Consider the following 229,321-nt stretch of genomic DNA (forward strand, 5'->3'; position numbering starts at 1 on the left):
CTGCATGTAGACCACCTGGCCGATGTACATGGTGGAGTTGCCGATGATGCCGGGGATGATGTAGTCCCCGAGCGTCAGGGAGAAGGTGAAGATGGAGCCCGCCACCACGCCGGGCAAGGCCAGCGGCAGGATCAGGGTGCGGAAGGTCTGGGCAGGCGTCGCCCCGAGATCGCTGCTCGCCTCAAGCAGGGAGCGCGGGATCCGCTCCACCGCCGCCTGGATGGGCAGGATCATGAAAGGCAGCCAGACGTAGACGAACACGATGAAGGTACCGATGCGCGAGAAGGAGAGCGACGGCCCGCCGATCACCGGCAGCGAGAGAATGGCGTCGAGCAGCCAGTCCAGCCCCAGGGTGTCTGCCAGCCAGCTGACGACCCCCTCCTTGGCCAGGATCAGCTTCCAGGCGTAGACCCGCACCAGATAGCTGGACCAGAGCGGTAACATGATGCCGACGTAGAACAGGGCCCGGGTCTTGCCGCTGGTGTAGCGCGCCATGTAGTAGGCGACGGGGAAACCGAGCAGGGCGCAGGCCAGGGTCACCAGCAGCGACATGCCGACGGTGCGCAGGATCACGTCCAGGTTCTCCGCCCGCAGCAGGGCGACGAAGTTCTGCAGCCCCAGCTCGTGGCGGATCTGGCCGCTGAACTCGTCCAGCCCGAAGAAGGCGTTGGAGAGCAGCATCAGCAGGGAGCCCACATAGATGATGCCGAGCCAGAGCAGGGGCGGCCCCAGCAGGATGGCCAGCAGAAGGCCGGAGCGGCCATAGAGCAGGGTGGAGAGGCGCCGCAGCGGCCTGACGCGAACGGAGTCGGTAGCGTGGCTCATGGCAAGGCTCGCACTGTGGGGGGCGCTCATGGTTGAGCTCCCTGGTGGGCGGTGTGCAGACGATGGATCGCCTGTTCCGGCCAGCTGAGGCTGACCCGGGTGCCACGGGGCAGGCGGGCCTGGCCCTCGTTGGGATGGTTGACGATAAGCTCGAGCTGCTCGCCGAGATCGACCCGGTAGCGCACGAAGGGGCCGAGGTACTCCACCTCGCGCACCTCCCCGGACCAGCCGGGGCTGCCGGCCTCGGCGAGGCGGATCCGCTCCGGGCGCACCATCATCTGGCGAGCATCGCCACACAGGCGGCGGGCCTGCTCTCCCTCGAACAGGTTGACGGTGCCGACGAAGCGGGCGACGAAGGGGGTGGCGGGGGCATCGTAGATGGTATCCGGCGCGGCTATCTGCTCGATCTTGCCCTGATTGAAGATGCAGATGCGGTCGCTCATGGAGAGCGCCTCCTGCTGGTCGTGGGTGACGAAGATAAAGGTGATGCCGAGCTGGCGCTGCAAGGCTTTGAGCTCAAGCTGCATCTGCTCGCGCAGCTTGAGGTCGAGCGCACCCAGCGGCTCGTCCAGCAAGAGGATGCGCGGCTGGTTGATCAGTGCCCGGGCGATGGCGATGCGCTGGCGCTGGCCGCCGGAGAGCTGGCCGGGCTTGCGGTTGCCGACGCCGGGCAGGCGCACCAGCTCCAGCATCTCGTCCACCTTGCGGTAGCGCTCCGCCTTGGCGACCCCCTTGAGCATCAGGCCGTAGCCTATGTTGTCGCGCACATCCATGTTGGGAAACAGGGCGTAATCCTGGAACACGGTATTGAGGTTGCGATCATAGGGGGGCACGGTGGAGCAAGGCTCGCCGAACAGCCGGATCTCCCCCTCGCTCGGGTATTCGAAGCCCGCGATCATCCGCAGGCAGGTGGTCTTGCCGGAACCGCTCGGCCCCAGCAGGGTGAAAAACTCGCCGGCGGGGATCTGGAAGGAGATGTCGTCGACCGCCGTCACTTCGCCATAGTGGCGGCTGACCCGGTCAAATTGTACGGCTGTCATGGTACGTCCTTGTCTATGGGAAGCGGGCCGGACTCCTGTCCGGCCCGTGTCGGCGTTGACTCAAGCAGCCTTAGCGGCCACCCAGGATGGCGATATAGTCCGAGACCCAGCGGTAGTAAGGAACGCAGGTTCCCTGGCTCTTGCACTGGGAGACGGGGGTACGCCAGAAGTGCACCCGATCGAAGTTATCGATGCCGTTGGTCTTGCACCCCTCCTTCCCCAGCAGGGCGTTGCCCTCGCAGGCGGCCGGCACCACGGGCACGGAACCGAACCAGGAGGCGAGATCCCCCTGCAACTTGTTGTTGAGGGAGTGCTCCAGCCACTTGTAGGCACAGGTGAGGTTTTTGGCGCCACTGTGCACCATGCTGGTATCGGCCCAACCGGTGACCCCTTCCTTGGGGACTGTGGTGGCGACGGGCTGCTTGTCGGCGATCAGGGTATTGGCCTGGAACGGCCAGGAGTCGGAGGCCACCACCCCCTCGTTCTTGAAGTCATCGATCTGGACGAAGGCGTCGTGCCAGTAGCGTCCCACTAATTGGCGTTGCTGGCGCAGCAGGTCGAGGGAGGCCTTGTACTGATCCTCGTTCAGTTCATACGGATCCTTGATACCGAGGGCCGGCTGATGGGTCATCAGATAGAGGGCCGCATCGGCGATGTGGATGGGGCCGTCGAACGCCTGCACCCTCCCCTTGTTGGACTTGCCGTCCGGCAGGGTCTGCTCCTCGAACACCACGCTCCAGGAGTCCGGCGCCTTGGAGAACACCTTGGTGTTGTACATCAGGATATTGCCGCCCCACTGGTAGGGCACGCCGTAGTGCTTGCCATCCACCGTGTGCCAGGGGGCATTCTGCAGGCGGGGATCTATCTTGTTGTAGCTCGGAATGAGCGCCAGATTGAGCGCCTGTACCTTGCCACCGGCGATGAGGCGCAGGCTGGCGTCACCGGAGGCGGTCACCAGATCGAAGCCCCCCTCGTTCATCAGCGCCACCATCTCGTCCGAGGTGGCGGCCGTCTTGACGTTGACCTTGCAGCCGGTCTCTTTTTCAAATCCAGTGACCCAGTCGTAATTCTTGTCAGTTTCACCGCGCTCGATATAACCGGCCCAGGCCACAATGTTGAGCTGGCCTTCCCCCTTGCCGAGTGAGGTGGGGGCAGCCTGAGTCTGGCCAGCCAGCAGCGCGGGGATCAGGGCCAGGGTCAGAGGGGTCAATTTCATCTTGCTCTCCTTGCATGATTGGCAACCGTGGCGGCGCCACAGTAGGCATTAACATCCTGTTAACCAGTCATGAGCGTAGGAGAAGCCGGGAGCAATGAGAATTTCAATTTTTAACGGCTTTGGTATCTGTAAAATCGATATCGAGTGCAGATGAATCTGATTTTTAGCGACAACCCCGCCTGATGGTTGACACCATCCATTCGGTTAGCGGGAAGCCTGCTGGCGAGCCCGCAGCCGGCTCTGATCCCGCGCAATGTCGATAAACTCGCGGGCGGTCCACTCCAGCCGGGAGCCGCGTCGCCACACCAGGCCGATGTCGATGGCGGGGATCGGTTCCTTGATGGCACGAGCCTCGACCCGCTCCTGCTCCAGCGACCAGGGGCGATAGGCAAAATCCGGCAGCAGGGCGACGCCGAGCTGGCTCGCCACCAGGCTGCGCACCGCTTCCACCGAGGCTGTGCGCAATACGGTGCGCGGCGCAACGCCGTAGCGACGCAGCCCGCCGCCGATGATCTGATCCAGCTGATCGGCGGTCAGGGAGATCATGGGCTCCTCCCCCAGCGCCTTGAGAGAAAGGGTCGACTCGGCGCAGAACGGGTGGTTGGCGGCAAGCCAGAGCCGCAGCGGCGAGCGAGTCAGCAGTTCGGTATCGAACGCCTCCTGGCGAATAGTGCGGTTGGTCATCAGGATCCCCACATCAACCTCGCCGTTGACGATCTGGTGCTCAAGATAGGGCTGCTCATCCTCCTTCACCTCGATCTGCACCGCCGGAAAGGCGCGGCGAAAACGGCCGAGCGCCTCCGACAGGTAGTAACCGGCCACCAAAGTCGTCACACCGATAGTGAGCCGCCCCTGATCCTGCTGGGCCACCGCCTTGAGGGAGTGGCTGGCTTCGGTCATGGCGCCGAGGATGCGGCGAGCGTGCAGTAAAAACTGGTGGCCCTGGGTGGTGAGGCTGACCCCGCGCGGGTTGCGATCGAACAGGGGGGCACCGAGCTCGGTCTCCAGCTCGCGGATGGCGCTGGTGACCGCCGACTGGGAAATATGCAACTCGGCGGCGGCGCGGCTCACCGAGAAGCTGTCGGCCACCGCCACGAAATAGCGGATCTGGCGAAAGGTAAAGTTCATCTGGCATCCTTGCCGTAGAGCATCGGTCGAATGGCCAGCTTACCCGCAATGCTCGCCGGACAACAATGCACACAGGGATCACAGTTGCCGAACCGGAGGGGCAACACGACGCATCCCCGACAACCTTAAACAGGATCGGCGGGGATGCGATGCTCCTCATGTCATCGAAAGGCAGGATCAGCCTTTGTTGAGATAGCCCGCCAGCTGGCCGATCAGCCGCTTGCGCAGCTCACCGAGTTTGGGTTTCTCATCCGCGCACCAGGGCAGCGGGCGGCACGCCTCTATGGTGCGCAGACCAAGGCGAGCAGTGAGCAACCCAGCCCCCACCCCTTGCGCGGCGCGGGCCGAAAGCTTGGCGGTGAGCTCGGCCCCCAGCAAGTCCATCCCCACCTCGGTCACCAGTTCGGTGGCACCGGCGTAGAGCATGTTGCGAAACACCTGACGAATGAGACGGATGCGGCTCCAGTAACCGAGCTCGATGGCGTAGACATCGGCGATGTCCTCGATCATCCGCAGGTTGCGCCACAGCATCAGCATCATGTCGACGGTGGCAAGCGGGCTCAGGGCCACCAGCACGGCGGCCTCCCCCGACCACTTGGCCACCCGCGCCTGGGCCAGCTTGTCGCGCTCGCCGAGCACCAGCTGGCTGTAGAGGGTCAGCACCTCCCGATCGCTGTGGCTCTCGTCGAGCTGGCCAAGCCAGCTCTGGTATCCTTCGCGCCCCTTGTCACCGCTGCGCTCGGCCAGCTGTTCGCAAAACGCCAGCCCCTGCCCGACCCCCTGATGGGCCAGCAAGTCTTCGGCCCGCGAGCGCACATCCTGGCGCTTTTTGAGGGTGCGCAGCCGCAGCCACTCGCGCCCCACCACCCCGGCGGTGCCCACCGCCACCAGGCCGGAGGCCAGCAGCCAGGCGCTGCCCCAGAGCGGGGTGGTGATAAATTGCTCGTAGAGAAAGGCGCCATACTGCCCCAGGGAGAGCAGGCCAACCGCCCCCAGCCCCCAGGCGAGCAACCGATGACGCCGGCGCGGCCGCAGGGTCAGGGCCGGTTCCACCTCGGTGAGGGCATCGAGATCGTCGAGGCGTTCGAAGCTGGTCTCATCAAGACGCTGGGCGGGGGCAGGCGGTCGCTCCTCGCTCGCCACTTTGAGGGCTGGCTCCAGGATCACCTTGCCCTGCAGCGATGCCTTGGCATCCCCGTGCTGTTTTCTCTGATCGTTCATCACTTTTTCTCCTGTACGCGGCGTGTCGGTACGGCACGACACCACGCACGACTCATTCGAGATGATCCCCGAGCAAAAACTCCAGCGCCGCATCGAGCCGGATATGGGGCAGCGCCTGATGGGCACTCATGGGCATGGGGCGAAACGCCTGAAAATCAAAGCCCTGGGTGTTCCACCATTGCGCGGGCGGAATATGGGAGGGCACCTCGCCCGGGAACAGCAAGAGCGGCTCACCCGAGAGGCTGGTGCCACGGATGGCGGGAAACTCGCGGCCATTGGCCACCCCCTTGCCCACTTCGGTCGCCTTGATGGCGGCCAGCGCCAGGCACTCTGTGGCGATACCCTCAAAGCGGGCCTGGCCGCGACCACTACGCACCAGATGCTGGAGCAGGGAGACCAGGGGACCGTGCTGCTCCGGCGTCACGTGATCCGCCTTGCTCGCCACAAACAACAGCTTGTCGATACGCGGCGAGAAGAGCCGGCGCCACCAGTTGCTCTTGCCGTAGGCAAAGCTCTCCATGATGCGAGCAATGGCCTGCTGCATGTCGCCAAAGCTGGCCGCCCCGGCGTTGAGGGGCTGCAAACAGTCCACCAGCACGATCTGGCGATCAAAGCCCGCGAAGTGCTGCTCATAAAAACCCTGCACCAGGTGCTGCTTGTACTGCTCAAAACGCTGCTTGAGGGTGGCGTAGAGGGTGCCATCAACGGGCTCACCGGCAGGCTTGTCCCACACCCAGGGCACAAATTGCAGCATGGGGGCGCCGGCATACTCCCCCGGCAGCACGAAGCGACCGGGCTGGATAAGGTGCAGTCCCAGCTCCCGCTTGCAGGCGTGCAGATAGTCGGTATAGCGCTCGGCAAGCTGGGCGACCGGCCGCTCCTCGAAGGGTTGATCCGCTTGCCAGGCGGGCGTCAGCCAGCCGGCGGCAAGGGTTTGCAGCTCGGGGCGGCGCAGCTGATCACGCACTTGCTCGCTCCACTGCTCATAACTCATCTCGAGTAACGGCAGATCGAGCAACCATTCACCCGGATAGTCCACCAGATCCACGTAGAGGGTGGAGATCTCTCCCAGGTGCTTGCGCAGGGGGTGACGGGTGCGATAACGGATTTCGAGGCGCACCTCGGCTACCCCGCGAGTGGGCTCGGGCCAGGCCGGCGGATCGCCAAACAGGGAGTCGAGGCCGCGCTCGTAGGCAAAGGTGGGAATGTGGGGATTTTGCTGCGGCACCCGGCGGGCACCGAGAATGCGCCCCTGGCGCAGGGCATCCCACAGAGGCAGACGGCCGTCAATAGCTGCATGTTCCAGCTGGTTGACCAGGGCGGTAATGAAGGCGGTCTTGCCGCTGCGAGAGAGGCCGGTCACCGCCAGCCGGATGTGGCGATCCCGAACCCGGTTCACCACGTCGTTCGCCTTGTGTTGCAGGCGATTCAACTTCTGTTCCAGTTTATTGAGTATCAAGGCTGATCCCGTTCTCCCTAGATTGGTGATTGGGTTGGTGATGGTGTTGCTGATTGGCTTGGGTAGTCTCCCCATCCAAACACTCGCCCCTGCCGATGGGCACCAGCCACCACCGGGGTGGCGGCAGGTACCTGTCTGCGGGGTGAGAGGTTCGCACAGGGCCGGTGGCTGGCTTACAGCTTGCGAAACTCCCGCTGCAGGGTGAACTCCTTGGAGGTCACCAGCTTCTCGATCTGCTGCAATCTGGGCTCCAGCGCATCGAGCTCGCGATTGATCCGCCCCAGAGCCTGATGGGGGGTGATCCCCGCCTGCCAGCTGCGCGCCTTCATTCGTACCTCGGCAAAGGCCTCTTCCTCCTGCTCATAGAGGGTGACCGGCTTCTTGTCTAGCAGAAACCAGGCCGCCATATAGGCGGTGAAGGTGATGAAGCCGGCGAAGATAAGGCCACTGATGGCCAGCAGGCGCACGATCCAGGTCTCCACCCCGAAATAGTCGGCAAGACCAGCGCAGACCCCCGCTATCTTGCCCTGGCGGGGATCGCGATAGAGATTGCGCCCCTCACGATACGCGCTGTTCATACCTTGTTCCTCCAGCCCGGGACTTCAGCGTCCAGAATCGACTCGAGTGCCCCGACCCGCTCCTGCATCTTCTCGGCGCGAGCCAGCAGCCCTTGCAGTTGCTCCCGCTCGCTATCGGCCAACCCGGCGCCGATCCGCCCCTTGGCCCGGTAGTGCAGCACCAGCCAGATGGGAGCCACCACCACCATGAAGACCACCATGGGAACCATCAATACACCCAGCAGATCTTCCATCTGTTACTCCCCCTGTTTCGGCACACTGTCGCCCTGGCCCAGCTTCTGACGCATGGCCTCAAGTTCGCGGCTTATCTGATCGTCCACCTCCAGCTCGGCAAACTGTTGATCCAGCGCCTTGTCGGACTGTCCCAGATCGGCGCGGGCCTCCATCTCGTCGATGCGACGCTCCATGCGCTCGAACTTGCTGACCACCGCCTGGCTGTCACCACGGGCCACCTGGCTCTGCACGTTGAGACGGCTGCTGGCCGCTTCGCTGCGAATGGCCATCGCTTTTTGGCGGGCGCGGGCATCTTCGAGCTTGGCTTCCAGCTGACGGATCTCCTCCCCCAGCTTCTCGATGCCGCTGTCCACCGCCTGCTGCTCGCGCAGGAGCGCATCGGCCAGCTCGGTCTGCTTTTTCTTCTCGATGAGGGCGGCGCGGGCCAGATCCTCACGTCCCTTGGTCAGGGCCAGTTCGGCCTTGGCCTGCCACTCGTCCACCCGCTCCTGATGACGGGCAACCTGACGGCCGATCTCTTTCTGGCTGGCGAGGAAGCGGGCCAGGTTGGAGCGCTCCTTCACCAGCTCGTCTTCCATCTCCTGGATGATCAGGCGCACCATCTTCTGGGGATCTTCTGCCTTGTCGAGCAGGGCCGTCAGGTTGGAATTGATGATGTCGGCCAGACGGGAAAAAATACTCATGATTGCACTCCTGTTATTGGCATGGCGTTGTTTCTCCATTGACAATGGCAACTTGTGTGCCAATCTGGAACGAAATTTAACTCTTTGATTTATATGGGTGCAGAATGATCGCGTTTCAAGGTGCCCGGTACAAGTGGTGATAAAAATCACCAACTTTTGGTAAGATTGACCAGCTTTTATAACCGACAGGGATCACTATGACCACGGCCACGGAAAGCCTGCTGGGAGAATCCAACGCGTTTCTCGAGATCATTGAGCAGGCCTCACGCCTCGCCCCGCTGCGCAAACCCGTGCTGATCATCGGTGAGCGGGGTACGGGCAAGGAACTCATCGCCCACCGCCTACATTATCTCTCGACGCGCTGGGATCAAAGCTTTGTCACCGTCAACTGTGCCACCTTGAGCGAGAGTCTGCTGGAAACCGAGCTGTTCGGTCACGAGGCGGGCTCCTTCACCGGGGCGGCCAAACGCCACCAGGGGCGCTTCGAGCGGGCCGACGGCGGCACCCTGTTTCTCGACGAGCTGGCCACCACCAGCGCCCGGGTGCAGGAGAAACTGCTGCGGGTCATCGAATATGGCGAGTTCGAGCGGGTCGGTGGTGCCAAGCCCCTCAAGGTGGATGTGCGGCTGGTGTGCGCCACCAACGAGGATCTGCCGGCCCTCGCCGACAAGGGGCAATTTCGCCACGATCTGCTCGACCGCCTCGCCTTTGACGTCATCACCCTCCCCCCGCTGCGCGAGCGACGCGACGATATTCTGATGCTGGCGGAGCATTTTGCCCACGGCATGACCCGGGAGCTGGGCTATCCGCTGTTCGCCGGGTTCTCGCGAAAAGCGACCCAGCTGCTGCTGGACTACCCCTGGCCCGGCAATGTGCGGGAGCTGAAAAACGTGGTGGAGCGCAGCATCTACCGTCAGGGCAATCCCCAGTTGCCGCTGTCGGATCTGGTGATCAATCCCTTCGACTCCCCCTGGCGGCCGCGCCAGACGGCGGTCGCGGCAGATCCGCTCATCCCGGAAATCCCCTCTTCCCTAACGGATGGGGTGAAGGCCCCCCTGGCCCTGCCGCTCGATCTGAAGCAGGCGGTGGCGGAGTACGAGATTAATTTACTCAAGCAAGCGATGCAGCAATCCCAGTATAATCAGCGCAAAGCCGCCCAACTGCTGGCCTTAAGCTATCACCAGTTCCGTGGCATGCTACGCAAGTATCAGCTGCAAGATGGTGACAATGATGCAGAACAGGACCAGACGGAGATCGGTTGAGACCGGCTCCCGCGACACGCCAGCCACGACGCTGGCACCTTCGTATAAAAACATGGTTAGACAATGAGAATGCTCAAACCCTTGCTGCTCGGCCTGCTGGTGCTGGTCACCGGCTGCCAGAAGCAGTCCGAGGCCTCGAAAACCGGGCTCATTTACTGCGCCGAGGGCTCTCCCCTCTCCTTCAACCCCCATGTCTCCAATTCGGGGGTGACGCTGGACGCCAGTGCCCGTCCGCTCTATGACCGCCTGCTGGAGGTCAACCCCAATACCCTGACGCTGGAGCCGGCCCTGGCGAGCAAGTGGCAGATAAGCGAGGATGGCCTCACCTATACCCTGACCCTGCGCCAGGGCGTCACATTTCACCAGACCCCCTGGTTTACGCCGACCCGCACCCTCAACGCCGAAGATGTGGTCTTCACCTACGCGCGCCAGCTCGATCTCCTTCATCCCTATCACCAGGTTTCCGGCGGCGACTATCCCTACTTCTACAGCCTGGGGCAGGATCAGCTGATCAAGCGGGTCTACGCGAAAGATCCGCAGACAGTGGTGTTCGAGCTCAACCAGCCCAATGCCTCCTTCCTCGCCACCCTGGCCAGCGACTATGCGGTGATCCTCTCCGCCGAATATGCCGATCAGATGCTCAAAGCCGGTACCCCGGCGCTGCTCGACAGCCGCCCCATCGGCACCGGCCCCTTCCGCTTCAAGGAGTACCGCCACAACGAGTTCATCCGCTACCTGCGCCACCCTGGCTACTGGGGCGGCGAGGCCAGGATTGAACAGCTGGTCTACGACATCACACCCAGATCCTCCAAGCGACTGGCCAAACTGCTGACCGGCGAGTGCGACGTGATGAGCACCCCGGTTGCCAGCCAGCTGTCAGTGATCAAGCAGCACCCGGATCTCAACCTGTCGGTCCAGTCCGGGATGAACGTCGCCTTCCTGGCCCTCAATACCCGCAAGCCGCCATTCAACGACATCAAGGTGCGCCAGGCCATCGCCAGCGCCATCAATATCGACAATCTGCTACAGGCGGTCTACTTCGATACCGGCTTGCCCGCAAACAGTCTGCTGCCGCCCCTCTCCTGGGGTTACAACCCGAGCCTGCCCCAGCGCAAGCAGGACCTGAAACGGGCCCGCCTACTGCTCAAACAGGCGGGTCTGGAGCAGGGTTTCGAGATGCAGGTGCTGGTGCAGCCGGACGCCCGCCCCTACAACCCGGATGCCATCAAGACCGCCCAACTGATGCGCAATGATCTCGCCAGGGTGGGGATCAGGCTCAAGATAGTGCAGCAGGCCTGGCCCGTTATCGAGCGCCGCCTCATGAAGGGGCAGTATGACAGCCTGCTGTCAGGCTGGATTGCCGACAACGCCGACCCGGACAACTTCTTTCGCCAGCTGCTGAGCTGCTCGGCGGTGGAGCGGGGCAATAACTACAGCCGCTGGTGCAACCCGGCCTTCGATCAGTTGCTTGACGATGCGGTCACCACACCCCAGTTGGCGTTTCGGCTGCGCAACTACTATTACGCCCAGACCCTGCTCAACGAGCAGTTGCCGCTCATTCCGCTGGCCCATGCCCTGCGCACCCAGATCAGCCGCAGCGATATCGAAGGGCTGCAGCTGATGCCCTTTGGTGGCACCGTCTTCAATCAGGCCTACAGGGAGTAAGCATGTTTCTCTACACCTTGCGTCGCATCAACCTGCTGCTCATCACCCTGCTGGCGCTGACCCTGGTCGCCTATCTGCTGGAGTATCGCCTCATCGGCCACGAGCTCAGTTTCTGGCGCGGCTATCCCGACTTCCTGCGCCGCATCCTGGCCGGCGATCTGGGGCTCTCCAGCGTCTCCGGGCTGCCGGTGCTGGACGAGATCCGCCACTACTTCCCCGCCACCCTGATCCTCTGCTTCGCGGCCTTTGCCATCTCGCTGCTGGTAGGGATTCCCCTTGGTACCCTGGCCGCCCTCTATCAGGGACGGGGGCTCGATCTCTCCATCATGACGGCGGGACTGATCGGCTATGCCGTCCCCGTGTTCTGGCTGGCGCTGCTGGTGGTGATGCTCTTCTCGCTGGATCTCGGCTGGTTGCCTGCCTCCGGCCAGATCAGCCTGCTTTATGACGTGCCCACCATCACCGGCATCGCCCTGATCGATGTGCTGCTGAGCCACGAACCCTGGCGGGAGGCGGCGCTGCACGATGCCCTGCGCCACCTCATCCTCCCCTCCCTGGTGCTGGCGGTAGTGCCCACCACCGAGGTGATCCGCCACGTGCGCAGCTCCCTCATCGACGTGATGAAGCAGAACTACATCAAGGCGGCGGCAAGCCGCGGCCTCTCCCGGGCCCAGATCGTCTGGCGCCATGGTCTGAAAAATGCCCTGCCCCCGGTGCTGCCCCTGCTCGGCCTGCAGCTTGGCAGCGTGCTCACCTCCGCCATGATCACCGAGGTGGTGTTCGAGTGGCACGGCATTGGCCGCTGGCTCATCAGCAGCATCGCCCTGCAGGACTACGCCGCCATTCGCGGCGCAACCCTGGTGGTAGCCAGTTTCGTGATTTTCATCAGCGTCAGCACCGAGTTGCTGACCACCCTTATCTATCCGGCAAGGCGCAAAGAGTTATATGCCAGACAAGATTGAACGCGCTCATGGCGTAACCCGGAGCCAGGTATCCTATGCAAGATAAATCGAACATCTATCCCGAGCTCAAGATCCTCTCCCCCATGGAGCAGACCTGGGCTGCCTATCGCCGCAATCCCCTGGCGATGGCGGGGCTCTGGTGCTTCCTGCTGCTGATCGCCATCACCCTGTTCGGGCCGCTGCTGGTACCCTACGGCATTGACGAGCAGCACCCCACCCACCTGTTGCTGGCCCCCTCCTGGTCCAACAAGGGCAACATCGACTACTTCCTCGGCACCGACGATCTGGGCCGTGACATGCTCTCCCGCCTGGTGGTGGGGGCACGGCTCACCTTCGGTTATGCGCTGGTGGTGGTGGTCATCGCCCTGGTGGTGGGCTCGGCCATCGGCATCCTGGGGGGCATGAGCAAGGGGCTCAAATCGAGCGTGCTGCACCACCTGCTCGATACCTTGCTCTCCATCCCCTCCCTGCTGCTGGCGATCCTGGTGGTCGCCATCCTGGGGCCGGGCCTGTTCAACACCCTGATCGCCATCACGCTGGCGCTGATCCCCCCTTTCATCCGCGCCACCTACAACGCGGTGCACGCCGAGATGCAAAAGGAGTACATCACCGCAAGCCGCCTCGATGGTTCGCCCCCTTTCCGGATCATGCGTCTCGCCATCCTGCCCAATATCGTCGAAACCCTGGTGACCCAGACCACCCGTACCCTGTCGGCCGCCATCCTCGACATCTCGGCGGTGGGCTTTCTCGGCCTCGGCGCCCAGTCGCCACAACCCGAGTGGGGGGCCATGCTCGGCGATTCGGGGGATCTCATCTACCTCGCCCCCTGGACCGTGACCCTGCCCGGCATGGCCATCCTGTTCAGCGTGCTGGTGACCAACCTGGTGGGAGAAGGCATTCGTGAAGCACTCAAGGAGGGGAATGACTGATGCAGCCCCTGTTCGATAACGCCCATGTCAGCACCGGCGCCGTGGCGCGCCCAGTGCCACATCGTCATGAGGAAGGTCACTGATGCCCCTGCTCGATATTCGCAATCTCACCATCGAAATTGACACCCCGCAGGGCAAGGTCAAGGCGGTGGACAAGGTGAGTCTGACCCTGGCCGAGGGAGAGATCCGCGGCCTGGTGGGAGAATCCGGCTCCGGCAAGAGTCTGGTGGCCAAGGTGATCGTCGGTATCCAGAAGGACAACTGGACGGTGCGCGCCGACCGGATGCGCTTCAACGACATGGACTTGCTGACCATGGCCCCACGGGAACGGCGCCGCATCATGGGCCGTGAAATAGCCATGATCTTCCAGGACCCCATCAGTTGTCTCGATCCTTCCGAAGAGATAGGCACCCAGCTTGAGGAGGCGATCCCGACCGACTCGTTCGAGGGGCAGTTCTGGCAGCGCTTCCAGTGGCGCAAGAAGAAGGCCATCGCCTTGCTCCACCGGGTCGGCGTCAAGGATCACCGTAAGGTGATGCGCGCCTACCCCCACGAATTGTCGGATGGCATGTGCCAGAAGGTGATGATCGCCATGGCGATTGCCAACCAGCCGCGCCTGCTGGTGGCCGACGAGCCCACCAGCGCCATGGAGTCCACCACCCACTCCCAGATCCTGCGGCTGCTGGACAAGATGAACAAGCTGGGCAACACCACCATCCTTATCATCAGCAACGACATCGCCGCCATCGCCAACCTGACCGACACCATCAACGTGATGTACTGCGGCCAGATGGTGGAGGTGGGCACCCGGGAGCAGATCCTGGAGACCCCCCACCACCCCTATACCGACGCCCTGCTCAAATCCATCCCGGACTTTGACAAGCTGGTGCGCCACAAGTCGCGACTCGAAACCCTGCCAGGGGTCATTCCGCCGCTGCAACACCTGCCCATCGGCTGTCGCCTCGGCCCCCGCTGTCCCCACGCCCAGAAGCAGTGCGTGCAGACCCCGCTGATGAGCAAGATCAAGGGCCATCAGTTCAGTTGCCACTTCCCGCTGAATATGGAAGAACCCAAGAAATGAGCCTGACCGTCAACCTTCCCCCGCAAGCGGCCCAACAGGAACTCGAACCCGCCCTGTTGCAGGTCAGGGGCCTGTGCAAGACCTATCAGAACCGCACCGGCCTGTTCCGGCGCCAGGCGGTGGAAGCCATCAAGCCCCTCTCGTTTGACCTTGAAGTGGGCCAGACCCTGGCCATCGTCGGCGAGGCAGGCTCCGGCAAGAGCACCCTGGCGCGCATTCTGGCGGGCATGATCGAACCCAGCGGCGGCGAGATTGCCATCAATGGCCAGCGGATGGTGCACGGCGATTACCAGACCCGCTGCAAGCTGCTGCGGATGATCTTCCAGGACCCCAACTCCTCCCTCAACCGCAAGATCCGGGTCGGCCAGATCCTGGAGACCCCGCTGCGTCTCAACACCGAGATGACCGAGGAGGAGCGGCAGGACAAGGTGATCCAGACCCTGCGCATGGTGGGCATGCTGCCGGACCACGCCCTCTTCTACCCCCAGATGCTCTCCGCCGGTCAGCAGCAGCGGGTGGCGCTGGCGCGGGCGCTCATCCTCAACCCCAAAATCGTGGTGGCGGACGAGGCACTCTCCACCCTGGATATCTCGGTGCGCTCCCAGATCATCAACCTGCTGCTGGAGATGCAGGAGACCATGGGGCTCAGCTATGTGCTGGTGGCCAACGACCTGGGGGTGGTGAGCCACATCAGTGACGAGGTGCTGGTGATGCACGAGGGACGCGTGGTGGAGCGTGGCAAGACCCTCAAGGTATTCGCCGATCCCCAGCACGAGGTGACTCGCCGCCTCATTCAGAACTACGACAACGAATACCGTCGATAGCCTTTTCCCTTGCGGATATAAAAAAAGCCCACTGCATGCAGTGGGCTTTTTGTTGATGCTTGCCGCTTAGGCTTGCAGCAGCAGACGGTTGATGCGGGAGACAAAGCTCGCCGGATCGTTCAGCCCGCCCTGCTCGGCCAGCTGGGCCTGTTCGTGCAGCAGGGTGACCCACTCGCCAAACAGCGCCTCGTCTTCGATGGTGTCGAGCTTCTTCACCAGGGCGTGGTCGGGGTTGAGCTCCAGAATGTACTTCTGCTCCGGCACCGGCTGACCGGCCGCGCGCATCAGCTTGATCATCTGGGTGCTCATGCCGTAGGCGTCGGTAACGATGCAAGAGGGGGAGTCGGTCAGACGGTGGGTGACACGCACCTCTTTCACCGCCTCGCCCAGGCTCTTCTTGACCCGCTCAACCAGGCCGGCGTTGGCCTTCTCGGCCTCCTCCTGCGCCTGCTTGGAGGCTTCGTCTTCCAGATCGCCGAGATCCAGCTCGCCACGGGTGACGGAGATGAGCTGCTTGCCGTCGAACTCGGTCAGGTGGCTCATCAGCCACTCGTCGACCCGCTCCCACATCAGCAGCACTTCGACACCCTTCTTGCGGAAGATCTCGAGGTGCGGGCTGTTCTTGGCCGCGGCATAGGAGTCTGCGGTGATGTAGTAGATCTTCTGCTGGCCTTCCTTCATGCGGCCAACGTAATCCTCGAGGGAGACGGTCTGGGCTTCGCCCTCGCCGGCGGTGCTGGCAAAGCGCAGCAGTTTGGCGATCTCTTCGCGGTTGGCGTAATCCTCGGCCGGGCCCTCTTTGAGCACATTGCCGAACTCTTTCCAGAATTTGGCGTACTTCTCGGCGTCATCCTTGGCCAGCTTGGAGAGCATGGTCAGCACCCGCTTGGAGCACGCCTTGCGCAGGGAGGCGGTCACCTTGTTGTCCTGCAGGATCTCGCGGCTCACGTTGAGCGGCAGATCGTTGGAGTCCAGCACCCCTTTGACGAAGCGCAGGTAGGTCGGCATAAATTGTTCGGCGTCGTCCATGATGAAGACGCGCTGCACGTAGAGCTTCAGGCCATGCTTCTGTTCGCGGTTGTAGAGATCGAACGGTGCACGGGCCGGCACGTAAAGCAGGCTGGTGTACTCCTGGGCCCCTTCCACCCGGTTGTGACCCCACAGCAGCGGATCTTCGAAGTCGTGGGCGACGTGCTTGTAGAACTCCTGATACTCCTCGTCCTTGATGTCTTTCGGGTTGCGGGTCCACAGAGCGGTGGCACGGTTGACCTGCTCCCACTCGCCCGGGGTGCCGACGATGGTCTCACCATCTTCTTCGCGATCCGGGGTGCCCTCTTTATACATCTCCACCGGCACGCTGATGTGGTCAGAATACTTGCCTACCACGGAGCGCAGGCGCCAGTCGTCGAGGAACTCGTCCTCTTCGGCGCGCAGGTGCAGGATGACGTCGGTACCGCGACCCTTTTTGGTCACGTCAGCCACGGTAAAGGAGCCTTCCCCTTCCGATTCCCACTGTACGCCCTGGCTCGGCTCGGTGCCGGCGGCACGGGAGACCACGGTCACCTTGTCGGCGACAATGAAGGCGGAGTAGAAGCCCACCCCGAACTGACCGATCAGCTGGGAGTCCTTGCCCTGATCACCGGAGAGGTTTTTGAAAAATTCGGCGGTGCCGGATTTCGCGATGGTACCCAGGTGCTCGATCACCTGATCCCGGGTCATGCCGATCCCGTTATCGGAGATGGTCAGGGTACGCTTCTCTTTGTCCACCACCAGGCGCACACGCAACTGGCCGTCGTTTTCGAACAAAGAGGCATCGGAGAGCGCCTTGAAGCGCAGCTTGTCCGCCGCATCGGAGGCGTTGGAGATAAGCTCGCGCAGGAATACTTCTTTGTTGGAGTAGAGGCTGTGGGCCATCAGGCTCAACAGTTGTTTGACTTCAGTTTGAAAGCCGTGGGTTTCGGCATGAACACTTTGGGTCATGGACCAATCCTCAGAAACATCGGGTTGAACATACGCCCAACCTAGATGGGGACGGCCGATCAAATATCAAGGGGCGAGTGTGCAATCTGCCTCACTCGCCCCTCTTTTTCCGTTCGATTGCCGGTTTTTCGGCCAATGCGTGTCGCCATCAACAGGCGGCCAGCGGGCTTAAGTCAGGCGCTGGCGCCCCATCAGGGAGTGGGAGAGCGTGGTGCCATCCACCAACTCCAGCTCGCCCCCCACCGGCACCCCGTGGGCGATGCGGCTCACCTCGACACCGGCCGCACGAGCCATGTCGGCGATATACCAGGCGGTGGCATCCCCTTCGATGGTGGGGTTGGTGGCGAGGATAAGCTCGCTGATAGCCTCCTCTTTCAGGCGCCGCTCCAGGATCTCCAGCCCTAGTTCCTCGGGGCCAATGCCGTCCAGTGGCGAGAGGTGGCCCATCAGCACGAAGTAGCGACCGGAAAACTGGCCGGTCTGCTCAATGGCCGCCACGTCCGCCGGGCTCTCTACCACGCACAGCAGACCATTCTCTTCGCGCTTGGGATTGGCGCAAATATCGCAGCGATCATTTTCAGTAAAGGTGCGGCAGTGGCTGCAGTGCCCGATCTCGGTCAACGCCCGACTGAGCAGCTGGGCCAGTCGCAAGCCACCGCTGCGTTCACGCTCAAGCAGAGTGAACGCCATGCGCTGGGCGGACTTGGGGCCCACCCCGGGGAGCACCTGCAGGGCTTTCATCATCTCATCGAGCAGGGGACTGAATTTCATGGGCTAAGTATCCTTTGAGGCTGTATCGGCTGAAGATGCTGTGCTCTGCTCCCGAGGGAGCCTGACTACCCCGGCCGAACCAATCTTGTTGGCGCAGGACTATACCCGAGCCGGCTCCGAGCGCCAATGACCTTCTGGCCTCCATTGCCCTGGCCGTAGTCTCTCCTTGCGCAGCACTCAGCCCTCACACTCTGCGCCAACTCTCTGCGCAACGCCCCGAACCGGAGCGCGGGGGCCGGCTCGTCAGCACGCGATGCTCGCAGCTCTCGTCAGTCAGCAGCCGATATTCGGTATTTGCTATTCGCACTCTAATTCCGGGTCGTAGAGCGGTCGATTGCGCACGTTGTCACGCCATAGACCGACAGCGCCATCAGGCTGGCTGGGATAAACCCGATACGCTGGATAGAAATCGCTGTCAATGTCATTAAACATGACACAAACCACCAAGCGAATAATTTACGCGGAGTTTAAAACCACAAAACCCATAAAGATCGATTTAATATATCACTTTATTTACCACCAACAGACCAACTGATAACATAAATAAAACACAAGCAGTCAGATACACCAGAAATGACATTCATAACTGTCTGAACTGGCAAAAGAGACTGAGGAAATAAAGGCTCGCAGGCCGACCTGGATAACAGTCCCCTTTATCACAGCAGGCGCCGATCAGTATTCAAATTGCTATCGGCTGCCAATAAGGACGTTATCCCGACACCAAGATTCACGCAGGACATCCCCTGGATGTGGGATGCCAAATGACCTTGCCCCTTGATAGAGGGCAACCCTTTTTCTCTATTTCACGGAAGAAATGGCTCATCATGAACACTGTTACCGCCAGCATCGATCTGGATGCCTTGCAACACAACTTTGCCGTGGTACGGCGCCATGCCCCCCACAGCAAGATCATCGCGGTCCTCAAGGCCAATGCCTATGGCCATGGCCTGCTGCCGATCGCCCATGCCCTCGCCCGGGCCGATGCCTATGCGGTGGCCAGAGTCGAGGAGGCGCTGGTACTGCGCGCCAACGGTATCACCAAGCCCATTCTGGTGCTGGGGGGATTCTTCTCGGCAGAGGCACTTCCCCTGCTGGCGGCCCACGATCTGCAAACCACCATCCACACCCGGGAGCAGTTAGCGCTGCTTGAGCAGGCCCACCTGCCCGCTCCCATCAAGGTCTGGCTCAAGCTCGATACCGGGATGAACCGGCTGGGGCTGCGCGCCGAAGAACTGCCCGCCTTTATCGAGCGGCTCACCCGTTGCAAGAATGTGGTACAGCCTTTCAATCTCATGACCCACTTCAGCCAGTCCGATGAGCAGGATGGGCCGGCCACCCAGTTGCAGATAGCGGAGTTCAACCGCCTCACCGCCCATCTGCCGGGCGAGCGGGCCATGGCCAACTCGGCGGGGATCCTGGCCTGGCCGGATTCGCGCAGTGACTGGATCCGACCCGGGATCATGCTCTATGGCGCCTCCCCGTTTGGTGGACAACTGGCCAGCGAGCACGATCTGCGCCCGGTGATGACCCTCAAGAGTCAGCTTATCGCCACCCGGGCATGCAAGCAGGGAGAAAACGTCGGCTATGGCGGCCATTGGGTGGCCCATCATGACACCACCCTCGGCGTGATTGCGGTCGGCTACGGGGACGGTTATCCACGCATGGCGCCCGAGGGCACCCCTGTGCTGGTCAATGGTCGTCGGGTGCCCATAGTCGGTCGTGTCTCCATGGACATGATCACGGTCGATCTTGGCCCCGGGGCCCGCGACAAGAGTGGTGACGAGGTAACCTTGTGGGGGGAAGGGCTACCGGTGGAACAGGTGGCCGAAAAGATAGGCACTATCCCCTACGAGCTGCTGACCCGGCTCACCGCGCGGGTCTTTATCAAGCTCAGCCGCGCCGGTGAACAGGCCCCTTCACTGGTCGAGGCCCGACGGGTTGCCTGATGACGTGCACTCACCGGCACCTGTCCGTTTTCCCGCCAGGATTTGCGCAGTACGAGAAACGCCAGAAAGCAAAAAGCCCGACCATCAGGTCGGGCTTTGCAATTTGGCGGTGAGGGAGGGATTCGAACCCTCGATACGTTGCCGTATACACACTTTCCAGGCGTGCTCCTTCAGCCACTCGGACACCTCACCAAATTTTGGTCTGTTGTTTAACGTGTTCAGCCAACACCTTGTTCGTTGCGCCGTTGCGCTGGAACGGGGCGTAATTTAGGGGAAAGCCCTGCCCGCGTCAACGGCTTTTTTTGCAAAACGAATCGTTCGCGGAATTAATGAACAGATTCCGGTGCAACCTGGATTTCCGGCAGGTTGAGGAAGCCGGAACGCTCGCATTCGGATACCAGTTCATGGGTCGCCGCGATCGTGCTCTGCACGAACAAGAGGAACTGCTCGACGCTGAGCCCCGCCTTGGTGAAGACGGTATGACCGACCACCAGCCGCGGCAGGTTGTCGTCGATGATATCGAGAAAAACCTTGAGCGAGGGATACTGCATGTTGAGACGCCCCAGTTCAGCCACCAGCGGCAGCAGTGCCGAAGGACGAACTTCCAGTTCGGATGAAAACAGCAGCCCTTCCTCTTCGACAAAGATCCGGCTCTCCTGAATACCGTCGACGGACTGCAGGGAGACAATATGGATGCCATGGCACTGGTCACACACATAGTGCTCGATACGAGCCTGCTGCAACCAACGCATTATCATTTCAGAGCTGGGGATATTCATTATTTCCACGACAAGATTGGGATCGAGGGGCGCAGTCTAAACCAATTTGCCAGCAACCAAAAGCGCACCCGCCCAATCGGCGCGGGGCCGGCTTCTTTTTGGCAAGTGCTATGCATATACTCAGCCCAATCCACGGCCACGCTTGCCCCACAGGGGGCCCTATGACCATCCAAGAAAAATATCGCCTGCATCTGAAATCCCTGTCGGACGAGCTGCTCGCCCTGCAAAAGCCCATCCGCATTCTGGATGCCATCAAGTGGCCACGGCAGATGCAGGAGCGCTTTCTGGCCAGTGGCGGCCGGCTGCTTCCTGCTATCGACAGGCACTTTTACGAGGGGCTTCCCCTCGGCTTTGATCCCCGCAACAAGTATCTGGAGCTCAAAGAGCTCAGGGACCGGATCCGCAGAAAGCTGGGCCCCCAGGACGATCTCGGGCGCATTTTGCAGGAGACAGTCGATCAATACATGGTGGTGATCGAGATGTTGCGCCAGCGCGGGCAACCGGACTTTCTGCGCTACAGCCAGCTGCTCTATGGCTCGGCCAGCGATCACCTGCGCGGGGATCGCAAGACCCTGCGCGAGCTGGGGGAGCGATTGTGCGACATCTTCTCCCTGCCCGGCGCCCGCCATCTGGTGCGCCCCTACCCCAAGGAGTTTGAGGGGGACATCGCGGTTGCCAGGCTGCAGGGCAAGCTCTCAAGTTATTTCAGCGACGGCACCGTGCAGGTCAAGCTGAGCGATGGCATCGTCTCGGACGCCGCCGCCGGCGGGGATTACATCAAGCTCAACTCCCATGCCCGTTTCTCTGAGCTCGATCTGCAGGTACTGGAGGTCCACGAGGGCTGGGTGCACGTCGGTACCACCCTCAACGGCCGTCAGCAACCCTATGCCACCTGGCTGAGCGCCGGCTCCCCGCGTATCACTGCCTGCCAGGAGGGGTTGGCCGTGCTTATCGAGACCCTCACCTTCAGCTCCTTCCCGGATCGGGCCAAACGCATCTCGGATCGGGTGATGGCCATCGACATGGCCGAGCGGGGAGCCAACTTCCTCGAGGTGTTCCAGCATTTCGTGCAACGGGGGGCCAGCGAGCACGACGCCTACAAGATCACCCAACGGGTCTTTCGCGGTGGCATGGTCGAAGGGGGCGCCTGCTTTACCAAGGATCTCTCCTACGTGCGCGGTTATGTGGAGACGGTCAACTTCATCCGCAGCGCCGTGCTGGAGGGGGTCCCCGAGATCCTGCCCATGCTGTTTGTCGGCAAGGTGACCCTGGATGACATCCCCGTGCTCTACCAGCACTATCTGGAGGGGCTGATCGCCGCCCCCCGCTACCTGCCCCCCATGTTTCGCGATCTCACCGGCCTCTACGTCTGGTTCGGCTTCGCCTCCGGCATGTCGCTGGTGGATATCGGCCGGGTACAACATCATTTTCGCCAGCTGTTCCACCGCCTGCCGGTGGCCGATCCCATCATAGCGCCGGTGGATATCGAGATTGACTGAGCCCCGGGCAAACAAAAGGGCGCCGACATGGCGCCCTTTTGTTGTCAAAGGATCCGCAAAGCGGGGTTACTTGAATGCCCGCCCTTCCAGATAGTGCTTGCGGCACAGTGACACATAGCGATCGTTGCCGCCGATCTCCACCTGCTCGCCATCGCGCATCACCTGCCCAGCCTCACTCACTCGCGAGTTCATGTGGGCCTTGTTGCCGCACCAGCAGATGCTTTTGAGCTCTTCAAACTTGTCCGCCAGGCAGAGCAAATGGTAGGAGCCAGGGAAGAGCTCGCCACGAAAATCGGTCTTGAGGCCGTAGGCGATGACCGGAATATCCTGCTCATCGACGATGCGCGCCAGCTGATAAACTTGCTCTTTGGTCAGGAACTGGGCCTCGTCGACGATGAAGACATCGATCCGTTTCTCGGCATGGCGCGCCTTGACCATCTCGAACAGATCGCAGGTGTCGCTGAACACCTCTACTTTCAATTCGAGCCCTACCCGGGCGCTGATCACGCCCACCCCGAATCGATCGTCGATCGCCGGTGTCATGGCCAGAGGATGCATGCCCCGCTCCAGATAGTTGAAATGCGCCTGGATGAGCTGGGTCGATTTGCCTGAATTCATGGTGGCAAATTTGTAGTGCAATGAAGCCATGTTACTGTTCCGAAACTGAATTGATGGGGCGCATGCTAACCAAAGCCCCAGACAAAACCAAGGGGCCCGCAGGCCCCTTGCACTATTGACGTTACGCGGTGGCAAGCACCGGCCGCGCTTTCGCCTTTCTCAGGTGATAGCTGGTAAAGAGTGCAAACCAGAGAGCACTGATGCTGAAACCGGCCAGAGCGGAGTGCATGAACCCCATGGCCAGGTAACCCAGCGCCGCGCCGAACGCGATGGAGAGGGCGTAGGGCAGTTGGGTCATCACGTGATCGATGTGATGGCAACCGGCACCGGTGGCCGACAGGATACTGGTGCTGGAGATGGGCGAACTGTGATCGCCGAATACAGAACCGGCCAGTACCGCCGCCAGCATCGGCAGTATCAGCGCCGCATCGCTGGCCGCGGCCATGTCGCCGGCCAGCGGCAGCATGATGCCAAAGGTGCCCCAGCTGGTACCGGTGGCAAACGCCATGGCGCAGGAGAGCACGAACACCACGGCAGGCAGCACTTCGACAGGCAGGTTGCCGTTGGCCAGGGAAGCCAGGTACTTGCCGGTCTCCACGTCGCGCACCACGGCGCCGATGGTCCAGGCAAACAGCAGGATGTTGATGGCCGGTAGCATGGCCATTACCCCTTGCGGCGCGGCCTTGATCCAGTTCTTGGCACCGAGCTTGAGGCGCATGGCCAGACCTATGGAGACCACCAGGCTGCACAGGGCGCCGTACACCAGGGAGGATCCCACGTTGGTGTTCTCGAACGAACCGAGCACGCTGAACGGCAACCCTTGCTCGCTCAGCACGGCGGCACCTGAGTCAATCATGAAGTAGATGGTGGCGGCGGTCAGGGTCAGGATCGGCAGCACCATGTCGATCATGCCGCCGTTGCTCTCTTCCGGGCTCTCCATGTCCAGACCGATGGGGCGGCCCTTGGACTCATCCCACAGCTTGCCTTCCAGCGCCCACTCTTCATGCTGGCGCATCGGGCCGATATCGAGCTGGAATGCGATCACCACCAGCACCATCACCAGGGTGAAGACGGCATAGAGGTTCATCGGGATCATCTCGACAAACGCGGCGATGGGGCTCTGCTCGGTCAGACCATGGGCCGCCATAATGCCGCCCACCAGGGCGATGATGTAGGCCCCCCAGGAGGAGATGGGCATCAGCACGCACACCGGCGCCGCGGTGGAGTCGAGCAGATAGGCCAGTTTGGCACGGGAGATCTGGAAACGGTCGGTCACCGGACGGCAGATGGCCCCCACAGACAGACTGTGGAAGAAGTCGTCGATAAAGAAGGCAAAGACCATCATGCCGGTGAGCGCCTTGGCCCCCTTGCGGGTCTTGGCACGACGTTCGGCCCACTCGGCAAAGGCCCGGGTCGCGCCGGAGACGCTCATCAGACTGATGAGGCCACCCAGCAGCAGCATGAACAACAGCATATTAATGTTGTCGCTATTGAGGGCACCATCAACCCAGAAAATCTTGAGCACTGTGTTCAGCAGGTAATGCAGGGAATCGAGCGGTGAAAACTGGTTGAGCAGCAGGCTGCCGGCCAGGATACCGACCCCGAGCGACAGCAGGACGCGGCGGGTCAGGATCGCCAGGGCGACAGCCAATAAGGGGGGAACGACAGACCAACCGGAGTCGGCGAAATGACTAATGTCCATGATCTCTTTGCACCTAAAGATACAGGTGGAGATCTACCGAGAGGATCTAAAGAAACAAAACCCATGGGGAGGTCATACTCCTCAGCCCCTTCAGGTAGCGCTCCATAGTGGATGACTATGGCAGTCCTGCACCTATTAGATGCAGAACCAGCAGCCCGGTATGATGGCCTGGCCACTTCGGCGCTGACTCCTTTCCTTGTGCATCATCGGCATCACCCTCCGCACAAGTAGTCATAGGCAGCGCGCCTCTACTTAAAGGTATTCGCAGGACATTTTATCCAGCCATCAGCTTATAGCAAGTTTTTTGATTAAATAACCATAACAAACACGTCACCAAGCATCAAAAAGGTAGTCAAATGATGCGCTATTGAATTTTTTGGCGCTATTTTCAACTAGTCAGGCGCCATTGATATCCCGTTGAACAATGTCCCGACTACCAATTATTGCTGCCAGCATTATCCGGATAAGGCTCCTGTTATATTTCCACTGCCTTGACATATTTAATTTGAGACGCAAGAATCAGAGTCGACATATATATTTCCTTGTGACGCTACATGGTAAATCCTATGCATGATTTCTTGAAAGTACTGCTTAATATCCGCAGCCTGCGCGCGACTTGCCGCGAGCTATCCTTGGCACAACTGGAAGAGGGCTTGGAAAAACTTTCGATTATCGTAGCCGAACGCCAGCAGGATGAGGCCGCTGAACGTCAGGCTCGCGAAGAGCATCAACGGAAAATTGAAGAATACAGTGAAATGCTCAAAGCGGCCGGTATTGATCCTGCCGACCTGGTCAAAGTTGTCGCAGCCAGCCCGGCCAAATCCGAAAAAACCAAGCGGGCACCCCGTCCTGCCAAATATCGTTATCAGGATAACGGCGTAGAGAAAACCTGGACTGGCCAGGGACGCATGCCGTCGGTGATTGCCAATGCCATTGCGGCAGGCCAATCGCTGGAAGATTTCGCTATTTGATGACATGCCATCCAATAAAAAACCTCGCCAAGGCGAGGTTTTTTATTATTTTTCCCATCAGACATTCGAGGGCTGGCGATCGGCAGCTTTGAGCCACACCACCTCCCCCTTGCCTTCCCGGCTCAAGAGGTAACGGGCGATGGTAAAAAACCAGTCGCTCATCCGGTTCAGATAAGGCAGGGTCTCGGGGTTGATGGCCTCTTCCTTGCTCAGGGTCAGCAGCAGCCGTTCACAATGGCGCACCAGGGTTCGCACCACATGGGCCTGGGCTGCAGCGCGCGATCCCCCGGGCAGTATAAATTGACGCAGCGGGGTCAGCTGCTCGCTGTAAGCGTCTATCTGTTGCTCCAGACGGGCAGTCCAGGCAGCGTTGACTTGCCAGATGGCAGCATTCTGGGCGGCACTGGAAAATGCCAGCTCGCCGCCCAAATCGAATAACTCCTGCTGCAGCAACTGCAAATCAGCCAATAAGGTTGTCTCTTGCGCGGGTACCTCGCAAATCAATACCCCGATATGGGAATTGAGTTCATCGATATAACCATAGGTTTCGACGCGCAAATGATCCTTGGCCAGACGAACACCATCTGCCAGGCGAGTCATGCCCTTGTCACCCTGCCTCGTATATATTCTCATACCGACATCCTGTTAATAATGGGAATAATCATGGACTCCAGCCCGTTTAGCTTAATCTCGTAGGCCAGGGCCAGTGTCTGACCCAATTTACCGGCCGGAAAACCATTGCGGGCCAGCCACACCAGATAAGGTTCCGGAATATCAATGATCCGCCGCCCCTGATATTTGCCATAGGGCATTTTATTGGCCAGCGTCAGCAGCGCCCGCTCGTCGGACAGCCACTCCATATTAATCGATATCCAGATATTTATGGGTCTGGATGGAGAGTCGCCAATTACGGGCAATACAGGTCGTCATCGCCAACTGGGTGGCTCTGGGCTTCTGGCTGATAGGCTGCAGCGCAATCACCACGTCGGCCCGCAGGTGTGCAGTGGCCAGCAGCTCATCTAGCTCTTCGATATGGTGTTCGGTAGCCACCGGGTGCTTTATCTCGTTGGCACGCTCCAGCGCTGATACCAGTACGGGCAGCCCCCCTTTCATGCCGATCTTCGGAGACACTGTCACCCAGGTATCGTCATGGGTCTTGATCTCGCTGGTGCCACTGGTTTCGATTTGCACCTGATAACCCGCCGTCAGCAAGGCTGTGGAGAGCTCATGCAGATCATAGAGGCAGGGCTCGCCCCCGGTGATCACCACATGGCGAGCCTGATAGCCAAGTTGCTGAAAACTTGCCAGGATCTCTGCCGTGCTCATCTTGCTCCAGCCATCCGACTCGTTGGAGCAATCCAGCACCGCCTGCACGCCCACTTCACGAGCAGGATCGACCACCCAGGTATGACGGGTATCGCACCAGGGGCAGCCCACCGGGCAACCCTGCAGGCGAACGAAAATGGCGGGCAGGCCGGTGAAGACCCCCTCCCCCTGGATGGTCTGGAAAATCTCGTTGATTGGGTAGTGCATCTTGATCACAGCTGGTTGCAAAAGTCGCGGATTATACCTCAAGCACAGGCAAGAGGCAGGTTTACAATCCGGTTTTCTCGCGCAGGCGAGTCGTAACGCCGGCCTTGTCGGCGAGATAGTGGTTCAGCCCGCGGCTGCGCAATTCGCAAGCCGGGCAAGTACCGCACCCATCGCCGGGGATGCCGTTGTAGCAGGTGAGCGTTTGCTGGCGCACCGTCTCCAGATGGCCGTAGTGATCCGCCAGCGCCCAGGTCTCGGCCTTGTCGAGCCACATCAAGGGGGTTTCAAAGCGGATGCCGCGATCCAGCCCCAGGGACACCGCCTGATTGAGCGCCTTGACGAACTCGTCACGGCAATCCGGGTAGCCGGAGAAATCGGTCTCGCACACCCCGGTGATCACCGCCTCGGCTCCCACCTGGTAGGCATAGATGGAAGCCAGGGTCAGAAACAGGATGTTGCGACCCGGCACGAAGGTGTTGGGCAGGCCGTTATCCTGCAGCTCGCCGCTCACCGGAATGTCGTCACGGGTCAGGGCCGAGACGGCCAGTTCGTTGAGTAGCGTCACATCCATCACCTTGTGGGCCGCGACGCCCAGCTGGCTGGCCAGACGACGGGCCGTGTCGATCTCTTCCCGATGGCGCTGACCATAGTCAAACGTGATGGCGTGCACCTCGTCATATCGGGCCAGTGCCTGCACCAGGCAGGTGGTGCTGTCCTGCCCACCGCTGAAAACCACAACTGCTTTTTTCATCTTGATGACTCCTCGGGATATTTAACGACGGCGCCCTTCGGCAAAGGCCAGCCACTGGCTGTTGAGCTGATTGAACAGGGTGAGCAGAGGGGCATAGCGCTCGGGCGTGCCTTCCCATTGGGCGAGGAGGTGATAGCCCGCCTCCAGGGTCGACAACGCGTCGGGAAAGGGTTTCTTGCGAATGGCGTACTGGCCTGCCACCGCCTCCAGGCCGATGCGGGGCAGCCGGGCCAGCATGGGGTTGCTCTGCAACATGCGATACGCCTTGCGCCAGGTGCCATCGAGCAGGATAAAAACAACCGACACGGCCGCTCCCGATGCGGATTCGCACTGCTGGCGCAGTTGAGCCAGTGACAACGCCTCCTCATCCGGCCACAACAGATAGCAGCGGCGTGCGGGATCGGCCAGCAACTCATTGAGCCAATCCACTTGCGAAAAATCTTCGCCAACATGCAGCTCGGCGCCTTTGAGAGAGGCCGCCAGCAGGGAAGCCGTGCCCTTGGGATGCGCCACTTCATTGGGGTGTTGCAGGATATAGAGCGGAGTCTGGTTTTCAACCGGCACGATATAATCGCACAGGCACGCTTTAAGGGCCCGGGTACAGCGTGTACAGTATCGACTCTTCTTGTTGTTGGGCTGTGTCATGTTGTCAGAAAAATCCGGATGGCTCTGGGTTATCACGCTCTCTCTCGCCAGCTTGCTGCTCTTTTTTACCGTCCCCAATCTCCAGCTGTCGTTCGACAGGGATCTGATCGCCCGGGGCGAAGGGTGGCGGATCATAACAGGCAATCTGGTTCATACCAATCAATGGCACCTGTTGCTCAACCTGGGTGGACTCACAATCCTGTATAGCCTGTTTCGCGACTACCTGGGGTACGCCAGACTCCCTGTGCTGATGCTGCTGCTCTGGTGCGCCGTCGGATTGGGGATCTGGTGGTTGTGCCCGCAGACCCACTGGTACATGGGGCTATCCGGCTCACTGCATGGTCTGTTTATGTGGGGCGCCATGCAGGATCTGCGGCACGGGCGCCGGATCTCGGGCTGGCTGATGCTGGCAGGAATGGGGATCAAACTGGCGGTGGACTTCTACAATGCCGGCGAGAGCCCGATCGCCACGCTGATCGGTGCCAGAGTCCATATAGAATCCCATCTGATAGGAGCAGGTGCAGGCCTGTTGCTCGGCCTGCACCCGGTATCCATTACGCACTCAACTCGGCATTGATGCTGGCCAGCATGGCTGCCGGATCGGCGGCCTGGGTGATGGGACGGCCGATGACCAGATAATCGGAGCCCGCCTCGACGGCCGCTCGCGGCGTCATCACCCGGCGCTGATCCCCGGCATCGGCGCCGCTTGGGCGGATCCCCGGTGTCACCAGCTTAAAATCCGCCCCCAGCAAGGCTTTCAGCTCATGCGCTTCATTGGCGGAACACACCACACCATCGAGCCCTGCCGCCTTGGTCAACTTGGCCAGGCGGATCACCTGTTCGGCTGGTGTCACATCCAGCCCCATGGGGGCCATGTCGGACTGCTCCATGCTGGTCAGCACGGTCACGCCGATCAACAGCGGCGCCTTGTCACCATAAGGTGCCAGCGCCTCGACGGCGGCACGCATCATGCGTTCGCCCCCACTGGCATGCACGTTGACCATCCAGACGCCCAACTCGGCACTGGCGGCCACGGCTTTGGCAACGGTGTTGGGAATATCGTGAAATTTCAGATCCAGAAAGACATCGAACCCCTTGGCCACCAGTTGGCGCACAAACTGCGGGCCAAACAGGGTGAACATCTCCTTGCCCACCTTGAGACGGCACTGGGCCGGAGAGATACGGTCAACGAACGCCAAGGCATCTGCCTCGTGTTGATAATCCAGCGCTACCAGTACTTTGGGATCTAGCATCTCACTTCCTATTAGTTGTTATTCACCCTCCTGGATCGCGTTCATCGCCCTGATCCAGGTTCCGTTTGCTGACATAGATGTGGCGCTCAATTCGCGCCACATCAGATGTTCAATTGCTTCTTTTATTCACCATCCAGGCCCCGTATTGGCTTGATGGAGCCCCACTGGCGGCAGGATGGACACTGCCAGAACAGCGAGTGCGTGGCAAACCCGCACTGGCGGCACTTGTGGGTCGATTTGATTTTTATCTGCTCGCCCACCAGTTGCTGCAGCAGCTCGAGGCTCTCCTTGGCGGGCCCCTCCTCCGCACTGGCCAGCTGAAATCCCACCAGCTGATAGAACCCCTTCATGGAGGGATGGCGACGCAGCTGACGCAACACCAGTTCGCGGGCCTGGCTCAGGCCATCGCGCTCCTCCACCAGCTTGGCAAGCGCCAGGGTCACGCTGACACCGGCATGCTCCTCTACCGCCTTCTCGAGGATGGGGATCAGCGCCTGGCTGCGCCCCAGTTGCTGGTAGCACTGCAACAATTTGGGGATGGCTTCGGAGGCAAAATCCATATCCTGTTCAAATACCCGCAGCAGTTCCTTGCTTGCCCGCTCATATTCCCCTTCAGCCATGGCCAGCTCAGCCAACCGCAGACTGGCGCGGGCACAGGTTGGGTTGATGCCAAGGGCCCGTTTGAATTTGGCCAGCGCCTCCCCTTGATTGCCTTCGCGCAGGGCGTTTTCAGCCTGCTCGCAATAAAAATGGGAGATGGGCTCGGCCAGCTTCTTGCCCTGGAACTGTTGCAGGCGCACCGCCACATCGATGGCCTTGTCCCACTCTCGCAACTGCTGGTGGATAATGAGCAACTGGGCGAGCGCCGTCTCTTCGAAATCGCTGTCTTCACACAGCTCTTTCCAGATGGCTTCCGCGCGATCCAGCAAGCCGGCGGCGAGAAAGTCGCGGGCCAGCTCCTGCAATGCCAGCTGGCGCTGTTCGCGAGTCAACTGGCGAGCGACCAGATTCTGGTGGATCTTGATGGCACGATCGACCTCGCCGCGCTGGCGAAACAAGTTGCCGAGGGAGAGATGAGTTTCGATGGTTTCGCTGTCCACCTCCAGCAGCTGGATAAAGAGATCCACCGCCTTGTCGGATTCATCGGACAGCAAATAATTGAGACCCGCCACGTACTGGCGGGAAAACTGGTTACTCTGTTTTTGGGTGTCCTGGCGAACACTCCTGCGGCCCATGTACCAACCATAACCGGCGGCGATGGGCAACAGCAGGAAAAGCAGTTCAAGCATTGAGGAGCATTATTCCTTACCCGCTGTACGGGCCAGCTCCAATTCGCGGGATTGACGACGCATGGTGCGATTGAGGGTGCGGTTTTGCATCTTCAAACGCAGGAACAGCAGGCCGAAAACCAGCCAACCAAGGAGGAAGCCACCGGCGAAAAAGAACCCGAGCAGCATGGCGAGCGAGAACTCTCCTTGTGCAATCAGGTAATTGAACTGAACCAGCTGACCGTTTTGTGAACCCAGCGCCAGGGTCAGAATAAAGACCAGCACCAGCGGGATAAGGGCCAAAATACGCTTCATAAGAGCTCCCTGTCAGTATCGAGTGAGAGGCTGATTATCCTTAAAATCACAGGCAGACTCTAGAGTGAATGGGAAAAGAGTTTAAGAAACAAGATGATTGGCACAGGTTCAAAGGCCAAAAACAAAAAGGCATACCCGAGTATGCCCATTTTTGCATTATTCAATGGTGTTGACGCGCTCGCGCAACTCTTTGCCAGGTTTGAAGTGCGGGACATATTTCCCGGTCAGTTCAACCTTGTCCCCGGTCTTGGGGTTACGGCCCACGCGGGGGGCACGATAGTGCAGTGAAAAACTGCCAAATCCGCGAATTTCAATCCGGTCGCCGTTTTGCAAGGTCGACGCCATTTGTTCAAGGATCTCCTTGATGGCTGCTTCGACATCCTTGGCCGGCATATGCATGCGGCTGGCTGCCAGTTGTTCGATGAGATCTGATTTGGTCATAACGTTAAATCTCCTTCCCCGATCACATGCAATATTCATTTTGCCAGGATAAAAAAGGGCGGCGCAATGCCGCCCTTTTCTTGCATCAAGGATTACTCACCCTTGGCGGCTTTGAACGCTTCAGCCATAGCGTTGCTGAACACAACTTCTTCTTGCTGGTTCAGGTTGTCGATAGCGACACGCTCGTCAGCCTCGTCCTTAGCGCGGACAGACAGGCTTACGGTGCGGTTCTTACGATCAACGCCCATGAATTTGGCTTCAACTTCGTCACCAACAGACAGCACCAGAGTGGCGTCTTCTACGCGGTCACGGGCAGCGTCGGAGGCACGCAGGTAGCCTTCTACGCCGTCAGCCAGTTCGATAACGGCACCTTTGGCATCAACCTCGGTAACCTTACCCTTCACGATAGCACCTTTCTTGTTGTCAGCCAGGTACTTGTTGAACGGGTCTTCTTCGATCTGCTTGACGCCCAGGGAGATGCGCTCACGCTCCGGATCCACTTGCAGAACAACGGCTTCGATCTCGTCGCCTTTCTTGAATTCACGCACGGCTTCTTCGCCCTGGTTGTTCCAGGAGATGTCAGACAGGTGAACCAGACCGTCGATGCCGCCATCCAGACCGATGAAGATACCGAAGTCAGTGATGGACTTGATCTTGCCGGAAACACGGTCGCCTTTGGCGTGAGTTTCGGCAAACAGCTGCCACGGGTTGGATTTGCACTGCTTCAGACCCAGGGAGATACGACGACGCTCTTCGTCGATGTCCAGAACCATCACGTCAACCACGTCGCCAACGTTAACAACTTTGGACGGGTGGATGTTCTTGTTGGTCCAATCCATCTCGGATACGTGTACCAGGCCTTCAACGCCTTCTTCGATTTCAACGAAGCAGCCGTAGTCGGTCAGGTTGGTCACGCGGCCAGACAGACGGGTGGTCTCCGGGTAACGCTTGGCGATAGCAACCCACGGATCTTCGCCCAGCTGCTTCAGACCCAGGGATACACGGGTACGCTCGCGGTCGAACTTCAGAACCTTGACGGAGATCTCGTCGCCAACGTTGACGATTTCGGAAGGATGCTTAACGCGCTTCCACGCCATGTCGGTGATGTGCAGCAGGCCGTCAACACCGCCCAGATCTACGAATGCACCGTAGTCGGTCAGGTTCTTGACGATACCCTTAACTTCTTGACCTTCTTGCAGGTTAGCCAGCAGGCTTTCGCGCTCGGAGGTGTTCTCGGTCTCGATCACGGCACGACGGGAAACAACAACGTTGTTGCGCTTCTGGTCCAGCTTGATGACTTTGAACTCGAGTTCTTTGTTTTCCAGGTGAGCGGTGTCACGGATCGGACGCACGTCAACCAGAGAACCCGGCAGGAAGGCACGGATGCCGTTCAGTTCAACGGTGAAACCACCCTTGACCTTGCCGTTGATGATACCGATAACGGTAGCTTGCTCTTCGTAAGCTTTCTCAAGCTGCAGCCAGGCTTCGTGGCGCTTGGCTTTTTCGCGGGACAGCTTGGTTTCGCCGAAACCATCTTCGATAGAGTCCAGAGCCACGTCAACGGAGTCACCTACGTTGATTTCCAGCTCGCCCATGGCGTTTTTGAATTCTTCAGCCGGGATAGCGGACTCGGATTTCAGACCGGCGTCAACCAGTACGAAACCGTTCTCGATAGCAACGACAGTACCCTTGACGATGGAACCTTGACGGGTTTCAACGGCGTTCAGGGACTCTTCAAAGAGTTGAGCAAAAGATTCGATCATTGTTTATGTCACAAATGAAACATCCACTTGTCATCCAGCACAAGCGGGGTTGTTTTAAATAATCTGCGCCATCCTTGGTGCAGACGACCGGATGTCAGCTTGCGCTGGCATCTCCGAGTTGTTGCTCCGCATAGGCGAGCACTGTTGCCAGCACTTCATCTATGGTCATGGCGGTTGAATCCACCACGAGAGCATCTTCTGCCGGTTTCAGGGGGGCGGTGGCGCGATTTCTATCGCGATCATCACGCTCCCGAATCTCGGTTAAAAGACGCTCAAAGTTAACATCAAAGCCTTTATCTTGCAACTGCTTATAGCGACGTTGGGCCCGTTCTTCGGCGCTGGCGTCGAGGAAAATCTTCACCTCGGCCTCCGGGAAAACCACGGTTCCCATGTCACGGCCATCGGCGATGAGACCAGGGGCCTGACGAAATGCACGCTGACGACGCAACAAGGCTTCCCGAACCCGCGGGAAGGCTGCGATTTTACTGGCCGCGTTGCCAACCTCTTCGGTGCGGATGGTACGGGAGACATCCTCCCCCTCCAGGATCACCTTGACCAGCTCCCCTTCAACCTGAAATTGTACGTCCAGGTGGGCGGCCAGGGGCACCAGCGCAGCTTCACTGTCCAGCTCCACATCATGATGCAAGGCGGCCAGGGACAACACCCGGTAGATGGCGCCCGAATCCAGCAAGTGCCAACCCAGCTTCTCGGCGAGCAACTGGCACAAGGTGCCCTTGCCGGCGCCACTGGGGCCATCAATTGTCATTACGGGGGCCATCTGAGGCATAACTTCTCTCCTGCACTGTGTTGCGCCCATCCCGAAGGAATGGGTTAATGGGCGCCGATTATACCCAAATGTGCTGCCACTGGCAGTCACCAATACATACAATGGCGCAAAAGCCCGCTCTGCTCCGCCATTTGCCGTCGGTACATTTCATTAATCAATGCAGGGACTTGTTCTTATGGTCGTTCCCGACAAGGCGCGCTAAACTGGCCCCCTTTTTTTGAGCAGTTGTAGTAAGGAGCAACCTATGAGCAGCGTTACCCTCGTGGCCAGATCCAAATTGCCAACCCCCTGGGGCACTTTCACGCTGGTAGGTTTTCAGGAAACCGGCACGGGTAAGGATCACGCCGCCCTGGTCATGGGCGACATCACCGGCACGGAACCCGTTTTGGGCCGGATCCACTCGGAATGCCTGACCGGCGATGCCTTGTTCAGTCTGCGCTGTGATTGCGGCTTCCAGTTGCAGGCCGCCCTCGAGAATATCGCCAAGGCGGGCCGCGGCGTTTTGTTGTATGTGCGTCAGGAAGGGCGTGGCATCGGCCTGCTCAACAAGATCCGGGCCTATCATCTGCAGGATCAGGGGGCCGATACCGTCGAGGCCAACGTGGCCCTGGGCTTTGCCGCCGACATGCGTGATTACACCATCTGTGCCGACATGCTCAAGTTGCTCGAGGTTCAATCTCTCAAGTTGATGACCAACAACCCGCGCAAGATGAAGGCGATGGAGAGTTTTGGCATTCCGGTGACCGAGCGTGTTCCCCTGCAGGAGGGGCGCAATCCCCACAACGAGTTTTATCTCTCGACCAAGGCCAACAAGCTGGATCACATGCTGAAAAAGTGAGTCTGTTACTTTTCAGCTGATGAAAACGCCTCCCATGAGGCGTTTTTTTATGTCTCCATCACGGCAGTCAGGCGCCATGCCCTTTCTTGCATCCAGCCAGCAGACACCAGGCCAATTTCTCCATGAGCGCATCCCCCACCAGGCCTTGGCAAATCTCGCATCGAGCCCCGGATTAGGCCTGGGTGTCCTGCGCCCCTGAACGTTCACTCAGCAAAAAATCCCGCAGGGCACGGTTGGCCATGGAGAGCGGATCCCCCCGCCGCCAGGCCACGCAAAGATCGAGGAAGATGGGGGGCTGAAACGACACGCCCCCCAGATCGGCGTCCTCTTCCAGCACCATTCGCAGGAAGGTGGTCACCGCAAAACCTTGGCGCACTACCGCCTTGAGCAGGGGGATCAGGTTGCTTTCAAAAGCGATATTGGGCTCGACACCCAGGGTCTGGGCCAGGGCTTCCATATGCTCCCTGTGATAAAAACCGCGGCGAAACAGAGCCAGCTCCTGCTGGAAGAACTGCTCGAGCGTCACCCCGGGCGCGCCATGGAGCGGGTGTTCCTCCCCTACCACCATCAGCATCTCCTCGGTCAACAGGTGAGCCCCCTCGATGGCGGGGGGCAGATCGCTGGTGATGAGGATGGCCAGATCCAGGGTACCGTCCACCATGCGGCTAAGCAGCTCGCGGGTTCCCGCCTCCTCCACCCGGATCTTGAGCCCGGGATAGCGGTGCTTGAAGGCCATCAACCTCGGCGGAAAATAGTAGGAGCCCATCATGTAGGGAATGCCGACCCGCACTTCCCCCCGCTCCAACCCTTTTAGCTCGGCCATCTCAGCCTCGGCCTGGTGCTTCTGCAACAGCAGTCGCTCGGCATGGCGGCAGAGCACCTCCCCCTCCGGGGTGAGACGCACCGCCCGATCCTGCCTGTCGAAGAGACGCAGCTCCAGTTGCTGCTCCAGCTTGGCGATGGCCATGCTGATGGCAGGCTGCGCAACATGCAGCCCGCTGGCCGCCTTGGTGAATGAACCGGCATCCCTGACCGCCAGCAGATAAGTGAGCTGTTTCAAATCCATATCAATTCATCTTATGAGATAGATAACTTAAATATATTATATTTATGTGTCATGGCGCTCTACCCTGATGAAAAGTTGTCAGGACATTGCAAGCATGATCGAAGTTGGAAGTCGCGAATGGATACGCGCCACCCTGGCGCTCAGCCTGGGTTCTTTTCTGGTCTTTCTCAATCTCTACCAGACCCATCCCCTGTTGCCGCTGATCGCCGAGGTGTTCTCGGTCAACTCTCTCTCGGCCAGCTGGACTCTGGCTGGCTGCACCGCCGGGCTGGCCGCCTCCCTGCTCCTGTGCGCCAGACTGGCCGATCGTCATGGCCGTCGCCAGGTGATGCTGGGCACCCTCACGCTGGCGGTTCTGCTCTCCCTGCTCATTCCGCTGGTCGAGCAATTTGAAGCCCTGCTGCTGCTGCGGATCCTGCAGGGCGCCCTGTTGGCGGGTCTGCCCGCCACGGCCATCGCCTACATGGGCGAGGAGTTCAGCAAGCGGGCGCTGCTCTCGGCGGTCGGGGTCTATATCGCCGCCAACTCCCTCGGGGGGATCGCGGGCCGGGTGGTCGGTGGCTTGCTGGCAGGCTGGTTTGGCGACTGGCAGCACACCTTCCTCGGCATTGGCGCGATCAGCCTTGCCTTGCTGCCTCTGGTGTTCTGGCTGCTGCCTCATCAAACGCGCTTTGTCGCGGCCTCCCCTGTGCCGGGCCAGTTTGCCCACGCCTTGCAACAACATTTGAGCAATCCGCTGCTGGTGGGCGCCTATCTGATTGGCGGGCTCAACTTCATGGTCTTTCTGAACCAGTTCAGCTATCTCACCTTCTTGCTGGCAGCCCCTCCATTCTCCCTGCCGACCCAGTGGCTTGGCATGCTGTTTCTGACCTACCTCTCCGGCACCGTCGCCTCCTCCTTGAGCGGGCGCTGCGCCAATCGCTGGGGAGCCCAGCGCATGTTGCTGGCGGGGATTGCCCTGATGGCGCTGGGGAGTATCAGCCTGTTGCTGGGCACCCTTTCCGGGATCCTCACCGCCCTGCTTGTCTCCAGCTTCGGTTTTTTCCTGGCTCACGCCTGCGCCAGCGCCTGGGTGGGTCAACACGTCGAACACAACCGGGCGCTCGCCTCCTCCCTCTATCTTGTGACTTACTATCTGGGGGCCAGCCTCGGGGGGCTCTACCTCCACCCGTTCTGGGAACAAGGCAGGCTCGAGGGCCTGGTAGTGGGGATCGAGCTGGTGCTCTGCCTGACGGCAGGCCTGGGGATCTGGTTGGGGCGCCTGAAACAGCGCCATGACAGAGCGCTTCATCTCCCCTCCTCCCACCATTGATTGGATAAGGGAACTGGGAGCCTTGGGTCCCTTATCGGGAGTGAAAGATCACTGGCGCAGGCAGGGAGAAGGAGGATGCCGGGATCACATCAGTCATTGGTAATGAGAAAGCCCGGAAAAGCAAAAAGCCCGACCATCAGGTCGGGCTTTGCAATTTGGCGGTGAGGGAGGGATTCGAACCCTCGATACGTTGCCGTATACACACTTTCCAGGCGTGCTCCTTCAGCCACTCGGACACCTCACCAAATTTTGGTCTGTTGTTTAACGTATTCAGCCAACACGCTGTTCGTTGCGCCGTTGCGCTGGAACGGGGCGTAATGTACGGGATACGCAGGCATTTGGTCAATGCAATTTTTTACTTTTTGCGTTCGTTCGCTTGATAGTCGAACAAAATGACCAAAAACATGCCATTTTGTATCCCTTTTACTCAATTTTCCGCCGCTTCGTGCAAGTGTTCCCCTTTGAGGGCCTCTTCAAGCGAACCGTAGAATTCCAGCTTGCCGGGCTGCGGACGCACCTTGGCACGGGCCAGCGTCTTGAGCGGCTGGAACTGCAGCTCGGCGACACGCACCTCGACCCCGGCGGTGGCCATCTGCTTGCCAAAGTGCAGGAAGGCCGACAGCCCGCCCGCATCCAGGATGGAGACCGCCTCCATCTGCAACACCAGCAGACGATGCCCCTTCACCTGGGCTTCCAGCTCACCAAAGACCCGCTCGGCCGCAGCGAAGAAGAGCGGGCCGTTGATCTTGTAGACCAGGCTGTTATCCGGCAGCTCCTTGGCATAGCGCTTATGCTCGGCCAAATCGTGCAAACGGGTCATCTTGGCGATCTCGCGCATAAAGAGCAGGGAAGCCAGGATCACCCCGAAGGTAATGGCAATCACCATGTCGAAGATGACGGTGAGCGACAGACAGACCAGCAGCACCAGCACATCGGATTTGGGGGCACGGCGCACCAGCTCCACCACCTTGTGAGCTTCGCTCATGTTCCAGGCGACGATGAGCAGCAGCGCGGCCATGGCCGACAGCGGTAACCAGGAGAGCCAGGGCGCCAGCACCAGAATGGCCGCCAGCACCACCAGGGCATGGACGATGCCGGAAACAGGCGAGGTCGCTCCCGCCCGTACGTTGGCGGCAGAGCGGGCGATGGCGGCAGTGGCGGTGATACCGCCAAAGAAGGGCGCCAGTATGTTGCCAAGCCCCTGCCCCACCAGTTCGGCGTTGGAGCTGTGCTTGCGACCTGTCATGCCATCCAGCACCACGGCGCAAAGCAGGGATTCAATGGCCCCCAGCATCGCCATGGAAAACGCAGCCGGCAGCAGGCGCTCGATGGCGGCAAGGTTCCATTCGACAGGAGCACCATCCGGTCCGGGCAGGGCCCATGGCATCACCAGGCTCGGCGCGATGGGCGGGATCCCCATCCCCTGGGTCCCGTCGGCCAGGGTATAACTGAACTTGCTGCCGATGGTGGCCACATCCACCCCGAACTGGTGCAGGCCAAAACCCAGGCCAACCCCCACCAGCACGGCAGGCAGATGGCCCGGCACTGGCAGGCGCAGTCGCGGCCAGAGCAACAGTACAGCCAGGGTCGCGACCCCGACCAGGGTGTCACCCCACTGCCAGCTGGGCAGGGCATGTACCAGCGCTTCAACCTTGCCGACATAGGTTTCCGGCATCTCGGCCACGTGCAGGCCGAAGAAATCCTTGATCTGCAGGGTCGCGATCACGATGGCGATACCACCGGTAAAGCCCAGAGTCACTGAGGGGGGGATGTACTCGATAAGGCGGCCGAGCCGCGCCATCCCCATGGCCAGCAGGAAAAAACCGGAGAGCAGGGTCGCCATTAACAGGCCACCCACGCCAAATTGCTGGGCCACCGGATAGAGGATCACCACAAAGGCGGCGGTCGGCCCCGAGATGGAGTAACGGGAGCCACCGGTTACCGCGATCACGATACCGGCGATGATGGCGGTGTAGAGGCCATGTTGTGGCGGCACGCCACTGGCAATCGCCAGCGCCATGGCCAGCGGAATGGCAATAATGCCCACGGTAATGCCGGCGATCAAATCGCGGCCAAAACGGGCAACACTGTAGGGTTCATCGATACAGGATTGGCGTAAAGCAACGGCCAGCTTCACGCTATTCAAAGGTGCTTGCTTGTGCATGTATATCGTAATACCAGAAGAGGGAGATAAAGGCCGGATAAATCCGGCGCCCGATCATCATCAAGGGCCGGCAGAACTGTCGACGCGGCGATGGTATCCTGCGTAACCTTACTCCTGCCGCGCCGTTTTTTCGATGGTCAGGATCAATGAATGACACACTCGCCCACCATTTTGCCCATTCGCCACCAAATCCCCGATATTTATCCGGACTCCAGCCCAGTTAGCCGCAAAGATTGCCATTTGAGACATTGCATCAATTTTGCACGTTCGCAGCCGATAAAGGGAAGTTGCCCTCATCAGCACACACCCTCTAGTCCCTCTTTGTGACCAGTGAAGCAAGTGCAAGAGACTGATTGTGCTCAAAATAAGCGGCAAAGACCAAGTTTTGGGCAAACAGGTCGAAAATCCGTTTTTAACAAAGATCGCGGGTTGACACCCGCCACCCTGGCCATTAATATCCGCACCGTCTCGACGAGACAGGCAATTCCTCCTTAGTTCAGTCGGTAGAACGGCGGACTGTTAATCCGTATGTCACTGGTTCAAGTCCAGTAGGAGGAGCCAATTCCCCCGTAGTTCAGTCGGTAGAACGGCGGACTGTTAATCCGTATGTCACAGGTTCAAGTCCTGTCGGGGGAGCCACATTCTAAGGCCCAGTTTTAGAACTGGGCCTTTTCGTTTCTGTGATTTTATCGTTTCAAGCCCAGCGCTCTTTTTCCTTTTTGGTCCTTCACCCTGCCCCTTTGGAGTCTGCAATATCTCTTGCTGCTTTCAAGCTGTCGAAAACTACCGACGTTAGTTCCAGTCCCTATCCGATCTGTTCGGCAGGTGAATTATTCACATTGCAACCCGTGCTAAGACTTGTTCCCTCCCCTAGCGAGTATCCCAACTGACAACATCTCCAGTCGCCGCTTGCGGTATTTCTGCAGGGATATCATAAGATAGTCAAACTGTGTTGAAACAATTAAAATTGGGACAGGAATATAGCAAACAACAATATGAACACATAAAAAAGCAATGTAATATCTCATCTCAATTCAAGATAAATAAAGCCATCTTGCATAATAGCTGGAAAATATTTGTAATATTTATCATCCCGTCAGGAAATACCGAATCTAAATTATCTCCAAGAAAATAATTATTACCCTCATTCTCTCCATTTTATTGCGTCTACACCCCACGCAGCAATTGATCAGCCAGTCTGGTAAAGCATGCCTATGCCGGTGTTCCAGCGCGGCTGACTCCTCCAACCAGCAACTATGAGCATTTCAGGTGTTTGATTGTGTGCCCCGGCATGATGACGCCTATCACCTTTCCGGGCAGCCTCCCCTGATGACAGAAATAGATGATGACCAATTTATCATTTACCTGTGATGGTTGAATTTCACGCATGGACGCCCAAGCATAATCATGCAATGCTGTTTGCGTGAGATGGTTTGCTTCATGTCACATGGGATAAATCAGCATTCTTGACGGCTGAGTTTTTACAACACGGAGAGCATCATGATTAGAAAAACAGTTTTGGCTGTTTCGTTGTGTGCGATGACTGCATTGCCGGCCTACGCAAAAATAAGTGACGAGATGGCGAAGGATGCCTTTATTTATGCCTACTCAATGGACGAGGCATACAAGTTTTTTTATGAAACCGCAGTAAAAACCGATACGCCCCTCAATCGATTCCAGAATATTCGTCACATCGCAGACGACACCTATACCTCTCACCCGACCATCAACAACGACACCCTGCATCTGCAAGGGTGGCTGGATGTCAGTGCCGAGCCGGTGATCGTCAGCGTGCCCGACATGGACAAGGGCCGTTACTGGATCCTGCACACCATGGACATGGGCCACTACACCACTTCCATGATCGGCTCCCGTCTGCGCGGTGAGAAAGGCGGTCGCTTCATGTTTGCCTCCAACACCTGGCAGGGGGAAGTGCCCGCCAGCGTGACCGAGGTCATTCGCGTCAACTCCAACCTGATCAAGCTGATGGGTCGCATCATGGCGACCGGCAAGGAAGACGAGAAGGTAGCACTCGGCTACATGGATCAGTGGAACATCCGCACCCTCTCCCAATACCTGGGCGTGCCGGGCCCCAAACCCAAGGTGCATCAATGGCCTGATCCGGCCAAGACCGACTGGCTGCAGCGGGTCAACTTCGTCCTGTGCGAAGGGGACATGGGCACAGCCGACAAGCAGTGGCTGGATCAGTACAAGGCCATAGGACTGACTCCTTGCAAACAGGATTTCACCAAGGAGCAGACGGCGGCGGCCAAGACAGGTGAGAAACTCGGCATGGCTTACCTGGCCGAGCTGGCGCCCAAGATGACCAACGCCGGCGAGCTGCTGGGCACTCGCGCCGAGTTGCAAAATGGCAAGCGTGACCTCTTTGCCGAAGGCACCTATCTCGGCCAGTGGGGGCTGCCGCCGGAAGAGTCCGTCTACCTGCAATCGGTAAAAGGGTCGGACGGCCAGAACATCAACGGCGCCAACGGCAAGAAATACCGTATGCGCTTCAAGGCACCGGACGTGAGCCAGTTCTGGTCCTTCACCGTCTACGCCACCGACAACAAGCTGATGGCGCACAATGCCATCAACCGCCACAGCCGTGGCGACCGGACCCTCAAGCCCGATGCAGATGGCATGTACACCATAGAGCTGAGCGCCAAGGGGGATGCCAACAACCCCAACTGGCTGCCCATCCCGGAGAAAGACGCCTACATCATCATGAGGATGTACGGCCCGAGCAAGGACGTGCGTGAAGGGAAATACCCCTTCCCTGCACTGGAAGTGGTTAAGTAACCGGTGATCAGGATGGCCGCACAAGGGGCGCTCGCGCCTTGTGCGGCTTCTTTGTTTCTCCCCTTTTTCTCTCCTTGGCGTTGCGCCCCTTGTGTCACATCCGGGCTCGTTTTTTCTTCCCTTCATTGCCCCCGCCACCATCGCTCATTTATTTGTTCACCGATTGGATATCGTTTTGAAAAACTGACACTTAAGTAGCTACACTAGCCACTATCACCATTCATGGACGGGTAACAGATGAGTTTGATCGGCCTGGTACTGGCACTGATCGCCATCCTTGGCGGCAACATGATCGAAGGCGGTCACCCCAGTGCGCTGCTCGACCTGCCAGCGTTTCTCATCGTCATCGGCGGTACCATTGGCGCCGCATTGACGCAATTCCCCTTCTCGGTCGTTGGCAGCACGATGAAACGCTTCAAATGGCTGCTCTCCCCCCTCAAGCTCGACCTGCTGGAGCAGGCCCAACTGCTGGAGACCCTGGCGGGCAATGCCAGACGCAGCGGCATGCTGGCCCTCGAGGGAATGATCGAGGAGATCAAGGATCCCTTTTTGAGAAAAGGGGTACAGATGATGGTGGACGGTTACGAGAAGACCAAGATCCACGAAGTGCTGGAAAACGAGATCGAGTTCGAACAGGAAGATCTCGAACAGACCGTCAAATTCTACGAAGCCATGGGCGGCTATTGTCCGACCATGGGGATCGTCGGCGCCGTGTTCGGTCTTATTCACGCCATGGGCCTGCTGGATGCGCCGGACAAACTGGGGGGCGCCATCGCGGTGGCCTTTATCGCCACCATCTACGGGGTCTCCGCCGCCAACCTGATTTTCCTGCCCTTCGGCAACCGCTACAAGGCGTTCGCCCATCAGATCCGCCACTACAAGGAGATGACCCTGACCGGCATCCTCTGCATCGTGGACGGCGAATCCCAGGCTCGCCTGCAGGTGACCCTCGAACCTTATCTGGGAGCACATGGTGGCGAAAAAGAAAAAGGCTGAAGCACCGGAGAACCATGAACGCTGGCTGGTCTCCTATGCCGACTTCATGACCCTGCTGTTTGCCCTGTTCGTGGTGCTCTACTCCTTCGCCATGGCCAAGCAGTCGGAAACCCGGGTGCTGATCCAGGGCTTTATCGAGTCATTGGGCAAGATAGGTCTCATCTCGCCACCGGCCGGCTCCCCCGTGATGCAGGGAGGAACCGGGATCCTGGAGCCCGACTCGAAGACGGCCCCCGGCGAACCGCAAAAAGAGACGATCCTGGACAAAGTGGAGCATGCCGCGGCCGCCGATCCCATCAACGAAACCATAGGCCCCTCGGAACAACCGAGCCCTACCAACGACTGGCCCTACAAGGCCAAGGAGCAGGAGTGGGTGCAGGCAACCAAGCAGAAGCTGGAGCAGCAGCTCAAGTCACAGATCGAATCCAAGGAGCTGGAAATTGAGCAACTCGGCAGCCAGCTGGTGATCCGTATCGGCGAGAAGGCGCTGTTTCCCTCGGATTCTGCCTTCCTGCAGCCCCAGTTTATCCCCCTGGTCAACAAGATTGGCACCATCCTTACCGGTATCCCGGGGCGGGTGGTAGTAACGGGGCACACCGACAACTCCCAGGCGCCGGTGGAGCTCTATCGCAACAACTGGGAACTGTCGGTGCTGCGGGCAGCCGCCATCGTCCAGACCCTGATCGGCAACCCTAAACTGGACGCCAGACGCATCGTCGCCCAAGGAGTGGCGGACACCCAGCCACGCTATCCCAATGACACCCCTGCCCACCGCCAGGCGAACCGCAGGGTCGAGATCACCCTCTCCCAAGGCAAGGCAGCAGAAGAGTCCCTTCCTCTGCTAAAACCCTGAGCGAACCGGCCAATCATCTCTCCATTAAAAAGAAATAACTCATTTATATCAATACCATAAGATCTAGATGATAATAATTTTCATTTATTGCCAACTGGTCAGGCCTTTGCAATAATGCCGCCCCTCAGGCATAAACAAGAATAATTATCATTATGAAAAAACTGCTTCAGGCATGGCCGGCGCTGCTCTGCGCTTCGGCTGGCGCAACCGATCTGCCTCCAGAGGGACAAGGCAAGGCGCGCAGCGACGACACCATCATCGTTACCGGACAGAGGGTGCAACAGAAACTCTCCGATGTCTCCGGCTCTATCTCCGTCATCACCCAGGAGGAGCTCGACCGCCAGGTGGCCAGCGAGCTGACCCATGTGTTTCGCAAAATCCCCGGCGTCTCTGTCACCGGCTCTGCCGGGCGCCCGCAGAACATCAGCGTGCGCGGCATCGGCGGCAACCGCATCCTGCTGATCAAGGATGGCGTGCGGGTCAGCGATGGTTTCGGGGCCGACAACATCAACGACAAGGTCGGCCGTTTCAATTTCGATCTCGATGACATCAAGCAGATTGAGGTCGCCAAGGGGGCGGGTTCCTCCCTGCACGGCTCGGACGCCATCGGCGGCACCGTAGTGATGAACACCAAGCAGCCGGAAGATTATCTGCAGCAACAGGATGGCTATCTGGCGGCCAAGACCCTCTATGGCGGCGACAGCAACAAGAAGAAGCTGAGCATGACGGGGGCCATGCGGGTGCTGGAGAGCGAACACCTGCTGCGCCTCTCCGGCTGGCGCGGCAACGAGACGGTCAACTATGAAGAGAACCGCATTCCCGCCGATCTCGACGGCATGAGCGCCTCCACCAGCAGCCGTTTTCCACTCAATGCCCACCATGCCGTGCGCCTGGAGCTGGATTATTACGAGGATCATGCCAAACGGCAAATGGGCCCGAGAGCCGTGCCCCAGCCGGATGGTCGCTGGGATGTGATCCGGTTTCGCGAAAACGGGGATCAACTCACCCGGGGGGGCAAGCTTGGCTGGGAGGCCCGCGATCTGGGCTTCATAGACAGCCTCAATCTGAGCCTTTATGGCAGCCAGTCGCGCAACGAGGCCAACCAGCGCCAGCTGCTGCGCAACGAGGAGCTGAGCGGCTATCCCAGGTATCGCAGCCAGCGCACCTTCTCCACCTTCGAGGAGCAGCGCCTTGGCAGCGAGCTGGCCCTGCAGAGCACGCTGGTCACCGGGCCACTGGCACACACCTTCAGTTATGGCCTCGAGTTCGAGCAGGCCAACCACGAAAGACCGGTCAGCAGCCTGTCGCTGGAAGATGGCATCACCACCCAGGGCCAGAAAGCCCCCTTCAGCAAGGCCGACACCCGGCGGGAAGGGATCTGGCTGAGCGACGTGATCACCCTGGGCAACTGGCAATTCACCCCGACCCTGCGCTTCGATCGCCAGCACCTGAGCGCGCCTGGCAGTGCTCTGGCAGACAACAGCAACGATCACCTCTCACCGAGCCTCTCCGCCAGCTACCGCTTCAACGACACCTGGCGCAGCTGGCTCAGCTACGCCAATGGCTTCCGGGCCCCTGGCTACGATCAGGTCTATGGCAATATTCCTCACTACTTTGCCATCCCACCGTTCGAGATCATTCCCAACCCCAAACTCAAGGAGGAGACCAGCCACAGCCTGGAGTGGGGCATCAACGGCCAGAGCGACAGCTGGAGCCTTAAACCCGCCCTCTTCTACAACCGCTACTACAACTTCATCGACTGGCGAGAGACAGGTTTTCGCATCGATGATGGGGTCTTCCTGCGCCAGTATCGCAACGTCGCCCGGGCCGAAACCTGGGGCGCCGAGCTGGCCGCCAGCCTGTGGCTCAACGATGAGTGGGAGCTGTCGACCAATCTGGCCTGGATGGATGGCAAGGATCATCGCGGCGAGCCGCTGCGTACCCAGACCCCGCTTGAGGGCAACACCACACTGCGCTGGCAGCAAGTCGACTGGGGGGTGGAGTTGAGCGGCAACTATGCCGCCGCCATGACCAAGGTGCCCAAATGCGCCAGCGCCCAGATCGGCTACAACGGCGCCTGCCAGAGCAGTGCCGGCTGGTTCAGCCTGGATCTCACAGGAGACTGGCAAATCACCGACGCCCTCAAGGTCAATGCCACCATCGGCAACCTGCTCGATACCCGCTACGTGCGCTATCAGGATGTAGCCGGGCTGCCCGCCGGCAGCGATACCTCCCTCTACAGCCAGAGTGGCCGCTACATCTCGGCCAGCCTCAGCTACCGCTTCGTGGGGATGTGATGAGACTCGATATTCTGGTGGCCACCCTGTTGGGCACCCCCTGGTCGTGGGCGCAATCTCCCCTCTCGCCGCCTCCCATTGCCAGTCAGCCGCACCTGATTGCCAGTGCCCCCGCTCGCCATGACCCCTATTTCTGGCTAAGGGACGAGAGTCGCAGCAATCCTGCCATCCTCGCCCTGCTGCAGGAGCAAAATCGCTGGAGCGAGCAGCAGCTGGCCAGCCAGCAGCCGCTGGAGGCTCGCCTGCGCACCGAATTTGCCCGTCACCCGAAAGGAGATCCGGCGCCGGACAACTGGCTCATCCGGGGTGAGCTGGCGTGGCAGGTGCGCGCCGATGGCTCCCTCTGGCAGCGCCAGCAGGGGGAGTCCCGGCAACTGCTCCCGCCACGGGCCGACGAAGGCTATTACGCCGTCGGCGGCTGGGCCCTGAGCCCGGACAACCGCCTGCTGGCCATCGCCGAAGATCGCCGCGGCGATCTCGACTACCGCATCACCCTGATCGCGCTGCACGGAGGTAACACCCTCACCACCCTGCCCCATCGCAGCGCCGATCTCGCCTGGTCACAAGATGGCCAGACCCTTTACACCATCGCCAACGAGCGCGGCACCCTGCGTCCCTGGCAGCTGCTCAGCTGGGGGGCTGGGCGCGAACAGACCCTCTATGAGGAGGCGGATCCCGCCTGGCTGCTGAGCCTCTATCGCACCACCGATGGCCAGCATCTGCTGCTGCAGGGCAACAACCACGACAGCTCGGAGCAATACCTGCTCGACTCAGGCCAACCGGAGCTTATCCTGCCCCGCCGGCGCGGGGTGGAGTACTACCTCGACAGCCAGTCCGGCTGGGTGATCAAGAGCAACCGGGATGGCGCCTTCGCCCTCTATGGCGCTGCTGCGCCCGGGAGCGAGTGGCAGCGGCTCTGGCCTGAACCGGGGGAAGATCTCGGCGATCCCGAGAAGTGGCGACTGTTTGATCGCCATCTGGTGGTGCAGTTTCGCCAGCAGGGGGAGGAGTGGCTCGCCCTGCTCGATCGCAGCGGCCGAGAACGGCAGCGGCTACCACTCGCCATGGGGGCCGGGACCGGCTGGTTGCAGGGGGAACACGATCCTGCCAGCGACCGCATCCTGGTGCGCACCCAGGGGCTGAGCCAGCCCCCGGGCCAACGCTGGCTCGACCTGACCAGTGGCCGCTGGCAGGACCATGATGATCCATCCCGGGCAAACAGCCTGCCCTATCACAGCGAACGTCGCTGGGTACGCTCCGCCGACGGCACCCGGGTGCCGGTCTCGCTGGTGTGGCGAGCGGATGTAGCGTCCCGCGCCGTGCTGCTCTATGGCTACGGAGCCTATGGCACACCGATGCGCCCCTACTACCAGAAAGAGCTCCTCAGTCTGCTGGATCGGGGCTTTGTCTATGCCATCGCCCATGTCCGCGGCGGCGGCATGCTGGGGGAGCAATGGACCCGTGATGGTCGGGGGATCAACAAGCCAAACGGCATCAGCGACTTTATCGCGGTGGGGCAAGCCCTGCGCCACTGGTCAAGCGACGCCTCCCCCCTGCCCCTGTTTGCCATGGGAGGCAGTGCCGGCGGCACCCTGGTGGCGGCAGCTCTCAATCAGCAGCCCACCCTGTTCAGCGGCGCCGTGCTGCAGGTCCCCTTCGTCGATCTGCTCGGCACCATGAGCGATCCCGCGCTGCCCCTGACCCGCCAGGAGTACCGGGAGTGGGGCAATCCGGCCAGGGCGGCGGAATATCAGGCGATGCGCCGCGTGAGCCCTTACGACAACCTGCACCGGGCCCCCTATCCCCCCCTGCTGATCACCACCGCCCTGCACGACAGCCAGGTGCCCTACTGGGAGCCGGTCAAATGGCTGGCCCGCCTGCGCGAACACAGCACGGGATCAGGCCCCTACCTGCTGCTGACCGAGTTTGAGGGTGGCCATGACGCCGGTGGTGGCGATCGCGCCCGTGAATTTGCCTTCTTGTTGCACCTGGCGGGGATCACACGATGACCCTGCCCCTGATTGGGAGTACTACTATGAAACCCCTGTTGCCCGCCCTCCTGCTGGGGCTGGCCGGCTTTGCGACCCAGGCGGCCGAACTGCGTTTTGTCGAGCAGGACGCCCCCGCCGATCCCCGCCTCTGGCTCGAGCAGCAGCTCGGCGTCACCCTGAGCCAGGATCCGGCCTATGAGCGCCAGGGCCAGCTTGGCCGGTATCTTCATTTTCGGCAGCAGGCAAACGGCGCGCCGATCGCCGGCCTGGTGGCAGCCGTCAGCCTGGACGATCAGGGCCGCCCCTGGCGTCTCTATCACAACACCCGCCCCGTCAAGGCCCAGGCAGCACCCTGTGATGACGCCTCTCGCGGCGGTGTGGATGCCTACATTGCCACCCTCGACAGCGCCGTCTGGACGACGGCCGCCAGCAGCGACGCCGAACCCTGGTTCTGGCTGGATGATGACAAGCTGATCCCGGCCTGGCGCCTGCTCGCGAGCGAAAAGCTGCCGGGCAACAGCAAGTCCAGCCACTGGCAGCTGTTTGTCAGCTGTGATGGCGGCGCCCTGCAGGGCCGCTCCTTGCAGCAGGCCAGCACGACCGCCGATGCTACCCCCTTGCCGGGCGATGCCACGACAGTAGCGGCCAGGGTCTTTGCCCTGGATCCCCGCACCCAGCTGCAAGATGGCAACCTGCTCTGGCGCCATGATCTGGTACTGGGGGTGCAGGCTTATCGCACCGTCACCCTGCCGGTACAAAAAGTGGGTGACACCCATTACCTGAGCGGGCCCCGTGCCCGGGTCGTGGGCAGCACGGAACCCGACAACGAGCCCTTCAGCAGCGACGATGCCGCAGGCTTCCAGCTGGATCACCAGCAGCCGGGCTTTCTCGACATCAACGCCTACTACCATCTGGATCTGGCACGACGCCATCTCGATGCCCTCGGTTACGACGCTCTGATAGCGGGCGCCATCACCATCGACACGGATGCGGGCAATCAGGACAACTCCCTCTATGATCCCTTCCTGCGCCAGCTGGAGATTGGCCAGATCGGGGTGCCGGATGCCGAAGATCCCATGGTGATCTGGCACGAGTTCGGCCATGCGGTGCAGCACCACATCCTGCCCGACATGGGAGATGAGGGGGACTGGGGCGCCATTGGCGAGGGCTTTAGCGACTACCTGGCCGCCAGCTGGCGCCAGAGAAGCGAAGAGGCCCGCCAGTTCGAGCCCTTCATGGTGTTCAACTGGGATGCCAGGATAAGTGGCCGGACCCCGCGCCAACTCGACGATCTGCGCGCCCGCTATCACCCGGGGTTCCTCTATCCGGCCCACCTCACCATCAACGGCAGCAACGGCGATCAGCTGTGGGGCACCCCGCTCTTCACCGCCCTGCGCCAGGCCGTCGAGAGTCATGGCGAGGTCGCTCGGGACGAGTTCGATCGCCTGCTCATCGAATCCCACTTCGGCCTGGGCCCCGAGCTGCGGATGCCCCAACTGGCCCGCGTCACCGTGGATACCGCCCGGCGCCTCTATCCGGAACGCCGCTATGCCGAGTTGCTGGAGCAGGCATTTCGCCATCACGCCCTGCTGCCGACCCCGGTGCAGGCGCGCCTTGCCGATGGCAGCTACCTGCTGCCGGGAGAGAAGAAGAACCTTGCCATCGAGCTTGCCAACCTGAGCGGCCGGACGCTCGCCATCACCGACGCCAGTCTGCTGCCGGTCAAGGGGCTCCTGGGGGATGGTCACTGGCAAGGGCGCCTGGCCGCCAATGAGAGCGGACGCTGGTCCCTGCCGCTGGAGGCAGCGAGCAATCTGGCGTGTGGCGAAACGCTCACCCTGCCGCTGCAATTCCAGCTCGATCTACCCAGCCCCACCGAGCGTCAGACCCGCCTCGACCTGCAACTGCCCATCGGCGAGCCTGTCTGGCAACGGGCCAGCGGCCATGGCGGCCAGATCAAGGATGCCACCAGCCAGGAGCAGCACGGCCTGTCGCGCTTCACCCTCACCCTGCCCGCCGGCAAGGCGCGCATCGACGAGGGCTTTGTGGTGGCACTGGATCTGACCCACGACAAGCTGGAGCAGCTGGAGATATGGCTCACCTCCCCCTATGGCACCCGGGTCAGCCTGTGGAACAAGGGCTATGCCAGCCATACCCGGCTCAAGGGGGAATATCCCCATGAGCTGGTACCGTTCGAATCGCTGGAAAAACTCAAGGGGGAACCACTCGGCGGACTCTGGACCCTGGAGATCAACGACACCCAGGCTGGCGAAAGCGGCCAGCTCAGGGAGTGGCGCGTCGCCCAGCAGGTTGGTGCCCGCTGCACCAGGGAGGAGAACCTCCCCACCAGCGGCGTCATCCCCCTCGACAAGGATGAAGGGGGCGGTGGCAGCCTCTCCCCCCTGCTGTTGTTGCTGGCGCTTCCCCACCTCTGGTACCGCCGTCGCACGGCGTGCTGAATCATGATCACGGGCGCTCGCCGCCCGTCCTTTGCGTCCATATGAAGGAATTCGATGTGAAACACCCTCTCCTGCTTGTCACGGCCCTCTCGGCCCTGCTCGCCGCCTGTGGTGGCGGGGAAGAGAGCGCCCCGCTGGCCACCCCCAGGTACCGGGTCGACGTGACCCTGCCCGCCGCCGGCACCCTGTGCGCCGATCTGGATCAGAACTGGCGATGTAATCCGGGCGAGCCCGCCGTCAGTGGCGAAGGTCGCCTGACTCTGACCGGCCAATCGACCCATATCGTCAACTCGCCGCTGCTGTTCATCCCTCGCGCAGGCGGTCTTCCCCTGGCTCACCCCGCCGCCCGTGGCGATCAGCTGCACCTGCAACCGACCCTGCTGAGCTCACTGTGGCAGAGCCGCATTGCCGAGGGGATCGCCGTCGACAGCGCGCTGACCCAGCTGCTGGCGGCACTCGCCCCCCTGCAACCGGGCACGGGGCGCGAGGCGCTCAGCGCCCTTCCCCAGTTTGATCAGGCGCTGCAGCAACTGGCGATCAACCTGTTGCAGGCGGCGCAGATCCCGCTGTCTGGCGGCAAGGGCCATCTGCAGCTCGCCACCGGCTATCGCACCCTCAATCTGATGCTGGCCGAGCTGGCCCTGACGTGGCAGCAAGATGGCCGCTTCGCCGACGATACCCTGCCCAGACTGCTGGCATTGCTGGCGCAGCAGCAACCGCGCGATCTTCTGACCGTGACCGGCGTGACCACCTTCTCCGATGGCCGGGATCCCCTGCTTGCGCACGAACCCGCCGACTTCCCGGGCCAAGATGCACATTGGAATCGCACTCGCCCCCAGCTCGCCTATCGTAAGCTCGATGACAAGGGGCAGGAGCTGGCGGACGACGCCTCCAGCTGGCAATGCGTCAAGGATCTCAACACCGGGCTGGTGTGGGAGGTCAAATCTGACGATCCCCTGAGTCCGGCCTGGAAAGGCAAGCCGTTTGCCTACGAAGATGAGCAGTTCACCGCCACGACGGGGGAACAGACCGCGGCCAGGCTGCATATTCTTCCCCTGATCGAACGCTTCACGGCCGACGGGGACCAGGAGTCCCTGGCACGGGCGCAACACCTGACCACTCTGGTCACCAGCCACGCCTATCAGCAGTGGCTCAATGGCGAGCAACGCTGCGGCATTACCCGCTGGCGACTGCCGACCATGGCCGAGCTGATGTCGCTGATGCACTACGGCAGCCTGGCCACGGACGCCATGGGCCAGAACATCACCCTGGATCAGCGCTACTTCCCCGATGTGGCGCCCTCAGCCGAAGAGGCCTACCCGGGCTACTACTGGAGCGCCACCAGCACCACGGCCCAGCGCCTTTCCGGCGGCCCCGTCAGCAAACGCACAGCCGTGTTCCTGCAACAGGGTGCCGATGCGGGCACCACCTACCCCGCCATGATCCAGCAAGAGGATTACCCCGAGCTGATGCAGCTGCGCCTGGTCGCCACCCCCAACTGATTTGAGGAATACCATGAGACTTCATCGCGTTACGTTTGCCATGCTGGCGCTGCTTTCGCCCCTGGCACAGGGTGCCGCCATCTGTGATGACACCATGGATCGCACCGCTCCTTCCGCCCGTTACATCGACAATGGCAACGGCACCGTCACCGACCAGCACACCAATCTGGTCTGGATGCGCTGCAGGCTGGGCCAGACATGGAACGGTACCACCTGCCTGGGGGAACCCACTTCCTACTACTGGCAACAGGGGTTGCAGATAGCCGAGCGGATCCGCAGCGACAGCAGCCACGCCCTGTATCACTTTGGCGGCATCAGCCAGTGGCGCCTGCCCGATATCAAGGAGCTGACCACCCTGGTGGAACATGCTTGCATGAAACCATCCCTCAACGACACAATCTTCCCGCGCGCCATGGCGGGGGAAGGCAAGGAGGTCAGGGATGGCTACGTCTATCTGATGAGCGCTACCGTCGCCCCCTTCAACGGGCAGATGGTCTATCTCGATGTCACGACCGGTGATATCGGCTATCGCCAGTTTGCCGCCTACCAGGATCAGGTGTTGCTGGTCGCGAGCAAACCCTGACTCTCTGACGGAGTCATCACCACGCAGGAGAGGCCCTCTGGCCTCTCTTTTTTCTTGTTTTCCCCATCTGGCCCGCTCGCGGTCTGACCAGTTTCCCTCTTTTTCCCCCGATCCCGGCCCCTTTCCCCGAGGAAGAGCAGGAAAAAAGTGCGCGTCTTAACAAAATTTAACATCCAACCAGTCGATTAATAATTAAGCGGCAAAAATGACATGTAAATCAGTACGGAAATGTCATACTACGTAACATCAATGTTAAGTAGCATGAATAGTTTGGTTAGGGAAAACCTCTATGTTTGCCGATATTGCTGTCCAACACTGGGCTTTTGCCATTTATGTCGTTGCTGCCATCTGCCTCTGCCTGGGAATGATCGGCCTTGCCGCCGTACTGGGGGGGCGCGCCTACGGCCGCACCAAGAACAAACCCTTCGAATCCGGTGTCGACTCGGTCGGCAGTGCCCGCCTGCGTTTTTCCGCCAAGTTCTATCTGGTCGCCATGTTCTTCGTCATCTTCGATGTCGAGGCGCTCTATCTGTTTGCCTGGTCGGTATCGGTGCGCGAAACCGGCTGGGTCGGCTTCATCGAGGCCACCATTTTCATCGTTTTGCTGCTCATCGGCCTGGTCTACCTCTGGCGCATCGGTGCGCTGGACTGGTCGCCGCGCAAGGCGCCACTAAACGACAAGAAAACTGACTGAATCACAGATCCTTTCCTTGAGGTTGCACCATGAAGTACACCCTGACCCGGATAGATCCGGATGCGCCCATCGAGCGCTATCCCCAGGAGCAGCGACAGACCGTCGATGACCCGCTGGCACAAGAGGCGACGCGCGGCATCATGATGGGGCGTCTCGAGGAAGTGCTGCAAGACACGGTCAACTGGGGCCGCAAGAACTCCCTCTGGCCCTACAACTTCGGCATCTCCTGCTGCTACGTGGAGATGTGTACCGCCTTCACCTCCCCCCACGACGTCGCCCGCTTCGGCGCCGAAGTGATCCGGGCCTCTCCCCGTCAGGCCGATTTCATGGTGATAGCCGGCACCCCCTTCATCAAGATGGCGCCGGTCATTCAGCGTCTCTACGAGCAGCTGCTCGAACCCAAGTGGGTCATCTCCATGGGGGCCTGTGCCAACTCGGGGGGCATGTACGACATCTACTCCGTGGTGCAGGGGGTCGACAAGTTCCTGCCGGTCGATGTCTACATTCCGGGCTGCCCCCCCCGCCCCGAAGCCTTCCTGCAGGCCCTGATGCTGCTGCAGGAGTCCATCGGCAAGGAGCGCCGGCCACTCTCCTGGGTAGTGGGCGATCAGGGGATCTACCGCCCCCAGATGCAGGCCGAAAAAGAGCGCAAGCGTGGCGAGCGGATCAATGTGACCAACCTGCGCACGCCGGATGAGATCTGACCATGAAATTGACCCGAGAGTTTCCAAGCAACTACACCATGGCCCAGTGGCAGCCAAGCGATCATCAGGATGCCAGGGTGATAGGCGAACTGTTCGCCCACTTTGGCGCTGACCATTTCACGCTGCAAACCACCCGCACCGGCGTGCCCGTGGTCTGGCTCGCCCGTGAGCTCTTGCTCGACGTGATGGGCTTCTTGCGCGCCCTTCCCTCCCCGTTCGTGATGCTGTTTGACTTGAGCGCTACCGACGAGCGGATGCGCAGCCACCGGGAAGGGCTGCCCCAGAGCGACTTCACCGTCTTCTATCACCTCATCTCCATCGAGCGAAACAGCGATCTGATGCTGAAGGTGGCGCTGCTGGAGAGCGATCTGACCCTGCCCACCATCACCGGCCAGTTCCCCAACGCCAACTGGTACGAGCGGGAGGTGTGGGATCTGCTGGGGATCACCTTCGACGGTCACCCCCACCTGACCCGGATCATGATGCCCAAGAGCTGGCAGGGACACCCCCTGCGCAAGGACTATCCGGCGCGGGCCACTGAATTTGATCCCTTCATGCTCGATGCCGCCAAGCAGGACATGGAGCAGGAAAACCTGCTGTTCAAGCCCGAGGAGTGGGGCCTGGCCCGTGGCAACGAGAACGAGGACTACATGTTCTTGAACCTCGGCCCGAACCACCCCTCCGCCCACGGCGCGTTTCGCCTGGTGTTGCAGCTCGATGGCGAGGAGATCCGCAACTGCGTGCCCGACATCGGCTATCACCACCGCGGCGCCGAGAAGATGGGGGAGCGCCAGTCCTGGCACAGCTACATCCCCTACACCGACCGGGTTGAGTACTTAGGGGGCGTGATGAACAACCTCCCCTACGTGCTGGCGGTCGAGAAGCTCGCCGGCATCAAGGTGCCGCAACGGGTCGACATGATCCGGGTGATGATGGCGGAGCTGTTTCGCATCCAGAGCCACCTCCTGTTCCTCGGCACCTATATCCAGGACGTGGGGGCCATGACCCCGGTCTTCTTCACCTTCACCGACCGCCAGCGCATCTACACCATCATCGAGGCCATCACGGGGGCGCGCATGCACCCGGCCTGGTTTCGCATCGGCGGCGTGGCTCACGATCTGCCTCAAGGGTGGCAGCGTCTCATCCAGGACAATCTGCTGAGCTGGCTGCCCAAGCGACTGATGGAGTATGAGAAGGCAGCGATGCGCAACAGCATACTGCGTGGACGCACCATAGGCGTCGCCGCCTACACCACCGAACAGGCGCTCGCCTGGGGCACCACGGGCGCTGGCCTGCGGGCCACTGGCCTCAACTTTGACGTGCGCAAATGGCGCCCCTATTCGGGCTACGATCAGTTCGACTTCGAGGTGCCGGTGGGCAGCAATGGGGATGCCTACGACCGCGCCACCGTGCGCATCGAGGAGATCCGCCAGAGCATGTCGATCATCGAGCAGTGCATGAAGAACATGCCGGAAGGGCCGTTCAAGGCGGATCACCCGCTCACCACACCGCCACCCAAGGAGCGCACCCTGCAGCACATCGAGACCCTGATCACCCACTTCCTGCAAGTGTCGTGGGGACCGGTCATGCCGGCGGCCGAGTCGCTGCAGATGATCGAGGCGACCAAGGGGATCAACAGCTACTACCTGACCAGCGATGGCTCCACCATGAGCTACCGGACCCGGATCCGCACTCCGAGCTTTGCCCACCTGCAACAGATCCCCTCGGTGATCAAGGGCAGCATGGTATCGGATCTCATCGTCTACCTGGGCAGCATCGATTTCGTTATGTCGGATGTGGACCGTTGAGTCATGTCGCCCCCTTCGCGAAGGGGGCGGCAGACGAGACGCGCAGTAAAGGGACAAGCCACCAAAGGTCAAGTCATGAGCCAGCAATGTCAGTGTCATCATAATCAGACCCCAGAGGGGCAAGGGGCATGCAGCAGCAGCCAGCAGGGCGATTTCGTCCTGAGCCAGGCGGAGCGCGATGCCATCGAACACGAGAAGCACCACTACGAAGATCCCCGCGCCGCCAGCATAGAGGCACTCAAGATCGTGCAGCAGGCCCGCGGCTGGGTCCCCGACGGCGCCATTCACGCCATCGCCGCCGAGCTTGGCATTCCCGCCAGCGATGTGGAGGGGGTCGCTACCTTCTACAGTCAGATCTTCCGCCAGCCGGTGGGACGCCACATCATCCGGGTCTGCGACAGCATGGTTTGCTACATCAACGGTCACGAACAACTGCTGGCCGGTCTTAAAGAGGTGATGAACCTCGCCCCCGGCCAGACCAGCGCCGATGGCCGCTTCACCCTGCTGCCGGTCTGCTGCCTCGGCAACTGCGACAAGGGGCCGGCGCTGATGATCGACGACGACACCTATGGCGGGCTCGATCCCGTCAGCCTGCTCAAGACTCTGGAGGCTTACCCATGAGCCTTGATCAGCGCAAGATCCTCGCCTCCTTCGGCACCGCCAATCGTGCCCCTCGCGCCCCCGAGACCCACCCGCTCACCTGGCGCCTGCGCGACGACGGCCAGCCGGTGTGGCTTGACGAATATCAGGCCAAACAGGGCTATGAGGCCGCCCGCAAAGCCCTCGGCCAGATGAGCCCGGATGAAATTGTCAACACGGTCAAGGAGGCCGGCCTCAAGGGGCGCGGCGGCGCGGGCTTTCCCACCGGGGTGAAGTGGGGCCTGATGCCCAAGGACGAGAGCATGAACATCCGTTACCTGCTCTGCAACGCCGACGAGATGGAACCCAACACCTGGAAAGACAGGTTGCTGATGGAGCAGCTGCCCCACCTGCTCATCGAGGGGATGATCATCTCGGCCCGGGCGCTCAAGGCCTACCGCGGCTACATCTTCCTGCGCGGCGAGTATGTGGATGCGGCCATCCATCTGCGCCGCGCCGTCGAGGAGGCCAAGGCCGCGGGGCTGCTTGGCAAGAACATCCTGGGCTCGGGCTTTGATTTCGAGCTGTTTGTCCACACCGGTGCCGGCCGCTACATCTGCGGCGAAGAGACGGCCCTTATCAACTCCCTGGAAGGGCGCCGCGCCAACCCGCGCGCCAAACCCCCCTTCCCCGCCGTCTCCGGCGTCTGGGGCAAGCCCACCTGCGTCAACAACGTCGAGACCCTGTGCAACGTGCCGGCCATCATAGGCCAGGGCGTGGCCTGGTATCAGGGGCTGGCGCTACCGGGCTCGGAAGATCACGGCACCAAGCTGATGGGCTTCTCCGGCAGGGTCAACAACCCGGGGGTCTGGGAACTTCCCTTCGGCATCACCGCTCGCGAACTGTTCGAGGAGTACGCCGGGGGCATGAAGAGCGGCTATCGCCTCAAGGCCTGGCAACCGGGGGGCGCCGGCACCGGCTTCCTGTTGCCAGAACACCTGGACGCCCAGATGTATACCGCCGGCATCGGCAAGGTGGGCACCCGGATGGGCACCGGGCTCGCCATGGCGGTGGATGACAGCATCAACATGGTGAGTTTGCTGCGCAACATGGAGGAGTTCTTCGCCCGCGAATCCTGCGGCTGGTGTACCCCGTGCCGCGATGGCCTGCCCTGGAGCGTCAAGCTGTTGCGGGCGCTGGAGCGTGGCGAAGGGCAATCCGGCGATCTGGCGACCCTGGAGCAGCTGTGCAACTTCCTCGGCCCCGGCAAGACTTTCTGTGCCCACGCCCCCGGCGCCGTCGAGCCGCTGGCCAGCGCCATCAAGTATTTCCGCCCCGAATTCGAGGCCGGGATCAAGGGCCACGGCGACAATCGCAAGCCGCTCAAAGGGATCCAGCCCAATCTTTTGGGCGAGCGCTGGTAAGCGCACTACAGATTTCACCAAACAGGTTTCAGGGAAGAGGTATGGCAACCATTCATGTTGACGGAAAAGAGTACGAGGTAGACGGGGCGGACAACCTGTTGCAAGCCTGCCTGTCGCTGGGTCTCGACGTCCCCTATTTTTGCTGGCACCCGGCGCTTGGCAGCGTCGGCGCCTGCCGCCAGTGCGCGGTCAAGCAGTACCAGAATAGCGATGACAAGCGCGGCCGCCTGGTCATGTCCTGCATGACCCCGGCGAGCGATGGCAGCTACATCGCCATTGAAGATGAAGAGGCAAAAGAGTTTCGCAAGAGCGTGGTGGAGTGGCTGATGACCAACCACCCCCACGACTGCCCGGTGTGCGAAGAGGGGGGCGCCTGCCACCTGCAGGACATGACGGTGATGACCGGCCACAACAGCCGGCGCTACCGCTTCACCAAGCGCACCCACCAGAACCAGGATCTGGGCCCCTTCGTGGCCCACGAGATGAACCGCTGCATCGCCTGCTACCGCTGCGTACGCTACTACAAGGACTACGCCGGCGGCGAGGATCTTGGCGTCTACGGCGCCCACGACAACGTCTACTTCGGCCGGGTAGAGGATGGCACCCTGGAGAGCGAATTCTCCGGCAACCTGGTGGAGGTCTGCCCCACCGGCGTCTTCACCGACAAGACCCACTCCGAGCGCTACAACCGCAAGTGGGACATGCAGTTTGCCCCGAGCGTCTGCCAGCAGTGTGCGGTCGGCTGCAACATCAGCCCGGGGGAGCGCTACGGCGAGCTGCGTCGCATCGAAAACCGTTTCCACGGCGCCCTCAACCACTACTTTCTCTGCGACCGTGGCCGCTTCGGCTATGGCTACGTCAATCTGAGCGATCGGCCGCGCCAACCCTTGCTGCAAGAGGGGAGCGACAAGCTCGCCATCACGGTGGATGGCGCCCTCAACCGCGCCGCCGATGCCCTGCGCACCGCAAGCGGCGTCATCGGCATCGGCTCCCCTCGCGCGTCGCTGGAGAGCAACTTCGCCCTGCGCGAGCTGGTGGGGGCGGAGAATTTCTACAGCGGCGTCGAACAGGCAGAGTGGGCCTGCCAGCTGAAGATGCTGCACATATTGCAGCACGGCGGTATTCGCACCCCGAGCCTGCGTGACATGGAAGAGGCCGACGCCGTGCTGGTGCTCGGCGAGGATGTCACCCAGACTGCCGCCCGCATCGCCCTGGCCCTGCGCCAGGCAGTCAAGGGCAAGGCCCGCGAACTGGCCCGCAAGATGAAAGTCGATCTGTGGCAGGTTGCCGCGGTGCAGACCCTCGGCCAGAACGAGCGCTATCCGCTGCTCATCACCAGTCTCGACACCACCCGTCTCGACGACGTGGCCGCAGAGACCTGGCACGGGGCGCCGGCCGATCAGGCGCGCCTCGGCTTTGCCATCGCCAACCTGCTTGACGGCTCGGCCCCCGCCCCCGCCGATCTCGCCCCCGAGCAACAGGTGCACGCGGCTCGCTGGGCCGAGCTGCTGGGCAGCGCCAAACGGCCGCTTGTTATCGCAGGCTCCGGCGCCCGCTCGCAAGCCTTGATTGAGGCGGCCAGCAATATCGCCCGCGCCCTCAAGGGTCGCGGTCAGGCGGTGGAGCTTGCCCTGGTGGCGCAAGAGGTCAACTCCCTCGGGCTCGCCATGCTGGCCGATGCAGGCAAGCCGCTGGAGGCGGCCTTGGAGCGTATCGAGCGCGAAGATCAGCTGGCGCTGGTGACCCTGGAGAACGATCTCTATCGCCGCGCCCCCCGCAGCCGGGTTGACGGGACGCTCAAGCGCCTCCAGCACCTGCTGGTGGTGGATCACCAGCTCACCCCGACTGCTCAGCAGGCGGATCTGGTGCTGCCCGCCGCCAGCTTTGCCGAGGCGGACGGCACTTTGGTGAACATGGAGGGGCGCGCCCAGCGCTTCTTCCAGGTCTATGCCCCCGCCTTCTACGACGCCGATATCCAGGTGCGCGAAGGGTGGCGCTGGCTGGCGGCCCTGCAAGGGGCGATCAAACGCCAGCCGCTGCGCTGGCAGACCCATGAGCAGATAAGCCAGGCCTGCGCCGCCGCCAATCCGCTGCTGGCCACCATGTTGGAAGCAGCCCCCAACGCCGGCCTGCGTATTCGCGGCATGCGCCTGGCCCGCGAACCGCACCGCTACAGCGGCCGCACCTCCATGCTGGCGGATCAGAACGTGAGCGAGCCGCGGGTGGCGCAGGATCCCGACTCCCCCTTCAACTTCTCCATGGAAGGGTACGCAGGCGCGCGCCAACCCCTGCCCCAGGTGCCCTTCGCCTGGGCGCCGGGCTGGAACTCGCCGTCTGCCTGGAACAAGTTTCAGGACGAGGTGGGCGGCCATCTGCGCGCCGGGGATCCCGGCCGTCGCCTGCTCGAACCGGATGAAGAAAGCTTGGGCTGGTTCGAGGCCATCCCGGCCCCGTTCGCGGCACAATCTGCCCTGCAGGTGGTCAACTATATCCAGCTATTCGGTGGCGAGGAGCTTTCGGCCAGAAGCCCCGTCATCCAGGCCCGCATGGGCGAGCCCGAGCTGGTGCTGAACCCGGCCGATGCGGCGCGCCTGGCCCTGCGCGCGGGCAGTCAGGTGGCCCTCTCCTGGGGCGGCAGCCACTGGCAGTTGCGCCTTCGCCTGAGCGATCGGCTTGCTGCCGGTCTGGTGGGGCTGCCCCTTGGGGTGAACGGCCTGCCGACCGCCCTCTCCCAGGCCACGCTCGATAATCTGCAGGAGGTGATCGCATGAGTGATTCCCTGATGGATCTGCTGATTGAGGTAGGCAAGGCGCTGATCGTGCTGGTGGGGATCGTGGGGGCCGGCGCCTTCATGAGCTTCATCGAGCGCCGCCTGCTCGCCCTGTGGCAGGACAGATACGGTCCCAACCGGGTTGGCCCCTTCGGCCTGCTGCAGCTGGTGGCGGACATGGTGAAGATGTTCTTCAAGGAGGACTGGATCCCGCCCTTCGCCGATCGGCGGATCTTCATCCTGGCCCCCATCATCGCTTTCACCTCCTTCATCCTGGCGTTTGCGGTAGTGCCTATTACCCCCACCTGGGGCGTGGCGGATCTCAACGTGGGTCTGCTCTATATCCTCGCCATCGCGGGGCTGGCGGTCTATGCGGTGCTGTTCGCCGGCTGGTCGAGCAACAACAAATACTCCTTGCTCGGCAGCCTGCGTGCCTCGGCCCAGACCCTCTCCTACGAGGTGTTCCTCGGCCTCTCCTTGATGGGGATAGTGATCCAGAGCGGCAGCTTCAACCTGCGGGAGATCGTCGAAGCCCAGGCGGGCCTGTGGAACGTGGTGCCCCAGTTCCTGGGCTTTGTCACCTTCCTGTTCGCCGGGGTCGCCGTCACCCACCGCCATCCGTTCGATCAGCCGGAAGCGGAGCAGGAGCTCGCCGACGGCTATCACATCGAGTACGCGGGCATGAAGTGGGGGCTGTTCTTCGTGGGTGAGTACATCGGCATAGTGCTGGTCTCAGCCCTCATCGTGACCCTCTTCTTCGGTGGCTGGCATGGACCCTGGTTGCCCCCCTTCATCTGGTTTGCCCTGAAGACCGCCTGCTTCATGGTGCTCTTCATCCTGCTGCGGGCCTCCCTGCCCCGCCCGCGCTTTGACCAGGTGATGGCGTTTGGCTGGAAGGTGTGCCTGCCGCTGACCCTGATCAACATGCTGGTCACCGCAGCCGTGGTGCTGATGAATGTGCAGTGAGACACAAGTATGAAAATCGTGAGCATTATCCAGGGTGTCGGCACCCAGTTACGCAGTCTGGCCATGGTCTTCTCCCATGCCTGGCGGCCCCGTGAAACCCTGAACTACCCGGAGCAGGCGGTCTACGCCCCACCCCGCTATCGCGGCCGCATCGTGCTGACCCGCGATCCGGACGGCGACGAGCGCTGCGTGGCGTGCAACCTGTGCGCCGTGGCCTGCCCGGTCGGCTGCATCTCGCTGCAAAAATCCGAGCGGGAAGATGGCCGCTGGTATCCGGAGTTCTTTCGCATCAACTTCTCCCGCTGCATCTTCTGCGGCCTGTGCGAGGAGGCCTGCCCCACCACCGCCATTCAGCTGACGCCGGATTTCGAGATGGGGGAGTATCGCCGCCAGGATCTGGTGTACGAGAAGGAAGATCTGCTGATCAGCGGCCCCGGCAAATACCCGGACTACAACTTCTATCGCATGAGCGGGATGGCTATCGACGGCAAGCCGAAAGGGGATGCCGAAAACGAGGCCAAACCCATCGACGTCAAGAGCCTGCTGCCCTGAGGAGTCAATCATGGAACTGGCATTCTATGCCTCGGCCCTGGTGGCCATTTACAGCACGCTGCGGGTGATCAGCACCAGCAATCCCATGCACGCGCTGCTCAATCTCATCATTTCCCTCATCGCCGTGGCCATGATCTTCTTCTGTCTGGGCGCCGCCTTCGCCGGTGCCCTGCAGGTGATCGTCTACGCCGGCGCCATCATGGTGCTGTTCGTGTTCGTAGTGATGATGCTGAACCTGGGGTCGGCCCAGGCCCAGGAGAAGAAGTGGCTCACCCCCATGACCTGGGGCGGCCCGGCGCTGCTCTCCCTCATCCTGCTCGGCTTTCTGGCCTACGGCATCCTCGGGGTGACCGGCGGCCAGCTGGGCATCGGCGAGGTCACCGCGAAAGAGGTGGGCGTGGTCCTGTTCGGCCCCTATGTACTGGCGGTGGAGCTCGCCTCCATCCTGCTGCTGGCGGGCCTGGTGACCGCCTATCACCTTGGGCGTGAGGACAAGAGCGGTGAAGTGCTCTCGGTGCCCCGCCCCCCATCTCAGGAAGGAGGTCAGCAATGAACACCATCCCCATGGAGCATGGCTTGCTGCTGGCGGCAGTGCTCTTTTGCATCGGCCTGTGCGGCCTGCTTATTCGCCGCAACCTGCTCTACATCCTGATGAGCATCGAGATCATGATGAATGCCTCGGCACTGGCGTTCGTGGTAGCGGGTAGCCGCTGGGTCCAGGCCGATGGCCAGATCATGTACATACTGGTGATTTCTCTGGCGGCAGCGGAGGCCAGTATCGGCCTCGCCCTGTTACTGCTGCTCTATCGTCGTTACCACACCCTCAACGTGGACACTGTGAGCGAGATGCGCGGATGAGCCTCCTATACCTGACCTTTCTGTTTCCGCTGCTGGGGTGGCTGGTGCTGGCCTTCTCCCTCGGTCGTTTTGGCGAGCGCACCTCGGCCCTGATCGGGGTGGGTTCCATTGGCCTGTCGGCCCTCACCACCCTCTGGGTGGCCATGGATTTTCTGGCCAATCCGCCCGCGGGGGGCGTCTACCTCCAGACCCTCTGGCAGTGGATGGCGGTGGGCAACTTCACGCCGACGTTCCGCCTGGCCCTCGATGGCCTGTCGCTCACCATGCTGGGGGTGGTGACCGGGGTGGGCTTTTTCATCCACCTGTTCGCCTCCTGGTACATGCGCGGGGAAGAAGGGTATTCGCGCTTCTTCACCTACACCAACCTTTTTATCGCCAGCATGCTGTTCCTGGTGCTGGCCGATGATCTGCTGTTTGTCTATCTGGGCTGGGAAGGGGTGGGGCTGTGCAGCTACCTGCTGATCGGCTTCTACTACCAGGATCGCAACAACGGGGCCGCCGCCCTCAAGGCGTTCGTGGTGACCCGGGTCGGTGACGTCTTCCTCGCCATCGGCCTCTTCCTCCTCTATCGGGAGATGGGCACCCTCAACATCCACGAGCTGCTGGTGCGCGCTCCCCTGATGTTTGCCGAGGGCTCCCCTGCCCTGTCGTTGGCCTGCCTGATGCTGCTGGGCGGCGCCGTCGGCAAATCGGCCCAGCTGCCGCTGCAAACCTGGCTGGCGGATGCCATGGCGGGCCCGACTCCGGTCTCGGCGCTGATCCACGCGGCCACCATGGTGACCGCCGGTGTCTACCTGATCGCCCGCACCCACGGTCTGTTCCTGCTGGCCCCGGAGATCCTCCACCTGGTGGGCGTGGTCGGCGCCATTACCCTGGTGCTGGCCGGGTTCGCCGCGCAGGTGCAGACCGACATCAAGCGGATCCTGGCCTACTCCACCATGAGCCAGATTGGCTACATGTTCCTCGCCCTCGGGGTCGGTGCCTGGGAGGGGGCCATCTTCCACCTGATGACCCACGCCTTCTTCAAGGCGCTGTTGTTCCTCTCCGCCGGGGCCGTCATCGTGGCATGCCATCACGAGCAGAACATCTTCAAGATGGGTGGACTGAGAAAGAGCCTGCCGCTGGTCTATGCCTGCTTCCTGGTGGGGGGCTCGGCGCTCGCCGCGCTGCCGCTGGTCACCGCCGGTTTCTACAGTAAGGACGCCATCCTGTGGCAGGTGCAGGCATCCGGCCAGAGCGTCCTGCTGTGGGCCGGTCTCGCGGGGGCCTTCCTTACCTCTCTTTATACCTTCCGCCTCATCTTTATCGCCTTTCACGGCGAGGCGAAGACCGAGACCCATCCCGGCCATGGTCTGGCCCACCACCTGCCGCTGTTGGTGCTGCTGGTGCTCTCCACCGGCATCGGGGCGCTTATCACCCCGCCGCTGGCTGGGGTGCTGCCGGCCGGTCCTGGCGATGGCATCGAAGAGGGGCGCCATGCCCTCGAGATCCTCTCTGGCATCATCGCCATCGCGGGAATTGCGCTGGCCGCCTTTCTGTTCCTTGGCGAGCGCCGTCTGGCCACGGCCGTGGCCAACAGCGCGCCGGGCCGCCTGCTCAGCACGCTCTGGTTCAACGCCTGGGGCTTTGACTGGCTTTACGACCAGCTGTGGGTCAAACCCTACTTGCTGGCGACCCGGCTGCTGGCCCGCGATCCTCTGGATCGCCTGATGAACCTGCCGGCCTGGCTGGCCCTGCGTGGCAACCGGCTGCTCGCCTGGAGCGTCAGCGGCAAGCTGCGCTGGTACGCGGCCTCCATGGTGATCGGCGCCGCCCTGGTGCTGGCCCTGTTGCTGCTGGGGTGAATCATGACCAAACCGATACCCGTACAGCCAGCCTGCTTGCCCTCCCCGATGGAACGGGGGACGCAACCTCATATGAACTTGAACGAGAGCTGATACCGTGACCTTACTCTGGATCTTGTTAATTCCCTTTATCGGCGGCGTGATCTGCTGGCAGATGGAGCGCCTCGGCGAGCAGTTCGTCCGCTGGGTGGCCTTGCTCTCCATGGGGGCCAGCCTGCTGCTCGCCTGCGCCATCTGGCTCGGGGGGGATTTCTCCCTCGCCACCACGGCGCTCGACAGTGGCACCACTCTCGCCCCCGCCTGGGCCGCCGAGTGGCGCCTGCCCTGGATCCCCCGCTTCGGCATCTCGCTGCACCTGGCGGTGGATGGCTTGTCGCTGCTGATGGTGATCCTCACCTGCTTCATCGGGGTGCTGGCCATCCTCTGCTCCTGGAAGGAGATAGTGCAGCGCATCGGCTTCTTTCACCTCAACCTGCTCTGGATCCTGGGGGGCGTGCTCGGGGTCTTCATGGCGCTGGACCTGTTCCTCTTCTTCTTCTTCTGGGAGATGATGCTGGTCCCCATGTACTTCCTGATCGCGCTCTGGGGTCACTCGGTCACCGACGGCAAGTCGCGGATCAACGCCGCCACCAAGTTCTTCATCTACACCCAGGCGAGCGGCCTCATCATGCTGGTGGCCATCATAGGTCTGGTACTGACCCACCAGCACGCCACCGGCGTCTTCACCTTCAACTATCTGGAGTTGCTCAATACCCCGATGAGCAAGAGCGTCCAGTGGCTGCTGATGCTGGGCTTTTTCATCGCCTTCGCGGTCAAGATGCCGCTGGTGCCGCTGCACGGCTGGTTGCCGGATGCCCACAGCCAGGCGCCGACCGCGGGTTCCGTGGATCTGGCGGGGATCCTGCTCAAAACCGCCGCCTACGGCCTGCTGCGCTTCGCCCTGCCCCTGTTCCCCGAGGCCTCGGCCGAGTTTGCCCCCTACGCCATGGTGCTGGGCCTTGTCGGTATCATTTACGGCGCCGTGGTGGCGTTTGCCCAGACCGACATCAAGCGGCTGGTGGCCTACACCAGCATCTCCCACATGGGCTTTGTGATGATCGCCATCTATTCCGGCAGCGAGCTGGCCCTGCAGGGGGCCGTGGTACAGATGATCGCCCACGGGCTTTCTGCCGCCGGCCTCTTCATCCTGTGCGGCCAGCTCTACGAGCGGCTGCACACCCGGGATCTGCGCCAGATGGGCGGTCTGTGGGGACGGCTGCGCTACCTGCCCGGCGTCATGCTGTTCTTCTCGGTGGCCTCGCTCGGGATGCCGGGCACCGGCAACTTCGTCGGCGAGTTCCTCATTCTTATCGGTAGCTTCCAGGTCGCCCCCGTCATCACCGCCGTGGCCACCTTCGGCCTGGTGCTGGCTTCGGTCTACTCCCTCATCATGCTGCAGCGCGCCTGCTTCGGCCCTGCCAGGAACGAGGGCGTGCTCAGGGGGCTCGATAGCCGCGAGCTGACCATGATGCTCACCATCGCAGGCCTCCTGGTACTGCTTGGCCTCTATCCCCAACCCGTGCTCGATACCGCCAGCAGCAGCCTTATCAACGTGCTGCACTGGTATCTGCTGCCGACCGCAGGAGCCTTGCAATGACGTTCACCGCTTCCCAACTGCTGGCCCTGCTGCCCCTGCTGCTGACCACAGGGGCCATGGCGGCCCTGATGCTGGCCATCGCCTGGCGCCGCTGTATCACCACCGCCTATATGGTCACCATCGTCGGCCTCAACCTGGCGCTTTTTTCGCTACCCATCGTGATGGCGCAGGGCGATCAGGGAGTCACCCCGCTGCTGCAGGTAGACAGCTACGCCGTCTTCTACATGGGGCTGGTGCTGGTCGGCGCCCTGGCCACCTGCACTTTCGGCCAATCCTGGCTGAAAGCCTATCCGGACAACCGGGAGGAGTTCTTCCTGCTGCTGCTCATCGCCACCGCCGGTGGCCTGGTGCTGGCCTGCTCCCGCCATCTGGCATCGCTCTTCATCGGGATCGAGATGCTGACCCTGCCGATGTTCGGGCTGGTGGGCTATGCCTATCGCGAGCGCCATTCGCTGGAGGCCAGCATCAAGTACATGGTGCTCTCCGCCGCCGCCACCGCCTTCCTGCTGTTCGGCATGGCGCTGCTCTACGCCCAGGCGGGTAGCCTGCGCTTTAGCGATCTCGGCCTGACCCTGGCCCAGAGCCCGGCGCACCATCCCCTACTGATGGGCGGCCTTGGCCTGATGCTGGTGGGCTTTGCGTTCAAGCTCTCCCTGGCCCCCTTCCACCTCTGGACCCCGGATGTCTATGAAGGGGCGCCGGCCCCGGTGGCCACCTTCCTGGCTACCGTGAGCAAGGTAGCAGTGTTTGCCGTACTGCTGCGTTTCTATCTGGCGGTGCCGGCAGCGGCCGACCCCATGATCCACTGGCTGCTGGCGGCCATGGCGGTCATCTCCATCCTCATCGGCAACCTGCTGGCGCTGGTGCAGACCAACCTCAAACGGATGCTGGGTTACTCCTCCATCTCCCACTTCGGCTATCTGCTGGCGGTGATCGTGGCGAGCCGTATCGGCCAGATGCCGGTGGAGGCCGCAGGCGTCTATCTGCTGATGTATCTCTTCACCAGCCTGGGGGCCTTCGGGGTGGTGAGCATGATGTCGAGCCCCTATCGCGGCAAGGATGCAGACTCCCTGCACAGCTATCGCGGCCTGTTCTGGCATCGCCCCTACCTGACCGCGGTGCTGACCGTGATGATGCTGTCGCTCGCGGGCATCCCCATGACCCTCGGCTTCATCGGCAAGTTCTACCTCATCGGCGTCACGGTGGAGGCCCGGCTCTGGTGGCTCTCCGGCGCCATAGTGCTCGGCAGCGCCCTGGGGCTTTTTTACTACCTCAAGGTGATGGTGACCCTCTATCTGCGCGAACCCGGCATGCAGCAGCGCGATGCCAGCGCCGACTGGGCGCTCTCCTCCGGCGGCGTGGTGGTCTTGCTCTCCGCCGTCCTGGTACTGCTGCTGGGGCTCTATCCCCAGCCGGTCATCAGCCTGGTGCAGGGCTTTCAGCAGGTGGTGTTGCAATAATCCTTCCCCCTCAAACCGGCAGCCCGGGCTGCCGGTTTTCTCTTCCCGCAACGTGTCCCGCTTCACACGGCCTTGCCTGTTTATGCCAGGCTACTGCCCTGCTGCTTTCTTATTCCTGTCATTTTTTCTACTGATATTAATGAGATAGATATCACCTGCCGGTTCTGCTATTGATATGGTTATAAGTGTCTGGAATGGAGTTCAGATGATGAAGCAACAGTATGTTGATCAATTCAGCCCGACAGCACTGACCGCGCTACTGGCCTCCTATCAGGGAACGACGCTCACCCTCTTGCTGGCCGAACAGGATCGGGAGCAGGTCCCTCTCCTGCAGGCGCTATGCAATCGCTTCAGCATTACCCTGGATGGCGCCATCTTTCCCCAGCTGCTTGGCCGGCAGGGCTTGCTCTCCCGGGGCGCCTGGCTGCTGCCCCGCCCACAGCCTTATCACTGCGCTCTGGTTTCCCTTGCCCCCCTGGCCGATGCCGAACAGATAGCCCAAGGGATAGCAGAAGCGGTGGAAGCCATGCTGGCCACCTGGTCCGCCGCCACGCCGCCAACCCTGTTTCTCACCTTCGATTGCATGATCCCCAACATCGCCTCAGCCCTGGAGGCGCTCTACCTGCGTCTCGCCAACCGGGTCAACTATGCGGGGGTCAATGCCGGCAGTGGCCAGTTTCAATCCATCCCCTGCCTGTTTGACAACCACAGCCAAATCGCAGGCGGGGTCACCTGCGCCCTGCTGCCCTGTGACAGCTTTCCCTTTCTCGAGCATGGCTACCAGCTTTCGGCCCAGCCCATGCTGGCCACCAGCAGCGAAAACAACAAGGTGGCCTTCATCGACTGGCAACCTGCCTTTGGCAAGTACCAAAGCCTCATCGAACAACATTTTCAGCACACCCTGCAGCCTGAAGAGCTCTATCAGTTTGCCGTACACATGCCCCTTGGCCTGCTCAGGGCCAATGACGATGTGATCGTCAGGATCCCGGTGGGGGTAACGCAGGAGGGTGCCCTGCTCTGCACCGGCGAGGTACCGGATCACAGCATACTGACCCTGCTAAGAGCGCCAGAGAGTACGAGCGAACATGCCACTGCACTGGCCACTCGCCTCGCCCGTCAGCAAAATCTGACACCGGCGCACCTGCTGGAGGTCTACTACTGCGCGGGAAGGCAGCTTCACTTCGGGGAGCAGAGCGCCGCTGAGCTGGCGACCCTGCTAAGCGCCTCGGGGGCTGGCGAGCTGGCCGGGGCCCTCTCCCTTGGCGAGATTGGCAACGTGCGCCGCGGAGATTACCCCCAGTTCCATAACGGCGCCATTTTGTGCAACGGGGTGCGATTATGAACAAGGATCATGCCATGGCCATCGTCTGCGATCTGGCGCTCTGCATCGGTCGCGAAGTGACGCTGGATGCCTTGCTCACTAAGGTGCTGCAGCGCTTCATGTACCACTGTGGTACTCCGGTCGGCATGGTGCTGGAGCATGATGAGGCGGGCTACCGGCTGCTCAAGGTGATCGGCGATGATGCCCTGAACCGGCAGTGCGGCAGTTCCCTGCCGCTGCCCTCATGGCTAGACGAGGGAGACGAGTGCATCCTGCCGCACCCGCTCCCGCTGCCTGGCCGGCGCGTTTACCATCATGTTTATCGCCTCAAGGTGGAGGGGGGGTATCTCATCCTGCTGCTCTCGTTGCAGCAAGAGCCCGCCCACGCCATCTGCCAGCTGTTCAACCCCGTGCTCGGTAACCTGGCGCGCGCCATCCAGCTGTGCAAGGACAGCGAACAGCTCGCCCTGCGCCAGCAGGCCGAGCTGCAGGATCTTCAGCACTTCAATCAATCCCTGCTCAAGGCGATCCCCATTCCGGTCTTCTATCAGGATGTCGAGGGGCACTTTCTTGGCTGCAACCCGGCCTTCAGCCAGCTGAGCGGCATCAGCAAGAGCGACCTGCTGGGCCAGCGGGCCGAGGATCTGCTGCCCAAAAACCTGACCCGGGCCTATCTTGCCAAGGATGCCGAGCTGCTGCGAAACCGCCAGCCCCAGCGCATCGAGCTGAAGTTGCCCAATGTTCACGGCCGCTACTACGAAATGATCTGCTTCAAGGATCTCTTCTATGACCATCAGGGGACGATCGCGGGCATGATAGGAGCCCTGGTGGACATCACCCTTCTCAAGGAGAGCGAACAGCACCAGCGCGACCTGCTGTTTCAGACCATTTCCGCCCTCTCCAGCGCCATCACCCATAAGGAGCGCAACAGTGCGGGGCACGAGCTCAGGGTGCACGATCTGGCGCTGGCCATCGGCCAGGCAATGCAGCTCTCCCAGGACAGGCTCGACGGACTGGGACTCGCGGCCATGGTGCACAACATCGGCCTGCTGCAGATACCGAGCGAGCTTATTACCCGTCCCCGTGAACTCAGACCCGTAGAGTTCGCCCTCATCAAGCAGCATCCCCAGGCCGGGTACGAGATCCTCAAGCAGATCGATTTTCCCTGGCCGATCGCCACCATAGTGTTGCAGCATCACGAGAATCTGGACGGCAGCGGCTACCCCAACGGGCTCACGGAGAGCGCCATCTGCCTCGAGGCCAGGATCATCCGGGTTGCCGACTCCCTGATGGCCATGACGGCCCATCGCCCGTTTCGGCGCGCCATGCCACTGAGTGATGCCTTTGCCGAGCTCACCCGTTATGCCGGTATCCATTACGACGAGAGCGTGGTCAATGTCTGCCTCTCGCTCTGGCAATCCGGCTATGGCTTCACCCCACAGATGGACAAGGCAGGATAGTATGAGCGACATCCTGATCCCCACGCCGGCCCTGGCCGCACTGCAGGCCCCGGGTTCCGTCAAGCTGCTGATCCAGTTGATGGATCAGCTGCCATACCGGATCCTGCTCAAGGATATCCATTTCACCTATCTGGTCTGCAACCGCCTGCTGGCCAGCGATCTCGGCCTGCCGGTCGAGCAGATCACCGGCAAGCACGACGAGGACTTCTTCCCGCCGGAGCTGGTGCAGCGCTATCGGGAGAATGACATCCGGGTCATGACCCAGCAGGTCAATCATCACGCCGAAGAGCCCTACCTCAAGGGCGGCGAGTCCCGCTGGCTCAGTACCACCAAGTTTCCCCTCTACGATGACGAGGGAACCGTGGTCGGCGTCGGGGTTTTCTTTGAAGACATCACCGAGCAAAAAGAGCAGCAACTGAAGCTGCAGCAGCTCAGCTGGACCCAGCAGGCCATCAGCCGTGCCCACCACGCCCTGCTCAAGCCGGGAGATACGCATCTGTTGCTGCAGGATCTCTGCGACGCCATCACCTTCGATGGCCGCTTCCCGCTGGTGGCCGTGTTGCAAGCCTCACCGATCCCGGGTCAATCTCCTCTCGTGCTGGCCCGTGCCGGTTATGCCGAGACACTGGAACAATCGCTCTGGCTGCAGGATGAGCCTCTGGCTCTGGCAATCCGTGAGCAGCGGCGCCTCAACCAGCGCCTGCCCGACAACGAGCCCGCCCTCCTGCGTGCTCGCCTGCTGGTACCGCTGATCTTGCAACAGGATTTGGCCGGCGCCCTGGTCATCCACAGTGATCAGGCCAGGCTTTTTAGCCGGGAAGAAGAGGAGCTCTTCATCCAGCTGACCGACTATCTCGCCTATGGTCTGCAGGCCCGCCATACCCAGCAGGCCTACCAGAGCTCCCAGCAGGAGAAGATATTGCACGCCCGCCAGCTGGAGCTGGCACTGGAAGATGCCCTGGGCGCCATCGCTGCCGTGCTGGAGCAGCGGGATCCCTACACCGCCGGCCACCAGAAACATGTGGCCAAGCTGGCCCACGCCATCGGCCGGGAGCTGAAGCTGGAAGAGAAGCAGCTGCGCGGCATCTATCTGGGGGCCATGGTGTACGACATCGGCAAGATCCAGGTCCCCGCCGAGATCCTCACCAAACCGGGCCGCCTCACCCAGCTTGAGTTCGAGCTGGTCAAGGAACACCCGGCGATCGGCTATCAGGTGCTCAAGGACATCGCCTTTCCCTGGCCCATCGCCCGGATGATCCACCAGCACCACGAGTACCTCGACGGTTCCGGCTACCCGCAGGGGCTCAAGGGCAACGAGATCCTGCTGGAGGCACGCATCCTCACGGTGGCCGACATAGTGGAGTCCATGTCCTCGGATCGCCCCTATCGCGCCTCTCTCGGCATCCCCCAGGCCAGAGAACAGATCATCCAGATGCGCGGCACCCAGCTCGATGCCGAGGTGGTCGATGCCTGTTTGCGGATCCTGGATCGCGGCGACTTCGTCCCCTTGCAACTGGGCAACCCCGCCATTGCAAACGGATAAAAAAAGGCCGCTCGATGAGCGGCCTTTTTGATGGTCAATTCAGGGATCAGCTGTCGCGGCGTTTGCCACCGAACTTGCGCTTGTCAAAGCCGCCTTCGCGACGGTCTTTGTTGAACGGGCGGTCACCCTGCGGGCGGCGATCCTTGTTGAAAGGACGGTCGCCACGGAACGGACGATCACCGCGCGGCGGACGGCCACCGGTGTTGCCGCCGGCAGGCACTTCGGTGTAGCGGGTGATCTGCAGCGGACGCTGGCAGACACGGGCCTTTTTGATCACTTCCAGCACCTCGGCGCTCATGCCCTTGGGCAGATCGACGGTGGAGAAGTCATCGGCGATATCGATGTTGCCGATGAAACGGCTCTCGATGTTCGCTTCGTTGGCGATGGCACCGACGATCTGGCCCGGCTTGACGCCGTGGTGGGCACCCACGTCAACGCGATAGCGCTCCATCTCCACGTCCGGGTTGTCTTTGAGCGGACGCGGCTCGAGAGACGGCATGCGACGGGCAGGACGATCGCCACGGTCGTGGAAATCGCGGCCACCGAAGTCACGGCCACCGTCACGACGGTCGAAACCACCGCGATCGTTGCTGAACAGCGGATCCGGCACGGATTCGTCCAGCAGCAGCGGCTGATCACCCTGTACCAGCTTGGCCAGGGCCGCAGCCAGCTCCAGCGGATCGGCAGAATCTTCTTCGATCAGCTCGTTCACCAGGGTGTGGTAGATCTCGAGCTCTTCACCCATCATGGTTTCGCGGATGCGCTCCTTGAACTTGGCCAGACGGTGCTGGTTGATGTCCTCGGTGCTCGGCATCTTCATCGGCTCGATGGCCTGACGGGTAGCGTGCTCGATGGCGCGCAGCATGCGGCGCTCGCGCGGGGCCACGAACAGGATGGCTTCGCCTTTACGACCGGCACGACCGGTACGACCGATACGGTGTACGTAGGATTCGGTGTCGTACGGAATGTCGTAGTTCACCACGTGGGTGATGCGCTCGACGTCCAGACCGCGGGCGACCACGTCGGTGGCGATCAGGATGTCCAGCTGGCCCTGGCGCAGCTTGTCGACGGTACGCTCACGCAGCTTCTGCGGGATGTCGCCGTGCAGGGCTTCACAGGCGTGACCACGGGCGGCCAGCTTGCTCGCCAGCTCTTCGGCGGCATTCTTGGTACGCACGAACACCAGCAGGGCTTCGTAGGACTCGACTTCCAGCAGACGGGTCATGGCGTCCAGCTTGTGCAGACCGGTCACCTGCCAGTAGCGCTGGCGGATGGTGGTCGCGGTGGCAGTCTTGGACGCGATCTTGATCTCTTTGGGCTGCTTCAGGTGCTTCTGGGCCACACGACGGATCTGCTCCGGCATGGTGGCGGAGAAGAGGGCAACCTGACGACCGGCCGGGCACTGATCCATGATCCAGTCCACGTCGTCGATAAAGCCCATGCGCAGCATTTCATCGGCTTCGTCCAGCACCAGAGCTTTCAGGCCGGAGAGGTCCAGGTTCTTGCGACGGATCAGATCCATTACGCGGCCCGGGGTACCCACGACAACCTGGGCACCGCGACGCAGGGCGCGAGTCTGGGTTTCGTAAGAGGAACCACCGTAGATGGGCAGCACATGGAAGTCCGGCATGTGGTGAGCGTAGCGTTGGCACGCTTCGGCTACCTGCAGGGCCAGTTCACGAGTCGGCGCCAGCACCAGGATCTGGGTGTTGCGGTTACCGGCTTCCAGACGTGACAACAGAGGCAAGGCAAAAGCAGCGGTCTTCCCTGTACCGGTTTGTGCCTGCCCCAGCAGATCGTGCCCAGCCATCAGGTGGGGAATTGCTGCGGCCTGGATGGGAGACGGGCGCTCGTAGCCCACGTCCTGGAGCGCTTTCAATACAGGCGCGGCCAGTCCAAGCTCACTAAAAAGGGGCAGTTGTTCGGTATCAGACATAGATTCTTCCAGATTAAGGCAGGCGGCTAACACCGCGGAATAGCAAAAAGGCGGCGATTATAGCGCCACTTTGTTCTGCTGTCTTGAAAAATGTGATAAGCCTCTCAAGACGTTGGCAATTATAGAGGGATCTGACGAGTATGGCTTGCTTATTTTGCACTCATGGTGCGTTATTGCGGATCACGCTTCGCCGGAGTCCTTGCTCCGCTTGTACTTGAGCACCGCCATGGTGAGCCGGCTGGTGCACAGCAAACGTCCCCGTTCATCCCGAATTTCAATCTGCCACACCTGAGTCGTCGCCCCCAGATGCAGCGGCGAGCAGCGCCCTGTCACCGCCCCTTCGCGCTTGGCGCGCAGATGATTGGCGTTCACCTCCAGTCCTACGCAATAGCTGTCTGGCCCCACTGCCATATTGGCAGCCAGGGATCCCAGCGTCTCCGCCAGCACTACTGAAGCGCCGCCGTGCAGCATACCAAGGGGCTGATGGGTGCGGTGATCCACCGGCATGGTGGCCTCCAGCCAGTCGGGACCAAAGGCGGTGTAGACGATATCGAGGTGGGCCATCAGGGTATTGCGGGAGGTGGCATTGAGCCCCTCGAGGCTCATGGATTTATGCCAGATGGGGGTCGTCTCTTGACTCATGAGAACAGGACTCCTTGTGATTCATTGCAGCGAAGAAAAACGCCCCGAACCAAATGATCCGGGGCAACAAAACAGAAAAAACGCCTCGCTCACCAGGGATAGGTGACGCCGGGCCACTCGGACCAAGGTATCTCCCGCCCCGGCAGGCGGGGATGCTGCCAGCGCCACACCTGCGCCAACCAGTCGCGCAGCTCGGCCTCCAGCTCGGCATCGCTCAGGGGCGCCTCGGCCACTTTCCAGAAGAAGAGCTCCACCTCTACCTCCGGCAGCACCGAGGGATAGAGGTAGACCCCGCCCCAGAACTCGGGCTCCCGGTCCGGGCTCCACAGGCCATAGGCAAAGGAGCGCTTGGCCAGAAACTCCGACTGTTGCCACTCCAGGTCCCCTTCGTGCTGGCTCAGGCTGAAGTTGGCCGAGGGCCAGGCATCATTTGGCCGAAACAGCTGATGGAGCTGCTCCCGCTCGCGCAAGATGGCGACGAACTCCACCGCCGCCTGACCCAGGGTCGCGGGCAGCAGCAGGAACCGGGGCGTCCGGTAGGCTTTGGGGACCCGAAACCGTTTGGGAAAACGCAGCATCAGAGCAGTTCCAGCAAAGCCTGCAGCGGATGCCTGAGCTTCTCGCCCTCCATCCGCTTGACCTGGCTGCGGCACGAATAACCGGTGGCAAGGCAGCGCCCTTGCGGCAGGCGAGCAAGCGGCTCGGCCCAGCTCAAGGCGTAGATGCCTTTCGAGTTCTCCACCTGTCTGGCGTCGTGGCCATAGGTGCCTGCCATGCCGCAGCAGCCCACCGAGACCGGCTGCAGGGTAGCGCCAAAGCGCTTGAACAAGGCGCTCCAGTCACCGTGGGTGGAGGGCTTGGCAGTCTTCTCGGTACAGTGGGCGAACAGATACCAGGGCTCGGCGTCACTCCCCTCACCCGCATTCCCCCCGCCAGCAGGCAGCTTGTCTGCCGGCAACGAGAGTAGCCACTCCTGGGGCAGCATCACCTGAAACTCGCCGCGTGCCGGCCCCAGGGTCTTGGCATACTCGTCGCGATAGCAGAGCACCATGGCCGGATCCACCCCCACCATGGGAATGCCGAGGGCCGCCACCTTGTTGAGGAACTGGGCACTGCTTGCCGCAGTGCGGGCAAAGCCGCGCAGGAATCCCTTGACGTGCAGGGGCTTACCGTTGGGCTTGAACGGCAGCAGATAGGGCTGGTAGCCGAGTTTGCCGGCGAGCTTGACCAGATCCCGCACCAGGGGGGCTTCGTAATAGCTGGTGAAGGGATCCTGCACAATCAGCACCACCTTCTGGCGCTGCTCGGCGCTCATGGCTTCAAGGCCGGGCAAGTCGAAATAACGGGCACGGTTGTCCCGCAGCTCGTCGGCCAGGGTCGGCACGCTCACCAGCGGCACGTCCACCATGCCGATGCTCTTCTCGGTCGCCTTCTGGACCCACTCCTTTTCCAGGAAGAAGTTGACCAGCTTGGGCGCCCTGGCAAGCCAGGGGGTGTAGCTCTCGACCGTACCGATGACATAGTCCTTGGGACTGCGCAGATAGCGTCCGTGATAGAGCTGCATAAAGCGGGAGCGGAAGGTGGGCACATCCACCTTGATGGGGCACTGGCTGGTGCACGCCTTGCACGCCAGGCACCCCTCCATCGCCTCCATCACCTCGTGGGAGAAGTCGTACTCCCCCCTGTGTTTGCCCCAGCTGTTGCGCACCTTGTCCACCAGTTGCTTGAAGCGCACGCCGCCCGATTGCAGTGCCACTTCTTCGGCCAGCGGATCGAAGCCCTGCTCCGCCAGCTGACGCAGCCATTCGCGCATCAGGCCGGCCCGCCCCTTGGGGGAGTGGCGCCGGTCGCGGCTGATCTTGACCGAGGGGCACATGGGGGAATCGGTCTCGAAGGTGAAGCAGAGGCCATTGCCGTTGCAATCGAGGGCTCGGGTGTAACTTTCCCGCACCGCCACCGGGATCTGGCGGTCGAACTTGCCACGCTTGGGCCCGTCCACCGACACCAGCTCGGCGCCGCTGCCATAAGGCATGCAGATCTTGCCCGGGTTGATGCGGTTCTGGGGATCGAAGGCCCCCTTGACCCGCTGCAGCTCCTCCCACAGCTCGCCAAAGAAGGCGGGGCTGTATTCGGAGCGAAAACCCTTGCCATGTTCCCCCCACATCAGGCCGCCATATTTGGCGGTGAGCGCCACTACCTGATCCGAAATACGCCGCAGCAATACCTCCTGCTCGGGATCGCACAGGTCCAGCGCCGGACGCACGTGCAAGACACCGGCATCCACGTGGCCGAACATGCCGTAGTCGAGGCCATGGGCATCGAGCAGGGCGCGAAACTCCATGATGAAATCGGCCAGGGATTCCGGCGGCACGGCGGTGTCTTCGGTGAAGGCCACCGGCTTCTTGCGCCCCTCGGCGTTACCGAGCAGCCCCACCGATTTTTTGCGCATGGCGTAGATGGTCTCGATGCTCGGCAGGTGATCGCACACCTGATAGCCGATGATCCCCGCCTCCCCTTGGGCCAGCAGGTCGTCGATGCGGCGGCACAGCTCGGTCACCTTGGCCTTGTGCTCGGCCTCGTCGGTATCGGCGAACTCGACGATGTTGAGCCCCTGCAGATCCTTGCCGGGCACATCCTGAATGAGTTCCTTCACCGAATGCCAGATGATGTCGGCCCGGGCCAGCCCCAGCACCCGGGAGTCCACCGTCTCCACCGACAGGGCCTGCGCCTGCACCATAAAGGGAGCATTTCTGAGCGCAGAGGGGAAACTGTCGTACTTGACGTTGACCAGGGTGCGGTAACGCGGAATGGGGGTGATGTTGAGTTTTGCCTCGGTGATGAAGCCAAGAGAGCCTTCAGAGCCGCACAGCACCCGGCTCACGTCCAGAGTGTCGGTATCCGGCTGATAGAGATGCTTGAGATCGTAACCGGTCAAAAAGCGGTTGAGCTTGGGGAAGGTGGCCTCAATGTCGGCGCGCCGTTCGCGGCCGATGCGATAGAGGGTGCGATAAATATCCCCCTCGCGATTCTCAAGGGCCAACTTGGCTTCAAGACGCGAGCCGCTCAGCGGCTCGGTGGCCATGATGTCGCCATTCTCCAGCACCGCTTTGAGGCCCAACACGTGATCCGAAGTCTTGCCGTAGACGAGCGATCCCTGCCCCGAGGCATCGGTGTTGACCATGCCGCCCAAGGTGGCGCGGTTGGAGGTGGAGAGATCCGGCGAGAAGAAGTAGCCGTGGGGTTTGAGATAGGCGTTGAGTTGATCCTTTACCACCCCGGCCTGGGCCCGAACCCACCCCTCTTCCAGATTAATTTCCATGATCTGGTTCATATGGCGCGAGAGATCGACGATAATGCCGCCGCCCAATGACTGGCCATTGGTGCCGGTGCCGCCGCCGCGAGGGAAGAAACTCAGGGTGGCAAACTCCGGTGCACCGGCCAGCTTGAGCATCGCCGCTATGTCATCCGCACTGCGCGGATAGAGAACCGCTTGAGGTACGACCTGATAGACGCTGTTGTCCGTCGCCATCGCCAACCGGCTTGCATAAGACTTTTCGATATCGCCACGGAATGCGCTGCGCCCCAATGAGTCAAGGAACTGCAGGGTTGTGGCTGACAAACTGTCCTGGTAATCGAGTCTCGGGATCATGAATCCTTGTTCCCTTTATTTGCTTGATGCCGGAACTCCGGCGACAACGACTGGCCCACTGCCTCTCTGGGCGCTCCCGGCCAGTCCGCTCACATGTGAGCGGGCAGTATATCAGCTCAAAAATCCCTTGCGCGGGCAAAATATTCACCATTTGAAAGGAGGATTGTTATGGCTCACCACAGCCATGTTATCAGTACGCTGGTCACCACAGAGAAACAGGCCCTGACCCTGTCGCTGTTCGGCTGCATCTCGTTTGCACTGTTCGGCATCGGTTACGGCCTCTTCGTCGGCTCCAACGCCATCATGCTCGATGGCATCTTCACCCTGTTCAGCATGGGGATGACGGGCCTGGGTCTCGTCACTGCCTATCTCGTTACCCGCCCCTCCGATGAGCGCTTCCAGTACGGCTATGCCCACTTCGAGCCCATCACCAACGTCATCAACGGCGTCATCATTCTGCTGCTTTGTCTCGGGGCCCTCTACAGCGGCATCACCACCCTGCTTGAGGGAGGACGGGAGATCGATCTCGGCCACGCCCTCATCTATGCCGCCGTCTCCACCTTCTTCTGCGCCATCATCTACCTCATTGAGGCCGACGTGGCCGAGCGGGTCGACTCCGAGCTGGTGCGGGTGGACTCCAAGGAGTGGCTGGTGGATACCCTGCTCAGCGCCACCCTGCTCATCGGCTTCGTGGTGGCCATCGGCCTCGATGCCATCGGCTACGGCCACTACAACCGCTACATAGACCCGGTACTGGTCTCTCTGCTGGCCCTGTGTGCCACCCTCATCCCCATCAAGGTGCTCGGTCGCAACCTGCGGGAAGTATTGAAAATCGCCCCAAGGGGGGATGTCTCACAGCGCGTCGCCCGGGAGGTGGACGCCTTGCGCCAGCGCTATGGCGTCGAGTGCTACAGCCACCTGGCGAAAAGCGGTCGTCGTTTCGATCTCGAACTCAACATTCTGGTGGCGCCGGATCAGGAGTGGCCCGTCGAGCGTCAGGATGCCCTGCGCCAGGAGCTCTGGTCCCGCCTCGGCGATACCCTGGGGGACGCCTGGCTGTCGGTCTGTTTCACCCGCGAGAAGCGCTGGTTGTAACCGCCGCCTGGGGGAGGCGGCCCGTCGCTTCCCCCGTGTCATCACATCTTCATGCACTCCCTCTTGCCAAAACGGCGCCAGCCGTTATCATCAGGGCTCACTTTTAACCCGAGGTTTTATTGCCCATCATGGACAATCCCCGAAGTCGTCCTTCGTTTACTCCCGTCAAACTCTCTCTTTACCTGCTTCATCCGCGCCTCTGAATAACGTCATTGCCTTGCTGTCACCACGGCCCCACTCGCCGTGTCCACCGTTCGTGCTGTCTGTTTTTTATTGAGGTCATAACATGGAATTTCTGCTGGATCCCCACATCTGGATCGGTCTCTTTACCCTGATCGTTCTGGAAATCGTGCTGGGGATCGACAACCTGGTCTTCATCGCCATCCTGGTGAAAAAACTGCCCCCCGCCCAGCGGGACAAGGCCCGCGTCATCGGTCTGTCGCTGGCGCTGATGATGCGTCTGGGACTCTTGAGCGTCATGTCCTGGCTGGTCACCCTGACCACCCCCATCCTGCATATCTGGGATCACCCCTTCTCCGGTCGGGATCTCATCCTGATGGGGGGCGGCCTGTTCTTGCTGTTCAAGGCCACCTCCGAGCTCCATGAACGGCTGGAGGCCAAGCCCCAGGAGGATGGTCCGGTCGGCGCCTACGCCAGCTTCGGCGTGGTGATCGCCCAGATCCTGGTACTGGATGCGGTCTTCTCCCTGGACTCCATCATCACCGCCGTCGGCATGGTGGATGAGCTGTGGGTGATGATGGCCGCCGTGACCATCGCCATGGTGGTGATGGTGCTCGCTTCCAAACCGCTGACCCGCTTCGTCAACGCTCACCCGACCGTGGTGGTGCTCTGCCTGAGCTTCCTCTTGATGATCGGCTTCAGCCTGGTGGCAGAAGGGTTCGGATTCCACATTCCGAAGGGCTACCTCTATGCAGCCATCGGCTTCTCGGTGCTGATCGAGTTCTTCAACCAGCTGGCCCAGCGCAGCGCCCGTCGCCACGAGGCCAAACTGCCCCTGCGCGAGCGCACCACTGCCGCCATCTTCAAGTTGATGGGCAGCAAGGCCTATCAGGAGACGCCGGATGACGACGAGGATGCCGCCCCCGCAGCGCCGGTGAGCTTTGGCGAGGAGGAGCGCTATATGGTGACCGGTGTGCTGTCCTTGGCCGAGCGCTCCATCCGCACCATCATGACCCCGCGCTCTGACGTGGCCTGGATCGACATCAACGATTCGGCGGACGATATCCGTGCCCAGCTGCAACAGGAGCCCCACAGCCTGTTCCCCCTCTGTGACGGGGATCTGGACGAGATGATCGGGGTGGTGAAGGCGCGAGATCTGCTGTTTGCCCTCAACGAAGGGCAGCCCCTGAGCGAACTGGCCAAGCAGAACGACCCCATTATCGTGCCCCAGACCATCAACGTGATCCGGCTGCTGGCGGAGCTGCGCCAGGCGCGCGGCAGCCTTATCTTGGTGGCCGACGAGTTTGGCATCATCCAGGGTCTGGTCACTACCCACGATCTGCTGGAGGCCATCGTCGGCGAGCTGCCGGACGAAGACGAAACCCCGGACATGGTGCGCGATGGCGAGGGCTGGCTCATCAACGGCAGCACCAACATCCACCATGTGGAGCAGGTGCTGGAACACGAGGGACTGGTGAGCGAGAGCGACGAATACGTGACTCTCGCGGGCATGTTGCTCTCCCACTTCGGCACCCTGCCGGCCCCGGGCCAGCAGATGCAGCTGCAGCAACTCTGCTTCGAGGTGATCGAGGTGAGCGAGCGTCGCATCGAGCGGGTACGGGTGACGCCTGCCGCAATCTGATCTTCATGCTGTCAACAAGAGGGCCTGCGGGCCCTCTTTTTTATGTCCGGGCGACAGAAAGCCCCTAATTGCTGCTCTGAGCGCAATTCAATGGTGCAATCCCCCCTCTTTTTCACAACAAACCGGCGCAGTAGAGTGGCCCCACTTCCACCATGAGGAACTCAAGATGAGCCAGGATCACCTGTTCTGCCCGCTGCGCCTCGGCCAGCTGTACCTTAACAACCGCATCGTCATGCCCCCCATGACCCGCTCGCGCGCCAGCCAGCCCGGCGACGTGGCCAACGCCATGATGGCCACCTACTATGCCCAGCGCGCCAGTGCCGGCCTCATCATCAGCGAGGGCACACAAGTCGATCCCATGGGCAAGGGTTATGCCTGGACACCGGGGATCCACAGTGCCGAACAGGTCGCCGGCTGGCGGCTGGTGACCGATGCCGTGCACGCCAAGGGGGGCACCATGTTCGCCCAGCTCTGGCACGTGGGCCGGGTCACCCATCCGGACAACATAGGCGGCGCCCAGCCCCTCTCTTCATCGGCCATAAAGGCTGAAGGGGTCAAGGTGTTCGTCGATAACGGCAGCGATGCCCCCGGTTTCGTCGAGACGGTCACCCCACGCGCCATGACTCGGGAAGACATTGCGACGGTGATCGAGCAGTTCCGCCAGGCGGCCCGCAACGCCATGCTGGCGGGCTTTGACGGCATCGAACTGCACGCCGCCAACGGCTACCTCATCAACCAGTTCCTCGACTCCGAGTCCAATGCCCGCACCGACCAGTACGGCGGCTCGCTGGAAAATCGGCTGCGTTTCCTCAAGGAGGTGACCGAGGCGGTCGGCCACGAGATCGGCATGGCTCGGGTCGGGGTGCGCCTTGCGCCCCTCACCACCCTCAACGGCACTGTAGATGCCAACCCGCAGGAGACCTATCTGGCCGCAGCCCGGATGCTGGGTGAGCTCGGTATCGTCTACCTGCACATCGCCGAGGCGGACTGGGACGATGCCCCCTTGATGGCGGAGAGCTTCAAGCAGGGGCTGCGGGAGGTCTTCCCCAACACCCTCATCTACGCCGGCAAATACGATGGCGCACGGGCGCGGGCCGCCCTTGAGGCGGGCTGGGCCGATATGATTGGCTTTGGCCGCCCCTTCGTGGCCAACCCCGACTTGCCCGAGCGGCTGCGCCGCGGCTATCCCCTTGCCCCCCACGATCCGGCCACCCTGTTTGGCGGTGGCGAACAGGGGCTCACCGACTATCCCGTCTATGGCAAGGAGGACGTCCCTGCCTGATCCCGGACAGGGGGTCAGCCGCACACCCCGCCAATAAACCGTTCATCCATAAAAAGACCCGCCAGCGATGGCGGGTCTTTGTCTTTCTCTTTAGGCACAACTTAGGCACAACGTGGATGCGCTCAGCTCAGGCTCACCCCATGACTGGCAGCGTGGCTGCGAATATCCCGGGTCAGGCGCGCCTTGTCGGCCAGGCTCAGCCAGCTCGCCTCCACGGCGTTTAGCGACAAGCGGCCAAGCTGGCTCGCCGTGGCCCCCAGCTCGTCTGCCAGCGCCTGGAAGTTGGCGTTCATGTAGCCACCGAAATAGGCGGGATCGTCCGAGTTGATGGTGACGCAGAGCCCCTGCTCCAAAAGCCGCAGCACATTGTGGTGGGCCATCTGGTCAAACACCTTGAGCCGGGTGTTGGAGAGGGGGCAGACGGTCAGCGGCAACCGGGTATCGGCCAGATAGCGCAGCAGCTCGGGATCGTCCACCGCACGCACCCCGTGATCGATGCGACACACCTCAAGCTCCCTGATGGCCTGCCAGATGTACTCCGCCGGCCCCTCTTCGCCTGCGTGGGCCACCACCGGTAGCCCCAGCTCGCGGCAGCGCGCATACACCCGGGCAAACTTGCCGGGCGGGTTGCCCTTCTCCCCCGAATCGAGCCCGATGCCGTGAATGCGTGAAAGGAAGGGCTCGGCCTCGCGCAAGGTGGCGAAGGCTTCCTCTTCGCTCAGGTGGCGCAAGAAGCTCATGACAAGGCGCCAGCTAATCCCGAACGTCTTTTCGCCGGCCTGCAGCGCCCGCTCAATCCCTCCCAGCACGGTGGCAAAGGGGATGCCGCGGGCGGTGTGGGTTTGCGGGTCGAAGAAGATCTCCACGTGCCTCACCTTGTCGGTGGCGCAGTGCTCGAGATAGGCCCAGGTGAGGTCGAAGAAATCCTGCTCTGTCACCAGTACGCTGGCGCCACAGTAGTAAAGGTCGAGAAAGGACTGCAGGCAGTCAAAATCATAGGCAGCGCGCAGGCTCGCCACGTCGGGCCAGGGCAGCGCCACTCCGTTGCGCCCGGCCAGTTCAAACATCAGCTCGGGTTCGAGGGTGCCCTCGATGTGGAGGTGCAGCTCCAGTTTGGGCAGGTCGGCAATAAAGTTGCTGGCAGCAAGGTTATCCATGTCGGTCACTCCATCAGCACGTTGAGTCCGGAGTCTGCCTCTCCACCAAGCTGACCCCCTGGTTGTTTTATTGTGCACCCAAGTTACGCGACGGGGGAGACATGTCATCAAACAGACTTATAATGGCGTCACAAAAATCATAATTGATTGAACATATTAGGTTCTGCGCCCCGACAAGGAGTTTTCATGAAGAAGAACGTCATCTGTGACATCGACGGTGTCATCCTGCACAACAACGACCTCATCCCCGGCGCCGATCGCTTCGTTCATCGCCTGCTGGAGCAGGGCAGCAAGCTGCTGTTCCTCACCAACTACCCGGCCCAGACCCAGAAAGATCTGCAAAATCGCTTCCGCTCCGCCGGGATCGAGGTGCCGGAAGAGTGCTTCTACACCTCCGCCATGGGCACCGCCGACTTTCTCAAGCGCCAGGATGGCAAGAAGGCCTATGTGATCGGCGAAGGGGCCCTGACCCACGAGCTCTACAAGGCCGGTTTCACCATCACCGACATCGACCCCGACTTCGTGGTGGTGGGCGAGACCCGCAACTACAACTGGACCATGATGCAGCAGGGTGCCAAGTTCGTGGATCAGGGAGCCCGCTTCATCGCCACCAACCCGGATACCCACGGCCCCCTGATGCACCCGGCCTGTGGCGCCCTGTGCGCCCCCATCGAGCGGATGACCGGCAAGAAGCCGTTTTACGTGGGCAAGCCGAGCGCCTGGATCATCCGTGCGGCGCTCAACCGGATGGAAGCCCACTCCGACAACACCCTCATCATCGGCGACAACCTGCGCACCGACATTCTGGCGGGCTTCCAGGCCGGCCTCGAGACCGTGCTGGTACTCTCCGGGGTGAGCAAGGTGGCGGATATCGACCGCATGCCGTTTCGGCCGAACCACATCTTCGACTCCGTGGTCGACATCGATATCGTCTAACCCCCAACCAAGGATATGAAGAGGGCAGGCCTGCCCTGCTCTCGCTGAAACTGACATGGAACCAATTCTTATCGCCGTGGCTTTTGGTTGCGGCATGCTGGTCAACCTCATCGGGTTGCCTCCCCTGCTCGGCTTTCTCGCCGCAGGCTTCATCCTCAACGGCATGGGCTATGAAAATACCCCGGCCCTGAGCGAAGTGGCCGATCTCGGGGTGACCCTGCTGCTCTTCACCATCGGCCTCAAGCTCAACGTCAAGACCCTGATGCGGCGCGACGTTTGGGGCACCACCAGCGTGCACCTGCTGCTCTCCACCCTGCTCTTTACCGTGGTGCTGCTGGTCTGCAAGGGGCTGGGGCTGGAACTTGCCCTGTCGCTCAACTGGCAACTCGCGATCCTGCTCGGCTTCGCCCTCTCGTTTTCCAGCACCGTGTTTGCGGTCAAGGTGCTGGAGGAGCGCAGCGACATGAATGCCCTCTATGCCCGCCTCGCCATCGGGGTGCTGGTGATGCAGGATGTGTTCGCGGTGGCATTTCTGGCGTTTTCCAGCGGCAAGTGGCCCAGCATCTGGGCCCTCTGGGTGCTCGGGTTGCCGCTGCTGCGCCCCCTGCTGTTCAAGCTCTTGGAGCGGGCCGGCCACGGCGAGCTGCAGGTCTTGCTCGGCGTCTTCCTGGCGCTGGTGGTGGGCGCGGCAGGCTTTGAGGTGGTGGGGCTCAAGCCTGACCTTGGGGCCCTCATCATCGGCATGATGCTGGCGTCCCACCCGGCGGCGGCGGGGCTGGCCAAGGCGCTGTTCAACCTCAAAGACCTCTTTCTCATCTGCTTCTTCCTGACCATAGGCCTCAACGGCCTGCCGACCCACGACACCATGCTGCTGGCCCTGGTGCTGGTGCTGGCATTGCCCCTCAAGAGCGCCCTCTACTATCTGGTCTACAGCGGCGCCCACCTGAGGGTGCGCACCGTACTGCTCTCCACCCTGGCGCTTAGCAACTTCTCGGAGTTCGGTCTCATCGTCGCGGCCATCGCCGCCAAGGCGGGCTGGCTCTCCCATGAGTGGCTGGTGGCCGTCTCCCTGGCACTCGCCGCCAGCTTCATGATCTCCGCCCCTCTCAACAGCCAGAGCGAGCGGATCTATCACAAACTCGGCGGCTGGCTGAAGGGATTGCAGGCGAGCAACCTGCACCCCGAAGACAGACCCATCGAGCTGGGCGATGCCGAGGTGATCATCCTCGGCATGGGGCGCATTGGTCAGGGGGCCTACTTCGAGCTGGAGAACAAGTACGGCAACGTCATCCTGGGGGTGGAAAACGACAGCGAGAAGCTGCCGACCCTGCGCGCCCAGGGGATGAACGTCATCGAGGGAGATGCCACCGATACCGACTTCTGGGACAAGGTGCTGCTCTCCAACCAGGTCAACCTGGTGCTGCTGGCCATGCCCCACCACTCGGGCAACCTCTACGCCATTGAGAAGCTGCGCAGCCACGGCTTTACCGGCAAGATTGCCGCCATCGTGCGCTTTGAAGATGACATCGCCTCCCTCACGGAACAGGGGGTGGATGCGGTATTCAACGTCTACAACGAAGCGGGCAGCGGCTTTGCCCGCCACGTGATCCACCGCCTGCAACCTCTGTCAGATCTTGGCAAGGATGCACGCTTCGTTTAACGTAAGCGCAACTCCGTTTAATAAAACAAACAACCGCGGGGCCTGGATGGCCCCGTTTTCAATTCCGCCACAGACAAGGATGTCCCATGAAGACCCTCAACGACTGGGTACTGCTCGATCGCAACGACCCCGCCCCCACCCCGCTGATGCCTGCCCCCGAGCGCATTAGCGCCGGCAATCCGCGCCAGATTGTGTGGAACCACTACTCCGACGCCAGCCAGCAGTTTCACGTGGGATTCTGGGCCTGTGAGCCCGGGCGCTGGGCCGTGCACTACACAGAACACGAGTATTGCCAGCTGCTGGAGGGCGAGGTGGTGATCCACGACAGTGAGGGGGGCCAGCTTGCCCTCAAGCCCGGCGATCAGTTCGTCATCCCCGCCGGCTTTGTCGGGCAGTGGGAGACCCTCACCCCCTGTCGCAAGGTCTATGTGATCTTCGAACCCGCCGCCTGACGTTCACGTCAACCTCATCTCCTTTTCCCGGCGACCGGACGGGTCGCCACTCTCCCCCACTGGCTTGACGCTTACGGCATGATTTTCTGCGGTTTTCCCGCTTGCAAAAGGGTTTTCCGCTAGGCATTGTGATTGGCGAGGAATGTAAATGGAATTTCGAGCCCAAACGTGGGGGGCTCATATAAAAATCAAGAGGATTACCGCCAATGTGTTCTATTTTCGGCATTCTGGACATCAAATCCGATGCAGCAGCCCTGCGCAAATCGGCGCTGGAGATGTCCAAGCGACTTCGTCACCGCGGGCCTGACTGGTCCGGCGTCTACAGCTCCGACAAGGCCATTCTGGTGCATGAGCGCCTGGCCATCGTCGACCCGGGCAACGGCGCCCAGCCGCTCTACAACCCCGAACGCACCCATGTGCTGGCGGTCAACGGCGAGATCTACAACCACAAGGAGCTGGAGAAAAACCTCAAGGTCGACTTCCAGTTCCAGACCCACTCCGACTGTGAGGTGCTGCTCGCCCTCTACAAGGAGAAGGGCCCGACCTTCCTGGACGATCTCAACGGCATCTTCGCCTTTATCCTCTACGACGCGGAGCAGGATGCCTACCTGATTGGTCGCGACCACATGGGGATCATCCCCCTCTACACCGGCCGCGACGAGCACGGCAACTTCTATGTCGCCTCCGAGATGAAGGCGCTGGTGCCGGTGTGCAAGAGCGTCGAAACCTTCCCGCCGGGACACTACCTGTGGAGCAAGGATGGCGAGCTTAAAACCTGGTACAAGCGCGACTGGATGGAATACGGCGCGGTCGAGCACAACGTCAGCGACAAGGCGGAGCTCAAGGCCGCGCTGGAAGCGGCGGTCAAGCGCCAGCTGATGTGCGACGTGCCCTACGGCGTGCTGCTCTCCGGCGGGCTGGATTCGTCCGTCATCTCCGCCATCACCAAGCTCTACGCCGCCCGCCGGGTGGAAGACGATGACAAGAGCGAGGCCTGGTGGCCCCAGCTGCACTCCTTCGCCGTCGGCCTGGAAGGCTCGCCAGATCTTGCCGCCGCCCGCAAGGTGGCCGATCACCTGGGCACCATCCACCACCAGATCCACTTCACCGTGCAAGAGGGCCTGGATGCCCTGACGGATGTCATCTATCACCTCGAAACCTATGACGTCACCACCATCCGCGCCTCCACCCCCATGTATCTGATGGCCCGTTACATCAAGGCGATGGGCATCAAGATGGTGCTCTCGGGCGAAGGCTCCGACGAGCTGTTCGGCGGCTACCTCTACTTCCACAAGGCACCGAACGCCCGGGAGTTTCACGAGGAGACGGTGCGTAAACTCTCCGCTCTGCATCTGTATGACTGCCTGCGCGCCAACAAGTCCATGGCCGCCTGGGGCGTGGAGGGCCGCGTGCCCTTCCTCGACAAGGAGTTCATGGACGTGGCGATGCGCCTCAACCCCGCGGACAAGATGTGCGGCAAGGGCAAGATCGAGAAGCACATCCTGCGCGAAGCCTTCGAGGATCTGCTGCCCCACGAGGTAGCATGGCGTCAGAAGGAGCAGTTCTCCGACGGCGTAGGCTATTCATGGATCGACAGCCTCAAGGCCATGGTCGAACAGGAGGTGACGGATCAGATGTTCGAGGCAGCGGCATTCCGCTTCCCCATCAACACCCCGCTCACCAAGGAGGCGTACTACTACCGCGCCATCTTCGACGAGCACTTCCCGCTCGAATCTGCCGCTCGCACCGTGCCCTACGGCAAGTCGGTCGCCTGCTCCACGCCAACGGCCCTTGAGTGGGATGCCAAGTTCAAGGAGATGGCAGACCCGTCAGGTCGCGCCGTGATGGACGTCCACCAGCAGGGTTACTAACCCACTGAGCAATACGACCAAACAAGCGACCGGATAACGCCAAATAGCAAGAGCCCTTCACCATGGTGAAGGGCTCTTTATATCGGGCCTCAAACAGCGGTGACGGCCCATCAAGCTGACCGCCAGACACTCTCTTTTTCACTATGAGTGCGCCGCGATTAATCCTTTTTCGCCTGGTTGGCAAAGAAGATGTCAGCCTGAATATCCTGAGTGCGCACCGTAAATATCTGGTTGGTCAGATCTTCCGTCAGGGTCTCGGCCTCTTTCATCACCCGCAGATTGAAGTCGTTGAGCATCTTGTTGGCGGCAGCCTTGTCGGTTTTGGCCATTTTCAGATAGCTGGCTTCCATCTCTTTTTGCTCTTTGGCGATCTTCGCCTCCCAGCTCTGGTAAGCCTGTTTCACTATCGGTGCCAGCTTGGGATAATCGGTCATCACCAGCGTCTGCAACTTGCGATATTTCCAGTAGATGGAGTCGCTGTCTGCCTTGTCGCTACCCATGGTATAGTGGGCCGGATAGGCTTCCAGACCACTGTAATAGGGAACGTAAGCCGTCAAATCGGCCATGCCGAGGCCCACATAAGTCACCTCGCCCACCTCTCGCGGCATCCAGGGTCGCACTTGCATCACATGGGACTCATAGGTGCGAAACACGCTGATGGGGCGCCATGGCTCCTGCCCATTCAACCCCTTGCTGTAGGGATCGTGCTCGGTACCGTCATAGTGATTGCGCAGCACCGCCTTGACCTCTTCCAGCGTCATTTTCTTCTCCGGAGTCAGATAGACCGGGAATTGGCGGCCGGCATCCACCGCCTGCTTGAGCGATGGATTGAACATCTTCTGGATGGTCCAGACCCGCGGATCGTTATAGGTGCGATCCCGCTCGTCATCACGGGTATAAACCTTGGAGAAGTTGAAGACCCCATCCTTTTGCGGATCATAGAGCCCCTTCTCGGTGGCAAACTCAATCAGGTTTTTCGAGCCCATCATGTCGGCACTGGCGGGATCGTACTGTTGCAGGCGTCCCTGGTTGCCTGAAGCAAAATATTTATCCTTGGGCAGACGCTGTGCCATCCAGTGATGGCCGGTGGCAGTCTCCAGATACCAGAGCTCGTCATCATCCACCACGGCGACGCCAAACCCTTCTCCTGCGCCTATGGTTTCGATGATATTACCAAGCAGGGCAACCGCCTCACGAGCCGATATGGCGCGGGAGAGCAGCACATCGGGAATATCATCCTCGGTGATCCCCTTGTCCTCGACATAGGGATCGAAGGCTAGCGCCTCTGGCGAGGCAAAAATGGACTCGGTACCGCTCACCCCCACCCCTTTCTCGTTGAAACCGGTGGCACCGTGCAGCTGGGTCTTCCAGTTCGGCACCGTGGTGTAACGCAGAGAGTTTTTCGGCAAGGGATAGCTGAAATCATTGGCACCGTTGTGGGCCCTGGAGCTGTGCATACCGCTTTGCCCCTGCTTTGCCGGATGGATCACGAAGTGCTGGGCTTTCAGAGCATCGCTGTCGGCACTGCGAGCCACCATCATGGAGCCATCGGCGGTGGCCTCACTGCCGACCAACAGGGTCGTACAGGCGAATGTCGAAGAGAAGAGCGCAAGGTTGATGGAGAGTGCGACGACGCACTTCTTGAAGGAATGCATGAGATCTCCTTGTTGCAAATTGGCGGTGGCTCGCCCGCCCCTCCTGCCCCCTGCTGCAACTGATCGCGATGGTGACACAGGCCGTGCATAACGGGCCATCAAACGATAAAGACATGAACAGGAGAAGGGCGGACATCTCTTGGCGTGGTAGGCAGAAATCCCAAATCCACCGATGCATGACCTGTTCGCATCTTCTCCCAGCGTCGCGATACTAGGCCTAATTGACTGATGCAAATGTGATTGGTGACGCAAAACACCAATCACCAAGACAAAGCCAATTAAAAATGTTGATAATTGCGACAAATACAGGATTAACACCCATCAACTTTCCAGCAACCTCACCTCAATGGGCAAGCGGGTATAGGGTCGAGTAAAAGAAGGAGGTAGATAGGTAGAGAACGAGATGGTGTAGACACCATCCCGCCCTTTTTGATGTGTCAGCTTGTCACTGTGCGTCTGGTTGATTGGCGGGGGCGGCCTTGATAAAGGCCTGCAGCTGCTCGCAGTTGGCGACGATGCGGCTGATGGTGGGGTACTCCTCCAGCGACATCTCGTAGCGGCGGGCGTTGTAGACCTGGGGCACCAGCATGCAATCAGCCAGGGTCACCTCGTCCCCGACGCAATAGACACCGGCCGTGCTCATCAGCAGCTGTTCGAGGGCGGTGAAAGTCTCGGTGACCCAGTGGCGATACCAGGCCGCCTCCTGCGCCTTGCTGACCCTGAACTCCTGGCCCAGATAATTGAGGACTCGCAGATTGTTGAGGGGGTGGATGTCACAGGCGATCATGTTGACGATCTGGCGTACCTGGGCCTTGTCCTCTGCGGCCGAGGGCATCAGGGGGTGGGCAGGATAGGTTTCATCAAGGTACTCCATGATGGCGACCGACTGGCCGACCCGTACATCCCCATCCACCAGAAAGGGCACCAAGCCTTGCGGATTGACCCGACGATAGGCTTTCTCCCGCTGCTCATCCTGCCGCAAATTGATCGGATGCTGCTCGTAATCGAGCCCCTTGAGCTGCAACACGATCCGTACCCTGAAACTTGCCGATGAGCGCCAATAGCCAAACAACTGCAACATACTTCGTCCTTTTTTTATCTGCCGACCTAGGGTGAGCTCACCCAGGGTCGGCCCCCGTACGCTCGGGAATCATCACCCCGTCTGGCCACCACCCTGCACCACTTGCTGGGAGATGGTGCCAAACAGACTCTTGCCATGGCGATCCTGCATGGTGATGGCCACTCTATCACCAAACTTCAGGTAGGGGGTTGTAGCTTGATCACAATCAAGAATTTCCAGCATGCGCTGTTCGGCCAGACAAGATGATCCGGCGCTGCGATCATAGTTGGAGACGGTGCCCGACCCTATGATGCAGCCCGCCCCGAGCGGTCGGGTCTTGGCGGCGTGGGCGATCAACTCATAGAAGTTGAAGGTCATGTCCACCCCCGCATCGGGCGCGCCGAACAGGGCGCCATTGAGGTAGGTTTCAAGGGGCAGGTGAACCTTGCCCTCACGCCAATCCTCCCCCAGCTCGTCCGGGGTGATGGCCACCGGCGAAAAGGTGCTGGAGGGCTTGGACTGGAAGAAGCCAAAGCCCTTGGCGAGCTCTGCCGGGATCAGGTTGCGCAGGCTCACGTCGTTGACCAGCATCAAGAGCTTGACGTGGCTGGCTGCGGCCTCACGGCTCACCCCCATGGGCACGTCGTCGGTGATGATGGCGATCTCGGACTCAAAATCGATGCCCCACGCCTCGGACTCCATGACGATGGGGCCACGGGGGGCGAGAAAGCTGTCGGAGCCCCCCTGATACATCAGAGGATCGTGCCAGAAGCTCGAAGGCATCTCGGCGCCGCGGGCCTTGCGCACCAGCTCCACATGATTGACGTAGGCACTGCCATCGGCCCACTGGTAAGCGCGGGGCAAGGGAGAGAGACAGGCCGTCTCGTCGAAAGGAAACGCCTCGGGGCAGTCTTCGTCGTTGAGCGCCCGATAGACGGCGGCCAGCCGGGGTTCGATGACGGCCCACTCGTCCAGCGCCGCCTGCAGGGTGGGCACTATGTCTGCGACCCGCACCCCGTGGCGCAAGTCCCGACTCACCACCACCAGCGCGCCGTCGCGCTTGCCATTGTTCAATGTTGCCAGTTTCATGATGATTCCTTATTTGCCGCTGCCACTGGTGAGTCCGGGGCGCTGCCAGCTGGTGACATACGCCGGGTTTTCTATCCCCTCGCACAGGCTGCCGACGTTGAGCGCATCGCGGGTATCGAGCATGACCGCCACCTCGTCGGTGAACTTCTTGGCATAGGCCTGCCCCGCCGCAAACGCCTTGGGATGGGGGCCATGGGTGAAACCGGCGGGATGGAAGGTGACCATGCCCCGCTCTATGTTGTCTCTGCTGAAGAAGTCCCCGGCGTGATAGAAGAGCACCTCGTCGTAATCGTCGTTGCTGTGATAGAAGGGCACCTTGAGGGCGCCGGGATCGCTCTCGATGGGGCGCGGCACGAAGGTGCAGATGACGAAGCGGCTCGCCACGAAGGTGGAGTGAGCCGACGGTGGCAGGTGGTAGCGGTGGCTCATCAGTGGGCGGATGTCGCGCCAGTTGAGGCGCACCACGCACAAGTCCCCGTGCCACCCCTGGGCATCGAGCGGATTGAACGGCCAGGTGATGACGGAAACCTGATCGTGGCGCTTGACCTGCAGCGACCAGGGGTTTTCATCCTGCTGGGCCAGGAAACGTTCGTTGATGGCGGGCACATCGAGCGCCGCCGGATCGAAGATGGCGTGATTGCCCACCAGCCCCTTGTCCGGCAACTGGTAGCTGTCGTTGGTGGCCTCGATCATCAGGATGAAGAGGGGCTCGGTGGGCTCGATGCGCCACATGGTGCCACGGGGGATCACCACATAGTCGCCATCCCGCAGGGTCAGGTGACCGTAGTCACAATAGAACTCGCCGCCCCCCTCGTGGATAAACAACAGCTCGTCACCGTCGGCGTTGCGCACCAGAAACGGCATGGGCTCATGCAGGCGCCAGATCCGGTAGCGGCAGTGGGGGTTGCTGAGAATATCCGGCATCACCCAGGGGGAGAGGGAGCTGACCTCCTCTTGCAGGCCGTTGAGATCGAAGGCCCGCGGGCGCAGCGGCCCCTCCCAGTTGATCCAGTCGGTGGGGGCATGCTTGTGGTGCATGTGGGTAGCCGGGCCGAAAAATCCGGAACGACCCAGTTCACGCTCGTAGATGGCCTGCTCGGGCAAGTCGGCATGAGCCTGGCGGGAGTGGGTCCCCTCCCGATGGGGGAAACTTATCCAGTTACGCATCACTCTCCTCCCCTTTTCTCTCACCCTGTTCGCTGCCACTGAGCACGCCACGGCGGATCTGATCCAGTTCGATGGATTCGAACAGTGCCTGGAAATTGCCCTCGCCAAACCCCTCGTTGCCCTTGCGCTGAATGATCTCGAAGAAGACGGGACCGATGACGGTGTCGGTGAAGATCTGCAGCAGTATGCCGTCCTTGGTGGGGGAACCGTCGATGAGGATGCGCAACTCTTTCAGCGCCGCCAGATCCTCCTGGTGCCCCTCGACCCGGCTGTTCACCTTCTCGTAGTAGGTGTCGGGGGTAGGCATAAAACCGGTGCCGCGCCCGCGCAGGGTGCGAATGGTTTGATAGATGTCGGCAGACGCCAGGGCGATATGCTGGATCCCCTCCCCCTTGTACTGGCGCAGGTACTCCTCGATCTGGGACTTGTCGTCCGCCGACTCATTGATGGGGATGCGAATTTTGCCGCAGGGGGCGGTCATGGCGCGGGAATGGAGCCCCGTCAGCTTGCCCTCGATGTCGAAATAGCGAATTTCGCGAAAGTTGCCGATCCGCTCGTAAAAGTTCGACCACACATCCATGTTGCCGCGATGGACGTTGTGGGTCAGGTGATCGATATCAAGGAGCCCGGCATCCACTTCGGCCATGCGGGCCTGCCAGTCGGGATAGAAGACAAAATCCACCTCATAGATGGAACCCCGCTCGCCGTAACGGTCGACAAACGACAGTGTGCTCTCGCCGATGCCGTAGATGGCGGGAATATTGAGCTCCATGGGCCCTATCTTTCCGACAAACGGCTTGGCCCCCTTGGCGATGGCGTACTGCTGGGCCTTGCCCGCATCAGAGACCCGAAACGCCATGCCGCAGACACTCGGCCCGTGCAGGCTGGCAAACTGCTCGGCCTGGGAGTGGGGCTCGGCATTGACCACGAAGTTGATATCCCCCTGGCGATAGAGCCAGCACTGCTTGTGCCTGTGCTGGGCGACCTCGGCAAACCCCAGGGAGACGAACAGCGCCTTGAGGGCGGCAATGCCCTTGGCATCCGGGGCCGTGTATTCAACGAACTCAAAGCCGTCGGTGCCAAGCGGATTGATGGTATGGGTGGTAGAAGGGGTGGCATTCATCGGGCGCTCCTTGCTCCATCAGGAAAACAGCGCGGGCGGTGATACACTGCCCGCGACAAGTGTTAACAACTTGTTTCATTAGAGGCAGTGGGCGGCAGGAAGAGAAGAGGAAGCCCTCAGATAGTTTTTCGTCCAAGGAGGCGATGAATGTAAATGAATTGTGACATTCAGGGCGAAGGCCTGCGATCAAAGCGCCGGAGTACCTCCCCCCTGTCAGCTTTGTCTTACAGTCGCCAGGATTTGGGGATTAGCCGGGGCAGTTTCGCCCTCCCCCGCGCGAGCCGTGCCGGGGTGGGATTGACAAGCCAGGCTTCTTGCCCCAACGCCAGCAGCGGCAGATCGTGCAGGCTGTCGCTTAAGGTAAGGGCAGGCTCAAGGGTGCGCACCTCGGGCAACAGCTTGTGCACCCCGTGGCAATAAAAGCGCGGCATCAGGCCGCCGAAACGGTAGTGCATGAGCGAGCCCAGGATGCGGCAGGGCAGCTTGCCCGAGCGCTGTTGGTAGAGCTGGCCACGCACCAGGGCGCGAGGACTGGCGGAGATCACCCAGCAGCGCGCCCCCGCCTCATCGAGCAGGGCGTGCGCCTCCCGAAAGAGTCCCGGGCGGGTGCGGCAATAGGCCCGCACCAGCTTGCGCCAGCCAAGGGGGGAAAGCCCCAGAGTAATGGCCCACCAGATAAGCGAAATCCCCTGACGACGCTGGCTTGGCAATAGATAGACCAGCCCGCCAAGGGCGATGACCGGCAGCAACAACAGCGGCCAGCGGCGACGACGCAGGATGTAACGCAGCAGCCCGGCATGGCTGTCACCGGGGGCCAGGGTGTCATCAAAATCAGCTAGGATCCAGCCGATCGTCTTCGCTGCACTCCCCGCTTTCCCCTTCTCTGGATCATCATCCAACTGCATCTTGCTCTCCCGGATTCAGGGCGCCAGGGTGTCGATGGCCGCCGCCAGTTCGGGGGTCACGAACTCGTCCCCCAGGTTTGGCGGACAGACAAAGTCGAACGGCTCGCCTGCCAGGGTAAAGCGCAGGCGCCAGGCGTGCAGGTAGCCGCGATCGGCCAGCGTGCCGCCGTAGCGCTCATCCCCGAGGATGGGGGCACCAATGCTCTTCATGGCCACCCGGATCTGGTGGGTTTTGCCAGTCTGGGGCTTGATGCGATAGAGGCGCAACCCCTCGCGCACCGACACCGAATCGAACCAGCTGATAGCGGGGTTGTCGAGAGTGCGGGTCAGCATCCAGCTGCCGCCCCGCCCCTTCTGCATGTCCCCCTTCACCCAGCCCTGCTTCTTCTTCGGCTTGCGATCGGAGAGGGCCAGATACTGCTTGCTCACCTCCCGCGCCGCGAAGGCCATGCTGAGGGCGCGGTTGGCCTCCGTGGTGCGCGCCAGCAGCACCAGCCCGGAGGTCATCTTGTCGAGGCGGTGCACCGGATAGAGGGTGAGGCCCGTGTCCGCCTTGACCCGATTGACCAGACCCGGAGTAAGCAGACCGGGCTCCCCTCCCTCATCGTGCATGCCAATGCCGGGCTGCTTGTCGATAACCAGGAAGGCGGGGTGCTGAAACAGGATCCGGTACATAAAACCTCGATAAACAAAAAAACCTTCGCGGCCCGTCAGGGTGCCGCGCTCAGGCGAGGCATTCTCCCCGCTCCCCCGCCATTTGGCAAACCCGATGTGCCGGGATACAAAATGGCCCCCGCCTGTTGCCGGGCGGGGGCCGTCGTCACTCAGTATGGCAAGCCGTTTGTCAGACGCTGCGCGGGCGCAAGTGGGCGTGCCAGCGCGCCTCCCACTTCTTGAACAGCCAGACGATGACGAAGGTCAGCACCATGTAGAGCAGACCGGCAGTCAGGAACGCCTCAAACGGACTGTAGTAGCGGGAGTTGATGATCCGCGCCGCACCGGTCAGATCGACGATGGTAATGATGCCCGCCACCGCCGAGCCCTGCAGCATGAAGATCACCTCGTTGCTGTAGGCGGGCAGCGCACGGCGAAACGAGTTGGGCAAGATGATCCGGGTGAGGGTCTGCCAGCGGGTCATGCCGAAGGCATTGGCCGCCTCAATCTGCCCCTTGGGCATGTTCTGCACGGCGCCACGCACGATTTCGGCGGTGTAGGCCCCCGTGTTCAAGGTGAACGCCAGCAGGGCGCAGAACCAGGCCTCGGCAAACAGCGACCAGGCGGCGCTGTTTTTCAGCCACTCCCACTGGGCGGCGCCGTAGTAGATGATGAACAGCTGCACCAAGAGCGGGGTGCCGCGAAAGAAGTAGATGTAGGCCCAGATCGGCCCCTTGATCAGCCAGTTGCGGCTGTTGCGCAGTATGCCCATGGGCACTGCCAGCAGCAGGCCGAGCACCAGGGAGGCTGCCACCAACAGTACCGTGGTGTAGAGGCCCTGCCAGTAGGTGGGCCATTCAGTGAGGATGATTGAAAAATCCATGGCTTACCTCGTCTTGATCGCGTAGTGGCGCTCGGCCCACTTCAGTGCCGAGGTGGAGACTGCGGTGAAGATCAGGAAGATAAGCGCCACCGCCATGTAGAAGGTGAAGGGCAGCTGGGTCGAGCCCGCCGCCAGAGAGGCTTTGCGCACCATGTCATCGAGCCCGATGATGGAAACCAGCGCCGTGGTTTTCAGCAGCACCAGCCAGTTGTTGCCAAAGCCCGGCAAGGCGTGGCGCATCATCTGGGGAAACAGGATGCGACGAAACACCTGGGTCGCTCGCATGCCAAAGGCACGGGCCGCCTCCAGCTCCCCCTTGTCCACCGCCAGAATGGCTCCGCGGAAGGTCTCGGTCATGTAGGCGCCGAAGATAAAGCCGATGGTGGCCACCCCGGCCGCAAACGGGCTGATATCGATGTAATCGGGCAGCAGGGAGACCCACTCCTGATTGGGATTGCTCGCCAGCAGATAGTTGTTGTAGGTCTCGTTGACCCAGGTACAGAGGTTGTTGATGAGCACCTGGCCGCCGAAGAACAGCAACATCATCAGCACCAGATCGGGAATGCCGCGAATGATGGTGGTGTAGGCGGTGGCAAAGCCGCGGGCCCACTTGTAGGGGGAGAGCTTGGCCAACGCCCCCAGCATGCCGAGCAGAAGCGCCAGCAGCAGGGAGGCCAGCGCCACTTCCAGGGTGACCCAGGCCCCCTCCAGCAGGGAGGTTTCGTATCCTTTCAAATCAAACATATGCAGTTCCATCGCAACTAAGCGGGCCCATCACTCCCTTGCGAGAGACAACGGGCCCGATGACTACAGACGAGGGTCAACCTGTCGCTATTGTGCGTGTCACGCCCTGGCTCCTGCTCCCGGCAAGGAGCCATGGGAATTACTCGCCGTAGACGTCGAAGTCGAAGTACTTGTCGTTGATTTCCTTGTACTTGCCGTTGGCACGCAGGGCCAGGATGGCGGCGTTGAATTTCTCTTTCAGATCCTTGTCGGCCTTGCGCACCGCGATGCCGGCGCCTTCACCGAACCACTTGGGATCGGTCAATTTCGGGCCCACGAACTCAAACGCATCGCCACCCTCTTTCTTGAGCAGACCGTCGCTGATGGCGGCGGAGTCGGCCAGCACGTAATCGACGCGGCCGGATTTCAGGTCGAGATAGGCCTCATCGGCGGTGCCGTAACGCTTGATGGTGGCGTTGGGGAAGTTGTCGGTAATAAAGGTGTCCATGGAGGTGGCACGCTGCACGGCCACGGTTTTGCCGTCCATGAAGGCTTTCTCCAGCTTGACGTCAGTGCCCTTCTTGGCAGCGAAACGGGCAGGAATGTGTTGGTACTTCTGGGTGAAGTCCACCTTCTTCTTGCGCTCTTCGGTGATGTCCATGGTGGCGATGATGGCGTCATACTTGCGCGACAGCAGCGCCGGAATGATGCCGTCCCAGTCCTGCTTGACCAGGGTGCACTTCACCTTCATCTCGTCGCACAGGGCGTTGGCGATATCGATGTCAAAGCCTTTCACCTCGCCGCTTGGCTCGGTCCAGGAGAAGGGAGGGTAAGCCCCTTCCACCCCGATACGTACCTCTTTCCACTCCTTGGCCATCAGGCTGCCGGAAGACAGAGCAGTCACAACGGCGGTCGCCAGCATCAGCTTGTTCATGTATCTCTCCTTGATAAAACAGTTGATCGTTGATTCGAAATCTCGTCCATCAATAGATGGAGGAGATGAATTGCTTGAACCGTTCGGATTTGGGATGGGCGAAGATCTCCTTGGGGTTGCCCTCCTCCTCCACGCGGCCCTGATGCAGGAACATCACCTTGTTCGATACATCGCGGGCAAACGACATCTCGTGGGTCACCACCAGCATGGTGCGCCCCTCTTCGGCCAGCTCGCGCATCAGACCGAGTACTTCTCCCACCAGCTCGGGATCCAGTGCCGAGGTGGGTTCGTCAAACAGCATGACTTCGGGCTCCACCGCCAGGGCACGGGCGATGGCCGCCCGCTGCTGCTGGCCGCCGGAGAGGTGGCCGGGATAATAGTCGCGGCGCTCCCACAGGCCGACCCGGTTGAGCAGGTGCTCCGCCTTGGCGATGGCCTCGGCACGGGGCACCTTCAGCACCTGGATGGGTACCTCTATGATGTTCTGCATGATGGTCATGTGCGACCAGAGGTTGAAGCTTTGAAACACCATGGCCAGCCGGCTGCGAATGCGCTCCACCTGCCGCATGTCTTCCGGCAGACGTTCACCGGTGCGGTTGGTTTTCATGCGAATAAGCTCGCCATGGAGGGAAACCGTGCCGGAAGAGGGTGTTTCCAGCAGATTGATACAGCGAAGAAAGGTCGACTTCCCCGAGCCGGAGGAGCCGATAAGGGAGATCACATCCCCCTTGTGGGCGGTCATGTCGATGCCCTTGAGCACTTCGTGGGTGCCAAAATACTTATGCAGATCACGTACTTCCAGTGCGGCAACGTCGCTCATCCATTACAACCTTGTCTGTCCCTAGACGCCGCTGGGGCGTGACTCACACCATCTCTTTTTAACAAATAGTTAACCGATGGCAACCTTCAGCGAAAATATCATCGGGATAGTTAAAAAACAATACAGAACAGGTGTCTTTGGTGTTTTGTCTGTATTTTTATTGGCCATGAAGGTATTTTTCAGCACTTTGTGTGCATAAAACTCTAATCACACCGTTCTGGCAACACCGCCTTTTTATACTTGCAGCGTAAGGGTGGCAAGAAAAATCAGGTCAATGACCGATAAGCAGACAAAATTCACTTTATTCAGCCATCCCTTGACCGCATCTTGTTGAAAAATGGACTCTCCCCTGCCAAAACAGCGATGCACCCGGGTGGGGAACCGGATTGGTTCAGTGCCCTGTTTTGCACCATAAAGATAACAAATCGATAAAAAAGTGTCGGATGAACCACGCAAACCCACAGATATGTGACACAGAGCCAAGAAGTAATGATAATGTGGCGTTTTTATCAATTTTTGTGACCGAGGCCCCGATGTTGCTCAATGTGTTGCTGATCCTGTTACCTCTGGTGATCGGCTATCTGGTCCCCCTCTCCTCTGCCCGGCTGATCAAGCTGGTCAACCAGTCTCTCGGCAAGATGGTCTACCTTATCTTGTTCCTGATGGGGCTGGGGCTTGCCTATGTGGAGAACCTCGGCAGCAACCTGGCAGTGATCTTCAAGGTGGCCGGCGTCATGCTCACCGCCATTACCCTGTGCAACCTGCTGGCGCTCTGGTGGCTGGACCGGCGATCTCCTCCGACCCACGAGGCCAGCGACGGCAAGATGCCGAGCAAATTGCACCTGTTGTGGGAGTCACTCCAGCTCTGCTTCGTGGTGCTCGGCGGCGTGCTGCTGGGGCTGCTGGTGGATCTGCGCGCCCTGCCCATCGACAAATGGAGCGAATGGGCCCTGATGCTGCTGCTGTTTCTCATCGGGGTGCAGATGCGCAACTCCGGTATGCGGCTGCGCCAGATCCTGCTCAACCCCTGGGGCATGAAGATAGCCGCCACCGTCATCGTCAGCAGTTGGCTCGGCAGCCTGCTGGCCGCCCAGCTGCTGGAGATGCCCGCCAGCCACGCCCTGGCGATCAGCTCCAGCTTCGGCTGGTATTCGCTCTCCGGCATCCTGGTGGCTGACAAGCTGGGCCCCGTGCTGGGCTCCGCCGCCTTTATCAACGATCTCGGCCGCGAGCTTATCGCCATCCTGATCATCCCGGTGCTGATGCGCCGCCACCCCAGTGCGGCCATCGGCTACGGCGGCGCCACGGCCCTTGATTTCACCCTGCCGGTGATCCAGAAATCCGGCGGCATCCAGGTGGTGCCGGTGGCCATCGTCTCCGGCTTTATCCTGAGCCTGCTCGGCCCCATCCTGATCCTGGGCTTTCTGGCGATCTGAGCGCCAGCATCATGAACTTTCTGGCACATTTGCATCTGGCGGCCCACACCGACAGCTCCCTCACCGGCAATCTGCTGGGGGATTTTATCAAGGGGCCGCTGCCGACCGGGCTGAATGCCCCTTTTGATGAGGGAATCTGGCTGCATCGCAAGATAGATGGCTTCACCGACGCCCACCCCGAACACAGGGCGGCGGTGGCCTGCTTCGAGGCTCCCTGGCGCCGCTTTGGCGGCATCCTGGTGGACATGCTCTACGATCACTGGCTCAGCCAGCACTGGTCGCAATTTCACGAGCATCCCCTGCCCAGTTTCTTGCTGCAGAGCTATGCCCGGCTGCTGGCAGATCACCGCATCCTGCCGGATGGTTTGCCCGCCCCGCTCATGCGGATGGCGCAGCAGAACTGGATTGCCTCCTATCACCACAGGAAGGGGCTGGGTCAGGCCCTCAACGGCATCGGTCGTCGCCTGCGCCGCCCGCAGCCTCTGGGAGAAGCGCTCACTACCCTGGACGAGACACGCTGGCAGCAGTGTGAAGAGGGCTTTCTGCGCTTCTACCCCGAGCTGATGGCGTTCAGCCGCCAACAGCTGGCCAAGTACCGCAGCGAGGCTGCAACCCATCGCCAAACGCTATAAAAAAACGCCCCGTTCGGGGCGTTTTTGACGGCCGGATGCGTTATTTCGCTTCCTCTTTCTTCTTGCGAATGCTTAAACCCAGCTCGCGGCCACGCAGGCGGGCGTAGTAGATGGTGCCAACAAAGGCCAGGGTGGTGAGCACCAGCTCCACCACCGCCAGCCACCGCTCCCCTTCATCCGTGGTGATCAGGGTCAGGGCATGGAGGAAGTAGGGCATCAGCACGAAGTTGCCCCAGGCGTGGGTGTAGGGGTTGCCCTGCACTATCCCCTTGAGGGGAAACAGCAGGGGCACAGTCCAGATCACCGGCAGCAGCCAGGGGTTGAGGTCCGGGTGGGGCGAGAGCCACAGGTGCCACAGCAGCACCCAGATCAGCAGGCCGAAGAAGCCGACCAGGGTCAGCAGACGGGCAAGGCGGGAGGTCACTTGAGGATCTCCAGTACCTGCTCTGGCGGGCGGCCGATACGGGCCTGGCCATTCTTGATGACGATGGGGCGCTCGATCAGCTTGGGATGCTGGTGCATCGCCTGGATCAATGCCTCACCGCTCTGCCCGGCCAGCCCCAGCTCCTTGTAGAGATCTTCCTTGGTGCGCATCAGCTGGCGCGGATCGGTGAAGCCAAGCTGACCCAGCAGGGTGCGGATGGTCTCCACGCTCGGGGCTTGCTCCAGATAGAGCACCACGTCCGGGGCGATCCCGCGCTGTTCCAGCAAGGCCAGGGTTTCACGGCTCTTGGAGCAGCGCGGATTGTGGTAGATTTGGGTCTCGCTCATGGTAACTCCCTGATTAATCGCAAGATGGGACAAGAAACGGCGCTATTGTAGGGGAAAGTGATGGTCAGGGTAAGCGGCAGTGGAAAGGAATTGAAACGAATTTGTTGGGCGATTGTGGCCGGCCTGCTGAGCGCCTGTACGCCGGCCCCCGAGTTCACCGATGCGCAGGGCCAGCCTCTCTCCCTGTCGCACTTTGCCGGCAAGCCGCTCCTGGTCAACTACTTCGCCCCCTGGTGCGCCCCCTGCCTTCGGGAGATGCCGCGCCTGGCGGCACTCGCCCGGGAAGGCGAGATCGCCGTGGTGGCTATCAACTATGACCCGGCGACGCCGGCTGAGCTTGCCCAACTGGCCAAGCGCTATGACATCCCATTGCCACTGCTGATCGCCAACGAGACGGCGACGCTCCCCTTCCCGCGCCCGTCTGGGCTGCCCACCAGCTACCTGCTCGATGGCCAGGGCCGACTGCAGCAGACCCTGGTCGGCGAGCTCGACCAGCCGCAGATCGATGCTCTCAAGGCGGCGGCCCGCACCTTGGCCAACTAACCCTTCACCCCCGTCATCACACGGGCTGTCACTCGCCACCAGTCACCAGCAATGACAAGGGCGCACCGAAGTGCGCCCTTGTTGGCTAACCGCATACAGGGTCATCACCCCTTGAGGCTGTCGAGATCCTTCTTGGCCCGCTCCAGCTCGGTGATCCTGGCCTCGAGCCGGGCTAGCGTCATCCGATCCTTGGTGGTGCCACGAGCCACGATGAGCTCGTCGATGGCAGCCTGATAATCCCCGCGCAGCGCAAGCATCTCGGCTCGCGCCATGTGCAGCTCGGTCATCCGCCCCGCCTTGCGATAGGCATCGGAGAGCAGGTTCCAGGCCAGGTTGTTCTCCTCATGCTCGCGGGCATAGGGGTCGAGAATGGCGATGGATTTCTTGTAGTTGCCGCTCTCGAGATAGGCGTTGCCAAGGTTCACCACTATCACCTCGTTGTCCGGCATGCGGGTGCGGAAATTTTCCAGCCGGGCGATAGCCTGGGCGCTGCGCCCCTTGGCGAGATCGATGTCGGTCAGGGCATCCACCACGAACAAGTCTTCCGGATGGCGGGAGGCCAGCTCCTTCATCAAAGCATCCGCCTCGTCGGTGCGCTTGAGCTGGATCAGTGCCAGCGCCTTGCCGTAGATGGCGGCATCCTTGAGGGGATAATCCCCCTTCTGGATGCGGGTGTCGAAGTAGCTCAGCAACCCCTGAGGGGTGTCCGTGCCGTAACGCACCTGAATGCGCACCTTGGCCAGCCAGAAATCGAGACTGGGTGAGAGGTTGCGGCGACTGTAGTTGCTCGCCCTGGATCGCGCCTCGCTGATCCGGGTCTCCGGCAGCGGGTGGGTCAGCAACATCTCGGGCGGCTTGCTGGCATAGCGGTACTCGGCGGCCAGCTTCTGGAAGAAGGTCGCCATCCCCATGGGATCGAAGCCGGCGTCATACAGTGTCTTCATGCCGATGCGATCCGCTTCGTACTCGTTGTCACGGGTGTAGTTGATGGCGGACTGCATGGAGAGGCCGAGGGTGGTCTGCAGGGCGGCGATACCGGCGGTGGGGTTGATCACCGCCAGCGCAATGGAGCCCACCAGACCGGCCAGGGTCATGGCGGAGCTGCTCGCCTGCGCCTCCATGTAGCGGGCGATGTGGCGCTGGGTCACGTGGGTGATTTCGTGAGCCAGTACCGAGGCGAGCTCGCTCTCGTTGTCGGCGTAGAGAAACAGGCCGGTATGCACCTTGACCCGCCCGCCGAGGAAGGCGGCCGCGTTGATGCTGGGGTCATTGATGAGGAAAAAGGTAAACGGGAAGCGTACCCCGTCGGCATTGGAGAGCAGACGCTGGCCCAAATCGTCGATGTACTGGTTGAGCACGGGGTCGTCGATGATGGGCAGACCCGCCCGGGCGAAGCGCATGAAGGCATTGCCGTAACGGACCTCCTGCTCGATGGGCAGGGCCGAGACACCGGCGGTGCCGATGTCGGGAAGCTGGTTGTTCGCCTGGGCATGAAACGTGGCGCCCATCAGGGAGGCCAGCAGGGGAATGGATGCCATCAGGGGGGAAAAGCGTGCCACGTTATCTCTATCTCCAATAGGGTCTGTTGACGTTGCGGCGCAAGCCGCGTTGCAGCGACAAATGGCGCCAGGCAAGGCGCGGAACGCCGACCATGGCCATACCCTTGGCCACTCCTGCAACGACGCATGGCGTCATTTACCGCGCAACCCGTAGGGACAGGCCAGCTTTTGCGCAAAACGTCGTGACTCGATCCATGCCCCTTGGCTGGCGCAGCCTGGTCTTGCGCAAAAACTGACGCCGTCGCGGTCGTGACGAAACGTCAGCAGACCCTACCGGGGCTTCGGCAGAATACCCTTGCCTCAGAAGGGCTACAAGCGTTGTTTCGTGCTGTCATCGCGGCCATAATAGCGACCACTCGCGAGATGGAGCCCTCATGGAGTACCTCGACCTGACCCCCTGGCGTTGCCCCGAGCCCCTGATCCGGCTCAAACTCTGGTTAAGAGAAGCCCAACCAGGCCAGGTCGTGACCATCCGCCTGGCCGATCCGGGTTCGCGGCAGGATATTCCGGCCTATCTGCAACGCCTCGGCCATCAGGTCACGCAGCAACAGGCGCCGGATCAGACTCTCTCTTTACTACTGGTTGTCGGGGCCAGGCCACTCTCACAGACCCCGTCGTGTAAGGACGCTAGATGTTAGAAGTATTAAAGCGCTGGTATCAGACCCGTTTTTCCGATCCCGATGCCGTCACCCTCTTCCTGTTGCTGCTGTTCGGCTTTGCCGGACTCTGGCTGTTTGGCAACCTGCTCGCCCCCATCCTGGTGGCCATCGTCATGGCCTATCTGCTGGAGTGGCCTGTGGTCCGGCTGCAGCAGGCGGGGCTCTCCCGCACCCTGGCCACCAGTCTGGTGCTGCTCATCTTCATCACCCTGGCAGTGACCGCGGTGCTGGGCCTTATCCCGACCCTGGTCCACCAGAGCATCAATCTGGCCAAAGAAGCCCCGGCCATGCTGACCCATGCCCAGGACTATGTGCGCACCCTGCCGGACAGATACCCCGAGCTTGTCGATGTCAGCCTGGTGGAAACCGTCATCGACAACATGCGCCAACGCATCCTGAGCGGGGGCGAGCATCTGGTCAGCGCCTCCCTGAGCTCCCTGGTGAACGTGGTGGCCATCATGGTCTATCTCATCCTGGTACCCCTGATGGTCTTCTTCATGCTCAAAGACAAGCAGGTGCTGATGGGGGGGCTGCGTCGCTTCCTGCCGCGCAACCGCACCCTGGTCAACCGGGTCTGGGTGGAGATGAACAACCAGATCATCAACTACATCCGCGGCAAGGTGATCGAGATCCTCATCGTCGGGGTGGCGACCTATATCCCCTTCGCCCTGATGGGACTGCGCTACTCGGCCCTGTTGGCGGTGGCGGTTGGCTTCTCCGTGCTGATCCCCTATATCGGCGCCGCCGTAGTGACGGTGCCGGTGGCCATGGTGGCCCTGTTCCAGTGGGGGCTCACCCCAGAGTTTGCCTGGCTGATGGTGGCCTATCTGGTCATTCAGGCGCTCGATGGCAATCTGCTGGTGCCGGTGCTCTTCTCCGAGGCGGTCAACCTGCATCCGGTGGCCATCATTATCGCCGTGCTGGTGTTTGGCGGCCTGTGGGGCTTCTGGGGGGTCTTCTTCGCCATTCCCCTCGCCACCCTGGTCAAGGCGGTGCTCAACGTCTGGCCCAAGCGGGAAGAGCTGCCCCGCCCCGCCCCCTGATGGGGACATACCTGCAACGACAGGCAAAGACCAAAAAGAGAGGCCAAGCCTCTCTTTTTTGTTGGCGGCAGCGCTCATCTGCCTGCTGGCAATGCCTCTCACAGCCCAGGCAGGGCGTCCATTGGGGCCAGCGTTGGCAACACGCCACTCTTTTTGCTCTATCGGTTTGAATTCACAATACAAATCGGCTTAACTGGCTACGCCACCGGCACCCTGTTGCGCCACCACTGCATCGGTCACCGACCCATAAGGATATTCATATGCCCCCAGTCCCGGCCTTGCGCCATGCCTCTCTTGGCGCCCTTCTGGCGCTGCTGCTCTCGGCCCCCGTCCGTGCCGACCTCGATCTCGGGGCACTCAGCGCCTTCTCCAGCGACAGCCCAAGCAGCCCCATTCCCAAGGGACTGGTCGTTGGCGGCGCATTTATCGCAGGCCAGGCCCGTTACCAGCATCAGGACGACACCCTGCTGCCCATCCCGGGCGCCCTCTATTTTGGCGACAACCTGATGTATCTGGGGGATCGGGCCCGCTACTACCTCACCCGGGATGGCGGCTTCTCCACCTACGCCTTCGGGCGGATGCGCTTTGGCAACCTGGATCCGGATGATGATGCCTTCCTCCATGGCCTCAACAAGCGCAAAGGGGAGTTCGAGGCCGGCTTCGGGGCCGATCTCATCACCCCCTATGCCCTGTGGACCATGCGGGCCACCACGGACGTGACCGGCAACAGCAACGGCCAGGAGGTGATGCTGTGGGCCAACTTCCCCATCATCCGCGGCCCGCTGCTGCTGATGCCGGGGGCTGGCGTGATGCTGCGCAGCCACAACCTCGCCAACTATTACTTCGGCGGCGTGTCGCAAGAAGAGGCCCGGGCAGGCAGGCAGGCGTGGAACACGGGCACCACCCTCTCCCCCATGGTCTCCGTCATCGGCAGCTATCGCTTCAGTGCCAACTGGATTGGCGGCTTTGGCGTCAACTACGAACGCTATGACGACGACATCGCCGACAGCCCCATCGTCCAGCACAAGGGCGAGCTCTATGCAGGCTTCGGCCTCGGCTATATCTGGTAACCCCTTAGCCGCACAAGTCGCAAGACAAAAGAGAAAAGGAGCCCATGGCTCCTTTTCTCGCTATCCGGCAAGGTGTCACCCTCACAGCCCGGCCAGAAACACTCCCAGCGCGCCGTTGACGAAGACAGGGTTCTCCAGGGTGGAGATATGGCCCGCTCCCGGGATCTCCTTGAAGGGGCAACCCAGCACCTCGGCCATCAGATAGCCTTCCAGCACAGGACGTGCCTTGTCCTCGCAGCCTGTCATTACCAGGCTGGGTATGGCGATCTCTTCGAGCCAGTCGATGCGATCTTCCCGGGTCACGAAACTGCGCCCCACCGCCACCATGGCAGCCACCTTGTCGGCGGGCCAGCTCGCCAGACGCGCCTTGAAACCATCCATCAAGGCCGCATCCGGCTGATGGGCAAAAAAGAGCGGCGCCACCTGCTCCACGATGGGCGCAGGAATGGTGCCAAGCTGCTCGATCATAGCGAGCATGCCAAGATAGCGCTCGCAGGTGATCTGGGGCTCGAGGCCAACGAAGCTGTCCATCAGCACCAGGCCCTTGAGACGCTCCGGCGCCATGCGCGCGAGCTCGACACCCCACATGCCGCCGATGGAGAGGCCCACCAGCACGCACTCTTCCACCCCGAGGGCATCGAGCAGCGCCAGGTGAGCGCGGGCCAGGGTCGCCAGGGTGCAGGGGCCTTCGGGCAGCGCATCGGAATCCCCGTGGCCCCAGAGCTCGGGCACAATGCAGCGATACTGCCCCTTGAGCGCCTCGACTTGCGGCGCCCACATGGCGCTGTCCCACAGATAGCTGTGACCAAACAGCAGCACAGGGCCCTGCCCCTCGTCCAGATAGGCCATGCGGCGACCCGCTATCTCCATAAACTGCTTCATGTTTTCTCCTGTTGCCTCTAGTGGAGCGGCAGTGTATCACGCCCCCCCTTGGCGATGACGCTTCTGTGGTGCAATCTGGAAGAGTGTCAACAAGGAGAAGATCATGCCAAAGGACAAGAGCAAGAAACGCCCGCGCCTCAACAAGAAGCGCTACGAGCATCACCTCGCCCATCTGCAGGAGGAGCTGGTCAAGCTGCAGGAGTGGGTCAAGCAGGAGGGACTGAAAGTCGTGGTGGTGTTCGAGGGACGCGATGCCGCCGGCAAGGGGGGCGTCATCAAGGCCATTACCGAGCCGCTCAACCCCAGGGTGTGCCGGGTCACCGCCCTGCCCGCCCCCTCCAACCGGGAACGCTCCCAGTGGTACTTCCAGCGTTATGTGGCCCACCTGCCCGCCGCCGGCGAAATGGTGCTGTTCGACCGCTCCTGGTACAACCGGGCCGGGGTGGAACGGGTGATGGGCTTTTGCAGCGACGAGGAGTACCGGGAATTCCTGCGCGCCTGCCCCGAGTTCGAGCGGATGCTGATCCGCTCCGGCATCACCCTCATCAAGTACTGGTTCTCGGTCAGCGACGAGGAGCAGGAGAAGCGCTTCAAGGAGCGGATCAGCACCCCCATCAAGCGCTGGAAATTCAGCCCCATGGATCTGCAATCCCGCTCGCGCTGGGTCGAATACTCCCGCGCCAAGGATGACATGTTTACCTACACCGATACCCAGGACAGCCCCTGGTTCGTGGTGGACGCCGACGACAAGCGCCGTGCCCGCCTCAACTGCATCTCCCACCTGCTGGGCAAGGTGCCCTACGAGGCGATCCACTACGAGCACATAGAGCTGCCCCCCATCAGCACCGAAGGTTACGAGCGCCCGCCGCTTACCAGCCAGAACTTCGTGCCGGACATCACCGCAGACCTCGATGACAAAGACGATCACTGATAACGCCTGACCCGGCCAGCCGCTCTGGCTGGCCTGTCAACGCAGCGCACCAAACCCCGGGTAGCCATTTACAGCCCCAGCAAGTCCCCTTCCCGATGGGCAACCTCACCGGCCAGGAAGATCACCTCATCCCCGGCGCAGGCCAGCCGGTTGAGCACCCTGGCGTAACAGAGGCCTTCGTGGTGCGCGGTCAGAGCAATACGCTCCCCGGTTTGCGCATCCGTCAGCCAGCCGACCCGCTGCCCTGCCAGCACCCGATCCCCGGGGGCAACCTCGTAGCTCAGGATCCCCGCCGCCGGGGCCGAGATCACCTCCACCGCAGCTAGTGGCGTCGCCTTTCCCCCTGTGCAGGTGGGCGGCTCGGCTGGCATCCTGAATGCGGGATCAATCCAGCCAGACTCCACCAGACAGGCCAGCAGCCGCCGGGCATCCTGCTCGGCCAGATGATCGGCCACATCCTGCTGCCCCCTCAGCTCCACCGTCACCGCGACCGGCACCTGTGGCCCCTCCATCAGGGCATACCAGTTCTGCAGCAGGGCATCATCAAAAGACATGCCCCCCGCCTGCTCGCTAAGCAGCATCACCCCGGCCCCGAGGCAGGCACCCAGGCGCTCCACCTGGCTGCGCTGGCGAACGTGGCCATAGAGGTGCAGCAGGGCGTCGCTGTCGCAATGGATGTCCAGCACCAGATCGGCCTCCAGTGCCCAGCCAAACAGGGTGTGCTGCAGCCACGCCAGTTCGCCGCCGGGACGCCGCTCGGCCAGCCTGGCCAGCAACAAATCGCGCGCCGTCAGGTGGGTGGGTATTGCCTCCCCCTCCCCCTTCGCCACCAGCAGGGGATATCCCCGGTTGAAGTTCTGTCCGGTGGCGGCCAGAAAGCGCCCCTGATGCAACCCAAAATGCCACTGGGACAGACCGATGGGGTTGGCCTGGGGCACCAGACGGATACGCCCCAACAGGGCTCCCTGCTGCTCCAAGGTCATCAGATGCGGGCGCAGGCGATGCAGGGCCAGCACCCCAGGCAACTCGTCGGCATGCAGCCCTGCCTGCAGATAGGCAAGGGGCCCACTGCTGCCAAATTCCCAGGCCTGCAACACCCGTTGACTGCCCGGCGTGCCGCCGGGCATGGGGAGCTTGATCTCCTTCATCCTGTTCCCTTATTCGTACTGGTCGTAATCGAAGTACTTGTCGTTGATCTGCTTGTAGGTGCCGTTGGCCAGCAGGGTACCGAGCGCCTTGTTGACCTCCCCCAGCAGGCGAGCGTCCTGCTTGCGCACCGCGATGCCGGAGCCGGTACCGAAGTAGGCAGGGTCATTCATCCTGGGGCCGAAAAAGTCGAACCCGGCCGCCCCTTCCCGCTTCTTGAACTCCATGCCAACGCCGATTTCCACCACGATGGCATCCAGCCGACCCGCCATCAGATCCAGCCAGGCCTGCTCTGCCGAACCATAGGTGCGCACCTCGGCCCCCGCCTTGCCATAGACATCCTTGGCATAGTTCTCCTGAATGGAACCAAGCTGCACGCCTATCCGCTTGCCGGCCATGGCAGCGGGTTCACCATTCAGGGACGTATCGCGAGGCCCCATGAAACGGGAGTAGCCCCCCTGATACTTGTCGCTGAAGGCTATCTGGCGCAGGCGCTCCTCGGTGATCGCCATGGAGGCGACGATCATGTCGAATTTTCTGGCCTTGAGCCCCGCGATCATGCCGTCGAAGTCGTACTGCCTCAGCTCGCAGGTCACCTTCATCTCGGCGCACAGCGCATTGGCGATATCAACATCGAACCCGGCCAGCGTGCCGTCCGGATTGACCGTACTGTAGGGCGGGAAGGTACCATCAGTCGCGATGCGAAGGACGGGGGCGGCCAGAACGGACTGGGCAAACAGCAGGCCGGTGAGTAATAACAGGGCTCGTTTCATGGTGTCTCTCCTCTGGGTGGATGGCTCGACACTATTGCATTTGCCCGATACGTTACATATACAATCCATTAACAATCACCCCAACCGTACAGGTCAAGGAGCCATTACAGTATGCCTTCCTTCTCCCTCGATCCGACCCAGGGTTCCCTGATCCAGCAGCTGATACACGCCATCCAGCAGGCCATCGCCGCGCGCCAGCTTGCGCCGGGCCAGCGCCTGCCCTCGGTGCGCCAGCTCGCCGCCATCCTTGGCATCAGCACCTTCACCGCAGCCGACGGTTACAGCCGGCTGGTGCAACAGGGGGTGATCGTCGCCAGACGGGGGGATGGCTACTATGTGGCCCGTACGCCGCTGACCCCGCCCATGGCGCCGCCGCCGGTCCCCGATGCCCGCTGGCTGACCGACCACAGGATCACTCCGGGCCCCGAGGTGGTCCAACCCGGCTGTGGCTGGCTGCCCAGCCAGTGGTACCCGACCCAGATCCTGCAACGCGCCCTGCGCCAGCAGGGACGAGAGGCCGACTGCGCCATCGCCTATGGTCACTCGGCAGGCTGGCAGCCGCTGCGCCAGCACCTCTGGCAACACCACGAGGCGCTCGGCATCCCGGTAGATCCGCAAGGGGTGCTGCTGACCCAGGGGGCCAGTCAGGCCCTGGCACTGGTGGTGCAGTCGGAACTCCGCTCAGGCGACACAGTGCTGGTGGACGACCCTGGCTACTGCAACCTCATCACCCTGCTGCAACACGCCGGCATGAGGGTGATCGGCGTCCCCTGGACGGCGCAGGGCCCCGATTGCGCCGTGCTGGCCGAGCAACTGCACCTGGCGCAGCCCAAGGCCTTCTTCACCAACCCGCGCCAGCACAATCCCACCGGCGCCAGCTACTCGGCCACCACCGCATTTCGGGTCTTGCAGCTCACGGCGCTGCACCACTGCCTGATCGTCGAGGACGACGTGAGTGCGGCGCTGACCCAGAGCGCCACCCCGACCCTGGCGGCGCTGGCTGGTCTGGAGCACATCATCTACATCGGCAGCTTTGCCAAGGCGCTGGCCCCTGGCCTGAGAGTGGGTTATCTGCTGGCGAGCGAGGAGCGCACCGACCGCCTGCTGCGCTACAAGGTGATGAACGCCATCGCCTCCTCCGAGCTGTCCGAGCGTCTGGTGCTGCGGATGCTCAAGGATCCCGACACCCCGAAAGAGCAGCAGCGACTGCGGGATCGGCTGCTACGGGCCGGTGAGCGCTGGCAACAGGGGCTGGAGCAGATCCGCTGGCAGAGTTTCTGTCCGCCCCAGGGCGGTCTCTTCTCCTGGGTCAGGCTCCCTGAGCCCCATCAGGATGCCCTGCCCCTGAGCGAGGCCGCATTGGCCGAAGGGTTATTGCTGGCCCCGGGCAGCCAGTTTCGGGTCGATGCCCCGGCCACACCCTGGCTGCGCTGCAACCTGGCATACAGCCATCAGCCCCTGCTCGACTTTCTGCAGCGCTGGGCCCGCCAGCAGGAGGGATCGTCATGAAGCGATGCTCTATTTGCACCCGGCCAGAAATGAAAAAGCCGGTCTTGCGACCGGCAAAAAGGCATTGAAGATAAGGAAAACCTGCACCAGTACCCGTCAGGTACGGATGTATTTGGCGGTACGGGGGAACGCCTGCTCCTTGGTATCGAACAGATAGCAGGCCTCGGCCGGGATCCCCACGCTGTAGGTCTGACCGGCCGCCACGTCCACGTCCGAGGTGGTCTTGACGGTGAAGTCGTGACCATCCACATCCATATAGACGAAGGACTCCGCCCCCAGGTGCTCGGCCACCTGCACCACACCACTCACGCGGCTGTCGGCATGGGCGTGATCCAGCGGCACCAGGTGCTCGGGACGAATGCCGAGCTCCACCTTGTCACCAACCGCGCCGCGACGGGCATCGACCCGCACCCGCACGTTGTCGCCAGAGCTCAGCTTGACCAGACACTCCTGCTCACCAATTTCCACCAGCTCGGCCGCCAGGAAGTTCATCTTGGGGGAGCCGATAAAGCCCGCCACGAACTTGTTGTCCGGGTTGTGGTAGAGATCGAGCGGGGAACCGAACTGCTCCAGGTTGGTGGCCGCCTCGCCCTTGAGCGGGCTCAGCACCACTATCTTGTCGGCCAGGGTCATGGCTTCCACCTGATCGTGGGTCACGTAGATGATGGTGGAGTTGAGCTCCTTGTGCAGCTTGGCAATCTCGATGCGCATCTTGACCCGCAGGGCGGCGTCGAGGTTGGAGAGCGGTTCGTCAAACAGGAACACCTGGGGCTGCTGCACTATGCTGCGGCCGATGGCCACCCGCTGGCGCTGACCGCCGGAGAGTGCCTTGGGCTTGCGGTCCAGCAGCGGCTCGAGACCCAGGATCTCGGCGGCGCGCATCACCCGCTTGTGGATGTTCTCCTTGTCCATCTTCTTGAGCTTGAGGCCGAAGGCCATGTTCTCGTAGATGTTCATGTGCGGGTAGAGGGCGTAGGACTGGAACACCATGCCCACGTTGCGCTCTACCGGCGGCACGTCGTTCATGTAGCGCCCGCCGATGGTCAGCTCGCCGCTGGTGATGTCTTCCAGACCGGCGATCATCCGAAGCAGGGTGGACTTGCCGCAACCGGACGGACCGACGAAGACGATGAACTCCCCTTCCTTGATGGCCAGGTTGATATTGCGCAGGGTGTCCTTGTGGACAGCCGGGTCGTAATTTTTGCGAACGTTGTTGAGTACTACTTCAGCCATGTCGAGCTCCGCTCTTGAATCTTTGCAAATCGTGATGGCGGGGGGAGTCGGCTCCCCCGGCCATGAACCGTTAACCTTTCACGCCACCGGCGGTGAGACCGCCCACCAGCCAACGCTGGGCGAGCAGGAAGACAACCGTGATGGGGAAGCCCGACAGCACGGCGGCCGCGGCGAAGTCACCCCACAGGTAGTTCTGCGGATAGAGGTACTGCTGGGCCCCGACCGCCAGGGTCAGATTGTTCACATCCTGCAGCAGGATGGAGGCCATGGGCACCTCGGTGATGGAGCCGATGAAGGCCAGGATGAATACTACCGCCAGGATGGGCACCGACAGGGGCAGCAGGATCAGCCGGAACGCTTGCCACGGGGTGGCGCCGTCGATGGCAGCGGCCTCTTCGAGCGACGAGTCGATGGTCTCGAAGTAGCCCTTGATGGTCCAGACGTGCAGGGCGATCCCCCCCATGTAGGCCAGGATCAGGCCGCCGTGGGTGTTGAGACCCAGCCAGGGGATGTAGTCACCAATCTTGTTAAAGAGCGCATAGATGGCCACCAGTGCCAGCACCGCCGGGAACATCTGGAAGATCAGCATGCCCTGCAGGATGGTGGACTTGCCACGAAAACGCAGGCGGGCAAAGGCGTAGGCACAGGTGGTGGAGAGCACCACTATCATCAGGGCGGTGATCCCCGCGATCTTGATGGAGTTCCACAGCCAGGTCAGCACCGGGAAGGGCGGCGGCGTGATGCTGCCGTCGGCGTTGGTGATGGACATGCCAAGCGCCAGCTTCCAGTGATCCAGAGTCGGGTTGGAGGGGATGATCTCCCCTACCGCGAAGTTGCCGTTTCTAAACGAGATGGCGATGACCATGATCAACGGGAAGATGATCAGTGCCAGGAAGCCCCACATCACCAGGTGGGTTGCCCACACCCGGTATTTGACTGATTTGGGTTGTACGATTGCCATGTTGAAGCCTCCTTACAGTTGCTTGTCGGCTTTGGACAATTTCAGGTTGAGCAAGGCCAGCGCACCCACGATGAGGAAGATGGCGGTGGCGATGGCACTGGCCAGACCGTAGTCCTGACCACCCGAACCCTGGAACGCGATCCGGTAGGTGTAGCTCACCAGCAGGTCGGTGGTACCGGCCGGGGTGCTGGCGCCAATGATGTCCGGGGCGCCATTGGTCAACAACTGGATGAGCACGAAGTTGTTGAAGTTGAAGGCAAAGGATGCGATCAGCAGCGGTGTCAGCGGCTTCATCAACAGCGGTACGGTGATCTTGAAGAAGTTCTGTACCGGGCCGGCCCCGTCCATGGCGGACGCTTCATAGAGATCTTCCGGAATGGCTTTGAGCAAGCCCATGCAAAGGATCATCATGTAGGGGTAGCCGAGCCAGGTGTTGACGATGAGGATCATCACCTTGGCCAGGAAGGGGTTGGTGTACCAGTCCGGTTTGATACCGAACGCCGCTTCCAGGAACATGTTGATCTCGCCGAAGTTCTGGTTGAACAAGCCCTTGAACACCAGGATGGAGATAAACGCCGGGATGGCATAGGGCAGGATCAGCATGACCCGGTAGAAGCCGCGGCCCTTGAGTTCTTCCCACTGCACCAGACAAGCCAGCACCATGCCGATGGCCAGGGTGAAGGCGACGGAGCAGGTGGAGAAGATCACGGTCCAGACGAAGATCTGCAGGAACGGCGCCTGGATGCCCGGGTCGGTCACGATGCGGGCAAAGTTCTTCCAGCCCACGCTCACCACAAAACCGGGGGCGATGCCCTTGCCGACGAACTGACCCTGCTCGTCGATGTATTGATAGAAGCCGGTGTCACCGTTGGGCAGCATCAGCTCGCCGGTCTGGTTGTCGCGCAGCAGGTTGCTGTCCTTGATCACCACCCCGGACTTGAGCACGGCCCCATCCATCAGCCGGGTATATTGCGGCTTCTGGGCGGCAAACTTGCGCAGGCTGCTCAGGGTCAGGTGAGTGCCGTCGTCCGGCAGCACCAGATCCAGCCCGCTCAGGTGAGTACGATGCTCGACGATGACGCGAATGGGCGCGGACTTGCGCCCGGTCTCGGCGGTTGCCACCTGCAACTCGACCAGTTGCGGGGCCGCCTGTGCCCGTCCCTCGCGCACCGCCAGCTCGCGGGCCTTGTTGTTCATCAGGGAGAGAGGTTGGCTGACAAAGGTCTGTTCACCCTGGTTCAGCAGCAGCTGGAACTGGCCGTTGTCGGCTTCCAGCAGGGTAAAATCGAATTCACCACCCGCCACCTTGTAGGATTTCTTGAGATGATAATCCCGCGCCTGCTCTACCGAGAGCAAATTGGAGCCTGAATAGTTGGTGAAGGCGATACCAATCGTGTAGGCAAGAGGGAAGATGATAAATACAACCATGCCCGCCACACCCGGAAAGATGTAACGATGGGCATAGGTCTTCTTGTTCATGAAGACATACAGGCCGGCGGATACCACCACCAGATCCAGCAACGCGAATACCCACTCGCCACTGGCATACATCATCACGGCTGCGTAGCCGTTGAGGATGGCAACCAGGGCCGCTATGGTCCACTTGAGCCAGACGTGCTTATCCTTCGGACCGGCATAGGACTCAACAGAAGGTACTACTTCCATGCCAATTAACCTTTATAACGCCAAGAGAGAGGAGAAAGTGGGAGGCCCGAAGACCTCCCGGGTAGTGCGAACTTACTGGACGATACGCTTGGCAGCGGTATCGAGGGCTTCATCAACACCTTGACGGCCGGAGGTCACGTTCTTGAGAGCAGTTTCAAAGGAGGACCAGAAACGGCTCATCTCGGGCACGGACGGCATCGGCTCGCCAGCCTGGGCGTTTTGCATGGTCGCCTTGATGTGCGGATCGGATTCCAGGGTCTTCTGGAAGGATTTCAGGGCCACGGCACCCAGCGGCTTGTCGGCGTTCATCGGCGCCAGACCGGCATCGGTCAGCAGGTAGTTCTCGAGGAACTCGATGGCCAGATCCTTGTTCGGGCTGGCGGCGTTGATGGTGGCACCCAGCACGCCAACGAAGGCCTTGGCCGGCTTGCCATTCAGGGTCGGCAGCGGGGCGACGCCATACTTGATGCCGCTCTTGTCCAGGTTGCTCCAGGCCCAGGGACCATTGATCATCATGGCCACTTCGCCCTTGTTGAACTTGGCATCCATCACGCCGTAGTCGATGCCCTTCTCCAGGTGACCGGACTTGATCATCTCGGAGATGTAGCCCACGCCCATCTTGGCGCCCGCGTTGTTCACACCGGTGTCTTTCACGTCATAACCGGTGGCGGTTTTCTTGAAGGCGTAACCACCGTTGGCGGCCACCAGCGGATAGCTGAAGTAGGGGGTGTCATAGGCCCACATGATGGCGCGCTTGCCATCCTTCTTCAGGGTTTCGTCGATCTTGGCGATCTCTTCGAAGGTCTTGGGCGGCTCGGGCAGCAGATCCTTGTTATAAATCAGGCTGACCGCTTCCATGGCAACCGGGTAACCGTAGGTCTTGCCATCGACGGTCATGGCATCCCATGCCAGTTGTTCAAACTTGGCCTTGGTGTCGGCATTGGGGGTCACGGGCACCAGCAGACCGGCTTTGACCCACTCACCGTAACGGTCGTGAGCCCAGAAGAAGATGTCCGGGCCGTTGCCAGTGGCGGCGGCTTGCTGGAATTTAACTTCAACCTGATCCGGGTGGGCCACAGTCACCTTGATGCCGGTTTCTGCTTCAAACTTCTTACCCACTTCAGCCAGGCCGTTGTATCCCTTGTCACCGTTGATCCAGATGGTCAGCTGGCCTTCGTCGATGGCAGCAGTGGCAGAGCAGGCGACACCAAGAGTGGCCAGACCGATCAGGGATGACAGCAATTTCTTTTTCATGAGCCTTTCCTTGTATTAGTTCCGCGCTGTAAGAGCATTTGTGTGCGAGATGAATATTATCCCAAGCGGCAAACGGCTCACATGACGTAACTCGCATTTTTGAAATGCAATTACGTATTTCCTTCCAGAAAGTTTTGAAAACATTTTCTTAAATCGCGGTAATAACCGATTTTATCGGCTTATTTCGCAACCAACACAGAAATATAATTACCATTATGAAACTTTATTACTTCACTGAAAGGGTTTTCACTTGAATGAAAACCCTTTCAGACAATCGATTCTGTTTTATCTGTTAACAAAGCACCGCCCCGGTTTCGTCCTGCGCCACGGACGTCATAAAAAAGGGACCCCGCCGAAGCGGGGTCCCTTTTTGCCAAATATGACGACCGGATCACATTACGACTGGCGCAGCAGCTGATCCTTGAGGTTGGGCGGCACCCCCTTGATGGTGAGGGTATCGGTGTCCGGATCGTAAAAAATGCGGCTATTCAGCAGCTTCTGCTCGAAGCTCAGGGTCAGGCCGCCGCCGGATCCGACAAATTTGGTCAGACCGCGCAGGGTGGAACGATCGGCGGGGAAGCGCTCTTCCAGCTCATACTCCTGACCGATGAAGCTGTAAAAATCGAGGTCACCGTCGCCGGGCAATTCTGCGGACAACTCCTTGATTTCGATCTCTTCACCGGCACTGGCCTGCTCGGTGCAATATTTGAAAACCTGCTTTTTATAATCATTGCGCTCGGCCGGTTCGAGCTGGCGACTGTCACAATAATCTTCGACCGCTTGCAGCAAGCCTTTATTCTGGATCTTGGCATCCATCCCTTCGCGGGCGCCCAGCAAATCCATAAAGAAGTCGCCGAGTTTGCGGCCTATGCGTCCCTTGCTGAAGGTAATATAACGGCGCGACTCGGGTTGGGTTTTCCACTCGGTGAGATCGATGCGGGCCACCAGATTGAGTTTACCGATATCCAGATACTGGATATGACGCAATTCCAGCGCCTCGCTGACGGTGACGCTCTCCTTGCCTTCCAGCAGCGCGATCAGCAAATAATCGACGCCGACGTAGTTGTATTTGGCAAACAGCAGCACTCCCTGTTCATCCAGGGCATGCTCCACCAGCTGCTTGACCAGCATCTGGGTCACGGTGACCGAGAAGGGGACAAATTCCGTCTGCTCGTCGAGCAGCTGTTCGAGGGCGATGCGAAACGCGGGAGAGGGTTGCTTGGGGGCGTCTTCACCGTCAGCCAGTTCGGCGACGGCCTCCTCGGGGTCGGCAAAAAAGCCAAAGCCCTTGCCGCCCTTGCCGTTGTAGATGCGATGCAGTTCCGCCATCAGCCCTTGCACCGCCTCGTCGGGGGGCAGGGTCTGGCTGCGGGTATCGGCGTAAGGTTGACCATCGCCGCCCTGGCGCAGGGAGTGAAGTATGATCTTGTCGATATCGAGACTCATGTCACAAAGCCATAGTGTTAGCCGAAAGGGTGAAGTATTATAAGGCGCTTTGAACCGAGATGAACTGAAGATTATGCCCATCGTATCAAAGTACAATAACGAGCAGTTTGACGCCCTGATGAACGACCTGATCACCGCGCTGGAGAAACACAAGGCGCCGGTGGATCTCAGCCTCATGGTGCTTGGCAACCTGACCACCAATATCATCAACGGTATGGCACCGGCCCAGCGCCAGGCCATCACCGAGAAGTTTGTCCAGGCCCTGACCGCATCGGTCGACAATCGCCACGACACACACTGAGTCCCCGACTCCGTTGATTTGACGTTTCTCTACGCAGATGGATCACTATGGTCGAAACCGGTAACCCCTATCGTGATAATGTCTCTCGCCTGATCACCTGGGGGCATTGGTTCTCCTTCTTCAACATCATCCTGGCCATGCTGATCGCCACCCGCTATCTGGGTGCCATCAGTTGGCCATCGACCACGCTCGGCGTGATCTACCTTGTTGTGAGCTGGATTGGCCACTTCTCTTTCCTGAGCTTCGTCACCTATTTGTTGACGATTTTTCCGCTCACCTTCCTCTTGCCCAAAGAGAAATCCCTGCGCTTTATTTCGGCCATCGTCGCCACCCTGGCGCTGGTGCTGCTGCTCATCGACACCCAGGTATTCAGGCTGTTCAAGTTCCACCTGAATGCCCAGGTGTGGCAACTGCTGCTGGATCAGGCCCAGACCGAGGAGGGCTCGATCTGGAGCATCATTTTCGTCGCTGTGCCCACCATCTTCCTGTTGCAGTTGCTGCTGTCAGCCTACGTCTGGCGCAAGATCAACAAGCGCAAGCGCCGTCAGTACGGCAATCAGGTGGGATTGGCCCTGCTGGTCTGCTTCATCCTGACCCACCTGGTCAACAGCTGGGCGGATGCCACCCTGTATCAGCCCATCACCATGCAGCGTGCCAACTTCCCCCTCTCCTACCCCATGACCGCCAGATCCTTCCTGGCCAAACATGGCTGGCTGGATCTGGATCAGTACGAGAAGAAGCAGGCTGCGTCGGAGAACAACAGTGGCAGCGACAGCCGGATGCACTATCCTCTGCGCCCGCTCAACGTCAACGCCCCCAGCAGCCACAACAACCTGCTGGTGGTGGTGGTCGACTCCCTGCGCTTTGACATGCTGAACAACATCAACATGCCCAACCTGCAGCGTTATGCCTCCCGGAATTTGACGTTCCGCAATCACTTAAGCAGCGGCAACGACGCGCTGATGGGCATGTTCGGCCTCTTCTACGGTCTGCCCGGCCACTACTACCAGGACATCAGCAGCGAGAAGCGGCCCCCCGTGCTGTTCGACGAGATGCTGCGTCAGGACTACCAGTTCGGTCTGTTTGGCGCGATGGAAGATGCCCAGAAGTATCGCCAGAGCATTCTGGCCGGCCTGCGCAAACAGGTATTCGTCTCCGAAGAGCTCGACGACGGCAAGCTGCTGTCCGACTGGCAGGGCTGGCTCGAGAAGCGCACACCGGAGCGCCCCTGGTTCTCGCTGGTCTATCTGTCGAGCCCGGGCGACTACCAGTTGCCGGCGACCATGAAGGGGCCATTCCAGCCGGAGCTGACCAACTTCAACCCGGCCACCGCCTATCGGGCCGAGAACCTGCAAAAGCTCGAAAACCGCTACAAGAACTCGGTCTTCTATACCGACCAGCTGCTGGAGCAGATGCTGACCCAGCTGCAACAGCAGGGCATGAGCGACAACACCATAGTCGTCATCACCTCGGATCATGGCCAGGAGTTCAACGACACCCGCAGCAACAGCTGGGGAGCCGGCACCAACTATTCGCCCTATCAGGTGCAGGTGCCCTTCGTGCTGGCCTGGCCCGGTCGCGACAGCCAGGTGATGTCACAGCCCAGCAGCCATCTCGATCTGGTACCGACCCTGATGCAGGGCATGCTGGGGGTGCGCAACCCGGCGCGGGACTACAGTATAGGTCGCAGCCTGTTTGATACCAGCCCGCGCCCCTGGCTGCTGGCTGGCGATCAGAACGACTTTGCCATCTATCAGGACAACACCATCACCCACTTCAACAAGCAGGGTGACTTCGAGCTGCTGGAGCAGAAGAGCTATCGCCCCATCAAGCACGGCAACCCGGACATGGGAGCCATGATCCAGGTGATGAACGAGCTGAACCGCTTCTATCGCCACCCCTGATGGCCGAACATGAAAACGCCCCGCATGCGGGGCGTTTTTTATTGTCTGTCGCCGTGCCGGTATTAACCGCCCCACCCCTGCGGGTACTTGTAACCCGCGAAGCGCTTGGCCGCATAGGCCTTGAATTCGGGGGAGTTGTAGGCTGCCGCCACGTCTTTGGCAAACGGCTTGCCCGCATCGGCGCTCTTCACCACCACCCAGTTGATGAAGTCGTAACTGCGTTCGAGGAACAAGCCCTCGCTGAACGGGATGCCGCTGGAGGCGGCGAAGTTACCGTTGATGACGGAGAAATCCACGTCTTCCCGCGAGCGGGGCAGCTGGGCCGCCTCCAGCAACACCAGCTTGATGTCGTGGGGGTTGTCCACTACGTCGAACTCGCTTGCCTTGAGCGGATTGATCCCCTCCTTGAGCTTGAGCCAGCCCAAGTCCTGCAGCATCAGCAGCGCCCGTGCCTGGTTGGTGGGATCGTTGGGAATGGCCACAGAGCTCCCCTCACCCACCTCGGCCAGCTGCCCCTTCTTGCCGGAATAGAGGCCCATGGGACCGGTCGGCACCTGGGTGATGGGTGCGAGCGACAAGCCCCTGTCTTTGGCAAAACTCCCCAGATAGGGCTTGTGCTGGAAGCAGTTCACATCGAGCGAACCATCGGCCAGGGCGATATTGGGGGTTACGTAGTCGGTGAACTCCACTAGTTTGACCCGGTAGCCCTTGGCCTCCAGCTGCGGCTTGATGGAATCGGTCACCATGTCGGCAAAATCGCCCACGGTCGTGCCGATCACTATCTCTTTCTTGGCCTGATCGGCGGCGAGGACGGAAAACGGCAGGCTGCTGGCAAGCAGTGCCAGTGCGGAAAGCTTGAAGAAGGAACGGCGTTGCATAGGGACTCCCTGTCAAAAAATCATCAAGAGGGTGGCCAGAGGTGCAATCCGGGACGATAAACGTCACACAGTAACCATCCAGCCATCCAAACGGCTATTTCAACCACAATAACAGAGCCCCTTCCCTTCGCCAAGCGGCAAAACAGGGCTGACTGGAAAATGGGGGTTACCTGTCCTTCATGACACAAACAAAGGATTCATAGAGAGCTTAAATCGAAGGCAATTCCGGTATAGTCAAACATTCTGAGGGCGTGCCTCTTTGGCGCAATCGGCCCGAGAAAACCGCTGCAAGGAGAGCAAATGATGGGAATACAGCCGCTGACGGTGGCCACGACCGGCCTGCTGGTCGTCGATATTCAGGGCAAGCTGGCGCGCCTGGTCGAGGGGAGCGAGGCCCTTATCACCAATACGCAGCGCCTGGTGCAAGGGGCCAAAGCGCTGGGATTGCCGGTTGTCTGGCTGGAGCAAAATCCGGACAAACTGGGGGCCACTGTGCCCGAGTTGCAAGGGTTGCAGGCAGACGACCTTGTGCTCACCAAATTCAGCTTCGGTGCCCTGGGTGAACCAACCGTGGCCGCAGCCCTCACCCAGACCGGGGTCAACCACTGGCTGGTGTGCGGCATCGAGACTCATATCTGCGTCTATCAGACGGTACTTGGGCTGCTGGCAAGCGGCAGCGAGGTCTCGCTGGTGGTAGATGCGGTCTCCTCACGCACTCCCGCCAACCGGGAGCTGGCCATCGGCAAACTTGCAGCCCGAGGGGCCGAGCTCACCTCGGTGGAGATGTGCCTCTACGAACTGCTGGGAAATTGCCGCCATCCGGCGTTTCGCCAGGTGCTGGCACTCGTGAGGTAAGGCACCATGATGGATAACATGGCCCCCTTCATCTACCTGCTGGTAGCTGGCTGGGTGGCGGCCATCGTGGCGGTGATCGGCATGGCGGCGACCCGCCGCTATCTGTGCTGGAGCCTGATAGGCCTCGCCCTGTTCACCGCCCTGTTCTGGCTATTGGCGGGTTTCCCTGTGACCGAGCTCGCCATCTGACCACCTGCTGCTTGCCATACCCTATGGCTCTCATACCGGCTCCTGTTGCGACAGGACCGGTCCACTCCCCGCTACTCATCCCACCCGATATGGCGCTCGCAAAGCATTTAAAAAACAAAAAGATCAATAAACGAAAATGAGAAATGCTCTCAATAAATCACATAAAGAGCGCCAATGGAATACCCACCACAAACCAGATCGGATTTCTTTGAAGCTCGTCAGAGTTCCTAAAAGAGAGTCTTTTGACTCGCTTCATCCCGTGTATAGATTCCATTCGCACCCAGGAAGGTGCGATCCTAGATGGAGTTAAAAATAATGAAGCAAACATCGTTAGCACTGGCGATCACAGCACTGCTGTCGACCCTGCCAGTTGCACTCGTTCAGGCAAATGAAAACTGTGCCCCGCTCACCGGCAAGGAGAGTGGCGTGGATACCGCCCGCAACAGCGCAATGCGTTGCCTGCCGGGCAGCAATCCCCTGCAGGTTCAGCAGTGGCACCTGCTCAACAGCGGCCAGGATGCCTTCAGCGCTCGCGGCGGCGTGGCTGGCAACGACCTCAACCTCTGGTGGGCACACCGTACCGGAGTGCTGGGACAGGGGATCAATGTGGCCGTAGTGGATGACGGCCTGGCCATTGCCCACCCTGATTTGGCCGACAACGTGCGGCCGGGCTCCAAAAACGTGGTCACCGGCAGCAGCGATCCTACTCCGACGGATCCCGACAGCGCCCACGGCACCTCGGTAGCCGGTCTCATCGCTGCGGCAGATAACGCCGTCGGTACCAAAGGCGTCGCGCCCCAGGCCCAGTTGCAGGGGTTCAACCTGCTCGACAACGACAGCCGGCAGTTGCAGAAGGACTGGCTCTATGCCCTTGGCGACAGCCAGGCCAGCCGTGACAACCGGGTCTTCAACCAGAGCTACGGCATGAGCCTGGTCGACCCGCAAGGGGCCACCGATCTGGATCAGGCCCAGCTCGATCGCCTGTTCGAGCAGCAAACCCTCAAGGTGGAAGGCGCGGCCTATATCAAGGCGGCGGGCAATGGCTTCAAGCGCATCGGCGCCGGCAACTATGCCCTCTCCCGCACCGGCAATGGCCCTCTCCTGCCCTTCGAGAACAGCAATATCGATCCCGCCAACAGCAACTTCTGGAACCTGGTGGTCAGTGCCCTCAACGCCGATGGCAAGCGCTCCTCCTACTCCAGCGTCGGCAGCAACGTCTTCCTGAGCGCCCCCGGGGGAGAATATGGCACCGATACGCCGGCCATGGTCACCACGGATCTGCCCGGGTGCGACATGGGTTACAACCGCAATGATGATCCCAGCGCCAACCGGCTGCACGGCAACCAGCAACTGGATGCGCGCTGCGACTACAACGGCGTGATGAACGGTACCTCCTCGGCGACCCCCAACACCTCGGGTTCGGTGGCGCTGCTGATGTCCGCTTATCCGGATCTGTCGGTGCGGGACCTGCGGGATCTGCTGGCCCGCAGCGCCACCCGGGTCGATGCCGCACATCCGGCGGTACAGGTGAGCTACACCAGCCGCGCAGGCAGCGCCCGCACGGTCACCGCACTGGAAGGGTGGGAGCGCAACGCCGCCGGCATGTGGTTCAGCCCGACTTACGGTTTTGGTCTGATCGATGTCAACAAGGCCCTGGCGCGCGCCGCCAACCACAACCCGCTGCCGCCGCTGGTGCAACTGCCCTGGCAGAAGGTCTCCCCGAGCGACAGCAGGGCAGCAGCCATTCCTGACGTCGGGGCTGCCTCGACCCGCTCGGCCATCCAGATCGAGCAGGCGTTGACGGTGGAAGCGGTACAGGTCATGGTCAACCTGGATCACCAGCGCTTGCCTGATCTGCTGATCGAGCTGGTCTCTCCGTCCGGTACCCGCAGCGTGCTGCTCAACCCCTACAACAGCCTGGTGGGTCAGTCCCTCGACCGGCAGCAACTGGGTTATGTTCGCACCAGGGGATTGCGTGACATGCGCCTACTCTCCCACAAGTTCTATGGCGAGCCGGCTCAGGGAGAGTGGCGACTGGAGGTGACCGACATCGCCAACGGCACTCGTCAGGTTTCACTGCTTGATCGCCGAACCAACACCCGCAGCACCCTGACCGAACGCAACAACAGCCAGCCGGGCAAGCTCATCGACTGGTCACTGCGCGTACTGGGCCATGACGCGCCCCGCGCCTGATTACAGAGGAATCATCCATGAAACAGACCATGATCACCCTTGCCCTCGCCAGCCTGCTGGCAACGGCCACCACCTATGCCAGTGCCGAGGAGTCAGTGACCATAGATGGCAAGCAATATCACACCATTGAGGTCAATGGTCAGACCTACTTGACCCCTAATGATGGCAGCAAGAAGCGGGTCACCCGCAGTCTGGATGGCAAGGTGCCGCAGCAGACCCTGCGCCGGGGCGATGCCCTGCTGCAGGGCGTTGCCAGCCCGGAGCTGACCGTCAGCGGCACCCTGCTGGTGGAAGCCGATGACAGTCAGGCCAAGGCGATCGCAAACCGCCACGGCCTGCAATTCAAGCAGAGCAGCGGCGGCATTGCCCTGCTGGAGGCCAAGCCGAGTACAGATCTCAACGCCATCGCCACCCGGCTCAAAGAGGAAGGGGTGAAGGTGCAGATTGAGCTGTCCGGAACAGAGCAACAGCCCAAATAAGCACGTCGGCAGCCTGGCTGCCGCCCGTAAAAACCAAGGGGGCCATCAGGCCCCCTTGTCATTGCTGCACGCTTGCAGACTTACTTGCCGCCGTGCTGGTCGGCCAGATAGAGCCAGGTATCGACCACGGTATCCGGGTTGAGCGACACCGAATCGATCCCCTGCTCCACCAGCCAGGCGGCGAAGTCGGCGTGATCAGACGGCCCCTGGCCGCAGATCCCCACATACTTGCCGGCCTTGCGGGCAGCCTGGATGGCCATGGCCAGCAACGCCTTGACCGCCTCGTTGCGCTCGTCGAACAGGTGGGCGATCAGGCCCGAATCCCGGTCCAGTCCAAGGGTGAGTTGGGTCATGTCGTTGGAGCCGATGGAGAAGCCGTCGACGTGCTCGAGGAACTTGTCAGCGAGCAGGGCATTGCTCGGGATCTCGCACATCATGATGACCTTGAGCCCCCGCTCGCCGCGGCGCAGGCCATTTTCAGCCAGGATGTCGATCACCTGCTCCGCCTCACCCACAGTGCGCACGAAGGGGATCATCACCTCGACGTTGGTCAACCCCATGACGTCGCGCACCCGCTTGATGGCCTCGCACTCGAGGGCGAAACAGGGGCGGAAGCTGTCGGCGATGTAACGGGACGCACCACGAAAACCAATCATGGGGTTCTCTTCGTGAGGCTCGTAGTCACGACCGCCCACCAGGTTGGCGTACTCGTTGGACTTGAAGTCCGACATCCGCACTATCACCCGCTCCGGCCAGAAAGCGGCGCCCAGGGTGGCGATGCCTTCGGTCAGCTTGGCGACGTAGAACTCGCGCGGGCTCTCGTAGCCGGCGATCATCTTGGCTATGGTGGCCTGAAGCTCGGGGCTTTGCTGATCAAACTCCAGCAGCGCCTTGGGGTGCACGCCGATCATGCGGTTGATGATGAACTCGAGGCGGGCCAGCCCCACACCGGCGTTTGGCAGCTGGGCGAAGTCGAAGGCTCTGTCCGGGTTGCCCACGTTCATCATGATCTTGATGGGCAGGCGCGGCATGTTGCCTACCTCGGTCACCGCCACGTCGAAGTCGAGCTCGCCGTCGTAGATGAAGCCGGTATCCCCTTCCGCACAGGAGACGGTGATGAGCTGGCCATCCTTGATGTGATCGGTGGCGTTGCCACACCCCACTACAGCCGGAATGCCCAGCTCGCGGGCGATGATGGCGGCATGGCAGGTGCGCCCGCCCCGGTTGGTGACAATGGCGGAGGCCCGCTTCATGATGGGCTCCCAGTCCGGATCCGTCATGTCGGTGACCAGCACGTCGCCGGGCTGCACCTCATCCATCTGGCTGATGGAAGAAATGACCCGCGCCGGACCCGCCCCGATTTTGTGGCCGATGGCACGCCCTTCGATCAGCACCTTGCCGGATTGTTTCAGGGCAAAACGTTCGAGCGTGTTGGCCTCCTGGCGGCTGCGCACGGTTTCCGGGCGCGCCTGGACGATGTAGAGCTTGCCATCCTGACCATCCTTGGCCCACTCGATATCCATCGGGCGGCCGTAGTGCTGCTCGATGATGAGGGCTTGTCTCGCCAGATCCATCACCTCTTCATCGGTGATGCAGAAGCGGCTGCGCTCTGTATCCACGGTATCGACGATCTTCACCTGGCGGCCGTGACCGGCATCGTCAGAGTAAGTCATCTTGATAAGCTTGGAGCCCAGGGTCTTGCGCACCACGGCGGGACGCCCACCCTTGAGGGTCGGCTTGTGCACATAGAACTCGTCAGGGTTGACGGCACCCTGCACCACCATCTCGCCAAGGCCGTGAGCCCCTGTGATGAAGACCACGTCGTTGAAGCCGGATTCAGTATCCAGAGTGAACATGACGCCGGAGGCAGCGAGATCCGAGCGCACCATGCGCTGTACCCCGGCCGAGAGCGCCACGCCCTTGTGGTCATAGCCCTGATGCACCCGGTAGGAGATGGCGCGATCGTTGAACAGTGACGCAAACACATGCTTGACGGCCGTCATGACGGCGTCGATACCGCGCACGTTGAGGAAGGTCTCCTGCTGGCCGGCAAAGGAGGCATCCGGCATGTCCTCGGCGGTGGCGGACGATCGCACCGCAAAGGAGGCCTCGACACCTGCACTCAACTTCTCGTAGGCAACCCGGATCGCCTGCTCCAGCTCGGGCTGGAACGGGGCGTCGATCACCCAATCGCGGATCTGCTGGCCAGCCCGGTTGAGGGCGGCGATGTCGTCCACATTCAGGGCGTCGAGCAGATCGTGGATCTTGTCGTTGAGGCCGCTTGACTCCAGAAACTCGTTAAACGCATAGGCGGTGGTGGCAAAGCCTCCCGGCACGGATACACCGGCGCCAGAGAGGTTGCTGATCATCTCGCCAAGGGATGCGTTCTTGCCGCCAACTCGTTCTACATCTTGCATTCCGAGTTGCTCGTACCAGAGTACGTACTGTTGCACTTGCATGTCTCCAGGTTGGTGGGCTCGGGAGTCAGGGCTCCCTGTCCCCTGATTTATGTACGTGAGTTTTGTGCGTTATTGTCTGTTTGTGCTGTTGCCAACGACCAAGAAAACGTTTTCTACTTATTGTCAAAAAAATCCCCACGCAAGATTTGGGGATGGCCGAATGACACAGACATTCTACAATGCCAACACAAAAAGGTAACGACTCAGGTTTGCAAGCCACTTCACAACTTGGGCACAGCAGACCGGTTGACAAAATTGATATAGTTTCGAGAGATACTTCCTTCTCGCCACCATGCCAATCCGCACCACAGGAGCCCCCGTGCACACCGTATTCTATGTTTCCGACGGCACAGCCATCACCGCCGAAGTGTTCGGCCACGCCGTGCTGAGCCAGTTTCCGCTGGCGTTTGAACAGATCACCATCCCCTTCGTGGAGACTCTGGAAAAGGCGAGGCAGGTGCGGGCCCGCATCGACGAACAGTTCCGCCAGACCGGGGTGCGCCCCATCCTGTTCCACACCATCGTCGACCCGCAAGTACGGGAAGAGGTGCTCAAAGCGGAGGCCTGCGGTCACGATTTTCTCAACACCTTTGTGAGTCCGCTGGAGCAGGAGCTGGGGGTCAAGGCCGAGCCCAGGCTCCATCGCACCCACGGCATGGAGAACCGCAAGCTCTATGACGATCGCATCGAGGCAGTGAACTTCGCCCTGGCCAACGATGACGGCATCACCACCCGGGAGTACGACGAGGCGGACATCATACTGATCGGGGTGTCACGTTGCGGCAAAACCCCCACCAGCCTCTATCTCGCGCTGCAGTTTGGCATCCGCGCCGCCAACTACCCCTTCATCGAACAGGACATGGGCTCCCTGGATCTGCCCACCGCCCTCAAGGCCAATCGCCACAAGCTGTTCGGCCTCACCATCGCCCCCCAGCGGCTGCACGAGATCCGCAACCAGCGCCGCGCCAACAGCCGTTACTCTTCGCTGGAACAGTGCGAGCAGGAGCTGGCGAGCGTGGAGCGACTGTTTCGCCGGGAGGCGATCCGCTTTCTCGATACCAGTTCCCACTCGGTGGAGGAGATCAGCGCCAAGATCCTGGAGGCAACCGGCCTGCGCCGCCACCTCTGTTAAGCCAGCTTGACAGCTATCGCTGAGGATAATGACAAAATCCGGGGTCTGCCCTTGCCAGCCAAGGCATGGCTAGCCATCACAGTGACCATTGATGTGACAGATACAACGAGGGGCAAGCACATCAAGGCGCTTGCCCCTCCTCTTTCCCATCTGACCAAACGCGCCGTTTAGTGGTGGCGATTGAGCTCAGGGTTATTCATCAGGCGAGCATAGCAGGCCAGCAAGCCGTCATTTTGGCGTACCCGCTCGGCCAGCCAGCAACCGGCCACTCCCCCGATCAGCCCCCCTGCCAGCAGAAGCCGTGGCCAGTGCTGCAACAACCCTTCATCTCCCAGCCAGCTCCAACCGGCCAGGATGGCGATCGCCATCGTCAGGAGCAGTGGGCAGGCCGCCATGGCCAACCAGAGCGCCAGCAGTACCCCCTTGGCCACCCCCTGTTGTACCAGGCCCCCTTTATCTGCCCCTTCAGCCAGCTTGTGCATCGTTTGCATCCCTTTCTCAGTAAAAGCAATGAAAATCACCACCAAAAAATCATGTCAACAAAATTCAATTCGATTGCCTATTTTTCGCCCAACCACCAACCGAAAGCTTGATTAACTCATGAAAAAGCTGGCTGTCGTGCAAAACACCACCGTTCAACATGGAAAACAGGTGCATTTATGGCGGATTATCACTATTCTGCTTGCGTTACCAGACAGCATGAAAAATCACAAATCGCATGTCGTAACGAAATAAATACAGCTTTCGTCAGGTTTTGGCTACGCATAGCGGCCTGCTCAGGATGAGCCCAACACCGACAGAGACAATTGAGAGATAAGGACAGACCATGGATTTGAAACAAGACGGCGAGGAGCTGAAGCGCGGCCTTAAAAACCGCCACATTCAGTTGATTGCATTGGGCGGCGCCATCGGCACCGGCCTGTTTCTCGGCATCGCCGACACCATCAAGATGGCGGGCCCTTCGGTGCTGCTGGGCTATGCCATCGGCGGCTTCATTGCTTTTCTCATCATGCGCCAGCTTGGCGAGATGGTGGTGGAAGAGCCGGTTGCCGGTTCATTCAGCCACTTCGCCTACAAGTACTGGGGTGACTTCGCCGGCTTTGCCTCCGGCTGGAACTACTGGGTGCTCTACGTGCTGGTGAGCATGGCCGAGCTGACCGCAGTGGGTATCTATGTCCAGTACTGGTGGCCCGAGATCCCGACCTGGATGTCGGCCGCCTTCTTCTTCGTGCTGATCAACGCCATCAACCTCTCCAACGTCAAGGCGTTCGGCGAGATGGAATTCTGGTTTGCCATCATCAAGGTGGTCGCCATTCTCGGCATGATCGGGTTTGGCGGCTGGATGCTGCTCTCCGGCAGCGGCGGCCCCGAGGCCACGGTCAGCAACCTCTGGGCCCAGGGCGGCTTCTTCCCCAACGGCGTGGGCGGGCTGGTGATGGCCATGGCCTTCATCATGTTCTCCTTCGGCGGCCTGGAGCTGGTCGGCATCACGGCGGCAGAAGCCGACAACCCGGAGAAGAGCATCCCCAGAGCCACCAACCAGGTGATCTACCGCATCCTCATCTTCTACATCGGTGCCTTGGCCGTGCTGCTCTCCCTCTATCCCTGGGGCAAGGTGGTGGAAGGCGGCAGCCCGTTCGTGATGATCTTCCACGCCCTGGACAGCAACCTGGTGGCAAACGTGCTGAACCTGGTGGTACTGACCGCCGCGCTCTCCGTCTACAACAGCTGTGTCTACTGCAACAGCCGCATGCTGTTTGGCCTGGCCAAGCAGGGTAACGGTCCCAAGGCGCTGCTCAAGACCAACAAGAGCGGGGTTCCCCTGACCGCCATCTCCATCTCGGCCGCCGCCACCCTGTTGTGCGTGCTGATCAACTACCTGATCCCGGGCAAGGCCTTCGGCCTCTTGATGTCCCTGGTGGTCTCCGCCCTGGTCATCAACTGGGCCATGATCAGCCTGGCGCACCTCAAGTTCCGCAAGGTCAAGGCCGCCGAAGGAGTGACTACCAAGTTCAAGGCCCTGTGGAGCCCGTTTGGAAACTACCTCTGCCTTGTCTTCATGGCCGCCATCCTGGTGATCATGTATTTGAACGAGGGCACCCGCATCTCGGTCGAGCTGATCCCCGTGTGGCTGGTGGTGTTGGGGGTGGGTTTTGCCATCAAGCGCAAGAGCCAGGCCCAGAGCAAGGCCATCGCCGAGCTCGGCTAACCCCAAGCAATACAAAACAAGAAAAACGCCGATCGGATGATCGGCGTTTTTTATTGTCTGGTAAGAGTCGTTGACCATGGCAAATGGCCAAACGGGGAAGTGGCTAGGTCCCCTCTCTGGCCCCCCCAGGGTTGCCGGAAGTCAGGTCGGGAGTGTTCTCGGGAACCGTCTCAAAGGGAGCATCAGGAGTAGCATAGGAGGTAGGCACAGCCTCCCCCGCCAGATCGGTTCTCGGCTCCAGCTCGGCGGTCATGGGGGTATTGGGCGGCACAGGGATAAACACCTGATGTTCGTCCAGCGGAATGGGCGCCCGCTGCCGCTTGCGCCAGCCAAGGTAAGTGGCGAGCAGCGCCCCGCACAGGGCGAAGTAGAGAAACAGCCCCTCTGGCCCGAAGGGGCGCATCAAGAGCGGCGCCAACAGCGGACCTATCATGGCCCCCATGCTGTAGGCGAGCAGCAACCCCTGGTTGGCCCCCAGCACCTGATCCGGATGCAATTCGTCACAGGCGTGGCTGAGGCTCAGGGGATAGATGGAAAACGCCATGCCGCCGAGCAGGAACACCAGGGTCCCCGCGATCGGCTCGCGCCAGTCGGCGGGCAGCGCCACCATCAAGAGGGCAAGCAGGGTCAGCACGCTGCACAGCAGCAGGATCACCAGTCGCCGGTCGAAGCGGTCGGACATACGGCCAATGGGGTACTGCAGGCACATCCCCCCCAGGATCACCAGCGCCATCATGTCCGCCACCCGGGAGAGGGAGGCCCCGGTATCGGCAAAATAGAGGGGCAGCAAGCCATAGATAGCCCCCAAAATAAGGCCCGAGGTAAAACTGCTGCCCATCCCCGCCGGGGTGAGGCGCACCAGCTCACGCACCCCGACCGGCTGCGGCGCCACCATGGCGGGCATGGCCACCCGCGAGATAGCGAGCGGCACCACCGACAGGGTGGCGGCCATGGCGCACAGGGCAAAGGGGGTGAGCACCATAGGATCGATCCATTTGAGCAACAATTGCCCCATGGCAAGGGATCCGTAGAGCAGGATCATGTAGAGGGACATCAACCGCCCCCGGTTGGCGGGGGTACTCGAGACCAGCATCCAGGACTCCAGCACCACGAACAGTCCGCCGGTGGCAAATCCCCCCACCAGACGCATCGCCGCCCAGCTGATGGGTTCGACCACCATGCCGTGCAACAGGAACAGAAAGCAGAGCAGGGAGGCATAGGCCGCATAGGCCCGGATATGCCCCACCCGGATGATGAGGCGGGCGTTGACGAAAGCCCCCAGCACCAGGCCACCGAAATAGGCGGCCGACACCAGGCCGATGGCCTGGGCCGAGACATCCTCGGCCGACAGGCGCACCGTCAACAGGGTGTTGAACATGCCGTGACCCAGGATGAAGATCACCAGACTGGTCAGGGGGGACAACAATCGTCTGAGGGTCATGGGCACTCCAGTATGATGAATAAGGGTGGCGAATAATTCGGCGAAAGGATCATGGTACCGTTTGCTTCCGGTTCGCTTCAACCCTGCGGCGTTTGCCAAACCATGGCGCGCACGGCCTGAACCGGACAACTAGAATGGGAATACAGTCCACTCAGCCCAGCCCCAGCAAACAGGAACGCCTTCATGTCTGCGAGCCTATCCAAATACCCGATCGCCCCCGAGTTCGAGATCCCGGACTCCCTGCGTCTCTCCTGGCAAAAAACCATCAATCTGATGGCTGAGCTGTTTCAGGTGCCGGCCGGGCTCATCATGCGGGTACATCCCAACGAGATCGAAGTCTTCATCACCAGCCAGACGCCGGACAACTGCTACCCTGCCGGAGCGCGCGAGCACCTCGACTCCGGGCTCTATTGCGAACGGGTCATGGATACCCGCCAGGAGCTCCTCGTTCCCAATGCTCTCAAGGATCCCGAGTGGGATCACAACCCTGACATCAAACTCGGCATGATCTCCTACTGCGGCCTGCCGCTCTGCTGGCCAGATGGCCGGATCTTCGGCACCATCTGTGTGCTGAGCCGGGAGGAGAACGACTACGGTGGTCTCTATCGACAGTTGCTCTGGCAATTTCGTGACTCGGTGCAGCAGAGCATGCATACCCTCTACGACAATATTCGTCTTCATGAGACGCAGGAAGATCTCGAGCAGCACAAGGCGCGACTGACCCAGACCCTCGACAGCCTGAAAAAGACCCAGGAAGAGCTGATCCACACCGAAACCCTGGCGGCACTGGGGGCCATGGTGGCGGGGATCTCTCACGAGCTGAACACCCCTATCGGCAATGCCCTGATCGCCACCACGGCTCTGCAGGAGAGAACGCGGCAACTGGCCGCCCAGCTGGGGGCACAGACGATCCGTCGCTCCACCCTGGAAGAGTTCATCAAGGCCACCCAGGAGATGAGCGAGCTGGCGCTGCAGGCCATCACCCAATCGGCCAAGCTGGTCAAGAGTTTCAAACAAGTGGCCATCGATCAGACTTCGGAGAGCCGGCGCAGCTTCGAACTCAAGCGCCTCATCGACGACAACCTGGCCAACCTCAAGGCCGGACAGGGCTATGACCGTGTGATGATGCAAAATACTGTTGGTGAGGGGCTTCTCTGTGACACCTACCCGGGCCCCCTGAGCCAGGTCCTGCTCAACCTCGTTCACAACGCCGCCGTGCATGGCATAGGGGCCAGACAGGATGGGCGAATAGTGATCAGCGCCTATCAGGACAAGGAGACCATCTACCTGGAAGTGCTGGACAACGGCCAGGGCATGGCCCCCAACGTACTGGCCCACATCTTCGATCACTTCTTTACCACCACCCTGGGCAAGGGAGGTTCGGGGCTGGGGCTCTCCATCTGCCGCCGCATCGCCACCTCGGTGTTGGGTGGCAGCCTGACGGCGCGTTCGTCACCGGGTGAAGGCAGTTGCTTTACCCTGACCTTCCCACGCATTGCTCCGGGTCGCCTGTGACGGCACTCCTGTGCCGTCTATCCAAAACACGGGCCTTCGTTGCGCCCTGACGACGTCTATTCTTGCAGATGTCCCCCAGCGAGGTAATCAAGATGAAATCACTCCTGTTTGTATTCACCCTGCTCTTTGCCGGCGGCGCGCTCGCCTTTCACTGCCCTGCCGACATGAAGAAGATTGACGATGCCCTGGCCAGAGCCCCCGACCTCAGTGCCGAGCAATTGGCACAGGTGAAAAAGCTGCGCGCCGAAGGGGAGTCTCTGCACCAGGCGGGCAAGCATCAGGAATCCGTCGATGCGCTGGCCAAAGCCATGGCTCTCTTGGAGATAGAGAACCACTGACGCGTGCCCACTCCCCGGGGCAACAGATGGCAACAGAGCCCTCTCCGGCCACGGTGAGGGCTCTGCCATTAATGACCCCCTGGTAATGGCACCCTGGCAAACGCCCTGCCAATCCATAGCATCAGACCCGGCCGCTGTAGACCAGGGTGCTGTAATTGAAGGCAATCCGGCCATCTTGCTCCCAGCGCGCAAACTCGCGGCGGATCAGTGCCATCAACTGCTCATAAGCCGACGTACCGATGGCGGGGGCATAGGAAGAGGAGTTGAGCCGACCCAGCACCCCGTCCAGATCGAAATGCTGGCAGTTGTCGAAGCGGCTGAGCCGATAGTCCCCCTCGAAGAAGGCGGCAAAGTCATTCTCCCCCAGGTTGCGATGATTGACCTCCTCATAGTCGCCGGAATAGGTGCGCAGCCCGTCTTCGTAGGCCTTGAGAAATTCGGTGTCCGTCAGCCTGTCATTCCAGATGAGGGCCACTTTGCCACCTGGCCTCAGCAGGCGGCGGCACTCGGCCTTGAAGGCCGGGCGATTGAACCAGTGGAACGCCTGAGCAACCGTGACGAGATCCACACCCCCGTCCGGCAGGCCGGTCGCCTCGGCCCGACCGTCATGACAGACGACATTGGCAACGCCGGCCAGCAGCTGCTGCGCCGCCGCACGCATATCCGGATTGGGTTCGATGGCCAGAACCTGACGCACCCTGGGGGCCAGCAGCGCCGTCAGTATGCCGGTACCCGCCCCGATGTCGGCAACCAGGGTCTCTGGCCCCATGGCCAGCTCATCTGCCAGAAAATCCAGCATGGCTGACGGGTAGCCGGGACGATATTTCACATAGGCTTCGACGCGGGCTGAAAATCGTTCGGTATTGTCCATCCATCACTCCTCATTATGCTGTCACACAATAACGTTCCTACGGGTACCAGCCAGGCCCCCATACACTCAGGCTTCAAGGCCAACAACGACGCTCACGACACTGGCGAGTCGAATCGCGGCGGGCCAGAGTCTGCGTATTTATTCATGACTCTGGCGCCAGCCCATCAATATGACCAGATTGACCTGCTGTTGAGCCGGCATAAAGAGAGGCTCCCTCCCCTTCGGCCTCATCAGACGTTCATACCATGACCGGAAAAGAAGTCATGCTTGAATATTCCTCATGAGAGCCCCATCACACTCTTCGTATTCCGCAACTGACATTCTGGTTATTAGTCAGAGTTTGCGTAATAAGCTGGGGCGTGACGTGTCATTGTTCACATGAGTACAGTATCTTGGTGTACCGGACTCAATGTGCTGCTGTGTAATGGATGTACAGGCCGTTCGGCTGAGGATGAGGTTTCTTTTGAGACTAGATGGAGCGACAACATGAGATTAGGAAAAATATCTGCGGCAGTGAGCATGATCCTCTCCGCCGGTGTCATGGCAAAAACGGATAAACCGAACATTCTGGTCATCTTCGGTGATGACATCGGCTGGCAGAACGTCAGCGCCTATGGCATGGGCACCATGGGTTACACCACCCCCAACATCGACCGGATCGCCAACGAAGGCATCAAGTTCACCGATCACTACGCGCAGCCGAGTTCGACGGCGGGCCGCGCCGCCTTCCTGACCGGCCAGTACCCCATTCGCTCCGGCATGACGACGGTTGCCATGCCCGGTGGTGCGCTGGGCCTTAAGAAAGAGTCCCCGTCTCTGGCCGAAGTGCTCAAAGCCGTTGGCTACAAAACAGGCCAGTTCGGCAAGAACCACCTGGGGGATCACAACTTTGCCCTGCCAACCGTCCATGGCTTCGACGAATTCTTCGGCAACCTCTATCACCTCAATACACAAGAAGAACACGAGCAACGGGATTACCAGAATTTTGCCAAGAAGTACTCTGGCTCGGTGGAGGCGTACAGCAAGAAGTTCGGTACCCGCGGCGTCCTGCACTGCTACGCCACCGAGACCGAAGACAAGACGGTCGACCCGCGTTTCGGTGAAGTCGGCAAACAGAAATGTACCGATACCGGCCCGCTGGGCCAGGAGCGGATGAAGGACTTCGACCGCGCCGAGATGATCCCGGCCGCCCTCAAGTTCATCGACAACTCGCTCAAGGAAGACAAGCCCTTCTTTACCTGGGTCAATACCAGCCGCATGCACCTCTATACCCGTCTCAACGACAAGTGGCGCTATGCTGCCGAGCAGTACACCAGTGAATACGACTACCATGGTAGCGGCATGATGCAGCACGACAGCGACATCGGCTATCTGCTCGACGAACTGGAAAAGCGGGGTCTGAAAGAGAACACCATCGTCATCTATACCACCGACAATGGTCCGGAACACTCCTCCTGGCCTTATGGCGCCACCACGCCGTTCCGCGGCGAGAAGATGACCACCTATGAAGGGGGCGTCCGGGTGCCCATGATTGCACGCTGGCCGGCACAGATCCCGGCGGGTGGCGTGCTCAATGGCATCCAGGGTCACCAGGATCTCTTTACTACCCTGGCGGCGGCGGCTGGCGTTCCTGACGTCAGCAAGAAGATGATGGACGAGAAGAAACAGTACATCGATGGCATCAATAACCTCGCCTACTGGGAAGGCAAGAGCAAGGAATCGGCTCGCGACTCCATCTTCTACTACTTCGAGGACAAGCTCTCGGCGGTGCGGGTCGGCCCCTGGAAGTTCCACTTCGCGGTGGCAGAGAACTACTATGACAACCTCAAGCCCCTCTCCAAGCCCATGCTCTACAACCTGAGGGCCGATCCGTTCGAGAGTTACGACTCCGTCGATGCCAACGGCCACCTGGTGCAGAAGATGTCCTGGATGCTGGCACCGGTCAGCGAGATGGTTGGCGAGCATGTCAACACCCTGGTCAAGTATCCGCCGGTTCAGGGTGGCACCACCTTCGACATGGCCAAGGTCATTCAGGAAGCCATGCAGAAAACCCAGCAGTAAACGATACGGCGGAGGGCTACCCCTCCGCCATCTTCTTCCCGCTGGCTGACACCTTTCCCTTTCGTCAGGTTTTCATCCCGTATCGACCTCGCCCGTCGTCATCAGAAGAGTAACGATGAACAAAATCCGGACCCGTGACACGACTCACCTGGACGTCACCCCGCTCAAAACCGCCAGCCGTGACAGCAGCGGTGCCTATGCCCGCCGCTTCCATGTCATGGCCAAACCGGGGGGCTCCAAGTGCAACATAGATTGCCAATATTGTTTTTATCTGCATAAGGAAGACCTGCTCCATCAACCCAGACAACCCAGGATGGATGAAGAGACCCTGGACACCTTCATCCGCAGCTACATAGAGGGGCAGGATGGCGACGAGATCGTCTTCTCCTGGCAGGGCGGTGAACCGACTCTGCTCGGCATTGACTACTTTCGCCAGATAGTGGCGCTGCAGCAAAAGCATTGCCCGCCCGGGGTCAACATCCGCAATGACTTGCAGACCAATGGCATCCTGCTCAATGACGAGTGGTGCCGGTTTCTCAAGGAGCACGGCTTTCTGGTTGGCCTCTCCATCGACGGGCCCCGCGCACTGCACGACAAATACCGGGTGACCCGCAGCGGCAAACCCACCTTCGATCTGGTGATGGCGGCGGCCGAGCTGCTGCGCAAACATCAGGTTCCCTTCAATGCCCTGACCGTCATCAACCGGCACAATGCGAAATATCCCCTCGAGGTGTATCGCTTTCTGACCCGGGAGCTGGGGGCCACCTACATCCAGTTCACCCCCTGTGTCGAGGCCAGCGATTTCAAACGCACGGCCCCGCAATTCTGGAACGACAGCATGCTGCCCCTAGTCGGCAGCGAGCTCAGCAAACCCGGTCACCCCATGTCGATCGTCACGGACTGGTCGGTGGATCCCGATGACTGGGGCACCTTTCTGGCAACCGTGTTCGAGGAGTGGGTCAACAACGACCTGGGGCGCGTGCTGGTCAATCTGTTCGAAACCGCCGTGGCCCAGACCATGGGATACCCCTCCCAGCTCTGCGTCACCGCCGAGTTTTGCGGCAAGGCGCTGGCCATCGAGCACGATGGCAGCGTCTTCTCCTGCGATCACTTCGTCTATCCGGAGTATCGGCTGGGGGATATCAAACAGCGCCCCTTGACCCACATGGCCTTCTCCACCCGTCAGGAGGCATTTGGCATGTCCAAGCGGGACAGCCTGCCCGATTACTGCCTCAAGTGCCCCTACCTGACGCTCTGCTGGGGCGAATGCCCCAAGAATCGCCTGATCAGGACCCCGGATGGCGAGATTGGCCTGAACTACCTCTGCCCTGGGATAAAGCGTTTCTTCGACTACGCGGCCCCCATACTGGCAGGCATCGCCCACGTGCTCAAAGAGCAGGATCAGGGTAGATAAGCACCGGGCATGGCCGCCCAGCGTTTGTCCACCTTTTCGCTCTCTGTATCAAGTCTCTTTGTCAGCCTCTTGTCTTCTCCAACCTTCTCCAACCCACCGGCCATCACGGTGGGTTGCCCCTCTTTACCTGCCCGGCACGCCATGTTTCATGGCTAACCCCATGTGGGTATTAACGCCAATAAATAACTGACAATTCTGATTTTTATTTTTCCAACTCCCAGTTCTTTTATTCACCCCCTATTATCTGGTCTGACCAAAAATAAATTACGTTACATTTTGCAACGTTCAATTTCATTAAAAAACAGGCTGAATACATCCATCATAACATTAAAAAAGAAAACGATTTACCATCCAAAATGATATTAATCGACTCATTGCATTTGACCAAACATGCCTTTTTGTTATATAGTAGAAATTAATTCACCTTTTGGTTTCACCTGAAATCTCAGGTTAAATAATAAAAAACAATACCCCGCGCTATATCAAGGACCCCTGATTCTCTCTTGCCTGAATTTATTTTGGCGGGATGAGTGCAGCTATTTCGGAAGGAAAAATCACACTCACAGTTCGGATCCTCTATGTCCATCAACAACATGACCATCGGCAAGAAGCTGAGCGCCGCATTCATCGTATTGGGGCTGATGCTGGCCTCCATCGGCGGCTTCTCCCTGCTGCAGTTCGAGAATATGAACACGCAGACGCTGGATATCACAGATGCGGTGATCCCCAGCATCAATCGCGCCAACGATATTCGCAATGTCGCGACCGATCTGCGTCGCCATGAATTGCTCTATTTCGTCAATTTCGATGATGAGCAAAAACGAAATGAATATCGGGTCATCATGGACAGCAAGCCGGCACAAATGGACATGCTGCTCGAGGAATATCGCAAGACGCTATTTGATCAAAACGAGACCCGTCTTTTCGAAGATCTGAAATCCGATTGGCGCAATTACCTGAATTTTTACTACAAGGTAAAAAATACTCTGGAACAAGGTGATACCCTCAACGCACGTTATATGTTCCTGCGCGATGGCACGCCCCTTTACGACAAGCTCCACGAGGCCGTCGAGGCACTCATCAAGATCAACCAGGACTATGCGGTCGAAGGGCGCAGCATGGCCGAACAGGCCTATAGCAACGCACGCCTCAACATCATGATCACCCTGCTGCTGGGGGTCATCGCCGTGGTCGTGTTCGCCACCATCCTGACTCGCCAGATCCGCGATCCCCTGTTGATGCTGGCCGATCAGGCCCAGCAGATTGCGTCCGGCCGTCTGGGGCGCGGCACCCTGTGTGACTGGTTCGATCAGGGCCGCTTCCACAAGGACGAGATTGGCCAGCTTGCCCACTCCATCCGCCACATGAAGGAGGGGCTGACCGACCTGGTCAACGATATCGACGCCTCGGTCAGCCAGCTGAGCTGCGCCGTGGAAGAGGTAAGCACCATCTCGGTTCAGGCTTCCCAGAGCATGCATCAGCAGCAGCAGGAGATTGCCCAGGTCGCCACCGCCATGAACGAGATGCAGACCACGGTACATGAAGTTGCCCGCAACTCCACCGACGCAGCCGTCGCGGCCCAGCACGCCTTTGAAGCGTCCCATCAGGGTAACCAGGTCGTGCTGGATGCCATCGACAGCATCGAAGAGGTCTCCAGCCAGCTGGAGCAGACCGGCCGGGTGATCCACAACCTGGAGCAGGAGAGCAGCAATATCGGCGTGGTACTGGACGTGATCCGCGGCATCGCCGATCAGACCAACCTGCTGGCTCTCAACGCCGCCATCGAGGCCGCGCGCGCCGGCGAACAGGGTCGCGGCTTTGCCGTGGTAGCCGATGAGGTACGCACCCTGGCCAAACGCACCCAGGACTCGACCTGCGAGATCAACAAGATCATCGAGATACTGCAAAACTGCGCCATCGATGCCGGCAATGCCATGCAGGCCAACCGCGACCAGATGGTGACTTCCGTCGAGCTGGCACGCCAGGCGGGCAACAGCATCGGCAAGATCAACGAGGCGGTGACCCATATCACCGACATGAACACCCAGATTGCCAGCGCCACCGAGCAGCAGAATACGGTGACGGGCGAGCTCAACCGCAACATGGTCACCATTCACGAGGTCGCCGACGAGAACGCCCAGGGTGCGCAGCACACGGCCCAGGCCTGTCAGGATCTCAATAAACTGGCCATTCACCTGCAGCAGAGCATCGGCCGCTTCAGCCTGACCTGATACCTATACCAACAACAAGCTCCCCCTATTTTCACGGCGCCATTCGATGGCGCCGTTTTTTTATGTCCCTCTTACTTTCTTTCGACGAGCGACATAAAAAAGGCCCTGCTGATGCAGGGCCTTATCGCTTGCAGGGTCACGGCGCTTTAGCCACGAACGCCTCTTCTTACTTGGCGTAATCCTCGGTGGGTACGCAGGAGCAGAACAGGTTGCGATCGCCGTAGACGTCGTCGATGCGGTTAACCGACGGCCACAGCTTGCTGGCGCGCACAGCCTCGGACGGGAAGACCGCCTCGGCGCGGCTGTAGGCGCGGTTCCACTGCTCGTCCATCACGTCATCCTGAGTGTGGGGCGCGTGCACCAGCGGGTTGTCGGTCAAGCTCCAGTGGCCGTCCTGCACCTTGGCGATCTCGGCGCGGATGGCGATCATCGCCTCGACGAAGCGATCCAGCTCGCGCTTGGATTCGGATTCGGTCGGTTCAACCATCAGGGTACCCGCCACCGGGAAGCTCATGGTCGGCGCGTGGAAGCCAAAATCCATCAGGCGCTTGGCCACGTCCATCTCGCTGATGCCGGAGGCTTCTTTGAGCGGACGGATATCCAGGATGCACTCGTGGGCAACGCGATGGTTGCGACCGGTGTAGAGCACCGGGAAGGCCTCGCCGAGCTTCTTGGCCAGGTAGTTGGCGTTGAGGATGGCGACCTGAGTGGATTTCTTCAGCCCCTCGTCACCCAGCATGGCGATATACATCCAGCTGATGGGCAGTATGCTGGCCGAGCCGAACGGTGCGGCCGATACGGCGCCGTTGTCACGGCTCTCCTTGTCGGTCTTGACCACGGCGTGACCGGCCACGAACGGTGCCAGATGCTGTTTCACGCCGATGGGGCCCATGCCCGGACCGCCACCACCGTGGGGGATGGCGAAGGTCTTGTGCAGGTTGAGGTGGGAGACGTCCGCGCCGATAAAGCCAGGCGCAGTGAGGCCCACCTGCGCGTTCATGTTGGCGCCGTCCAGATAGACCTGACCACCGTACTGGTGAACGATGTCGCACACCTCCTTGATGGTCTCCTCGTACACCCCGTGGGTGGAGGGGTAGGTCACCATCAGACAGGAGAGCTTCTCCCCCGCCTCGGCCGCCTTGGCGCGCAGGTCGTCGAGATCCACGTTGCCGGCCTTGTCACAGGCGGTGACGATCACCTTGAGGCCCGCCATCTGGGCAGACGCCGGGTTGGTCCCGTGGGCAGAAGCCGGAATGAGGCAGATGTCGCGATGCCCCTCGCCGCGAGACTCGTGGTACTTCTTGATGGCGAGCAGGCCGGCGTATTCGCCCTGGGCACCGGAGTTGGGCTGCATGCAGACCGCATCGTAGCCGGTCACCTTCACCAGCCAGTCCTCAAGGTCTGCCAGCAGCAGCTGGTAACCCTTGGCCTGCTCGAGCGGTGCAAACGGGTGCAGCTTGCCAAACTCGGGCCAGGTCACCGGGATCATCTCGGCGGTGGCGTTGAGCTTCATGGTGCAGGAACCCAGGGAGATCATGGCGTAGTTGAGCGCCAGATCTTTGGCTTCGAGACGGTGGATGTAGCGCAGCATCTCGGTCTCGGAGTGGTACTTGTTGAACACCTCGTGGGTCAGCACGGCGTCGGTACGCAGCAGATCCTGCGGGATGGCGTGATGGGCCTGGGCCGCCTTGTCCAGCGCCTCCAGATCCAGGCCGTGGCCTGCCCCCAGGAACAACTCGAACAGCTCGACCACATCGTCACGGGTGGTGGTCTCGGACAAAGACACCCCCACGGCGCCATCCAGATCGGCGCGCAGGTTGATCCCCTGCCTTTCGGCCTTGGCGATCAGCTCAGATTTGCCCGCGGTCAGCACGGTCAGGGTATCGAACCAGCTATCGTGCTTGAGGGCCACGCCCTTGGCTTTCAGCCCCAGCGCCAGAATGCTGGTCAGACGATGGACGCGGGAGGCGATGGTTTTCAGCCCCACCGGACCGTGGTAGACGGCGTAGAAGCTCGCCATGTTGGCCAACAGCACCTGGGCGGTACAGATGTTGGAGTTGGCCTTCTCGCGGCGGATGTGCTGCTCGCGGGTCTGCATCGCCATGCGCAGGGCATTCTTGCCACGGGCATCCTTGGAGACGCCGATGATGCGGCCCGGCATGGAGCGCTTGTAGGCATCGCGGGTAGCGAAGAAGGCGGCGTGAGGGCCACCGTAACCCATGGGGACACCGAAACGCTGGGCAGAGCCCAGCACCACATCGGCGCCCAGCTCGCCCGGGGATTTGAGCAGCAGGAGCGACAAGATGTCGGCGCTGACGCAGGCCAACCCTTTCTGGGCCTGCACCGCGGCGATGAGGGCGCGCAGATCCTTCACCTCACCCGTGGTGGTGGGGTACTGGAACAGGGCACCGAACACCTCTTCGCTCACCGCATCAGAGGCGGCACCGACCGCCACGTCAAAGCCAAAGTGCACCGCCCGCTCCTTGACCACGTCGATCACCTGGGGATGCACGTCGTCGGCCACGAAGAAGAGGTTGGACTTGGACTTGGCCATCCGCTTGGCGAGTGCCATGGCTTCGGCAGCGGCGGTGGCTTCATCCAGCAGGGAGGCGCTGGCGAGATCCATGCCGGTCAGGTCCAGAGTCAGCTGCTGGAAGTTGAGCAGGGCTTCGAGACGGCCCTGGGCCAGCTCGGGCTGATAGGGGGTATAGGCGGTGTACCAGCCTGGGTTCTCCAGCACGTTGCGCAGGATGACATGGGGCACGTGGGTGTCGTGATAACCCATGCCGATATAGCTCTTGGCAATCTTGTTCTGGGCGGCGTAACCCTTGAGCTTGGCCAGGGCCTCCACCTCCGTCATGCTGGCGCCGATCCCCAGGGGGCCGGGGCGACGGATGGCGGCCGGGACTGTCTGCTCAATCAGATCGTCCAGGCTCTCGGCACCCACTTCGGCCAGCAGCACGCGCAGCTCTTCCTCACCCGGGCCGATGTGACGGCGGATGAAATCGGTTTTTTGCTCGAGTTCAAACAATGACTGGGTCATTTCCCTATTCCTGCTCATAAATCCTGATAAAAAGCACTGATAGTCGGCCTGAACCGACTCCACTCATGTTCATGGGTGCCGCGATGGAACTGCCATCCCATTCCGACGGATGCGCACCGGCATCCCGCGGCCCGCTCGTTGGCAGACCGTCATACAAAAGGGCCCCGCACGCTGTGCAGGGCCCGGAGGCATTACTCTTCGTCCACCACGTTCTGGTAGCCTTCGGCGTCCAGCAGGTTGGCCAGCTCGCCTGCGTCATCCAGCTTGATGCGGAACAACCAGCCAGCCTGGTACGGATCGGAGTTGACCAGCTCGGGGCTGCCTTCCAGCTCTTCGTTGACGGCGATGATCTCGCCGCTCACCGGGCTGTAGATGTCGGAGGCGGCTTTTACCGACTCGGCCACGGCACAGTCGTCACCGGCGCTGACCTGTTTACCCACCTCGGGCAACTCGACAAACACCATGTCCCCCAACAGCTCCTGGGCGTGCTCGGTGATACCGACGACGGCCTCACCGTTGGCTTCGACACGGATCCACTCGTGGGAGGTGGCATATTTCAGTTCGCTCGGGATATGGCTCATTTGTGCTTCCTTAATGTACTTGGATCACTTTTTACAAAAGGGCGCGGCGCAGGACCTTCCTGCGCCGCCATCAATCATTACACCAGCGCCTGACCATTGCGGACGAAGGCGGGCTTGGTCACCTTCACGGTAACCAATTTCTTGCGGATCTCAACCTGGGCCTGTGCGCCGATGTCACGGGGTACCCGCGCCAGGGCAATGCTGTAGCCCAGAGTCGGGGAGAAGGAGCCTGAGGTGATCACCCCTTCCCGCGGCTCGCCATCGACACCGGTAAAGGTGACCGCCATGCCGGCACGCAAGACCCCTTTCTCTTCCATCACCAGGCCCACCAGCTTGGGCTGGTTGCCCGCCGTTTTCTGCGCTTCCAGCGCGGCGCGGCCGATAAACTGGCGATCAGCCGGCTCCCAGGCGATGGTCCAGGCCATGTTGGCGGCGAGCGGAGAGATAGACTCGTCCATGTCCTGACCATAGAGGTTCATGCCAGCTTCGAGACGCAGGGTATCCCGCGCGCCCAGGCCGCACGGGGCAACCCCTGCATCCAGCAACCCCTGCCACAGATCGCACGCCTTCTCTTGCGGCACCACGATCTCGTAGCCATCTTCGCCGGTATAACCCGTGGTAGCGATGAAGAGATCGCCGGCCTGCACGCCGAAGAAGGGCTTCATCCCCACCACGGCGGTACGCTGGGAGGCGCTCAGGACGGAGGCCACCTTGAGCTTGGCGTTGGGGCCCTGCACCGCGATCATGGCGAGCTCGGGGCGCTCGGTCACGGTGACATCGAAATCGATGGCGTGGTGGCGGATCCAGGCCAGATCCTTCTCGCGGGTGGCGGAGTTGACCACCAGGCGGTAGAAGGTATCGGTCAGGTAATAGGTGATGAGGTCGTCGATGACGCCCCCTTCGGGATTGAGCATGCCGCTATAGAGGGCCTTGCCGGAGACGGTCAGCTTGGCCACATCGTTGGCCAGCAGGTGTTGCAGGAAGGCTTTGACCCGCTCGCCGGTCAGATCGACGATGGTCATGTGGGAGACATCGAACATGCCGGCGTCGCTGCGCACCGCGTGGTGCTCTTCCAGCTGGGAACCGTAGTTGATGGGCATTTCCCAACCATGGAAGTCCACCATTTTGGCGCCAGCTTCCAGGTGTTTGGGATGCAGTACAGTAGTCTGGATCATCGCATTCTTTCCTTAGCAAAAAGCCCTTTAGCGTTAGCGACAACTCTCGCAACCAGCCCGGTTCACTGCAAAGATAAGCCTTCACAGCAAAGAGAGCCGGTCACCGGGTCTGTGCTCGCTCCTGCCCTTGCCGGGCAAGAGGGATTCCTTGAACGGGACGGATTATATGCCAAGCGGGCCCATGCGCCGCTCAAAAAAAACTAATCCCCTCCCGTTTAAGTGCTTCCAGACACTAAGATAAACGCCAAGATAAAAACAGCCGTAAACGGAAGAAGTCGAGATTAAATTTCGATTTTCACCGTTTCGTCACAATTTGCAGAAAAACGTTTCGCACTGCACCAAAATTAAAGGCTGACGCCTCGTCAGGGGCATCAGCCTTGCCAGATTACTTTTTTTATAAAAAAAGCCGGGTAATATTAGTTTTTTTCATCATTTTGGCGAAAGCTTGGCCCGCGGCACCGGGTTGACCGGTGTCACCGGCACCCACTCGGGACGGGCCAGGGCGGGCAATTCGCCCTCCAGCCCCATGGCGGCACGGATCACCCCCTCTTTGAAAGGCGTCAGCAGATCGGCCGCACGCAATCCCACCCCGCGCACCAGCTTCTTGAGGGGGTGAGCGCCGCTAAACAATCGCTTGAGCCCCTCCATCGCCGCCAGCATCCTGGCCGCCTCGCTCTTGCGCCAGCGCTCGTAGCTGCGCAGATTGACCTGCAGGCCGATATCCTTGCCGGCACGCTGGTTGACGAGGATAAGCTCGGCCAGGGCGGCGGCATCCAGCAGGCCGAGGTTGACCCCCTGCCCTGCCAGCGGGTGTATGGTATGGGCGGCATCGCCCACCAGTACCAGCCGCTCGCGGGCAAAGTCGCGGGCATAGCGGGCGGTGAGCGGGATGGCGCTGCGCGGCCCCTCCACCTTGCACAGGCCGAGCCGCGCATCGAATGCCGCGGTGAGCTGGCGATTGAACTTCTCATCGTCGCAGGCGCACAGCGCCTCGGCCCGCGCGGCAGGCAGAGACCAGACGATGGAGCAGAGATCCCCCTGCCACAGGGGCAGGAAGGCAAGCGGCCCTTCCGGAGTAAAGATCTGGCGGGCCACCGCCTGATGGGACTCGGCGCAGCGCACGGTTGCCACCAAGGCGTGATGGCCGTAATCCCAGCTGGTCAGCGGAATATCGGCCTGGCGACGGACCCAGGAGTGGGCACCATCGGCCGCCACCACCAGTTTCGCCGAGATGGCCTGGCCATCTTCAAGGAGCAGCAGGGCCCCCGCCGGGCCGCTCTGCAGGCTCTTGGCGCGAGCCGGCGTGAGCAGCTGGATGTTGCTGGCGCCCTCGATCGCCTCCAGCAGCGCCAGCTGGATGACCCGGTTCTCGACGATATGGCCGAGGGCGCTCTGGCGCAGGCTGGCGGCATCAAAATCGATATGGCCGAAGCTGTCCTGCTCCCACACCGCCATCTTGTCGTAATGCTGCAGGCGGCGCGCCGCAATCCCGGACCAGGCCCCGACTCGCTGCAGGATGCGCTGGCTGGCGAGGCTCAGGGCGCTGACCCGATTGTCGGCCACCTCGCCAAGCTCGGAGTCAGGCAAGCGCCCCTCAACCACCACCACCTTGAGGGCACTCTCCTTGAGCGCTGCGGCGAGCCCCAGGCCCACCATGCCACCCCCGACAATCACCACATCCACGTCTTGCATCTGCATCATCTGTTCCTTTCATGGCTGGCCAGCGTGGCCAGCAGGGGGCGCCATCGCACCTCCCCCTTTCTGCATAAGTTGGCCCCGGGCCCCTTAACGCTTGCCACACACATCGGCGACAAAGCCCAGGGTACGGGAGGCAAGCGGCGCCTTGAGACAGGGGAGCCGCCCCATCAGGGAGAGCGCCAGATTGCGCCCCGCCACCAGGGGATCGTGACCATTGGAGAAGAGCTGGGCCAGCGAGGAGGTGAGCCAGACGGTCTGCGCCTGATCGACCTTGCGCTGCTGCCAGTAGCCATTGAGTACGGCGAAGCTGCCGATATCCTCCCCCACCGCCAGGGCGCTGGCGATGGCATCGGTCAGCAGATCGAGATCCCGCATGCCGAGATTGAAGCCCTGACCGGCGATGGGGTGCAGGGCGTGGGCGGCATTGCCCACCAGCACGGTACGCTGGGCCAGCGGATAGTCGCAGGCGGTCAATACCAGCGGATAGACGTGGCGCTGACCGGTGCGCTCGAAACGTCCCAGCCGCCAGCCAAACGCCGCCTGCAGGCGAGCCAGAAACGCGGCCTCATCCAGTCCCATCAGCTCGTCCACCTCATGACGCGCGACGCTCCAGACCAAAGAGGAGAGCCCCTCCTGCATCGGCAGCAGGGCCAGGGGCCCTTGCTCGGTAAAGCGCTCGAAGGCGCGGCCGGCGGGATCTTCGGCGGTCTTGACGGTAGCTATGATGGCACTCTGTTCAAAATCGTGGCGGGTCACCGCCAGCTTGAAGTGCTGGCGCACGAAGGAGTTGCCCCCGTCGGCTGCCACCAGCAACCGGGTCTCCACTTGCTCGCCGCTCTCAAGCGTGAGCCTGACCGCCTCCTCCCGGGGCTGGATATCGCCGACCCGCGCCGGACACACCACCCGGATCTGCTCGCAGGCCGCCATGGCCTGCTGCAAGGCGTGACCCACGGCCGCCAGTTCAATGACCTGCCCCAGGGCGGGCAGACCGTATTCAGCCGCTGACAGACGAGTCTGGCCGCAGTGGCCCCGATCCGAGACATGAATATGGGTGATGGGGGCGCAGTGGGGAGCAAACAGGGGCCAGAGCCCACGCCGCTCCAGCGCCTCGCAGGTGCCCGCCGCCAGCGCGATGGCGCGGGCATCGAAGCCCGGGTGAGCCGGTGCAGAGGCATGGATGTCGGGGGCACTGGCCTCCAGCAGCAGGATCGACAGGGGCGATCCATCGGGCTTGCGCAGGGCCGCCAGAGAGAGCGCCAGCACGGCACCACTCATTCCACCACCGACCAGGGTCACATCGACCTGTCGCACATCAGATTGGGACATAAGCAGAGAAGGAGAAGTCAAAAACGTGGCCTCATGCTACCACAAAGGGCGAGGCCGGTTGCGTGGTGGGCGGCAAAAAACCGGTGTCAGCTCACAGGGTTAGTCAGCCTTTGCCATCACGTTGCTATCACTTTGCCACAACAAAAGAGCGCCACGGGGCGCTCTTTGCTTTCATCGGGTGACAAAGGGTGATCTGTCACCACAATCGGTACATCAATGCAGGGTCGGCGGGGTAACCGGACTGTCCGGGCGCTTGCCAAACTCTTCGAAGGCCATCATGACCCCCAGCTTGACGTGCTCGTAGAGTACCAGGAAGGAGGCTTCGTTCTCGTCATCTTCCTGATCGAACTCGGCTGAGACCTGGGTGATGCTGGCGATATCCTGGATCATCTCCTGCAGCTCTTCCGAGGCGCGGGAGAGCTCCTGCTGCACCACACCGAAACCGGCCAGAAACGCCTGGGACCAGTCCACCAGCGAATCGATGCGCTCATCCAGCGGTGTCTCGTCACCGGGCAACAGCAGCTCGACCCCTTTTTGCGCCATCAGGCTCTCGACCACATTGTGATAAAGATCGGTCATCAGCTGGCGCACCGGGGCCGGCAGGCCGAATCCGTCGTTCACCAGATCGTTGAAATGGGGCACCCAGCTCTTCTCATCCAGCGCCACGCCACCACATACCAGACCACAGATCACACCGTGAGCCTCGACCGCACTGGCCATCAGCTCATGCTGCTCCATGATGGCCGTTACGGCCGCATAGTTAAGGGGGGTTGTCTTGCTCATAGTGGATCCGCTCAAAGTTCATGCAAGTTTGCAAAATTTATGGTCAGGATCCTAGCATTCTCCCTCTTCCAGAGCCAGCAAGGCCTTGAAAGTTATGCATCTGCGCTATATAGTCCCGCCCAGTTGTCCACGTGGATAAAGGCGGAAAGTTTCTTCGCCGTATTGAGGAAGGCATGAGCACAGAGGCCGTAGAAATCGTCATTTTGGGACGTCCCTACAAGGTATCCTGTCCCTTGGGACAACAGGATGCCCTGCGCCAGGCCGCCGAGCAGCTGACCGAAAAATTGATCGACCTGCGTCAACGTTCCAAAGTCTCCAGCAACGAACAGCTTGCTGTGATGGCGGCGCTCAATTTTTGCCATGAGCTCTGCCTTGAAAAAGAGAAAAACCACCAATACTCTGAGACCATGGACAAGCGGATCAAGATGCTGCAACGCACCATAGAAGCGGCCTTGATAGAGCACGGACAGTATGGTGATTCCAGCGAAGAAGAGGGGCAACAGCCCTAATCTCGCACCGTTTTAAATTCCCTGGGGTGTTTGTCAGCCGGTTCAAGTCCCCGAGCCGATATTCATACCAAACAGGGGATCTGCCTTCTGGCTATTGCGCATGCTCGGCACGACCGAGAAGCCTGCGGTCAGATCCGATCCCCGCCTTGAACCGACGGTTCAAGGGCCCAAACCGGCAACGGCATCTCCGGGGTTCCAACAGCAAAAAGCCCGTCACCATGGTGACGGGCTTTTTCTTTATTCTCCCCCCGCCTGCCTCACATCGGCAGGCTCAGCCTTACCAGCAGGCCGCCGAGTTGCGGCGCAGGCAGCAGCAACACCTCGCCATGATGGTAGTGGGCGATGTCGCGCACCAGCGCGAGGCCAAGGCCGGCGCCGGGCTGATCGGCACCGTTTTCGAGCCGCTGGAACGGCAACCAGACCCGCTCGGCCTGCTCGGGGGCGATGCCGGGGCCGCTGTCTTCCACCTCCAGCCAGACTTGCTTACCGGCGGCCTGCACCCGGGCCGTCACTGTGCCACCTGCCGGGCTGTACTTGATGGCGTTGTCCAGCAGATTGGCACACAGCTCCCCGAGCAGCAGCGGCTCCCCGGCCACCATGATGGCGGAATCCTCCCCCTCGTAGCCGAGATCGATCCCCTTGCTGCGCGCCTGTGCCAAGCGGGAGAGACAAGCCTGCTGCACCAGCGCCACCAGCTCGATGGGCTCGCGCTGGCGAAGGCCCGAACACTCGTCGGATTTGAGGCGGGCCAGCAGCAGCAAGCGTTCGGTCAGCGCTATGGTGTGATCGAGCCGGGCCGCCATGGCCGTCAGGCTCTCCTGCATCAGGGCGGGATCGTGACCGCTGCGGGCCACCTCCACCTGGGTCTTCAGTATGGTCAGCGGGGTGCGCAGCTGGTGCGCCGCATCGGCGCTGAAGCGCTCCTGACGGGCCACCAGCTGGCGCAATCTGGCCAGATGGCGATTAAAGGCGAGGATAAGCGGCCGGGTCTCCTGCCAGGGGAGCAAGTCCGGCAGCGGCGCCAGGTTGGCGGCATCGCGGCGCAATAGCTCGCGCGACAGACGGCGCATCGGAGTAAGCAGGCGCTTGAGCAGCAGGTAGGCAAGCAGCAGGGTCAGGGCCACCAGGGCCCCCTGTGAGAGCACCGCATGCCACAACAGCTGTTCGGCGAGTTCACGACGCCCCATCAGGGTTTCAGCCACCGTGATGGTGGCCATGCCGCTCAGCCCCCCTTCGTTAACCGGCTGCAGCAGGGAGACGGCGCGAATTGGCGTGCCCTGGTACTCCCCGTCGTAGAAGTAGGCGAGCGCCGGATAACGGTCGGTGAGCGGCGTCTTGTCCGGCCTCGCCGGCAATTCCTCATAGCCCGAGATGACCCGACCGGATGGCGAGCGCACCTGATAGAAGAGGCGATCGCGCATGTTGCGCTCGAAACTGTCGAGCACCACGTAGGGGACATCGACCCGCAGCCGCCCCTGCTGCACATCAAGGCGCTCGGCCACGGTGCGCGCCGAGGCGAGCAGGGTGCGATCATAGGCCTGGGTGGCGGCGGCCAGGGCACCGTAGTAGCTGTACCAGGCCGACGCTCCCCAGAGGATCAGCAAGGGAGCGCCAAGAAACAGCAGCAGTTGATGAAGGAGCGAGCGGTTAATGGGAAGCCTCCGGCGCCGCTTCCAGCAGATAACCCAGCCCGCGCAACGTGGTGATCACCACGCCACTGCCCACCAGCTTTTTGCGCAGCCGGTGGATGTAGAGATCGATGCTCTCCTTCCCCACCTCGTCATCGAGGTTGAACACCTGCTCGAACAGCTGCCCCTTGGCCACCGGTCGCCCCTGGCGATACATGAGGGCGGTGAGCAGCGCCTGCTCGCGCGGGGTCAGGGCCAGCCTGGCGTCATCCACCACGAAATAGCCGTCCGGATGCAGCATCAACTGCCCCAGCCGCAATTCGGCGCCGCCACTTTCGCTGCGCCGCAGCAGGGCCCGCAGACGGGCGTCGAGCTCCCCGAGATCGAACGGCTTGGCGAGATAGTCGTCGGCACCGGCATTGAGACCGCAGATCCGCTCCTCTACCGCGCCACGGGCGGTGAGCAGCAGCACCGGCAGCCCCTGACCACGGCGGCGTAAACGGCCGAGCACTGTCAGCCCATCCAGCCTGGGCATTTCGATATCCAGGATCGCCAAGGCATAACGCTCCTGGCGCAGCAGCTGATCGGCGCTGTCGCCGTCAGCCACCCAATCCACGGCGAATCCGGCGCTGGTCAAGGCTCGCGAAAGCCAGTGCGCCAGTTCATGATTGTCTTCGGCCAGCAGTAAACGCATCTCGTCTCCCCATACTGCGAGGTGTGATCCACTTCACGCTCCCAGCAATTCAGCAACGGCTGAAAGGTGAATGAAAGGTTGTTGTTTTAACAATTTCGCATCACCTCGTCTACCGACGAGGTCACACCCGGAAAAAACAACAACAAGATGGAGCACTCCATGAAGCAACACACACGTCATGCCCTCGCCCTGCTGGCCCTGTTCGGTGCCCTGCCACTGCAAGCTGCCGACACCGCCAGCGCCCCTGATCGGACCGAATGCATCGCCCCCGCCAAGCCGGGCGGCGGTTTCGATCTCACCTGCAAGCTGCTGCAAGTGAGCCTGCAGGAGACCAACACCATCGACAAGCCGATGCGCGTCACCTACATGCCGGGTGGCGTTGGCGCCGTGGCCTACAACGCCATCGTGGCCCAGCGCCCGGCCGAGGCCGGCACAGTGGTGGCCTTCTCCGGCGGTTCGCTTTTGAACCTCTCCCAGGGCAAGTTCGGCCGCTACGGGGTCGATGACGTGCGCTGGCTGGCCGCCGTCGGCACCGACTACGGCATGATCGCGGTGCGCCACGACGCCCCCTACCAGAACCTCAAGGAGCTGGTCGCCGCCCTCAAGCGCGATCCCAACAGCGTGGTGATCGGCGCCGGTGCCTCCATCGGCAGCCAGGACTGGATGAAGGCCGCCCTGCTGGCCAAACTGGCCGGGGTCGATCCCCACAAGATGCGCTACGTCGCCTTCGAAGGCGGTGGCGAGCCGGTCACCGCTCTTCTGGGCAACCATGTTCAGGCGGTCTCGGGCGATCTGAGCGAGATGGTGCCCCACCTTGGCAGTGACAAACTCAAGGTGCTGGCAGTGTTTGCCAAGGATCGCCTGCCGGGCAAGCTGGCCGATATCCCCACCGCCAGGGAGCAGGGTTATGACCTGGAGTGGCCGGTCATTCGAGGCTTCTACGTGGGCCCCAAGGTGAGCGACGCCGAGTACCAGTGGTGGAAGCAGACCTTCGATCAGCTGGTCAAGACCGACACCTTCAAGGCCCAGCGTGATCAGCGTGGCCTGTTCGAGTTCGATCTCACCGGCGAGGCACTGGACAGCTATGTCAAGGCCCAGGTGGCCGACTATCGCGAGCAGGCCAAGGCCTTCGGTCTGGCCAAGTAAGGGGGAGCCAGCACCATGAGCGATCGTCTGTTTGCCCTGTGCTGGCTGCTGCTGAGCCTGGGGGCCGCCGCCCTCGCTTGGCAGCTGCACAGCGAATACAGCTACGAGCCGGTGGGGCCGCGCCCCTTCCCGCTTGTCATCAGCCTGTTGATGGCCGGCTGCGCCCTGCTGCTGCTTAAGCGCACGCCGGATCTGGCCAGCTGGCCGGAGCGTCCCGCGCTGCTGCGCATCGCCGCCATGGTGCTGGCCCTGTTTAGCTACGGTTGGGGCTTTGAGTGGCTGGGCTTCCCGCTCGCCACCACCCTGCTCACCGTGGTGGTCGGGCGGCTGTTTGGCGCCAGCTGGCGCGCCGCCCTCATCGCCGGGCCTCTGCTCGGCATCAGCCTCTTTTACGCCTTCGACCGGCTGCTGGATGTCACCCTGCCGCTCGGCGCCTGGCTGGCCTAAGGAGTTGTCATGGATACCTGGATGTACCTTGCGCAAGGTTTCGCGGTGGCCCTCACCCCCGAGAACCTGCTGATCGCCCTCATCGGCTGCTTCGTCGGCACCGTGGTCGGGCTGCTGCCGGGGCTCGGCCCCATCAACGGCGTGGCGATCCTGCTGCCGCTCGCCTTTGCCCTGAAACTGCCCCCCGAGTCAGCCCTGATCCTGCTCGCCACCGTCTACATCGGCTGCGAGTACGGCGGGCGGATCTCCTCCATCTTGCTCAACGTGCCGGGGGACGCCGCCGCCATCATGACGGCGCTCGACGGCTACCCCATGGCCAAGCAGGGGCGCGCCGGGGTGGCGCTCTCCATCTCGGCGGTGAGCTCGTTCGTCGGCTCCTTGCTCGCCATCGGCGGCATCATACTGTTCGCCCCGGCCCTGGCTCGCTGGTCGCTAGCCTTCGGCCCGGCCGAGTACTTCGCCCTCATGGTGTTCGCCATCGCCTGCCTCGGCAGCATGATGAGCCAGAACCCGCTCAAGTCCTTCCTCGCCGCCCTGATTGGCCTCGGGCTCGCCACCGTCGGCGTCGACGCCAACACCGGCGTCTACCGCTTCACCTTCGACAGCGTGCACCTGTCGGACGGGATCCAGTTCATCGTGGTGGTGATCGGCCTCTTCTCGGTGAGCGAAATCCTGCTGATGCTCGAGCACACCAAGGGGGGGCAGCAGTTGGTACGCCAGACCGGCCGCCTGCTGTTCAGCTTCCGCGAGCTGACCCAGTGCACCGGCACCATGCTGCGCTCGGCCACCGCCGGCTTCTTCGTCGGCATCCTGCCGGGGGCCGGCGCCACCATCGCCAGCGCCCTCACCTACATGACCGAGAAGCGCCTGGCCGGCCCGCAGGGCACCTTCGGCCAGGGTGACATCCGCGGCGTGGCGGCCCCCGAGGCGGCCAATAACGCCTCCGCCTGTGGCTCCTTCATCCCCATGCTGACCCTGGGCGTGCCGGGCTCTGGCACCACGGCGGTGATGATGGGGGCCCTGACCCTCTACAACATCACCCCGGGCCCGACCATGTTCACCGAACAGCCGGACATCGTCTGGGGGCTGATCGCCGCCCTGCTGCTGGCCAACATCATGCTGCTCATCATGAACATCCCCCTCATCGGGCTGTTCACCCGCATGCTCAGCATCCCGCTCTGGTTCCTGGCCCCGGCCATCGCCACCGTCTCGGCGGTGGGGGTCTACGCGGTGCACAGCACCACCTTCGATCTGTTGCTGATGGCCGGTCTCGGGGTATTTGGCTATGTGCTGCGCAAGCTCAACTTCCCCCTCTCGCCGCTGATCCTGGGCTTCGTGCTCGGGGAGATGCTGGAGCAAAACCTGCGCCGAGCGCTCTCTATCAGCAACGGCGAGCTCGACATCCTGTGGGGCAGCGCCATCAGCCAGAGCCTGCTGGTGCTGGCAGCCTTGGTCATCGTCCTGCCCCCCTTGGTGCGCGTGCTGCGCCGGCGCAAGAGTGCCGCCGCCATGTCAGAGGCCCGCACGGGATCCGGCTCTTGACACTGTGCACCTCGTTAAGGTTGCCATCCCATAAAAGAGGGCCTCACAGAGTGAGGCCCTCTTTTATGTGCCGGATAACACTTGCTGCCAATGTGTGGATCCCGCCACCAGACCACATGTTCATTCTCTGTGGTCTCGCTACAATAGCGGACAACTTTGAAGCTCATCTTTTCTGGCGTAGGGATACATGAAAAAGAGAAAATCAATCAACTGGGAGCGTTGGCACTGGTTAAGGCAGCACCTCAAGCAGGTACGCAAGTCACCGGAACCAGAAGAGCCCCAGGCCAAGATGGCCCACTTCCTGACCACTCTCTTTGCAGCCATCCCGATTATCACCGCCAGTATCTATTTGAGCGGTATGGCTCACTTTTACGGCAGATGTCTGGTCCATGGCCTCGATATCGCAGAGTTTCCCCAACCGGCCGATATCACGCTCGCCACGGGCTATTTCCTCTGGCTGCAGATGGGCAAGCTATATGGCCCTTACCTGCTCTATGCCGTTGCCGGTATTGTGCTGCTCACTTTCGTGTTGTTTCTCTCGGTCAGGCTTCGTCTGCGCTGGGCATGGTTTTGCCATCGCATCGGCTTGCGACAATATCCAAGAACAAGGCGTTTCTTTCGCCGCAGGGCACGAGTCCCGGCCCCCAGGCTCTTTTTGTTAATCTCCTGGGTTGAGGTTATCTACAACCGCTTTGCCATTTTGGTTGTGCCGGCGCTCATTATTCTGTTGCCCACACTCTCCAATTTCATGGAAGGGCTCGATGCCGAAAAAGCGCGAGTCACAAAGCTGGAAAACGACCAGTTGAGCGCACAGTTGGATCGGGCCCTGTCGCCTCTGCTGGGCGAAACCGCGCACATCAGGGTCATGTGCAATACCAGCCACTGCGCCTATCGCCTCAAAGGCGGAGAAATGAAACTGGTGCGCCATGATCAGGTTGAGCTGGTGCGATGGATGGCACCTGTGGACGACGCAAACAAGCCAGCAAAGGAAGACAATATCGATAAATGAACAGAGGCTGCTATCTTGCCTGCCGCAGCGGGATACCTTCTGGCATCCGGTTTATTGCATTTTCTATTGCTCGAGACTGGTGTTATCCCGCTCACTTTCCACCGTCATCTGGGAGCCATTTCACGATAAACAAAAGGCCGCTATTGCTGCGGCCTTTATAAAGCATTGCTTGCTGTGTTCAATCACTGGTGCCTGAGGCTTGCCTCAGCAAGATACCAGGCCAACAAGATAGTCATTCCCTGTCCCTCAGCCACCCCTTATGATCTGCTAGCCTGGGACATATCCTGCCTGTCAGCACCAATCCTCGGATCACCCCAAACCCGCGGTGAGATGGATCCCGTAGAACACCCCGCGCCCCACCAGCTCGGACACCAGGATGAAGCCAAACGACACAGCCATCAGCGCCGCAGTGGGTGTTCGCTTGGTAAACAGCGGCCACAACCACAGCAAGACTCCCGCAGCCAGCAACACGAGACGAACCGACTGGGTAACAGCCAGATCAGGTACCCTGGCCAGTGCGCTCGTCACGCTGTTTTCAATCCCGCCGAGATGGAGCGACAACAGCATCACCGCGATGGCCACCCCCAGCGCCACCAGCAGCCCCCAAACGGGAAGAGCCGTGTCAGCCACAGCGACGTCATGACGCGCCGCCAGCAACAGCAAATGCGCCAGGGCGCCTCCCCCTACCCCCATGGTCAGCAGAAAAGAAGCCGGCGTTAAACCTGTGTACCAGGTCGGCACAGTATCAATCATGTAAACCATGATCATGGCGTACATGAAGAAGAGACCCGCCAGGATGGCCCCCAGCATCAGACCTCTGCGCCCCCCTTCGCTCCCTTTGTCCAATACCGAAAGCAACCAATACAAGCCGCCGAAAGCGAAAAAGGCCATGCCGCCGGCGATCTCGTTAGACAGCCAGGAGTGGCCCACCATGTTCAGTGCATTCATCGCACGAAGCGGACTCCCCAGGTGCATCACGGATGCAACGAGGCCCAGCCCCATCAGCACCCACAGTCCCAACATGGCTCGATGCAACCGTGGTTCCGTTTCCGCTGAGATGCGCCGGGCAAGCAGCAGTGCGCTTAATATCAGAAACGCCCCCACCGCAGTCTGGGCCATCACTGTGAACAGGATTAGCGGCCATTCATGCCAAGCCATATTACACCTCCTTCGGGTTCGCCAAGTATCCAGTCGTATCCCCACAAGGTCGGGAATGGCGGTTTGGTTTGATAATAATGTTGGGTTTGGTCAAGGACGACGGCGGCAATGGTGCCACTTCGGCCAGAGAGCCGTACTTGGCACGCAACTCTTCGATGGGACCGAATGCCAGCGCCCGCAACGGGCAAGACGCCACACACACCGGCGGTTTGCCATCGGCAACCCGTTCGTAGCAGCCATCGCACTTGGTCATATGACCCTTCTGCGCATTGTATTGCGGCGCATCATAAGGGCAGGCCATGGCGCAATATCTGCAACCGATGCAGGTATCCGTATCCACCACCACGAAGCCGTCTTCCCGCTTGTGCATCGCGCCGCTCGGGCACACCTTGGTACATGCTGGTTCAGCACAGTGATTGCACGCTATCGACACGTAATAGGCATAAACGTCTTGACGCCATGCATCGCCGTCTTTCACCCAGCCACCTCCTGCGTATTCATAGACACGGCGGTAGTTGGTGCCAACGTTCAGATCCTTGACGTCCTTGCAAGAGAGCTGGCACGTCTTGCATCCGGTGCACTTGCTTGAATCGATGTAAAAACCGAACTGTTTCATGGTTAGCCCTTATGCCTTCTTCACCAGTTGTACATCCACCAGGTTGGTATGCTGGGGATTGCCCTTAGCGAGCGGGCTCGGTCGCTGAGTCGTCAGCACATTGATGCAGCCTCCCTTGTCGACCTTGCTTCCGTCCGGGGCATACCAGCCTCCCTCCCCCAGTGCCACCACACCGGGCAGGATGCGTGGTGTGACCTTGGCCGGAATGTGGACCTCACCGCGATCGTTGAAGATGCGGATCAGATCGCCTTGCTGGATACCTCGCTCGTCGGCATCAAGGGGATTGATCCACAGCTCCTGACGTGCCGCATCTTTGAGAATGTCCACGTTGCCGTAGGTCGAGTGAGTACGAGCCTTGTAGTGGAAGCCGGTCAACTGCAGCGGATAAATGGCCCGCTTCTTGTCGTCCCACCCCTCGAAGGTCGATACATAGACAGGCAACGGATGGATCACCTCGTCTTCTTTGAGCTCCCAGGTTGCGGCGATCTGGGCCAGTCGCTCAGAGTAGATCTCGATTTTTCCCGATGGTGTACCGAGCGGATTCCCCTGCGGATCCTCGCGAAATGCCTTGTAAGCGACGTAGTGACCGTCCGGATCCCGTCGCTTGTAGATGCCTTGCTCCCGCATAGTCTCAAAATCCGGCAGCCCTGGGTCTTGCTTCCGGGTCAGGGTGTAGAGATGGCGCAGCCAACCCTCCTGATCACGGCCTTCCGTGAAAGCCTCACCGACCCCCATGCGCTCGGCGATCTCGGAGCAAATCTCGTAAATCCCTTTTGACTCGAACTGGGGTGCGATGGCCTGATCGGCAAAAATGAAGTACCCCATGTTCCCCGCAAAGGCATCCATACAGAAATCGGCCTGTTCGGAGGTAGTCAGATCCGGTAGCACTATGTCGGCGTACTTGGCAGACGACGTCATGTGGTTATCAATCACCACTATCATCTCGCATGCCTTCTCATCCTGCAGGATGTCGTGGGTCCGGTTGATGTCGGCATGCTGGTTGATGAGACAGTTCCCCGCATAATTCCAGATGAACTTGATGGGGGCCTTCAACTTGTCCACGCCCCGGATCCCGTCCCGGGTTGCGGTCATCTCGGTGCCGCGCACGATGGCATCCGTCCATAGGAACATGGGGATGGAGGCTTTAACGGGGTTGGTCAGGGTAGGAAACCGGACAAAGGGGATGCTGTAATCCGATTCACGGGCCCCGGTGCCTCCCCCGTTGATACCGACATTGCCGGTCAGCAGGGCAAGCATGGCGATGGAACGCGATGCGATTTCCCCTGCGGCGGTGCGCTGCAAACCCCAACCTTGCAGGATGGCGCAGGGCTTGGCTGTTGCTATCTCACGGGCCGTCTGGATAATGGTTTCAACCGGAATGCCGGTGATCCTGGTCGCCCATTCCGGCGTCTTGGCGATACCATCCGGCCCCAGCCCCAGAATGTAAGACTTGTAGTCGCTCCTGGCCGGGGCGGAAGCCGGCAGGGTTTTCTCGTCGTAACCGACGCAATACTTGTCCAGAAAAGGTTGATCGACCAGATCCTCGGTGATCATCACATAGGCCATGGCCGCCACAAACGCCGTGTCGGTTCCGGGGCGGATGGGGATCCACAGCTCTTCGCGCCCTCCTGCCGTATCGGTATAGCGGGGGTCCACGACTATCATGCGGGCGTTGGAACGCGCCTTCGCCTCTGCCAGATAATAAGTCAGACCGCCCCCCGACATGCGGGTCTCTGCCGGGTTGTTGCCAAACTGGACAATCAGCTTGCTGTTCTCCAGATCGGAAAATGAGTTGCCATCGGCCCAACCACCGCCATAGGTATAATCCAGGCCAACCGTGATCTGGGCTGTCGAGTAGTCTCCGTAATGATTGAGGTAGCCGCCGGTCAGGTTCATCAGGCGGGCAATCAGGGTGCTGCCTGGAGGCCAGGACTTGGTCACGGTCCCCCCCAGGGTTCCCGTGCCGTAATTCAGGTAGATGGCTTCGTTACCGTACTCCTTGATGATGCGCTTCATACTGGCAGCGATCTCATCGTACGCCTCGTCCCAGCTGATCCGCTTGAACTTGCCCTCACCTCGCTTGCCAATACGCTTCATCGGGTACTTCAGCCGGTCCGGATTGTAGATCCGGCGGCGCATCGAACGGCCACGCAGACAGGCGCGCACCTGATGATTGCCGTACAGGTCGTTGCCAGTGTTGTCGGTTTCGACCCAGGTGATCTCGCCATCTACCACATGCATGCGCAGCGGACAGCGACTGCCGCAGTTCACCGTACAGGCGCTCCAAACTATCTTCTCGTCTTTCGCTGCTGAAGCAGAAGCCGCCATGCTCTTGAAAGGCAGTGCCACGGCTCCCGCCGTGGCAGCCAGGCCGACTGCTGCGACACCGGAGGACTTGATAAAATCCCGCCTGGTCAACCCGCCGGTCAATAATGATTCCAGTGCATCTTTCATATGACAACGTCTCGATAAGTGGTTATCACAGACTAAATAGCCCACATCATATGGACTACTATCCTTTCGGAATCAGGCAAACGTTGTCGTAAATCAAAAAAATTGAAAACGGCTATTGCCGATATTGGAAAATGAGATCAATGGCGACAATCTAAATTTTACAAACTGATTGTGATTATTATCTTTAATATGGTTAGCATATCTAACAACTCCTGATTAGCTTGCTAATCAAGACATGTATTACAATGACAACAAACATCACAAACCATTCATTTTATTTATTATTTCAACATTCTCGTTCCGGGGTGCCAATCTTTGACAAAAACAAACCTCCTATGGTTTATTGGGATAAACAGAGTTACTGGCAAAATATAAGTTGGCTGTACAACTATGTTAACTAACGATGCTATATATTCGCGCCTGTTGGGTGCGCTGCTCTATCATCCCCCGTCATCGCAGACTGTCGTCACCATACTTGACGGCTTTGCCGAGCAGGAGGATGAACTGCTGCAACGGTTGTCCCGACTCGCCGGGGCAACAATGCCGGATGAGCTGGCAGCCGATTTTTTCAACCTGTTGCAAGGCAGTGGCACCATGCCTTCTCCCCCCTGGGGATCCGTCTATCTCGACCCTGAAAACGTGCTGTTTGGCTGTTCAACACTGGAATACCGGACCTTCTTGAGCCATTTGGGAATAACGTGCGATACCGGTATGCGTGAACCGGAAGATCATATCGGTCTGATGCTGATGATGTTTTCGGTGCTGCTGGATAGAGGCGATATTGCCAATGCCAATACTCTGCTGGCGGCACATCTGATGCCCTTTGCCCCCACAATGCTGGGCAAGATGAAGGAAAATGCCAATACCGATTTCTATCAAGCTGTTGCGGCTTTCACATTGAGTTGGTTAAACCTGTACTGCGCAGAACACGCTATCAATATTGTGCCAAGACCTTGTTGTTGAAAACCAGGATAACTGCCATGTACTTCCCTGATGATATCAATGACGTGCCCGCCAATCCTGGCCGCCGGGAATTGTTTGAGCGCGTCGCTCGCAGTGCCAGGGCAACCATGGCGCAAGAATCTCAACGTCCGATAAATACAGGGCGCCCATTGGGGGCCGTCGAAGAGGCCCTGTTTCAACGACTATGCAATCATTGTGGCGACTGTATCTCGGCCTGTCCTCAATATGTATTAAATATGACGTCAGACGGGCCCAGGATGGATTTATCTCTTAATCACTGTACTCTGTGCCATCAATGTTTGAATGCCTGCCAGACGATGGCCCTGAATAACCTTGGTCAGAACGATACAGGGTGGCGACCCCAGATTGCAGACAATTGCAATGCCCGCACACTGGGCAACTGTGATGAATGCGCAGCAATATGCCCGCTGGGTGCCATCAGCGTTCCAGCGAACTCGCTCCCAATTATCTCGAATGAGTGCAATGGTTGTGGTGCGTGCAGAGCTGGCTGCTATATAGGTTCCCTGACAATGATCCCTGGTTAAGGCATTGTTCACTATATTGCGCGAATAGCGTGTTCAAGATAACAATTTCCCACCACACAAAACTGCCATGCCTTCGCTATTCCAACTTTCTGTTTCAACAACTATCAGGCTGTAAATGCATTATCCACCGCCAATGATTGCATGGATTGTGGCCAAAGAAATAAATTGAAAAATCATTGTCTTTATTTTCAAGCTGCCGCTGTTACTGATGTTTATATAACAACACCATCAATGCCCAGAGTCATACCGCAGACTCTGCCCGCCAGCACTTTTTCACGCGCCGAAGATCGCCTTCCCGTCGAACCCAGCCATCCCTCTCCATTCGATTAAGCAGTGGTATCACCTGCTTTCTTGCCAGACCCGTTCGCTGTCTGACATCAGCAATGGAGAGCAATTCGCCGGGATGACTTGCACGGAAAATATCTTCCAGCAACGTCTGATAGCACTCGCGTGCAATAAACAGTTTGTCGCCCATGGGAACTATGTATTTTTTTTCTGTCAGCGCTTTGAGCTGTTGCGTCAGATGCGGGCGTTCATGCTGAACGGCAGAAAAACAGAGCTTGCCTGCCGTATTGATTTCATCCAGCAACGTCTGCTGCTCGTGATTGAGTCGGCCAAAACTGGCCCCCACCAGGCTGACACCTTCTGCCGTCGTTTGCCATTCCCTCTCCTTGCACTGTTCGCCGACCAGCTCGCCAACCAGCTCCACCGGCATATTTCCCCTTGTCGCCAGTTCTTCCACCGTTAACGCCGATGTCGCCTGCTGAAGGATGTGATTCAGGCTCGATAAGCCGTGCTGCCAGTAGTGCTCCGTCAGCCACCAGCCAGCAAGGACATGGCATTCCGGTGGCGTTATCATCTCATCACTGGCGCGAACATAACCATCCACCGCCAGCTGTACGCGGCATCGCAACTGAGGTAAATCCACCTCCTGCGCCGCAAGCAACGTCTCGATAAGCCGTGGCCGCTGTTCCCGTTTCAACGGTCCTCTCCAGACCACACGGCCGGCCCCAGCCATACGGTGACCACCAGGCATCATCAGCAGGACATTTTGTCCCCAAAAAACCGGCAGCGATTTTAACAACTGCAGCCGGGCCAGGTGGCCCTCACCCAATAAATAACAGCGCGCCTGTGTATGAGAGGTCCCCACCGCAACTTCCAGCTGGCACTGCTTCTTCGGCATACAAAAGCCAGGTTGTAGCTGAACAAGCCACTCCCGACTGGCGGTAATGTCAGCATCCGGCTTGGCCAGACAATCACCGCGTACCACGGCTTCTTTTTTCAGCTGGCGAAAACTCATTGCCACCCTGCTACAGGGCTGCGCCCGTTCACGCGCAAGATGGTAACTCTGTATCAATTTCACCTTCACCAGTTGGTTGCCAGGAAAAAGACGCAGTACATCTCCCACATCAATCGTGTCACCACGCAGCGTCCCGGTAACTGTCGTACCCACACCGTTGACGGAAAAAACTCGATCAATGTAAAGATGCGGCCCTTCCGTTAACGGCCTCGGCACACTCAAGCCTCGAACCCGCGCCAGCAACCCCTGACGCAGCGCGTCAACGCCCTCACCGGTCTTTGCACTTACTCGCCAGATGTCAGGCAACATGTCGCATTCGGCAAGAAAATGTTCGAGGATTTCTTCCTCGACCTGCCCCATGCGAGTGTCGTCAACCAGATCACACTTGGTAACGGCAACGACAATTTGCCGAAGGCCCAACGCGCCAATGACCCGTAAATGTTCCTGGCTTAACGGCGACCATCCTTCGTCCGCCGCGACGACAAACAGCACCATATCCAACCCCCATAAGGCGTTGAGCATATTTCGCAAGAATCGCTCATGCCCCGGAACATCGATGATGCCAATCTCATCGTCGTCAGAACTGCGCAGGCAGGCAAAACCCAAATCAATGGTCATACCGCGCATGAGTTCCTGTGGAAGGTGTGAGGGGTGAACGCCAGTGAGCACCTGGATCAGGGCTGATTTACCATGATCGACATGTCCGGCTGTACCAATGACCGCATACATTAGGCTCTCTCCCTTTTGGTGCCTGCTGGAAGGGATACGGGATAAATATGGCGGAAGTGACAGGAGTCGAACCTGCCCCAGCCGATAGACTGACGACGGTTTTGAAGACCGCGGGGACCACCGGGCCCCATCAACTTCCTAAAAAAACAGTGTTGCTCCCTGTTCAATGACGTTTGTCGCAGACCTCCATTGCCTGGCGCATGAAACTCAAATCGATGAGCTGGAAATCACGTAATATTGCATCCGTCCAGGCCACGAGGGGCCGACCAGTACCGGAAAAATGACGATAGCGAGCCAGTGCGTTTTCGATCATCTCCAGCGACGTGATATCCAGACTCGCATTTACGTCCTCCAGCAGCAGCGACCGGTACGGCGTTTGCCCTGGCTGCACGCTGCCGCTTTCCGGGTGCATCAACAAACGCTTCCCCTGATGAACGGCATCGCGCGCAGCCAGTAGAACCTGCAGATAATTGACCTGCTGACAAACCGGATAGTCGGCATAACGCGCCGCCACCATAGGGTTATTGGTCACAATAAACAGCGTCGTCACCATGCCATCCCCCGTCGTTTAACGCCCCGACCAAAGGCCAGTGCACCGGGTTTTAAAATACCGTCTGTCCTGTTACCGGCATTTGCAGCGCCTGCAGCGCCTTTTCCACCAGTTGACGACGAAGCTGCTTCTCTTCCTCAGGCTCCAACTGCGGGTTACCCAGAGGGTGCGGAATAGCGACAGCAGGCACAATACGGTTGGCCCCTACGGTCAGTGAGATAGGTACGACGGTTGCGATATGTACCACTGGCATCAGTTTTTCGATCTCTTTCACCATCGTTGCACCGCAACGAGTACAGGTGCCTCAGGTTGACGTCAGGATAGCCGCGCTCACCCCGGCCTTTTGCAGTTTCAGCGCAATATCCGCGCCGTATTTACGAGCGTTTGCTACCGACGTTCCGTTCCCAACCGTCGCGTAATAGTGGGGATAGAGTTTTCCTATGACCCCTTCACGCTCCAGATCACGTAGTACATCAACCGGTAACACGCGATTAGGGTCGTCATTACAGGCCACCGGATCATAACCGCCATGCGCCGTCTGATAATTGTCTGCGTCCAGCGCTTCAATCCCATCCAGCGAATACTCGCCGTAACGGGATGCGCTGGATGACTCGATATGATCGGGATTGCCTTTCGGCACGACGCCACCGGAAGTCACCAGCGCTATCGTAGCCTGCGCCATGCCCACAACGGGCGGCTGCGGATCCACCCGGTCAAATACCGGCATCGGGTACTCGGTACGGAAAGTCTCGCCTTTGAGCTTGCTCACCAGCATATCGGCGGCGCGCTCGGCACCGTTCTGCGTCTCAAAGTGGTTGATCCGCACGCCCCGAGGTAAGTAACCAGCCTCTTCAGGAAGGCCGGGGTTACCCTGAGTGGCGATAAAGCGCTTGATCAGCGCCACCATCGCCGGAAGCGCGCTACGCATGCTGGCGGCAGAGTTGCCGGTTTCAACGGCATACATCCACGGACGGTACAGCTCATAGCCGGGGTTTTCCGGGTAAATGCCGCTTATCACCGGGATACCCTGTTCAGCGGCCACCTGCGCTACCTGACCGCAGGCCATCCCGTAACGTCCGGCGTTAAACGCCGGCCCGGCCACAACCATATCCGGACGAACCTCTGCCAGCACGTCGCGAACATACTGTTTGCACGCTTCGTTATTTTCGTTGAAATAGCTGTCGCCGCAGATGATGGTGGTGACGATACTGCCGTCGCCACCAAGCATCTTCTCCAGCTGTAACCCAACACCGACAGGACCAGAGTGCATTTCAGGCATGTAGCCCGCAGCCTCTTCCCCGCCCTTCTGACCAAAAAACTGGTTGAGATAATGCAGGATCCGTAAACTCATTTGCGTTCACTCCTTATCCACTGTGCGCCGACAGGGTATGGATACCCAGTTCGCTGGTTGCCCCCATCATGGCCTGTAGCTCTACGGTAATGCTGCCATCGTCCTGCAGGCTGCTATCGAAACCACCCGCAATCACGTCGGCATACAGCGAATGACCAATCACCCGGTCCATCGGCGGCAGCTTAATCAACGCGTTGGCATTCCCGGCGCTGATCACCGCATCTGCCGACGCATCCGCATCCGCCAGCGACTGGCTCTCGCCACCACGTCCGGCATACTCGTCAGTCAGCAGCACGGTCCGGATGCCGAGAGCCTCCAGTTTGTGGCAGTTCATCATCAGATCCGCATCCGGATTGCCGAACCCTTCTTCCGTGATAATCGCGCCGTCCAGACCAAGTAACTCAGCCATCTTGGCGACCATATTGGATGAACGAACCTTGTCACCCAGCGTGACGTTCTCGTTGGTGAGAATGACGCCGATAAAGTTGAGGTCCTGCCCGTGGCGGCGGTATAACGCCCGAATGACAGGGTTATTCTGATGACTCCAGGTGGTATTTTTATCGCAGGCGGACACGCAGTTGCCGCTGACAATTGCGCCGTCCATCGCCTCGGTGGGGTACATCAGTGTCGGCACGATCTTTTTCGCATCCACGCCGTAGTACCAGGTGTCGTGCAGCAACCCTTGGCTCTGGAGCATATAGACATAGCCCACGGATGGTAGATCCGGGTATTGCGCCTGCTGTTCAGCCAGCGGCAGCGTTTCAAAACACTCAACATCGTCAGCCGGTGTGGATTTTACCTGCTCGGCAATCCAGCGGGCGGTCATCAGGCCAACCCGGCGCAAGATCTCTTCGTGCTGATACTGGTTGCAATGCTCATCCACTTCGATTCGCAGCACCAGGTTGCATAACGAAGAATACGGGCTGTAGGCTGCGCCCGGGCCGCTCATATCGATGATGCCCTCCTGAAAACCCACGATTTTACCCGTCGTGACGACGGCAACCCCTTTCAGCGCCAGCGTTTTACCGCTGCCGACAATATTCTCTTCACCCTGGTTGAGACCGGGGAAACAGCATCCCCCATCCAGTTTGGTACGAGGTTCAATCAAGTCTTTTACCGGCATGATTCTTACTGAATCGCCGGGATTAACTATTGTCGCTTCCAGTTCGACGATCTGCGGGTGGAGCGTACGGATATACTGCTCAAGTTCTCTTTTACTGAGCTGCAGATGACCGTCCTGCAGTGATGTTGTGTCAGCAAACGTGAACTGTTGGATATGAATTGTGCCAAGTTCCAGTTTCATCGCTGGCTCCTTAGTTCAGATACGATTGCAGGTGCGTGAGTGCATCAGCGCGTCGCTGGTGATTAACCATCAGCACCGGACCGGTGCACCCCATGCCGGTTTCGGCATATATACCTGCTCGCCACAGGCACAGCCTGGCCTCATCGAGTTGCAAAATATCGATGCCGTGGATCTCATCGTCCAGCACCACCTTTGGCGGTGGGGCAACCTCAGATGAGGGTCCCACCTTAGTGGCTACGGGGGGCGCATCCTGGCGAAGAATATCCTCAATGCCGCATGCGCAGGCTTGCTGCCAGCGACGCTGCCAGCAAGTCATCAACTGTCTCTGCGTCATCAGGGCGCAGAACCGCAGCGCATTGGCGATCGTCGCCGGGCCGCTGACGCGGGAGATGATGCCAATAGTCGCTTTCTGCTCCGGCCCCAGGCCAATACCGTAACCGCTGCCGAGGGTTTCCACTGTTCCGCCGCTCTGACCGGCACTGAACAGCTTGATCAACAAATTGCCGGTCAGGGTGTCGCAGACCATAACGTCCGGTGTGGCACGGATCAGATCGTTGCCACGCATCAGCGCGCCGCCGTCCGCCCTGCCTGATGAGGCGAAGCGTAACGAAAATCCCGCTTCGCTTAGCCGCGTCAACAACCGTTGCACCGCAGTGGCATCGTCCACATTGAGGATCCCCAGGCAGGGGTCAGCGATGCCCAGCGCATCGGCCAGTGCCAGCCCGGCGATTGCATTTCTCACCATCGCAGCCGGTCGTCGGACATCGCTCCTGCCCGTGGTACTGGCGAGCACCATTTGACGTCCTGTGGCCACGGAGCAAACCTGTGCCACGGTCGCCACGCCAAGCGGGAAGTTGTAATGCAGTGTGACGGCCCCCGCCACCTCACCCGATGCCAGTTGCTGCTCCATGATACGGTGCGCTGACGAAAGATCGTCGGCAGGCAGATGGGGGTATCCGGGCAACCCGACGGGGCCGATGATGACTGGAATGAGCTGCTCCGTCGCTTGTTTTGCTGCCTCCAGCAAGACTTCCACGGGCAGCTCGCTCCCCAGCGCGGTAAAGGCGATTTTTGGCCGCTCAGACTCGCCGACGAGCGCATCCGCCATGCCGCGTAACGCCTGTGCAATTGAGTGTTCAGCCACGCTGACCTCCCGCATCCAGAACGTCGGCAACCTTGCGCATAGCCTCCGCCAACTGCGCGGAAAGTTCGTGCTGCCCCTGAGTGCTGCTCTCTTCATCTCCCCGGTTACGTTCCACCAGAACGCTGATACCATCAAACTGACTGGTCATCCTTCCGAGGAACAGGCTACCTTTGCCGACGACCATGAAGTTTTGTATCGCCTGCTCGGCAATCGCGCGCACACCGTGCCCGATAAACGGGATACCGGACGGGATATGCCCCTGCGTGGGTGCAAACCCCGGCATGCCGTGGCGAGCCACGAAGTCGTCGAGCTGACTGCGCTCCAGCCATCCCTCCATGACGCTCAATGCCGCAATCATTTTGTAGTTGGATTCGGGCACGTTGCCCGCACCTGCCGGCTGGGTGATCTCCGGGTTCTGCAACTCGACACTGAACTTATCAACATCTTCCGTCGTCATGCCCACCGCTTTCAGCGGTTGCGAGATAAGTGATGCCATCACCGACTGCGGCGATGACCCCGTACCTACCGTATGCCGCCCCGATACACGTGTATTCACGACAGGACTCACGCCGTCATCGGCGGTGATCAGCAAGGCGAAACTGCCAATCATATCCTCCAGCAGTGGCATACCATGCTTAATGTGATCGCGGCCATTCATGCCGAGTTTGGCGACCGAGCCGCCCGCCAGCACCAGTACGCTCTTATAAATGCCGCTTTGTACCAGCGCAGCAGCATTAACCAGCGCGTGAACCGGCGCAGCACAAAAGCCGCGCATGTCGATCCCAGTGGCCTGTCGACAGTGGATGCTTTCTGCTACTGCCTTTGCCAGATTACCGCCGCCGCGCTGATTGACATCACCGACCGCCTCCTCTGAACACTCGATGACGTACTCAACTTGCGCCAGGGCCTCATCAGGAAGCTGCCAACCTGCCAGTACCGCACTGGCTTTCGCCACCAGGTTTTCCAGCATCACGTGTGCGGAAAGGTTGATGTCCAGCTCGTGAGCTGCCTTCACACATCCAACCAGCCGATTGCCAAACCATAGCGGAGCCGCATGTTGCTCAACCAGAAGTGCCAGCTCGTCATCGCTCACCGTGACCGCACTGTCCAGCAGCGCATGCTGTGACAGCGTCGGGTGTTTGCTGAGTTGGTCCTTCATTTCACTAATAAACGATGCCTGCCACGCAGTTAAATCAAATGCGTCGACGTAGCAAAGCAGCGCATATAAGAAAGTTTCACAATAGATTTCCCCCCAATCGCTGCGGGGGCCGCCAGCATAATCCGACTGGGTCCACGGCTTGGGGGTCGCCGCAAGCTGAGCAGGGCTGAGGTTGCCGATGTAGCACTGATTCGGCGGATAACTCACCGCCTGCTCTAACGTTCTCAGATGGTCAGGAATCGCCACTAGCCAAGGTTCATTCGGGTTTTGCAGCCGTGCTTGTTGCGCTGCGCTACCGTGCCACATCAACAAATTCGGGGCATGCGCCAAGATATAACCTACTTGCCGTATTACTGCTTTTCCCATATTTCCTCCTGGAGTCACTCCAGTCATTAGCTGGCTGGAAAGTCACTCACTGATCCAGGTAATGACAGTATGTTTCCCGATAGTGGCGCACCTCCCTGGCAATAGCGTCGACATCAAGTACCATCTCCATCATGCCAACCTGCTGCTGATACACTTCTGCATCAACGGCTTGCTTCACTTCATCTTCAACAATGTGATAACACTGGAGTCCTAACTGAACTCCGGCCAGAGGACCTGCAAAAGTCGGGTCACCGTTAGTCACTGTTTCACATGCCAGCCCAGATGCTTCTGCCTCTGCTCCCCCCAGGATCACAATCAGTTCCTGCGGCGGATATGTTTCTGACAATGTGAGAATGCGGCGCTGATTTTCCAGATCCATCGCTCCGGCACTTGTTCAGACAAAACACTCGGTTGTGCTGAACACCACTTCTGCACCTGTGGAACGCACGCACGCTTCTATCGCCGGGCCAGGTACACCATCCCGATCGCCGAGGAGGATGACTTTTTTACTACTCAGATCCATAACGCTCTCCTTTGGTAATAAAATTTTTATGCAGTGCCATGCAGCAAGGTTTCCAGCGCCTGACGAATTTGTTCACTATCCAGATCTTCTCCACTCAGGTGGATCGTCCGCTCGCCGCTTTGCCAGATGACAATAGAGGGCAATCCCATCACTTTTTGCGCCATCGCCAACCGACGGTTGCCCTGAATATTCAAGCTACAGAAAGTCACCTGTCCGCGATACGCATCGGCAAGCTGATGGATATCCGGCATCAGCTCTTTACAGCGCTCGCAGTTTTCGCTCCAGAAATCAACCAGCACGATGCCCTGCGCGACCATTTCGTCAAAGTTGTCTTTATTAAGTTCAATCATGGGGGATCACTCCGCAAAAATGGCAGTAGTTAGCAATTCATCTGGCTGTACGATGCGTCGTCGGAACTCTTCACCTTGGTGCAAGCACAACAGCGTAGGCAGCTCAGTCACGCCATAACGCATTGCTAATCTTTGATTTTTGTAGGAATCGACCGGAACCAATCGCCAGTCAGGATGATTGTCGATGTCATGCTCAAGCCGCATCATCATCTGCACGCTCTGCGGCACCGTCGGCGACCAGAACAGCACCAGTATTTTGAATGGGCTGCCCAGCACATGCTGCTGCCAGAAGGTTTCTTGTTCGAGATACTGGCTCGCGGCGACGGCAGCGGATGCCCCCTCGCCCGCAGCGGTAACCACTTGGCGAAGGAATTTATTGCAGACATCACCGACGGCAAATACACCGGGCAAACGCGTTTCCTGCTGTGCGTTAACATCGATATAGCCCGCCCTTGTCAGTGGCAGCGCCTCTTTGAGCGGCGACAACCAGTCGGTCTGCGGCACTGTGCCGACAAACATAAAGACACCGTTGGTCGCAATCTGCGAACATTCCCCGGTTTTAACGTTTTTTACTTCGACGGCGTCGACCAGATCATCACCGGTAATCGCCATTACCGTACTGTTCCAGAGGAAGGTAATTTTCTCGTTGGTATAAGCCTGTTCACACACGATCCGGTCGGCGTCAAGGTGACCTTCATCGTGGATCACAATCATCATCAGCGAGTTAACGTAACGAGTAAGAAAGACAGACTCCTCGACCGCCGTATTGCCGGAGCCCACCACGACAACATCAAGGTCGGTGTAAAAATCGGCGTCGCAGGTTGCGCAGTAAGAGACGCCACGCCCGGCAAACTCTTTCTCGCCGGGGATCCCCAATACTCGGGGACGCGTGCCAGTGGCAATGACGATGCTTTTCGCCGTTAACACATTCCCATCTGTTAATTGCACCGTTTTCTGCAACCCATCTTCACTCAGCATCAGGGATTGGACGCGCCCCTGAATAAACTCGGTGCCAAAATGACGGGCGTGTTCGGTAAAATTATCCATTAATTCCGAACCACCTACTTTAATTACTCCTGGATAATTTTCCAGAGTGTCGGTTGTTGAACACTGCCCTCCTGGTTTTCGTTTTTCCTCCACCACCAGCGTTTTTAATCTGGCGCGTGCTGAATAAATCGCAGCACTTAACCCGCCCGGACCACCGCCGATAATAATCACATCATACGCATCATTACCCATGGCAAAGCGTCCCTCCAGCATCAAGGTAAAAACGTCCCTGAACCGGGCGTAGGTCGGCACAACTCAAAAGTAAGAGATGAATAGTAAAAAATAATGAAGCTAATGAAATACAGACGTAACTATTCCACTGAGGAAGAGTTAGATGACATGCTGCACCGCAGCATAATGTGAGGAGTCAATGATAAAGCCGGATAATGTTATCAACCAACGTAAACAACATAAACACACTCCCCAATCCCAAAGGCGTGATTAAAATAGATGATTAAGTTCAGTAACCTCTGGCACGAAAAATAAAATAGGTCATTGCGATAACCTGTTTTGCGATCTACATCACTGTCAAAAGAGTTTATCTAGCTCTATTTGTCCTATATCACCTATCGCTTATATCGTTTTTCTTGTGCTGGGATAATTATCATGACATCGAAGCATCACGAACGACAGGACCACAGCCAACTTGTCGTCTCCCGATGCTCAGGGACATTTTTAATCATTTCCTGTGAGCAGACCAAACAGTACTCGACTCCCTGTTCGAACAGATGAGTGTGCCACTGTCCATTATGGCAGCGTCAGCAAACGGGTTCGCACGATGAAGGTGGTCTGTCATCAGCCAGCCCAAGAGAAATCCCCAGCCTGGCTATCCTAATTGATTGGTCGGGCTCAAGGTGTGTGGTCAGAGCGAGTGGAAGCTCAGAAAACACGGTGCCGGGCAACAGTGATGCTGGCACAAGTTGCTCTCTGGTCGTTGATCCCGCGACCCAAGATATCGATATCTTCGCACTGGAAGTCTCTTTGGAAAATGTCCATGGTAACGCAGTCGTCTACTGGCGGAGAAAACAATATTTGGATTCAAAGAGATGAGAACCGGGAAATTTTCTCTACGAAAATACAACGATCAGGTGAGGGAAGTTATCACGTATATATATGAATGCGGTAAATAAACTGAACGTCCTTGTTCTACTTGTCAAAATGCTCCAATATTAACCGTGCTCGTGGCTGGTAATATTATTTCTTGATGCAGACCAGGCCATCAACACGGGTTAGCAGTAGATAGTCATAATTTTTAGTTCACTACTGTCCAGTCAGTTGGTGTCCTATTATTATCAGTAAACATGTTTTTGAGTGTATTCAATAACGATAGGCGATAGAATTAACAGCGCAATTATATTAGGTATAACCATCAACCCATTAAAAGCATCAGCCATGTTCCAGACCAAATCCACGTTAAATAACGAAGCACCAAAGACACATAATATCACCAAGATTTTCAAACACCTTAACCAGCGTACAGAGCTGCATAAATAACGAACATTTGTCTCCGCATAATAATACCATCCAATAATGGTTGAAAATGCAAAAAACAGCAATGAAACAGATATAAAAACATTCCCCCAGTACCCAAATGTCTGTTCATAGGCATTTTGTGTAACTGTTATACCGGTTCCTTTTTCAACAATGAAGGAAAGAAGTTCTGATAAAGGAAGTCCTTCTTTATTAAGTGAACTCAAACCGGTGGTAATGATAACCAAACCAGTCAGTGTCACAATGAGGCAAACAGTGAAAACCCCCATCATGGCTATTAATCCTTGATCCTCTGGATTTTTTACCTTTGCCACAGCGTGGGCATGTGGTGTGGAGCCCATACCAGCTTCATTAGAAAATAATCCTCGAGCAATCCCAAAGCGAGCAGCCTGTTGAATAGATATGCCTATTGCCCCCCCGAACACAGCTTGAGGGGAAAATGCAGCAACGAATATTAAATAGAATGCTTGTGAAACATATTGATAATTGACTATTAATGTAATAATTGCTCCGGTGATGTAAAGCGATGCCATTATTGGGATAAGTTTTTCATTGAGTGCAGCTATATAATGCAGACCACCAACCACCACCAATGAGACCAGAATGGCAATACATATTCCGACGACCCATGTGCTGACACCAAAAGAATTATGGAAAGCGTTGGCAATAGAATTAGACTGAACCATATTCCCCACTAACCCTAGTGCCAAAATATTGAGAATGGCAAATATAACCGCCAGCCATTTCTTTTTCAATCCTTGCTCAATATAATATGCAGGACCGCCAACTACCTGTCCATTACGATCAGTAGATTTATATTTTTGAGCAAGAATGGCTTCAGCATATATAGTAGACATTCCAAGAAGAGAAGATATCCACATCCAAAATATAGCCCCTGGCCCTCCGGCGATAATTGCGGTAGCAGGTCCTGCCAAGTTCCCCGTCCCGACCTGTCCAGCAACCGCAGTTGCAATTGCCTGAAAAGAGCTCATCCCTGCCTTACCCGCCTTTTCTCCGGAAAGAGAAATACCTCGCAGCAATAACAAAATACCTTGTTTAAATCGTAATACTTGGATAAATCTAAGTCTTACTGTGTAATATATCCCTACACCACAAAGGACGATTACCAGAAAATAATCCCATAAAAAAACATTTAATGTATCAATGATAATTTCAAGCGATTGCATACCCTACCTCCCTACCCACTTCACACTTCACACTTCACACTTCACACTTCACACTTCACACTTCACACTTCACACTATAATGAAGAGTATATCCTTGGTATAACTATGATGACATGATTTTGATTTTCAAATGGCCAACAACAATATCGCCAAGAGTTTAAATGCACCCATGATACAGGTGCATTTAAACTTTACTCATGTTATTAACTCCAATTTAAAATAACCTTGCCTGAACGGCCCAAACGCATGACATCAAAACCCTGCTGGAAGTCATCCACTTTATAGTGGTGAGTGATAATGGGAGAAATATTCAATCCCGATTGAATCAAACTCGCCATTTTGTACCAGGTCTCAAACATCTCACGGCCGTAAATACCTTTGAGCATTAGACCTTTGAAAATCACTTGGTTCCAGTCAATCGCCATCCCCTCGCTGGGGATACCCAACATGGCGATTTTTCCACCGTGATTCATGGTGTCCAACATGACATGGAAAGCCGAGGAGACACCGGACATCTCCAAACCAACATCGAACCCTTCTGTCATACCAAGCTCGACCATCACGTCTTCGAGTCGCTCTTTGTTGATATTGACAGTACGGGTGGCGCCCAGTTTATCAGCCAGTTCAAGACGATAATCGTTGATATCCGTAATGACCACGTGGCGTGCACCAACATGACGGCAAACGGCAGCAGCCATAATACCGATAGGACCCGCGCCACTAATCAGTACATCTTCCCCCACTAGATCGAATGACAAAGCCGTGTGCACAGCATTGCCAAAGGGATCAAATATAGCGGCCAAATCATCACTGATATCATCAGGAATCTTAAAGGCGTTGAAGGCAGGGATCACCAGATATTCAGCAAAGGCCCCTTCTCTATTAACTCCAACTCCGATGGTATTTCGGCATAAATGGGGATGACCTCCGCGACAATTACGACAGTGGCCGCAAGTAATATGTCCTTCTCCTGAAACGCGGTCACCAATATTGAAGCCACGAACTTCCTGACCTATATCTACTACTTCGCCGACATACTCATGCCCTACAATCATGGGAACTGGGATGTTTTTTTGAGACCAGTCGTCCCAGTTGTAAATATGTACATCGGTACCACAGATAGCCGTCTTGCGGATTTTTATCAGCAAATCGTTATGGCCCATTTCAGGCTTGGGCGCGTCCACAATACAAATACCTTGCTCAGGCTTTAGTTTACTTAGTGCTTTCATCATGTTACTCCATAAGGATAAGGAAAAATTCAGATACTCCCCATTTCATCGCCGATTCTAATGAAGGCCGCGATTTCCTTGTCCAACTAGTCACGGCTGTGATCAGCCGATATCTGGATACGGATGCGGGCCTGTTCTATGGGTATCACTGGAAAAGAGAACCCAATAATATAGATACCTTCCTTAAGTAGATGTTTAGCTCTCCGGGATGTTCTGATGACATTTTTCACTCCTCCTTCACTGTAAAAAAATTGGCATCATTTTTCCCTTCGAGAAGATCATGGTTCCTTTTGTTAAGCAGTTATGAATACTTATGAAATTCTCTTATGGCACGATGAAAAATCTCCTTTTGTTTAACCTAGCTCTTTCTTTCCATTCGTTTTAGTAAAGGGACAATCCGCTGTCTTGATAAATTCAATCTCTCTGTGCAACCTGAAATAGAAATCTGCTTCCCTTTTCGATATCTTCTGAAAAATAATCCCTCGAATTTTACCAGTCCAACAATTACTGAAACCTTATCGATAACTTTATATGCAGCCTCAATTAGTCGAACTGACAGATTGCCATCACTTTTCAGGAGGGAAGTAATATCTTGATTTTGTTTAATCAAGATCATTGTTATGCCTCTGTGAGGAATGACAACGAATAGGCATAATAAAAGGGAAGGATAGCGGAAAAGGCAACAGAAAAACTGTCGCTGTATGTGATCTGGAAAAAAACACTCGTACTTGAGCAGTACTAATAGATTACTGAAGTGAGCGACTACTCCGCAGTCGGTAAAGTCGGGTCAATGACGGTCTACAAATCTATCCTTAACTAAAAGTGACATATTGCATTCCTCACAAAATACAAACCACTGACTAGCATTCGCTAGCTGACATCGTAGGCTATAACCAAAACACATTATGTGAACCATGTCATGGTTTCAGGGAAGTAATGGGATGATTAGACCACTCATCTTCCCCTTCAGCCAGAAGGCGTCGTGCCTCAGCTCGTTTTCACCTAGCTATTTTGAGAGAGAAACATTTTGGTGCGAGCTGAGTATCCTTAACGCCATAGCGATACTTCAGACGGGCCGTACATGCCTAATTTATCGACCGGCAAACACAGTTCCTTCTCACAGGTCATTTTGTAATTTTACCTGTGGTAACGATATCGGATGGAGCATCTCCTGCATCAGCATGGGAGGCTTTTCACCTGCAGAAGAGAACAAAGAGGTAGCGTCAGGCCAGAGTGGACAAAGCTTGGCCGCGGTTGAAAGTATTTTCCTCAGTACACACTAGATACCCCAAGGTATGTCATGAGGTTGCCTGATATGGCTTGAGAGAACAAGAAACCACATCGTCTTAGACCATGAAGGTTGGATACATGTTGCAACAACATCAACCTCGAAGTGACGCTCGAAGACCTGCCGGAAGTAGGTTAGAAAAATTCCGTGTGGACCAAACGTGGACACGGGGAAAAACAAAAAGGCCACTATCGCTAGTGGCCTTCGTAAGTCTTTGATTTTAATGGTGCCCGAGGCCGGAATCGAACCGGCACGACGCGAACGTCGAGGGATTTTAAATCTGATTCAGCCCTATGAGAAAACAAGCACTTACATAAAAATCAAAGAGTTAGTAAACCAATGACAGCCAAAAATGACCACCCATTTAAAATTTTGTCGCCACTCTGTCGCCACTTTCAGCCCCCACCTGACAGCATTCTCTGCAGCCTTCCCCACTCCTCGGCATACTCCCGACGCAGATAAAACTGCCGCAAGTTGATGGTGGTTTTCTTAAGAAGACCTGCTTCGGATTCTTCTTTCAGCAGGGTCTGGATATCAAGCCAAAGCCGATCCCTTTCAAAGCCGCTCCAAATCTCAGGGACAGGGGTCAACATGTTGGTGTAACAGACAGGAGCAACCCATTCGAACAACACTTTTTCCACATGCTCTATGGGAAATGTCTTGGCTACTTTGGCAATGTAGCGATAGTCAACTTCGTTATCCACGAAAAACCCTGAGAGGGCTTCACACAACTCGATATCAGACCTAGTTCCCTTCATCAGAACCCCTCAGCCTCAACCCCACCCGAATTATTCTAAACCACAAACAGAAAGAGGATTTAGGCGAATAGCATCCTCCAAGTGATCAGGGGCAAAGTGGGCATAGCGCATGGTCATGGCGATGGTGGAGTGACCCAGAATCTTCTGCAACACCAGGATGTTGCCGCCGTTCATCATAAAGTGACTGGCGAAGGTGTGGCGCAGAACGTGGGTATTCTGCCCGAGCGGTAGCTCCAGCCCAGCACGTTCGACCACCATTTCGAAGGCTCGATAACAGTCACCGAACAGACGGCCGCGCTTTCTGGGCAACTGGGCATACAGTTCGGGGCTGATGGGCACGCTACGGCTTTTCTTGCTCTTGGTACGGGTGAAGGTGATGCGGTTGGGGGATACCTGGGACTGGGTCAACTCTTCCACCTCAGACCAACGGGCACCGGTGGCCAAGCAGAGTTTAACCACCAACAGCAGGTCGGGATTTGGACTTTCAGCACAGGCGACCAGCAGGCGCTTGAGTTCGTCAGGGTAAAGGAAGGCCAGCTCGGCCTCGGCCACCTTGTAGGCCCGCAGACCATCAAGGGGGTTTTCCCCCTGCCACTCCCCTAGCCTTTTCAGTTCGTTGAATACCGCGCGCAGGTAGGCATGTTCGCGGTTCACCGTATTGGGTGTGACGCCCTGCTTCTCTTGGTTGACTGCACGCCGATCGGTGATATCGCCCGAGAGGCGAGCTTCACGGTAGGCGGCAAAATCGCGAGCGGTGAAGTTCACAGCCAGCGGATCTCCCAGGGAATGGCACACGGTCAGTAGCTTGGACCTGCGTGCCTCACCATCACGCAGACTCTGGCCATGGCGGCCAAACCAGAGTTCGACCAGATCGGAGAGGTGCCGGCCATCGGCCGGTTCCCCCTGCCCTTCCAGCCAAGGCTTGCCCTTATCCGGATCCAGCACAAAGCGCTCGAATGCCAGCGCCTCGCCCTTGGTGGCAAACTGCTTTCGTAGCCTCGGCGCGTGGGGATTATCCTTGCTTGGCCTTCCCTCTGGGTAGATCTCGGCAAGCCACTTGCCAGATGTTTGCTTTCTTACTGCCATACGCCCTCCACTCAACCACTGTAATTACATACAGTTAAGAGTGGCTTTTGACAATGTTTGAGTGCGGTACCGCTATACATTAAGTGAAGCTCATAACCAACCTTAAAATAGTCGTGTGGCTTCGTGCTAACATAGTAGCTAAATATTAAACCACTAACATACTAATTTAACTAACGCCTTATAGTCGGTTTGCAATATATGTTCTCATAGAGGGAGACAATTCTACCCCATGATTATCAACAATATATTTCATACAATCATCAATGATTGACTCACGTACAGAATCTCCACTAAAACCTAGTTTAGCAGAAGAAGAAACACCAAGACTTTTCTTAAAGTCAGAGACAAAGGAATCAAGAAACTCTAGCTTTTCTATACTGCTTTCAGCGCTATCATTTATCGCATTACCTAAGGCTCGTCTAAGAAGATCTCGACGAGAATTTGACTTCATATCTCGCTCAAGTGAGTTTACTGAATGTTCTATTCTGTCTATCTTTTCCATAAGATATTCATCACGGCCTACGGTGCGCTCATCTAACTTCGCAACACGTTCTATAGTGAAATGCTTGAGAAAAGTTGAGTATCCTTCACTTTTCGAACTTTGGTATGTAGCTATGACCTTCTCTCGAAGTCTATTTTTAAAATCAATAATGTCATAATATTTAAGGTCCCGTTTGTACATCACGTGTTCAATTATTTGAGTGTCAAACGAGAACGCCGTAACATCATCCTTTATAATTACTGTCGGTTTATCAAAAGCAAGGCGCATACCTAGTTCAAACATCACATTTGCGTTACGCGTACTCACATCACAGATGACAATATCATCTTGATATATATTCTGAACAATGGACTTATGTATAACACCAACGTCATCTGACTCACTAACCATTCTAACGTGAAACTCTGTATCACTTAGTGATTCTTTAATAATACTTTGAACTTGACGCCAGTGCTCTGGCTCAAGATTCTCACTCTTCGCTATTGGCATAATAAGACCACATTTAAGTGATTTATCCGAAGAAGATACTGTAGTTTCGGTCGAGATAGTTTTAGGTTTTTCAGTCATTTTTCTCATCCATTGTATTTTCGTTCTTGTCATCCATATTTATATAGATCGTCCGAATATCAGACTGCCTGAGCTCTTTCGCAAACTCTACAGCAGATCTAGCAGATATATTATTAACCTTGACAGTCTTGCCATCAATACTGTAGGTCAGGCTAGCTTTGGGATGGCGATTAATAAAAGCAACCAGAACTCCACATATTTCTCCAACCTGAACCGGATTTTTTGATATCCAATCGAAGATTTCGATGAGAAACTGAGGTCCGTTGCTAAACAGGCTAACAGGAGCATTAGCCTCGATCTGTACCTCTTTCAGTATGTTAGTGAGCGGCGTATGATCATTGCCATATACATACAGGATTAGACTCTCCGGCTCTTTGTAACGAAATTTATTCATCAACCACTCTTTCCCATTGTATGAAGGTGTCAGTGATAGAACTTATTATTGCAATAGCAAATTTCATTGATGCATTGGCTTTGCTGGTTAAATTTCTCTGCTTCCCACTGATGGTTTTTTTTCTGATGAAAGCACTAAACTAACCGCATAAAATCGCCATAAAGCTCTTGATACTCTTGTAAACGCAAACAGGCGCATTAGCGCCCTGCTTGTCTCTTTCTAAAAATTCTGTGCTCAACCATCACGCCGATGATCTGGATGTGCTGCCGGTCGGAGTGCATGGTGGGGTAATCGTCGTTGAGGGGGACCAGTTCAAACACCTCTTGGCCGTTCTCGTCGATGCCGCGGGGCCGGTACTTTTTGAAAGTGGCCTCATTGCTGCCGTTCTTGGCAACAACGTAGTCCCCGGGTTGCGGCGCTTCGTCGGGGTCAACGATGATCAAATCTCCCTCTTTGAACTGCGGCAACATGGAATCGCCACGCAACCAAAGGCCAAAACCGAATGGGCCGATCTCGCCGCTTGCTGATACGTATTCGACATTACCGTCAAAGGTAGTGGCCTGTTCACACATCTCACGCCAGTGGCCGGCCTGCACATAACTGATCACCGGGATCCGCTTGCCCTGTGGTATTACCGCCGGTTCAACGTTGTGGAACCCTGGGACTGGTTGAGTTGGTGACACTTCGGAACCTGTGCCATTTCCCGTCAACAACCAATCTACAGTCACTCCAAGGGCTTCGGCTAAATCATTGAGATAACGTCCTTTTGGCTCTGCACCTCCCCTCTCCCAATGACTGACAGCCACCCGAGTTACACCAACTCGGGCAGCTAACTGATCTTGTGTAAACCCACAGGCTGAGCGCCGGGTCTTAATGCGTTCGCTTACGTTCATGTAAGAGAGATTACACCCCAAATTACGTAACTAGATTTACTTTTTGAGTAAATTAACTTGCGCTAACGCTTTTTATGATCGTAAAGTAAGTTTCGTAAGTTAGTTAACCAAGGCGTTATCGACCATGAAAACAGCAGATGCAGTAGCTCACTTTGGGGGAATAGCCCCCTTAGCAAAGGCATTGGGCGTGAAGACACAGGCGATCTCTCAATGGAAAGAGAAAGTCCCGGAACTGCGCTCCTACCAAATCGAAGTCCTGACCGGCGGCAAGTTGAAAGCCGATCAGCAGCACACCGCGCAAGGCCGCGCGTAACTGAACTCGCAGGAGGCAACTATCCATGATTATCGCCCCCATCTATATCGACACCCCAGTTTGCACGGTCGAGAGCTTCTCTGAACGTACCGGCCTGACCCAACGCACTATCGAGAACTACGTGCGGGCCGGACGTATCCCCATCATGCCCAAGCAAGGCCGCTCTGAAAAAGTGCTGATCAACCTGGTTCTCTACACCCAGCAGGCCATGAATCAACCGGGTCTGGAGCCGGCCCCGAAACCTGTTCGCGCACCCAGAGTGTCTCGCAAGCAAAGGGATGAAAGCCATGTTTGAACAAAGCACCACCAAACAGCCGCATTTCGATTCCGCCTGTTCGCGCTTTGCCGCCAGCCATTCATTGGCCGAGGTCGCCCGTGCTGCAGGTATCGGTGAGCAGGTACTACGCAACAAGCTGAACCCGGCACAACCGCACCAACTCACCGCCCGGGAACTGGTGGCCATTTATCACGCCACCGAGGGGGACGAGACCCTGTTCGATGGCCTGCTGTTGGAATGCGACCTTACTGCCGTGGCCATCCCACAGGCAGAACGGGCCCCTTCCCTGCCCCACCAGGCCATCGACTTGAACGCCAAGATCGCCAGCATTGGCCAGCGAGCGCTGGAGCTGACAGATCGGGGCCGGATCACCCGCTCGGAGCGCAACACCCTGGTGAGCGTTGCCACCTCTGCCATGGGGTCACTCGCCATCCTGATCCACGACATTGAGGCCCGCTTTCAGGCGGTGCCAACCCTGGCCTGTGCGTCAGACATCCTGATGCAAACCATGACCATGTAAAGGGGGGGAACACATGCAAACCCAACGCATTGACCATGAACAGCGCAACCTGGCTGGCCTGACGCCAGACCAACAGGTGGCCATGAACACCGCCGGCTGCATGCTGCTGCGCGAGATGTTCGGCAAACATCGCTCCAGCCTGGACACCGACTGGCTGGCACTGAGCCAGGCCAAGAAAGCGGCCATCTGTGCAATCGCCCGCCAATCGCGAAACGAGCTGATGACAGCAACCCTGTCGGCCCTGCCGTATGCACGGCGCGAAGCGATCAGGTTGGCAGTGATCGCACTGGAGTATCAGAGCGATTTTCGCGGCGGCTGTGACCGCAAGGTGTGGCACCCGGCACCAGGTGCCAGATCCATCGGGGATATCGAGAGAGAGAAGAAAGAGAGAGCGGCAAAACTTCGCATGAAGCGCGCGGTTCTGGCGGCAAGCCAGATGACTGGGCAAGGACCACGTCCTATTGGGCAATAAAAAAGCCCGCATTACGGAGCGGCAACTCCAAGCGGGCCTCTATCAACAACGTATGAGGAAGTCGACATGGCAACTTTAGCGATCCCCTGCGCACTGCGCAACCTTCGCATCCAACAACGCAAGCTGACGGGCCGCTATGGCACCCGTCTTAGCCAACATCCGGACGGAATTGCGGTTTTCGAGCGCTCCACCGCGCTGGCTTGGGCCTCTCTGTTTCACCGCATCAACCCCTGCACCATTTCACAAGGAGCCTGACCATGAACGCACAACCGACCCAGATCAATCTACTCAACCACCATGCCGCCAAGCGTCTGCGCCAGTTGCGGGAAAAGTTGAAGCTGAGCCGCCCGAAGTTTGCCGCTCAGCTCGGCATTCCGCCCACCACGCTCAAGAACTACGAGCTGGGATACCGCGAAATTGGCGGTGGTCTCTTCCTGCTGATTGCCAATCATCCTGAGCTGAAACAACACAGTACCTGGTTGTTGACTGGCTCCACCGAACTCGTGGCTTAACCAACAAGGGGCCACCTTCGTGGCCCCAGGAGAACACTATGGATGGATTCATTACGGTCGGGAAGATACCGCATCAGATAACGGAAAAGGCTCTTGCATTACTCAACCAACGCCCCCGGAGACTGCACTCCGGACGAGGCGACGTGATTGATGTGGGCCTCAGGTATCGCCTGTTCAGACCATGTGGGGCTCGATGTTTTCAGCTCATGACCCACGAACGCTACAACAAGCTAACCAGAAAGAAACGGAGTCGTTGATATGAGCGATGCCATCAATATTGCCCGCCAGGCGCCCAAGCTCGTTGAGGGGCTGCTGGCAGATATGTTCGCCGCCAATGCCGAAGATAACCGCATCGCCCTGGGCGGGGTCTACTCCGGCCAGCAATACATCCAGCTGCAGCTGGTTGCAACCAGCAACCCGGCTGATCTGCTCGATGATGACGGCGACGAGGACGATGAAGATGCAACACCACTCCCCGCACACAACCCACTGACCACCCACTGGCTGGCAGCCCGTGCCGAGTTTATCGCTGCCGGCGGTGAGGTCAGAGGCGATCGGGATATCCCCCGGGAGCTGCTGGCGCTCGGTGCGGTGCGCTCTGTCTATTGGCTGGCACTGGGCCAGGGCGAAACCGCGCTGGCCAAAGAGATCGGCGAGTGGTGGCAGGAGTGCGCGCCACTGCATGGGCAAGGTGAGGTGATCAAGTGACTCATCACCTGCAGCAGGAACTGACCAGCCAGATGTATCGCTGGCAAGAGACCTATCGGGAAGACGCAGCGCGGCTGCGTCTTTATCAACGGGAGCTGGCCCATGCGCGTCGACTACCAATCCGCCCTCGCGTCAGTATCCAGCTGTTGCTGCGCCAGTGTGCGGCCGCCCGTCGAATGAAAACCCATGCACAGCAGCGCATCAGTGGATGCCTGTTTCGCATCAAGAAGTTATCCGCTTAACGAATGACCAAGCTCACCACCCGGCTGCCGCTATCGAGAAAAGCACAGAAGCAGCGCATCAACACCCTTTGCAACTCTCTGCCCGGCGTCAACTTTGACGCCGTTTTCGGCGGCCCACGTGGCCAATACGATCTGCTCTGGGCCATCCAGCTGCTTGATGGCCTCTCCCCCGAGTTAACACGCGACCTCTTCAAACAGTACGCGCGACGCCGCAAAGATTGCAGTTTCGAGCATTGTCGCTCTGCCAATATCTGGCTACGCGAGCGAACCCGATGGGTGCGCAAGCTGCTCCACTCCATCCCGGTCAACCCGAAAGAGATGCGCGATGAAGATGGCCGCAAGAAGGTGGCCCACCAGTTCGCCAACCAGATCGCAGCCATATACAAGAACATCGAACAGGGCATCAAAGAGGGCGCCGAGCCGGATCTGCTGCAGACCTGGGAGCTAATGCGTCAACCGGCCGACCAATGGGGTTTTATCGGCAAGATGCCCAAATTCAAATCCGACGCGGTGCGGGATAACTGGATCCTGAGCGTGCTGGTGCGTCTGCTCTCTGCCAAGTGGTGGGAGAAGCGCGTCAACCGCTGCTGGGATCGGCTGCAGGAGCAGATCAACATTCTGCTGGGTAAGGTACGCAAGGGCGTGTCGGCTTATGTATCGAACGCCACCATGAAGGTGGTGCGCGAACGCAAGCGGGCCATGATGCGCTGGCTGGCCGAGTCGGAAGTGGTCAACGAGCAGTATGACCTGGTCGTGTCGATGAAGGATTGCTGGGAGGCCAGCAACGCCAACCCGGTGAACCGCCGCAACGAAATGATGGTGCGTGCGAGGGGGTTCAATGACTATGCCGAGGAGCAGGGTCATGTGGGGGTCTTCTTCACTTGGACAGCCCCGAGCCGCTTTCATGCCTGGACACAAAAGCACAATGGCAAAGCGGTAGAGAACAAGCGATATCAAGGGGCCACGCCGCGGGAGACCTGCGCCTATCTGGCCAAGCTCTGGAGCCGCGCCAGAGCCGCCCTCAAACGGTGGAACGCCCCAGTTTATGGATTTCGCGTGTGCGAGGCTCACCACGACGGCACCCCGCACTGGCATCTGCTGCTATTTATGCGCCCGGAAGATCGCAACCGGGTGATCGGCATCCTGCAACGCTATGCCCTGACCGATGACCATGACGAGCTGGTACGGGATATCAAGGGCGCCCCACCCTTTACCGACTTTACTCCCCGCTTTGACTGGAAAGAGATAGACCCGGCCAAGGGGGATGCCGCGGGCTATATCGCCAAATACATTGCCAAGAACATCGACGGCGCCTACCTGGACGATGACGAAGAGGCTGGCACCGCCGCCGATGAGGGCGCCCTGCATGCCGTCGCCTGGGCCAGTTGGTGGGGCATTCGCACCTTCCAGCAGATCGGCGGCGCCCCAGTCGGGGTATGGCGCGAGCTGCGCCGCATCAGCAACGCCAAGAAGCATGCCGAGTTGGTTGGCCCACCCAAGCCAGTGCTGCAAGACCCACGCTTTGAGGCCGCCCGCTTTGCCGCTGATAACGGCATCTTTCGCTGCTACCTGCACGCCATGGGCGGTGCATTGGCGACCCGTGCCGAACACCCCATCAAGCTGGCCCACCTTATCGAGGAACAGGCCAACAGCTATGGCGAAGACATCAAGCGCCTGATGGGCATTACCTCCGCTCGCCTTAGCATCAAGACTCGCCTGCAAGGGTGGGAAATTGTGCCCGCCGGCACCCATGAAGCCAGGAAAGCCGCCGAGGCTGCAGCGAGGGGGGTTGAGGTTCAGGCGGGCGACAGCCCGGCACCTTGGAGCTCTGACAATAACTGTACGCGGCCCGATCCCGAGGCTTTCGCAGAGCAGATCATGAAAGATCAATGGGGTTTATCGTCCTTCTCCATCAACCGGTTACGGGCTGGGGCCAGTGTCAGCTCGGACGGTTTCACCCTTTGGCTGGAGAACGGACAGGTACAGTCAAGCCGTATGGTCCCATCGGGCGATGACGAGCCCTTGATAGAGCTGGAATGGCTACGTGCCATGGTCGGTGTATCAGAACCGGACGAACAGCCCGACACTATTCCTCCCGAGGATGAACATTGGCCGACACTGGTAATGGATTGCTACGAGCTGTTCAACGCCTGCGGATTCAAGGCATGCCATCAGTGGATCGCTGCTCTGCCTAATCCGTATCGATGTGAACTCTGGCGCGTGCTGGATAAGTTAGACCGCGCAGAGCAATATGATGCGCCTAGTCCACTGTTTGATGAACTGATGAGCGAGGTAGCCTGTGACTGATCTTTTTTCCAAGCTGGAAGCCCTGCAGAGCGAATTGCCCGATACATCGCATACCTACAAATCGCTGACAGCACCACAATATGATGCACTGGAATGCCAGATATATCGGATGGGCCTCAAGATTGATGGCACACCGGCATGGTCACAGGATCTGATGCTTGAGTGGTTACAAGAACAAACACCGCATATCAGAGGAGTGGCCATCGCCATGATGCGCCGGATCTATCGACCGGAGCGCACTGGCCTCCCCCCTCTCCCTCAAGCCATTGCTGACCACAAAAGTCATGAATGGCATAGTCCCCGGTGGCCATTTCCCAGAGCAGCCATAGAAGCAGCATAAGCATCCACTGGACATCGCTCTAAGCCCGAACATCCACAAGGAAAGGAACGTGACTGGGCACGTTGCATCATTTACTATATCGATACAACCACGATATCCAACGATATTTAAATCTGTATGACTTACCTTCTGCTGAAAGGGCTCTGGTCTAGTACCGGACCAAGCGATAAGGAAATGATAATGAATGAAAGCGTCGTCAAGGTATTTAAGAATGATGAAGAGGGCTATTTAAGATGGGTCCAGACTAATCCAAATGGTTATATCCTGAATGTTGATCATCAAGGCCACGTGAGCCAATACCCGATGGTTCATTCCTGTAAGCATAAGCTTCTATCTAGTCCCACTCAAACCAATTACACAACAAAGATTAACAACAAGGGGTACTACAAGGTTTGCTCTCTAAATCTTGAGGCTCTTGAAGTTTGGTCGACGAATGAACTCAACAAGACGCTCACTTACTGTCTCCGATGTAAGACAAGTTATCAAAAATAATGCCCCCTTCTTAAATCTATTACCCTGCCTGCGGCAAAACATCAGGGGGCTAGTTGGCAACCATTAATTTATGGAGCTTGATAATATGCTCGCACCAAATTAATGCTATTCTAACTCTAATTTTTTGAGTAGTTCATCGTATAGTCCATCAATGTTAGGATCGTCATTTTCTTTGAAATATCTGACTATATCAGCTGTAACATAGCCCCATTGATTGAAATTGTATCTCGTTGAACAAGTGTCTCTGCGCTCATGAGGATTTAAACATTTAGAAATAAAAGAAAAGATCTCCCCCGAGCTTAACGCCCATGAGAAAGTATCATTGTGTAAATTAGGACAACAAAGTAATGCTCTAAAATTATACTCTCCCCAAGAGAATCCTTTTTTTGCGATAGCACTATTGGTATCATCTTGGAACATGACTATTAATTCTTGCGCTAACCCATCTATTTCATCAGGAGGAATCATCCCTAGCCAACTCAATGATGAAATTAAAACATTAGGATCTGTTTTTATTGGTTTATTAAACTTTAGCTTGTCTGGTTGGTTTTTTATTTCACAGAATATCACGTCAATTTTAGCAGCAGAAGAAACCATGAATTCTGATGATGCTACTTGTCTGTCTTGTTGGTTGTGATGAGGATATTTTATCGCGATTTTATCTATATCTGTAGATGTTTGCCCCCATATTGGGGTGTGAATAATCAACCCTGTTGTAATGTATCCATTCAGCCTTAAATACAAATCAACCAAATATTCATCAACGACCGATTTATTCATTTGTTTATCACCATATCTCTGCACAAGCAGAATCATCACACTCAAAATCATGTTAACAACTAAAAATCACATATTACCGAAGATTTCTAGAATATGTTTAATATGACTTTTTATCCCCATAAATATCCGTACCATTTATAAACATTGCATTTTTTAAATGCTCTCTGAAGTCTCTATAGCCTTCCATGTCTTTATAGACTTTAACGTATCTCATCATAATAAATAGCTCTTCAGTTTGCATATCAATTTGCTCTTTCAGCTTTTCATTTTCTCCAATTAAGTTTTTTTCTACCAACCTTTGATTTGTCATTACCATTTCAATACAGCGATTTATATGTCGTTTAATAGACACGACGCTGGCTCCAACTAAAAGTATAACCGTTCCTATTAATACGTAATCCATTTACTGTTCCTAACCACAGTGAAACCAATAGTAAAGCTTACGGTTTTCTTACACAAACAAACACATGTGTCTCATTAAATGAGATATCATCGCCCAAACTCAATGTTTTAAAAGAAACACCTATTGGTTCAAAACCATCTATTTTACCTTGAAAAACACCGTGGCTTACTTGCGAAACAGAGATAACGCTTATCCATACATCCTCAAACCTTAGGAGCACTGAATCACCATTTTTGATACCTGCATGTTGCATAGATTGTCCAGGGACATAGTCACTAATTACAGCATAATTATTAATTGTACTAAACCCAAGTTCGATTGCATATTTCATGTTTCATCCCACCATCATATAAATTTATCTTTATGAGTCATCTAACACTCAAAAATGACGCACATATATTACTGAAACTTTTAAGACTAAAAAACATTACGTTCTTTTAACCCCCAAAAGAAACCAAGAATAACTAGCCTTCCAATATATAGAGTCTATCTATTCAACAGTTTCATTTATTATACAACCTATAGAAAAGGCATAACCATCACACAGGGTTCTAGGTTCCAAGAAGCTGCTTTTAATAAAATTGAAGGAAGATACAACCATCAGCAACACCTCGGTAACTTTTGGAGTAATAGGGGGCTCGGATGAATAGGCTATCAAACGCGGACTTGATTAGTGAGTAAAACATACTAACAGGCCCGTTTTTTAGTTATTTTTTTGACGTAGGTCAGCAAAGCAGGGGGCACTAAGAAGGGAGAACCTATGGCAATTTAAATTGTGTCTATGACAGCTTCTGAATGCAATATCCAGAAAACCAGGGGCACTATTGCGCCCCTAGTCCTTTCAATACCATCTGCCGCCCCTCTGGCGTCAGTGACCCCATCAAGCTCAACACCAGCTGGTTGGTGGTTTTGGCCGAGGGGCTTAAGGTGTGGGCGAACGACAAGGTGGCCACCCAGCTATGGCCACACTCGGCATCGGTACACTGGCAGTAGAGATCCGATACCTCATCGCTCAGTCGGTTAGTCTTGGTAATGCGGCCTCGCTGGCCACACACTTTGCAATAAACCCGCATTACGCCCCCTTTTCTATCCAAATCAACAGCCTATCTTGCCACAGCGGACACTGTTTGTTTATACAGTTGAACCGATATTCTCCCGAAAATCGACCCAGAGGGAGCGAGGGAGTCCCGCGCTGTTGATGGCATCCTGGATAAGCTCACACAGCGGCAGCACCTCGTTGCGGGCATAGGTGGCATCGTACTTCTCGGGATCCCCGAGCCCTCCCCCGCCATTGGTCGGAATGATACCGGCCAGCGCAGCCGGGAAACGGTGAGAAGTCAGTACATCCTGAGCGGTGATCCCCTTGATAGCCGTGAACTCGTCCTTGGTGGCGATATCCCCTACCGGGATCAACTTGATGCCATCAGGCTTGCCGTCCGGGATGTTCACAAACATCGAGCGGAAGTTCCCCACCCCCTTGCTGCTCGCAATCATCTCCTTCATCTCCTCCTCGGTGTCATCGTCCATGTTCGGGTCGGTGGCGTAGAAGATGAAGCCCATGTGGGCGCCGTTGAGGAAGTATTTGCGCCGAAACAGGGTGGCATCCTGGTTAAGCAGCGCCGACTGCAGGCCGCCCAGGTAGTCGGGCATGCCGTAGATCTGCTGCTCGGGATCGTACTGGGCCAGCCAGATGATGTCCTCCGGCCGGTAAATCAGGTTCGGCTTGCCCTGCTGCAGATAGACAAAGCAGCCATCCTCGCGCCGGCGCAGGTAGACACTGGAAAGCGGCAGCAACCCCACCACCTGGTTAAACCCGTTGCGCAGTTTAAGCAGCCCCGCATCCCCGAACTGCAGGTAGTTGTGGGCAAAGGCGGTGACCGTGGTGCGCTGGTTGGTAAAGCGTCCCGCCACCATATTGCGGCGCGCCATCAGGATGGCCCCGTGGTGGGCATTGGCCCGCACCACTTTGGCCAGCCCTTTGCGCTCGATGGGCGGCTGGTAATACTCGTCGTAGGGGTTGTAGAACACCCCGGTGTAATCGGTCATCCAGGCTGTGGGGTCGATGGCCTCCGGCATGCTGAACGCCACCGCGCTCTTTGCTGGGGTGGCCGCCCGGGCCGGTTGGGATGTGTGTCGCTTGGTCATGCTGCCTTTCTCTCCTGGCTGGTTGCCCAGGTGGATTTACGTTTGCGGGTGGTATCGAGCGGCTCGTTGGCCACGGCGTGGGCAATGGCAAAAAAGACGTCGGCGTGGCCGGTCACGTTGTCGCGGGCGGCCCGAAACGTCATCTGGCCGCCGCCGGTGGTGCTGCGCTTGATGGCGAGGAACGCCAGCGGTATATCCCGATCTGCGCTGTCCCACTCGATGCGGTTGGCCTCCACCACGTCGATCATCTTGAGTACCAGCCGCGATTTGCTCTCGATGCTGTAGTTGATGGGGTGGCACACCCCTTTGAAGGTGGGCTTCAAGAGGTCATAGACCCCGGCACCGATGCCGGAGACATCGACCCCGAGATAGGTGACCCGAAACTTCTTGGCGATGCGCTCGATCTCCTGCGCCTGGAACTGAAAGTTGAGCCCGCGCCAGTAGTGCTTCTCCAGCACCCGAAAGCGCTCGCCGGCGACCATGGGCGGGGCAACCACCACCAGGGTGGCGTTGTCACGGGTGCGGCTCGGGTCGTAACCCATCCACACCTCGCGCCGGCCAAACGGATCAGGCCGCCCGGGCTTGTAATCCTCCCAGCGGCTGGGGTCTACCCCGGCCCGCTCCATGTCCTGGAACTTGAACACCGACAGGGCATCGTCGATAAAGCGGCACATGTAGAGCCTGTCGAACACCTCCTCCGGGTACTCGTCTTTCAGCTCCTCGATGTCAATGAGGTTGCAGCCAAGGCGAATGGCATCCTCGATGGTGATGACGTAGCGCCACTGCCGATCCGGGCAAACGCGGCCGCCGTCGCGCAGGTCATCTTCACCCGGGAAGTCGATGGCTACCCGGCTCGGGCGTTGCCCCTTCCAGCGATCCCCGGTCCAGAACCGGTACGCCTCATGCACCTTGCTTGATGGGGTCGAGAAGTAGGTCTTGCGCCAGCGCGATTGGGTCGCCATGGCGCTGGCCACATCCGAGAGCTTCTCGAAGTTGGGGATCCAGAAATACTCATCGATGTAGACGTTGCCGGAGCGGGACTGGGCGCTGTTGGAGTTGGTCGAGCAGAAGTGCAGCTCAGCGCCGTTCGACAGCACAATGGGATTGCCGGTCAGGGTGACGCCCAGGAAAGTCTGGGCAATCTTGCAGATATAGGAGCGAAACACCTCCGCCTGGGCGCGGGTGGCGGACAGGAATATCTGGTTGCCGCCGGTAAGAATGGCATCCTCCAGCGCCTCGCCGGCGAAGTAGTAGGTCATGCCGATCTGGCGAGACTTGAGGATGTTGCGGGTGCGCGGCAACGCCGGGTCGTTCTTGGCCTCTCGGCAGCGCAGTTGATAGCCAAACAGGGTACCCAGCCACTCGGCAAAGTCTGCCTCCGTCAGGTGGCTGACCTCGTTCTTGCCCTTCTTGCCGCCCTTGCCCTTGCGGCCGCCATCCTGGCCACCGCGTCCGCGTGGGGTTCGCGGTGGAGCGGGTTCCTCTCCGGCTTCACGTTGGGCCTTGAGGGCCTGCTGGCGTTCGGCCCACTTGATAGCCTTCTCTTTGAGGCTGACATGGTGGCCGATAAGCCGGTCCAGTTCGTCCAGCTCGGCGCTGGTCTTCTTCTCTCGCCCGAGCAGCGACTGCACCCGGCGGGCAATGGCATCCTCAACCGCCTCTTCGGTCAGCAGGTCACGCCAGCCGTACTTCTCGGCCCAGAAGTAGACCACACGGCAGGAGTTGAGCCCCAGTTCGTCCTTGATCTCCTGGGGTGTCCATCGTTTAAGGTAAAGTCCCCGCGCGGCATTGCGGATCTCTTCGGGATACGCCACGGCGCCTCCATCAGGTGAATGATGGCGCCATCATAGCCAGCCCCTCTCCTTCCTTATCTCACTGATGTTCCAGGCAATTCGGATATTCCGCTGGATCCGAATCGCCACGAACACAACTGGATGAAACCCCCTTGCCGACCCGATAGCCTGACCCCGCATCTATTGGGAGCAGGCATGAACGAATCAACCTTGAGAACTGGCTGGGTCTGTATCGCCACCGAAGGAAAAGCGGTGGACGGGCGGGATATTACCCGCGACTGGCTCACCGACATGGCCGAGACCTACGATCCGACCTATTACACCGCCGTCATCTGGCCGGAGCACGATCGCTGGTCCAGCTATGGCACGGTGCAGGCGCTCAAGACCGAAGAGGTGGACGGCAAGCTCAAGCTGTTCGCTATCCTCTGCCCGAATCGCGATCTCATCTACTACAACCAGAACGGCCAGTACCAGTTCTGCTCCATCGAACCCTTCGAGAACTTCGCCGATCTGGGGCGTACCTACCTGCTGGGCCTCGGTGTCACCGACGAGCCCGCCAGCACCGGGACCACCCATCTCAAGTTCAGCAACAGCAACAAGGGACAGGCCGTTGGCACCAGCGAGCCGCTGGACCTCTCCATGTTCAAGCTACCCAAGCACGAGAAGGCCGATGGCCTGATCGCCAAGTTTTTCAGCTTCCTGGCCAGCCATGGCGAGCAAGCGCCCACGACTCCCCCCAGCCAACCCGAGGATGAGGAAATGAAACCAGAACAGTTCGATCAGATGCTGGGGGCCCTTAACGGCCTTGGCACCAAGATCGATGCCTTCAGCGCCAAGCTGGAAGCCAAACCGGCCACCGACGACACCACCCAATCGGTCACCGAGCCCACCAAGGTGGACGAGCAACCCGGCATCACCACCGAGCAGTTCAGCAAGCTGGAACAGACCCTGGCCAGCCTGACCGACAAGTTCGGCGAACTGAACAGCAAGATCGACCAGTTCTCTGTCGAGAAGCCGGGCCAGCGCCCGGACGCCCTCGGCGGTGACGATACCCCCGCAGTCTATTAAGGAGCGACCGTGAGCCAGACCCTTACCGTCCAGGCCATGCAGCGCCTGGAGCAATACAGCAACGCCCTGGCCAAGGCCTACGGCATTCCCGTCAACGCACTGGCCAAGCAGTTCAGCGTCACCGGTCCGGTGGAAACCGGCCTGCGCGCCGCGCTGCTCGCCTCCGTCGAGTTCCTGGGCCTTATCACTTGCCTCGACGTAGACCAGATCAAAGGTCAGGTGGTGCAAGTGGGCATCGGCAAGCTGTTTACCGGCCGCAAGAAGGATGGCCGCTTTAACGGCAAGATCGGCGTCGCCGGCAACACCTACGATCTGAACGAGACTGATTCCTGTGCCTCGCTCGACTGGGCGACCCTGTGCGTCTGGGCCAATGCGGGCAGCGAGGGCGAGTTCCTGCGCCTGGTGGGCGATTTCATCAACAAGGCGTTTGCCCTGGACATGCTGCGCGTCGGCTGGAACGGCGTGGAAGCGGCCGACGACACCGACCCGACCGCCCATCCGCTGGGTGAAGACGTCAACAAAGGCTGGCACCAGCTGGCTCGCGAGTGGAACGACGGCAGCCAGATCATCAAGGCCGATGAAGGCCAAAAGATCTACTTCGACCCGAACGGCCAGGGGAACTACAAGACCCTGGACGAGATGGCCTCCGACCTTATCAACACCACCATCGATCCGCTGTTCCGCCAAGACCCGCGCCTGGTCGTGCTGGTCGGCACCGATCTGGTGGCCTCGGCTCAGGCCAAGCTCTACAGCGAAGCGACCAAACCGACCGAGCAGATCGCCGCCCAGAAGCTGGCCGAGTCCATCGCCGGGCGCAAGGCCTACATCCCGCCCTTCTTCCCGGGCAAGCGGATGGTAGTGACCACCCTGGACAACCTGCACATCTACACCCAGCGCGGCACCCGCAAGCGCAAGGCCGAGGATAACCAGGACAAGAAGTGCTTCGATAACCAGTACTGGCGGATGGAAGGCTATGCCATCGGCGAATACCTGGCCTATGGCGGCTTTGAAGAGGCCGACATCGAGATTGGTGCCGATCCGGCAGTGGTTGCGGCAGCGGCTGAGGCAGCAGCCAAGAACAAAGATGCTGCAGAGCAGCAAGGCTAAGCCATGAGCTCACCGGGTCAACGCCACAAACAACGGGTACAAGCCATGCAGGGGGCCACGCAGGCCGCCTGCACGGGCATGGCCACCGGCGCGGTGGCGGACAGCTTGCACCTGCAGATGATTGCCCTGGAACAGGACATCGCGCGCCTGCGCAAGCTGGCCCGCATTGGGGACCGGGTGAACATGAAGCGTAGCGAGCTGATGCCCAAATACCGCCCCTATGTGGAGCGCTATCTGGCTAGCGTCGCCGAGTCCGGCCAGCCCTATCAGAACGAGCTGTTTCAGCTGCTCACCGTCTGGGCCTTCGATGTGGGCGATTTCGACACCGGGATCGCCTGGGCAGAGCTCGCCATCAAGCAGGGACAGCGCACCCCGAACAACTTCAAGCGCGACTGGGCCACCTTCGTGGCCGACACCGTGCTGGAGTGGGCCGAGAAGAACGCCGCCGAAGGCCACGCCGTCGAGCCCTGGTTTTCCCGGGTGTTCGACAAGGTGCGGGGCGACTGGCGCCTTAACGAGCGGCTCACCGCCAAGTGGTTCAAGGCGGCGGGTTGCCAGCTGCTACGTGACCAGGACGGCCAGCCGCGTCCGAGCGCCGTGGGGGACTGCGCCACTTTGGAGCAGGCCGACCATTGGCTAGCCCAGGCCGAAAAGCTGCACAGCAAGGTGGGCGTCGGCACCCTGCGCCAGAAGATTGCCATGCGCCTGCGGGTGCTCAATCCCGAATAACCAACCGACTCTCCGCGCCGTCGCTCCCCGGCGGGGAGGATAGGCCAGCCGCAAGGCCCGCGCCGAATCCTGCGATCCGTGGCTACAGGGGAGCCCTTTTTTCAGACGAGGTCAGTGATGTTTGCAGGCAAGGAGATTGATTACAGCGCCGCCACCATCCGCAATGACGGGTTTTGGCCCGATGTGGCCGTGGCCGATTTTGAGCGCCGCCGCGCCCTGCCTGCCGACCTCGACCAACAGACCACCGGCGCCGCGCTTTTAGCGGCCATCTCGGAAATCAACCTGCAGCTGGCGATGCGCCAGGCCGCGCTGATGGCCGAGGGCTATGCCAGCGCCGCCGAGGTGCCGGGGCCAAGCCTTGAGGGTGGCACCAATGCGCTAACCGAGCAGTATCTGGCCGCGGTGTTCGCCCGCGCCAAGGCGGCCCTCTTGCCGGAGTTCGCCAGCGTCACCGAGCGGCCGGCCGCCAACAACCTAGCCGAGCGCGCATCTGAGCAACGGGCCCAACTGCTGGCAGAGAGTCAGCAACTGGTGCGCAGCATCAAGGGCAAACATCGGGCGGGGGTCTCGTTGATATGAGTAAAGAGATGAATGAACAGCAAGCCCAGGGCTATTTCCTGCACGCCCTCCACGCCGAGCTGACCCGGGTGCTGCCGGCCAAGTGCCGCAAGTCCCTCGACAGCTGGATGGAGAACGGAACGATCCGCCTCGAATCCCGCAACATGGGCCCGACCGGCGTAGACGTGGCCTGGCTCACCTATCAGGCGGTGTTCATCGTTGAGCAACTGCCCTTTCGTGAGCTGGATCCGGCCATCCTGCTGGCCGCCGTTGCCGCCTGGGTGCAGGAGCACGACACCTTCCGCGAGCAGTTCGAGCTGGCCGACCCGGAATACGCGGTGACCCCGAACGATGAGAAGAGTGCCGATCTCGAGATCCAGCTCGCCTTTACCGAGCCGCTGCGCCTTATCGAGCACCCGAGCGGCCCTATCAACTGGCTCGGCAAGCGTTGGCAGGTGGCGCCCTATGAGATCTGGGTGGCCGACCACATCGACATGAACGTCGGTGACACCGGCCATCACCAGGTGGGAGGCCCGGCATGATCACCATCACCCTGGACGCCCGCCGCAGCCAGGACCAGCTCAACCTGCTGGCCCTACCGCCCCAGAAGCGCAAGCGCCTGGTGTGGCGCGCCGCTGCCGAGCTTAAAAAACTGGCGGCCCGTCATGTGCGCCAGCAGCAGGATCCCAACGGTCAGCCTTGGGCGCCGCGCAAGCGGGGCAAACGCAAGATGCTGCGCGGCCTGCCCAAGCTCTTGGAGATCCATGCCCCAAGCCATGACGTGGCCGAGCTCGGGTTCAAACGGGGGACGATGAACGCCCACGCCGGGGTCATCGCCAACACCCACCAGAAGGGACACACCTATCAGGTGACCGCGGCCAGCCGGCGCCGCATTACCAGAAGCGAGGGCAGCAAGCTCAAACCCGCCACCAAGGCGCAGGCCCGTAAGCTGCGCGAGCTCGGATTCAAGCGCCCGGGGGCGCGCAAGGGGTCATACCGCTCGGCCTCGCTTGGCTGGATCACCGGCAATCTCAACTACGCCCAGGCGGGATTGCTCATCAGGAAGCTCAAGGATGAACCGGTAAAAGCGCGCTGGGAAATTGAGCTCCCTGCCCGCCCGTTCCTCGGCGCCAACGCCAAACAACGAGAGCAAGCCTTTGCCCGCGCCCTGCAGAGCATCGACTACGGCTGGGACGTCAACAAGCAAGAGATGAAGGGGAAATAACGCCATGTGGCCTTATGTACAGATCAACAACTTGAACCAGATGCAGGGGCCCGTGACCGAGGTCGAGCGCCACCTGCTGTTTGTCGGCACGGCGCCAAGCAATACCGGCAAGCTGCTCTCCCTCAATACCCAGAGCGATTTTGACAAGCTGCTGGGCGAGCCCGCCAGCGAGCTCAAAACCAACCTGCTGGCCGCCATGGCCAACGCCGGCCAGAACTGGACGGCGGCCGCCTTCGTGCTGCCCACCGACATGGACTGGCAAGAGGCGGTGCGCGCGGCCCAGAAGACCCAATCCTTTGAAGGGGTGGTGGTGCTGGGTCAGGAGTGGGACGAGGCAAAAATCAACGCCGCCCATGCGCTGAACCAGGAGCTGATCGCCAAGTGGGGTCGCTGGCAGTTCATGCTGCTGGCGGTCGCGGGGATCAATGCCGCCGAGCCGGATGGCCAGAGCTGGAGCGACTACGAGGCGGCACTGGTCACCCTGCAAGATGGCATCAAGGCCGAATCCGTCACCCTGCTGCCGCAGCTGTGGCCCAACCTCGCTGGCGCCTATGCCGGCCGCCTGTGCAACCGGGCGGTGAGCATTGCCGATACCCCGTGCCGGGTGAAAACCGGTGCCCTGGTCGGCCTTGGCAACAAGCCCAAAGACAAGGACGGGATTGAGCTGCCGCTGGCGACCCTGCAGACCCTGGAGCAGAACCGTTTCTCGGTACCGATGTGGTACCCGGACTATGACGGCATCTATTGGGCCGATGGCCGCACCCTGGACGCTGAGGGCGGTGACTACCAGGTGATCGAAAACCTGCGGGTGGCCTACAAGGTGGCGCGCCGGATGCGGGTACGCGCCATTGCCCGTATCGGCGATCGCTCGTTCAACTCCACTCCAGGCAGCACCGCCGCCGCCATTCTCTACTTTGGCAAAGACCTGCGCGAGATGGCCAGGACCACCACCATCAACGGCCAGCCGTTCCCGGGCGAAATCACCTCCCCCCGAGATGGCGATATCGCTATCCAGTGGACCGACAAAAACCACGTTTCCATCTACGTGGTGATCCGCACCGTGGACTGCCCCAAGGGGATCACCATCAACATCATGCTCGATTTGAGCCTCACCAATGGGGAGGGCTAACCCATGACCAGACGCATTTCAGGCCAGAGCTTCGACACCACCCTGATGGGGATCATGGTGCACGTCGAGAAGGCCAGCCTCTCCATCACCGACAGCAGTGCCGTGGCGCAAACCCGCGGCATCCCTGACGGCTATGTGGATGGCGAGGTATCGGCCGAGTGCGAGTTCGAGCTCGATGCCAAGAACTTCAAGCTGCTGAGCGATGCCGCCAAACGGTCCGGCAGCTGGCGCGGGATGAAACCGGACGATGTGCTGTTCTACGCCGACACCGGCGACGAAACCATGAAGGTGGAGGCCTTCGGCGTGAAGCTGCAGATCGCCGACCTGCTCGACATCGACCCCAAGGGGGGCAGCAAGGGGGTGCACAAGCTCAAGGGCATCGTCACCTCTCCCGACTTCGTTCACATCAATGGCGTGCCGTACCTCTCGGATGACGACACCCGCCATCTCAAAGGGTAAGGGGGCCAGGTGGACGATATCGACCGCGCAAACAGCCACGCCGCCCGGATGCTGGCCGTGCATCTGGCCAACCAGGTGGGCAAAGGGCGCTACCAAGGGGAGAGCCGGCACCAGTGCGAAGAGTGTGGCGACCCCATCCCGGCAGCACGCCGTCAACATGTGCCGGGGGTGCGGCTGTGTGTCCCCTGCCAGAGCCGCGCCGAGCGACGCGGGCAATAACGAGAACGGGATATGAACCCTATGCCGAACAAAGACCCCACCCTCTGGGCCGCCCTGATGGCCTGGCTGATGGACAACTGGCCCGCCGTGTCCGGGGCATTGCTGGCGCTGAGCATCTCCTTCATGCGCATCACCTATGACGGCGGCAGCGGGCGCCGCCGTCTGATCGAATCCACCCTGTGCGGCCTCATCACCCTGGCCGCGGCGTCGGGCACCACCCTGCTCGGCGTTCCTTACGAGGCCGCCCCCTTTATCGGGGGCGTGGTGGGACTGCTCGGAGTGGACATCATCCGCGAAAAGGCCAAGACCGTGCTGAACAAAAGGGGGAACAACGATGCCGCGTAGTCACTGCCACCCGCAAGTGGCTGCCTTTCTCGACATGCTCGCCTATGCCGAAGGCACCAAGGGGCGAGGCGATGACGGGTACAACAAGCTGGTTAATCCGGCGGGGTTCTTTGAGAGCTACGCCACCCACCCGAACGTGCTGGTGCAGGTCAACAAGACCCTGAGCAGCACCGCGGCTGGCCGCTATCAGTTCCTGTCAAAGCACTGGGCCCACTACCGCGACCAGCTCGGTCTGCCGGACTTTGGCCCCGAGTCGCAAGATGCCTGGGCCATCCAGCTTATTCGCGAGCGCAAGGCACTGGACGATGTGCTCAAGGGGCGTATCCGCGAGGCTGTGCCTAAGTGCGCCAACATCTGGGCCAGCCTGCCGGGCGCCGGCTACGGGCAGCGCGAGCACCAACTGGCCGACCTGCTGGCCAAATTCACCGAGTTCGGCGGGGTGCTGGCATGAGCACCTTCAAGGCACTGCTTTCCAATGTGCTGCTGGTCCTGGTGCTGGCGATGGGCGCCGCCCTGTTTCTTGGCAGCCGGATGCTGGAGAGCCGGGGCAAGGCGCTCGCCACCGCCAACGAGACCATCCACACCCTGCAGCAGACCAACGAGCAGCAGGCCAGCCAGTTGGCAACACTGCAGCGCGATGCCGCCGGGCTGCGCAAATTGCTGGGCACCCAGAACGCCGCTCTGGCCGAGCTCGACCAACAACAGAGGAAGACCGCCGATGAACTGCAACAAGCGCTGGCCACGCCACCGGCGGGCCGCCCGGACTGCGCTCGCGAGCCTCTGCCTGCTGGCGCTCTGCGCCTGCTCCAGCCAACCCACAACGGTGATGCAAACGCGGGTAGTCAAGCGGCTACCGCCGCCAGGGCTGGTGCCCCACTGCCCGGAGCCTGATTTTACGGGGAACACCTACGGCGATGCCGTGCGGTTTATCCCCACCCTGCAGACGGCCTTGCGCCGCTGCCAAACCCAACTCGACACCCTGAACAACTGGATTGAACAAGAGGAAACCAACTAATGGCAACACCGATTATCACCCTGGAAGTAGCCGGTAAAGAGCTGAAATTCGCCCCCACCATGGTGGCCTACAACGGCTTTATCAACGACATGATGCCGAGCGACAAGGTGGCGCCGGCCCACAACTACCTGAAAAAGATCGTCTGCCAGGAAAGCAAAGAGGCGCTCGATGAGCTGCTCAAACGTCCGGGCGCTGCACTGCAGCTGGCAGGCGCCATCAACGAGCAGTTCGCCCCGACACTGGAGATCACCGTAAAAAACTGACTGGGCGCGCCGAGGCCATCGAGCGCAATCACCTGGAGCAGGCACTGGCGCTGCGGCGCCACTACCTGCCCCATGATGATGACGATATCGACAGCCTGGCCCGCGCCCTCTGGTTAGACCGACACGCCCGGGAGTCCCACGCCACCGCGGTGGCCGAGGGCATCGCCAACGCATTCAACGGATAACGACCTATGGCCTGGATGGAAAAATTGATGATGCAGGTGGCTCTGGTGGATCAAGTCACCAAGCCCCTTGCTGGTATCAATGCCCAGATGGACAAGGTCAGCAAGGCTGGCCGCCAGGGCTGGAGCAGCATGGCAATGGGGGCCACCACGGTGGCCGCCGGCGGCATGGCGATCCAGTCTGCCCTGGGCCCCGCCATCGAGATGGATCGGGCGCTGGGCGAGGTGGCTTCGCTTGATGTGCAAAAGGATGTGCTCGGGGCGCTGGGGCGTGAGGCATTGAAGCTCTCTATCAAGTACGGGGAGTCGGCGACCGAGATTGTCCGCTCCTCCTACGATATCCAGTCGGCCATTGCCGGGCTGGAGGGTAACGAGTTGCCCGCCTTCACCCGCGCCTCCACCACCCTGGCCAAGGCCACCAAGGCCGATACCGCCACCATCACCAACTACATGGGCACCATGTACGGCATCTTCGAGCAGCAAGCCAAGATGATGGGCAAGGCCAACTGGGTGGAAGACTTGGCAGGAAAAACCGCCACCGCAGTGCAGATGTTCAAGACCACCGGCCAGGGCATGGCTGATGCCTTCGGGGCGATCGGGGCCAACGCCACCGCTGCCGGGATCTCGATGGATGAACAGTTCGCCGTGCTCGGCCAGCTGCAAGCCACCATGAGCGGCGGCGAAGCGGGTACCAAATTCAAAGCCTTCTTGGCGGGCGTCGGCAATGCCCAGAAGGCGCTCGGCATCCAGTTCACCGATGCCGCGGGCAACATGCTGCCGGTGCTCACCGTACTGGACAAACTCAAGGCGCGCTATGGCGACACCCTGAGCGTGGCCGAAGGGGACGAGCTCAAGAAGGCATTCGGCTCGGATGAAGCGGTCAGCATGGTAAAGCTCTTGATGACCAACACCAAGGGGCTCGCCACCAACATCAACGCGCTGGCCAACACCCACGGCATGGGCAAGGCCGAGCAGATGGCCGCCGCCATGACCGACCAGTGGCAGCGGGTCGAGCAAGCCTGGTTTGCCATCCGCGCCGCTGCCTTCGGGGTGGTGCTGCCCGCCATCAACGCCGTGATGAGCGTCTTTGCCGATGGCGCCAACGAGGTGCTGCGCTGGACGCATCTTTTCCCGAACCTGACCAAGGTCATCAGCTATGCCCTGCTCGCCATCGTGGGGTTGAGCATGGTCACCGGTACCTGGATGCTGATCGCCGGCTTGGCCAAGCTGGCCACCCTGGGCCTTGGTATCGCCTGGTCCATCATCACCGCCCCGCTCGCCCTGCTCAATGCGGGGATGGCGACCTTTCGCGCCATCCTGCTGGCGGTCAACATCGCCATGTATGCCAACCCTGTGGGCCTGATCGTGGCGGGCATCGTGCTGCTGATCGGTGCCGTGGCGGCGGCCATCTACTACTGGGACGACCTGAAAAAGAGCATGGCCGACTGGAGCGTGTTCAAGCTGCTCGGACAGGCGGTGGATTGGCTGGTCGAGAAGCTGAACATGATCCCGGGCGTCAATATCGAGATGGGCAGCATGCCGGATCTCAACTTGCCCAATCAGGAGAACATCAACGCGCCCCTCGCCCGCTTTAGCCAGGGTAGCCAAAGCCGGGTACCGGCTGGCGGGCTGGGCCAGCAGCTGATCCAGGCCAACGCGGCCGCGACCACTGCCAACCAGAAGCCGCCCAAGTACCTGAGTATCGGGGAAGTGCACATGCACAACCAGAACCCGATGACGCCAGAGCAGCTGGCCGAGAACGCCTGGCTGGAGACACCGTAATGAGCGACCCCAAGTACATCGACATTCTGGTGGTCAACGGCGCCTGGCAGCTGGATGCCGGCGGTCAGCCGCGCTACACCCGGGACCGCCACAGCATCGGCCAGGACATCAAGCACCGGATCATGGAGTCGGGGCTGGCCCGCAAGCTGATTGGCGAGCGCAGCCCTACTTTGCGCGCCGATGTGATGACCGAGATCGAGCTGTTGGTTGAAAACGACGAACGACTGGTGCCCGGCACCATCGTGATCCGGGAGGAGGCCCCCGAGCGGGTGCTGGTCACCGCCCGCACCTATGAATTTGGCGATCTGGAGGTAACCCTGTGAACCTGCGCCCTACCGTGGATTTTATGGCCCTGCTGGCCGAGACCGGCGTGCCGACCACCGAGCAGGCCATGGAGGCCGAGCTCAAGAAAGAGGTCGAGGCCGCCGGCTCCCTCATCACCAATGACAGCGATGTGAGCCCCTTCTGGCGGCTGGTGCGCGGCGTGGTGATCACCCCGGCGCTCTGGCTTATCCGCACCCTCTTGGCCGGCCATGTGCTGCCCAACACCTTTGCCGCCACCGCCACCGATGCCTATCTCGACCTCAAGGCGTGGGATGTGGACTTGACCCGCAAGGGCGCCCAGAAGACCCGCGGGGTGATCAACTTCGTCAAAGTGAGTCCTGGCGAAGCGGTCACCATCCCGGCCGATATCTGGGTCAGCACCGAGCGCATCAACGGCACCATCTACCGGATGAGGCCCCTGCAAGCGGTGGTGAGCCCGGCCGGTGAAGCGGTGGCCCGCGTGGTGTGCGAGGCCGAGTTCGCAGGCGCGGCCTGGAATCTGGCCCCGGGCTATTACAACCTGCTGAGCGAACCGGTCACCGGCATTTTGTCGGCCCGCAACGATGACAAGGAGTGGATCACCACCCAGGGCGCCGATGCCGAGAGCAATGACGCGCTGGGGCTGCGCATTCAGAACCAGTTCTCGGCGGTGGGCCGCTATCACATCGACGCCATCTACCGCTCGATGCTGGCGAGCGTCGCTGGCATTCGTGCCGATCACATCTTCTTCGAGCATGAAGCGCCGCGGGGCCCCGGTACCGCCAACGCCTACATCCTGCTGGAGGTGGGTGCCACACCGGCAAGCCTTATCAGCCAGCTCAACGACTACGTGGGCCGCCAGGGCAACCATGGCCACGGCGATGATCTGTTCGTGATGGCGATGCCGGAGACCCAGCACAGCCTCACACTGGAATTGTGGCCGGTGGCCAACCTCACCGATGAGCAGAAAGCAGCCCTCAAGCAAGGCGCCGAGTCCCTGGTCAAAGCGGCGTTTCGCCAATCGGCAGATTTTCCAAGCGTCACCCGTACCTGGCCGCGCTCGCGCTTCTCCCTCTCGCAACTGGCCCGCGAGCTGCACAGCCAATTCCCGCAGCTGCAAAGCCTCAAGTTTGCGCAAGATGACATCGTCTCGGGTCTGGCTATCCCGCGCCTGAACACGCTGGAGGTGACCTTACATGACTAATCAGACCCCGCTTGAACACAACCAGCAGGCGCCGCGGCTTCCCGATGCCAGCGCCCCCTGGTGGGAGGATGGCTACACCATCAGCCCGGCCCACGCCGAGCCCGGGTTTCTGGCCAAGGGCATCAACGCCTTCTGGCAACGGCTCAAGGGGTGGTTGTTGCTGCCACTGGCCCAGCAAGACCCGCTCACCTGCTCGGAGTCATTGCTAGCGCTGCTTGCCTGGGAGCGGGACATCAGCCGCTTTAATGGCGAGCCGCTGGCGCTGTTCCGCAAACGGGTCAAGTTCGCTTTTGTGAATGCCAGGGATGCTGGCGAGGTGGCGGGCTTTAAGCGCATCTTCGAGCGCCTGGGCATCGGCTGGTGCGATATCCACGAACGGCAAGAGGGGGCGCCCTGGGATGTCATCACCATCGAGGTGACCGACAGCGCCCTCGCCGCCAACCAGCAACTGATGGAAACCCTCATTCAACACTATGGCCGCACCTGCCGCCGCTATCGCTTTCAGGTGGTTTATCCGGTCGCCAGTACCTTGTGCTTTGGTTGCATCGACATGAGCCAGCAGGTGTTTGGCGCGACGCTTAAGAGGAACCCATGAGCCAAATCATTACCAACGCCTTCTCCCGCTACTGGCAGGAGTGCCTCGCAACACAAGTGCCGGTGGTGCTCGATGAGTTCGTGCTGGCCAATGTGCCGGATCTCGATCCTGCCGCCCCCATCAACCCGGACAGCGGCCTGCCACCGGCGGGCCAGATTGTGCATCGCCATGGGGTGGATCAGCGAGGGCGCATCAACAACGATGCGGTGGCCTACACCATCGTGATGGACACCACGGTCGGTGATTTCAGCTTTAACGCCATGTACCTCATCAACAAGGCCAGCGGCATGGTGGGGATGATTGTGCACAAGGGCATGGAGACCAAGCTCAAGACCGATGAGGTGGCCGGCCAGACCGGCAACAGCCTGGTGAAATCCATGCTGATGGAGTACGACCGCGCCGCGGAGGCGACCGCCACCCATGTGGATGCAAGCACCTGGCAGATTGACTATGCCGCCCGCCTGCGCGGAATGGACGATGACCTGCGCCTGCAGGCGCTGCAGTTCTTCGGGCCGGCCACCTTCTACGGGGATGGCTTCAAGCTGGTCAACGAATCAGGGGTCTACAAGGTGCAGCCCGGGGTGGCCTATGTCGGCGGCCTGCGTGCGGAACTGAACGAGGTCAAGAAGGTGATGCCGGGTGCCAAGCCTGAAGGGCTCTGGCTCGATATCTACCGGGCAGGCTCCCTGCTCGATGCCTGGGTGAACCACTTCACCCTCACCTTGAGCGTGCCGGACATGGTGGATTACCTGGACAGCAACGGCTATCAGCACCATGTGGCCAAGGTGGCCATCGTCAATGCCGACGGCAGTGTGACAGACGTGCGTCGCAAACGCACCATCGAGCTGACCGGCGATGTCGCTGGCAAAGGCATTCTGGAGGATGCCAAAGGCGTCACCATCGCGGTGGAGATCAAGGACGGCTGCCACCGCCACAACTGGGGCGATCTCGACCAGGTGCCCGCCACCGCCAGCCGTTGGCCCAGCTGGGTAGAAGTGACCGATGTCCCCGACACGGCCACTCGCTGGCCCTCCTGGGCGGAGGTCACCGGCAAGCCCACCACCATGCCGCCAGCAGCGCATACCCATCCCTGGTCGCAAGTGAGCGGGGCGCCCGCCACGGCTACCCGCTGGCCCGCTTGGAGCGAAGTGAGCGGCAAACCGGCCACTATGCCACCGAGTGCACACAACCACACCGCAGCCCAAGGTAATCAAGATGTCATTGCTGGTGCCTGGAATGCAGTAGGGGCTGTGGTACTTGCACGCAGAAAGGGCGCTGCAGCTTGTTCTCCCGGCGCTCGTGTTGCGGGCTCAAATCTACTCATATCGAGCGCCTCTGCATCGGCAGGCGGCACATTACCCGGCACCTGGCAGTGCCAAGGACAAGCCTTTGCCAACAGTGGCTATGTCGAACCGCAGATCACTACCTGGATCCGTGTCGCTTAAGGAGTCACTTTATGAAACTTGACGTATTGACGGCCCGCTCGCCGACATGGGGAAACCGGGATAAAACCGCCATCTCTCTGGTTGTGCGATTTGCTCACCTGCCTGATTGCGAAGTGCCATTTTCGGCAACGCCAGATGACTCTGCAGAGCATGGTCGGGAACTTTATACCCGAGCCCTTTTTGGCGAATTTGGTCCCGTGGGCGAATTTACTGAATCCCCACCCACCGAAGATGAACAGCTTGCGGTGTTAGACAGCAAACTGAAGCACGCCGCGACAACCATGGCGCCACTGGAGGATGCCGACAAACTGGGCGTCATCAGCGAGCGCGAGAAGGTCCAGCTCACCGCCTGGCAACACTACCGGGTCGCCCTCTATCGCTTGCCACAAAGCGACGGATGGCCCACCGATGTCACCTGGCCGGATACCCCGCAATGAGTTGGACACAAGGCACGCTGCGCTGGCCGGCCAGCACCGAGACGATACACTCCCGCGCCAGCGGGATACTTGGCCAACTAGCTGAAAGCCAGGCTGATGCCGTGGCCCGCTTGCAAGCTCTGGCGCCCAGGACGCAATACCGCCCCACGCCCATCAGTCAGGCCGCGGCTACGCTGGCAGGCCTGCGGGCAGAGCTCGATAGGCTGCTAGTCACCGGCCGCTGCCTGACGGTCACCCCCTATCAGCATGGCGTGGGCCAGCACCCGGGCAACCAGTACAGCCTGGCCGCCCCCAACGCGGTGACTACCCTTGCCGCCAAGTTGCAGGACGGGGCAGACCCTCTGCTACCGACTGGCCAATTGCATGCCATCGCCTGGCTGGTCACCGGTAACAGCGAAACTGTGCTAGCCGACGCCTTGGCACCGCTTTGCGCCATCCTGCCACTACCAGAGTGGTGCGCAGCCCTGCGCCGCCTCACCGCCCACAACGATGCCATGAGCAAGCCGACCGCCGCCAAGGTACCGCGCTGGAAAGCCGATGAGCCGCTGGTATGGGATCCGCTGCGCTCGGCTCGCTCACTGCTCGGGGCCGAGCTCGCCCAACTGGAGAGCCTGACGCAGGGGACCACTACCCCCATCACCCAGCTGGCCAGCTTGGCAGAACGTCGGGCTGCCAAGCTGGCCGAGCTGGAGCAAACACTCAGCCAGCTGACGGCCATCTGTGGCCAGTTGTGGCACTGGCAAGCCCAGGGAGACGCAGCCAGCCTCGCCGCCCAATTGGGCCAGAGCAGCCCGCCGGACCACAGCCACAGCATGACGGTCGGCGCCCTGCTGCTCTCCCCCTCCCCGCTCACATTCTGGCAGGAGTTAACCCCATGAGCCGAACCGCCATGCTCACCCTGGACGGTGAGCCGATTGTGATGAAGTCGATGCGGATCACCGTATCAATGCAGTTTCAGGACAAGGACAGCAGCGGCCAGACCAGCTCGACCAGCAGCTCGGAGCAGGGCGCCAAGGCCAAGGAGCTCGATATCTCGGGCCTGGTCCCCTTCAATGACGAACAGGCTTTGAGCCGTCTGTTTGAGCTGGCTGATGCCAAGGGGGATGGCGGCAAGCGCCATATCTACCGGGTCGGGTCGCTGTTGGCCAAGTCGGTGAAGGTACGCCAGGCAAAGTTCGCCGGGCGCATCACCGCCAGCGAACAGGAGGGGCTGCTGGCGTGGCAAGTGCAGTTCACCCTGCGCGAGCACAACTCGGTGCCCGAGAAGCGGGAGCAGCGGATGCCAAAGGCGCCCGCCACCGTGGGCCAGGGCAACGCCAACACCAAACCGGCCAAGTCATCAGAGGGGGCGCCCGCTTCCGAGCAGGAACAGCTGAGTTCATGGGAGCAGGCCATCAAGGGGCTTGATAACAAACTGGGAGACCTGATGGCGTGAAACTCTCGACCAACCTGACCCTGGGCAACCAACTGGCCAAACTCATCGATCACGACATCGTGCTGGACCTCTGCGCCGGCGGTCGCGCCGCTCTCACTATTGAGGGCAGCGCGGAGAAGGGACAGGCCCTGACGGTAGATGTGGGCTATAACGGCGAGCTGCGGCGCTGGTTTACCGGATATGTGTATGACGTGCAGCCCGCCAGCAATGGCGCCAGCAAGCTGCTGTGCCGTGAGCTGGCCGGGATCCTGGGGAGTTCGTTTCCGGTCAGCCTTCAGCACGCCACCCTGCGCGGCCTGCTGGCCTGGCTGAGCGATCAGACCAAACTCACCTTTTTGCTGCCGGATGGGGCCGACTATACCGATCGGCCAATCCCCAACTTCACCAGTACAGGTACCGGCTATCAGCTGCTGAACAACGCCGGGCGCGCCTTTGCGGTGCCGGATTTCATCTGGCATCAGCAACCGGATGGCGCCATCTTCGTGGGCAGTCACGCCCATAGTCGCTGGGCCGATCGGGCGGTGGAGCTGGATCCGGCCTTCTCCAGCCGACAGGCGGGCAACACCCTGACCACGGCACCGATCCCGGCCATGCGCCCGGGCGCCATCGTCAACGGCAAGCGAGTGGAGCGGGTGCGGCTCAAAGGGGACGAGATGACCCTGACCACGGCGACCCCAGGGAAACCAGTGAAGTCGCCGGAACGGCGCAAGATGGAGGGGGAGTTCCCGGAGCTGGCCGACAAGATGCACCTGCCCAAGTTCGGACGGGTCGAGGCCATCAGCGACAGCGCGGCCGCTGGCCAGCTCAATGATCCGTTTCGCCCGCGCTATGCCGTGGATGTGCAACTGCTGGGGGAAGATGGCCAGCCGGACAAGGCCGCCCCACTCTATCGCGCCGTGCCGTTGCCGGGGATGTTCGGCGGGCCTGAGCAGGGGCTGCTGCAGTTTCCCATCGAGGGGACGATAGTCGAGCTGGGGTTTGCCTTCGGTCGTGCTGACCGGCCATTTATCCGCACCGTGCTGGGCTCGGACTGGCCGCTGCCGGATATCGCCCCAGGCGAACAGCTCCAGCAGCAACGGGCCGAAGTGTTCAGCCGCACCGATACCGTGGGCAACCAGCGCCGCCACACCGACCGCACCCAGCATGACAAGGCGCTACTGATGCACCGCGAGGCGGACGACTACCTGGGCGAGTTCGGCCAGCACCGACTCACCACCCAGCAGCACAGCGTGGAGCAGATCGGGGCCATGAAGCGCATCGAGGCGCTCGGGGCCATTGAGCTGCTGGCCGGTGATGACTGGGTGGCGGGGAGCCTGGGCAACATGAGTCACACCGCGGCCGGTGATCTGGTGGAGGTGATCGGGCAACTGCGGCGCAGTGTGGCCGGTGAGCTTCAGCACTTCGAGGCACCCCGTTCGTGGATGGGCACAGAGGGGGTGAACATCTTCAGGCTGCTGCTCCAACTGATGAACCTGGTGGAGCAGCTGGCCGCAACCACCGCGAGCCATACCCACGGCGGGCCGGCCCCCACCAATGCCGATACCTTCAACGGCCAGAGCAAGCAGGCTGGCCAGTTGGCCAAGACCCTCTCCCCCATCATCGAGTAGCCCACCAAGCGAAGAAGGCCCCACATTGTGGGGCCTTCTTCTATCTGCCTGACAGCACCAAAGCATGGCTAGGGAAAGGCGCCGCATGTATGGGCACCGTCAGGCAGGCGCACATCATACGCGACGTACAGAGCCGAGCACAGCAGCCAGAACACCACGGAAAAGCCCACGGCGGCGTCTGCGCCACGGAATCCGCGCTCATCCGCTCCCGCCTGCGGGCTTCACTAGGAAATTTTTTTGCAAAAGTGGATTACGGCAAAACCATATACCCAGACCGCGCCAGATAAAGGATCCGCAGAGCATTGAGGATCTGCAAAGAAGGATCTTTTTTGCAGGATTTTACAGCTTAAATATGGCCAAAACAGCAAAAGAAAAACATAAGCCATTGAATATATTTAATATTTTAGAATTACGTGGAAATTGTTAAGATTGGAAATGATCGAGGTGGTACGCCGTCAATGCCGAAAAAATATTATTTATCAGTAAGTTGTCGACAGATTCAATCGATATGAAAAATGCAATTTAGCTACATCCCCCTACGCGAATCAGGCTGATGGCCACTCATCTAGTTGGTGCACACCCTCACCGATCAGAGCTATACCAGAGGCATACAACTCGACGCGCAACAAATAGCCTCATGCAGGCTCAATGCGAGAGTGTTCGTTATACTAAATATGCTCGGTGATTTCGGTTTTTATAAGAGGTATAGTGACGTTTCAACTGGGACAAAGTCCCCTTATCTCTGTAAATGCGAGGCAGTATGATCAGAAGGACCGTAGGTAGAGTAACTATCGAAATACCAGATTCTTTCGAACATGACGGTGAGCTTATCTCACTCTCACAGAGCTCCATTGTAGCCATCACTGATGATGATGGTGACGCTGTAGGCTTTGAGCTGTCTTACGAAATTCCGGGCGGCGGTACCATTGTGAATGGTATATACGAGGAATATGGAGATGTTGTTGTATTGGAAGGCCCGCTGAATGAGCCAGAGGAATATGAGCATCCTGATGATGCCCCTTACGATACGCTGTTCTTGCCACCGGAAGAGTTCATCGATCAGATTTCTATCTATAAAAATTGATCTTCGTGGCGAGTTTTAAATCATAAAAAAAGGGGGGGGGGCGTGCTCTCCCCTTTTTTATAGATAGAGGTAAAGTGTTCCAGTATACGTTGCCTGCAATTCCATCACTGCACAACCATCCATAGAGTAGTGTGCTGACATCGACAACCTAGGGCTAGAGCAAAAACGCCAAAGTCATCTAACCGACGGCGCTAGCCCTTTAAGCTATATAGCCCACCTAAGGAAACATATTTATTACACATCATTAAACAAGGCTTTATTACCCACCAAAGAGAAGACTCTCAGCGAGCAGCTGTCGCCACTCTGTCGCCACTTGGCCAAAAACAAAAAGGCCACTATCGCTAGTGGCCTTCGTAAGTCTTTGATTTTAATGGTGCCCGAGGCCGGAATCGAACCGGCACGACGCGAACGTCGAGGGATTTTAAATCCCTTGTGTCTACCGATTTCACCACTCGGGCACCGCAATCGGTATCAAGTCCGCGTCGCGGGCTTGTCAATATGGAGGCACGTTCCGGAGTCGAACCGGACTAAACGGATTTGCAATCCGCTGCATAACCGCTTTGCTAACGCGCCATGCAAAAGAGAGAAGACTCTCTATTGTCTGAATTTGGAGCGGGAAACGAGACTCGAACTCGCGACCCCGACCTTGGCAAGGTCGTGCTCTACCAACTGAGCTATTCCCGCATTGGTCCGGCTGACTGCCTGACTACGAAGACGCATTCTAGCGATGTTCCTCGCTCAGTCAACCAGAAATATTTAATTAACTGATCGTTCGGGCATTTTTTGCCCTTTTTGAGCAGTTTTAGCGCCTTTGCCAATTTCTTACATCAAATTGCCAGAAAGCGCACATTCCATCTCACCGACTCAAAATCTGGAGTGATGGGTCAGATCACCCCAGGCGGCCTTCATGTACTGGAACATGGACCAGAAGGTAAGCACGGTGGCGACATATAGCAGCACATAGGCGAGCCACACCATCCAGACGTTGTACTGCCAGATAAGACCGGTGAGCGACACCATCTGGATCATGGTCTTCCACTTGCCAATCCAGCTGACCGCGACGGCAGAACGTTTGCCCAGCTCCGCCATCCATTCACGCAGGGCGGAGATGATGATCTCCCGACCAATCATGGTCATGGCGGGGATGGTCACCCAGATAGTGTTGTAATGCTCGACAATCACCACCAGAGCAGCGGCAACCATGATCTTGTCGGCGACCGGATCAAGAAAAGCACCAAAGGCAGTGGACTGATTGAGCTTGCGGGCGAGGTAACCATCAAACCAGTCGGTGGCGGCCGCCAGGATGAAGACGATGGCCGCAGCCAGATAGGACCACTGGTAGGGAAGATAGAACATGATGACGAAGACGGGGATGAGCAAAATCCGGAAAAACGTCAACAGGTTAGGTATGTTTGTCATTATTTTCAGCCACTTCTTGTACGTCGCTACATAGTGCGCCAAAGCCGATTTGCGATGCAACCACGGCGGCGCCCGTCCTGGTCTTGTTAACCCAGCAATCTTCACGAAATGCGGGGTCATTATGGCATTTACGCCCCCTCTTCGTCACGGCTCTTGTGCATCAAGGAGTTAGCGATTTTCCCCGGCTGTCGACCCCGTCGAATAAGCGGCTTCATTCAAGGCTCAGGCTGAGTGCAAGCCATCATGAATGGTCTGGGCCAGCTCCTGGCTGATGCCGGGCACCTTGGCCAGCTCATCAACGCTCGCCCGTTTCACCTCCTGCAATCCCCCCAGGTATTTGAGCAGCGCCTGACGACGCTTGGGCCCGACGCCGGGAATATCCTCCAGGCTGCTGCTGGTGCGGGCCTTGGCGCGGCGAGCACGGTGCCCGGTGATGGCAAAACGGTGGGATTCATCGCGAATGTGCTGGATGAGATGCAGGGCGGGCATATCCGCCGGCAGGTGCAGCTCTTCGTGGCTCTCCCCCATGATCAGGGTCTCCAGCCCGGCCTTGCGCGTCACCCCCTTGGCGATACCCACCAGCAAGGGGTATTTGCCACCGAGAAACTCCAGCTGGCGAGCCAGGATCTCCTCGGCGCGGCGCAACTGGCCGAGGCCGCCGTCGATAAAGAGGATGTCGGGCACCTTGTCCGGCTCCTGAGGCTTGCCAAAGCGGCGCTCCAGCGCCTGCTCCATGGCGGCATAGTCATCCCCCCCCGTGATGCCGTCGATATTGAAGCGGCGATATTCGGAAGAGAGAGGCCCCTCCCGGTTGAACACCACACAAGAAGCGACGGTGCGCTCCCCCATGGTGTGAGAGATATCGAAGCACTCCATGCGGGCGATGGGGGCCTCCAGCTCCAGCAGCTCCTCCAACTGGCTGAAGCGGGCAGTGATGGTGCTCTTGTGGGCCAGGCGCGAGCGCAGGGCCGTCTCGGCATTGATGGCGGCCAGCTTGATGAAGCGGGCCCGCTCGGCGCGGGTACGGCTCACCACCCGCACCTTGTAGCCAGCAGTCTGGCTTAAGGTCTCGGCGATCAGCGCCTCGTCCTCGAGGGCCACATCCAGCAGTACCTCGCTCGGGATCTGCCGTCCCCCCTGCCCCGACAGATAAAATTGCAGCAAGAAGGCCTGCACCACCTCCTCTTGCGGCGTATCCCCCGGCACCTTGGGGAAATAACTGCGCGAGCCCAGCACCTTGCCCTGGCGGATGAAGAGCACGTGGATACAGGCCGAGCCCTGCTCGAAGGCGACCCCCACCACATCGAGCTCGTCCAGCACGTTGCCGCTCACCGACTGCTGCTCGGTGACCCGGCGCAGCGCCTGGATCTGATCCCGGTAGCGGGCGGCCTCTTCAAAGCGCAGATCGCCGCTGGCGGACTCCATCTTGCCTACCAGCTCGCCTATCACCTGCTGGTTCTTGCCCGCCAAAAACAACTTGGCCAGCTCCACCTGCTGGGCATATTCGGCCTCACTCACCAGTCCGGGCACACAGGGTCCGGCGCAGCGTTTGAGCTGGTAGAGCAGGCAGGGACGGGTGCGGTTGGCATAGACGGCATCTTCGCACTGGCGTACCGGGAAGATTTTCTGCATCAGGTGCAGGCTCTCGCGCACCGCGCCGCCGGAGGGGTAAGGACCGAAATAGTCCCCTTTCACCTTGCGGGCACCACGATGAACCCCGATGCGCGGGTGCTGATGGGCGGTGATGATGATCCAGGGATAGGATTTGTCATCGCGCAGCAGCACGTTGTAGCGCGGCTGGTACTGCTTGATGAGGTTGTGCTCGAGGATCAGTGCCTCGGTCTCGGTGTGGGTCACCGTCACCTGAATATCGGCGATCTGGCGCACCAGGGTGCGGGTCTTGATGCTGTCGACGTTGGCCCGAAAGTAGGAGGCAAGCCGCTTTTTCAGATCCTTGGCCTTGCCCACATAGATGACGGTGCCACCGCTGTCATACATGCGATAGACGCCGCTCTGGTGGGTCACTGCGCGCAAGAAGGCCTTGCTGTCAAAGAGGGGCTCGGAAGATAGGGACATCGGCGACTCGACTCAATACAAAGGGGCGAAAACAGGTGCAGTGAACATCAACGGGGAGAGCATACTGCGCCAGGGCGGCAAAAAGCAAAAAGGCGGCACACGCCGCCTTTGTGACCACACATGACCCGGTTACAGGGTATCGGCATCCAGCATACCGTAGCGAATGGCCAGATGGGTCAGCTCCACATCGCCATTGATGCCCAGCTTGCTGAACAGTCGGTAGCGGTAGCTGTTGACCGTCTTCGGGCTCAGATTCAGCTGTTCTGAGATATCGGTCACCTTCTGCCCCTTGGTGATCATCATCATGATCTGCAGCTCCCGCTCGGAGAGGGACTTGAAGGGGTTCTCGTCCGCCGAGGCAAACTGGCTGAGGGCCATCTGCTGGGCGATCTCCGGGGAGATGTAGCGCTGGCCCGAGTGCACCAGCCGGATCGCTTGGATCATCTCGTCAGGTGCGGCCCCCTTGGTCAGATAACCGGCGGCCCCCGCCTGCATCACCTTGGTGGGGAACGGATTTTCTGAATGAATGGTCAGCACTATGATGCGCACATCGGGGCGGATCCGCAGGATCTTGCGGGTCGCCTCCAGGCCGCCAATACCCGGCATGTTCATGTCCATCAGGATCACATCCGGATGGTGCTGACGACAAAATGCCACCGCGGTTTCCCCGCTCTGTGCCTCGCCCACCACCTTGATCCCGCGTACATCTTCCAGAATGCGTCTTATCCCTGTACGCACCAGCTCATGATCATCGACCAGGAATACATTTATCACCCAAACACCCCGTTCTTATCTCGTTATTGCCGCCCGGTTAGGGTTAACAGGGCGTCTTGCATCATAACCAAACTCGTCGCTTTGGCAAACTACGCAGACCAAAAGTTTGAGAATGTGCATTAATGACGTTTTAAATCAAATAATTATATAAATAATCAAAACAAAAAACGGTGTCTCGCGACACCGTTTTTCCATTTTGCTGGCAATGCATTCAGCTGGCCAGGAAAGCACGCACCTTCTCCAGATCCGCCGGGGTATCCACCCCGACCGGCGGCGCCTCGAGGGCCTGGGCGACGTGGATCTTCTCCCCGTACCAGAGCACCCGCAGCTGCTCCAGCGCTTCTACCTGCTCCAGTGCACTCGGCACCCAGTCCACATAACGCTGGATGAAACCGGCACGATAGGCGTAGATGCCGATGTGGCGCTGATAGTGCGGGCCAATCTGCTCGTGGCCCCCAGCAGCGCGATCACTAGCAGCAAAACGGTCCCGATCCCAGGGAATGCTGGCCCGGCTGAAGTAGAGGGCGTAGCCATCCTTGTCGGTGACCACCTTGACCGCATTGGGGTTGAATGCCTCCTCCGCATCCTTGATGGGCACAGAGAGAGTCGCCATCGGCGCCGTAGCGGCGGCCAGGTTATCAGCCACCTGACGGATGATGGCGGGCGGGATGAGGGGCTCATCCCCCTGTACGTTGACGATGATGGTATCGGCAGCAAAACCGTAGTGGCGGCACACCTCGGCGAGACGCTCGGTACCGGACTGATGATCCGGTGAGGTCATGCACACTTCGGCGCCCATGCCTGCCGCGACAGGTGCCAGCGCCTGTGCCACCCGCTCGTCATCGGTGGCGACGATCACCCGCTCGGCGCCGGATTGCAGCGCCTTCTCCACCACATGTTGCACCATGGGCTTGCCATGGATATCCGCCAGCGGCTTGCCCGGCAAGCGGGTCGAGGCGTAGCGGGCAGGGATCACGACCACGAAGCTCATGATGGCAGCTCGTCGCTGTTGAGGGGACGGGCGCGGTTTTCCAGCAGCACGGGGATCCCCTCCTCCAGCGGATAAGCCAGCTTGTCAAAGCGACAGACCAGCTCATGGACAGCCTTGTTGTATTGCAGTTTCCCCTTGCAGACAGGGCAAGCGATGATGTCGAGCAATTTGATATCCAATGCCAAAACGATACTCCTTCAACAATGTCGAGCAGATAGGCCCGGCAAACAATGTGTCGAGCAAGCGCCTTGCCCGGCAAGGGAAGATGCCGGACAAGGTGATAATCCCTTCAGGGGCAGAGCAAGCCTGCCGTTTATTCTCTGGCGCCGGCAGCAGCGACAGTGGCCGACTTGGCCTGAGCCAGCTTTTGCAACAAGGTGTCCAGCAAGGAGGCGGGCAGTTGGGCGCTCACCGGCAGATACCACCAGTTGTCCCGGGCAAACGGGCGGCACTTGACCGCATCTTTTTCCGTCATCAACAGGGGGCGTTGGCCAAAACGGGCGACAAGTTCATCGCGATCAAACGGATGGTGATCCGCATAGCCGACGCTTTGCTGCAGCTCATAGCCAAGCCCGGTCAGGGTCGCAAAGAAACGGGGAGGATGGCCGATCCCCGCAAGGGCATCCACGGCGCGCGGCAGAGGGTCGGCAAGCGGGGCATCGTCGCACACCCGTCTCGGCCCATCGGCGATCAGGCTCATGGGATACTCCCCTTTGGCCGGCTCGCCACCATTGCAGATGATGGCATCCACACGCTTCAAGCGAGTCACCGGTTCGCGCAGCGGCCCCATGGGCAGCAGGCAGCGATTGCCAAATCGGCGCGCGCCATCCACCACCACCAGCTCGATGTCGCGGGCCAGCGCATAGTGCTGCAGGCCATCGTCGGTGATGATGATGTCCACCTCGCCGCTTTGCTCGAGCAGCCTGACCGCATCGGCCCGCTTGGGGGCCACCACCACGGGGCAGCCGCAGCGCCGGGCAATCAGGACAGGCTCATCGCCAGCCTGCGCCGTGGTGCTGGCAGCATCAAGCCGGTAGGGGTAATGGGGCGCCTTGCCGCCATAACCGCGACTCACCACCCCTGGCTTGTAACCGCGCGCCTGCAACTGTTCCACCAGCCAGATCACCACCGGGGTCTTGCCGTTGCCCCCCACAGAGATATTGCCCACCACGATGACGGGAACGCCGGCCCGATAGGCCTTGCGCCAGCCACGTCGGTAGGCGTAGCGGCGGGCACCGCTGATGATGGCAAACAGCAGGGCAAAAGGAGCCAGCCACCAGCGCCAACCGCTTTTGCCATACCAGAGTTGCTCCATCACTCCTTGTGACCCGCAGCCTGGTTGCCAAACTGGATGGCGCGCAGCTGGGCATAGGTGCCTTGCTGGGCCATCAGGGCATCGTGGTTGCCGCGCTCGACGATATGACCCTCGTCGATCACCAGGATCTCGTCCGCCTTCTCGATGGTGGAGAGGCGGTGGGCGATCACCAGGGAAGTACGCGCCTTGCATAGCTCGTCGATGGCGGCCTGGATATGGCGCTCGGATTCGGTATCCAGCGCCGAGGTCGCTTCGTCCAGCAGCAATACCGGAGCATCGCGCAACAGGGCGCGGGCGATGGCGATACGCTGACGCTGGCCGCCGGAGAGGGACGCACCGTTCTCACCGACCACAGTGTCGTAACCTTGCGGCATCTTGCTGACAAACTCGTCGGCGTGAGCGATGCGGGCCGCCTGGCGGATCTCGTCGCTGCTGTAGCGGTCCTCCGCCGCGTAGGCGATGTTGTTGGCCACCGAATCGTTGAACAGGTGGACATGCTGGGAGACCAGGGCGTACTGCTTGCGCAGCTCGCTCAGTTGGTACTCGCGGATGTTGATGCCGTCCAGCAGGATCTCCCCCTGCTCGATGTCATAGAAGCGGGTCAGCAGGCTGGCAATGGTGCTCTTGCCGGAGCCGGAGCGCCCCACCAGGGCCACGGATTTACCCGCCTCCACCTTGAAGCTGACGTTGTGCAGCGCCGGAGTGTCCTTGGTCGGATAGGTAAAGGTGACGTTGCGAAACTCGATTTCGCCGCGGGCACGCTCCAGAGTACGGGTGCCGGTATCCTGCTCCGGCTCGGTATCGAGCAGGCCAAACAGGCTGTGGCAGGCGGTGATGGCGCGCTGGAACTGGTTGTTGACGTCGGTCAGGCTTTTCAGCGGCTTGAGCAGCATCATCATGGAGGTGATCATGACGGTAAAGGTACCGGCAGTCAGCTCGCTGCGCACGCTGTCGATAGTCGCCACATAGAGGAAGGCGGCCAGGGCGATGGAGGCAACCATCTGGACGATGGGGCTGCCGATGGCATCCGCCGCCACCATCTTCATGGTCTGCTGGCGCATGTTGTTGCTGACCTGGAAGAAGCGTTTCTCCTCCACCTTCTGGCCACCGAACATCAACACCTCTTTATGCCCCTTGAGCATCTGCTCGGTGGAGGTGGTGATGTCTCCGACCGCCTGCTGGATATGGCGGCTGATCTTGCGAAAACGACGGCTGATGAGGCCGATGATGATGCCCACCAGCGGCCCCACCACCAGGAAGATCACCGACAGCTGCCAGGAGTGATAGAACATCAGGCCGAGCAGGCCAATGACGGTCGCCCCTTCCCGCACCAGCGTCACCAAGGTGGTACTCGCGGCCGAGGAGACCTGGCTCGCATCATAGGTCACTTTGGAGAGCAGGTGACCGGTGTTCTGCCGGTCGAAGAAGCTCATCGGCATCGCCACCATGTGATTGAACACCTGCTGCTGCAGTCGCATTACTACGTGGTTGCCGACCCAGGCCATGCAGTAGTTGGAGAGAAAGTTGGCGAGACCGCGCAGGGCGACGATGCCGAGCACGAAGAAGGGCATCCATTTCAGCACGGTGGCATCGTTGCCATTGATCCCCTGATCGATAAGCGGCTTGATGGAGTAGACGAAGGTGGTATCGACCGCGGCATAACCCAGCATGCCGATGATGCCGCCAATGAGGCCCAGCTTGCGATCTCGAACATAGCCGAGCAGGCGTTTGAATACTGGCCAGCTCTCTTGTGAGGTTTCTTGTTGCATGAATAGCCGTTAGTAATGGAAATGACGGGCTATTCTAGCCAAAGCTTGGGCTTCCACCAAGCATCCCCATCTCGATAAAGGGCCTGGCACGATAAAAAGCGGATCAGGGCGCAGGCCAGAGCCCGGGTCGCCACCAGGCGCCATCACGCCGATACCAAGGGCCCCGGCTGCGCTCGGCACTGACCATCAAGCCTTCTCCCTCAGGCTGGATCAGGATGGCACCATGCAGCCCCGTAACCCACTGGCGGGCGGCCCGATAACGCGCCACCACTTCGGGGCGGGGAAACCTCCACTGGTTCATGAAGCCTGCGCTGTGCACGACGTAGCGAGGAGCGACCACCGCGACAAAGGGCGGCGTGGAAGAGGTGCGGCTGCCATGGTGCGGACTCACCAGCAGGGTGCTGGCAAGCCCCTCCCCTTCCAGCGCTACCAGCCGCTGCTCAGCCTGGCGTTCGATGTCCGCGCTCAGCAGCACGCTGGTGTGCCCGTCGCGGATACGCACCACGCAGCCATCGTTGTTGCGCCCGCCCCCGGGATGTTCGGGCCAGAGCACAGAGAAATCGAGCCCCTGCCAGCGCCACTGCTGCCCCCGCTGGCAAAGCGACGTTCGTTCGTCGAACCGATGGGAAGAGAGCTCGCCACGTACCATCAGGGTGGTGAGCAATCGCTGGCGGTTGCCGGCATGATCCCTGTCCTTGTGGCTGAGGATGAGGCGATCGATGACCCGGATCCCGAGCCGGCTCAGCTGGGGCAGGATCACCGCGTCCGCCATGTTGTAACCGCCCGGGTAGCGATCGCCGGTGTCATAGAGGATGGCCCGATCCCCCTTGCTGATCAGCACCGCCAACCCCTGTCCCACGTCCAGCACCCTCAGCTGCCAGCGCGCCTCGGTGGGCCAGAGTGCAAGCGCCATGGCCAGTACGCCAGGCAACCAGAGCCAGCGGGCCGGTGGCCATCGCCAACCCGCCCAGAGCAAGAGCAGCAGAGAACACAGGGGCAACCACCTGTGGGGCAGCGGCCACCACAGTTGCAACCGGGCCGCCAGCCAGGCCAGCAGACTCAGCACCCACTCGAGCCCAAGATCCGCCAGCCAGAACAGCCCGTAAGCCAATGGGGCAGCAAGCGGCGCAAGCAGCACCCCGATCAGGGCCAGCGGTATGATGGCGATGCAAAAGAGCGGCACCGCCAGCAGGTTGATCACCATGGCCAGCGGCGCTATGCCCTCGAACAGCGCCAACTGCAGGGGTAACAGACCGAGCAGCAACCAAAGCTGGATCTGCCAAAGCCCGGGGCGGGCATGGCAATAGCCTACCAGCAGCAAGATGGCCACCGCCAGAAACGAGAGCCAGAACCCCGCCGAGTAGAGGGCGAAGGGATCCCACAATACCAGCACCACAAAGGCCCACAACCAGATGCGATAGGCGGGCCACTCCCGCCGGCACCAACGTAGCAGACTCCACACCAGCACCATGATGAGTGCCCGCTCGGTTGCCACAGCAAAGCCCGCCAGCCAGCTGTAAGTCGCCGCAAACAGCAATGACGTGAGGATGGCGCCACGCAGCCCGAACAGGCGGCCAAGCCACCAGCCCAGCACGGCCACCAGGGCAATGTGCTGACCCGAGATGGCGATGATGTGAGTGATGCCGCTGCCGCGAAACAGGGTCCACTGCTCATCCGTAATCCCGCCTTGCTCGCCAAAGGTGAGCGCCGCCAGCAGGGGGCCATGGGTGAGCGGGCGCCAGCTTGCCTCGGCCGCCGCCAGCCAGCGTTCGCGCCAACCCGGTGGCATCGGCTGAATGTCGATGATCCGGCGCAAGTTGCCGGTAGCGGTGATCCCCTTGCCCAGCAGCAGGCGACGACCGTCCATCCCCGCCTCATTGGCAAGCCCGTGTGCCGGTTTGAGGGAGCTGACCAGGGTCAGCCGGCTGCCCGCCGTCAACGCAGGCAGCGCCTGGTAAGCATTGACTCGCACCAGAGGCGCGGGCCAGAGCGGTTGGCCGTCGAGTTGCTCCACCTGCAGCTGCAGGCGCACAAATTTATCGCCCTCGGGCTCTGCACTTTTCAGCTGTGCGGTTATGATGTGGCTCGCCTGATCTCCCAGCAAGTTCAGCCAGGCCAGTCGATACGACAGATTGGCCTGCATCCAGAGGATGCCGAACAGGAGAAACAGCAGCCGCCAGGCACGATAATATGCAAGGGGAAGCAGCAGGGACAGCAAGAGTCCCCCCCATGCGAATGAAGGTAACCATGGCCAGAGCAGTGAGGAGCTTGCCCCCAGGGCAAACGACAACAGACGCAGATCCATGGAGCAAGTATTTAGCAAGGTTACGATATGCCCAAACGACTCATACAGCGCTGGATGCCCGATCAGCAAAGCCTGAAAGAACACAAGCACTTGCGCCTGTTTGGCAAGCTGCTGCTCGATGCCAACCTCTGGCATCTCAACCGGCGCTCCGCCGCGGGGGCCTTTGCGGTGGGCCTCTTCATGGCCTGGGTGCCCCTCCCCTGCCAGATGCTGCTGGCCGCCGGGGGCGCCATCCTGTTTCGGGTCAACCTGCCCCTCTCGGTGGCCCTGGTCTGGCTCTCCAATCCCATTACCATGCCGCCACTGTTTTATGGCGCCTACCTGACGGGCTGCCAATTGCTGGGTCAGCACGCCCAACCCATCGACATCGAATTCACCTGGGCCTGGCTGGTCTCGGTCTTTGAAACCGTGGCCCCGCCGCTGCTGCTGGGCTCCCTGGTGCTGGCACTGCTGAGCTCCCTGATTGGTTATGCCCTGATCCGCACCTTCTGGCGGATCAGCACGGTGCGCCAGTGGCAAAAACGCAAGGTGGCGCGGGCATGCTGAGCGGCTGGCTTGAACGCCTCAAGATAAACCCGGACACCCTGCGCCAGCAGAAGTGGTTTGCCCTGTTTGGTGAGCGCCTGCTCAACCCGGCGCTCTGGCAGACCCAGCCCCGGGCCCTCGCCGGCGCCGTGGCCGCAGGCATCTTTGCCTGCTGGTTTCCCATCCCCATGCATTCGCTGATCGCCGTCGCGCTGGCACTGGCCTTTCGCCTCAATCTGCCGCTGGCCCTGCTGGCAGTCTGGTTCAACAATCCGTTGACCCTGCCCTTCATGTATCTTTACGCCTATCGCACCGGCTGTCTGGTGCTAAGCCAGCCGCCGGAGCCCTTCCACCTCACCTGGACGCTCCACTGGCTGGAGCAGGAGGCGGCCACTCTGGTCCCTCCCTTCCTGCTCGGCAGCCTGCTACTGGCCATCATCACCGCCCTGCTCGGGGGCCTGCTGACCCTGCTGGCACTGCAACTGAAACAAAAGTTGGCTCAGCGCTAGCACAAACCGCCGTCATTCCGTGCCGAAGACAGGCCGCCATGGCCCGTCTTGCCTTCATCTGACTCTCCCGCCACACTCCTTGTAAGCCGTTGTTTCCTGCACACAATACGAAACAAGGAGGCCACCATGGCCGACCCGCTGATCCTGGCCTATGCCGATGGCAAGCCCCTCACCCTGCTGCCCGCCATGGCCAATCGCCACGGTCTCATCACGGGGGCGACCGGCACCGGCAAGACGGTCACCCTGCAAGTGCTGGCGGAGGGCTTCTCCCGCCTCGGGGTACCGGTGTTTCTCGCCGATGTGAAGGGGGATTTGAGTGGCCTTGGCGCCGCCGGTGCTGGCTCGGCCAAGCTGGATGCCAGGCTGGCACAACTCGGCATTCCAGCCCCCAACTTTGCCGCGAGCCCGACCCTGTTCTGGGATCTCTTTGCCGAGCAGGGGCACCCGGTGCGGGCCACCATCTCCGACATGGGGCCTTTGCTGCTCTCCCGCCTGCTCGGTCTCAACGATACCCAGAGCGGGGTGCTGGAGCTGGTGTTCAAGGTGGCGGACGACGAGGGGCTGTTGCTGCTGGATCTCAAGGACTTGCGAGCCATGGTTCAGTTTGCCGGGGATAATGCCAAATCCCTCACTACTCGTTACGGCAACGTCTCCACTGCCTCCGTCGGGGCCATTTTGCGCAACCTGCTGACCCTGGAGAGCGCCGGCGGCGATCACTTCTTCGGCGAACCCATGCTGGACATTCAGGATCTGCTGCAGACCGACGAGGCGGGTCACGGTCATATCAATGTGCTGGCGGCGGGCAAGCTGACCCACTCCAGCCGCCTCTATGCCTGCTTCCTGCTCTGGCTGCTCTCCGAGCTGTTCGAGCAACTACCAGAGGTGGGGGATCCCGATAAGCCGGTGCTGGTGTTCTTCTTCGACGAGGCGCACCTGCTGTTCAACGACGCCCCCAAGGCGCTGCTGGAGAAGATCGAGCTGGTGGTGCGGCTCATCCGCTCCAAAGGGGTGGGCGTCTACTTCGTCACCCAGAGTCCGGCCGACATTCCCGACAGCGTGCTGGGGCAACTTGGCAACCGGGTGCAGCACGCCCTGCGCGCCTTTACCCCAAGCGATCAGAAGGCGGTGCGGATCGCCGCCAACACCCTGCGCGCCAACCCGGCCTTCGATGCGGCCGGCGTCATCACCGAACTCGGCGTCGGCGAGGCACTCATCTCCCTGCTCGACGAGAAGGGGCGCCCCGGCGTGGTGGAGCGTGCCTTTATTGCCCCGCCGGCCAGCCGGATCGGGCCCCTGAGCGAAGCAGAGCGACAGAACCTGATCCAGGGCTCATTGCTGCATGGCCGCTACGAGACGCCCGAGGATCGCGAATCCGCCTTCGAGCGTCTCAACGGGGGCAAGGCGATAACCACAAGCGAGCAAGGCAACGAGCCGTCATCCAACGGGGAAGGCGGGCTGCTCGATGCCCTGAACGAGATATTGTTTGGCCGCACCGGCCCCCGTGGTGGCCAGCATGACGGCGTGGTACAGACCGCCGCCAAGAGCGTGGCCCGCACCATAGGCAACGAGGTAGGGCGCCAGCTGGTACGCGGGGTGCTCGGCTCTCTCTTGGGGGGCAGCAAACGGCGACGCTGACGCAACCAAAAGCGACGGATACAAAAAAGCCCGCTGGGTCTCCCCGGCGGGCTTTTGTCTGGCCTGGCGCCATCACGACCAACTTGTCACAGCACCTTGGCGATGGCATCGCACAGGGGATCGATGTTGGCACGGGTGATCCCGGCCACGCTGATCCGGCCGGAGCCAACGATGTAGATGGCGAACTCGCTCTTGAGGCGCTCAACCTGATCTTTACTGAGGCCGGAGAAGGAGAACATGCCATTCTGCTCACGAATGAAACCGAAATCCTGGTTTACGCCACGGGCAGCCAGTTTTTCCACCAGCAGCTCGCGCATCTCGCGAATGCGCACCCGCATGGCGGCCACTTCTTCCACCCACTCGGCATAGAGGGCCGGATCGCTCACCACGGCGGTGACCACCGCCGCACCGTGTGACGGCGGGTTGGAGTAGTTGGCACGAATGACGGTCTTGACCTGGGTGAAGGCCACCTCGGCGATCTCCTTGGTCGCGCTGACCAGGGTAAAAGCGCCAACCCGCTCGTTGTAGAGGCCGAAGTTCTTGGAGAAGGAGCTCGCCACCAGCAGCTCGTCGTGGCACTCGGCGAAGATGCGCAGACCCTCGGCGTCCTCCTCGATACCGCGGGCAAAACCCTGATAGGCAAAGTCAAACAGCGGCAGCCAGCCGGCGGCGGCACTTTGTTTGGCCAGGGCGCGCCACTGATCAGCGGTCGGGTCGATACCGGTCGGGTTGTGGCAGCAGCCGTGCAGCAATACCAGATCGCCGGCTTGCGCCTCGGACAGGGACGCCTGCATGGCAGCAAAATCCAGTCCCTTGGTCGCTGCATCGTAGTACTTGTACCACTTGACAGTCAGGCCGGCGGCCTGGAACACGCTGACGTGGTTGGCCCAGGTGGGATCGGAGATCCAGACGGTCTTGGCGAGATTGTTGCGCACCACAAACTCGGCGGCGATGCGCAAGGCACCGGTACCACCCGGCGCTTGGGCAGTCTTGGCGCGGCCACTGTTGACCAGAGGGGAGTCCTGCCCGAACAGCAGCTGCTGCACGATGCGACCGTACTCGATATTGCCTTCAATACCGAGGTAATTCTTGGTCTTCTCGTCGGTCAAGAGCTTCTGTTCGGCTCGCTTGACGCAATGAAGGATAGGGGTGGCACCGGTCTCATCCTTGTAGATCCCTACGCCCAGATTGATCTTGTGGCTGCGAGTGTCAGCGCGGAAGGCTTCGGTCAGGCCCAGGATCGGATCCGCTGGGGCGGCAACAACCTTTTCAAACATGGTATTCCCTGTATTCCGTTGATGGCTTGGATGGCAAAGCATGGTGGCAAACAAAAGCGCCCATCCTGCGAGCGCTTCGTCAGCTCTTTATATCACTGCGTTCAAGGAGGGAAAACCGCTTTTTAGCCCATCCGTGCGGCGATTTCAGCCGACGGCATGCCAGCTGGTGGCCAGCGCGCACACTTCGGCAGACAAACCACCATTGGATTCAACCAAAGCGCTACAAACTGCCAACAAAGACTTGGGCAGACGGCTCGTCTCCCAGGGCCGGCTCTCCGTCAGCGGCTGGCCATAGGCGGCCATGATGGGAGAGAGGGAAACGGGCAACCACCAGCTGGCCGGACGCCCGAGACGCTGGGCCAGCGCCTGGACCCGATCCACCCCGGCGGGGTCGAGGGCGGTGAGATGGCTCCACTGCACATTGGGCGGCAGGGCCGCCACGATTTGTTGCAGGGTCGAGTGGGCCGTGGCCGGCGCCCACACCAGCAGAGTGCCATCCGCGAGGGGAAGTTCGGCAAAAGCGCCGATGCAATCCGTGCTGATCACCCGCAAGAGCTCCCCCTCCCCCCACAGGATCTTGCCAAGCCCGGCCAGGGTGCGTTCCGGCAGGGCCACCTCCCCCAAGGTCTGCAACCAGGGCGCCGCATCGAGCAGGGTACCGCCACTGAAAAACAGGCTGAAGGGGGCAGAGGCGCGCAGGCGCAGCAGCTGATCGCTGCAGAGCCGGATCCCCTTGTCCTCGAAGTCGATCTGCTCGACCGGACTGAACCCCGTCCCAGACTTGCGATAGAGGGCCGCCAGCACCTGCTCGTTGACCAGCTCCCCCAGCTGCCACCCCTGGGCGTGCAGCCACTCCTCGGGAGCTGGTGGCGCCGTGGCGATCTCCGCCAGCATCAGCTCACGGGTCAGATAGCGTCGCCCCGCCGGCGTCAGCTCATAGTGGTGATTGCCGAGGGCCAGCAACAGCTGGTTGTCCCTGAGCAGGCCCACCAACGGCTGCCATTGGCGGCCCCGGATCGCCAAGGGCGAATGTTCCAGCAGCTGCCGGGCCAGCTCCCGCCATTCGGGGTGACGAAAATCGATCACTTGCACTCCATCCCTGTGTCGCAACGAGAGCCGGAAATTAACTGATCTTGTGAGCCCCGGCCAAGCCCGGTCGGGGCAATCCGTGACTCAGCGCATGAACAAAGGAAGGCTGGCAACAAGAATGGGCCCGGCGCCGCCCTCCCCATCCAGGAAGCCGGCAACCCTTGCCCCAAATAAAAAACCCGCCTGCAGGCGGGTTTTTTATGAGTTCGACGGGCTTATTGAGGTTCGTTCAGACGCAGATCGGCTTCATGCCAGCCAAGCGGCAGCGCCAGCAGCTGATCGATCAGTTCCCGCCGATCGGATTTTTCCAGATAGGCGAGATAGAGGGGGCGGCTCAGGGGCTGCGCCTCTTCCACCAGATGCAGGGCACCCTTCTCCAGATAGGGGCTCACCATCCGCCGCGGCAGATAGGCAGCGCCGCCATTGGCCAACACGAACTGCAGCGCCATGCTGGCGGAGCTCGAATGCAACACAGGCGTCTTTTGCAGACTCTGCAGACGGCTCGGCTGCGGCTCGAAACTGGTGCCCCAATCCAGATGAATGTGGGGCATCTGGATCAGGTTGTCGGCATTGGCGGCCGGCTCCCGGCTCACCAGCTCGAACACCAGCTCGCCGATGGGATGCAGGGCGATCTCGTCGATCTTGGTGGGCTCGGAGAGCAGCGCCAGATCGAGGGAGCGCTCCAGCAGCTGCCGGCAGAGGTGTTCGCGCGAAGCCGTTTCCAGACGCACTGCGAGCCCGGGGGCCAGGGCATAGATGTGGTTGAGCCAGTCGTTGAAGTCGAGCTCCCAGAACACCGCCGGCGCCCCGATAGCCAGCTGCTGGCTGAATCCGGGCGAGAGGGCCACATCCTGCTTGGCACGACCCAGGGTATGCAAGATGGCGTCTGCATAAGGCAGCAGACGCTCACCGGAGGCGGTCAGACGAATATTGTTGCGATGGCGGGCAAACAGGCTGACACCCAGTTGCTGTTCGAGTTGGCGGATCCTGAAACTCACCGCCGACTGGGTCAGGTAAAGATTTTCGGCAGCCCGGCCAAAGTGCCGGGTCTTGCTTACCTCAATGAAGGTCCGAAGCAGCTCGGTATCCATTAATCGATGGACTCGTCACTGCCACCGCCGCCGCCCACGTCAAAGCTGCCACCACCGCTGCTCTCTTCGCTGGCACCACCCACGACGGTGCAGAGACGATGAACACGCTTGGGACCGATCACCTTGAGGTACTTGAACCACACCTTGGCATGGGGGTTGGCACCGGCAGCGCCGGATTTGACCTGCTCGATGAAGGCAGACTCAACCTCGTCACGAGGAGCCAGGTTGCCCTGATAGAGTGCCAGCATGGCGGTACCGTACTTTTCCAGACTGTCCGCTTCGGCCACAGTGAATTCACCACTGCGACGCAGGCCACGGGGAAAATGTTTGAAGTCGTTGAAACGCTTGTCTGATTCGAAGCTCATAGTGCTCTTTTTTTCTGGTTAGTTTGACCTTTGCGGGCAAGTATCA

The 229,321-nt window shown here is 59.9% G+C and carries 214 protein-coding genes, 8 tRNA genes, 1 other RNA gene and 1 riboswitch (1 of these 224 cut by a window edge); of the genes, 113 read left to right on the top strand and 110 right to left on the bottom strand.

What is annotated here, in order from left to right:
- The 9 genes from LA321_RS17765 to pspA all read right to left on the bottom strand — a co-directional run.
- Window positions 1–855: the 5' portion of an ABC transporter permease gene (locus LA321_RS17765; protein WP_052445704.1), read on the bottom strand. Its footprint begins 114 nt before the window's first position; only the first 855 of its 969 coding nucleotides appear in the window; it begins with the start codon at window positions 853–855; the stop codon falls past the left edge of the window.
- Window positions 852–1,865, bottom strand: a complete 1,014-nt coding sequence (locus LA321_RS17770) for an ABC transporter ATP-binding protein (RefSeq protein WP_042069642.1) — start codon at window positions 1,863–1,865, stop codon at window positions 852–854. The genes LA321_RS17765 and LA321_RS17770 overlap by 4 nt, the downstream gene beginning before the upstream one ends.
- A gap of 70 nt (window positions 1,866–1,935) precedes the next feature.
- On the bottom strand, window positions 1,936–3,081 hold the full coding sequence (locus LA321_RS17775) for an ABC transporter substrate-binding protein (protein ID WP_042069643.1): 1,146 nt from the start codon (window positions 3,079–3,081) through the stop codon (window positions 1,936–1,938).
- A gap of 204 nt (window positions 3,082–3,285) precedes the next feature.
- Window positions 3,286–4,209 (bottom strand): LysR family transcriptional regulator, encoded by a 924-nt coding sequence (locus tag LA321_RS17780; protein ID WP_042029238.1) that lies wholly within the window; start codon window positions 4,207–4,209, stop codon window positions 3,286–3,288.
- A 177-nt stretch (window positions 4,210–4,386) separates the two neighbouring features.
- Entirely contained in the window at window positions 4,387–5,430 is a 1,044-nt protein-coding gene (locus LA321_RS17785; protein WP_042069644.1) for a YcjF family protein, read from the bottom strand.
- Between the two features lie 52 nt (window positions 5,431–5,482).
- Entirely contained in the window at window positions 5,483–6,889 is a 1,407-nt protein-coding gene (locus tag LA321_RS17790; protein ID WP_042069645.1) for a YcjX family GTP-binding protein, read from the bottom strand.
- Window positions 6,890–7,062: 173 nt separating this feature from the next.
- Window positions 7,063–7,467 (bottom strand): envelope stress response membrane protein PspC, encoded by a 405-nt coding sequence (pspC, locus tag LA321_RS17795; protein WP_026456298.1) that lies wholly within the window; start codon window positions 7,465–7,467, stop codon window positions 7,063–7,065.
- The gene (gene pspB / locus LA321_RS17800) at window positions 7,464–7,700 is read right to left on the bottom strand and encodes an envelope stress response membrane protein PspB (protein WP_025326779.1); all 237 of its coding nucleotides are present in this window, start codon (window positions 7,698–7,700) and stop codon (window positions 7,464–7,466) included. The genes pspC and pspB overlap by 4 nt, the downstream gene beginning before the upstream one ends.
- Before the next feature lie 3 nt (window positions 7,701–7,703).
- Window positions 7,704–8,384, bottom strand: a complete 681-nt coding sequence (gene pspA, locus LA321_RS17805) for a phage shock protein PspA (protein WP_042069647.1) — start codon at window positions 8,382–8,384, stop codon at window positions 7,704–7,706.
- Between the two features lie 197 nt (window positions 8,385–8,581).
- On the opposite strand from pspA, the gene pspF reads away from it, so the two are divergent.
- From pspF to LA321_RS17835, 6 genes are all read left to right on the top strand, one after another.
- Window positions 8,582–9,646: a phage shock protein operon transcriptional activator gene (gene pspF / locus LA321_RS17810; RefSeq protein ID WP_042069648.1), complete on the top strand. Its 1,065-nt coding sequence runs from the start codon at window positions 8,582–8,584 to the stop codon at window positions 9,644–9,646.
- A 69-nt stretch (window positions 9,647–9,715) separates the two neighbouring features.
- Window positions 9,716–11,311 carry an ABC transporter substrate-binding protein SapA gene (gene sapA / locus LA321_RS17815; protein WP_042069649.1) on the top strand — a complete coding sequence of 532 codons (1,596 nt, stop codon included), beginning with the start codon at window positions 9,716–9,718 and terminating at the stop codon, window positions 11,309–11,311.
- Window positions 11,312–11,313: 2 nt separating this feature from the next.
- Complete coding sequence (locus LA321_RS17820) at window positions 11,314–12,273, top strand: ABC transporter permease (RefSeq protein ID WP_042029243.1); 960 nt, start codon at window positions 11,314–11,316, stop codon at window positions 12,271–12,273.
- A gap of 35 nt (window positions 12,274–12,308) precedes the next feature.
- The gene (locus tag LA321_RS17825; protein WP_042069650.1) at window positions 12,309–13,202 is read left to right on the top strand and encodes an ABC transporter permease subunit; all 894 of its coding nucleotides are present in this window, start codon (window positions 12,309–12,311) and stop codon (window positions 13,200–13,202) included.
- 82 nt (window positions 13,203–13,284) lie between these two features.
- Entirely contained in the window at window positions 13,285–14,283 is a 999-nt protein-coding gene (locus tag LA321_RS17830) for a peptide ABC transporter ATP-binding protein (RefSeq protein ID WP_042029245.1), read from the top strand.
- Window positions 14,280–15,107, top strand: a complete 828-nt coding sequence (locus LA321_RS17835) for a peptide ABC transporter ATP-binding protein (RefSeq protein ID WP_042069651.1) — start codon at window positions 14,280–14,282, stop codon at window positions 15,105–15,107. Before LA321_RS17830 ends, LA321_RS17835 begins: the two co-directional genes overlap by 4 nt.
- Before the next feature lie 66 nt (window positions 15,108–15,173).
- On the opposite strand, the gene htpG is transcribed toward LA321_RS17835, so the two are convergent.
- Complete coding sequence (gene htpG / locus LA321_RS17840; protein WP_042069653.1) at window positions 15,174–17,087, bottom strand: molecular chaperone HtpG; 1,914 nt, start codon at window positions 17,085–17,087, stop codon at window positions 15,174–15,176.
- A gap of 168 nt (window positions 17,088–17,255) precedes the next feature.
- Window positions 17,256–17,858 (bottom strand): recombination mediator RecR, encoded by a 603-nt coding sequence (gene recR / locus LA321_RS17845; protein ID WP_042069654.1) that lies wholly within the window; start codon window positions 17,856–17,858, stop codon window positions 17,256–17,258.
- Between the two features lie 824 nt (window positions 17,859–18,682).
- Here recR and alr point away from each other — a divergent pair.
- On the top strand, window positions 18,683–19,804 hold the full coding sequence (gene alr / locus LA321_RS17850; RefSeq protein ID WP_042069655.1) for an alanine racemase: 1,122 nt from the start codon (window positions 18,683–18,685) through the stop codon (window positions 19,802–19,804).
- A gap of 104 nt (window positions 19,805–19,908) precedes the next feature.
- On the opposite strand, the gene LA321_RS17855 is transcribed toward alr, so the two are convergent.
- Both LA321_RS17855 and LA321_RS17860 read right to left on the bottom strand, forming a co-directional pair.
- Window positions 19,909–19,996 (bottom strand) — tRNA-Ser (locus LA321_RS17855).
- Window positions 19,997–20,130: 134 nt separating this feature from the next.
- Window positions 20,131–20,556, bottom strand: a complete 426-nt coding sequence (locus tag LA321_RS17860) for a type III secretion system chaperone family protein (protein ID WP_042029255.1) — start codon at window positions 20,554–20,556, stop codon at window positions 20,131–20,133.
- Window positions 20,557–20,744: 188 nt separating this feature from the next.
- On the opposite strand from LA321_RS17860, the gene LA321_RS17865 reads away from it, so the two are divergent.
- Entirely contained in the window at window positions 20,745–22,082 is a 1,338-nt protein-coding gene (locus LA321_RS17865) for a flavohemoglobin expression-modulating QEGLA motif protein (protein ID WP_042069656.1), read from the top strand.
- Window positions 22,083–22,148: 66 nt separating this feature from the next.
- Here the strand turns inward: LA321_RS17865 and LA321_RS17870 are convergent, their stop codons facing one another.
- The gene (locus LA321_RS17870) at window positions 22,149–22,730 is read right to left on the bottom strand and encodes a thymidine kinase (protein ID WP_042069658.1); all 582 of its coding nucleotides are present in this window, start codon (window positions 22,728–22,730) and stop codon (window positions 22,149–22,151) included.
- Window positions 22,731–22,821: 91 nt separating this feature from the next.
- On the bottom strand, window positions 22,822–24,402 hold the full coding sequence (locus LA321_RS17875; protein ID WP_042069660.1) for a Na+/H+ antiporter NhaC family protein: 1,581 nt from the start codon (window positions 24,400–24,402) through the stop codon (window positions 22,822–22,824).
- A gap of 87 nt (window positions 24,403–24,489) precedes the next feature.
- Window positions 24,490–24,661: riboswitch (Lysine riboswitch) on the bottom strand.
- Between the two features lie 307 nt (window positions 24,662–24,968).
- Here LA321_RS17875 and LA321_RS17880 point away from each other — a divergent pair.
- Window positions 24,969–25,373, top strand: coding sequence for an H-NS family histone-like protein (locus LA321_RS17880; RefSeq protein WP_042029258.1), 405 nt, complete (start codon window positions 24,969–24,971; stop codon window positions 25,371–25,373).
- 57 nt (window positions 25,374–25,430) lie between these two features.
- Here the strand turns inward: LA321_RS17880 and LA321_RS17885 are convergent, their stop codons facing one another.
- The 5 genes from LA321_RS17885 to LA321_RS17905 form a co-directional block, all read right to left on the bottom strand.
- Window positions 25,431–26,006 (bottom strand): cob(I)yrinic acid a,c-diamide adenosyltransferase, encoded by a 576-nt coding sequence (locus LA321_RS17885; RefSeq protein ID WP_042069661.1) that lies wholly within the window; start codon window positions 26,004–26,006, stop codon window positions 25,431–25,433.
- On the bottom strand, window positions 26,003–26,233 hold the full coding sequence (locus tag LA321_RS17890; RefSeq protein ID WP_042069662.1) for a DUF3820 family protein: 231 nt from the start codon (window positions 26,231–26,233) through the stop codon (window positions 26,003–26,005). Before LA321_RS17890 ends, LA321_RS17885 begins: the two co-directional genes overlap by 4 nt.
- Before the next feature lies 1 nt (window position 26,234).
- Window positions 26,235–26,906, bottom strand: a complete 672-nt coding sequence (gene queE, locus LA321_RS17895; protein WP_042070038.1) for a 7-carboxy-7-deazaguanine synthase QueE — start codon at window positions 26,904–26,906, stop codon at window positions 26,235–26,237.
- A gap of 61 nt (window positions 26,907–26,967) precedes the next feature.
- Window positions 26,968–27,657 carry a 7-cyano-7-deazaguanine synthase QueC gene (gene queC / locus LA321_RS17900; RefSeq protein WP_042029261.1) on the bottom strand — a complete coding sequence of 230 codons (690 nt, stop codon included), beginning with the start codon at window positions 27,655–27,657 and terminating at the stop codon, window positions 26,968–26,970.
- Window positions 27,658–27,678: 21 nt separating this feature from the next.
- Entirely contained in the window at window positions 27,679–28,302 is a 624-nt protein-coding gene (locus LA321_RS17905; protein WP_042069664.1) for a tRNA-uridine aminocarboxypropyltransferase, read from the bottom strand.
- Between LA321_RS17905 and rrtA the strand changes: the two genes are divergently transcribed.
- Complete coding sequence (gene rrtA, locus LA321_RS17910; RefSeq protein WP_042029263.1) at window positions 28,301–28,879, top strand: rhombosortase; 579 nt, start codon at window positions 28,301–28,303, stop codon at window positions 28,877–28,879. The genes LA321_RS17905 and rrtA overlap by 2 nt on opposite strands.
- Here the strand turns inward: rrtA and pyrF are convergent.
- From pyrF to cmk, 6 genes are all read right to left on the bottom strand, one after another.
- Complete coding sequence (gene pyrF, locus LA321_RS17915) at window positions 28,857–29,555, bottom strand: orotidine-5'-phosphate decarboxylase (protein WP_042029264.1); 699 nt, start codon at window positions 29,553–29,555, stop codon at window positions 28,857–28,859. The genes rrtA and pyrF overlap by 23 nt on opposite strands.
- A 122-nt stretch (window positions 29,556–29,677) precedes the next feature.
- Window positions 29,678–30,844: a lipopolysaccharide assembly protein LapB gene (lapB, locus tag LA321_RS17920; RefSeq protein ID WP_042029265.1), complete on the bottom strand. Its 1,167-nt coding sequence runs from the start codon at window positions 30,842–30,844 to the stop codon at window positions 29,678–29,680.
- A gap of 9 nt (window positions 30,845–30,853) precedes the next feature.
- A complete protein-coding gene (locus tag LA321_RS17925; RefSeq protein WP_026457385.1) occupies window positions 30,854–31,138 on the bottom strand; it encodes a LapA family protein in 285 nt (94 codons plus the stop codon).
- A 156-nt stretch (window positions 31,139–31,294) separates the two neighbouring features.
- Complete coding sequence (gene ihfB / locus LA321_RS17930) at window positions 31,295–31,579, bottom strand: integration host factor subunit beta (RefSeq protein WP_026457386.1); 285 nt, start codon at window positions 31,577–31,579, stop codon at window positions 31,295–31,297.
- Between the two features lie 92 nt (window positions 31,580–31,671).
- Window positions 31,672–33,342 carry a 30S ribosomal protein S1 gene (gene rpsA, locus LA321_RS17935; protein ID WP_026457387.1) on the bottom strand — a complete coding sequence of 557 codons (1,671 nt, stop codon included), beginning with the start codon at window positions 33,340–33,342 and terminating at the stop codon, window positions 31,672–31,674.
- A 94-nt stretch (window positions 33,343–33,436) separates the two neighbouring features.
- Window positions 33,437–34,129: a (d)CMP kinase gene (gene cmk, locus LA321_RS17940; RefSeq protein ID WP_042029266.1), complete on the bottom strand. Its 693-nt coding sequence runs from the start codon at window positions 34,127–34,129 to the stop codon at window positions 33,437–33,439.
- A gap of 244 nt (window positions 34,130–34,373) precedes the next feature.
- Here cmk and ribA point away from each other — a divergent pair, with 244 nt between their 5' ends.
- Window positions 34,374–34,967, top strand: coding sequence for a GTP cyclohydrolase II (ribA, locus tag LA321_RS17945; RefSeq protein WP_042069665.1), 594 nt, complete (start codon window positions 34,374–34,376; stop codon window positions 34,965–34,967).
- A 172-nt stretch (window positions 34,968–35,139) separates the two neighbouring features.
- On the opposite strand, the gene LA321_RS17950 is transcribed toward ribA, so the two are convergent.
- Entirely contained in the window at window positions 35,140–36,033 is an 894-nt protein-coding gene (locus tag LA321_RS17950) for a LysR family transcriptional regulator (protein WP_042069666.1), read from the bottom strand.
- Between the two features lie 94 nt (window positions 36,034–36,127).
- Between LA321_RS17950 and LA321_RS17955 the strand changes: the two genes are divergently transcribed.
- Window positions 36,128–37,345 (top strand): MFS transporter, encoded by a 1,218-nt coding sequence (locus LA321_RS17955; RefSeq protein WP_042069669.1) that lies wholly within the window; start codon window positions 36,128–36,130, stop codon window positions 37,343–37,345.
- Between the two features lie 156 nt (window positions 37,346–37,501).
- On the opposite strand, the gene LA321_RS17960 is transcribed toward LA321_RS17955, so the two are convergent.
- A tRNA-Ser gene (locus tag LA321_RS17960) sits at window positions 37,502–37,589 on the bottom strand.
- Between the two features lie 183 nt (window positions 37,590–37,772).
- A complete protein-coding gene (gene dauA, locus LA321_RS17965; RefSeq protein ID WP_042029270.1) occupies window positions 37,773–39,509 on the bottom strand; it encodes a C4-dicarboxylic acid transporter DauA in 1,737 nt (578 codons plus the stop codon).
- A gap of 485 nt (window positions 39,510–39,994) precedes the next feature.
- On the opposite strand from dauA, the gene LA321_RS17970 reads away from it, so the two are divergent.
- From LA321_RS17970 to LA321_RS18095, 26 genes are all read left to right on the top strand, one after another.
- Window positions 39,995–40,070, top strand: a tRNA-Asn gene (locus LA321_RS17970).
- Between the two features lie 2 nt (window positions 40,071–40,072).
- A tRNA-Asn gene (locus LA321_RS17975) sits at window positions 40,073–40,148 on the top strand.
- Between the two features lie 900 nt (window positions 40,149–41,048).
- Window positions 41,049–42,308, top strand: a complete 1,260-nt coding sequence (locus LA321_RS17980; RefSeq protein WP_224212227.1) for a DUF1254 domain-containing protein — start codon at window positions 41,049–41,051, stop codon at window positions 42,306–42,308.
- A 237-nt stretch (window positions 42,309–42,545) separates the two neighbouring features.
- The gene (locus tag LA321_RS17985) at window positions 42,546–43,304 is read left to right on the top strand and encodes a flagellar motor protein (RefSeq protein ID WP_042069671.1); all 759 of its coding nucleotides are present in this window, start codon (window positions 42,546–42,548) and stop codon (window positions 43,302–43,304) included.
- Complete coding sequence (locus LA321_RS17990) at window positions 43,279–44,157, top strand: flagellar motor protein MotB (RefSeq protein WP_042069672.1); 879 nt, start codon at window positions 43,279–43,281, stop codon at window positions 44,155–44,157. The genes LA321_RS17985 and LA321_RS17990 overlap by 26 nt, the downstream gene beginning before the upstream one ends.
- A 152-nt stretch (window positions 44,158–44,309) precedes the next feature.
- On the top strand, window positions 44,310–46,454 hold the full coding sequence (locus tag LA321_RS17995) for a TonB-dependent hemoglobin/transferrin/lactoferrin family receptor (protein ID WP_042069673.1): 2,145 nt from the start codon (window positions 44,310–44,312) through the stop codon (window positions 46,452–46,454).
- Entirely contained in the window at window positions 46,454–48,463 is a 2,010-nt protein-coding gene (locus LA321_RS18000; RefSeq protein ID WP_042069674.1) for a prolyl oligopeptidase family serine peptidase, read from the top strand. Before LA321_RS17995 ends, LA321_RS18000 begins: the two co-directional genes overlap by 1 nt.
- Window positions 48,460–50,904, top strand: a complete 2,445-nt coding sequence (locus tag LA321_RS18005; protein WP_082043352.1) for a proprotein convertase P-domain-containing protein — start codon at window positions 48,460–48,462, stop codon at window positions 50,902–50,904. Before LA321_RS18000 ends, LA321_RS18005 begins: the two co-directional genes overlap by 4 nt.
- Window positions 50,905–50,960: 56 nt before the next feature.
- On the top strand, window positions 50,961–52,406 hold the full coding sequence (locus tag LA321_RS18010; protein WP_052445711.1) for an Lcl C-terminal domain-containing protein: 1,446 nt from the start codon (window positions 50,961–50,963) through the stop codon (window positions 52,404–52,406).
- 13 nt (window positions 52,407–52,419) lie between these two features.
- On the top strand, window positions 52,420–52,989 hold the full coding sequence (locus tag LA321_RS18015; protein ID WP_042069676.1) for an Lcl C-terminal domain-containing protein: 570 nt from the start codon (window positions 52,420–52,422) through the stop codon (window positions 52,987–52,989).
- A gap of 289 nt (window positions 52,990–53,278) precedes the next feature.
- On the top strand, window positions 53,279–53,683 hold the full coding sequence (locus tag LA321_RS18020; protein ID WP_026457425.1) for an NADH-quinone oxidoreductase subunit A: 405 nt from the start codon (window positions 53,279–53,281) through the stop codon (window positions 53,681–53,683).
- Between the two features lie 29 nt (window positions 53,684–53,712).
- Window positions 53,713–54,387 carry a NuoB/complex I 20 kDa subunit family protein gene (locus tag LA321_RS18025; protein ID WP_026457426.1) on the top strand — a complete coding sequence of 225 codons (675 nt, stop codon included), beginning with the start codon at window positions 53,713–53,715 and terminating at the stop codon, window positions 54,385–54,387.
- 2 nt (window positions 54,388–54,389) lie between these two features.
- Complete coding sequence (gene nuoC, locus LA321_RS18030; protein WP_042069677.1) at window positions 54,390–56,195, top strand: NADH-quinone oxidoreductase subunit C/D; 1,806 nt, start codon at window positions 54,390–54,392, stop codon at window positions 56,193–56,195.
- Between the two features lie 75 nt (window positions 56,196–56,270).
- Entirely contained in the window at window positions 56,271–56,816 is a 546-nt protein-coding gene (gene nuoE, locus LA321_RS18035) for an NADH-quinone oxidoreductase subunit NuoE (RefSeq protein WP_042069678.1), read from the top strand.
- Window positions 56,813–58,198, top strand: a complete 1,386-nt coding sequence (gene nuoF, locus LA321_RS18040; RefSeq protein ID WP_042069679.1) for an NADH-quinone oxidoreductase subunit NuoF — start codon at window positions 56,813–56,815, stop codon at window positions 58,196–58,198. The genes nuoE and nuoF overlap by 4 nt, the downstream gene beginning before the upstream one ends.
- A gap of 41 nt (window positions 58,199–58,239) precedes the next feature.
- Window positions 58,240–60,969, top strand: a complete 2,730-nt coding sequence (nuoG, locus tag LA321_RS18045; RefSeq protein ID WP_042069680.1) for an NADH-quinone oxidoreductase subunit NuoG — start codon at window positions 58,240–58,242, stop codon at window positions 60,967–60,969.
- Window positions 60,966–61,934 carry an NADH-quinone oxidoreductase subunit NuoH gene (gene nuoH, locus LA321_RS18050; protein ID WP_042069682.1) on the top strand — a complete coding sequence of 323 codons (969 nt, stop codon included), beginning with the start codon at window positions 60,966–60,968 and terminating at the stop codon, window positions 61,932–61,934. The genes nuoG and nuoH overlap by 4 nt, the downstream gene beginning before the upstream one ends.
- A gap of 9 nt (window positions 61,935–61,943) precedes the next feature.
- The gene (gene nuoI / locus LA321_RS18055; RefSeq protein WP_026458087.1) at window positions 61,944–62,486 is read left to right on the top strand and encodes an NADH-quinone oxidoreductase subunit NuoI; all 543 of its coding nucleotides are present in this window, start codon (window positions 61,944–61,946) and stop codon (window positions 62,484–62,486) included.
- A gap of 10 nt (window positions 62,487–62,496) precedes the next feature.
- The gene (gene nuoJ, locus LA321_RS18060) at window positions 62,497–63,039 is read left to right on the top strand and encodes an NADH-quinone oxidoreductase subunit J (protein WP_042069683.1); all 543 of its coding nucleotides are present in this window, start codon (window positions 62,497–62,499) and stop codon (window positions 63,037–63,039) included.
- Window positions 63,036–63,344, top strand: coding sequence for an NADH-quinone oxidoreductase subunit NuoK (gene nuoK / locus LA321_RS18065; protein WP_026458085.1), 309 nt, complete (start codon window positions 63,036–63,038; stop codon window positions 63,342–63,344). The genes nuoJ and nuoK overlap by 4 nt, the downstream gene beginning before the upstream one ends.
- Window positions 63,341–65,188, top strand: a complete 1,848-nt coding sequence (gene nuoL, locus LA321_RS18070) for an NADH-quinone oxidoreductase subunit L (RefSeq protein ID WP_042069686.1) — start codon at window positions 63,341–63,343, stop codon at window positions 65,186–65,188. Before nuoK ends, nuoL begins: the two co-directional genes overlap by 4 nt.
- Before the next feature lie 97 nt (window positions 65,189–65,285).
- A complete protein-coding gene (gene nuoM, locus LA321_RS18075; RefSeq protein ID WP_042069687.1) occupies window positions 65,286–66,824 on the top strand; it encodes an NADH-quinone oxidoreductase subunit M in 1,539 nt (512 codons plus the stop codon).
- Window positions 66,821–68,284 carry an NADH-quinone oxidoreductase subunit NuoN gene (gene nuoN / locus LA321_RS18080; RefSeq protein WP_042069688.1) on the top strand — a complete coding sequence of 488 codons (1,464 nt, stop codon included), beginning with the start codon at window positions 66,821–66,823 and terminating at the stop codon, window positions 68,282–68,284. Before nuoM ends, nuoN begins: the two co-directional genes overlap by 4 nt.
- 208 nt (window positions 68,285–68,492) lie before the next feature.
- A complete protein-coding gene (locus LA321_RS18085) occupies window positions 68,493–69,626 on the top strand; it encodes an FIST signal transduction protein (protein ID WP_082043363.1) in 1,134 nt (377 codons plus the stop codon).
- Complete coding sequence (locus LA321_RS18090; protein ID WP_042069691.1) at window positions 69,623–71,065, top strand: HD-GYP domain-containing protein; 1,443 nt, start codon at window positions 69,623–69,625, stop codon at window positions 71,063–71,065. Before LA321_RS18085 ends, LA321_RS18090 begins: the two co-directional genes overlap by 4 nt.
- Window position 71,066: 1 nt before the next feature.
- Entirely contained in the window at window positions 71,067–72,608 is a 1,542-nt protein-coding gene (locus tag LA321_RS18095) for an HD domain-containing phosphohydrolase (RefSeq protein WP_042069693.1), read from the top strand.
- Window positions 72,609–72,654: 46 nt separating this feature from the next.
- On the opposite strand, the gene LA321_RS18100 is transcribed toward LA321_RS18095, so the two are convergent.
- The 4 genes from LA321_RS18100 to ydiJ all read right to left on the bottom strand — a co-directional run bounded on the left by LA321_RS18100 (window position 72,655) and on the right by ydiJ (window position 78,835).
- On the bottom strand, window positions 72,655–74,544 hold the full coding sequence (locus tag LA321_RS18100) for a DEAD/DEAH box helicase (RefSeq protein WP_042069695.1): 1,890 nt from the start codon (window positions 74,542–74,544) through the stop codon (window positions 72,655–72,657).
- A gap of 180 nt (window positions 74,545–74,724) precedes the next feature.
- A complete protein-coding gene (locus LA321_RS18105) occupies window positions 74,725–75,186 on the bottom strand; it encodes a hotdog fold thioesterase (protein WP_042069696.1) in 462 nt (153 codons plus the stop codon).
- Between the two features lie 89 nt (window positions 75,187–75,275).
- Window positions 75,276–75,764, bottom strand: coding sequence for a hypothetical protein (locus tag LA321_RS18110; RefSeq protein ID WP_026457003.1), 489 nt, complete (start codon window positions 75,762–75,764; stop codon window positions 75,276–75,278).
- A complete protein-coding gene (gene ydiJ, locus LA321_RS18115; protein WP_042069698.1) occupies window positions 75,764–78,835 on the bottom strand; it encodes a D-2-hydroxyglutarate dehydrogenase YdiJ in 3,072 nt (1,023 codons plus the stop codon). The genes LA321_RS18110 and ydiJ overlap by 1 nt, the downstream gene beginning before the upstream one ends.
- A 168-nt stretch (window positions 78,836–79,003) precedes the next feature.
- On the opposite strand from ydiJ, the gene LA321_RS18120 reads away from it, so the two are divergent.
- The 3 genes from LA321_RS18120 (at window position 79,004) to LA321_RS18130 (ending at window position 83,034) form a co-directional block, all read left to right on the top strand.
- Window positions 79,004–79,930: a cation diffusion facilitator family transporter gene (locus tag LA321_RS18120; protein ID WP_026456425.1), complete on the top strand. Its 927-nt coding sequence runs from the start codon at window positions 79,004–79,006 to the stop codon at window positions 79,928–79,930.
- A gap of 286 nt (window positions 79,931–80,216) precedes the next feature.
- Window positions 80,217–81,752 carry a TerC family protein gene (locus tag LA321_RS18125; RefSeq protein ID WP_042069699.1) on the top strand — a complete coding sequence of 512 codons (1,536 nt, stop codon included), beginning with the start codon at window positions 80,217–80,219 and terminating at the stop codon, window positions 81,750–81,752.
- A 166-nt stretch (window positions 81,753–81,918) separates the two neighbouring features.
- Window positions 81,919–83,034, top strand: coding sequence for an alkene reductase (locus LA321_RS18130; RefSeq protein ID WP_042069701.1), 1,116 nt, complete (start codon window positions 81,919–81,921; stop codon window positions 83,032–83,034).
- Between the two features lie 122 nt (window positions 83,035–83,156).
- Here LA321_RS18130 and LA321_RS18135 read toward each other — a convergent pair whose 3' ends face one another.
- Window positions 83,157–84,191: an adenosine deaminase gene (locus LA321_RS18135; RefSeq protein WP_042069702.1), complete on the bottom strand. Its 1,035-nt coding sequence runs from the start codon at window positions 84,189–84,191 to the stop codon at window positions 83,157–83,159.
- A 186-nt stretch (window positions 84,192–84,377) separates the two neighbouring features.
- Between LA321_RS18135 and LA321_RS18140 the strand changes: the two genes are divergently transcribed.
- The 4 genes from LA321_RS18140 to asnB all read left to right on the top strand — a co-directional run bounded on the left by LA321_RS18140 (window position 84,378) and on the right by asnB (window position 89,110).
- Window positions 84,378–85,127, top strand: coding sequence for an HAD-IIA family hydrolase (locus LA321_RS18140; protein ID WP_026456419.1), 750 nt, complete (start codon window positions 84,378–84,380; stop codon window positions 85,125–85,127).
- A 55-nt stretch (window positions 85,128–85,182) separates the two neighbouring features.
- Window positions 85,183–86,787 carry a cation:proton antiporter family protein gene (locus LA321_RS18145; protein ID WP_042069703.1) on the top strand — a complete coding sequence of 535 codons (1,605 nt, stop codon included), beginning with the start codon at window positions 85,183–85,185 and terminating at the stop codon, window positions 86,785–86,787.
- 86 nt (window positions 86,788–86,873) lie between these two features.
- A complete protein-coding gene (locus LA321_RS18150) occupies window positions 86,874–87,239 on the top strand; it encodes a cupin domain-containing protein (RefSeq protein WP_042069704.1) in 366 nt (121 codons plus the stop codon).
- Between the two features lie 206 nt (window positions 87,240–87,445).
- A complete protein-coding gene (gene asnB / locus LA321_RS18155; protein WP_042069705.1) occupies window positions 87,446–89,110 on the top strand; it encodes an asparagine synthase B in 1,665 nt (554 codons plus the stop codon).
- Between the two features lie 158 nt (window positions 89,111–89,268).
- Here asnB and LA321_RS18160 read toward each other — a convergent pair whose 3' ends face one another.
- The 11 genes from LA321_RS18160 to LA321_RS18210 all read right to left on the bottom strand — a co-directional run bounded on the left by LA321_RS18160 (window position 89,269) and on the right by LA321_RS18210 (window position 100,123).
- Window positions 89,269–90,765, bottom strand: coding sequence for a C69 family dipeptidase (locus LA321_RS18160; protein WP_042069706.1), 1,497 nt, complete (start codon window positions 90,763–90,765; stop codon window positions 89,269–89,271).
- 445 nt (window positions 90,766–91,210) lie between these two features.
- A complete protein-coding gene (maiA, locus tag LA321_RS18165; protein ID WP_042069707.1) occupies window positions 91,211–91,846 on the bottom strand; it encodes a maleylacetoacetate isomerase in 636 nt (211 codons plus the stop codon).
- Window positions 91,847–91,918: 72 nt separating this feature from the next.
- Window positions 91,919–92,914 (bottom strand): fumarylacetoacetate hydrolase family protein, encoded by a 996-nt coding sequence (locus LA321_RS18170; RefSeq protein ID WP_042069708.1) that lies wholly within the window; start codon window positions 92,912–92,914, stop codon window positions 91,919–91,921.
- 9 nt (window positions 92,915–92,923) lie between these two features.
- Window positions 92,924–94,081, bottom strand: coding sequence for a homogentisate 1,2-dioxygenase (locus LA321_RS18175; RefSeq protein WP_042069709.1), 1,158 nt, complete (start codon window positions 94,079–94,081; stop codon window positions 92,924–92,926).
- Window positions 94,074–95,204 (bottom strand): 4-hydroxyphenylpyruvate dioxygenase, encoded by a 1,131-nt coding sequence (gene hppD, locus LA321_RS18180; RefSeq protein WP_042069710.1) that lies wholly within the window; start codon window positions 95,202–95,204, stop codon window positions 94,074–94,076. Before hppD ends, LA321_RS18175 begins: the two co-directional genes overlap by 8 nt.
- 224 nt (window positions 95,205–95,428) lie before the next feature.
- Window positions 95,429–96,109 (bottom strand): HAD family hydrolase, encoded by a 681-nt coding sequence (locus LA321_RS18185; RefSeq protein WP_042069711.1) that lies wholly within the window; start codon window positions 96,107–96,109, stop codon window positions 95,429–95,431.
- Window positions 96,110–96,124: 15 nt separating this feature from the next.
- Window positions 96,125–96,784 carry a TIGR01621 family pseudouridine synthase gene (locus LA321_RS18190; RefSeq protein ID WP_042069712.1) on the bottom strand — a complete coding sequence of 220 codons (660 nt, stop codon included), beginning with the start codon at window positions 96,782–96,784 and terminating at the stop codon, window positions 96,125–96,127.
- Window positions 96,785–96,953: 169 nt separating this feature from the next.
- A complete protein-coding gene (locus tag LA321_RS18195; protein ID WP_026457515.1) occupies window positions 96,954–97,646 on the bottom strand; it encodes an ABC transporter permease in 693 nt (230 codons plus the stop codon).
- 3 nt (window positions 97,647–97,649) lie between these two features.
- On the bottom strand, window positions 97,650–98,390 hold the full coding sequence (locus tag LA321_RS18200) for an ABC transporter permease (RefSeq protein WP_042024909.1): 741 nt from the start codon (window positions 98,388–98,390) through the stop codon (window positions 97,650–97,652).
- A gap of 139 nt (window positions 98,391–98,529) precedes the next feature.
- Window positions 98,530–99,303 carry an ABC transporter substrate-binding protein gene (locus LA321_RS18205; RefSeq protein ID WP_042069713.1) on the bottom strand — a complete coding sequence of 258 codons (774 nt, stop codon included), beginning with the start codon at window positions 99,301–99,303 and terminating at the stop codon, window positions 98,530–98,532.
- Between the two features lie 49 nt (window positions 99,304–99,352).
- Entirely contained in the window at window positions 99,353–100,123 is a 771-nt protein-coding gene (locus LA321_RS18210) for an ABC transporter ATP-binding protein (RefSeq protein WP_005299631.1), read from the bottom strand.
- 533 nt (window positions 100,124–100,656) lie between these two features.
- On the opposite strand from LA321_RS18210, the gene LA321_RS18215 reads away from it, so the two are divergent.
- A complete protein-coding gene (locus LA321_RS18215; protein ID WP_042070040.1) occupies window positions 100,657–101,559 on the top strand; it encodes a lysine exporter LysO family protein in 903 nt (300 codons plus the stop codon).
- A gap of 11 nt (window positions 101,560–101,570) precedes the next feature.
- Window positions 101,571–102,191, top strand: a complete 621-nt coding sequence (locus LA321_RS18220) for an acyl carrier protein phosphodiesterase (RefSeq protein WP_042069714.1) — start codon at window positions 101,571–101,573, stop codon at window positions 102,189–102,191.
- A 40-nt stretch (window positions 102,192–102,231) separates the two neighbouring features.
- On the opposite strand, the gene LA321_RS18225 is transcribed toward LA321_RS18220, so the two are convergent.
- Together LA321_RS18225 and arsC are read right to left on the bottom strand one after the other, a co-directional pair.
- Window positions 102,232–102,615, bottom strand: a complete 384-nt coding sequence (locus LA321_RS18225) for a DUF2069 domain-containing protein (protein ID WP_042069715.1) — start codon at window positions 102,613–102,615, stop codon at window positions 102,232–102,234.
- The gene (arsC, locus tag LA321_RS18230; protein ID WP_042024913.1) at window positions 102,612–102,962 is read right to left on the bottom strand and encodes an arsenate reductase (glutaredoxin); all 351 of its coding nucleotides are present in this window, start codon (window positions 102,960–102,962) and stop codon (window positions 102,612–102,614) included. The genes LA321_RS18225 and arsC overlap by 4 nt, the downstream gene beginning before the upstream one ends.
- A 60-nt stretch (window positions 102,963–103,022) precedes the next feature.
- Between arsC and LA321_RS18235 the strand changes: the two genes are divergently transcribed.
- Window positions 103,023–103,505, top strand: coding sequence for a TlpA disulfide reductase family protein (locus tag LA321_RS18235; protein WP_042069716.1), 483 nt, complete (start codon window positions 103,023–103,025; stop codon window positions 103,503–103,505).
- 104 nt (window positions 103,506–103,609) lie between these two features.
- Here LA321_RS18235 and bepA read toward each other — a convergent pair whose 3' ends face one another.
- A complete protein-coding gene (gene bepA / locus LA321_RS18240) occupies window positions 103,610–105,064 on the bottom strand; it encodes a beta-barrel assembly-enhancing protease (protein ID WP_354689014.1) in 1,455 nt (484 codons plus the stop codon).
- A 374-nt stretch (window positions 105,065–105,438) separates the two neighbouring features.
- Here bepA and LA321_RS18245 point away from each other — a divergent pair, with 374 nt between their 5' ends.
- The 3 genes from LA321_RS18245 to LA321_RS18255 all read left to right on the top strand — a co-directional run bounded on the left by LA321_RS18245 (window position 105,439) and on the right by LA321_RS18255 (window position 107,836).
- Entirely contained in the window at window positions 105,439–105,702 is a 264-nt protein-coding gene (locus tag LA321_RS18245; protein ID WP_026457029.1) for a sulfurtransferase TusA family protein, read from the top strand.
- Complete coding sequence (locus LA321_RS18250) at window positions 105,696–106,766, top strand: AI-2E family transporter (RefSeq protein WP_026457030.1); 1,071 nt, start codon at window positions 105,696–105,698, stop codon at window positions 106,764–106,766. The genes LA321_RS18245 and LA321_RS18250 overlap by 7 nt, the downstream gene beginning before the upstream one ends.
- 260 nt (window positions 106,767–107,026) lie before the next feature.
- Window positions 107,027–107,836: a MipA/OmpV family protein gene (locus LA321_RS18255; RefSeq protein WP_042069717.1), complete on the top strand. Its 810-nt coding sequence runs from the start codon at window positions 107,027–107,029 to the stop codon at window positions 107,834–107,836.
- Window positions 107,837–107,917: 81 nt separating this feature from the next.
- Here the strand turns inward: LA321_RS18255 and LA321_RS18260 are convergent, their stop codons facing one another.
- Window positions 107,918–108,718 (bottom strand): alpha/beta fold hydrolase, encoded by an 801-nt coding sequence (locus LA321_RS18260; protein WP_042069718.1) that lies wholly within the window; start codon window positions 108,716–108,718, stop codon window positions 107,918–107,920.
- A gap of 103 nt (window positions 108,719–108,821) precedes the next feature.
- Here LA321_RS18260 and ppk2 point away from each other — a divergent pair, with 103 nt between their 5' ends.
- On the top strand, window positions 108,822–109,649 hold the full coding sequence (ppk2, locus tag LA321_RS18265; RefSeq protein WP_042069719.1) for a polyphosphate kinase 2: 828 nt from the start codon (window positions 108,822–108,824) through the stop codon (window positions 109,647–109,649).
- Window positions 109,650–109,717: 68 nt separating this feature from the next.
- On the opposite strand, the gene LA321_RS18270 is transcribed toward ppk2, so the two are convergent.
- Both LA321_RS18270 and LA321_RS18275 read right to left on the bottom strand, forming a co-directional pair.
- Window positions 109,718–110,797: a M14 family metallopeptidase gene (locus tag LA321_RS18270; protein WP_042069720.1), complete on the bottom strand. Its 1,080-nt coding sequence runs from the start codon at window positions 110,795–110,797 to the stop codon at window positions 109,718–109,720.
- A 9-nt stretch (window positions 110,798–110,806) separates the two neighbouring features.
- Window positions 110,807–111,568: a transporter substrate-binding domain-containing protein gene (locus tag LA321_RS18275; protein ID WP_042069721.1), complete on the bottom strand. Its 762-nt coding sequence runs from the start codon at window positions 111,566–111,568 to the stop codon at window positions 110,807–110,809.
- Between the two features lie 111 nt (window positions 111,569–111,679).
- On the opposite strand from LA321_RS18275, the gene LA321_RS18280 reads away from it, so the two are divergent.
- Entirely contained in the window at window positions 111,680–113,077 is a 1,398-nt protein-coding gene (locus tag LA321_RS18280; RefSeq protein WP_042069722.1) for an aminotransferase-like domain-containing protein, read from the top strand.
- Window positions 113,078–113,173: 96 nt separating this feature from the next.
- On the opposite strand, the gene LA321_RS18285 is transcribed toward LA321_RS18280, so the two are convergent.
- The 5 genes from LA321_RS18285 to yejK all read right to left on the bottom strand — a co-directional run bounded on the left by LA321_RS18285 (window position 113,174) and on the right by yejK (window position 119,636).
- Window positions 113,174–114,310: an ABC transporter ATP-binding protein gene (locus tag LA321_RS18285; protein ID WP_042069723.1), complete on the bottom strand. Its 1,137-nt coding sequence runs from the start codon at window positions 114,308–114,310 to the stop codon at window positions 113,174–113,176.
- A gap of 70 nt (window positions 114,311–114,380) precedes the next feature.
- Window positions 114,381–115,271 (bottom strand): maltose ABC transporter permease MalG, encoded by an 891-nt coding sequence (gene malG / locus LA321_RS18290; protein ID WP_005299600.1) that lies wholly within the window; start codon window positions 115,269–115,271, stop codon window positions 114,381–114,383.
- A gap of 12 nt (window positions 115,272–115,283) precedes the next feature.
- Window positions 115,284–116,936, bottom strand: a complete 1,653-nt coding sequence (malF, locus tag LA321_RS18295; protein WP_042024922.1) for a maltose ABC transporter permease MalF — start codon at window positions 116,934–116,936, stop codon at window positions 115,284–115,286.
- Window positions 116,937–117,008: 72 nt separating this feature from the next.
- The gene (gene malE / locus LA321_RS18300; RefSeq protein ID WP_042024923.1) at window positions 117,009–118,190 is read right to left on the bottom strand and encodes a maltose/maltodextrin ABC transporter substrate-binding protein MalE; all 1,182 of its coding nucleotides are present in this window, start codon (window positions 118,188–118,190) and stop codon (window positions 117,009–117,011) included.
- Window positions 118,191–118,586: 396 nt separating this feature from the next.
- Window positions 118,587–119,636 (bottom strand): nucleoid-associated protein YejK, encoded by a 1,050-nt coding sequence (yejK, locus tag LA321_RS18305; protein ID WP_042069724.1) that lies wholly within the window; start codon window positions 119,634–119,636, stop codon window positions 118,587–118,589.
- 73 nt (window positions 119,637–119,709) lie between these two features.
- On the opposite strand from yejK, the gene LA321_RS18310 reads away from it, so the two are divergent.
- Window positions 119,710–119,937: a YejL family protein gene (locus LA321_RS18310; protein WP_005344699.1), complete on the top strand. Its 228-nt coding sequence runs from the start codon at window positions 119,710–119,712 to the stop codon at window positions 119,935–119,937.
- 47 nt (window positions 119,938–119,984) lie between these two features.
- On the top strand, window positions 119,985–121,841 hold the full coding sequence (locus LA321_RS18315; protein WP_042069726.1) for a DUF3413 domain-containing protein: 1,857 nt from the start codon (window positions 119,985–119,987) through the stop codon (window positions 121,839–121,841).
- 62 nt (window positions 121,842–121,903) lie between these two features.
- On the opposite strand, the gene LA321_RS18320 is transcribed toward LA321_RS18315, so the two are convergent.
- Window positions 121,904–122,719: a MetQ/NlpA family ABC transporter substrate-binding protein gene (locus tag LA321_RS18320; protein WP_042069727.1), complete on the bottom strand. Its 816-nt coding sequence runs from the start codon at window positions 122,717–122,719 to the stop codon at window positions 121,904–121,906.
- A gap of 303 nt (window positions 122,720–123,022) precedes the next feature.
- Here LA321_RS18320 and LA321_RS18325 point away from each other — a divergent pair, with 303 nt between their 5' ends.
- The 4 genes from LA321_RS18325 to LA321_RS18340 all read left to right on the top strand — a co-directional run bounded on the left by LA321_RS18325 (window position 123,023) and on the right by LA321_RS18340 (window position 126,435).
- Window positions 123,023–123,574: a hydrolase gene (locus LA321_RS18325; protein ID WP_042070042.1), complete on the top strand. Its 552-nt coding sequence runs from the start codon at window positions 123,023–123,025 to the stop codon at window positions 123,572–123,574.
- A 6-nt stretch (window positions 123,575–123,580) separates the two neighbouring features.
- Entirely contained in the window at window positions 123,581–123,763 is a 183-nt protein-coding gene (locus tag LA321_RS18330; RefSeq protein WP_042024927.1) for a hypothetical protein, read from the top strand.
- Between the two features lie 315 nt (window positions 123,764–124,078).
- Window positions 124,079–125,956 (top strand): serine protease Asp, encoded by a 1,878-nt coding sequence (gene asp / locus LA321_RS18335; RefSeq protein WP_042069728.1) that lies wholly within the window; start codon window positions 124,079–124,081, stop codon window positions 125,954–125,956.
- 17 nt (window positions 125,957–125,973) lie between these two features.
- The gene (locus tag LA321_RS18340; protein ID WP_042069729.1) at window positions 125,974–126,435 is read left to right on the top strand and encodes a serine protease chaperone; all 462 of its coding nucleotides are present in this window, start codon (window positions 125,974–125,976) and stop codon (window positions 126,433–126,435) included.
- Between the two features lie 80 nt (window positions 126,436–126,515).
- Here LA321_RS18340 and ppsA read toward each other — a convergent pair whose 3' ends face one another.
- Window positions 126,516–128,894 (bottom strand): phosphoenolpyruvate synthase, encoded by a 2,379-nt coding sequence (gene ppsA / locus LA321_RS18345; protein WP_042069730.1) that lies wholly within the window; start codon window positions 128,892–128,894, stop codon window positions 126,516–126,518.
- A 319-nt stretch (window positions 128,895–129,213) separates the two neighbouring features.
- Here ppsA and ppsR point away from each other — a divergent pair, with 319 nt between their 5' ends.
- Entirely contained in the window at window positions 129,214–130,026 is an 813-nt protein-coding gene (gene ppsR, locus LA321_RS18350) for a posphoenolpyruvate synthetase regulatory kinase/phosphorylase PpsR (RefSeq protein WP_026456094.1), read from the top strand.
- Between the two features lie 167 nt (window positions 130,027–130,193).
- On the opposite strand, the gene LA321_RS18355 is transcribed toward ppsR, so the two are convergent.
- A complete protein-coding gene (locus LA321_RS18355; protein ID WP_042069734.1) occupies window positions 130,194–130,508 on the bottom strand; it encodes a hypothetical protein in 315 nt (104 codons plus the stop codon).
- A gap of 344 nt (window positions 130,509–130,852) precedes the next feature.
- On the opposite strand from LA321_RS18355, the gene LA321_RS18360 reads away from it, so the two are divergent.
- Window positions 130,853–132,235 (top strand): amino acid permease, encoded by a 1,383-nt coding sequence (locus LA321_RS18360; RefSeq protein ID WP_042069736.1) that lies wholly within the window; start codon window positions 130,853–130,855, stop codon window positions 132,233–132,235.
- 103 nt (window positions 132,236–132,338) lie between these two features.
- Here the strand turns inward: LA321_RS18360 and LA321_RS18365 are convergent, their stop codons facing one another.
- The gene (locus tag LA321_RS18365) at window positions 132,339–133,676 is read right to left on the bottom strand and encodes an MFS transporter (RefSeq protein WP_042069738.1); all 1,338 of its coding nucleotides are present in this window, start codon (window positions 133,674–133,676) and stop codon (window positions 132,339–132,341) included.
- A gap of 183 nt (window positions 133,677–133,859) precedes the next feature.
- On the opposite strand from LA321_RS18365, the gene LA321_RS18370 reads away from it, so the two are divergent.
- Both LA321_RS18370 and LA321_RS18375 read left to right on the top strand, forming a co-directional pair.
- A complete protein-coding gene (locus tag LA321_RS18370; protein ID WP_042069739.1) occupies window positions 133,860–135,191 on the top strand; it encodes a GAF domain-containing sensor histidine kinase in 1,332 nt (443 codons plus the stop codon).
- Window positions 135,192–135,283: 92 nt separating this feature from the next.
- Entirely contained in the window at window positions 135,284–135,529 is a 246-nt protein-coding gene (locus LA321_RS18375; protein ID WP_042024934.1) for a hypothetical protein, read from the top strand.
- Between the two features lie 121 nt (window positions 135,530–135,650).
- On the opposite strand, the gene LA321_RS18380 is transcribed toward LA321_RS18375, so the two are convergent.
- A complete protein-coding gene (locus LA321_RS18380; protein ID WP_042069740.1) occupies window positions 135,651–136,400 on the bottom strand; it encodes a class I SAM-dependent methyltransferase in 750 nt (249 codons plus the stop codon).
- 519 nt (window positions 136,401–136,919) lie between these two features.
- Between LA321_RS18380 and LA321_RS18385 the strand changes: the two genes are divergently transcribed.
- The 3 genes from LA321_RS18385 (at window position 136,920) to LA321_RS18395 (ending at window position 142,106) form a co-directional block, all read left to right on the top strand.
- Window positions 136,920–138,461 (top strand): arylsulfatase, encoded by a 1,542-nt coding sequence (locus LA321_RS18385; protein ID WP_082043353.1) that lies wholly within the window; start codon window positions 136,920–136,922, stop codon window positions 138,459–138,461.
- 115 nt (window positions 138,462–138,576) lie between these two features.
- Window positions 138,577–139,875, top strand: coding sequence for an anaerobic sulfatase maturase (locus tag LA321_RS18390; RefSeq protein ID WP_042069742.1), 1,299 nt, complete (start codon window positions 138,577–138,579; stop codon window positions 139,873–139,875).
- Window positions 139,876–140,453: 578 nt separating this feature from the next.
- Window positions 140,454–142,106 carry a methyl-accepting chemotaxis protein gene (locus LA321_RS18395; RefSeq protein ID WP_042069743.1) on the top strand — a complete coding sequence of 551 codons (1,653 nt, stop codon included), beginning with the start codon at window positions 140,454–140,456 and terminating at the stop codon, window positions 142,104–142,106.
- Between the two features lie 166 nt (window positions 142,107–142,272).
- Here the strand turns inward: LA321_RS18395 and gcvP are convergent, their stop codons facing one another.
- The 6 genes from gcvP to LA321_RS18425 all read right to left on the bottom strand — a co-directional run bounded on the left by gcvP (window position 142,273) and on the right by LA321_RS18425 (window position 150,712).
- On the bottom strand, window positions 142,273–145,149 hold the full coding sequence (gene gcvP / locus LA321_RS18400) for an aminomethyl-transferring glycine dehydrogenase (RefSeq protein WP_042069744.1): 2,877 nt from the start codon (window positions 145,147–145,149) through the stop codon (window positions 142,273–142,275).
- A gap of 191 nt (window positions 145,150–145,340) precedes the next feature.
- Entirely contained in the window at window positions 145,341–145,730 is a 390-nt protein-coding gene (gene gcvH, locus LA321_RS18405; protein ID WP_026457262.1) for a glycine cleavage system protein GcvH, read from the bottom strand.
- A gap of 77 nt (window positions 145,731–145,807) precedes the next feature.
- A complete protein-coding gene (gene gcvT, locus LA321_RS18410) occupies window positions 145,808–146,905 on the bottom strand; it encodes a glycine cleavage system aminomethyltransferase GcvT (RefSeq protein ID WP_042069745.1) in 1,098 nt (365 codons plus the stop codon).
- A 429-nt stretch (window positions 146,906–147,334) separates the two neighbouring features.
- Window positions 147,335–148,603 carry an FAD-dependent 2-octaprenylphenol hydroxylase gene (locus LA321_RS18415; protein ID WP_042069746.1) on the bottom strand — a complete coding sequence of 423 codons (1,269 nt, stop codon included), beginning with the start codon at window positions 148,601–148,603 and terminating at the stop codon, window positions 147,335–147,337.
- 87 nt (window positions 148,604–148,690) lie between these two features.
- Window positions 148,691–149,929, bottom strand: coding sequence for a 2-octaprenyl-6-methoxyphenyl hydroxylase (gene ubiH / locus LA321_RS18420; RefSeq protein WP_042069747.1), 1,239 nt, complete (start codon window positions 149,927–149,929; stop codon window positions 148,691–148,693).
- A gap of 213 nt (window positions 149,930–150,142) precedes the next feature.
- A complete protein-coding gene (locus LA321_RS18425) occupies window positions 150,143–150,712 on the bottom strand; it encodes a UPF0149 family protein (protein ID WP_042024943.1) in 570 nt (189 codons plus the stop codon).
- Between the two features lie 173 nt (window positions 150,713–150,885).
- Between LA321_RS18425 and zapA the strand changes: the two genes are divergently transcribed.
- Together zapA and ssrS are read left to right on the top strand one after the other, a co-directional pair.
- Window positions 150,886–151,221 carry a cell division protein ZapA gene (zapA, locus tag LA321_RS18430; protein ID WP_026458364.1) on the top strand — a complete coding sequence of 112 codons (336 nt, stop codon included), beginning with the start codon at window positions 150,886–150,888 and terminating at the stop codon, window positions 151,219–151,221.
- Between the two features lie 15 nt (window positions 151,222–151,236).
- Window positions 151,237–151,419: non-coding RNA, 6S RNA (gene ssrS / locus LA321_RS18435), on the top strand.
- A gap of 59 nt (window positions 151,420–151,478) precedes the next feature.
- On the opposite strand, the gene LA321_RS18440 is transcribed toward ssrS, so the two are convergent.
- Complete coding sequence (locus LA321_RS18440) at window positions 151,479–152,825, bottom strand: sensor histidine kinase (protein WP_082043354.1); 1,347 nt, start codon at window positions 152,823–152,825, stop codon at window positions 151,479–151,481.
- Between the two features lie 43 nt (window positions 152,826–152,868).
- Window positions 152,869–153,543: a transcriptional regulator TctD gene (gene tctD, locus LA321_RS18445; RefSeq protein ID WP_026458020.1), complete on the bottom strand. Its 675-nt coding sequence runs from the start codon at window positions 153,541–153,543 to the stop codon at window positions 152,869–152,871.
- A 159-nt stretch (window positions 153,544–153,702) separates the two neighbouring features.
- Between tctD and LA321_RS18450 the strand changes: the two genes are divergently transcribed.
- From LA321_RS18450 to LA321_RS18465, 4 genes are all read left to right on the top strand, one after another.
- The gene (locus LA321_RS18450) at window positions 153,703–154,689 is read left to right on the top strand and encodes a Bug family tripartite tricarboxylate transporter substrate binding protein (protein WP_156140854.1); all 987 of its coding nucleotides are present in this window, start codon (window positions 153,703–153,705) and stop codon (window positions 154,687–154,689) included.
- 15 nt (window positions 154,690–154,704) lie between these two features.
- A complete protein-coding gene (locus LA321_RS18455) occupies window positions 154,705–155,136 on the top strand; it encodes a tripartite tricarboxylate transporter TctB family protein (protein ID WP_042069751.1) in 432 nt (143 codons plus the stop codon).
- A gap of 9 nt (window positions 155,137–155,145) precedes the next feature.
- Entirely contained in the window at window positions 155,146–156,678 is a 1,533-nt protein-coding gene (locus LA321_RS18460; protein ID WP_042069754.1) for a tripartite tricarboxylate transporter permease, read from the top strand.
- Window positions 156,679–156,865: 187 nt separating this feature from the next.
- Window positions 156,866–157,687 carry a hypothetical protein gene (locus LA321_RS18465; protein WP_042069756.1) on the top strand — a complete coding sequence of 274 codons (822 nt, stop codon included), beginning with the start codon at window positions 156,866–156,868 and terminating at the stop codon, window positions 157,685–157,687.
- 309 nt (window positions 157,688–157,996) lie between these two features.
- Here LA321_RS18465 and LA321_RS18470 read toward each other — a convergent pair whose 3' ends face one another.
- The 3 genes from LA321_RS18470 to LA321_RS18480 are packed head-to-tail and all read right to left on the bottom strand — an operon-like array spanning window position 157,997 to window position 161,915.
- A complete protein-coding gene (locus LA321_RS18470; RefSeq protein WP_042069759.1) occupies window positions 157,997–158,845 on the bottom strand; it encodes a DmsC/YnfH family molybdoenzyme membrane anchor subunit in 849 nt (282 codons plus the stop codon).
- Window position 158,846: 1 nt separating this feature from the next.
- Entirely contained in the window at window positions 158,847–159,461 is a 615-nt protein-coding gene (locus LA321_RS18475) for a DMSO/selenate family reductase complex B subunit (protein ID WP_042069761.1), read from the bottom strand.
- A gap of 9 nt (window positions 159,462–159,470) precedes the next feature.
- Window positions 159,471–161,915, bottom strand: coding sequence for a DmsA/YnfE/YnfF family dimethyl sulfoxide reductase (locus LA321_RS18480; protein ID WP_042069763.1), 2,445 nt, complete (start codon window positions 161,913–161,915; stop codon window positions 159,471–159,473).
- 390 nt (window positions 161,916–162,305) lie between these two features.
- On the opposite strand from LA321_RS18480, the gene LA321_RS18485 reads away from it, so the two are divergent.
- Both LA321_RS18485 and LA321_RS20295 read left to right on the top strand, forming a co-directional pair.
- Window positions 162,306–162,878 (top strand): TorD/DmsD family molecular chaperone, encoded by a 573-nt coding sequence (locus LA321_RS18485; RefSeq protein WP_042069764.1) that lies wholly within the window; start codon window positions 162,306–162,308, stop codon window positions 162,876–162,878.
- A gap of 107 nt (window positions 162,879–162,985) precedes the next feature.
- The gene (locus tag LA321_RS20295; protein WP_224212278.1) at window positions 162,986–163,423 is read left to right on the top strand and encodes a 4Fe-4S dicluster domain-containing protein; all 438 of its coding nucleotides are present in this window, start codon (window positions 162,986–162,988) and stop codon (window positions 163,421–163,423) included.
- A 241-nt stretch (window positions 163,424–163,664) separates the two neighbouring features.
- On the opposite strand, the gene selB is transcribed toward LA321_RS20295, so the two are convergent.
- The 17 genes from selB to LA321_RS18575 all read right to left on the bottom strand — a co-directional run bounded on the left by selB (window position 163,665) and on the right by LA321_RS18575 (window position 182,640).
- Complete coding sequence (selB, locus tag LA321_RS18495; protein ID WP_042069766.1) at window positions 163,665–165,452, bottom strand: selenocysteine-specific translation elongation factor; 1,788 nt, start codon at window positions 165,450–165,452, stop codon at window positions 163,665–163,667.
- A gap of 48 nt (window positions 165,453–165,500) precedes the next feature.
- Window positions 165,501–165,591, bottom strand: a tRNA-Sec gene (locus tag LA321_RS18500).
- A gap of 24 nt (window positions 165,592–165,615) precedes the next feature.
- Entirely contained in the window at window positions 165,616–166,005 is a 390-nt protein-coding gene (locus tag LA321_RS18505) for a GrdX family protein (RefSeq protein WP_042069768.1), read from the bottom strand.
- Window positions 166,006–166,054: 49 nt separating this feature from the next.
- Entirely contained in the window at window positions 166,055–167,353 is a 1,299-nt protein-coding gene (locus LA321_RS18510; RefSeq protein ID WP_082043356.1) for a glycine/betaine/sarcosine/D-proline family reductase selenoprotein B, read from the bottom strand.
- Window positions 167,354–167,366: 13 nt separating this feature from the next.
- A complete protein-coding gene (locus LA321_RS18515) occupies window positions 167,367–168,656 on the bottom strand; it encodes a glycine/sarcosine/betaine reductase component B subunit (RefSeq protein WP_042069772.1) in 1,290 nt (429 codons plus the stop codon).
- A 10-nt stretch (window positions 168,657–168,666) separates the two neighbouring features.
- Window positions 168,667–169,800, bottom strand: coding sequence for a glycine/sarcosine/betaine reductase complex component C subunit alpha (gene grdD / locus LA321_RS18520; protein ID WP_052445714.1), 1,134 nt, complete (start codon window positions 169,798–169,800; stop codon window positions 168,667–168,669).
- Entirely contained in the window at window positions 169,793–171,325 is a 1,533-nt protein-coding gene (grdC, locus tag LA321_RS18525) for a glycine/sarcosine/betaine reductase complex component C subunit beta (RefSeq protein WP_026456315.1), read from the bottom strand. The genes grdD and grdC overlap by 8 nt, the downstream gene beginning before the upstream one ends.
- 46 nt (window positions 171,326–171,371) lie before the next feature.
- The gene (gene grdA, locus LA321_RS18530) at window positions 171,372–171,848 is read right to left on the bottom strand and encodes a glycine/sarcosine/betaine reductase complex selenoprotein A (RefSeq protein WP_082043357.1); all 477 of its coding nucleotides are present in this window, start codon (window positions 171,846–171,848) and stop codon (window positions 171,372–171,374) included.
- A gap of 26 nt (window positions 171,849–171,874) precedes the next feature.
- On the bottom strand, window positions 171,875–172,198 hold the full coding sequence (locus tag LA321_RS18535) for a thioredoxin family protein (protein ID WP_042069777.1): 324 nt from the start codon (window positions 172,196–172,198) through the stop codon (window positions 171,875–171,877).
- Between the two features lie 6 nt (window positions 172,199–172,204).
- Window positions 172,205–173,458, bottom strand: coding sequence for an FAD-dependent oxidoreductase (locus tag LA321_RS18540; RefSeq protein WP_201941122.1), 1,254 nt, complete (start codon window positions 173,456–173,458; stop codon window positions 172,205–172,207).
- Between the two features lie 1,079 nt (window positions 173,459–174,537).
- Window positions 174,538–175,923 (bottom strand): alanine/glycine:cation symporter family protein, encoded by a 1,386-nt coding sequence (locus LA321_RS18545; protein WP_082043358.1) that lies wholly within the window; start codon window positions 175,921–175,923, stop codon window positions 174,538–174,540.
- A gap of 203 nt (window positions 175,924–176,126) precedes the next feature.
- Window positions 176,127–177,152: an L-threonine 3-dehydrogenase gene (gene tdh / locus LA321_RS18550; RefSeq protein ID WP_042069780.1), complete on the bottom strand. Its 1,026-nt coding sequence runs from the start codon at window positions 177,150–177,152 to the stop codon at window positions 176,127–176,129.
- Between the two features lie 1,683 nt (window positions 177,153–178,835).
- Complete coding sequence (locus LA321_RS18555; protein ID WP_042069781.1) at window positions 178,836–179,198, bottom strand: DUF7079 family protein; 363 nt, start codon at window positions 179,196–179,198, stop codon at window positions 178,836–178,838.
- A 30-nt stretch (window positions 179,199–179,228) separates the two neighbouring features.
- Entirely contained in the window at window positions 179,229–180,284 is a 1,056-nt protein-coding gene (locus tag LA321_RS18560) for a site-specific integrase (RefSeq protein WP_042069783.1), read from the bottom strand.
- Window positions 180,285–180,462: 178 nt separating this feature from the next.
- The gene (locus LA321_RS18565; protein WP_156140856.1) at window positions 180,463–181,353 is read right to left on the bottom strand and encodes a hypothetical protein; all 891 of its coding nucleotides are present in this window, start codon (window positions 181,351–181,353) and stop codon (window positions 180,463–180,465) included.
- On the bottom strand, window positions 181,346–181,747 hold the full coding sequence (locus tag LA321_RS18570) for a hypothetical protein (RefSeq protein WP_042069784.1): 402 nt from the start codon (window positions 181,745–181,747) through the stop codon (window positions 181,346–181,348). The genes LA321_RS18565 and LA321_RS18570 overlap by 8 nt, the downstream gene beginning before the upstream one ends.
- Before the next feature lie 197 nt (window positions 181,748–181,944).
- Complete coding sequence (locus tag LA321_RS18575) at window positions 181,945–182,640, bottom strand: LexA family protein (RefSeq protein ID WP_042069786.1); 696 nt, start codon at window positions 182,638–182,640, stop codon at window positions 181,945–181,947.
- A gap of 124 nt (window positions 182,641–182,764) precedes the next feature.
- Here LA321_RS18575 and LA321_RS18580 point away from each other — a divergent pair, with 124 nt between their 5' ends.
- From LA321_RS18580 to LA321_RS18625, 11 genes are all read left to right on the top strand, one after another.
- Entirely contained in the window at window positions 182,765–182,953 is a 189-nt protein-coding gene (locus tag LA321_RS18580) for a Cro/CI family transcriptional regulator (protein ID WP_042069788.1), read from the top strand.
- 25 nt (window positions 182,954–182,978) lie between these two features.
- Window positions 182,979–183,248 carry a hypothetical protein gene (locus tag LA321_RS18585; RefSeq protein ID WP_042069789.1) on the top strand — a complete coding sequence of 90 codons (270 nt, stop codon included), beginning with the start codon at window positions 182,979–182,981 and terminating at the stop codon, window positions 183,246–183,248.
- Window positions 183,241–183,750: a phage regulatory CII family protein gene (locus tag LA321_RS18590; protein WP_042069791.1), complete on the top strand. Its 510-nt coding sequence runs from the start codon at window positions 183,241–183,243 to the stop codon at window positions 183,748–183,750. Before LA321_RS18585 ends, LA321_RS18590 begins: the two co-directional genes overlap by 8 nt.
- A 13-nt stretch (window positions 183,751–183,763) precedes the next feature.
- Entirely contained in the window at window positions 183,764–184,222 is a 459-nt protein-coding gene (locus tag LA321_RS18595; RefSeq protein WP_042069793.1) for a hypothetical protein, read from the top strand.
- A 66-nt stretch (window positions 184,223–184,288) separates the two neighbouring features.
- Window positions 184,289–184,477, top strand: coding sequence for a hypothetical protein (locus tag LA321_RS18600; protein WP_042069794.1), 189 nt, complete (start codon window positions 184,289–184,291; stop codon window positions 184,475–184,477).
- A gap of 2 nt (window positions 184,478–184,479) precedes the next feature.
- Entirely contained in the window at window positions 184,480–184,734 is a 255-nt protein-coding gene (locus tag LA321_RS18605) for a helix-turn-helix domain-containing protein (RefSeq protein ID WP_042069795.1), read from the top strand.
- Between the two features lie 38 nt (window positions 184,735–184,772).
- The gene (locus tag LA321_RS20305) at window positions 184,773–184,991 is read left to right on the top strand and encodes a ParE family toxin-like protein (protein WP_042069797.1); all 219 of its coding nucleotides are present in this window, start codon (window positions 184,773–184,775) and stop codon (window positions 184,989–184,991) included.
- Window position 184,992: 1 nt separating this feature from the next.
- Entirely contained in the window at window positions 184,993–185,442 is a 450-nt protein-coding gene (locus tag LA321_RS18610; RefSeq protein WP_224212228.1) for a hypothetical protein, read from the top strand.
- On the top strand, window positions 185,439–185,684 hold the full coding sequence (locus LA321_RS18615) for a hypothetical protein (RefSeq protein ID WP_042069799.1): 246 nt from the start codon (window positions 185,439–185,441) through the stop codon (window positions 185,682–185,684). Before LA321_RS18610 ends, LA321_RS18615 begins: the two co-directional genes overlap by 4 nt.
- 3 nt (window positions 185,685–185,687) lie before the next feature.
- Entirely contained in the window at window positions 185,688–187,991 is a 2,304-nt protein-coding gene (locus LA321_RS18620; RefSeq protein WP_042069800.1) for a replication endonuclease, read from the top strand.
- Window positions 187,984–188,331 carry a hypothetical protein gene (locus LA321_RS18625; RefSeq protein ID WP_156140858.1) on the top strand — a complete coding sequence of 116 codons (348 nt, stop codon included), beginning with the start codon at window positions 187,984–187,986 and terminating at the stop codon, window positions 188,329–188,331. Before LA321_RS18620 ends, LA321_RS18625 begins: the two co-directional genes overlap by 8 nt.
- Before the next feature lie 597 nt (window positions 188,332–188,928).
- On the opposite strand, the gene LA321_RS18630 is transcribed toward LA321_RS18625, so the two are convergent.
- From LA321_RS18630 to LA321_RS18655, 6 genes are all read right to left on the bottom strand, one after another.
- Window positions 188,929–189,642, bottom strand: coding sequence for a hypothetical protein (locus LA321_RS18630; RefSeq protein WP_156140860.1), 714 nt, complete (start codon window positions 189,640–189,642; stop codon window positions 188,929–188,931).
- 58 nt (window positions 189,643–189,700) lie between these two features.
- A complete protein-coding gene (locus LA321_RS18635; RefSeq protein ID WP_156140862.1) occupies window positions 189,701–190,006 on the bottom strand; it encodes a hypothetical protein in 306 nt (101 codons plus the stop codon).
- 37 nt (window positions 190,007–190,043) lie between these two features.
- Window positions 190,044–190,337, bottom strand: coding sequence for a hypothetical protein (locus LA321_RS18640; protein ID WP_156140864.1), 294 nt, complete (start codon window positions 190,335–190,337; stop codon window positions 190,044–190,046).
- Between the two features lie 490 nt (window positions 190,338–190,827).
- Complete coding sequence (locus LA321_RS18645) at window positions 190,828–191,079, bottom strand: ogr/Delta-like zinc finger family protein (protein WP_042069805.1); 252 nt, start codon at window positions 191,077–191,079, stop codon at window positions 190,828–190,830.
- A gap of 58 nt (window positions 191,080–191,137) precedes the next feature.
- A complete protein-coding gene (locus LA321_RS18650) occupies window positions 191,138–192,151 on the bottom strand; it encodes a phage portal protein (protein WP_042069808.1) in 1,014 nt (337 codons plus the stop codon).
- Window positions 192,148–193,965 (bottom strand): terminase large subunit domain-containing protein, encoded by a 1,818-nt coding sequence (locus tag LA321_RS18655; protein ID WP_042069810.1) that lies wholly within the window; start codon window positions 193,963–193,965, stop codon window positions 192,148–192,150. The genes LA321_RS18650 and LA321_RS18655 overlap by 4 nt, the downstream gene beginning before the upstream one ends.
- A gap of 174 nt (window positions 193,966–194,139) precedes the next feature.
- On the opposite strand from LA321_RS18655, the gene LA321_RS18660 reads away from it, so the two are divergent.
- From LA321_RS18660 to LA321_RS18775, 25 genes are all read left to right on the top strand, one after another.
- Window positions 194,140–195,012, top strand: a complete 873-nt coding sequence (locus tag LA321_RS18660) for a GPO family capsid scaffolding protein (RefSeq protein ID WP_042069812.1) — start codon at window positions 194,140–194,142, stop codon at window positions 195,010–195,012.
- A gap of 9 nt (window positions 195,013–195,021) precedes the next feature.
- Window positions 195,022–196,119 carry a phage major capsid protein, P2 family gene (locus LA321_RS18665; RefSeq protein ID WP_042069813.1) on the top strand — a complete coding sequence of 366 codons (1,098 nt, stop codon included), beginning with the start codon at window positions 195,022–195,024 and terminating at the stop codon, window positions 196,117–196,119.
- A gap of 3 nt (window positions 196,120–196,122) precedes the next feature.
- A complete protein-coding gene (locus LA321_RS18670; protein ID WP_042069814.1) occupies window positions 196,123–196,848 on the top strand; it encodes a phage terminase small subunit in 726 nt (241 codons plus the stop codon).
- Between the two features lie 117 nt (window positions 196,849–196,965).
- Window positions 196,966–197,427 carry a head completion/stabilization protein gene (locus LA321_RS18675; RefSeq protein WP_042069815.1) on the top strand — a complete coding sequence of 154 codons (462 nt, stop codon included), beginning with the start codon at window positions 196,966–196,968 and terminating at the stop codon, window positions 197,425–197,427.
- 8 nt (window positions 197,428–197,435) lie between these two features.
- A complete protein-coding gene (locus LA321_RS18680; RefSeq protein ID WP_042069816.1) occupies window positions 197,436–197,948 on the top strand; it encodes a phage tail protein in 513 nt (170 codons plus the stop codon).
- The gene (locus tag LA321_RS18685) at window positions 197,945–198,631 is read left to right on the top strand and encodes a phage virion morphogenesis protein (RefSeq protein ID WP_042069818.1); all 687 of its coding nucleotides are present in this window, start codon (window positions 197,945–197,947) and stop codon (window positions 198,629–198,631) included. Before LA321_RS18680 ends, LA321_RS18685 begins: the two co-directional genes overlap by 4 nt.
- A 4-nt stretch (window positions 198,632–198,635) precedes the next feature.
- Window positions 198,636–199,760, top strand: a complete 1,125-nt coding sequence (locus LA321_RS18690) for a DUF2586 domain-containing protein (RefSeq protein WP_042069819.1) — start codon at window positions 198,636–198,638, stop codon at window positions 199,758–199,760.
- Window positions 199,761–199,763: 3 nt separating this feature from the next.
- Window positions 199,764–200,219 (top strand): phage protein, encoded by a 456-nt coding sequence (locus LA321_RS18695; RefSeq protein WP_042069821.1) that lies wholly within the window; start codon window positions 199,764–199,766, stop codon window positions 200,217–200,219.
- 9 nt (window positions 200,220–200,228) lie between these two features.
- The gene (locus LA321_RS18700; RefSeq protein ID WP_042069822.1) at window positions 200,229–200,438 is read left to right on the top strand and encodes a TraR/DksA family transcriptional regulator; all 210 of its coding nucleotides are present in this window, start codon (window positions 200,229–200,231) and stop codon (window positions 200,436–200,438) included.
- Between the two features lie 21 nt (window positions 200,439–200,459).
- On the top strand, window positions 200,460–200,783 hold the full coding sequence (locus tag LA321_RS18705; RefSeq protein ID WP_021229391.1) for a phage holin, lambda family: 324 nt from the start codon (window positions 200,460–200,462) through the stop codon (window positions 200,781–200,783).
- Window positions 200,773–201,234, top strand: a complete 462-nt coding sequence (locus LA321_RS18710) for a glycoside hydrolase family 24 protein (protein WP_042069824.1) — start codon at window positions 200,773–200,775, stop codon at window positions 201,232–201,234. The genes LA321_RS18705 and LA321_RS18710 overlap by 11 nt, the downstream gene beginning before the upstream one ends.
- The gene (locus LA321_RS18715) at window positions 201,231–201,674 is read left to right on the top strand and encodes a hypothetical protein (RefSeq protein WP_042069825.1); all 444 of its coding nucleotides are present in this window, start codon (window positions 201,231–201,233) and stop codon (window positions 201,672–201,674) included. The genes LA321_RS18710 and LA321_RS18715 overlap by 4 nt, the downstream gene beginning before the upstream one ends.
- Window positions 201,607–201,798, top strand: a complete 192-nt coding sequence (gene lysC, locus LA321_RS18720) for an Rz1-like lysis system protein LysC (RefSeq protein WP_234703747.1) — start codon at window positions 201,607–201,609, stop codon at window positions 201,796–201,798. The genes LA321_RS18715 and lysC overlap by 68 nt, the downstream gene beginning before the upstream one ends.
- Window positions 201,798–202,061: a putative phage tail assembly chaperone gene (locus LA321_RS18725; RefSeq protein ID WP_042069827.1), complete on the top strand. Its 264-nt coding sequence runs from the start codon at window positions 201,798–201,800 to the stop codon at window positions 202,059–202,061. Before lysC ends, LA321_RS18725 begins: the two co-directional genes overlap by 1 nt.
- Before the next feature lie 50 nt (window positions 202,062–202,111).
- On the top strand, window positions 202,112–202,246 hold the full coding sequence (locus tag LA321_RS20300) for a DUF6890 family protein (RefSeq protein ID WP_395580052.1): 135 nt from the start codon (window positions 202,112–202,114) through the stop codon (window positions 202,244–202,246).
- Between the two features lie 6 nt (window positions 202,247–202,252).
- On the top strand, window positions 202,253–204,025 hold the full coding sequence (locus LA321_RS18730; protein ID WP_042069830.1) for a phage tail tape measure protein: 1,773 nt from the start codon (window positions 202,253–202,255) through the stop codon (window positions 204,023–204,025).
- Complete coding sequence (locus LA321_RS18735; RefSeq protein ID WP_042069831.1) at window positions 204,025–204,348, top strand: DUF2590 family protein; 324 nt, start codon at window positions 204,025–204,027, stop codon at window positions 204,346–204,348. The genes LA321_RS18730 and LA321_RS18735 overlap by 1 nt, the downstream gene beginning before the upstream one ends.
- On the top strand, window positions 204,345–205,532 hold the full coding sequence (locus tag LA321_RS18740; protein WP_042069832.1) for a baseplate J/gp47 family protein: 1,188 nt from the start codon (window positions 204,345–204,347) through the stop codon (window positions 205,530–205,532). The genes LA321_RS18735 and LA321_RS18740 overlap by 4 nt, the downstream gene beginning before the upstream one ends.
- The gene (locus LA321_RS18745; RefSeq protein WP_042069834.1) at window positions 205,525–206,127 is read left to right on the top strand and encodes a phage tail protein; all 603 of its coding nucleotides are present in this window, start codon (window positions 205,525–205,527) and stop codon (window positions 206,125–206,127) included. Before LA321_RS18740 ends, LA321_RS18745 begins: the two co-directional genes overlap by 8 nt.
- On the top strand, window positions 206,124–207,572 hold the full coding sequence (locus LA321_RS18750; protein WP_224212229.1) for a phage tail-collar fiber domain-containing protein: 1,449 nt from the start codon (window positions 206,124–206,126) through the stop codon (window positions 207,570–207,572). Before LA321_RS18745 ends, LA321_RS18750 begins: the two co-directional genes overlap by 4 nt.
- Before the next feature lie 11 nt (window positions 207,573–207,583).
- Window positions 207,584–208,009, top strand: a complete 426-nt coding sequence (locus tag LA321_RS18755) for a tail fiber assembly protein (protein WP_042069835.1) — start codon at window positions 207,584–207,586, stop codon at window positions 208,007–208,009.
- On the top strand, window positions 208,006–208,887 hold the full coding sequence (locus LA321_RS18760; protein ID WP_042069837.1) for an MCP four helix bundle domain-containing protein: 882 nt from the start codon (window positions 208,006–208,008) through the stop codon (window positions 208,885–208,887). Before LA321_RS18755 ends, LA321_RS18760 begins: the two co-directional genes overlap by 4 nt.
- Window positions 208,884–209,444, top strand: coding sequence for a baseplate complex protein (locus tag LA321_RS18765; protein ID WP_042069838.1), 561 nt, complete (start codon window positions 208,884–208,886; stop codon window positions 209,442–209,444). The genes LA321_RS18760 and LA321_RS18765 overlap by 4 nt, the downstream gene beginning before the upstream one ends.
- On the top strand, window positions 209,441–211,051 hold the full coding sequence (locus tag LA321_RS18770; protein WP_042069839.1) for a hypothetical protein: 1,611 nt from the start codon (window positions 209,441–209,443) through the stop codon (window positions 211,049–211,051). Before LA321_RS18765 ends, LA321_RS18770 begins: the two co-directional genes overlap by 4 nt.
- 760 nt (window positions 211,052–211,811) lie before the next feature.
- On the top strand, window positions 211,812–212,135 hold the full coding sequence (locus LA321_RS18775) for a hypothetical protein (protein ID WP_156140866.1): 324 nt from the start codon (window positions 211,812–211,814) through the stop codon (window positions 212,133–212,135).
- Window positions 212,136–212,506: 371 nt separating this feature from the next.
- On the opposite strand, the gene LA321_RS18780 is transcribed toward LA321_RS18775, so the two are convergent.
- The 11 genes from LA321_RS18780 to LA321_RS18830 all read right to left on the bottom strand — a co-directional run bounded on the left by LA321_RS18780 (window position 212,507) and on the right by LA321_RS18830 (window position 222,784).
- A tRNA-Leu gene (locus LA321_RS18780) sits at window positions 212,507–212,593 on the bottom strand.
- 41 nt (window positions 212,594–212,634) lie between these two features.
- Window positions 212,635–212,708: transfer RNA gene (locus LA321_RS18785), tRNA-Cys, on the bottom strand.
- A 35-nt stretch (window positions 212,709–212,743) separates the two neighbouring features.
- Window positions 212,744–212,819: transfer RNA gene (locus tag LA321_RS18790), tRNA-Gly, on the bottom strand.
- Window positions 212,820–212,999: 180 nt separating this feature from the next.
- Complete coding sequence (gene pgsA, locus LA321_RS18795) at window positions 213,000–213,554, bottom strand: CDP-diacylglycerol--glycerol-3-phosphate 3-phosphatidyltransferase (protein ID WP_026457115.1); 555 nt, start codon at window positions 213,552–213,554, stop codon at window positions 213,000–213,002.
- Window positions 213,555–213,776: 222 nt separating this feature from the next.
- A complete protein-coding gene (gene uvrC, locus LA321_RS18800) occupies window positions 213,777–215,630 on the bottom strand; it encodes an excinuclease ABC subunit UvrC (RefSeq protein WP_042069841.1) in 1,854 nt (617 codons plus the stop codon).
- A 129-nt stretch (window positions 215,631–215,759) separates the two neighbouring features.
- The gene (gene uvrY / locus LA321_RS18805; RefSeq protein WP_026457117.1) at window positions 215,760–216,404 is read right to left on the bottom strand and encodes a UvrY/SirA/GacA family response regulator transcription factor; all 645 of its coding nucleotides are present in this window, start codon (window positions 216,402–216,404) and stop codon (window positions 215,760–215,762) included.
- 211 nt (window positions 216,405–216,615) lie between these two features.
- Window positions 216,616–217,395, bottom strand: coding sequence for a 3-deoxy-manno-octulosonate cytidylyltransferase (gene kdsB / locus LA321_RS18810; RefSeq protein ID WP_042069843.1), 780 nt, complete (start codon window positions 217,393–217,395; stop codon window positions 216,616–216,618).
- Window positions 217,392–217,580, bottom strand: coding sequence for a Trm112 family protein (locus LA321_RS18815; protein ID WP_026457119.1), 189 nt, complete (start codon window positions 217,578–217,580; stop codon window positions 217,392–217,394). The genes kdsB and LA321_RS18815 overlap by 4 nt, the downstream gene beginning before the upstream one ends.
- A 128-nt stretch (window positions 217,581–217,708) precedes the next feature.
- Window positions 217,709–218,713: a tetraacyldisaccharide 4'-kinase gene (gene lpxK, locus LA321_RS18820; protein WP_042069845.1), complete on the bottom strand. Its 1,005-nt coding sequence runs from the start codon at window positions 218,711–218,713 to the stop codon at window positions 217,709–217,711.
- Window positions 218,710–220,479 carry a lipid A ABC transporter ATP-binding protein/permease MsbA gene (msbA, locus tag LA321_RS18825; RefSeq protein WP_042028667.1) on the bottom strand — a complete coding sequence of 590 codons (1,770 nt, stop codon included), beginning with the start codon at window positions 220,477–220,479 and terminating at the stop codon, window positions 218,710–218,712. The genes lpxK and msbA overlap by 4 nt, the downstream gene beginning before the upstream one ends.
- A 103-nt stretch (window positions 220,480–220,582) precedes the next feature.
- Complete coding sequence (locus LA321_RS18830) at window positions 220,583–222,784, bottom strand: DNA internalization-related competence protein ComEC/Rec2 (RefSeq protein ID WP_042069847.1); 2,202 nt, start codon at window positions 222,782–222,784, stop codon at window positions 220,583–220,585.
- 27 nt (window positions 222,785–222,811) lie between these two features.
- On the opposite strand from LA321_RS18830, the gene LA321_RS18835 reads away from it, so the two are divergent.
- From LA321_RS18835 to LA321_RS18845, 3 genes are all read left to right on the top strand, one after another.
- Complete coding sequence (locus LA321_RS18835) at window positions 222,812–223,330, top strand: DUF2062 domain-containing protein (RefSeq protein WP_026457808.1); 519 nt, start codon at window positions 222,812–222,814, stop codon at window positions 223,328–223,330.
- Entirely contained in the window at window positions 223,324–223,818 is a 495-nt protein-coding gene (locus LA321_RS18840) for a DUF2062 domain-containing protein (RefSeq protein ID WP_042069848.1), read from the top strand. Before LA321_RS18835 ends, LA321_RS18840 begins: the two co-directional genes overlap by 7 nt.
- Window positions 223,819–223,944: 126 nt before the next feature.
- Window positions 223,945–225,453: a helicase HerA-like domain-containing protein gene (locus LA321_RS18845; RefSeq protein WP_042069849.1), complete on the top strand. Its 1,509-nt coding sequence runs from the start codon at window positions 223,945–223,947 to the stop codon at window positions 225,451–225,453.
- An 86-nt stretch (window positions 225,454–225,539) separates the two neighbouring features.
- Here the strand turns inward: LA321_RS18845 and LA321_RS18850 are convergent, their stop codons facing one another.
- The 4 genes from LA321_RS18850 to maoP form a co-directional block, all read right to left on the bottom strand.
- Entirely contained in the window at window positions 225,540–226,730 is a 1,191-nt protein-coding gene (locus LA321_RS18850) for an amino acid aminotransferase (protein ID WP_042069850.1), read from the bottom strand.
- A gap of 144 nt (window positions 226,731–226,874) precedes the next feature.
- Window positions 226,875–227,816: a hypothetical protein gene (locus LA321_RS18855; RefSeq protein ID WP_042069853.1), complete on the bottom strand. Its 942-nt coding sequence runs from the start codon at window positions 227,814–227,816 to the stop codon at window positions 226,875–226,877.
- 218 nt (window positions 227,817–228,034) lie between these two features.
- Window positions 228,035–228,910, bottom strand: a complete 876-nt coding sequence (gene hdfR, locus LA321_RS18860) for an HTH-type transcriptional regulator HdfR (RefSeq protein WP_026457942.1) — start codon at window positions 228,908–228,910, stop codon at window positions 228,035–228,037.
- On the bottom strand, window positions 228,910–229,275 hold the full coding sequence (maoP, locus tag LA321_RS18865) for a DUF413 domain-containing protein (protein WP_042028657.1): 366 nt from the start codon (window positions 229,273–229,275) through the stop codon (window positions 228,910–228,912). Before maoP ends, hdfR begins: the two co-directional genes overlap by 1 nt.
- Window positions 229,276–229,321: the final 46 nt, after the last annotated feature.

It is taken from the genome of Aeromonas enteropelogenes (assembly GCF_020097295.1).
Taxonomy (GTDB): Bacteria; Pseudomonadota; Gammaproteobacteria; order Enterobacterales; family Aeromonadaceae; genus Aeromonas; species Aeromonas enteropelogenes.

What these genes read in the sequence shown, in the direction of transcription:
- LA321_RS18845 (WP_042069849.1), top strand. Translation starts at nt 223,945, where the DNA reads ATGGCCGACCCGCTGATCCTGGCCTATGCCGATGGCAAGCCCCTCACC.
- ubiH (WP_042069747.1), bottom strand. Translation starts at nt 149,929, where the DNA reads ATGTCCCAATCTGATGTGCGACAGGTCGATGTGACCCTGGTCGGTGGT.
- nuoH (WP_042069682.1), top strand. Translation starts at nt 60,966, where the DNA reads ATGAGTGATTCCCTGATGGATCTGCTGATTGAGGTAGGCAAGGCGCTG.
- LA321_RS17820 (WP_042029243.1), top strand. Translation starts at nt 11,314, where the DNA reads ATGTTTCTCTACACCTTGCGTCGCATCAACCTGCTGCTCATCACCCTG.
- LA321_RS18200 (WP_042024909.1), bottom strand. Translation starts at nt 98,390, where the DNA reads ATGTTTGATTTGAAAGGATACGAAACCTCCCTGCTGGAGGGGGCCTGG.
- LA321_RS18750 (WP_224212229.1), top strand. Translation starts at nt 206,124, where the DNA reads ATGAGCCAAATCATTACCAACGCCTTCTCCCGCTACTGGCAGGAGTGC.
- LA321_RS17835 (WP_042069651.1), top strand. Translation starts at nt 14,280, where the DNA reads ATGAGCCTGACCGTCAACCTTCCCCCGCAAGCGGCCCAACAGGAACTC.
- LA321_RS18100 (WP_042069695.1), bottom strand. Translation starts at nt 74,544, where the DNA reads ATGTCTGATACCGAACAACTGCCCCTTTTTAGTGAGCTTGGACTGGCC.
- recR (WP_042069654.1), bottom strand. Translation starts at nt 17,858, where the DNA reads ATGAAATTCAGTCCCCTGCTCGATGAGATGATGAAAGCCCTGCAGGTG.
- nuoN (WP_042069688.1), top strand. Translation starts at nt 66,821, where the DNA reads ATGACGTTCACCGCTTCCCAACTGCTGGCCCTGCTGCCCCTGCTGCTG.
- dauA (WP_042029270.1), bottom strand. Translation starts at nt 39,509, where the DNA reads ATGCACAAGCAAGCACCTTTGAATAGCGTGAAGCTGGCCGTTGCTTTA.
- LA321_RS18585 (WP_042069789.1), top strand. Translation starts at nt 182,979, where the DNA reads ATGATTATCGCCCCCATCTATATCGACACCCCAGTTTGCACGGTCGAG.
- LA321_RS18000 (WP_042069674.1), top strand. Translation starts at nt 46,454, where the DNA reads ATGAGACTCGATATTCTGGTGGCCACCCTGTTGGGCACCCCCTGGTCG.
- LA321_RS18005 (WP_082043352.1), top strand. Translation starts at nt 48,460, where the DNA reads ATGACCCTGCCCCTGATTGGGAGTACTACTATGAAACCCCTGTTGCCC.
- LA321_RS17870 (WP_042069658.1), bottom strand. Translation starts at nt 22,730, where the DNA reads ATGGCTTCATTGCACTACAAATTTGCCACCATGAATTCAGGCAAATCG.
- LA321_RS18370 (WP_042069739.1), top strand. Translation starts at nt 133,860, where the DNA reads ATGTCTGCGAGCCTATCCAAATACCCGATCGCCCCCGAGTTCGAGATC.
- LA321_RS18850 (WP_042069850.1), bottom strand. Translation starts at nt 226,730, where the DNA reads ATGTTTGAAAAGGTTGTTGCCGCCCCAGCGGATCCGATCCTGGGCCTG.
- LA321_RS18105 (WP_042069696.1), bottom strand. Translation starts at nt 75,186, where the DNA reads ATGAGTCAAGAGACGACCCCCATCTGGCATAAATCCATGAGCCTCGAG.
- LA321_RS17925 (WP_026457385.1), bottom strand. Translation starts at nt 31,138, where the DNA reads ATGAAGCGTATTTTGGCCCTTATCCCGCTGGTGCTGGTCTTTATTCTG.
- LA321_RS18685 (WP_042069818.1), top strand. Translation starts at nt 197,945, where the DNA reads ATGATCACCATCACCCTGGACGCCCGCCGCAGCCAGGACCAGCTCAAC.
- LA321_RS18595 (WP_042069793.1), top strand. Translation starts at nt 183,764, where the DNA reads ATGCAAACCCAACGCATTGACCATGAACAGCGCAACCTGGCTGGCCTG.
- LA321_RS18195 (WP_026457515.1), bottom strand. Translation starts at nt 97,646, where the DNA reads ATGGATTTTTCAATCATCCTCACTGAATGGCCCACCTACTGGCAGGGC.
- LA321_RS18215 (WP_042070040.1), top strand. Translation starts at nt 100,657, where the DNA reads ATGTTGCTCAATGTGTTGCTGATCCTGTTACCTCTGGTGATCGGCTAT.
- asp (WP_042069728.1), top strand. Translation starts at nt 124,079, where the DNA reads ATGAAGCAAACATCGTTAGCACTGGCGATCACAGCACTGCTGTCGACC.
- yejK (WP_042069724.1), bottom strand. Translation starts at nt 119,636, where the DNA reads ATGAGTCTCGATATCGACAAGATCATACTTCACTCCCTGCGCCAGGGC.
- LA321_RS17905 (WP_042069664.1), bottom strand. Translation starts at nt 28,302, where the DNA reads ATGACACAGCCCAACAACAAGAAGAGTCGATACTGTACACGCTGTACC.
- LA321_RS18650 (WP_042069808.1), bottom strand. Translation starts at nt 192,151, where the DNA reads ATGACCAAGCGACACACATCCCAACCGGCCCGGGCGGCCACCCCAGCA.
- LA321_RS18170 (WP_042069708.1), bottom strand. Translation starts at nt 92,914, where the DNA reads ATGAAACTGGCAACATTGAACAATGGCAAGCGCGACGGCGCGCTGGTG.
- LA321_RS17875 (WP_042069660.1), bottom strand. Translation starts at nt 24,402, where the DNA reads ATGGACATTAGTCATTTCGCCGACTCCGGTTGGTCTGTCGTTCCCCCC.
- ppk2 (WP_042069719.1), top strand. Translation starts at nt 108,822, where the DNA reads ATGCCAAAGGACAAGAGCAAGAAACGCCCGCGCCTCAACAAGAAGCGC.
- LA321_RS18160 (WP_042069706.1), bottom strand. Translation starts at nt 90,765, where the DNA reads ATGCATTCCTTCAAGAAGTGCGTCGTCGCACTCTCCATCAACCTTGCG.
- LA321_RS18205 (WP_042069713.1), bottom strand. Translation starts at nt 99,303, where the DNA reads ATGAACAAGCTGATGCTGGCGACCGCCGTTGTGACTGCTCTGTCTTCC.
- LA321_RS17825 (WP_042069650.1), top strand. Translation starts at nt 12,309, where the DNA reads ATGCAAGATAAATCGAACATCTATCCCGAGCTCAAGATCCTCTCCCCC.
- LA321_RS18190 (WP_042069712.1), bottom strand. Translation starts at nt 96,784, where the DNA reads ATGTACCGGATCCTGTTTCAGCACCCCGCCTTCCTGGTTATCGACAAG.
- LA321_RS18775 (WP_156140866.1), top strand. Translation starts at nt 211,812, where the DNA reads ATGATCAGAAGGACCGTAGGTAGAGTAACTATCGAAATACCAGATTCT.
- LA321_RS17865 (WP_042069656.1), top strand. Translation starts at nt 20,745, where the DNA reads ATGACCATCCAAGAAAAATATCGCCTGCATCTGAAATCCCTGTCGGAC.
- sapA (WP_042069649.1), top strand. Translation starts at nt 9,716, where the DNA reads ATGCTCAAACCCTTGCTGCTCGGCCTGCTGGTGCTGGTCACCGGCTGC.
- lapB (WP_042029265.1), bottom strand. Translation starts at nt 30,844, where the DNA reads ATGCTTGAACTGCTTTTCCTGCTGTTGCCCATCGCCGCCGGTTATGGT.
- LA321_RS18365 (WP_042069738.1), bottom strand. Translation starts at nt 133,676, where the DNA reads ATGACCCTCAGACGATTGTTGTCCCCCCTGACCAGTCTGGTGATCTTC.
- arsC (WP_042024913.1), bottom strand. Translation starts at nt 102,962, where the DNA reads ATGAGCGAGACCCAAATCTACCACAATCCGCGCTGCTCCAAGAGCCGT.
- LA321_RS18535 (WP_042069777.1), bottom strand. Translation starts at nt 172,198, where the DNA reads ATGATTGAACTTAATAAAGACAACTTTGACGAAATGGTCGCGCAGGGC.
- LA321_RS18320 (WP_042069727.1), bottom strand. Translation starts at nt 122,719, where the DNA reads ATGCAACGCCGTTCCTTCTTCAAGCTTTCCGCACTGGCACTGCTTGCC.
- LA321_RS18570 (WP_042069784.1), bottom strand. Translation starts at nt 181,747, where the DNA reads ATGAATAAATTTCGTTACAAAGAGCCGGAGAGTCTAATCCTGTATGTA.
- LA321_RS18385 (WP_082043353.1), top strand. Translation starts at nt 136,920, where the DNA reads ATGATCCTCTCCGCCGGTGTCATGGCAAAAACGGATAAACCGAACATT.
- pspF (WP_042069648.1), top strand. Translation starts at nt 8,582, where the DNA reads ATGACCACGGCCACGGAAAGCCTGCTGGGAGAATCCAACGCGTTTCTC.
- LA321_RS17950 (WP_042069666.1), bottom strand. Translation starts at nt 36,033, where the DNA reads ATGGATTTGAAACAGCTCACTTATCTGCTGGCGGTCAGGGATGCCGGT.
- rpsA (WP_026457387.1), bottom strand. Translation starts at nt 33,342, where the DNA reads ATGATCGAATCTTTTGCTCAACTCTTTGAAGAGTCCCTGAACGCCGTT.
- LA321_RS18150 (WP_042069704.1), top strand. Translation starts at nt 86,874, where the DNA reads ATGAAGACCCTCAACGACTGGGTACTGCTCGATCGCAACGACCCCGCC.
- LA321_RS18185 (WP_042069711.1), bottom strand. Translation starts at nt 96,109, where the DNA reads ATGCAGTTGGATGATGATCCAGAGAAGGGGAAAGCGGGGAGTGCAGCG.
- LA321_RS18355 (WP_042069734.1), bottom strand. Translation starts at nt 130,508, where the DNA reads ATGCACAAGCTGGCTGAAGGGGCAGATAAAGGGGGCCTGGTACAACAG.
- LA321_RS18220 (WP_042069714.1), top strand. Translation starts at nt 101,571, where the DNA reads ATGAACTTTCTGGCACATTTGCATCTGGCGGCCCACACCGACAGCTCC.
- LA321_RS17955 (WP_042069669.1), top strand. Translation starts at nt 36,128, where the DNA reads ATGATCGAAGTTGGAAGTCGCGAATGGATACGCGCCACCCTGGCGCTC.
- LA321_RS18340 (WP_042069729.1), top strand. Translation starts at nt 125,974, where the DNA reads ATGAAACAGACCATGATCACCCTTGCCCTCGCCAGCCTGCTGGCAACG.
- LA321_RS18125 (WP_042069699.1), top strand. Translation starts at nt 80,217, where the DNA reads ATGGAATTTCTGCTGGATCCCCACATCTGGATCGGTCTCTTTACCCTG.
- LA321_RS18605 (WP_042069795.1), top strand. Translation starts at nt 184,480, where the DNA reads ATGAACGCACAACCGACCCAGATCAATCTACTCAACCACCATGCCGCC.
- LA321_RS18260 (WP_042069718.1), bottom strand. Translation starts at nt 108,718, where the DNA reads ATGAAGCAGTTTATGGAGATAGCGGGTCGCCGCATGGCCTATCTGGAC.
- LA321_RS17780 (WP_042029238.1), bottom strand. Translation starts at nt 4,209, where the DNA reads ATGAACTTTACCTTTCGCCAGATCCGCTATTTCGTGGCGGTGGCCGAC.
- gcvT (WP_042069745.1), bottom strand. Translation starts at nt 146,905, where the DNA reads ATGATCCAGACTACTGTACTGCATCCCAAACACCTGGAAGCTGGCGCC.
- LA321_RS18560 (WP_042069783.1), bottom strand. Translation starts at nt 180,284, where the DNA reads ATGGCAGTAAGAAAGCAAACATCTGGCAAGTGGCTTGCCGAGATCTAC.
- malG (WP_005299600.1), bottom strand. Translation starts at nt 115,271, where the DNA reads ATGGCAATCGTACAACCCAAATCAGTCAAATACCGGGTGTGGGCAACC.
- LA321_RS18140 (WP_026456419.1), top strand. Translation starts at nt 84,378, where the DNA reads ATGAAGAAGAACGTCATCTGTGACATCGACGGTGTCATCCTGCACAAC.
- LA321_RS18245 (WP_026457029.1), top strand. Translation starts at nt 105,439, where the DNA reads ATGGAGTACCTCGACCTGACCCCCTGGCGTTGCCCCGAGCCCCTGATC.
- LA321_RS18145 (WP_042069703.1), top strand. Translation starts at nt 85,183, where the DNA reads ATGGAACCAATTCTTATCGCCGTGGCTTTTGGTTGCGGCATGCTGGTC.
- LA321_RS18395 (WP_042069743.1), top strand. Translation starts at nt 140,454, where the DNA reads ATGTCCATCAACAACATGACCATCGGCAAGAAGCTGAGCGCCGCATTC.
- LA321_RS18635 (WP_156140862.1), bottom strand. Translation starts at nt 190,006, where the DNA reads ATGGATTACGTATTAATAGGAACGGTTATACTTTTAGTTGGAGCCAGC.
- LA321_RS17995 (WP_042069673.1), top strand. Translation starts at nt 44,310, where the DNA reads ATGAAAAAACTGCTTCAGGCATGGCCGGCGCTGCTCTGCGCTTCGGCT.
- LA321_RS18425 (WP_042024943.1), bottom strand. Translation starts at nt 150,712, where the DNA reads ATGAGCAAGACAACCCCCCTTAACTATGCGGCCGTAACGGCCATCATG.
- queC (WP_042029261.1), bottom strand. Translation starts at nt 27,657, where the DNA reads ATGAAAAAAGCAGTTGTGGTTTTCAGCGGTGGGCAGGACAGCACCACC.
- LA321_RS18285 (WP_042069723.1), bottom strand. Translation starts at nt 114,310, where the DNA reads ATGGCTGAAGTAGTACTCAACAACGTTCGCAAAAATTACGACCCGGCT.
- LA321_RS17890 (WP_042069662.1), bottom strand. Translation starts at nt 26,233, where the DNA reads ATGGAGTGGCTGTCCGACGAGCGGGCGCTGCTGACGCTGGCCAATAAA.
- nuoC (WP_042069677.1), top strand. Translation starts at nt 54,390, where the DNA reads ATGAAATTGACCCGAGAGTTTCCAAGCAACTACACCATGGCCCAGTGG.
- LA321_RS18505 (WP_042069768.1), bottom strand. Translation starts at nt 166,005, where the DNA reads ATGGTGACGACGCTGTTTATTGTGACCAATAACCCTATGGTGGCGGCG.
- LA321_RS17985 (WP_042069671.1), top strand. Translation starts at nt 42,546, where the DNA reads ATGAGTTTGATCGGCCTGGTACTGGCACTGATCGCCATCCTTGGCGGC.
- LA321_RS18710 (WP_042069824.1), top strand. Translation starts at nt 200,773, where the DNA reads ATGCCGCGTAGTCACTGCCACCCGCAAGTGGCTGCCTTTCTCGACATG.
- LA321_RS18610 (WP_224212228.1), top strand. Translation starts at nt 184,993, where the DNA reads ATGAGCGATGCCATCAATATTGCCCGCCAGGCGCCCAAGCTCGTTGAG.
- LA321_RS17885 (WP_042069661.1), bottom strand. Translation starts at nt 26,006, where the DNA reads ATGAGAATATATACGAGGCAGGGTGACAAGGGCATGACTCGCCTGGCA.
- asnB (WP_042069705.1), top strand. Translation starts at nt 87,446, where the DNA reads ATGTGTTCTATTTTCGGCATTCTGGACATCAAATCCGATGCAGCAGCC.
- LA321_RS18735 (WP_042069831.1), top strand. Translation starts at nt 204,025, where the DNA reads ATGAGCGACCCCAAGTACATCGACATTCTGGTGGTCAACGGCGCCTGG.
- grdC (WP_026456315.1), bottom strand. Translation starts at nt 171,325, where the DNA reads ATGGGAAAAGCAGTAATACGGCAAGTAGGTTATATCTTGGCGCATGCC.
- maoP (WP_042028657.1), bottom strand. Translation starts at nt 229,275, where the DNA reads ATGAGCTTCGAATCAGACAAGCGTTTCAACGACTTCAAACATTTTCCC.
- ribA (WP_042069665.1), top strand. Translation starts at nt 34,374, where the DNA reads ATGAGCAGCGTTACCCTCGTGGCCAGATCCAAATTGCCAACCCCCTGG.
- LA321_RS18620 (WP_042069800.1), top strand. Translation starts at nt 185,688, where the DNA reads ATGACCAAGCTCACCACCCGGCTGCCGCTATCGAGAAAAGCACAGAAG.
- LA321_RS18555 (WP_042069781.1), bottom strand. Translation starts at nt 179,198, where the DNA reads ATGAAGGGAACTAGGTCTGATATCGAGTTGTGTGAAGCCCTCTCAGGG.
- LA321_RS18275 (WP_042069721.1), bottom strand. Translation starts at nt 111,568, where the DNA reads ATGAAACGAGCCCTGTTATTACTCACCGGCCTGCTGTTTGCCCAGTCC.
- LA321_RS18480 (WP_042069763.1), bottom strand. Translation starts at nt 161,915, where the DNA reads ATGAAAGATGCACTGGAATCATTATTGACCGGCGGGTTGACCAGGCGG.
- LA321_RS18250 (WP_026457030.1), top strand. Translation starts at nt 105,696, where the DNA reads ATGTTAGAAGTATTAAAGCGCTGGTATCAGACCCGTTTTTCCGATCCC.
- pspA (WP_042069647.1), bottom strand. Translation starts at nt 8,384, where the DNA reads ATGAGTATTTTTTCCCGTCTGGCCGACATCATCAATTCCAACCTGACG.
- nuoK (WP_026458085.1), top strand. Translation starts at nt 63,036, where the DNA reads ATGAACACCATCCCCATGGAGCATGGCTTGCTGCTGGCGGCAGTGCTC.
- rrtA (WP_042029263.1), top strand. Translation starts at nt 28,301, where the DNA reads ATGTTGTCAGAAAAATCCGGATGGCTCTGGGTTATCACGCTCTCTCTC.
- LA321_RS17775 (WP_042069643.1), bottom strand. Translation starts at nt 3,081, where the DNA reads ATGAAATTGACCCCTCTGACCCTGGCCCTGATCCCCGCGCTGCTGGCT.
- LA321_RS18315 (WP_042069726.1), top strand. Translation starts at nt 119,985, where the DNA reads ATGGTCGAAACCGGTAACCCCTATCGTGATAATGTCTCTCGCCTGATC.
- hdfR (WP_026457942.1), bottom strand. Translation starts at nt 228,910, where the DNA reads ATGGATACCGAGCTGCTTCGGACCTTCATTGAGGTAAGCAAGACCCGG.
- LA321_RS18270 (WP_042069720.1), bottom strand. Translation starts at nt 110,797, where the DNA reads ATGAAGGAGATCAAGCTCCCCATGCCCGGCGGCACGCCGGGCAGTCAA.
- LA321_RS18830 (WP_042069847.1), bottom strand. Translation starts at nt 222,784, where the DNA reads ATGGATCTGCGTCTGTTGTCGTTTGCCCTGGGGGCAAGCTCCTCACTG.
- LA321_RS18135 (WP_042069702.1), bottom strand. Translation starts at nt 84,191, where the DNA reads ATGGATAACCTTGCTGCCAGCAACTTTATTGCCGACCTGCCCAAACTG.
- msbA (WP_042028667.1), bottom strand. Translation starts at nt 220,479, where the DNA reads ATGCAACAAGAAACCTCACAAGAGAGCTGGCCAGTATTCAAACGCCTG.
- LA321_RS18545 (WP_082043358.1), bottom strand. Translation starts at nt 175,923, where the DNA reads ATGCAATCGCTTGAAATTATCATTGATACATTAAATGTTTTTTTATGG.
- LA321_RS17785 (WP_042069644.1), bottom strand. Translation starts at nt 5,430, where the DNA reads ATGAACGATCAGAGAAAACAGCACGGGGATGCCAAGGCATCGCTGCAG.
- LA321_RS18755 (WP_042069835.1), top strand. Translation starts at nt 207,584, where the DNA reads ATGAAACTTGACGTATTGACGGCCCGCTCGCCGACATGGGGAAACCGG.
- LA321_RS18090 (WP_042069691.1), top strand. Translation starts at nt 69,623, where the DNA reads ATGAACAAGGATCATGCCATGGCCATCGTCTGCGATCTGGCGCTCTGC.
- nuoJ (WP_042069683.1), top strand. Translation starts at nt 62,497, where the DNA reads ATGGAACTGGCATTCTATGCCTCGGCCCTGGTGGCCATTTACAGCACG.
- LA321_RS18085 (WP_082043363.1), top strand. Translation starts at nt 68,493, where the DNA reads ATGAAGCAACAGTATGTTGATCAATTCAGCCCGACAGCACTGACCGCG.
- LA321_RS18460 (WP_042069754.1), top strand. Translation starts at nt 155,146, where the DNA reads ATGGATACCTGGATGTACCTTGCGCAAGGTTTCGCGGTGGCCCTCACC.
- LA321_RS18725 (WP_042069827.1), top strand. Translation starts at nt 201,798, where the DNA reads ATGGCAACACCGATTATCACCCTGGAAGTAGCCGGTAAAGAGCTGAAA.
- LA321_RS18705 (WP_021229391.1), top strand. Translation starts at nt 200,460, where the DNA reads ATGCCGAACAAAGACCCCACCCTCTGGGCCGCCCTGATGGCCTGGCTG.
- LA321_RS18580 (WP_042069788.1), top strand. Translation starts at nt 182,765, where the DNA reads ATGAAAACAGCAGATGCAGTAGCTCACTTTGGGGGAATAGCCCCCTTA.
- LA321_RS18675 (WP_042069815.1), top strand. Translation starts at nt 196,966, where the DNA reads ATGTTTGCAGGCAAGGAGATTGATTACAGCGCCGCCACCATCCGCAAT.
- LA321_RS17770 (WP_042069642.1), bottom strand. Translation starts at nt 1,865, where the DNA reads ATGACAGCCGTACAATTTGACCGGGTCAGCCGCCACTATGGCGAAGTG.
- LA321_RS18645 (WP_042069805.1), bottom strand. Translation starts at nt 191,079, where the DNA reads ATGCGGGTTTATTGCAAAGTGTGTGGCCAGCGAGGCCGCATTACCAAG.
- LA321_RS18255 (WP_042069717.1), top strand. Translation starts at nt 107,027, where the DNA reads ATGCCCCCAGTCCCGGCCTTGCGCCATGCCTCTCTTGGCGCCCTTCTG.
- queE (WP_042070038.1), bottom strand. Translation starts at nt 26,906, where the DNA reads ATGCACTACCCAATCAACGAGATTTTCCAGACCATCCAGGGGGAGGGG.
- ihfB (WP_026457386.1), bottom strand. Translation starts at nt 31,579, where the DNA reads ATGACCAAATCAGATCTCATCGAACAACTGGCAGCCAGCCGCATGCAT.
- ppsA (WP_042069730.1), bottom strand. Translation starts at nt 128,894, where the DNA reads ATGCAAGTGCAACAGTACGTACTCTGGTACGAGCAACTCGGAATGCAA.
- LA321_RS17980 (WP_224212227.1), top strand. Translation starts at nt 41,049, where the DNA reads ATGACTGCATTGCCGGCCTACGCAAAAATAAGTGACGAGATGGCGAAG.
- LA321_RS18690 (WP_042069819.1), top strand. Translation starts at nt 198,636, where the DNA reads ATGTGGCCTTATGTACAGATCAACAACTTGAACCAGATGCAGGGGCCC.
- LA321_RS18390 (WP_042069742.1), top strand. Translation starts at nt 138,577, where the DNA reads ATGAACAAAATCCGGACCCGTGACACGACTCACCTGGACGTCACCCCG.
- hppD (WP_042069710.1), bottom strand. Translation starts at nt 95,204, where the DNA reads ATGAATGCCACCCCTTCTACCACCCATACCATCAATCCGCTTGGCACC.
- LA321_RS18590 (WP_042069791.1), top strand. Translation starts at nt 183,241, where the DNA reads ATGTTTGAACAAAGCACCACCAAACAGCCGCATTTCGATTCCGCCTGT.
- LA321_RS18375 (WP_042024934.1), top strand. Translation starts at nt 135,284, where the DNA reads ATGAAATCACTCCTGTTTGTATTCACCCTGCTCTTTGCCGGCGGCGCG.
- pspB (WP_025326779.1), bottom strand. Translation starts at nt 7,700, where the DNA reads ATGGAAGATCTGCTGGGTGTATTGATGGTTCCCATGGTGGTCTTCATG.
- LA321_RS18470 (WP_042069759.1), bottom strand. Translation starts at nt 158,845, where the DNA reads ATGGCTTGGCATGAATGGCCGCTAATCCTGTTCACAGTGATGGCCCAG.
- LA321_RS18415 (WP_042069746.1), bottom strand. Translation starts at nt 148,603, where the DNA reads ATGCAGATGCAAGACGTGGATGTGGTGATTGTCGGGGGTGGCATGGTG.
- LA321_RS18565 (WP_156140856.1), bottom strand. Translation starts at nt 181,353, where the DNA reads ATGACTGAAAAACCTAAAACTATCTCGACCGAAACTACAGTATCTTCT.
- LA321_RS17830 (WP_042029245.1), top strand. Translation starts at nt 13,285, where the DNA reads ATGCCCCTGCTCGATATTCGCAATCTCACCATCGAAATTGACACCCCG.
- LA321_RS18380 (WP_042069740.1), bottom strand. Translation starts at nt 136,400, where the DNA reads ATGGACAATACCGAACGATTTTCAGCCCGCGTCGAAGCCTATGTGAAA.
- LA321_RS18020 (WP_026457425.1), top strand. Translation starts at nt 53,279, where the DNA reads ATGTTTGCCGATATTGCTGTCCAACACTGGGCTTTTGCCATTTATGTC.
- LA321_RS18120 (WP_026456425.1), top strand. Translation starts at nt 79,004, where the DNA reads ATGGCTCACCACAGCCATGTTATCAGTACGCTGGTCACCACAGAGAAA.
- LA321_RS17880 (WP_042029258.1), top strand. Translation starts at nt 24,969, where the DNA reads ATGCATGATTTCTTGAAAGTACTGCTTAATATCCGCAGCCTGCGCGCG.
- cmk (WP_042029266.1), bottom strand. Translation starts at nt 34,129, where the DNA reads ATGCCTCAGATGGCCCCCGTAATGACAATTGATGGCCCCAGTGGCGCC.
- malE (WP_042024923.1), bottom strand. Translation starts at nt 118,190, where the DNA reads ATGAAAAAGAAATTGCTGTCATCCCTGATCGGTCTGGCCACTCTTGGT.
- maiA (WP_042069707.1), bottom strand. Translation starts at nt 91,846, where the DNA reads ATGTTGCAGTTGTTTGGCTATTGGCGCTCATCGGCAAGTTTCAGGGTA.
- LA321_RS18835 (WP_026457808.1), top strand. Translation starts at nt 222,812, where the DNA reads ATGCCCAAACGACTCATACAGCGCTGGATGCCCGATCAGCAAAGCCTG.
- LA321_RS18670 (WP_042069814.1), top strand. Translation starts at nt 196,123, where the DNA reads ATGAGCTCACCGGGTCAACGCCACAAACAACGGGTACAAGCCATGCAG.
- htpG (WP_042069653.1), bottom strand. Translation starts at nt 17,087, where the DNA reads ATGACCCAAAGTGTTCATGCCGAAACCCACGGCTTTCAAACTGAAGTC.
- tdh (WP_042069780.1), bottom strand. Translation starts at nt 177,152, where the DNA reads ATGAAAGCACTAAGTAAACTAAAGCCTGAGCAAGGTATTTGTATTGTG.
- LA321_RS18540 (WP_201941122.1), bottom strand. Translation starts at nt 173,458, where the DNA reads ATGCTGGAGGGACGCTTTGCCATGGGTAATGATGCGTATGATGTGATT.
- nuoF (WP_042069679.1), top strand. Translation starts at nt 56,813, where the DNA reads ATGAGCCTTGATCAGCGCAAGATCCTCGCCTCCTTCGGCACCGCCAAT.
- LA321_RS17860 (WP_042029255.1), bottom strand. Translation starts at nt 20,556, where the DNA reads ATGCGTTGGTTGCAGCAGGCTCGTATCGAGCACTATGTGTGTGACCAG.
- LA321_RS18515 (WP_042069772.1), bottom strand. Translation starts at nt 168,656, where the DNA reads ATGAAACTGGAACTTGGCACAATTCATATCCAACAGTTCACGTTTGCT.
- nuoE (WP_042069678.1), top strand. Translation starts at nt 56,271, where the DNA reads ATGAGCCAGCAATGTCAGTGTCATCATAATCAGACCCCAGAGGGGCAA.
- LA321_RS18840 (WP_042069848.1), top strand. Translation starts at nt 223,324, where the DNA reads ATGCTGAGCGGCTGGCTTGAACGCCTCAAGATAAACCCGGACACCCTG.
- LA321_RS20295 (WP_224212278.1), top strand. Translation starts at nt 162,986, where the DNA reads ATGGCGCAAGAATCTCAACGTCCGATAAATACAGGGCGCCCATTGGGG.
- gcvH (WP_026457262.1), bottom strand. Translation starts at nt 145,730, where the DNA reads ATGAGCCATATCCCGAGCGAACTGAAATATGCCACCTCCCACGAGTGG.
- LA321_RS18095 (WP_042069693.1), top strand. Translation starts at nt 71,067, where the DNA reads ATGAGCGACATCCTGATCCCCACGCCGGCCCTGGCCGCACTGCAGGCC.
- LA321_RS18455 (WP_042069751.1), top strand. Translation starts at nt 154,705, where the DNA reads ATGAGCGATCGTCTGTTTGCCCTGTGCTGGCTGCTGCTGAGCCTGGGG.
- LA321_RS18330 (WP_042024927.1), top strand. Translation starts at nt 123,581, where the DNA reads ATGATGGATAACATGGCCCCCTTCATCTACCTGCTGGTAGCTGGCTGG.
- uvrC (WP_042069841.1), bottom strand. Translation starts at nt 215,630, where the DNA reads ATGTCCCTATCTTCCGAGCCCCTCTTTGACAGCAAGGCCTTCTTGCGC.
- LA321_RS18715 (WP_042069825.1), top strand. Translation starts at nt 201,231, where the DNA reads ATGAGCACCTTCAAGGCACTGCTTTCCAATGTGCTGCTGGTCCTGGTG.
- LA321_RS17990 (WP_042069672.1), top strand. Translation starts at nt 43,279, where the DNA reads ATGGTGGCGAAAAAGAAAAAGGCTGAAGCACCGGAGAACCATGAACGC.
- selB (WP_042069766.1), bottom strand. Translation starts at nt 165,452, where the DNA reads ATGTATGCGGTCATTGGTACAGCCGGACATGTCGATCATGGTAAATCA.
- pspC (WP_026456298.1), bottom strand. Translation starts at nt 7,467, where the DNA reads ATGAACAGCGCGTATCGTGAGGGGCGCAATCTCTATCGCGATCCCCGC.
- ydiJ (WP_042069698.1), bottom strand. Translation starts at nt 78,835, where the DNA reads ATGATCCCGAGACTCGATTACCAGGACAGTTTGTCAGCCACAACCCTG.
- pgsA (WP_026457115.1), bottom strand. Translation starts at nt 213,554, where the DNA reads ATGACAAACATACCTAACCTGTTGACGTTTTTCCGGATTTTGCTCATC.
- LA321_RS18360 (WP_042069736.1), top strand. Translation starts at nt 130,853, where the DNA reads ATGGATTTGAAACAAGACGGCGAGGAGCTGAAGCGCGGCCTTAAAAAC.
- LA321_RS18450 (WP_156140854.1), top strand. Translation starts at nt 153,703, where the DNA reads ATGAAGCAACACACACGTCATGCCCTCGCCCTGCTGGCCCTGTTCGGT.
- LA321_RS18680 (WP_042069816.1), top strand. Translation starts at nt 197,436, where the DNA reads ATGAATGAACAGCAAGCCCAGGGCTATTTCCTGCACGCCCTCCACGCC.
- pyrF (WP_042029264.1), bottom strand. Translation starts at nt 29,555, where the DNA reads ATGCTAGATCCCAAAGTACTGGTAGCGCTGGATTATCAACACGAGGCA.
- gcvP (WP_042069744.1), bottom strand. Translation starts at nt 145,149, where the DNA reads ATGACCCAGTCATTGTTTGAACTCGAGCAAAAAACCGATTTCATCCGC.
- LA321_RS18465 (WP_042069756.1), top strand. Translation starts at nt 156,866, where the DNA reads ATGAAAAAGAGAAAATCAATCAACTGGGAGCGTTGGCACTGGTTAAGG.
- LA321_RS18660 (WP_042069812.1), top strand. Translation starts at nt 194,140, where the DNA reads ATGAACGAATCAACCTTGAGAACTGGCTGGGTCTGTATCGCCACCGAA.
- LA321_RS18475 (WP_042069761.1), bottom strand. Translation starts at nt 159,461, where the DNA reads ATGAAACAGTTCGGTTTTTACATCGATTCAAGCAAGTGCACCGGATGC.
- LA321_RS18640 (WP_156140864.1), bottom strand. Translation starts at nt 190,337, where the DNA reads ATGAAATATGCAATCGAACTTGGGTTTAGTACAATTAATAATTATGCT.
- nuoG (WP_042069680.1), top strand. Translation starts at nt 58,240, where the DNA reads ATGGCAACCATTCATGTTGACGGAAAAGAGTACGAGGTAGACGGGGCG.
- LA321_RS18025 (WP_026457426.1), top strand. Translation starts at nt 53,713, where the DNA reads ATGAAGTACACCCTGACCCGGATAGATCCGGATGCGCCCATCGAGCGC.
- LA321_RS18130 (WP_042069701.1), top strand. Translation starts at nt 81,919, where the DNA reads ATGAGCCAGGATCACCTGTTCTGCCCGCTGCGCCTCGGCCAGCTGTAC.
- LA321_RS18210 (WP_005299631.1), bottom strand. Translation starts at nt 100,123, where the DNA reads ATGAGCGACGTTGCCGCACTGGAAGTACGTGATCTGCATAAGTATTTT.
- malF (WP_042024922.1), bottom strand. Translation starts at nt 116,936, where the DNA reads ATGGAAGTAGTACCTTCTGTTGAGTCCTATGCCGGTCCGAAGGATAAG.
- LA321_RS18280 (WP_042069722.1), top strand. Translation starts at nt 111,680, where the DNA reads ATGCCTTCCTTCTCCCTCGATCCGACCCAGGGTTCCCTGATCCAGCAG.
- LA321_RS18695 (WP_042069821.1), top strand. Translation starts at nt 199,764, where the DNA reads ATGACCAGACGCATTTCAGGCCAGAGCTTCGACACCACCCTGATGGGG.
- LA321_RS18325 (WP_042070042.1), top strand. Translation starts at nt 123,023, where the DNA reads ATGGGAATACAGCCGCTGACGGTGGCCACGACCGGCCTGCTGGTCGTC.
- LA321_RS18600 (WP_042069794.1), top strand. Translation starts at nt 184,289, where the DNA reads ATGGCAACTTTAGCGATCCCCTGCGCACTGCGCAACCTTCGCATCCAA.
- LA321_RS20305 (WP_042069797.1), top strand. Translation starts at nt 184,773, where the DNA reads ATGGATGGATTCATTACGGTCGGGAAGATACCGCATCAGATAACGGAA.
- LA321_RS18745 (WP_042069834.1), top strand. Translation starts at nt 205,525, where the DNA reads ATGACTAATCAGACCCCGCTTGAACACAACCAGCAGGCGCCGCGGCTT.
- zapA (WP_026458364.1), top strand. Translation starts at nt 150,886, where the DNA reads ATGAGCACAGAGGCCGTAGAAATCGTCATTTTGGGACGTCCCTACAAG.
- LA321_RS18575 (WP_042069786.1), bottom strand. Translation starts at nt 182,640, where the DNA reads ATGAACGTAAGCGAACGCATTAAGACCCGGCGCTCAGCCTGTGGGTTT.
- LA321_RS18485 (WP_042069764.1), top strand. Translation starts at nt 162,306, where the DNA reads ATGTTAACTAACGATGCTATATATTCGCGCCTGTTGGGTGCGCTGCTC.
- nuoI (WP_026458087.1), top strand. Translation starts at nt 61,944, where the DNA reads ATGAAAATCGTGAGCATTATCCAGGGTGTCGGCACCCAGTTACGCAGT.
- LA321_RS18110 (WP_026457003.1), bottom strand. Translation starts at nt 75,764, where the DNA reads ATGCTGCGTTTTCCCAAACGGTTTCGGGTCCCCAAAGCCTACCGGACG.
- LA321_RS18760 (WP_042069837.1), top strand. Translation starts at nt 208,006, where the DNA reads ATGAGTTGGACACAAGGCACGCTGCGCTGGCCGGCCAGCACCGAGACG.
- LA321_RS18235 (WP_042069716.1), top strand. Translation starts at nt 103,023, where the DNA reads ATGGTCAGGGTAAGCGGCAGTGGAAAGGAATTGAAACGAATTTGTTGG.
- tctD (WP_026458020.1), bottom strand. Translation starts at nt 153,543, where the DNA reads ATGCGTTTACTGCTGGCCGAAGACAATCATGAACTGGCGCACTGGCTT.
- alr (WP_042069655.1), top strand. Translation starts at nt 18,683, where the DNA reads ATGAACACTGTTACCGCCAGCATCGATCTGGATGCCTTGCAACACAAC.
- LA321_RS18015 (WP_042069676.1), top strand. Translation starts at nt 52,420, where the DNA reads ATGAGACTTCATCGCGTTACGTTTGCCATGCTGGCGCTGCTTTCGCCC.
- nuoL (WP_042069686.1), top strand. Translation starts at nt 63,341, where the DNA reads ATGAGCCTCCTATACCTGACCTTTCTGTTTCCGCTGCTGGGGTGGCTG.
- LA321_RS18765 (WP_042069838.1), top strand. Translation starts at nt 208,884, where the DNA reads ATGAGCCGAACCGCCATGCTCACCCTGGACGGTGAGCCGATTGTGATG.
- LA321_RS18730 (WP_042069830.1), top strand. Translation starts at nt 202,253, where the DNA reads ATGGCCTGGATGGAAAAATTGATGATGCAGGTGGCTCTGGTGGATCAA.
- LA321_RS18175 (WP_042069709.1), bottom strand. Translation starts at nt 94,081, where the DNA reads ATGCGTAACTGGATAAGTTTCCCCCATCGGGAGGGGACCCACTCCCGC.
- LA321_RS18310 (WP_005344699.1), top strand. Translation starts at nt 119,710, where the DNA reads ATGCCCATCGTATCAAAGTACAATAACGAGCAGTTTGACGCCCTGATG.
- kdsB (WP_042069843.1), bottom strand. Translation starts at nt 217,395, where the DNA reads ATGAGCTTCGTGGTCGTGATCCCTGCCCGCTACGCCTCGACCCGCTTG.